This window comes from Bacillus sp. FSL K6-0073 (genome assembly GCF_038006085.1).
GTDB classification, from domain to species: domain Bacteria; phylum Bacillota; class Bacilli; order Bacillales; family Bacillaceae_G; genus Bacillus_A; species Bacillus_A cereus.
Genome location: NZ_JBBOUN010000001.1, coordinates 857,843 through 1,088,528, shown reverse-complemented (window position 1 = coordinate 1,088,528; position 230,686 = coordinate 857,843). Strand labels below are relative to the sequence as shown.

Sequence of the window (230,686 nt, the reverse complement as noted above, 5' to 3'; positions counted from 1 at the left end):
ATCCAGGTTCTTTTCCTGTACGCATCCACTTAAGAGAGTCTTCAATATCACTTATCATTCCATTTATAATTTTCTTATCTCTTTCATTTTCTTGGGCATTTGCTTTTTCTTTTGCAACTAATAATTGATTCAACGTCTCTTTGTATTGTTTGATTAAGTCTATCATGCAGTTTGTCCTCCTTAGAATAAAAAAAGGACGCTGATTAGTTATAAGAAATATTCTTTCTTACAGTTAATCAACGTCCTTGAATGTGGACTATTTTCTTTTTATTTTTAATACTTATTTCGGTATGTGAAATTATTTATTTTAATTCTCTCTTTTTCATTTGTATATGTAAGTTACCTGTAGTAACACTATATTTTTTTGCGATTTCAACATATGTTAGTCCTTGTTTACTAAGCGTTACTGCATTCTTACATATTCTATTCCATTCTTTAGTTGTTCTTGGCTTCTTCTGCTCAGTACCAATACGACCACCTAATAGAACCCCTAATTCATTAATTTTTATCCCCGCTTCACACTCTGTCCAACAATGCGCTACATCCCTACTATATCTATAAGTACACCCTACGCAGTGTTGCTCTTGTAAATCTAAAATTTGAATACGAGCTTCTTTTTTATTCATATTCCAGACCACTCCAACTTATCTACATGGTGCAGGTAATCCACTAACGCTCTATCTGTTGACTTTACTAGATAAGTTCTATTATCAAATACAGAGCGCGGAATTGATTTTCTCCCACCTAATTTTGCAGCATGAATATACTCTTTAATTACTTCAAAAGGAACTAAGAAAACCGAATGTTCTATACTAAATTCAATTAAGAAGAAACAAATTGCCCCTAGCTTTTCAGCCTGCTCTAAATATTCAATTTGATGTGATGATATATTCTTTAAAGCGAAACTTGTTTTATTAGTCGTCGCTTTTGCTTCAAACGCCAACATTCTGCCTTTATATATGCCATCATAATCAACTGTTGATTTCTTTTCAAAATAGCCTTCTTTAATTCTTCCGTCTTTAAATAGTTTTGTGACAACTACAGGTGTAGCACGTTTTGTAATTAATGCTATGTTCTTTCTTCTGTACATATCATTTGACCAATTGATTAAATTCTCAAACGCAGCCCCATGATCTCCACTGTATGCCATTTTCGTTAACCTCACTTCCATACAAAAGGATTATTTTGTTATAAAACTAATCCTTTAGTATACTTTCTACCTTATTCATAGTTGCCTGCATATCTTGATACGCGCCTAATATATCCCTAGTCTTATAGTTACGTTTGCCTAAATTTATGTGTATTTCCCATCTAATCACGCTAAATCTATCTTCACTTTTCCTTCGCTTCTCCAGTCGAATAACAGTACGCCTACGAACCATTTTCATTTTCATTCCTCCTCTGAATAAAATTCAATATTACGTCAATACTGTAGACAACCCATTAAGTTACTTTCTCCTTGTTCCCCCTTGGAGAACCGAGCAGTTAGCTTTTGCTAGCTGCTCTTTTAGTTCGTATCATCAATATAGAACTCGGCAATATGTTCAATTAAGTTAGCTAAAGTTTTAATTACTTCTTTCGGATTCTTCTTATCTTCAACTGCGTTTTCGACGTATGGCTTCAATTCTTCAAATAATTCATAATCCATCAGTTATCCATCCCTTTTTCTACAAAATGAAATTTTTATACTAATCTTCCTCAAGAACCGTAACAGTTAAGTAATTCCTAGCTCTCTTTCGCTTCGCTAACTTCCTCTGATAAGCTGGCGTTGTATAATAACGAATCGTTGTAGGAAGTACGCCCATATGTTGAGCGCATTCCTTTGCAGTTCCGATACATAGCAATGATTCACCTTTATAAACGACGTACTCCTTTAAGTTCATTTTTCATTCCTCTTTTCTACTAAAATGAAGTATTTATATAAAGTTTTCTCAACACCCACACACTGGAAGTACATTTCCTTTTATGGTAATGTACTGGTAATCCCATAAAGTTCTATCGTTCCATTAAAAGGACCCGCACCCCTAATTGGGTCCTTTTTAATGTTTTCTACTAAAATAGCGTTTTTGTTATAAACTCATCTTTTTCGTTGCCTTACATTGAATCTCTTATATATGGTAAAATATAGTAAGAATATATTTTAAGGAGGTTTTAATATGCCACACGAAGTTTGGTTTCCTATACTCCTAGCAATATTCGTCGTATTTTTCCTTGATAAAGAGGAGAAACACAAACAATAACTTCATTTGTTTGTTCCAGCTTAAATGTATGTACGCAATATTTAAGCTGGTATTTTTTCAAATAACGAATTTATTAAGAAATTTTTTCTAATTCACGTTCAGCAAACCATGTAGATGGATGTTCTACAATGCTGTATTGCACTGTCCATCCTAAGTTGCTCGCATACCACCAATAATCCACTGTAACCACTTCGCCAGTTTCTTTAATCCGAACTTTTTCTCCGTCCTCAAACAAATGCTTGCTCTCGATCATCCTTTTCATCTCCCGATCAAATAAAGATTTTGTTAAATACATAAAATTTTTTTCAACCTTCAACATACAGGATTTATGAATTAAATCTAGTAATATATAATTTATCTCCATGTAAAACTTTATCCTTAATTTTTTTAAAAGGCCTACCCTCACAATAGGCCTTTTAAAAGGGGGCTTGTCTTACAAAAATATCTTGTTTAGTTTTTTAATACGACTGGATTGTCATAACCATTGCCAATCACTTCAAACTCATTCTGATCTTCAACTAAATGCGGTAACAATAATCTAGAAAATTCTTCAGTCTTAATTGTTAAGATAGAAATTAACCAGCCAATAGTACCTTCAATTACTTCTGTACTTTCAATTTCTTTTTGACTACAATCCGTATAAATAACCCTTGTCCACCTTACAAAATCACCAAGATAAATATCATTTCCGTTCTTATCTATCAAACCTGTGCACTGTTTAGGTTCAGAACACATACTCCAGCAATCATTTTCGTTATCTAAAATCCATCAACCATCCTCTTCATCTCTTGATACACATTCACTATAAATCCACTTTTCTCCATCATGGGCCTTGAACTTAATTTCTTTCATTTCCATTCTCCTTTTCATCATAAAATTCGAATATTAAATTGAAATTCAAGTTTATTTAGTGCTATAATGCGAGAGATTAATATTCATATTTCTTCATCAATCTCATATATTTTTAGTAAGAGTTCGTTAATCACAGCCCCTTGGCGCGCACCGTTAGGGGCTGAACTCTTTCAAATAAGAATTTTGTTTAATTTTCTTCTTTAAATTCCTTAGTTAATTTAACCGTTCCAATATCCTCGTAAGGTTGTGCAATATATCCTTTATCATGTAGAGCTTTAACTACTTCTTACATATCTTGCCAAGCTGTTGTACCTTGTCCAAACTTAATAGTAATTGTATTCATTTTTCATTCCCCTTTTTTGAATAATCCTTTTTGTTATTACACATACTACACCTGAGTCGCTTTCTCCCTGGCTCCTCTCTTTCCAAATGGAAGGCGCTCCTCTGTGCAAGTGTGCGAGCATAGCAGGTAACTTAATTGGTTGCCTGCTATCTTTGTGTATAGGTTTAAAGGTCCTTTTACAAAATAACTATTTTGATCATATTCTTTTGGGACATACATATACTAAGGTATACGATATGCGAAAATATTCGCGTGGCCCTCTTGCAGGGCTCTTTTATTTTTATTTGGTACAAAATAACGCTTTTGTTTAGTTTCTTTCTCATCGTGGTGTATATACTAAAACAGCTTCAATTTTGCCTGGTGTGTACATCGTTTCATCACCACAGTAAGGACAATTGTTGTATCCTTCCGAATCCAACTCTTGCAAACTAATTTTTCCACATTCATCATCTATGCACTTCATTTCATATAAAAGCATTTCAGCCATTTCTCATTCCCCTTTTCGATTAATCTTTATAAGGTTGCCAATTCATACCGTCCAAATTAATAGTTTCTTTTCCATAAACTTTGCGCCCACGCCCTTGCTCAACTTTGGTTATTTCGTACCACTTGCCATTATCATCATCTTTCACAACACCTTTACTTGGCTTGTAAGAGAATGAAAACACCTTTTCTCCATCTACATAAAACGGGTACATTGTAATCCTCCTTTTCCGATTTAAATAACTTTTTTGTTTAAAACTATCCCCAGATTTTCCACCATTTCTTTTTAGGTTCTTCCTTCTGTTTCTTCTCTAAAGGAGAAATCTCGATTCCGCACTGTTTCATTTTCTTTCTCATACATTCATAGCAACAGAACCATTCGTCGCTCCACTCTTCTGATTTCGTATAACGTCTACCAGGTTCATATTCTTTCTTGCACCATTCACATCTATAGAAAGCTGTGTCCCAGTACATTGAATCCACTCATTTCTTAACAAAATTCAAATTTGATAACATTCCAGGACTCCCTCATTCCAGAAAGTCCTGGGAATATAATTTATTTAACTTGAATCATCGGATTAGCTTCTCCACTTACTTGTGGTAACTTACCATCCCATTTTTCAATTTTTTTAATTTCTACAATTTCTGGAGTTAAAGACTTCTTAATAATCTCATTCGCTTCAGCTTTCCCTCTTGCTTCCTCAATAGCTTTCTCTGCATTGATTGTAGCTTGCTTTTTCTCAATCTCAGCTTTCTCAAGGTTTTGCTGAGCGTCTACTACTCCTTGAATTGCTTTCGCTGTATTTGCATCTGGTTTAGGTGCTTCTAACGTAACGGAATCTACTAAAAATCCAATAGTGTCTACCATTTTTCTAAACTCTTTTTCTATCGCTCCATTAATTTCCCCTTGATGTTGGAAGACCTCAAGAACTGAATAGTTAGAGAAAACGTTTAATGTAGCTTTCTTAAGTCGAGTCTGTAACCAACCGTTCTCAATCACATCTGGAGCTTGTCCCTTGAACTTGTTATAAATCTTAGGAAGTTTCTCTGCATCATTCATGTAATCATAAGATAGACTCACTGTTAACGGCTTACCATCTTTGGTTTGTACGCTAAATTTATCCACTTTAACCGTTTCTGTTGAAATAGGATAAGCTGTTACACGTTTAAATGGCGAAACTAAGTGCCATCCTTGTCCTAAAGTCTCCTTTTCAATTCCTGTACTTCTGTTATAAACAACACCTGCATGTCCCTGATCAATCACCTTCACGCTCATTGCTGTTAAAATTCCACCTGTTAAAAGACTGAAACCTACTACTGCTGCACCTACGATTTTCTTTGTATTCATTTTATTTTTCCTCCTTGAACATGTTTTTAATTTTTAATACTACGTTTCCAATACACTCAAAAACTCCTAATTTACCTGCAACGACCCACGCCGCTGATATAAAAATCATTACTGCTATAAAACCAACAAATAGAGAATACATAGCGTTACTCCTTGTTTAATTAATATCCACTGACAAGACGATTAAAGTTTTCTTGATTTTTTTCTTTATAAACTCTCACAACGTCATCCCATGTAAAACCTGCAAATTCAATAATTTTGTAGAATAAATCCATCATCATTATTAAAGGTCTTTTCGCGCCAATAGAGTCCTTGTATTCGACTTTTCCAATAAGATGATTTACGTTCTTGTCCATATGGAAGAACGCTTTATTAAAACCGTTTATTTTAGTTTCTGTAATATAAATTGTTCGAAGCAGATTTTTGATTTTAAAGTCCATAGCAACCGACAACCAAAAGTGTAAAATATCAACCATTTCTTCTAAAAATGTATCTTTAGGTTGCTCAAATTTTGCGGACCACATTTTAAAAGAATTTGTTGCATTCCAGGCTTCATTCACTTCATTTTTTAGCGCGTAAACCTTGTTATACAGCATGTCATAGCGAGCATAATTTTCTTTATGCTTCGCTATGATATCCTTATCTAAAACCCTTTGCATTTGGAATAATTCCGTTAAATCTATAAATCGATTTTCCATGTAATTTCTCTCCTAGCCTTAAAATTTATCTATCTGAACGTTTTATTTTGTTAAACTTATCTACCAATCTAAAAGCGATCATAACTATCAATATACAGAATATTGAAACCACAAAACCCATGATTTAACCAGCCATATCTTCGGTAAAGAATAAAATCTCTAAATTTTCTATTGCAACCTCATATGTTTGATGTGAATTCATGATTTGTACAGTTGCTCTATCGTCTATTACGTGTAAAACGCGAGATGCATACACATCATCCGTTACAACATCACCAGAACGATACTCATTTGGCTTACGTCCCTTTTGAGCAAATACACGTCTTACACTTTCTTTGTTTATTTCTTCTACTGTTGCATATCTACATTTATCTGCATGGTTGTAGCCCCAATCACCATGTATCGCTCCTTCACATCCCCATGTTCCCCATAACTCTACTTTGTTGTTAAATGTATCTTTAATCACTCGTTTAACTTGTGTAATAACTTTATTATCCTTCAATTCGCATACAACCCATTGACCAGCAGTTACTTTCTTTTTATCAATTTGTAAATTCATTTCCTACCTCTCCTTTAGTTGAGTTCTTGAATTTCTTTCAATGATCTATTAGAAACTTCAATGTTACGAATCTTAAAATGATAATTCTTACGATATTTTTCACGGACTTTTAATGCAGCTTCTTCTTTTGTTTCAGCTTCACAAAATTCTAATTTGAATCCTGATTCCGTAACAATATCCACCATGTATGTATCTATTAATGGCTCATAAATAAAAGCATGGTCTATTGTGATTTGTTCAGTCATTTGACTCACCTTCTATCAGTGAGAGTGTAACTGTCATTTGATGCTCTAAAATACTCCCTATAACCGCATTCATCCATAGATGACTATCAATCTTTCCTTTTAAAAAAGTAATGAGTGTTAGTAGTTCTTGAGTCGAAAGAAAAATAAATTCCCCTAACTTCTCCTGGTTAAACTGACCGCCACGTTTTTCTATATTTAACGTAATGTTTTTTTCCTTTATTAATTTTTCAGCTGCAGCTAAATGAAAATGCCTTACTTTCTCACGGCCAAACCGAATTGTTAATTGTGTTAAAACATCTTTTAATACACGAAAATCTATTACTTTTACTTTTTGTTGCATACCACTATTACAGGCTTTACAAAGAACCTTTTCACTGCCTTCAATGTACATAGTGCTCACTTCCGATGGTTTTATCTCTTCACCGCAAATATCACACCATTCTCCTACATCACTAAAGATATCTACCATTTAAATCACTCCTATGATTTATAACGATTCAACACTTCTTTTAACTGTTTACGCTCTTCATCAGTAGATTGCGAGTGTTGTCTTTCTACTTCCATCTTGGTTGGCTCCGCATTTTCACGTAGCCAATCTGGAACAACTTCTGTTCTATTTGAACGATTTGGACTTAATCCATTAAATCGTTTGTTCTTGCTCATTTCGAAACGTCTATCTAATGCAGCAACATCATCTAATGTTTTTACTTTTTGTTTTTCCCAGCTTTTCAAAATTGCTTTAATATAATTCCACCTTGGCTTATTTTCATCGATAGCTTTGTTAGCAGCATGTTTAATTAATTCGCTACCAAACAAATCACAAAACTCTCCTAATTCCGTAATTGCAATTTCACTTAGTGGAATACCTTCACTTTTTAAAAAGTTATAACTGATCTTAAATTCTTCATCAACTAATACATGTGATTTTGATTCTTTATTATCATCATGATAATAATTAGTATTTTGTATATTAGTATTTAGTTTATTAGTACTTGGTATATTAGTATTTAGTAGTAGTGGATTTTCCACCGGAGGATTTCCCACCGGTGGGATTTCCACCGGTGGATTCTCCACTGGTGGAAAATCCGCCAGTGGCTCCTCTTGTGGAACTTCATGTATTACAGTTTCCCAACTAACAATTTTATTTTTATCATTCCTTATAGGAGCACGTTTCACATATCCATATTCTTTTAGTTCTTTCATACCGCTTTTCAAACTATCTATCCCATCTTTTGCGTGTGTAGCTAATTCTTCTCTATAAAACACCCAATCATCAGGAAGTGTGAGTATATAAGCTAAAATTCCTTTAGCTTTCCACGACAGCCTTTCATCCCTTAAACCGGTATTATTTATGACAGAATAATTTCTGTTTTTTTCTACTCTTATAATCCCCATAATACCTACCTCACAAATTCTTTAATCGGTGTTATAATTAACATGAAATATTTTTCTTAGAGGACCCGTTGCAGCGGGTTCTTTTTTATGAATTTCGTCGAATACTATCGACAACTTCTTTTCTTCCTCCCACTTCTTCCAAACGATCTGCTACTTCTAAAACTTGTTTTCTTTCTTTAGAAGAATCATTTTTTATTTTCTTGAAGTACATAGCTGATAACTCCTTTGATATTTCTAAATCTCTGCTATTTTGCTTTTGATATAAATCGTGAAGTTCAACATAAGCAATTTTGTCACCGTTTCTATTGGCTTGCTCCATTTGTTTATATAAAAGTTGTCGGTTCTGTATACATTCCTTACGCTCTTTTTCTAATTCTGATGCCATCATCAAATGTTCTGGAAGCACTCTGTTTTCGGTTCCCATTGTTTAAACGCTCACTTTCTAAACGATCACTTTCATTAAACTTTCGTTCAATGAAAGTACCGCCTTTATAAACTCCATACGCAAGTACCGCTATCCCTAATCCAAAGATACAGACATTCGTTGTACTTTCTACCGTTATAATGTCCATTAGGCTAAAATAAACACCTTTTTAGATTCCACTTCTTGTGATAATGCTTTATTTAGGTACTCTTTAATGTTATTCATTGCTTCTAATTTCCAAGCCCCACCGTCTGCTTCAAACAAACCACAACGAGCACCTTCACGCATTCTAAACACAAACTTACTTTCTGGTTGTTCTACTTCAACAAACGTTCGATATGGGCTTAATTGCACTGGATTAGGTACTTTCGCATTCCCTCTACTAGCAACGCCTGTTTTCACCGTTACAGCTTGTGATACACCGTCATCTCCAATTTCCTTTACATCTTCTTCTACAACGGTACCAACTACCTGTAAAACGATGTCGCGATGATTGTTTTGGACAAAACCTGATTGCAATGCAATATTAAATTCTTCTCTGTCATAAAAACTTCCAAAATTAAAACGTGGAATGGATGCTTGTGCTTCGATATAGGTACTTCTAGCCTTATCTCCATTAACCGCAGTAAAGCAACTTACCGTTGTTGGATTTACAATATGAATCATTACAGGTTCAGTTGTGTCAAATTCTGATTTCACATAACCTACTAAACCAGATAAACTACGGACTATAATCTCTGCTGGTGTTGGTTCTTGTACAAGATGTAATCGTTGTGTTGAATATGTCTGTTCACCGATTTTGTGTGTTTCGATTGTTCCAATCTCTAATACCTTTTCAATTGCTTCTCTTGTCATAGTCATTTTTTATTTCCCCTTTTTTTAATTAGATTTAGTTTTCAAATAATCGATTACTACTGTTTGCTTCTCAGCAGCTTGATTTTGTTCTTTCTCTTCTACTTCTTCTACAGGCTGTCCAACATCTGTTTTCACATCACCCTGTAGATCCATATAAAACTGTCCCTGGATCCCGGAAGCTAACTCTTGACCAACTAAATTTCCGTTTTGGTCCATATCTAATAAAATCTTAGACTCTACCGCTTCTGTTGGTGCTAGTTTCGAAGTTGCTTGAACCTGACAATTCCATACATCACGCTTTTTATCACCAGCAAACGAAAGTGTTAAAACAATTTTTCTTGCTTTTTTCGGATCAGTGTTTAAATCCGCCATATTTTCCATTACGCGCTCGAATTCTTGATGAAACCTTTCAGCAAGAGCTCCATCAGCAAACGTATTTAAATCAATCATGCCTTCCATATTAATTGCCTCCTACATTCTTTTAACAATCTAGATCGACATTACATTTTATAAATGCTATATCGTTATTTTTACTGTAAAATATACTTTTGAAGGGTGGTGATACATATGATAATCATAAATATGCTTGACGGTGAGAAAATTAAAATCCATGAAGATACTATCTTAGTTGGAATTAATAACTCATCGAAAACTGACAAACCTAGTGAAACACAGTTTTATCTTCAACAAGCCTACATAGGTAATAGGCAGGGCGATTTCGAAAAAGAAGGATCTGCATTAGAGACAGTAGATGAAAGATTAGGAATTGGTGGATTCCTACTTTCACATGATATGTTCGCAATCAGCGATAGTCTCGATGCTGATTTCTACTTCACATCCGCTGTTAAGTCAATTAGCATAGTCTAAAATTGTATTTGTGTGCTAGTTTACGAGCTAGCACACTATTTTCTTTTTCTAGCCTTTCCAATAATCCCGTACAATTTCACACAAACTCTTGATATAATTGCACTTCATCCTCTGGCACAAAAATAACTACCTGATAATCCTTTTCGTACTGATATTGAACTGCAGAATAAATATCTCTGAATTTATCGTTTGCTTCTGGAACTTGACCTGTTAAGGTTTTAAATCGAAAAACCTCAATCATCTTTTTCTCTTCCATTGTTTCTTCTCACCTAAACCTTTCTAAATCTCAACATCTACTTGTATTTCAATATTCATAGGGATTTCTTGCGTTACACGAATTGATTTTGGGCTTACACCTTTTTCAATCAACTTTTTAACTTCTTCTTTTGCAGCATCTTTTGAGTTAAATTCACTGATACCTGGAAAACCTGCGAAATTACTAGTAATCACTAAAATCTTTTGTTGCATGTTTGCTCCTCCTACTGAACTTCTGCCATATTTATTTGTGCATTTGTAGCTGTGATTTCTTCATCTAAGACGATTGGAATTGAATATTCTTCATTAATGATTTGAATTGCTCTATCTAAATGGTGACGTTTAATAGCTTTATAACTATTTACACCAAACTCTCTATGTAGTTGACTATAAATATCGCTATATAGTTTTTTTCTAAGGCTAACATCTTGATAAGCATTAGAATCTTTCCCACCTAGCAGAAGAACACCTAACTTCCTTACAGCTTTTGATACTTCATCACATTCAATAGCATATAAAGGCGCGTTTTCTCGTAAGTCCTTTACCTCAGACTTAATCTCCTGAATTTCCTGAGTATGTCCTTCTAAAGCTTGAAACGTTAACTTTAAAACACCCATTGGATCTGTAGGTATTTTTTGTTGATTTTGTATGTGTTGTTTCATTCGTTTGAACTCTTCAATAAACTTAATTTTCATTTGAACAGCTTCTTTTGTGTTGTAACTCATTGCAACCAACGTGAAAGCTTCTTCCGTCATATCAATTTTCGGATAATATCGACCTCTGCTCTCATAAGTTCGCTCCGAAAAATTGCTTAGCGAAAATTCATAACCCGCATATTCCATTTGTTTTCTAACGTCTCTTAAGACATCAGCGTGGTTTTTACGAAACACCTCAGCAATCATTAAACTATCTGTTACTACCTTTCCGTTAACTTCAAATACTAATCCAGTGTGTACTGGTGTTTCGTCCACTGCAGTTAATTGATCCATTTTTAATTCCTCCTAACTATAAACTTGAAATAACCTTAGTTTTATTCGTATTACGATGTACTAAATACAATTCATGATTTACTTTTTTAAAAATCAACCAATTATCGGGATTTAAATCGTATGATTTAATATGCATTTTTTCTTTTTTTGTTGGCTTTTTACCATTTTTCATTAATGTTAACCTCCTTATAATTCATCAAAATACTTATTAAGAAATTCTTTCATTTCCTTCGCTTTAAATAACCAACGATTATTTTTTTGTTTAGCAAAAATCTGTACTCTAGGATCACAAACGACATATTCCATTAACCAGTCATAACTTCTACTTGTTTCATATTGAAGTCTTTTCATATCCCACCAAGTGCCAATTCCCATATCAGCTAAACGTTCGTTAACTTGACGAGAAACTTCTTTTTGCAAATAGCTATCATCGATAATGACTTGCACTGTAGCTGTCATTATGAAGCCTCCTTAATATCTAATAGCTTTATTATTTTTTGTTTCACTTTCTTCCCTTTTCTCTTACCTAAAAGGATGTCAGATAGATAAGGACTTGAAATCCCTAGCATTTCCGCTAAATCTTTTTGTTTCATATCGTTAATAACAAGCCATGTTTTAACCTTTTTGTTAAACTTATCATCCATTCTTATACTCCTTTCTTATTTTTTAGCTAATTTTTTTAGCTTTTCATTGACATGTTCTATCCTAAAAGATAGAATTAAAACATAGCTAAACAAACCTACACTTAAAGCATTTAACGTTGGGGAACGTGGTATAACAGCTCTATTAAGTAGTGTTTTGGAAGCTAAATAAAATAGCTTATGAACACATATTACTATCCTAAAAGTTAGAAGTCAACACTTTTCTTACCTTCAGGATAGATATCGGTTTTAAGCTGAAACGGGTGAAGAATGAATGTCTATATTCCAAAGAGTTAAAGATCTTGCTACTGATTATGGGTTATCAATAGCCGAGCTGGAAAGAAAATTAAATTTCAGCCCAAATACACTATATAAATTAAAAACACAAAAACCGTCCATAGATAGGATAGAAGCTATAGCCAAATACTTTAATGTTTCGACTGACTACATTTTAGGTAGAACAGATAAAAAGTACTGGGAACTCACAGACAAAGATGAAAAGGATATTCAGAAAAAATTAGAAGAATTAATTGAAGACATGACTAAAGCCGACGCTCTCGCTTTCTCTAAAGACTCTGAACCAATGTCAGAGGAAACTAAGCAGTTATTAATTGTGTCATTAGAAAACTCTCTTAGATTAGGAAAACAAATGGCTAAAAAGAAATTTACACCTAAGAAATACAGAAACGAAGATTGATTGGAGTGGATCTAGTTGGTTTCAAAACAGCAAATCAATTTAAAAATAGACGAACTACTTAGACGATATAACACCAGAGATCCTTTCCTTATCGCTGAAGCAAAAGGTATAGTCGTTATCACAGAAGCCTTGGGGGATATTTACGGATACTACCACAAAGTATCTCGTATCCCTTTTATACATATTAACGAACGACTTTCATACCAAAACCAAGTCTTCACTTGTTTTCATGAATTGGGGCATGCTTTATTTCATCCAGATGAAAATACACCTAAATTATCCAAGGTGTCTCTTTGTTCTGAAATTCGTATAGAAGCTGAAGCAAACTATTTTGCAACGAGATTTCTTATCGATGGAAGTCATCATGATTACTACATACAAACAAAGCAAGAATTATTACAACATTATGGAATCCCTAAACAAATGGATAGATTTATTTAAAATCTATTATATATTTTTACACAAAAACAGAACAAACATTCTCATAACATATAGAATGGAGTGATTAAAGTGGCTAGTTTTAGAAAACGTAATGATAAATGGGAATATCGGATCAGGTATAAAGAAATGGGAAAATACAAAGAAACCTCCAAAGGTGGATTTAAAACAAAAAAAGAAGCTCAATTGGCTGCTGCTAAAATAGAAGAAAAATTAGTAAATGGGGGTAATATACAGGACAGTAACGTAACTTTTAATGAATATCTTTATGAATGGTTAAATGTCTTCAAAAAAGGAAATGTAGCTCCAAGAACTTACATGGTCTATGAAAAAAACATTAGGCTTCACATTTTACCTGTATTTGGAGAATTAAAGTTGAGAGATTTAACAAGAATCAAATATCAAAAATTTATAAACAGCCTATTAGAAAAGTACAGTAAAAAAACTGTAGAAACAATTAATGTCACAATGCACCATGCGTTAGATACAGCTGTTAACGAACTTGGGATTTTAGAAAAAAACCCAACTACAAAAATTAATTTAAGAACAACTCGTGTTTCCACAAAAAATGATGATATAAAATGCTACGATATAGATGAACTACATCAATTCTTAACTTACATTCTTAATGAGAAAGGAGGTTTTAAATACTATTCTTTATTCATGTTTCTATCTCGTACAGGTCTACGCATTGGTGAATGCTTAGCCCTTCAATGGGAAGATATTGATTTTGCAGAACAAAAATTATTCATCAACAAAACATTAATCACTACCAAAAGAAATGAAAAAATCTTATTCGGTCCACCTAAAAATAGAAGCAGTAAACGAACTATCTCTTTAGATTCTTCTACCATATCTCATTTAAGAAAAATGAAAATAGAGCAGAATAAAAACACTTTGAAGAATGGTAAATATTATAAAGAATATAATTTTGTATTTACACATGAAGATAATTCTTGTATGCTACACCCAGCAACCCTAAAGTTCTTACAGCAAGCTTGTAAGAAAGGAAATTTTAAATACATTACTTTACATGGATTTAGACATACACATGCTGTTCACTTATTACAAAGTGGGGCAAACCTTAAATATGTTTCAGAACGTTTAGGGCATTCCTCTATAGACATGACTGCAAATGTGTATCTTCACATAACAAAATCTATAGAGGAAACTGCCGTAAACCAATATGACGAGTTTTTAAAATCTCGTGGGCAAATTGTGGGCAAGTAACTTTATCAATACACTAAAGTCACTTGTCACGATAGGTTTCAAACTTAGGTTTATAGAACGAACGATTATCAAGTGCAAAGACACGCTCTGTGTATTCGCCTGGTTTTGTGCGTCCTAATGCACGATCCATCATGTTCATTTTTGCATCTAAGTTATCGATGTAGTGCAGAATTTCTGCTTCTTTTACTAATGGTGGTTTTGGGCTACCCCATTCTGCTTTTCCGTGGTGAGAAAGGACGATGTGTTGAAGAATTAATACTTCTTCTGCATCGATGTTCAGCTCATCTGCCGCTTTACCAATTTCGTTCACCATAATAGAAATATGGCCTAGTAAATTTCCTTCTAACGTATACGTTGTAGAAATTGGGCCAGATAATTCGATTACTTTACCAAGGTCATGTAAAATAACGCCTGCATATAGTAAGTCTTTATCTAAAGATGGGTATAGATTTGAAATAGCTTTCGCTAAATCAAGCATCGATACGACGTGATAAGCTAGTCCAGATACGAACTCGTGATGATTTTTCGTCGCTGCTGGATATTCTAAAAATTCGTTTTGATGCTTATTTAATAAATGTCTTGTTAGACGTTGAATGTTCGGATTTCTCATTTCGAATATGTATTGCGTAATTTTTTCAACCATATCTTCTTTTTTCACTGGTGCTTTTTCTACGAAATCCGAGATATCTGTTACTTCATTTTCATTCGCAACACGGATTTGTTTCACACGTAATTGAATACGTCCTTTGTAGTTTAAAATATCACCAGCTACTTTAACGATTGTTTCTGCTACATATTGTTTCTCAACTTCTGGCGATACGTCCCATAGCTTCGCTTCAATATCTCCACTTGGATCTTGTAAGATTACTGTTAAAAATGGTTTCCCATTGCTTGCGATACCTTTTGTCGCTGTTTTAATTAACAAGAAAACATCGACTTGTTCACCAACTTCATATTCTGCAATTTTCTTTTTCATTCGAATTCCTCCACCATATCAGTTACTTTTAGTATAGCATACTACAACTCATTTTCTTTACGCTTATGCGTTAATTTTATAATCTGTTTTTCTGTAAAATACGTTAATAAATGCGCATGACATGTAAAGAAGATAACTTGTCTATCTTTCGCAATTTCCTTTATTAGTTCAATCGTACGATTCGTCCTTACCGCATCAAAATGCACGAAGCTATCATCAATAATAAATGGATAATCATGCTCAAATGTTTTCGCTAATGCAAATCTCAGCGATAAATATAACTGCTCTGCTGTCGCTTGGCTTAGTTCATGACTGTAAAAACGCATACCGTCATTACGCTCAACGATGAACGGTTCTGCCTCTGACGGTGAAAAGATTTTACTATATCGTCCGCCTGTTAAATACACAAAGTACTCTTCTGATTTTTGTAAAATACGAGGAAGATGTACTTCATGATAATATTGCTTCGTTTTCGTTAATACTGTCTTTGCGGCCGCATAAGCAGCCCACTTCTTCACTTGTTCACGCACTTGCGCTTTTTTCATTTCCCATTCGTGCAGTAAATCACCGTACGTACTACCTTCTTCTAAATTCGCGATTTCCATACGATGTTTCGCAATACGCTCTGTCAGTTCTTTCTCTTTCATAAGACAATTTTGCGCAGCTGTCATTTCTTGCTTTAATTTTTCATCATAACCGTCAGCCTCATAATGTTCAGCTAATGATAAACTCGTTAAACGCTGTTCTAACAGATCAATTTGCGGTAATAAACGCCCGACTTGCTGCGCAGCATCTTCACGTTTTTCTGCCAGTTTACCTGCTTTTAAAAACATCTCTTCATCTGTAGAATGTGCGATATGCCATAAACTATCTCGTTCTACTAACAGTTGTTTTAATTGCTCTTGCATGAACTCATATTCTTCTTGCCATTCCACAAGCTTCTCTTTTAACTGCTTACAAGTTTGGCGCTTTTCTTTCTCATTTTGCATACGGATTTGCGCCTCGTGCAGCTTACTATACTCCGCACTACCAATAACAGTTTCTAGTTTATGTTCAAATTGCGAAATCATTTCATATAATGAAGATTTCCGCTCACTTTGTTTCTCTAACTCGCGATATAATTGCTGCATTTTTCCCATACGCTCAAACGCCGGCAATATGTGTGCATACGTATAAAATTCAGGGAACATATAGCGCACTTTATACACATCGACTTGTTCTCCCGCCTGGAACTTTTCTCTCTCCCATTCCTCATACGATGAAACGACTTTATCATACGCTCGTTCCAACTGCTGTAACTTATACGACTCGCGCTCAAATAACTTCCGAACCTCTTCATCTTTTTCTAACTGATAACGAACAGACATCGCTTCTTCACTTTGTCTCCCGCCAGCACTTTGCTGAAGTGTAAGGAACTCTTCTTGTAATCCACTTGATGGATCTTTATATAAAACAAGGGCGAGAACAATCCCTACAAAAACAATGACACTAATAAATAAGAGCGCTCGGTTATCTATAAATAAGCTTGTGAATAAAACAAGCGTGTTAATAAGAAGTAACAGAAGACAAACTCTTTGCCACTGCTTTTTCTTTTGCTTAGCTGCTCCTGCTTTTTCCTCATACTTACGCTTCATTCTCTCTGCGCCCATACCGATAAACGCCGCATCTTGGAATGATTTCTCTTTCTCAACTAACACATTTCTCTCTTCATCCACTAACATTTGTTTCTTAATCTGTCTTATATTTTCTTCTTGTTCTTCTAATTGCTCTTGCGCTACTTTAAAACGATCATCAAGCTGTGCTTTTTGCGTTTCTAATTCACGCGCCTTTTGCACTGTTTGCGTAATTAACTCTTTCGTTGCCAAACTCATATCAAACGACAGAACTGTTTCCTTTTCAAAAGTAGCACCAATTTGTTGTTCTAGTTCTGCGATTTCTTCTTTTATATTCGTAATACTTCCTGTCATATCACGCATTTCTTGGCGTGCATTTTCGTAAGACATATGCTGCATACGAAGTTCTTCTACATAACTTTCTTTTTGTAAAAAATCCTCATCTATTTGAATTGATTCTATTTCCGATTGCACATTCTCAATTTTTTTATAGAGCGAATCAACTTGTAATTGGAGCGGCTCCATCTTCGCTTTAATTGCTTCATAACGCGCCATTCCGTTTACAGGAAACTGCCCGCTCTCGTTCTCTAACACTTTCTCATGCGCACGTTTTTCAATAACGAGTGGCTCAAGCGCTGCTAATATTTCATAATCTTGCTTTCGTTTTTCTGCACTCTCTTTTTCCCCGCGAACAGAAGCAAGCTTCTCTTCACTTTCTTTTAACTGCTCCACTTGTTTTTCATACGTGCCGATTTTCCCTTGCCACTCTTTCATCTTCTCTTCAAGTTTCTTCATCTCTTGCAATGACACGTTAATTTCTGGTTTACGACCACTCGGCTTGAAGCGCTGGTCCATTTCTTTTTCTAGCTTTTTATCTAACTGCAATAGCGCATCACTTCCGACTGCACTTGCCGAAAATAAATAATTGCCAATATCCGCTTCGCCGAGCTGATGAATGTTTTGAAGGCCATGCATATCAAATGAAAAGACAGATTCAAATAAACTTTCATTCATCCCGCTTAATATATCGTTTAAAATTTCTTCTCCGCCCGTTTTCCCGTCTTCAAAATAAACGATCACCTCGCCAGCTGCCGTCTTTGGCAATCGCTCAATTTTCAAACGACCGTACTGCTCCGTTTGCACAATGATCGCACCGCCATATTTTCCGCCTTCTTTCGGCTCATAACGGCGCTGTCCTCTCGTCGGAAAACCGAATAAAATACTTTTCATAAATGAGCGAATTGTCGATTTCCCCGCTTCATTTTCACCGTATAACACTGTCAGCAAGGAAAGATCCATTTCCACATTTTCTAATTTTCCGTACCCATAAATATGGAGTTTTTCAATTCTCATTTTTTATCCCTCTCTTGCTGGAATAATTGTTCTAAAATAATATTTTCTGCTTCCTTCTGAATCTCTTTCTTCTCTTCTTCTGTAAAAGATTCAATACTATTACGCGCTACAGGAGATGTCCAAATAGTTCGCAATACTCCGTCCATATTAGTGAAAGCTTCTAACTCCTTTAGCACACTACCGACGAAATGATTTTCCGCTTTCAAACGTTCGATTTCCGCAAAAGAAACCGTCTCATTTTTCCACTTCATCGCATATACGAAGTCTTTTCGCTCTTCTCCAGATGCTAAAATGTGAAAAATCTCTTCCACACGCTTTTCGTCGCGCAAATAAGGGGAAAGTGGGCCTTGTCCTGTAAATACGACAGTTAATAACGTACCTTCCTCTTCTCTTCGGCATTCATTCATCGCAGTAGATATGCTTGTCATAAGTTCATCAACAGTTTCAAGTCCATCAATACAAACTTCGATTTCATCCCATACAACATCTGCCGTATGGAAAAATGAACACTGCGTTCCTTGTTTCGTAAGTTCAATAAGGTACGCACCCTTCTCGCCTGTTTCCTTACGATGACGACCTTGTATGTTCCCTGGATAAATAATGTATGGTTCTTCTGATAAAATTTCACGTTTATGTATATGGCCAAGAGCCCAATAATCAAACTGTTTTTCTTTCAACTCACGAATTTGAAACGGTGCATAGCGGTTATGCTCTGCATCTCCTTCCACACTTCCGTGAAGCATACCAATATGAAAAGTCGCATCACTCATTTTCGTATACTGCGCTGTCATATTATCCGTTACCGCTTGCTGCAAATAACTAAAACCATAAATAGAAGCTAATAGCTCACCATTTTTATAAAATGATTTCTCTTCTACATAAGGCTCAGTAAATACATGAACATTTTCCGGAAACTCAATTGCTGCCCAGCTTCCCCCTAAATGATCATGGTTACCGTGAATAATAAAAACAGGGATATTGTATTGCGAAAGTCTCTTCATTTGCTCACGCACAAACACTTGCGCCCTCAAACTTCTCGTCTCCGCATCATACAAATCCCCAGCTAGTAATACGAAATCAACGCGCTCTTGAATCGCTTTATCAACAATACGCTCAAATGATTCAAACGTACTTTGCTTCATTCTCTCCCAAACAGACTGCGCAACATTCATCTCCATCCCTTTAAACGGACTATCCAAATGCAAATCAGCCGCATGTATAAACTTTACTTGTTTCACAAATAACGATCCTTTCTATCTTTCAAAAGTTTCATTTTATCAAAATTAAAATCGCTGAAAACTAATAATTATCGAGAATAAAAATATTCTCGATGATTAAAGTTTCATTCTATTTTACCACGCAATGTCATATATTTCTTTGCATATTGTAGCATTTTATGCCAAAATAATTATAAGATTCTGATTTTAATTATTGGAGGGAATTTTCATGGGAGTATACGTTCTAACAGTCTTTGAAAAAGATGGTTCAAAAGCATTAGACGAATCATTCGAGGCGGCAACTGAAAAAGAAGCAAAAGCAAAAGGTGAATCTATTTTACAAGAAAAAGGATTGTATGAAAAAACACATCGCTGTACATCTACTGCAGGTAAGCTCGTTTTATTCCAGCGCTAAAAAAAGAAGCGTCATCCGCTTCTTTTTCACTCTACTATATCTTCGTCACACCACGTAAACACCACATCTAGAATGCGATTACCGATACGTACGCGTTTATTCCATTTACCTGTTTGGATCTGATGTTGCAATTCTGCTTTCATCTTTTCCGTCCAGTCGTGAATCGTTTCACTACCGTCGTACGGATATACGCCTGGAAACTCTTCCTGCAGTAGATGCAAGCTCTCTGCATCAAAATGAAAATGGAAGAAGTAGTTTGCTGTAAGCGATGGTTCTTGCAATTGTAAAAAATGATCATCAATTTGCTTTCTATTTCGATAGAAAGTAAAGATATTCACTTTACCGCTAGTAATTTGGTCAATTTGAATTTCGTGCTTCTCTATAATCACGTCTTGTCCACCTCGTTGTATACTATCTTTAGTATATATGTCTTTTGCAACAAAGTTAACCATTTTCGCGCGAAATTCATTTCCTTCATTATAATTCCTGTACCTCCATATGTAATCAGGATAAATAAAAACAAAGTTGAAGGGGAGCGATCACATGTATTTCGGAAGCAAAGGTTGGTATGTAAAAGAACTTAAAAAATTAGGTATCCGTACTTATGAAGGTAAAAAACTAGAATCTTATCGTACGCATGTGTTGTCTAGTTTACTTGAGAGAATGAAGAAGGCTTCGGCTTAATAGAATAGCAAGAAGTAAACCTGAATATTGGTAAATGATAAAAAACACCTCCTAAATTCGCATACTAAGTATGCAAATTAAATGGAGGTGTTTTTATTAGTTTCACTTTTTCAGGGGCTCTTCAGTTTTCATAAAATATTTTTTGTTTCCGCTGAAACGGATAAGTTTTAATCTCAGCTGTATCTAAATTTTCATGGAATAAATGAATAGCTATAATTTGTCTACAATCGTAGGTATGGTAATAATATGTTCCAGATTCCATACACATTGCACTCGTATAGATGGTATTATCTAATGTTCCGTCTTCTGTTATTACTGCCCCTTTAGGGACCTCACAATTTGATAAGATATGAAAAATAGCCGATATCCCCTCTTCTTCGTTCTCTATACCTTGAATGTTTTGTTTGCCATATGCTGCCCGCACAAATCTTGATGGCGGGGTAAAATCTCCAGGAAGTCCCATCGTTCCTGAACCTTGGCCAAAAGCACTTAATGGTACATCTCCCCACTCCGTTGGCGCAAATGGCTGCGATTTAAGTCCAATATATTGTCTTAAATTTTGTAAATGCCAATTAAACTCCGGACTATTAGTCATCACTCCTAATGGATTGTCATACATTTTTAGTCCATCAGTTGTCGGCTCAAGTACAATACAATCTCCCCATTTATCTGCTAAAATCCAATGTAGCGGTGGGGTAATTCCTAAAACTGGTAATGGTATATCTATAAGGGAAATGTTATCAACAGATTTTTTTAACTCTTCAACAGAATTAAATTGCGTGAGGCTCCAAGCCACAAAATCAAATGGCGCTAAATTCGTTTTATGGTTATCTATACTGTTACTATAAGTAGCGAATCCCGGGAAATAGAGAGTGGCACACGTCATACCAGCTTCATTTACTCCGTCCGCCATAATGACCCTTCCTTCATGATTAATTCCCATTCCGACAACAGCCTTTTTCGCTCGGATAGTTTCACCAGTTATATTGTTCCACTGATAACGCCGAGGAATGATTATTACTTCCTGATTCATATCTAATGTGAAATCCATTGTTCTCGCAAAAAGATGTTGGAAATTTTTAGTTTGTAACGTCAAACTAGTACACATGAAGAAATCCCCCCATTTTATAGTTATATACACATTTTATAAAATTCTGATAAATACGTAAATTAAAAAACCTATTTATCACTAACAAAGTAACCACCCAAACTAAAAATGCTATAATAAACCCAATCAAACTAAGGGGGCACATTTATCTTGCAAGGAAAACACATTCAATTTCACAAGTTCGGCAACCCAAAAGATGTACTACAAGTTGAATATAAAAATATAGAACCACTGAAAGATAATGAAGTTTTCGTCCGTATGCTAGTTAGACCGATTAATCCATCTGACTTAATTCCCATTACCGGAGCGTACGCACATAGAATTCCGTTACCTAACATACCTGGTTATGAAGGTGTTGGTATTGTAGAAGATGTTGGCGCGGGCGTTACGAGAGAGCTTATCGGTAAACGTGTTTTACCGTTACGCGGAGAAGGTACTTGGCAAGAATATGTGAAGACGCCAGCTGATTTTGTAGTTCCTATTCCTGATTCTATCGATAACTTTACAGCTGCACAAATGTATATTAATCCCCTTACGGCGTGGGTTACTTGTACAGAAACGTTAAACTTACAGAGTAATGACGTTTTATTAGTGAATGCTTGTGGGTCCGCTATTGGGCATCTATTTGCGCAGTTATCCCAAATTTTAAATTTCCGATTAATTGCCGTTACAAGAAATAATAAGCATACAGAAGAATTACTGCGCCTTGGTGCTGCATATGTAATTGATACTTCCACTGCCCCGCTTTATGAAACTGTTATGGAATTAACAAACGGGATTGGTGCGGATGCTGCGATTGATTCCATCGGAGGACCAGATGGAAATGAATTAGCTTTCTCCTTACGTCCAAACGGGCATTTTTTAACGATCGGTCTTCTATCAGGAATACAAGTGAACTGGGCCGAGATTGTCACGAAAGCAAAAGTACACGCAAACATATTTCATTTACGACATTGGAATAAAAATGTGTCAGCATATAAATGGCAGGAGACGTTTCGTCACTTAATTCGTCTAGTAGAAAATGAACAATTACGTTTTATGAAAGTCCATTCTACATATGACTTAGCGGATGTGAAAGCGGCAGTTGATGTTGTGCAGTCCGCTGAGAAAACGAAAGGGTAACTAACTGTTACGATTTATTTAACCAATTATAACGAAAGTTAATTAAATATATCAGTAAGCCCTGCTAGTCAAGTGATTGGCTAGTAGTGAGGGTTAACTGCGGGCAATCCCTAAAGCTGATTGAACTACAACGTGGCTAGAAATAGTGAGCGTGAATGTCGCGAAAGCAGAAAAAATCAATCAGATGGTGCAAGGTTAAATCCTAAACACTAGAACAATGGGTCTTCCGCCTCGAATCATCTAAGTCAAAAGTGATAAGATGAACGTTCAACGACTATCTCGTATAACTGACGAGAGTACATCACAAGCCTATGGTGGTGGAAAAATCCTCTATCTTTAATTAGATAAACATATAGTCTGCGCTCATGTGAAAACATGAGAAGTTCATAAGAGAACTGGCTAAGGAATTGCGCCCTTAGTTGAACGAGATACATTTAATTAAATCTATCAAACCTCATTGAATATATCGAACGTATGTGCTATGGTGGATTCAATGAGGTAAGAATAATAATGAAATTTTTACGAGTTAGTCAAGTATCAGAATTAACAGGTTTGCATCCGAGTAGTCTCAGGAGAATGCTGGTGGAACACGCTACGATTCAGAAGAACAAATCTTTCATTAAAGGAGTTACATTCTGATGATATTGGCGAAGAAAGTTAGACTGATTCCAACGCCTGAACAAGAAAAAGTGCTTAAAAAACATGCTGGTGCTGCAAGATTTGCTTATAACTATTGTAAAAGAATAAGTGATAGATATTATAAGCTATTTGGAAAATCTGTTTCACAGTTAGCTTTACAGAAACGATTTACAAAGATCAAGAAGCGAAAGAAATATGAGTGGTTAAAAGACATTAATGCACAAGTTCCTAAACAGGCTTCAAGAGATTTTGATGCGGCGAGAAAAAATTCGTTCAAAAAGTACAAAAATGGTTCTCACACTTCTTATAAATCCAAAAAAGATGTAATCCAAGGATTTTATGCTAATTATGAAAGACTGATTATAGGAAAGAAAGTAGTTCACATTCAGTCTATTGGAGAAGTGAAAACAAGCCAACAACTACCAAGAAATAAAAAACCATCCAATCCAAGAGTTACCTTTGATGGTCGTCACTGGTGGATTAGTGTAGGGTTCCAAGAAGACTTTGAATTACAAGAACTAACCAATGAGTCAATCGGTGTGGATGTTGGTTTAAAAGAGCTTTTTGTAGCTTCTAATGGTATGAAAGAACGAAATATAAACAAAGATGCCAAGGTTAAAAAACTTTTGAAAAGGAAAAAGTCAGCACAAAGAGATATGTCTAGAAGATTTAAAAAAGGTGTGAAAATTCAATCTGCTGGATATGAAAAAGCGAAAGCTGAGCACCTGCGGTTATCTAGGAAAATTATGAATATCCGAAATAACCATATCCATCAAGCAACAGCTAAATTGGTGAAAACCAAACCAATGAGGATTGTTGTGGAAGACTTATCTATCTCAAACCTGTTAAAAAACAAAAAACTATCGAAAGCATTTTCATTTCAAAAATTAAACTTCTTCTTTCAATGTTTATCATACAAGTGCGAGAAGTATGGCATTGCGTATGTAAAAGCTGATAAATGGTTCGCTTCAAGCAAGATTTGTTCATGTTGCGGCGTAAAATACGACCATTCAGTTCAACCAGAAGGACAGTGGAGTTTAAAAATACGTGAGTGGTGTTGTGTTTCATGTAATAGCCATCACGATAGGGATGTAAATGCTGCGATAAATTTATCAAAATGGGTAAAATAAATGCTTGATAATAGGAGGTAACGATACTGCCTCGTGTGGAGTGTTATACCCCTCGTCCCTTTGGGGCTGCGAGAACACTTTGAAGTACTAACTTGTGTAAATTTGATTGAATTGTATAGATTTAGTTAAGTTTATCGTATCGGAAAGTGTTTTTGACGAGTTATTAAATGCAAAAGAAGAAGTCTTTTGCATTTACCTTTTAAATAGACTAGATAGTACGTTTAGTAGTCTATAATTGTAAATTTTTGGTACAATTATATTGAAAGGTAAAAGGAGCTTCTAACATGTGGTTCATTTCGGCAATTTGGCCTATTATACTAGTCGGGGGAATTGTAGTATTTGTAATAAAAAGATTGGAACATAAATATAAGCACGGCAAATTAGGTAAGAAAAAATCAAAAAACACTCAAATTTTATTAGACAGTTTAATACCAATGGCAATGCTTTTAGGGTGTTTGATCGGTATTATTGTCGGCATATTTTCTCCTGATTCTTTACTACTTTCAATTAGTTTAGGATCCGGAATAGGCTATTTATTTGGTTTTTTCGCCTATGAAATTTATAGCAAGACAGGAAACAATTTTTCCTAATCCAAAAGGAATAAGCGGGACAGTACATAGTAATCATATAAAATATGTAACTGTCCTTTATTTTTGCATCAATGTTATCACCTTACCTTTCGCCTACTATACACCTCTTTTATTGATTTTTCTCTCCTTCCCTTTTTGCATATCCGCTTTTTTATTTTCATTGGATCTATATCCAAAGTAAAGTAGCGCACATGTAATAACAGAACCTACAATGTAGCCTAAAAAACATCCTAACCAAAACATAGTGTAACCGCCTCCATTCATAATAAATTTTATGTAATATAACTCTTTACATACTCCATCGTTTATTTTTATCAACTATACACTTTCTAAAATTATTCATACCACTAATTCTCTTCATATCTCAAATAGCAATTTTATTATTTGTCATAAAGTTAACACCTTCTTTAAATACAAAAAATTCCATTTCATCACTTTTTCTTAAGAAATAATATACTACATTTGAAATAAGCGAGCTAGTACATCGGCCCTTCTCTATTTTAACTTTAGTCATGAACAAAAGAAAAATAAAAACCCCCTCAAAGCATAAACTTCAAGGGGTGAGCCTGTTTTTTATTTACTTATATACGTACAGCTGTACCACTTACAGCAACCATTAACATTCCATCACGAACAACTTCGTAATCTACGTCAACACCAACGACAGCGTTCGCACCTTTTTGTTTTGCAAGTTCTTTCATTTCATCCATTGCGATATCACGTGCTTCTTTTAGTTTGCTTTCGTAAGAACCAGCACGACCACCGACAACATCACGAACAGAAGCGAATAAATCGCGGACAATATTTGCACCCATAATAGCTTCACCATTTACAATATCGATATACTCAATAATTTCTTTACCTTGAATTCCAGACGTTGTTGTTACAATCATGACTGACACTCTCCAAATAAGTTGTAGTTTGAATAAGCTTTCTTATGTCTTTATTATGACATGGAAAAAGTAACTAAACTATTGAATTACCTTACAGGAGTGTGACAATTTTGTAAGAATGAAACGGCTATTATTTAATAAAGCGCTTTTACGTTAGGATACATAAACGATTTTCTATTTTCTTTCCAATCCTTTTCCACTTCTTTAAAGGTTGGTCGCCCTAATTCTTCATTGTTTTCCTGTTTACTAAACCATTTCTTTACATACTTCTCTCCATTTTTATTTTGAACCGTACAAAAGAAACTATTACTACTATCCTTTAATATTTTTACAATCACGAAAAGACACCCCTTCTCTCTTAAACTTGATCTTTTACTATAAGCCCTTCCTCTCTTATAGTCATACGACTCCTCGGCCGCGCCAAAGTTGTAAGATCAAAAACGATATTCACTATGTTTAATATGTGACGTACATATTATTTAAAGAAATCAGAGTTATAAACATTATGCTTATCAAATATTTTATAGATTTCTAACTTATCATCTAATTTTGCATCTACTAAAATTAATATATTTCCATCGTAAATGTATTCTTCATACTTTTTAGCATGTTCTTCTGGAATTCCTAATCCGATAAATGCTCCTATTAAACTTCCAGCTCCTCCGCCAATACCGGCTCCCCCAATAGCTGCCGCGATAGGTCCCGCTGCTACAATTGGGCCCAGTCCAGATACGGCAAGTACACCAAGACCTGTTAATAAACCACCGAGTCCGCCTGCTACTCCTCCTGCTACAAGCCCTGTTGCTGAAAAGATATCTGCTTTATGTGCAGTTTCATTCTTAACTTTTTCACCGGATTTTTCTTCAAGGTGTTCAATTTCCTTTTGATCCTTTGCAATAGCTGAAATGTTATCTGCTGAGTATCCTTTTTCATTTAATTCATTAATAACGAGTGCCGCATCATCAATTGTTCTAAAGACACCTACTATTTTTCTATCTACATTCATAACTATTAACCTCCTAAAGTTTTATATAATGTATCTTTATTTTTCTTCATTTCTGTATACACTAATCTTCTTATTAACATAACCATTTACGAAAAAAGCGAATAGTAAAAGCACTACAAGTGAACTACTTAACAAGTAAATTAAATCAAATGTAATATCAATCATCATTTCATTCATGTATACCAGGCTCCTTTTTATTTAAAGTAAAAGTATATTTTGATAGACTAATCTACTAAACATAGACATCTTACAATTCATCTTCAGTTAATCTCTTTGTAGTATATGTATACCCTTCCTAACCTTTTCTAAACGTAAAAAACTATAATTATATTTTTTCTTATTTATATGTTTAACACTTTTTAAAATGGGTATGTTTATATTGTTATGCTTACTATATGGAAAGGAATATTACGATGAACGCCATTCACTCTACTACTATTTCTTATAATGAAACACCTACAATAACTCAGATTCATCATTTTTATGCTTTAATGACAACATTTCAAACGAATGTATTTATAAGTAAACACGGAACACTTACTTCTATTAAAAACTTAAGCACATTAGTATCCTTTTTCCTTACCGTAAAAAAGAGAGAGCTTGTATTATTTATCTTTGAAGGAATAGATGCAAAAAAAGCTTTAAGAACACTCTTTCCTTCTTAAAAGTTTTGTTATCCCCTATTCCCTCGATTGTTACTTTTCATATATAGTTTTATATTTCAAAATGATTTCCTCTATGAAAAACGAGCCCCCTAATACAATAGGGGGATTTCTAGTTTGGCCTTACGAAAACTGATATAATATATATTACGTTTTCATTCTTTACGATTGAAAACTTTTAATAATCTTGAAGGTAGGAATTTCTAATGAAATCGAAAGCAAAATTTAGTATTCGTTACAAAATTATGGCTGGTTATTTAGTTATCATTTTGTTCTTACTTATTTCTTTCATTATGTTAAACAATGGGATTTCCAGTTTACAAAAATCTCGTAATTTTATTATTGATCACGATTTTAAAGTTCTTAATTTAACGAATCAAGTGGAGAAAGATTTACTAACAATTGAAAATAAAGCGAAAGGATTTATCACTTCTAATGATACAAATTACGTTCAATCCCTTAACGCTGCGGAAAAGGATTACGAAAAACATTATCAAAATCTTTTAGCTCTATTAGAGGATAACCCTTCTCAGCAAGAAAAATTAAAACAGATTAATGAAAACATTAATAATTGGGTTAATAAAGAGATTCACCCATTCATTACGAATCACAATAGTAATAACGTACAAGCAATCGACACGACTCAAATTCAATCATTACAATCGCAACTAACTAACTTCCGTAGTGTAGAGGAGCAACTAACGAAAAAAAGAGCTGCACAATTAGATACTGAGAATAATAAATTAGAGATTTGGTTATACAGCTTATTGTTCTTACTTTCTTGTATTTCCATTATCATTTCACTCTATATTTCGAATTCCATTACAAAAACGATTAAAAATGTAATTCAAGTTATTAAATCCATTTCTTCTAAAGAAAAAATTACGGAAAGAATTCATGTGAACAGCCATGATGAAATAAAAGATTTGGCTCATACAACGAACCATTTACTAGACGAAATATCGAAAAGAGAGTGGTTGCAAACTGAGCTTGCAGAATTAATTTTAATGTATCAAGGTGTATCTTCTATTGAGATGTTAGGTAACAAAATTCTTAGTGGAATGATACAAAAAACGCAAACTTCTTGCGGTGCATTTTATGTACGTGAAGAAATTGAAGAAACTGTCTACTATGTGAAAAAAGCTTCTTTCGCCGGTCAAGGTCCTGATGTTGGAAAACAGTCCATTAAAATGGGTGAAGGCTTAATTGGGCAATGTGCTTTAGAAAAACAAAGCTTTATTCTTCGAGAAATACCAGAAGAATTTCGTTATGTTACTAGCGGATTATTAGAAATACGCCCTAAAAACCTACTAGTCATCCCTATCTTATTTGAAGATGAAGTGATCGCAGTGATGGAGTTAGTAAGTGTAACTGAGATTTCAGACTTACATCAAGAATTAATTCAACAAACCGTTGATAATCTAGGTTTAACAATCCATAGCATTATGGGACGTATGCGAATTCAAACCCTTTTACATGAATCACAAGCAATGACAGAAGAGCTGCAAGTTCAATCAGAAGAATTACAAACGCAAGCTGAAGAACTACAAATGCAAGCCGAAGAATTACGAACAACGAATGAACAACTAGAGTCTAGAACGGAAGAGGCGGAGCAAAAGACAGCTGACTTACAAATTACTAAATCAGAATTAGAAGAAAAAGCAAGTGAGTTATTACGTAGCTCAAAATACAAATCAGAATTTCTAGCAAATATGTCTCATGAATTACGCACACCGTTAAATAGTATTTTACTATTATCTGAAATGTTAAAAGAAAATCATGATAATCATTTATCCGACGATGAAATTGAATTAGCAACTGTCATTCATTCATCAGGAAAAGATTTACTTACTTTAATTAATGACATACTTGATTTATCGAAAGTAGAAGCTGGGAAACTAGATGTGATTTTCGAAGCAACGAATATAAGTGATATGGCAGCAAGTATGCATCAAAACTTCTTACATATCGCTGCACAAAAAAATGTCGAATTTACGATTAAAGACAGTGACACCATTCCGGATTTGTTTTATACAGATGCAAAACGGATTGAGCAAATTATTAAAAACTTATTATCCAATGCATTTAAATTCACCGAAAAAGGATCCGTTTCTTTACATTTCGATTCAATAGAAATAAGTAATTTGAGTCATGATATGCAGTCTATAAGTAATGATTGGATGAAAATTTCGGTAAAAGATACTGGTATTGGTATCTCTAAAGAACAGCATCAACTTATTTTCGAAGCCTTTCAACAGGCAGATGGTGCAACGATTCGAAAATATGGTGGTACAGGCTTAGGATTATCTATTTGTAAAGAGTTTGCTAGACTGTTAGGTGGTTGGATTACGTTAGAGAGTCATGTAGGAGAAGGCAGTACTTTCACTGTATATATTCCTAACCTTCCAAATGGATTAACTGATATACAAGTATCCAATTTAGAAGTTGCAGCAACGATAGAAGATGTTATTCCTGCTGAAGTTGTGGAGGAAACTATCGTTACTACCGAAACAAATAACGTCTTCCAAGAGAAAACTATTTTAATTGTCGATGATGATCACCGAAATATATTTGCATTACAAAATGCATTAAAAAAACAGCATGCCAACATTATTACTGCCCAAAACGGCATAGAGTGTTTAGACATACTAAAAAACAATACAAATATTGACCTTATTTTAATGGATATTATGATGCCGAATATGGACGGTTATGAAACGATGGAACATATCCGAATGAACTTAGGGTTAAGTGAAATACCTATTATCGCATTAACTGCGAAAGCAATGCCAAATGATAAAGAGAAATGTTTATCTGCTGGCGCTTCAGATTATATAAGTAAACCATTAAATTTACATCAACTCTATTCGGTAATGAGTGTATGGTTAATAAAATAAGTGAGGTTTAGTTGGAGTGGAAAATAAGTATTATAATTTTGATCCATCTGTAGATATGGATAAGCGCATGAACTTAGAAATTGAATTACTATTGGAAGCGGTATTTAAACTATCTGGCTTCGATTTTCGCCAATATGCTCGCACATCTATTTATAGAAGAATTTGTAATAGAATGCAGATCTCTAATATTCCAACCATTTCAAAGTTAATTGAAAAAGTAATTCATGAGGAAGGGTTTTTAGAACAGTTATTAAATGATTTCTCCATTAACGTAACTGAAATGTTTCGTAACCCTAATTTTTTTAAAGCGCTAAGAGAGCATGTCATTCCTGAATTAAAAAAGTATCCTGAAATTAGAATTTGGCACGCCGGATGCGCAACTGGTGAAGAAGTATTATCCATGTCCATCTTACTTCACGAAGAAGGATTAAGTGAAAAAGCTGTTATTTACGCAACAGATATGAATACAAATGTGTTAGAAAAAGCAAAACAAGGTATCCTTCCGTTAAATAAAATGCAAACTTATACGAAAAACTATTTACAAGCTGGCGGTACACAAGCATTTTCTAACTATTATTCAACAGATAATCGTTTTGCTTATTTTAATCCATCACTGTTACAAAACATTATTTTTGCACAGCATAATTTAGTAACTGATCAATCTTTTAACGAATTTCATATTATACTTTGCCGTAACGTTTTAATTTACTTTACGAGTAAACTTCAAAACCAAGTACAGCAACTATTTTATGAAAGTTTAGGTCACAACGGATTCCTATGTTTAGGAAATAAAGAAACTCTTCGTTTTTCCGATATAATGCCGCATTATATCCAATTTAATCCGAACGAACAAATCTATCAAAAAATACAATAAAAGCGTATGAAATCCTTATTTGGATTTCATACGCTTTTTATTTCGCATTCGTTTGTATCATAATGAGGCACATATCATCTGATTGTTCTTTCTTCTGTTCTTCCTTATAAAACCCTTCTATCTCTTCTTCTAAATCTCCCCATTTTCTTTCTGTAAAAGCACGTAATTTCTCTTCAGACTCAAATTCATCATTTGCAATCGCTTCAAGAACACCATCTGTAAACAATATGATTTGAGCGTTCTTCTCAAAAGGTATAACTGTCTTTTTAACTTTTATTTCATCAAAAAATCCTACCGCGCAACTCCCGCGATTCAGTTCAACCATATTTGTTTCATCAACTAAAACGTATCCAGCAGGATGTCCTGCATTTACATATTCAATTGTTCTCTTTTCTGTATCCACTACTAAGTATATCGTTGTAAAATAATATGGAATATTGTCATTCTCATTATGTAAAAGAGTCATATATTTATTTAAGTCTTTAATGACGAGTTCTGGATCGATTAAAGATTTAATCGTTTCACGTAATACAGACGAAATAAACATACAAACTAATGAAGCAGATATACCATGTCCCATCACGTCTAATAATATAATACCGTAGCGGTTTTCATCGATTTTATACCAATAATACATATCTCCAGCTAGTTTGAATGAAGGTAAATAGCTTGCTTCAATTTTTATATGATTTTCTCTTAATGGGCTACTTAATAAATTTCTTTGTACTTGCGTAGCTAAATCTAGTTCATTCCGAAGATTTTCTTCTTGTTCTTTATGCCAATTTAATTCCGATTTCAAGCGTAACGCTACACGCATACGTGCTAATAGTTCAACTTTATTTATAGGTTTCGTAATATAATCCATTGCCCCCATATCAAGAGCTTCGGCCAATTTATTGGCATCCTCTAAAGCTGTAACAAAAATAATAGGGATATCTTTAAACTTCTCCTCTTTTTGTAATCGCCTACAAACTTCAAGTCCATCAATTTCAGGCATCATAATATCTAATAGTATTAAATCAATTTCATTATGCCTGGAAGAATCTTTTCCAAAATGTATGTATTCGAAGAGCTCTTGTGCAGAATTGAGTGATACAAGATCATGATATCCGGCTTGTTTTAAAATCTTCTCAATTACAAATATGTTAACCGGATTATCATCAACAATTAAAATGGACACAAGTTATTTCCCCTTTTCTTATTTAAAATGTAAATCTATTATCATTTTCTATTTTTCTAGTATTACATAATCAGTTACAAAATGAAAATTTCTTACTCAAACATATTTATACAACAAAAGAACAAACCCCTAGAAATAGGAATTTGTTCTTTCACTCTATAAATTTCTACTTTTAATTTAACACCATTGCTTTATCATTTAAAAGACGATCTAATTCTTCCATATGATTAGTTTCATCTGCAATCATATCTTCTAGTTTTACAACTAACTCTGTCATATTTAATTTCGCTGCCTGTTCTTTTCTCATTTCATAACGCTTAATTGTTTCATATTCTGATTGTCTAGCGGATTCTAACATTTCTCGAACATCTTCTACTTGTTTCACTGGTAAAGGGATTGTAGTAGGTGTACCACCTAACGTCTTAATTTTCTCCGCTAAATATAGGGCATGTCCTTGTTCATCACTAATTTCAGATTCAAAGAAAGGTTTTAACACTTGTCTATATATACCAGAAACTGTAGCTGCATTATGGTTATACATAATAATTGCTGAGTATTCTCCTGCTAAATCTTCATTCAATCCTTCGATTAGTTCTTTCACATCGTGTGACATTTTTATATCTCCTCCTATACTTAATAACTACCCCTTTTCTCATGTTTTAAACATAGCTCTTTAAAATTTTTATGTATCTAAAAACGCTGCTTGCTTCAATTTACTTATCGCTTGTCTTTTAATACGAGAAACGTGCATTTGTGAAATACCTAACCGTTCCCCTGTATCTTTTTGATTTAAATTTTCTCCAAATATATAATGAATAACACTCTTTTCTGTCTCATTTAATACGTTAAAAATATCCTTTAAAACGAGACGCCTTTCTGTCTCTTCATATCCTTGCTCTACTTCACCTACAGATTCAATCCTCGCTACCGAACTGCCATCAGATGAATTTTCAACTACATCATCTAAGGAAGATACACGATAATTATTTTTCGCATCCATAATTTCTAGCACTTCCTCTTCAGATAGTCCTAAATGATCTGCAATCTCTATAATCTTCGGTGAACGCTGCAAACGATCTGTTAGCTCCTCTATCGCAAGTTTAATCTTCCCGCCTAAATCTTTAATTCGCCTTGGAACGTGAATACCCCAAGTTTTATCACGTAAATATTTCTTTATTTCGCCTACTATTGTAGGTATTGCAAACGGCTCAAAAGCATTCCCTATCGAATAATCATACCTTCTTATTGCACCTAAGAGCCCTAACATTCCTACTTGTATAATATCTTCATGCATCGGCCCACCTTTTGAATAGCGATATGCAATGGAGTATACAAGATTTTTATAGTGATTAACCAATCTTTCCTGTGCTTCATCACATTGGTTTTGTTGGAAGTCTGCAATTAGTTTAATAACGTCTTCTTTAGTAAGATTTGTAGGTTGAGATTGGATTTCCATCATTCTCCACCTGCTCTCTTTGTATATATTTTGTCATTAAAACTGTCATGCCCTCATCATGCATAATTTGTATATCATCCATTAACGTATTGATTAAATATAAACCTAAACCATTTTCTGGCAAATGTTCTACTGGTTTATTAATATCATACGGACCAACTTTACTTTTTAAACTATTAAAATCAAAGCTAACTCCATTATCCGCAGCCATAATTTCTAATCGATCTTCATATAAGCCAAAGACAATTGTAATTTCTCCAACGTCTTCTTTATATGCATGTTGTACAATGTTTGTACATGCTTCACTAATAGCAATTTTCATATCTTCTATATCGTCATAAGCAAAGCCCATTCGATTCGCAACACCAGCCATTGTTAAACGAATAATAGCCACATATTCTGCTTTTGCAGGAATTTTCATTTCTATCTTTTCAAATCTCTCCATCATCCCTAGTCACCTTCTTTCTACTTTTTCAAAATCGGAATTCAAATTTAATATTTCTGTTAGTCCTGTGATATCGAATAATCTTTTTAGTCTTTTAGATACACCAATAAACTCTAGCTTTCCATCATTTTTCTTAATTGCTTTTAATAGAGCTATAAACACGCCTAAACCTGTACTATCCATATACTCTACCTCAGTAAAATCTACTACAATATGAACCTCTTTTTCGCTTGCAATAGGCATAATCTTATTTTTCAAATCTGATGCCGTATATGCATCAATTTCACCATTAAGTTGTACTGTATAACCTACATCATTTTGCAAAATATTTATTGCCAAATTCATCATTTCCGCCCCCTTATCTCAAACTCTTACTATTTAATTACCCATAAAAATTAATTTTAAACATATTTTTTTATTTTCATTATAAATAAATTTTCTACACCTTTCTCGGCTTAACACTTAAATCGTACTAATAAATGTTTAAAACTTATAATTTTGTGTATGTATAATGTATAAACATTATTTTTAGGGGGATCTATCTATGGAAGAGCACAACTTTAAAAAGGGAGATTTTGTTCAATTTTCTTATCGACACGATCATGCTACAAAATTAGTTGGTTCCATTATTAACATACTAACAAATACAATTGTAGTTGATATAGGTAATAGCGAGGACTTATCTCATATAGAACCGAGGCAGGTCGTAAGGATAAATAATTGTGAAAAAGTAACGATGGTTTAATACATAATGAACACTCCCCCACTTAGCAAAGCTTGAAGTGGGGGTTTCTAACGTTTCGACCTAACGGACGATTAACGTCAGGGGAGTTAACACATTAGCGAGCTGTTTCACGCCTAACCCCTCTATCCCATTTGTCCATGCATTTGGGATTACTTTTCGTAAAATGTTAGCCGCAGCATTTACATCTGCATTAATTAAAGTTTTATTTGCTGAACGATATATGCCGCGCTTTATTCGTTTTCCTGAAAAAGTTGTATTTTGGTCATTTTCTCCATACGTTGGAATGAAGTCGTTATCCAGAAAACTTGCTTTCGATGTATATGATTCTTCAGTTACAACAACTTGAATGCCTACAGCATTTGCTTTGTATGTAATCATTTGAATCAGTAAACTATGTAGGATATGACAAAACGATTGGTTATTTCTTTTTCCCATATTCATTTTTTGTTTCCAGCTTTTGTTTTGACCAATAACGATTTTACAAACTTCTTCTTCTTGAGCTAGTTTTACAATACGGTGACTAACTTTATGGAAGACGTCTTTTATTTTCAAGTAACGTTTTTGATGAAGTTTTTCTATCCTTTTAGAAGTAAAAGGTCCTTCATTCGTTTGTTTTCCATTTCTAAGAATGCTTGTAAAATGACTCTTCATTTTATTGTAATATTGATTTATGCTTTTGATATGTTTGCCCTTAACAAGGACAGGTTTTATACCTGTGTTTGTTACGATGGTTGCAAGGTTACCAATACCTAAATCAATACTCATATAACGAGCATTCTCTTCAATCATTTGTTGTTCAGAAGGAACATCAATTACCAATTCCACTACATATTCATTGTATTTTGGAATCACACGAACTTGTTTCAGTTTACCTTCAGTGAAACCTAATTTCCCAATATTTAATTGCAATTTCGTCTTTGGAAACTTTAAAAATCTATCGTTTTTAATGATGCAATCTTGGTTTGTATACAGAATCTCTTTTTCAGAAGAACGAATATACTTTGGAATCCTAGGCATTCCAGCATATTTGTTTGGATTCTTTTTATAGTCTTTTAAACTAGCAAAAAAAGATTTCCAATTTTGGAACAAACCTTTCATGATTGACTGGCTACATTGCGTAGGCAAAGCTCGATAATCATTTTGAATCATAGCCTTAAATAGTGCATCTAGAAAGTTGTAATCTACATAAGGTTTTTCAAAATTAGGTTCTGAAAACAAATTACATGTAATCTCTTTCTGTTCTTCTTTAGGCTTTAATTTCTCTTTTTCCAATTTCTTCTGATAGGCAAGACGTTGTGTGTCATTCATCTTACCAATATTTTTATGAATATTATCCAGAACTTCTTTTTGCAAAGGCTGCAACTCTTTTTCTTGTGTTAATCCAGTGTACACCTGGCGTATATAAAAGTTTGTGGTGTTGTACATGTTCTTAGCGTTATGACAACATTCTTGAAAATAAGAATACATACGATGCCCTTTTTTAATCCAAATTTGAAGAGTTTTATAGTTTGACGGATTTTCCTTTGTCATTTTATTCACCTCCTTGTTAAGGATATTATAGCAAAAACAGAACGTATGTTTCTTTTATTTTCTTGAAAATAAAATATTTCTTTCGATTCACCTCACCACCTTCACTTACGTTTAGAAGTGGGAGTCCTCTCGAAAGGCATATGATAGAAAGTGTAATTTTAATAAGCGGGGGCCTTCATCCCCCGCTCATTTCTATGCAGATTACATAAAAAAACATCCAATTATTTTAATCGGATGCTTTTTTATGTATATTTATCAGTTCATTAACTTTATAGCTATATATAATAAACTTAAGATTACTATTTATTATCATACTTACGCTTTCCGCAGCATTCTAGAAACGAATGTAACGATTAAAATAAAGACGATTGCACCTAATAAAGCTGGAAGAATAAAGATGCCTCCCCATTCAGGACCCCAATGACCAAATAACGCACTACCTACCCAAGATCCGATTAATCCGGCAATCACGTTACCAACTATACCTAACGGAAAGTCTTTTCCTGTAATCATTCCAGCTAACGCACCAATAAGTCCACCTACAATACACGTAATAATAAGTCCCACAATTAAACCTCCTATATTCGTTTTATATTGGATTCATCAAGCTTTAGTATGTAACCAAAGCTTGATGAACATATATTATTCTTTATTATCCAATTCATCACTTATCTTTTGTTTCACTTTTCCGACTTTTTCTTTTATCGTTCCCTTCTTTTTTTCCCACTTCCCTTCATTTTTCAACTCTCTATCTTCTGTAACTTCACCAATTCCTTCTTTTACTTGTCCTTTTTTCTTTTCAACTTTACCTTTAACTTGTTCTTTTAGTCCGTTCTCACTCATATTTACAATCTCCTTTTCGTAATAGATTTATAGATTTACAGGATACAAATTTAAATAGAATACATGCATCTTCTTTCTTGTAACCATTCACCGACTCTTTCTAAATCCTTAACGAATAACAAGATTTTTCCTTCATCCAGCTTTTCTTCGTAGAAGTTCGCTTCTTCCTCATTAAGCCCTAACTCTTGCATCTTATTTCTTAACTGATCTCCCGTGTTTTGAAAGACGTTAATAATGCTTGTCCCAAGTCCCTCCTCTTTTATCCCAATTGTATTCACGTCTGCATTGTCTGCGATTCTATCTGTCCTCTCTTTCTCATGTGTTAATACGTAAATATCTTTTTGGTCTATCCCTTTCTTCACTAGATCATTCGCCGCATTCATGACCTCTTTCTCCGTAATAAATTCATATACAAAAGGTTTACTATACTTCGTTTCCATCTTTAACTTCCTCCTTTAAAATGAATTATTTATTATATTATATGTAGTACACCCATTTTCGAAATGTTAAACATAAAATATGAAAAAAGTTATGTGAATTTTGATTTTAATAGAGAATGAACATCATCATTTACCTCTTTAAAACATCTTCTCCTTACAATAACTACCTAAATTAACAGAAAATTGTTATAATTAAACTTGAGGAGGGATACTATGAAAAAAATCATATCTATATGCGCTCTAACCGCTTTATCTTTCACCTTAATAGGTTGTACAAGTACCTCGGCTACAGATAAAGCTTCACAAGTTAAGCAAGAACATACACAAAATACCTTTCAATTAAATTCCGCTAATATTACAGACATTGAAATACTGAAAACAACAAATCATACTACTTCCAAATCTCAAACAGACAACGAAAAAATGATACAACCTATCGTTTCAGCAGTCCAAAAAGGCACTCCTAAACAAATCACACTAGATCAAAAAAAGAGAGAATCTGCACATTCTACTATTACTGTTACATATAAAGATGACTCAAAAGAAGAATTTCTTGTGTGGGCTGATAATAAGGAGCAAATTACGATTGCTAAAGATGAGAAGAAAGATAAGGTAGAAGGTGTGATAGTGAATATTAAAGATGCTAAAATAATGAAGGATTTCTTTTAAAATTCTAGTTAACGTTAAAAAAAGTAGGATTACATCCTACTCTTTTTTTAATCATGCTCAATAAATAGACCTTTATAAAATCTATTTAAGGTCTAATTTTGCTAAATCATGTTGTAAAACATTGTTTCCTTCTTGTGGGTTAAATATGATTGCACTAAGACCAAAAACATTCGTAACAACATCTCTATCTTTCGGACGAATGATTCTTACTTCATAAGCAAAAAGTGCTGGAGGAAGAGCTGCTGAACGAAAAGTAACATATCGATTAGGTGGCAATGTTTGTGTTGAAGGGTCTATTAATGGTAACAATACCGGAGAACCTGATGACCAATCAAACATTTCAACTGTTACTCTACGAGTATCATCTGGATCAACATTCATAGCTTCAACAGTAAGAAATAACGTAGCGGAATGTCTACGTAATACACCCGTTGATAAAGTTTCATTGTGATGTTCAAAGCATTTTTTTGGAGGGTGACCACAGCCATAACTCATACCAATCCCCCCCCTTTCATTTATAATTAAGGACAAGTATTCCTTATAATATATAATGCTAGTATTCTTTTATTGAAAGGTATAAAAGCGGATTTCTATCTATATTTTTAGATATTTTATTTTTCATTTATTTGCTCTTAAAGAATAATATAGATTCTCCTATTTTGATTTTGCCTTTGAATTCCTTCTAAAAATAAATAAATCTATTTTAAAAAGGACCTGCTCCATTCATTCATAAAAGCATAAAGTAAATGGAATCCGTTAAAACACATGAGTGACCCCTTGGTTTTCCCCTCTTATTAAAAGGAGGAACTGTTATGGGCTTTGGTGGTAGTTGTGGCGGCTGTGGCTTCGCTGGAGGATTTGCTTTATTAGTTGTATTATTTATTTTATTAATCATCGTTGGAGCTGCTTGCTTCTGCTAAAAACTATCGAAAGGACACTCACGTGAGTGTCCTTTCTTCATGAAAAAAGCTCTACGCAATGTGCAGAGGTTCAAGTGTAACGAATACTTTAAAAATGTAGTATTACATTCCCCCCTCCAAAATGAACTTCGATGCTATAAATTTCGTTTAAGTGCAATCTTAATATTTTAGTTTAATAGCAATATGGTGAAACTTTATTCCAAACAATATTGCTATTGCACCAAAGTAAAACAAACTGGACAACCTAGATTTCAAAAGGAAGACACCTTAAAGGTTGTCTTTTCTTCATAAGTAAAAAAAGCCCGCCTATTTCCGTAGGCGGGCTTTATCTTTATTACACAATATGAAAGTATACTCTCTTTTTCTTTGAAATTTTATGTAATTATACATATTCATGAAAATAGAAGAAGTGAAATTGTACGTTTAGATACAGTTTGGCAACAAACTAACTGTTTTCTTGTGCATTAATAGACAACTACTGCAAGAGTTATAGTTTTTATGTTTTCTTGTGCATTAATAGACAACTACTGCAAGAGTTATAGTTTTTATGTTTTCATTTCCTTTTTGCATTTATCTTTTAATCAGACGAATGCTTTTTGTAGTACATAATAAAAAATATCCAGAAAAACTGTCACAAAATCTGTTTTTCTGGTTTCTCTATAATACAGGTATCAAATTGAAAGTGAGGTTTAAACAAACATGTTAACCATAGAAAATGAAGAAAGTCATACTTCTGATATAACCTTTGAAGATTTATTTAAGCAGTACTATGCTTACGCTGTGAAACAAATCATCTGGATTGTTAAAGATCAATCTATCGCTGAAGAGTTAGCACAAGAAGTATTTTTACAATTATATCGTAGTGATTGGAAAGGAATTGAAAACATACCTGGATGGTTGATTAAATCTTCTACTTATGTAGCCTATAACCATTTTCGATCTGAAAAAAGGCAGCAAGCGAAGATTGATAAAGAAATACAATACCATGAAGTACAAAATGTTTCATCATTAGACGATGATTGGATAAGAAAAGAAGAAATTACAAAGGTCCAAACGATACTAAATAAAATGAACGATCGAGAACGAACCCTTTTACTAATGAAATTCTCTGGTTTTCAATATAAAGAAATTGCAGAAATACTTCAAATTGAAATATCTTCTATTGGAACATTATTGGTCCGAGCCAAAATGAAATTTCGCAAGATTTATAAACAAATGGAGGAGGCATAACAAATGAAATGTTATGATATCGGATTTATTCAAACATATATTGATGGAGAACTTTCTCATGATATAAGAAAGGAATTTACAAAGCACCTAGATACATGTGAAGCATGCCAAGATTTATTAGTAGAAATCAATAGATTAAATCAATGGGAAAACGTAATGCTAGATGAAGAGTCTGCAAATTCACCACAAGAAATCAAAATTGATATAGAACAAGCATGGAAAACATTTGAAAGTCGTTCCAAGTCAGACAATGTTTCTAATATAAATTACAAAAAACAACAGAAGAAGGGACTCTTTACAAACATGAGTAAAAAATCAAAACGCTTCATTTATACAGCAGTAGCTGCAACAGCACTTTTCACAACAGCAATGATTCCACAAGTACAAGTGACGGCTACAAATGTTGCCTCATATTTTTCTGATGCAATTACAAATGATAAAGTTGTAAATGAAGGAATACAAGATGAAAATGGTGTCACACAAGATATGATGAAGAATGGTAAATATATTCCTATTGATGAAAAAATTACAGATCAAGGTATTACTGTGCACCTCAAAGAATTATATATATCAGATTTACGTATATCAGTTCATTATAGAATGGAAAAATCTGATGGAAGTTTAGTACCCTTTGAATTTGATACATCAGGATTAGAGCTCGAAAATGATGGTAAAATTAATGGGCAACAAGAGGAAAACCCTGAGATCAAAAATGAAGGAAGACTATCATTTATCGATGATTCAGATGATTATCTTCCTTTTGAACTTATGGCAGCAGGTAAAAAATTAAATGATATAGGTATTCGTGATAATGATAGACCCGAAGGTGTTTCTACATTTGTTATAGTTAATGAAGGAAGAGACGATTTTAAACAGCCCCTTACTTTAGATGTAAATATAACTAGAATTGGAAAAGTAGTTGGATCTTGGAAAGGTCAATTTCAAATTGATACTTCACATTTGAAAAATAATACGAATTAACATGAAAAAAAGAATAGAACAATATGTATCTAATTCTCAGTTTATATGTTTTCTTGTTTTCGTTACATTTATTTCTTATATAGTTTTTATTCTATCTTTTATTTATGATTTAAGTTTATAACCTTAAATCAATCATTTAAGACCATTACAAGAAAAAGATCTCTAAAAAAGTAGGGAAATAAATAGCCGATTTCTTAACATTTAAGGAATCGGTTATTTTGTATTTAAAATGCGTCTAGACGTACAATTTTCTTTTTTTGATATAGTGACCTCCAATACATCATTGTCCTTCTCTAATCTCATATCTATTTTAAGAAGAGTCATTTACAAATTCAAAAAAACCCTCAAAGCATCTACTTTAAGGGGATTTCTCCTATCATCTTCTCTCTTCATACAATCGATTTGCTTTATACGAGCAAACGAAAAACATACATGTCGCAACGGGGATAAATGTCAAAAAAAGTCCTCTCATTAATGCAAATGGCGTTTCAAATAAGAATGACCATAGAAATGATACACCTTGCTTATCCCATAATCCTGGCGTCAAGTATAGTTCTTTCGGATTTACAAAGGCTCCTAAATTCATTGTATTACTATACACAAATAAAAATAATATCGGCAAATAACAGATCGCTAATTCTAAAAATGTTTTAGATAGACGCTTATACTTCCCTGCTCGTGACATTGGATCTGAAAAAATGTCATCTTCACTTTCTTCATCTACCTTTTTAAAATATTGCGTACCTGACCACCGATTACCAGCTATATGCTCCCAGCCACTATCTTCAAATAATGTGCAGTAATTAATAAAATCACTTTTTCTACTAAATACTCTATGGTCTATTTTAATCGTCGCATCTTCCGGTTCTGTATATCTAAATGTATAACCAAATGTATTGCTTTCTAGTTGATAGCCTTTCCAAGCCATCTCCTCTAACCATTTTTCCTCTTTCTCAAAGTCTAAAAAGAATTTCAATCTCCACATCATCGTTTCCCCCTAACTATACGTGTAATAAACTTTTTGTAACCGCAATAATGTGCTGCATTCTCATAAAATCTAAATGCAATACTTCTTTCCCGCGTTCTGTAATGACATACACTTTTCTTCGTTTATCTTCACTTTTTACCGATTCTATTAACCCTTGTTTTAATAAATTTTCCACCGCACCATACAATGTACCCGCTGCGATTTTCACTTGATGATTACTCAGTTCCTCCACCTTTTGCATAATTAAATATCCATGAGCTGGCTCTAATAAAGCTAAAAGAACGTAATACGTTGTTTCCGTTAATGGTAAATTTTTATCTCTATTCATAAAGACCTCCAATGTAAAGATAACTATATAGCTAAACTATATAGTTAAACTGTATAGTTTGATTTTATACAGTTAGACTGTATATGTCAAATGTAGGAATAACTTTATAACCCAAAACAAAAACGCTACCTTTTTAAAAGATAGCGTTTTTGTTTTACCCTTGCTTATTCTTCGCCTTCATTTGCTCATCAAGAGAGTTTTTTTCAGTTTCTAACACACTCATATCACTTTTCAACTTTTGCGTTTTTGCAAAATGTTCATCTACTAATTTATTATATTCTTTCTCAGAGTACATTTTTTCACTAGTTGATGTCGTTTTCTCTTTCGTAACAACTACATTAATAATTACAAATAAAGCTATAATTCCTATTAACGCAGCGAAAATCTTCTTTTTATTCATGATTAATCCTCCAAAATGTAAAATTTCAAAAATTATCATAACAGACCAATTCCCTTTTACCTGTCATATTTTGTCGAATTAATACAATAAAAAAAGCATCTAAAACAGATGCTTTTTCTCATTCTTAATACGTAAACGTAATCGTCACTAAAGAATACCCTTCTTTCGCATTGTAAGGCTCCGCTTTATAAGAAACACGGTTGGACCCTTGCGGATAACCGATTTCTCCAATTGCCTTTTTCACATCTTGCAGTGCACCGTTCATTGATTGCTTATAAAGTACTTCTATCTTTTCTGGCTTTGCACTATAACGCTGCTGCATTTTATTTTTTAATTCAGTATAGTTATTTGCAATATATTCATTTCCTAGATAGTTTAACTTTGTATCTTTTAATATTTGCTGATATGCAGGCGTTTTCGTACTACCTGCCGCAATTTTGTTTGTCAGTGTACTATAATAATTTGTTGTAGCTTGCGGATAGTCTCCACGGTTCCACTCATGATTTCTTGCGATTTGTTCATCTGATAAATTGAAATACGAATACGTTACGCGGCCCTGCTCATCTGGAACCGGATCATCGAATGTTGTATCAAGGTGATACCATTTGTTTTCGATTTTCACTAAATTCCAAGCATGAGGTTGTCCGTCCCCAGTTCCTGTCACGAAATGATTTTCAATTCCTGCTTCTTTTAATAATTGATAAGTTAATAGTGCGTAACCTTGGCAAACCGCAGAACGATTTACAAGTGCTTCATATGCTGTATAAGCTTTATAAGACGTATCATAAGAAACATGCTTTACTACGTAATCATGAATCGCCTTCACTTTTTCGTGATCATCCATTCCAACTTGAGTGATAGAAGAAACGATTGCTTTCGCTTGTTTCATGACATATTCCGTCTGTTCTTTCGTTTCACGATATGTAATCTTAAGCGTAAACGTATAATTTCCAGGTGATCCAGAAAGCCCATATGAAACATTCGATCTATTATTATTTGTATACTCATTTTTACTTGCCACTTCTTTATATGCGTTAAAAAGTGTATTCATCACTTCGTTTGTATTATTATTTTTCGTTTTATATGGCAGTGTAATATTTGTCTCGTATGTATTAATACGCTTTTGTACTTCCTCTTTAAACGCTTTTAATAATGCCGCATCCCCTGTATCTTTCACATCAGCATTTTTATACTTCAAAGTTTTATATAAAAACTGCGCATACTGTTCACGTGTTACTGTGCCATACGGTTCAAAATTCCCGTTCCCTGTGCCATCTGCGATTCCATTTGACTGCACCGCACTAATTGCATTTTCTGCCCAAAATGGATTTGGAACATCCTTAAAGGTATGTTTTTGTTTTGCCGCAAGATGGAAAGCATTCGTAAGAATTTGTGCCATTTCCGCACGATTCACAGAAGCTTTCGGTCTAAATTGGCCATTTTCATCACCTTTAAAAACTCCTAAATTTGTTAAAGTTAATACCTCTTCTGGGAACATTGTAGAACTTTGATTAATATCACCGTAAGGATTTTTAAACGTAGATCCATCCTTTAATACGTAACGAGTTCCATCATTACTAAACGAACCGCCTTGTTTATTCGGTACTAACACTCGATAAATTAAAGCTGCAACTTGCTCCCTTGTCGCAACATCTCCAAAACCAAATATCCCATTTCCATAACCGGAAATAATATTCTTACTCGCTAAATCTTTAATCGCAGGATATGACCAATGTGATGTCGGCACATCAGAAAAAACACCCACTTCAGCAGCTTTTACATCGCTGCCATTTGTATATAACAACGCACCACCAATCAGTGATAATGATGTAATTGATTTTAATAGTTTTGTATACATAATGTCTTCTCCCAATACGCTCTCTATTTTTGTTGGTTTATGTCGAAAAATCTAAAAATATGACAAAATATATTATACAATTAAAAGTTTTTAAGGGATATATTAAATTTTAAAATATGCAAAAATTCATATTAATATATTTTTCCGTATTAATATTATGTTGTTTTTCTTTTGTATATATATAAGTAGTCAAACCAACACAAATAATAAAAAGACAGCTATCCGTAGATAACTGTCTTTTTATTGAATCCAATTTAATTATTTTGAAAATCTAGCATACCCCAAGAAATGCTTTTGAGTGTATGAACTATTTATCTTACTTTTAATTACACCTGTTGTTTCGTCAGCAGCATGAATATATTCACCATTTCCTAAATATATTCCTAAATGAGAAGGACCCGCTTTATATGTATTCTGTAAGAATACTAAATCTCCTGGTTGAGGATCACTTATTTTTGTAACCATTCCCCAATATCCAGCTACGCTTGTTCTTCCAATATTGTATCCATTATTTTTAAATACATAATAAATAAAACCGCTACAATCAAATGAATTAGGTCCACTATTTCCAAATACATATGGTTTTCCTAATTGTTTTAAAGCAAGGTCAACCACCCCAGAATTACCAGAATCTGTTTGGTTAAGATTAATCCACTTGTCGCCTTCCCATGTTTTAATCTTCAACCAGCCACTAGTTGTCCCATCTATTATTCTAAAATTCTGTGGACTATATAATGCTCCAGCGTTTGCTTTTGCTGAACTAAATGAAGGTTCATTATACGCATAGAATGATTTATTTATAAATCTTTCTTCTCCATCTAGATTCATCCATTTCTCGCCTTCCCATGTTTTAACCTTTAACCACCCACTAGTTGTCCCATCCACTACTCTAAAATTCTGTGGATTATATAATGCTCCAGCGTTTGCTTTTGCTGCATTAAATGAAGCTTCGTTATACGCATAGAATGATTTGTTTATGAATCTTTCTTCTCCATCTGGATTGATCCACTTATAACCTTCATAAGTACTTACTTTCATCCAGCCATTTTCTTTTCTTTCTACTACTCCCCAATTTTGTGGGTTAAATGGTGCTCCATAATTTGCTTTCTTTGCATTAAATGAAGGCTCATTATATGCATAAATCGTTTTGTTGACGGTAATTTGTTCAGCCGCAGGATTCATCCATTTTTCGCCTTCCCACGTCTTAAATTTAAGCCAACCATCTGTTGTTCCATCTACTATTCTAAATGTTTGTCGCCCGTACTTTGCTCCAGCATTCGCAACCTTTGATGAGAGAGAAGGTTCATCATATGCATAGAAATCTCCCATGACACGTTCTTCCCCATTTAAGTTAATCCAAACTGGACCTTCCCATGTTTCAATCTTCCACCAGCCATTATCTCTTTTTTCCACGACTCCTACATTTTGAGCGCCATACTCTGATCCGCCATTTGTTTTAGCTGAATTAAAAGATGGTTCCTTATACCCATAGAATGATTGATTCACATATTCTGAACTACTAGCAGCGTGAGTTACTATACTAAATGTAGAAATAGATAAAATGAGAATTAATAGCAATGATACGCCTTTTTTAAACATATAAATTTTTCACCTCTTCCTTTTTTTAACAGTATATTACCATAAGTACATTAACATAAATTTCTTTATTTATCTATAATTTACCATATTAATTGGTAAACAATTTAGATTATTATATTTCTTTTAAACCCTCTCTATTCAAGGCATAATTGGGTTCAATGTAATATGAAATACAAGATATGCAATATTGCATATCTTGTATTTTTTATATTAAATTATTAATCTATTCCTTTCTTATACATCAGTATCTAATTTTTGCTAGTTGCTCTTCTTTTTAAAATAACTATTTTGTTCACTTTTTTGATACATTTACGAAACATTTCTCTGTTATCTTCATTAAGTTCTTTTCTTTTTATAATGTCGTGCGAGATATACCAACATAGGAAGCCCTAGCCCCCTAATCCTAGGGCTTCTTTTTTAATAAGGATTTTATGCATTTTATTATTCCCACCAACTTTTAAATTTTATATTCAATATATAATTATATTTAGTTTAAAATATATCAATGAAACGTCACGTGTTTCAAATACAACATTTTTTGATGACCTTTAATACATAAAATGTTGTTATCAAGTCGGAGTAAAGCACCTTTGGGTGTCTTTTCTTTTGTACATTATATCCATTAGGGCTCATTTATTTTTTTACAAAACCCACCCTTTTGCTTCCAACGGCGACGAGGAGTGGTTTTTTTGTTATCTTTTTCTAAAATTTGTTTCCTAAAAACATACGCATAAACTTTACATACAATGTTTTTCACAAATACCTTTAGAAGTTCAAACAAAACTCCATTAGAGATAGTTTTATTAAATTTTTCACTACTAGCCGTAAAAATATCTTATAATCTCTATATAACAAATTAATGTATTAGGAGTAGATAAAATGCCAGTTACACTCGAACTTATTCTTTTCATTCTTATAGCAATTAGTGCTGTTGGCTATTTAATAAAAGAATTTCAAAAAACTAGGAAACGAACACTTGGAATTTCACTAGAATTTTTAGTTCTTTTCTGGTCAATATGGAGAATATCAACTCTCATAATCTAATTTATAAAACATGAATTCCTTCGAATGAAGTGAAACTCTAATCAGTGGGGGTTTTACGGGATAAATTTACCAGTATTTTTACCATAACATTCATGTTAAAATCCCTTGTGAGTACGACATAACTCGACCTTATGAAGCTCCGCAGCTTTTATCGCGGAGCTTTTTTTATTAAAATTAACGCTTTTGTTCACTTTTTTGATACATTTACGAAACATTCATATGTTACGTTATATAAGTCCTTTTTTAAATCTTATTCATTCTAGCAAAAAGTCCTAGTCCCCCTAGGGCTTTTTTGCATTCAAACAATGAGTTGTATTTTTTCTCAATAATCGAAACTACTTAACATAGTAAAATAATAATCGGACTGGCATTCAATACCATATTACAATGGATCAAATCGCAAAAAGGCACCTTAGGGTGTCTTTTTTATAGAGAATCAGTTTAAAAACTAAAAATAAAAGAACCTCAATAAATGAGGTTCAAAAAATCTACTATTTTAAATTACCTTCGTAAAAAGCAACTCCATTTTGAACATGTTTTAAATACCACGTAATCGTCCCGCCACAAACATTTTCATTAAAACTATTAGCATATACTCCATTTGAGTAATAAAGAGTTCTTTTGAATTTACCATTAGAATACTCATAAGGAATTGAGCATGTTGCTTGCTTCGGAGAGCTCACAGCTTTTTGTGTATCAGCTGAAGCTGCACCAATTCCTCCTGTTAATGCAATACCTGTTGCTAACGCTCCTACTACTAATTTCTTGAACATAATAAATCCCCCTTTAATAGTTTTTATAGATTACAACTTAAATGTATCACTTTTGTAATTTATGTAAATATCTTGAATATGTAGAAATATTTATTTAATTATTGGTAATATTGGGATTATATTTTATCAAATGGAAAATAGAGGAATTAGAAAAGCATGTGAAAATACAGATAGGTTTATATTAAATGAACGTGGTTCAAGTCGGCGAAAGACACCTTTTGGTGTCTTTTTTGTACATAAAAAATCTCACCATCTTATAGAAACGATAAGCCCTGTAAAACAATAATTGCAACTATATTAATTTTACATTACATTAAGGTTAGAGAATGTTCTTATTTTAATAAAGTGCTAAATAGTAGGTGGAAAAATGGAATTTAACGATTTGGGTATTACCATTAAAGAACTTAGAATCAAAAAAAATATATCACAATCCGAATTATGTCATGGAATATGTTCACAAAGTCAAATTAGCAAGATTGAAAAAGGTATGATTTATCCATCTAGTATATTGTTATATCAATTATCAGAAAGACTTGGTATTGATCCGAATAACATATTTGCACTAACTCAAAACAAAAGATTAAAATATGTAGAAAATGTAAAATACGTAATAAAAGATTGCTTAAAGCAAAAACAATATAAAGAACTTTATGAAATAGTAAAAAAAGAGAAAAACTTAAATAATTTTCAAACAAAAGACGAGAAACAATTTCTAATGTGGCATGAAGCAATTGCTGTATTTATGGTGGATAAATCAATAAAAACTGCTTTAGATTTTTTAAATCATGCATTAAAACTGACTTTAACTAATTCTGATTTTTTATCAGAAAGAGAAATAGATATTATGCAAACAATGGCTATATTTTATGCAGAAAATAAAGAATATGAAAAAAGTATTAATATATTCAAAAGATGTTTAACTAATTTTAATAAGTTAGATTTTCCTAGAGATAAAGAAATTAAATTAAAACTCATGTTAAATTTAGCAAAATGTTTCGACTTCACATATCAATATGAAGAGGCAATAAAGTACATTGATAAGGGTATCAAATTAGCAATTAATCTACATACTTTATACCTACTAGGTGAACTATTCTATTTAAAAGGTCAGTGTTTATTAAAAATGAAACAACATAATGTAGAAGATGTTATTTATAACTGGAAAAAAGCATTATTTATATTTGAACTAACAGAAAAAGAATATTATACAAAAATGCTACCAGATGAACTTATTGAAATACAAAATAAAAAACACTCATAATTTCGTAAAAACTACTTACAAAACCCACAGAAAAAGTCCCTACAGCTTTTAAACTTAGATCGATAATATTAAAATTAATTTAAGTGGGCGGAAGGCACCTTTTGGTGTCTTTTCTTTATTTTCACAAGGACCTGTTCAATTAATTTTTAAAAACATAATAGGGAATATTGTTTTATTTATCTCATTTTCATTCATGCTATATATAAAATTCGTTAATAAACCCACCTCAAATACTAGTTCCTTTTATAAGCCGTTTTTTTGATGTAGATGACATTATTCTCAATACAATAGAATGAATTATGGGAACATACTTAGCAATATATCAAAAAATAATATTAAGAAAACCCCTCCACCTTAAGGTAGAAGGGATCTTCTAATTTCTATTTCAAACTACCCAAAATTTCCGTAAAGGTACCCTAAGCGCACCTGCATCTGGATATCCTAAACTTCTTTCACCAACTACCGCTCCTCTGCCGAATGATCTTTCACCGATAGATTGTATGCCGTGAAGTGCTACTTGTAACATTTCAATTCAGATATACGACAGTAAAGAATACATCATCACAGTGTCAGCAAGCAAAAGTGTATTCTGCATTTCTGAAAACAGTAGATGGCAGATTGTGACCTACTGAATCTGCTAAGAAAGAATATACAAGAACATCCTTAACATCCTCTCTATTTCCACTAATGATGACATCAAGGAAATCTTCTACTTGAAATTCTGGAGTAAACAACACAATCTTAGTTGTTCTGTTTGGTTCTAAAGAAACAAAAGTACGAGAGATTTCAACTAATTCATTTTGAGTTGGGAAAAAGGTGTTTCGACTTCTCTTAACAGTTACCGTTACATTACTAGTATGGCAGCGTGAATCATTGTTTAACATAATGTTGAGAGCAGTTGGAATAATCCCATTTTCAGAAACTGGAACTCGAAACACTCCAGTAGATTTATGAGCCATATAATCAGATCCTTCCAAAATAAAATATATTTACAATATATTAAATGCAAAAAACGTTCATTTTGATATGGACAAATTATGTAATTAATATATTTATAATAACCCTTGGTATTACTAAGCCAATGTTTTAAAAGATTAACAAATAATTACCTCTGCAAATTTAGAAAATATCTACACTTTTTACAAACATTATTACAATTAGATAAACTAAAGCAATATCTCATTAACAAAGGGACTCCATAATTGGAGTCCCTTTGTTAATGGGATATTAAAAATGATCAGCATGTGAATATTGTATAATTTCTTCCTTTTTTAGAGCATGTTGTGTATCACCTGTATTGTTACTAAATAATAATACTATCACTAATCCTAACGTCGCTAATACAAGCTTCTTCATTATTTTAACGCCCCTTTGCTTAGTAGTTTTTGTTTCGCTTCGTAACATACATCGAAATAATCACTAACTTTTTCATGCTTATTCAATTTGCTGCGACAACATCATTTGATAAAAATCATTAAGTTGTTGCATAACTGCTTCATGCATTAAAATATTTGTGCTCATATCACTACGTCCTCCTCAACTACTTCCACCCCCCTAAATATTACCATTATTCTGTATATTATATAATAGTTCAACCTGCAATTGTAAATCGATAAAAAACAACGGAATATTCCGAATAAAGAGAAGGGATTGGCTAACAAATGGTTACTGTACAAAAAATAAAAAACTTGTGATATTGCTTTTATCATATTTGATCTTATATATGGTTCTGTTACAAAGTTTGCTAAGTTAATATAAACTCTAGAAAAAATGAATAAAGATCACCACAGCTGAGCTATCTTTAATCCGTATAATAATATAAACATTCTATTAATTCATATTATTAATAAAGAAATACTTAAATATTCCATTTTTTCTAAAAGTGTATTATACTGTAAATTGCTGAGGGACATATTTTAGTATTTTCTGGTAACTATTCAATTTGTTAGGTTGTTATTAGTATTACGGTAACGAAAACCTGATATTTCCCCTTGAAGATAAAGCATTAGCAGCAATTACATCGAGATATCATAATAATAATTATTTTCTTAACAATATCACGGAATTTTAATTCAGAAAATTCAAACCATTAAGCAATATAAAGTGCTAAATAAAATATTTAGACAATTGAAGTCCAACAACGATTAGAAGATATATATATTAGAAAAGGAATTTTGGGAAATCTTATCCTATATAACTAATACATATAGCGTTGTATCTTTAAATCAATAAATTTTTCGATAAGCTAGTTAATAGATTATTGAATTTAATCTTTTAATAGAGTTAAAAAAATCAACTTTACATTCTAATTTAGAAATTATTAGGTGGTGTCAGTAGTGTTTGAGTATCTTTTAGTTAAAGCTTTATTTACTATTTTCTTAATTAGCCTAATCGTGTTAATCAGTGTAATATGGACTAAAATAGAAAAAATTCTGGACGAGACTGTATTTAAAAACGTTTCTGAAAAATCCAGATATGTAGTAACTATGGTAATTGTTATGGTGGGAGAATTTGTTCTCATAGTCATTACTTCATTAAATTGGAGAGCTTCAATTATTGACACACTCTTTTTTGGTAGTATTATTTTGTTCTGCTGTATATGGCTAATACCTTATTTTGTTAATCAACAACAAAACGTCGCTAAAGTTATGGATAAGCATTTTAGTGGAGGGGTAGATTTAGGTGAAATTCAAGTTCATCGTGCGAAACTTTCTGCATTTAATTTAGGAAGTATTGTATTTTCTATAGTGGGAATTATTATACCTATTTGTTATTATTTTAAATACTTTTTATAACGGTTTATTGGTTCTGTTGGAAATTTTTTAAAGATATAGTAATAGGTGAGATTACAGATATTTATGTAGAAACAACTTAGATGTATAAGACAATCCATGTGAGCGAAAACAGTAAAATACCCTATAAGGTCTCTTTTACTTGTATTAATTAAAAAAATGGTACTAATTTCCAAAACTTCCACCAGGACTTCTTTTTAGCTGCCCTCCCACCACTATGAGAGGTAAGTGAAGGAAACCGATACAGCTTGTGCGTATGCAGTGCATTTTGGCCTGGGTCACAGTCTTTTAACGTGGTCGAACTACAGGGGGAGTAAGCATATTCCCGATGGATCCATTTCTATACTTCCATTATCTAGGGAAATCCCCCAGTATCCAAGACTAAATTTTACCCATACATCATTTTTTGATGTAGCTCTTGAAGATAAAAACTATTTAATTTTCAAGGAACAGTTATTAACTTAAAACTTATTATACGAGGAGGGTGTATCATGAAAAAAATATGCTTTGTATTAATTGTCGACGCTGGTATAAATTATGGTTCAATATTTTCTCTACCATTTTTAAGGAATCAGGATGATTTGAAGGAATATTTCTCTAAGTATTATGATGTTTCAATTAATTATATTAGGGATAAAAACTCAGTTGACTATTTGGTAGTTCCCAAACCGTGTCCAGCTTTTGATAATGAAAATAATCTTCCAATAATTGAAGTACCAGCAATCTTATTTATGGAAAAGAATTTTGAAAAAATAAAGACTTATATAGATAATTATTTTTCCAATAACTCATAAAGAAAATAAAAGTACAATAAAAAGAAGTCCGATAAAAAACGAGTGGTGTAGAATATTTCTATTAATCATTCGTTTTTTATTATATTTACATATATTTTTTAAAAGAGGATTATAGACGTTCTGAAAAAAATTAATTATAACAAGAACAGTGTTCGTGCTACTATCTACGGTTATTTTTTGTACTAAGTACCCCTTTAACTAACAAGACAACAAAAAATAATTAACATATTAAAGTGAATAATGTTACTATTTTTCAAACCTAATTTAGAAGACACCGGAATTCTTTCGGCTTCATATTCCTTCATCAGCTCAAAATCAGCCTGATTATTAACATCTAACTTTCGTAAATCGTACTTTTTGTCTATTTGACGTATCATATTTGAAACCTTCAGGCTGAAGCTACTTTCTTGCACCTTTCCAAAACCAAATTTAGGATAAAATTCTAACACCGTATCATTCGCGAATAAGTATATAAAATCATAATCCTTCTCGTATTTTTTAATGATATGATTCATTAATTTAGTCGCTAAACCTTGATGTCTATAATCCGGATGTGTCATCACTGTACCCAATTGAATTACTTTATATTCCTTACCGTTAGAGATTACATTCATTTTATTAATAGATGTATTTGCGATGACTTTATCTCCATCCACATAAGAATAGCAAATATAGTTATCATTCCAACAACCCCTGTCATACCATCCTTTAAAATCCAATTCAAATACATGTTTTGCAAGGTCATTAAAGCTTTCCTTATATTTTTCATTTTGCTTGTAGTCACTAATTAATTGATATTCATTCATGATAAATCCTCCATTTTTTATTATATTTTCCTAAAAAGAGTGTATATTTCTTACAACAATCTACTACTAAGTTTTCGTTAATCACCGCCTTATAATAGGTGTAACGGCATAGAAACATGCTTCCGGAATCAAAAAACGACAAAAAAGACCACAAGAAGAAACATCTTCTCATGGTCAAATTTCTGTCTATTATAAATACACCTATCTCGAAAGAATAGATATCGTGAAATAACATGAAATTTTTTGATAAGATATAATGTCTTCTAACCGCTACTAGTAAAAGGGTATAACAAATAAAATCAAGGAATTATCCTTAATTTGACCTTTTACAGTATAAAATTCGTTTGAATTTTAATTAGCGATTAATAAGCTTCATCATATACAATCAAAACCTCTTTTCAATATAATTTCTTACTAAGAATATCTCCTTTGAAAACCGTTGTAAATGAAGACATAACAAAAAACGAGATTTATGTCCTTCTGTATCACCAAAATCGGTCGTTTTTGGTGATACAAAAAGACACATACTATTATTCTCGAAAACTACAGAAAAATCCCTCCACCTTAAGGCAGAGGGACTTTCCAATTACTATTTCAAACTACCCGCAATCTCCGTAAAGATAACTCCAAGTGCATGTGCACCTGCATCTGGATATCCTAAGCTTCTTTCACCAACTGTACCAGCGCGGCCCATGCGAGCTACGATTTCTTTCGTATACTCTGCTCCTTTGACCGCTGCTTCTGCTCCTTTTTCGAAGGCAGTTTTCATGTCTTCCTCGTTTGAAGCGCTAGCTAACCAAGAGTCTACACATGGAGCAAGTGCGTCAACAAGTGTTTTGTCACCAACTACCGCTCCTCTACCAAATGATCTTTCACCGATAGATTGTATACCTTGGAGTGCTGCTTGCAACATTTCAGCGAATTCTTTTACTGTTAACTCGCGCTTCTCGCCTGCTGCTTTACTAGCTGCGCGGAATGCTCCGCCCCAAATTGGACCAGATGCGCCGCCGCAATGTTCCATAATAATCATGGAGCAACCGTCAAGGAATGATCCGATCGTTCTATTTTCTTGTTCTACAATAGAATGCCACTCACGTTTTAATTGCTTAAATCCTTTTGCTACACTCATTCCGAAGTCGCCGTCGCCAGCATGCGTATCTAGCTCACAGAACGGTACTTCATTTTTAATAATAATGTCGCTCATTTTATCAACGAGATACACCATGTTGTTTAATGTGATAACATTATCTTTTATAACAGCGTGCTCTTCTGCCGTTTCTAGTTCAAAAGAAACTTCCTTCTCTTCTGCCTCTTCCAGTACATTTACATACTCTACACTTTCAACTGGTCCATCTACTTTAAACGCTGGTGTATTACATTCTTTTGATAGTAATGTTTTTAGCTCTTCATCTAACTTCATTACCGTTAAAGACATACCAGCCATATCAATACTTGTCATATAGTTACCGACGAATACTCTATTAATTTTAATGTTTCTTGCAGCTAGTTCTCTCGTAACGGCGTTGTTAAATAAGTAAAGTTCTTGCAGTGGTGTTCCGCCAAAACCGTTAACTAGAAGTGCGATTTCCTCGCCATCTTTTACTCCTAAATCTTTTACAAGATCATTTGTCATACGGTTCGCTAGTTCATCTGCTGACAACATTTTTTCACGTTTAATTCCTGGCTCGCCATGAATACCTACGCCGTATTCCATTTCATCTTCCGCAAGTGTGAAAGTAGGTGATCCGCTCGCTGGAACTGTACAAGACGTTAACGCTAAACCAATTGTGCGCACGTTAGCAGCGGCTTTTTCCGCTACAGCTTTTACCGCTCCTAAATCCATACCTGCTTCCGCTGCTGCGCCGGCAATTTTATGAACTAAAATAACTCCTGCAACGCCGCGGCGTCCTACTGTATACAGACTATCTTCTACCGCAATATCATCGTCCACTTTTACGTAGTCGACTTCAATTCCATCTTCCGTCGCTAAATGCGCACCATTTTTGAAATTCATAATATCGCCGCTATAATTTTTAATAATTAATAACGTACCTTTTTTACTAGCTGTCTCTTTAATTGCTTGATATACCTGAATTTGTGAAGGTGACGCAAACACATCTCCGCACACCGCCGCATCTAACATTCCTTTTCCGACTAATCCTGCATGTGCCGGCTCATGGCCACTACCGCCGCCACTAATTAACGTTACTTTGTTTTCGTTCATTTCTTTCTTCTTAATAACTTTATATTTTTTCAAAAGTTCAAGCTCTGGGTGAGCCATAACCATTCCGTTACACATTTCCATTACTAATGTTTCTGGTTTGTTTATAATCTTTTTCATTGTGATTATCCCTCAATTCCTTTAATATATTGTGATATATTTGAAATCTTCTTCTTACTATCCATGTTAAAATGAAAGCGTTTTATAGTAAACGGACAAAATGGACAATCTGTCTAAAGACACCGCTCTCATTTATGGATAGGATTTTTATATTACTAACATTCTAGGGATGATTCAGATGACCTCTTCTATAATTTCTAAAAAGATAATCGCGAACTCATTGAAATATTTAATGGAAACAGAGTCGTTTCATAAAATATCAGTGAGCGATATTATGTTACACTGTCAAATGCGTAGGCAAACTTTTTATTATCATTTTAAAGATAAATTTGAACTATTAAGCTGGATTTATAGAGAAGAAACGAAGGAAAACATTATCGACTTTCTCGATTATGAAACATGGGAAAACATTTTCGATTTATTATTTGATTACTTTTATGAAAATCAAAAATTTTACCGAAATGCTTTTAAAGTCATTGAGCAAAACTCGTTTAATCACTATTTATTTGAGCATACGAAAAACTTATATATGAAGATTATTGATGAACTATCTGTAAGCTGTGGATTCAGCCTTTCTAATGAGACAAAAAATACGATCGCCTCCTTTTATAGTCACGGCTTCGTTGGAACAATAAAAGATTGGATTGAAAGCAAGTGCGAAGTAGATCCTTCCATTATGTCTTCTCTCATAAAAAATATGATAAACAATCAATTACTACTATTACTGGAGCAATCAGCAAAGTAATTAAAGGGTGGCAAAAGCAATGAAAAAGATTATGAATGATGTACAAAATATCGTTCAAGATATGCTGCATGGCTTTTATTTTGAACATAACGACAAAGTAAATTACGACGAAACAAATAACATCATTTATGTAAAAGATATCGAAAAACTAAAGCAAAACGTCGCGATTATAAGCGGCGGTGGTAGCGGACATGAACCCGCTGATATTGGCTATGTAGGAATAGGTATGCTTACAGCGGCAGTAAACGGCAGCATTTTCACTCCGCCTACAGTGGAACAAATTGTAGCGGCTACTCGCCTCATGCCAAAAGATAAAAGTATTTTATTCATCATTAAAAACTTTAAAGATGACGTTGAGAACTTTCTAGCGGCTGAGCAGATCGCTAAAGAAGAAGGAAGAAAAATTGACCACATCATCGTAAATGACGACGTTTCAATTGAAGATGATGCTTCTTTTAATAAAAGAAGACGCGGCGTCGCTGGTACTGTTTTCGTTCAAAAAATACTTGGTGCAGCCGCTCTTGAAGGCCATTCTCTAGAAGAACTAACAACACTTGGCCGTTCTATCACTGAAAACTTACACACATTAGGAGTTGCCCTTTCCCCTGCCAACGATCCAGTAAAAGGAAAAGCTTCATTCACATTAAATGACGATGAAGTGTTTTATGGCGTCGGCATCCATGGCGAAAAAGGTTACCGTAAAGAAGCACTATCCTCTTCTGAAATATTAGCGATCGAACTAATGAACAAACTAAAAAGCATTTATCGCTGGAGAAAAGAAGACAACTTCGCTATCCTCATTAATGGACTCGGCGCAACTCCATTAATGGAACAATACATTTTCGCAAACGACATTCGCCGTTTGTGTGAACTTGAAGGTTTACAAGTGACATTCGTAAAGGTTGGTACGCTGTTAACTTCTTTAGATATGAAGGGTGTTTCGCTTAGTTTGCTTAAGGTAGAGGATTTGGATTGGGTGAAGTGGTTGAAGGTGGATGTTAGAGTAGGTAATTGGTAAGTAAAAATTATGATGATAAAAGCCTTTAACTATAACAAGTTAAAGGCTTTTTACAAATTGAAATATCGCACGAGCGTTCAAAAGAAATTCGTAATCACCTCACTGAAGGATGACAGGTCTTCCAAATAAAGCTGGATAATAAATTAACATCGCCCCTACAAATGAACATACTAGACAAAAAACAGCCTCGTATTTTATGACTACAGAAGAGTTCGTATCAAGCTTTTTTCCCTCTCTTTTCAATATCATTTTAAATAAAGCTCTATATAATACATACCCAACAATCGCTCCGAGGGTATTCGTAAATAAATCATCAATATCCGTAATTCTATTATTTAATAATTGATTTAACTCAATTGCCAATGAAAAAAGGAATCCCGCGCATACGGTGTTTTTCATTTTTCTAAACTGCGGCCAAATAGTCGGTAATAAAAAGCCGAACGGCATAAACAGTACAATATTTAAAAGATACGTCGTACTACCTGCCGTATCAAATAGAGTCAAGTTGATTTGACTTACACGAATCCACGTTTCATATCTACTTATATCCCATACAGTCGCGATTTGCGTCACCTTATACACTAACGAAAGATAGAACAGAAAAATATATACCCATAGAAAATGCCGAATAGATATGTTTCTTTTCGCTTTAAAATAAAATCCAATTTGAAACAAAATACAAAAAATTATAGTGAAAAAATACGTATACAAATAACTAATCAAAACTCCTGTATGCATGTGGAATCCCCTAACTTTACATTTTCATCTATTATTTTAGAATATAGTTTAAGAACCAGTACTTTGTTCATATATTTAATCTTCTACTTTGTCTTCGAATATAGGGGATATACTAAAAATAAAAAATCCCCACTCCTTCATTTTCAGTCTCCTCCTTGATGTAACTTGTTTATAGGATAGGAAAAACTTTTAAAATAAAAAGTGGGGTAAACATAAAATTTTTCTTAAATTTTATGTTAGTTTTTATTATTACTCTTATTAGGAATCCGCTATTCGTTGTTAGGTAACGCCATGCTTACACCTATAAAAGTATTGAATTACTGAAGAATTCTGTCCTCAATATAACAGCAGATTCACATCAAAAATGTAAATCCTCATTTCCTTCGTATTTTCCTTTATTAAGTCTTTTTCTTATAAATAATTCTGCCACAATTAAATTAGGTACCCATGCTAACCAAGCAATAATAGCGTAACTAAGTTCAAACCGCTCTATTCCAAATAGAACTATAAACAAGGGTAGCCAAATTCTTAATGTAACTGCTCCAAAGGTTAAAGAATAATTTCTAATCATCCAGTTCCGATGCTCTTTAATTTTTTTATTCTTAACTCTATGTAACGCTTGATATGCTGATGTTAGCCAAAATACAGATAACAAACCAAAGCCTAGCTTCGCTACCAATCCTCCCGTAGCATAAAAGGATAGGTATAGTCCAGAAACGCCTCCTAATAATATACCAACCATGTAGATTCTCCCAACTATTCGATGACGGTTGATATTCCTCTCTCTAAATTTAGTGGATAATGTGAAAGGACCAATTACTAATGCTACTATACTAGTCGTAATATGTATAAATAACATACTATACCAGAAATCACTTAATTTAGATCCAAACATAAGCTTCGCTTTTACAAGCCCTGTTTGAAATCCATCCATAATAGAATATTGGACAACAATATAACCAGATACTAAAAGAGCAAAAAAAGTGAATACAAACCAAATTTTTCTGTTCAAATTTTACTGCCTCCCCATTACATTCACGAAAATTAGATTATATATTACTGTTCATTCTCGGGAAAAATAGAAAAGCCTTCTAGCGAAATGAAGTGACCTCCGAAAAAGGGACATTTAATAGATTAAGATTTCCAAAAATAATGAATATATATGTTATATTGTTAGACGTACTGAAAAAGCTAAACAGTACAGCAATGGGGATTTTTCTAATGGATATGTTACAACAAGTAATAGATAAATTTAAAATGAGTAAACTCTTAAGTATATCATTCTATACTTGAGAGTTTACTCATCTATCCCTTCTCATCCCTCATACTGTAATACCCCAAATTAATAATAATCAAGAAATACCCACCCATAATTCCAGCTGCAAATGTCCACATGAATTCATGATGTTCAATTTCATACATAATAATCGCGCCGAGTATTGCGGCTGCGAACCGATTTATCATTCCGAGCATCGGTGCTTTTTCTTTTTTTACAATGCTATCTCCGAACTTTTCAATACGCCTTCCTAAAATCCAGGCGCAGTACATACTCACCAAAAGGCCAATGCTTATCCCGACAAACTGGGCTCGAAAAGGTGTCACGAGCCATCCCAATAACATTACGCCTAGCAAACAATACATTTGTATGTTGAATGATCTTAATGCCATACGAATCATGTTATTCTCCTTTATCTTTCTCATTGTAATTCCGTATTATCAATCCAATCTTTCAGAATCCAAGCTTTCAGCTATATCTTTTTTAAAATGAGGAAATTTGATTTTGCTCACCATTAAATAAGCGAGTACGCTTGTACCAAATGCCACGGAAACTGGATTATTTAGGCGACATAAAATGAGGAGACACATCGCCGCGAATGGAATGGGCATTCCGATGAATGTTGGGAGTTTGCTTTGCTGTGTGTTAAATCTCGCAAGCCGAAGCATTCCGCAAATACTGTAAGCGAGCGCGCATATCATCCCGATAGACTGCAAATCTTTTAACGAAGCATTATATGCAAGAATAGATGGTGCCACACCAAAAGTAACTAAATCCGCAAATGAGTCCAGCTCTCCACCAATTTCTGAAACAGAATCAAGTTTCCGAGCAATCATGCCATCAAACAAATCAAGGACCATACCTGTAATAATGAACATAACTGCACCGTACATATCCTCAACGAAAACAGCATGAATAGCCAAAAGCCCACACACAAAATTTGCTATCGTAATCATATTTGGTATGTAACTCATCACATGCTTCCCCTCCTTTCTACTAATTGCTTCATCTAAGTTCTTACTCATTACAATCAAGATCCTTCTGCTTTTCTTCCAATATCACTTTATTTATTTTCGTTAACGTCTCTGTCATTTGCTCTAGGGCATTTATATCGATTTTAGAAAAGTATTTCTCAATTAATACATCATCTAACTCAGACAACCGCTCTATATACTTACTACCGTTTGGACCAAGTGTAAGAAAATACTCCCTTTTATTATTAGGGTTTACTTGTTTTGAAATCATCTGTTGCTTTTCCAATTTCGATAAAACTTGGCTCACCGCACTTTTCGTTATATTAAACGTATTCGCAATGTTATTTGCTGTCGTGTTTTCATTTAAATGAATATGAAATAACATGCTCTCTTGCTGCCCAGTAAGACCGAACTCATCCTTTAAATCTTGAAATAGTAAAATATAGAGTTCCGTATAGGCTCGATTCATTTCATTAATTACTTCTTTATACGTTCTAGTCATAGCATCCTCCATGCTTTTATTTCGTTTCGTTTAATAGTTAAGTTTACTTAACTTAACTATATTATACCGTTATGTTTGTGTAAAGGGAAATATAACTCTACACTCTACTCACAATGATACAAAAAAGACACTCTTCTAAAACAAGTTTAGTCGCTTCTGTCTCACTGCTTTCCTCATCCAAATACTCGGTAAGTCATTCTGAATAATCAAAAAGAAAATCAATAAAATTCCATATAGACCCATTACTGGTTAAAATGTTATAATGGAATTACCCTACATAGTTACTCATAGCCAGACTGAGGAACTAGCGTCTTATTAAGTAATGCGCATAACTAAAATAAAAAAGACACTTTACGGTGTCTTTTTTATTTATATTCCTAGGAATTATCTCTTTTATAAACAGACTCTATCAAACAGTAAAGGAGACTAACAGATGGAACATCCTGTTGCAAGAGAATTACGTTTTATACGGGTATGTCTTATCATTTTGATTATTATCATTGCATTCTGGGACCGGGAGAAAACTGTAGAAATTACTGATCACGGTAGCGATCCTATCTTAAACACCAGCAATATGACCCAAGTTGGTGAGAATACATTTGCATACAAAGGCGAATCTAATCAAATTAAAATATTTAAGTTTAATCCAGATACAAATGAAATATCACTTATTAAAGAGTTTCTTGCTGAGGAATATTACTCAGATACAGCTAGATAAAGTAATATTGACCACAAAAGTATAATGACCACAGCCTTTAGCCATAATTACGACTAAAGGCTTTTTGTATGTAAGTAAATGAAAAAAGGAGCTAATTTTATGGAACATAATAAAAATGGAATGCTTGCTTTAATTGTTTTATTTTTAGGATTAGTGTTTTTTGTTAGTGGAATGGTTTATCATTTATGGGGCTCATTTTAATTTCAACTTTTAGACAGATAAATAATTCGAATCAGAGAAATGTACAATACTTTCCCTTTTCTTTCCAAAAATAATATAATAAGATATAAAATGTAATACATATAAAGACAAATATATATAGCACTCATTAAAAGTGCTTCTATTTTGGAAGGAAGAAACGATGAACAAAAAGTTATTAGCATCATTATTATGTAGCACATTCTTGTTTGGAGTATCAGCTTGCAGTTCACATGATGCGCCTGCAAAAAATGAGCAGGCGACTTCCAAAAAAACAGAGAATGACAAACTTAGCAGCAAGGATTCGCAAAAAGAACTTCCTACCAATGTAGATTCCTCTGATGTATACATGTCAATGGGATCTGCCGAGTCATTAGATGTTCTAGGGACTGGAGAAGTTAAAGCACAAGGTGTCTTTAAAGTATTAGACATCGCAGTTTATAATCGTAAAGAAGAACCCATTACACTAGATATTAACAACTTTAAATTAATTGATGGATTTGGAAGAGAATATCACATTTCCAATGAATATCAATCCGTACTTAAAGCTGCAAATACCTCTACATTTAAATTTGGTATTGTTAACCCTGATGAACATTCGGACGGAAACATTGTATTCGATGTACCGAAAAACACGCGAGGATTAACTTTAAAATTTAATAATGATAAGTTAGATAAAGAGCTCCAATTAAAAGTGGAATTGGAATAGGCAAAATAAATACGTCTCCCTTAACATTCTCTACTAACATAAAAAAGTACAGTCTTTTCTACAGCAGACTGTACTTTTTTTATCATTTCATTTCACATAACATTCTCTAATTTTTTTGACTAGATGCTCTCCAATCACGAAAAGATGTTGGGCGTCCAGAAAAAGCTCTTTGCTTTGTAACAGATGGTTTTTCTTCAGGAGTCATTGTTTTTTCTTTAAGCGTCGCTGATTTTTCTTCAAGAATGGTCACAGCTGTTTGCATTTTCTCTAACTGTTCTTTCAACAATTGTTGTTCAATCTTTAAATCCGTAAGTAAACGTAAAATCATCTCAGAATTAGCCATAAGATCCTCCTTCCCCCAATACACAGAATAAAATACAATATGTAGAAGGCGGGATACCGGTGACAAAAATAAGGTCGTCAACTCTTTTTAACTTCCAAAGTCCTTTTATTTTTTTAAGGACCTGCTCCATTCATCCTTAAAAACATAAAGTAAATTAAATCCATTAATAAATGGTCTTTATGAAAGGAGGAGTTAATATGGGCTATGGCGGTAGTTGTGGTGGAGGCTGTGGTTTCGGCGGCGGATTTGCCTTACTTGTTGTGCTCTTCATCTTATTAATCATCGTTGGCGCTAGCTGTTGGGGCGGCGGATTCGGCTGCTAAGGAGAGGCACTCTTGAGAGTGTCTTTTTTTTAATATGTGGCTCGTATACATCTTGCTCAAAATTTCCGTTCTAGAAGTATTATAATATTAGCTTAACATGTCAGTTCCCCCTAATTAATAGGTGGTTCTAGCCTATAGAATTCTTTTAAATATAAAATGAAACTATATTTCTCAATGAATAAAACAATTTAACATGGTAAAATAATATTTGGACGGGAGTCCAATATATTATTAAAATTAAGATGGTTCAAGTCGAAGGAAGGCACCTTAGGGTGTCTTTTCTTTTTTATAAATAATGATAAATTAAAATTGTAAAGGATGCTTACTACTTACAAGGAACATTTTCTTCCATACAACTATTTATTTGAAACTAATTACTATTATAAATATAAAGAAGTTATGGATAAAGTAGTGAGGTAAATAAAACAAAATATAGATTTAATTCATGTTTCTCAACGAGGTACCACCAGCATTTTCAAAAAAATACGCTAAGCAAAAAAAATAATCAGCTGTCCATATGGACAGCTGATTTACATCATTACATTTCTATTATTTATCTTACCACTTGTACAGATACTGGTTTCCACCCCTGATTTTCTACCCAATCAATATTAACCTTATATTTTTTATTATTTTGCTTATCTCGTACATTACCGTAGGCTTTATTATTACCATTATTCCCAATAAAATCGAAAATCAATTGGCTCTCTGGAACATCAACAGCATAAGAAATTGCTTTTTTCATCTCACTCCAATCTACTGTTCCTTCTTTAAATTTCATTTCAGGTTTTGCTCCTTGCTCGGTACCAATTGGCTTCCAAGAAGGATTAGTTTGAGAACCCTTTTCTTGAGATGCCGTTTTTTCTTCCTCATTATTTTCAGTTCCGTTCGTTTTTACCGATTTTTCTGTTTTTGATTTCTCTTCTAGCTGTGCTGCCTCTTTATCTTCATTTTTCTTTTCTTCTATCTTTGCTGTTTCTTTATCTTCAGTTTTCTTCTCTTCTATCTTTGCTGTTTCTTTATCTTCAGTTTTCTTCTCTTCTATCTTTGCTGTTTCTTTATCTTCAGTTTTCTTCTCTTCTATCTTTGTTACTTTCTTTTCTTGAGCAATTGCTTTCGTTGATGTATTAGAAGGGGTAAACAATTGGTATGTCACTATACCAACTGTCACTAATACCAAAGTAAATGCAATATTAAAAATTGCCTTTTGACGACGATTCTGTTGTTTTTCTTGAAATCTGCTTACTTGTCCCATTCTTCAAACCTCCGTGTTTACTTTCTCCTCTACTCTTTATGTATTATCCCTAAAATTCTTAATATTTTTATTAAACAATAGAAATAAACTACACTTTCCATACAGGATTTCATATCATAATAAAATTTGTGTTTTTTCAAGTATCTGACATATGTTATTCAAAATAGTTTAATACATTAAAAATTGATAAGCTTCTGCACTTAAGAAACCTTCAATTTTATTCAAAGGTGATTCCAATTATGTCCATATTAGATCTCCTGTAGAAAGCTTTTTAACAATTAAACCTCTTCTTCCCTTATTTATAATTTTTAAATTAAATTTCCCTCTATAGTATAATAAAGATGTTTCGTTTTCTAATGGGGTATGTCGTAAAATCAAAAGGGATTTTATCTCTTTTACCTTCTTTTCAGAGTAAATTTCACCACTAGGAAATTCTATTATTCCTAATGTAATCTTTAATTCGCTCTCATCGAAAGGCCACTCCTTGTTAAGTTCCCTTATCTTTTGTATAAAGCTTCTTTTGGTTTGTCCTATATATAGCAATGTTACACTCTTAGCACATACTCTAGAGATTGCAAATATCCCCTTCTTAGAAGCTTCTTCCCTATTATAAAAATCATTTATACTATACATTCCATACCATTTAATATGTACTGTTTCTATGAATCTCACCTCATTTTTAGACAATATTATAATTTCTGAATGTTCAAATTATAATGGGCGCATAGTCCTGATTACTTGAATTATAAATTGTGCTTTTCAATAATACATTTTATTATTACTAATTTCAATAATACAAAAAAAAATACAATATTATAGTTTAATTACAAAACTTTATAAAAAAACAAAGTGATGTCGTACCAAATATTATATTTTTTCAATATCAGACTACCATGAACAAAAGTTAGAGAGTTATGGAATAAAATATAATTTGTATGTACATTTCTTTCAAAAGAAGTTTTGTAGTTTGCAACTGAATTAAAAAAACATAGATTTTTATGACTCTTTCGGAGATATACCAAAGTGGGATCTTTTATATGCACGTTACTATTACCGAACTAAATTTCGGTATTTTTTTGCAGCTCCTTGATTTTTCAACAAATACGTATAAAAAATCAATAGTAGGAAAATAAACTGCTGGCTAAAAGTTTACTTTCGATAAAATAAAAAAGAATCTGCAAATCTGCAGATTCTCCTGATAATGATTATATAAGTATAGTATCATCCATTTATTTGACTATTATTCGGAAAGTATAAAACTGTTCACTAGATAGCAGAGTATTTTTACATTTTAGGGGGGATTTTGTTGAATTAGCTTGATAGCGATTGGTGGTACCCCTTATAGGATAATAGAAGTTTGCATTTTCAATTTTTTCACACTCTATTAACAAGGCAGTTATAGCATCCTGGTTTAGCGTTAAGAATGTGAATATATTCTACTTCTTTATTATCAAAAATTTCATCTATATTTTCTCTTAAATTGACACCTTCTGTAACCCTTGCTTCTACAATCATTGAGTCAGCATTGTAGCCGCGTACAGATAGATACCTATGATGTAACATATGCGGAATTTCATTTACATCTAGCTTAGCAGTAGTTGCTCCCTTTCGTATAAATATAGGACCACTTGCTTTATAAGGCGAATTAACACTATGATATTGGTAATTCAGTAAAATTACCTCTTCTCCTACCTCTGCATCCTTCAAACTTATCCTGCAAGGATATCCAGGATTTTTATTTGCTATTATTTTGACTGCCCCGATACTTTTTAATACTTCTTCGTTCATTAGAAATAGGTTATTAAACTCCTTCTCTTGTAACGCAACGATTTGAAAGTTATTTCTCATATTCTATCCCTCCTTAATTAGTTGTTATAAAGCATTTCACTAATGATGCTACCACTAAAGTTCATAAAACTTGTTCAATAATCCTGCCCGTTTGTTGAGGATTGAATTAAAAAGCTTACAATTCTATAACAGAGAAAAAATGGCTTATTATTGTTCAATACAAAGTTGCTTACTTTTAATCAATCAGTAATGATTTATCAAAAAATACGATGAGTACAAAGCACTCTTGTTAATTCATGCTATCTTTTGTTAAAGAACGTGAATTCAGTCAAGTTCTTGGTTTACGGTATTTCCACTATGGAAAGCACGGAATTGACTCGGTGAAAATCCTGTATTTCTTTTAAATGCATTATAAAAGCTAGATACACTTTGATAGCCTGTTTGATAACCAATCTCTGTACTATTAAAGACCGTTGTCAAGAGAAGTTCCTTTGCTTTCTTAACTCTGATCCTTTCTAAATATATTCGAGGAGTATACCCTGTTCTTTCTTTGAAAATCCGATTTAAATGAAAACGACTAACTCCTACCCTTGATGCAATTTCATTTAAAGACATGTTTTGAACATAATTATTTTTTATCAATTGCATAGTATCTTCCAAAACGCATTCGAACGGGTCGTATATTTTTATATTTAGATCTGATCGGCATCTTTTGCATGGACGATAGCCTGCCCTTTGAGCTTCGTGCGCATTTGAAAAAAAGGATACATTTTCATAATTAGGAACCTTAGACTTGCAAGAAGGCCGGCAGAAAATTCCAGTTGTCTTGACTGCGTAAAAGAATATCCCGTCATACGCTGAATCACATGATACTGTTGCTTTCCACATGGTATCTCTGGAAAGGTTATTTTGATCCTTCATTAGAATTTAACCCTCCCTTGTAGGCGAAAATCTTATTACTCAAAATCATATAAATCGCATATATAGCCACGACAATTAACGGAACAAATATATACAATTGAAAAAATGGAATCACCAGCAAACATAAAATGAAAGAGATTAACGATGCCCACCATGCCCGTGTGTTCTTCCTAAATAATTTAACGCCTGCTGCCATTGAAAGAACATAAACTAGAATCCCAAGAGAAGTCGGTATAAACAAAATATCATCAAACGTTAGTGACAAAGCTTTTGTCACTAACACACCTGCTACCGAAAAACAGATAACAAACAATACCATCTGTCTTGGAATTTGAGTAGTTGCATGCAGCCTTGAGAAAAATTTTGGGAAAGCACCATCTCTGCTTAATGAATATCCTAATTGCGTTAGGCTGGCTACAAAAGCATTCGCTGTCCCTGTACAAATAATTAAAGCTAAAACGGCTGTAACGACTTTGGCACCTCCGCCTACTGTATCTCCCATTATAACACCAATAGGAGACAGGTTGCTTTCTTGACTGCCATACGTGGCCGTTCCAATAGTGACAAGGCTTAGCGCTAAAAATAATAATCCATTGACAACTGCACTAATAACTGCTCCTTTGACAATATCTTTTTCTGGCCTTTTAAAGTGCTCAGCCAGATTACAAATCGCCTCCCAACCGAAAAATGACCAAAAGATAACCGTTATAGCGTTCCCGACAGAAAACCATCCATTTGGAACAAAGGGAGTAAAATTTCCCCATTGTATTCTTGGAAACGCCACAAATACAGCTGACGCTAAAAGAATCAGTAATAAGGAACTTAAAATCAATGCAACTTTACCACTAACATTTACGCCGTAATAATTGGAAACACCTGCAATTACCAAAATAAAGACGGCAATTAAAATTGTTTCAAAATGCGAAAATCCAAATGCCTGACTGACGTAAAAAGCACCAGTTAAAGATACAATCGTTTGACCAACTGCTGCTGTTACAAAGTAAAACCACCCAACGATATTGCCAAGATGATATCCAAAAGAATTTCTAACAAAGGTTGCTGCTCCACCGGAATCAGGATATATCCGTGCCAAACTAGCAAAGGAATAAGCAAGCGGAAAACTAATTATAATAACGATAAACCAGGATACAATAGATGCAGGGCCCGCTATTGAGGCCGTTACCCCCGATAAAAAAAGGACACCTGATCCTAGAATAGCTGAAATATATAACGCAATTCCTTGAAATAATCCAATGGCTTTATTGTTCATGATCTCCCCCCTTTATAGAATTTAGTGTACTAGTAAAGGGGGGGGGAATTCTTCTTGTTTTTTGCGGTTTAATTCGTTTAATAAAACAATCAAAAGTATTTTTATTATATTTCTTCTTCAACAATCTGGCCCGATTGTTGAAGAAAGTAGCCTGTTCCAATAAAGAACTTTATTGTTCAGTAAACAACTTGTCATGAAACCATAAAACGAACCGAAATTTTTCTTATGAGTAGAAAATTCGGCTCGCTTTATGTTGGAATTTGCTTAGCGTATATTTTCGTTAAAATGTGGGCGGGATCCCATGCCCATCAACTTAAAATTTTAAGGTATCCCCAAAACGAAAAAATGAGCTTTTTTATTACAAATTAGCACAAAATCTTGTTCTGGGGGTAGTTGTATTTTCTTAGCTTGATAGCGATGTGGCGGTACCCCATCGCTATCAAGCTAAACTTCTGAAATATCCCCAAAACGAAAATTTCATCCTTTCATAGTTGTCCATAGGATCTTAGGGTGATTTTCATTTTTGAGAAGAATACATTTCTCAAATTGATGGCAATTATGGAGGGGTAAAAATAATGTTACGATGTTTATAAAATATATGCGAAGAAATATGTTAATAGATTTTTTAATAATATTCATATAAAATACTATTTTGACTTAGATTAAACTTTGTTTCAAACAAACATTAAAATTTATTTTAAAGAAAGGGAAATATGGTAGAAAATGAAAGCAAACATTAAAATTATTGAAAAGCTTAAAGAAGAATCTTGTACCTTCTACATTCACAAAGTAACATCTTTTATTCTAGATATGGTATCAACACTAGAGAATAGTTCTGATAACTATTTAATAGTTAATTCTACTCACAAAGGTGAACAAGAAAAAATCTCTTGCTCAACTGTTATTTATTTGGAATATCTTGAAAGGAAAATTTTTGTTTATACAAAAGAAAATATATTTGAGATAAAAAGTCCTTTATATAAATTACAATCTGAACTTCCATATAACTTCATTAGAATTTCAAAAACTATAATTATCAATATTCATTTTTTTAAAAAATTCTCCGCTAAAGCAAACGGAAATTTGGAAGCATTGCTTTCAAACAGAGAAAAAGTAATTGTGTCAAGAAAATATGTTTCTTCATTAAAAAAACAGCTAAAAAAACATTCCCAATAACCACTTATGTATTGATTTTTACCACTTATGTTTAAAAGTATTTCTTTATATCTCCTTTGATGTAAATATTAATAAAAACAAAGGAGGATATACAATGTATACTATGATTAAAGAAGTATTTATAAGAACTCCATTATGGGTATGGATATTATTATTCATTTTAATAAAAAGGGGTATTGCTATTTCTCAAGAAAGACCAATTAATTTATCTAAAATGTTCCTTGTTCCCATGATTTTTATGATATGGGGGTTAGATAAAATTATCACTAAATTTTCTTACTTAGGATATTGTTTGATAAGTTATACAATTTTCATTCTTCCAGGCATTTTGATTGGATATTTGTTATATGCAAAATATCAAATTTTTTTCAAGCAAGAGACGGTTACTTTCAGGAAGAAATGTTACCTTCCATTAATAATTATATTGATTAATTTCTTTGTAAAATATGTCTTAAATGTAACTTTAGGAATTTATTCATCATTTTATGATAATATTTCGTTTAATATAATTTATTCTGCCATAAGTGGACTATCTGTAGGGTTATTTTTTGGAGGAATATTCTACACATTTTATATACAATCAAAATTAAATAAACTTATCTTAAAATCATAAAAAAAGAAGGGAAAGACTTTATTGAAACTAAAAAATCGACTGTATACAGGTTTAGGAACTGGTTCATTTATATACATGATAGTTTTGCTATCAAGAAACAATAATATATCTATTACACAAGCTGAGATAATAAGTGTTCTTATAATCTCAGCTTGTGCAGGCATTTTTACATTCATTTTTGATATTGAAAGAATCAGCTATTTGTTCGCCTTGGTAATCCATTTTTTCATGATGATTATAGTTGTCTTTCTTATATCTACATATAACCATTGGATAGAAATATTCCCAACTGCTGATTTTCTTGAAAGTATAGTTTTGATATATGCACTTTCTTGGTTAATATCATTTTTAAATACAAAAAAAGATGCTAAAGAATTAAATATGTTACTAAAAAATAAGAATAACATTTAAAGTGTCCTTCTATACGAGGCTGCTGCATCGATATTAAATCAGCAAAAAAATCCCCCCGAAATTTAAAAATACGCTATTCTTTCTATAGAATCATAGGAAAGGATGGCGTTTTTGTATGTCTATTTCTGTATCTGATGAATTACAACTATTTGCTCAGGAGATTCAAAGATTTTTATCTCCAAATATCTTACTAGATTTTGCTAGAGATGTCGGTTTCGTACAACGGACCAGTAAATACCAAGCAAAAGATTTAGTCGCTTTATGCGTATGGATGAGCCAAAATGTCGCTACAACTTCTTTAACTCAGTTATCTAGCTGTTTAGAAGCATCAACAGAAGTACTCATCAGTCCCGAGGGACTGAATCAACGATTTAATAAAGCGGCCGTTCAACTTTTACAACATGTATTAGCTGAACTACTAAACCATAAATTAACCTCATCTATGCCACTTTCTTCTCCATATACTTCTGTTTTCAAGCGTATTCGTATTTTAGATTCAACTGCATTTCAACTCCCGGATGTATTTTCATCGGTTTATCCAGGTGCAGGAGGATGCAGCCATACAGCGGGAGTAAAGATTCAGCTTGAGTATGATTTATTAAGTGGAAAGTTCCTACATATTCATACAGGTCCCGGTAAACAGCATGATCGAACCTATGGTTCTCTGTGTGTTCCAACTGTGGAACCAAATGATTTATGTATCCGTGATTTAGGGTATTTTCATTTAAAAGATCTTCAACATATACAAGATAAAAAGGCTTACTATATCTCTCGTATTAAATCTAATACACGTATTTATCAAAAAAATTGCAAACCTGATTATTTTCAGGATGGAAGAATAAAGAAAGGTACAGAGTATATACAGCTAGATATGGAGGTATTAATGAGCTCTCTCCAACCAGGACAAACATATGAAATATCCGATGCCTATGTAGGTATGAACGATAAAGTACCAACCCGTGTAATCGTTCATCGACTTACAGATGAACAACAACAAAAACGATTACGTGATCAAGCTATACGAGAAAAAAAGAAAGGAATGAAGTATTCTCCTCGTAGCAAACGACTTAGTGGTATCAATGTATATATGACAAACGCCTCTACAAATATTGTCCCGATGGGACAAGTACATGATTGGTATTCTTTACGTTGGCAAATCGAGATTTTATTTAAAACATGGAAGTCATTCTTTCATATTCACCATTGTAAAAAGATAAAACGTGAAAGATTAGAATGCCATTTGTATGGGCAACTGATCGCCATTCTACTCTGTTCGTCTACTATGTTTCAAATGCGTCAATTACTTCTTATGAAAAAGAAACGAGAGCTGAGTGAATATAAGGCCATATATATGATCAAAGATTATTTTCTTCTTATTTATCAAGCCATACAAAAAGACACCCAAGAATTATCAAAGATTCTCATTCGCCTGTTCAACCTCCTACAGCAAAATGGGCGAAAATCTCATCGATACGAGAAAAAAACAGTCTTTGATATATTAGGTATCGTTTATAATTGTACTATGTCTGATAATCAAGCGGCTTAAATTCAAAAAAGGAAACCCTTTAGGGTTTATTTTGTATGCAAATCTTTAAAATTCCTACGCATAGCCTTCAGCAAAAAGAAACAGCCTCTACTATAATTGATGTTGTATGAGCTTAGCTTGATAGCAATGGGGTACCGCCACATCGCTATCAAGCTAAGCTTATACAAAGTCAATTTTAGGCGAGATTGTTCCTTTTTCTAAAGGGCAAGTGTAGGTGATTGAAAGATTTGCATACGAAATAAACCCTAACGGGTTTCACTTTTTTGAATTAAGCGGCTTGATTGTCCGACATAGTACAATTATAAACGACACCTAATATATCAAAAACTGTTTTCTTCTCATACCTATGGAATTTTCGCCCGTTTTGCTGTAGGAGATTGAACAGGCGAAGTAATACCTTTGATAGCTCTTGGGTGTTTTTTTGTATAGTTTGGAATAGAAGAAGGAAATAGTCTTTAATCATATATATGGCCTTATATTCACTCAGTTCTCGTTTCTTTTTCATAAGAAGTAATTGCCGCATTTGAAACATGGTAGAAGAACAAAGTAGAATGGCAATCAGTTGCCCATACAAATGGCATTCCAATCGTTCTCGTTTTATCTTTTTACAATGATGAATATGAAAGAATGATTTCCATGTTTTAAATAAAATCTCGATTTGCCAACGTAAAGAATACCAATCATGTACTTGTCCCATTGGGACAATATCTATAGGGGTATTTGTCATATATACATTGATACCGCTAAGTCGTTTACTACGAGCAGAATACTTCATTCCTTTCTTTTTTTCTCTTACCGTTTGATCGTGTAATCGTTTTTGTTGTTGTTCTTTTGTTAGTCGATGAACAATCACACGAGTTGGTACTTTATCAGTCATTCCTACATAAGCGTTGGATATTTCATATGTTTGTCCTGGCTGAAGAGAGTTCATTAAAACCTCCATATCTATTTGGATATACTCTGTACCCTTCTTAATTCTGCCATCTTGAAAATAATCAGGGTTTGGATTTTTTTGATAAATACGTGTATTCGATTTAATACGTGAGATATAATAGGCCTTTTTATCTTGTATATGTTGAAGATCTTTCAAATGAAAATAACCTAAATCTCGGATACATAAATCATTCGCTGTTACAGTTGGGGCACACAGGGAACCGTAGGTTCGATCATGTTGTTTACCTGGACCTGTATGAATATGAAGGAATTGTCCACTTAATAAATCATACTCAAGCTGTATCTTTACTCCCGCTGTATGGCTGCATCCTCCCGCACCAGGATAAACCGATGAAAATATATCCGGGAGTTGAAATGCAGTTGAATCTAAAATACGAATACGCTTGAAAACAGAAGTGTATGGAGAAGAAATCGGCATAGATGCGGCCAATTTTTTGCTTAGTAGTTCGGCTAGTAGGTGTTGTAAAAGTTGGACGGCCGCCTTATTAAACCGTTGATTCAGTCCCTCAGGACTGATGAGTACTTCTGTTGATGCTTCTAAACAGCTAGATAACTGAGTTAAAGAAGTCATAGCTACATTTTGGCTCACCCATACACATAAAGCTACTAAATCTTTTGCTTGGTACTTACTGGTTCGTTGTACAAAGCCAACATCTCTAGCAATATCTCGTAAGGCATTTGGAGATAGGGCACTTTGAATCTCTTGAGCAAATAGTTGTAATTCGTTAGACACAGAAACAGACATAAAAAACGCCATCCTTTCCTATGATTCTACAGAAAGAATAGCGTATTTTTTCATTTTAGGGGGCATTTCTTTTTATTAGCTTGATAGCGATGGGGTACCGCCACATCGCTATCAAGCTAAGCTTATACAAAGTCAATTTTAGGCGAGATTGTTCCTTTTTCTAAAGGGCAAGTGTAGGTGATTGAAAGATTTGCATACGAAATAAACCCTAACGGGTTTCACTTTTTTGAATTAAGCGGCTTGATTGTCCGACATAGTACAATTATAAACGACACCTAATATATCAAAAACTGTTTTCTTCTCATACCTATGGAATTTTCGCCCGTTTTGCTGTAGGAGATTGAACAGGCGAAGTAATACCTTTGATAGCTCTTGGGTGTTTTTTTGTATAGTTTGGAATAGAAGAAGGAAATAGTCTTTAATCATATATATGGCCTTATATTCACTCAGTTCTCGTTTCTTTTTCATAAGAAGTAATTGCCGCATTTGAAACATGGTAGAAGAACAAAGTAGAATGGCAATCAGTTGCCCATACAAATGGCATTCCAATCGTTCTCGTTTTATCTTTTTACAATGATGAATATGAAAGAATGATTTCCATGTTTTAAATAAAATCTCGATTTGCCAACGTAAAGAATACCAATCATGTACTTGTCCCATTGGGACAATATCTATAGGGGTATTTGTCATATATACATTGATACCGCTAAGTCGTTTACTACGAGCAGAATACTTCATTCCTTTCTTTTTTTCTCTTACCGTTTGATCGTGTAATCGTTTTTGTTGTTGTTCTTTTGTTAGTCGATGAACAATCACACGAGTTGGTACTTTATCAGTCATTCCTACATAAGCGTTGGATATTTCATATGTTTGTCCTGGCTGAAGAGAGTTCATTAAAACCTCCATATCTATTTGGATATACTCTGTACCCTTCTTAATTCTGCCATCTTGAAAATAATCAGGGTTTGGATTTTTTTGATAAATACGTGTATTCGATTTAATACGTGAGATATAATAGGCCTTTTTATCTTGTATATGTTGAAGATCTTTCAAATGAAAATAACCTAAATCTCGGATACATAAATCATTCGCTGTTACAGTTGGGGCACACAGGGAACCGTAGGTTCGATCATGTTGTTTACCTGGACCTGTATGAATATGAAGGAATTGTCCACTTAATAAATCATACTCAAGCTGTATCTTTACTCCCGCTGTATGGCTGCATCCTCCCGCACCAGGATAAACCGATGAAAATATATCCGGGAGTTGAAATGCAGTTGAATCTAAAATACGAATACGCTTGAAAACAGAAGTGTATGGAGAAGAAATCGGCATAGATGCGGCCAATTTTTTGCTTAGTAGTTCGGCTAGTAGGTGTTGTAAAAGTTGGACGGCCGCCTTATTAAACCGTTGATTCAGTCCCTCAGGACTGATGAGTACTTCTGTTGATGCTTCTAAACAGCTAGATAACTGAGTTAAAGAAGTCATAGCTACATTTTGGCTCACCCATACACATAAAGCTACTAAATCTTTTGCTTGGTACTTACTGGTTCGTTGTACAAAGCCAACATCTCTAGCAATATCTCGTAAGGCATTTGGAGATAGGGCACTTTGAATCTCTTGAGCAAATAGTTGTAATTCGTTAGACACAGAAACAGACATAAAAAACGCCATCCTTTCCTATGATTCTACAGAAAGAATAGCGTATTTTTTCATTTTAGGGGGCATTTCTTTTTATTAGCTTGATAGCGATGGGGTACCGCCACATCGCTATCAAGCTAAGCTTATACAAAGTCAATTTTAGGCGAGATTGTTCCTTTTTCTAAAGGGCAAGTGTAGGTGATTGAAAGATTTGCATACGAAATAAACCCTAACGGGTTTCACTTTTTTGAATTAAGCGGCTTGATTGTCCGACATAGTACAATTATAAACGACACCTAATATATCAAAAACTGTTTTCTTCTCATACCTATGGAATTTTCGCCCGTTTTGCTGTAGGAGATTGAACAGGCGAAGTAATACCTTTGATAGCTCTTGGGTGTTTTTTTGTATAGTTTGGAATAGAAGAAGGAAATAGTCTTTAATCATATATATGGCCTTATATTCACTCAGTTCTCGTTTCTTTTTCATAAGAAGTAATTGCCGCATTTGAAACATGGTAGAAGAACAAAGTAGAATGGCAATCAGTTGCCCATACAAATGGCATTCCAATCGTTCTCGTTTTATCTTTTTACAATGATGAATATGAAAGAATGATTTCCATGTTTTAAATAAAATCTCGATTTGCCAACGTAAAGAATACCAATCATGTACTTGTCCCATTGGGACAATATCTATAGGGGTATTTGTCATATATACATTGATACCGCTAAGTCGTTTACTACGAGCAGAATACTTCATTCCTTTCTTTTTTTCTCTTACCGTTTGATCGTGTAATCGTTTTTGTTGTTGTTCTTTTGTTAGTCGATGAACAATCACACGAGTTGGTACTTTATCAGTCATTCCTACATAAGCGTTGGATATTTCATATGTTTGTCCTGGCTGAAGAGAGTTCATTAAAACCTCCATATCTATTTGGATATACTCTGTACCCTTCTTAATTCTGCCATCTTGAAAATAATCAGGGTTTGGATTTTTTTGATAAATACGTGTATTCGATTTAATACGTGAGATATAATAGGCCTTTTTATCTTGTATATGTTGAAGATCTTTCAAATGAAAATAACCTAAATCTCGGATACATAAATCATTCGCTGTTACAGTTGGGGCACACAGGGAACCGTAGGTTCGATCATGTTGTTTACCTGGACCTGTATGAATATGAAGGAATTGTCCACTTAATAAATCATACTCAAGCTGTATCTTTACTCCCGCTGTATGGCTGCATCCTCCCGCACCAGGATAAACCGATGAAAATATATCCGGGAGTTGAAATGCAGTTGAATCTAAAATACGAATACGCTTGAAAACAGAAGTGTATGGAGAAGAAATCGGCATAGATGCGGCCAATTTTTTGCTTAGTAGTTCGGCTAGTAGGTGTTGTAAAAGTTGGACGGCCGCCTTATTAAACCGTTGATTCAGTCCCTCAGGACTGATGAGTACTTCTGTTGATGCTTCTAAACAGCTAGATAACTGAGTTAAAGAAGTCATAGCTACATTTTGGCTCACCCATACACATAAAGCTACTAAATCTTTTGCTTGGTACTTACTGGTTCGTTGTACAAAGCCAACATCTCTAGCAATATCTCGTAAGGCATTTGGAGATAGGGCACTTTGAATCTCTTGAGCAAATAGTTGTAATTCGTTAGACACAGAAACAGACATAAAAAACGCCATCCTTTCCTATGATTCTACAGAAAGAATAGCGTATTTTTTCATTTTAGGGGGCATTTCTTTTTATTAGCTTGATAGCGATGGGGTACCGCCACATCGCTATCAAGCTAAGCTTATACAAAGTCAATTTTAGGCGAGATTGTTCCTTTTTCTAAAGGGCAAGTGTAGGTGATTGAAAGATTTGCATACGAAATAAACCCTAACGGGTTTCACTTTTTTGAATTAAGCGGCTTGATTGTCCGACATAGTACAATTATAAACGACACCTAATATATCAAAAACTGTTTTCTTCTCATACCTATGGAATTTTCGCCCGTTTTGCTGTAGGAGATTGAACAGGCGAAGTAATACCTTTGATAGCTCTTGGGTGTTTTTTTGTATAGTTTGGAATAGAAGAAGGAAATAGTCTTTAATCATATATATGGCCTTATATTCACTCAGTTCTCGTTTCTTTTTCATAAGAAGTAATTGCCGCATTTGAAACATGGTAGAAGAACAAAGTAGAATGGCAATCAGTTGCCCATACAAATGGCATTCCAATCGTTCTCGTTTTATCTTTTTACAATGATGAATATGAAAGAATGATTTCCATGTTTTAAATAAAATCTCGATTTGCCAACGTAAAGAATACCAATCATGTACTTGTCCCATTGGGACAATATCTATAGGGGTATTTGTCATATATACATTGATACCGCTAAGTCGTTTACTACGAGCAGAATACTTCATTCCTTTCTTTTTTTCTCTTACCGTTTGATCGTGTAATCGTTTTTGTTGTTGTTCTTTTGTTAGTCGATGAACAATCACACGAGTTGGTACTTTATCAGTCATTCCTACATAAGCGTTGGATATTTCATATGTTTGTCCTGGCTGAAGAGAGTTCATTAAAACCTCCATATCTATTTGGATATACTCTGTACCCTTCTTAATTCTGCCATCTTGAAAATAATCAGGGTTTGGATTTTTTTGATAAATACGTGTATTCGATTTAATACGTGAGATATAATAGGCCTTTTTATCTTGTATATGTTGAAGATCTTTCAAATGAAAATAACCTAAATCTCGGATACATAAATCATTCGCTGTTACAGTTGGGGCACACAGGGAACCGTAGGTTCGATCATGTTGTTTACCTGGACCTGTATGAATATGAAGGAATTGTCCACTTAATAAATCATACTCAAGCTGTATCTTTACTCCCGCTGTATGGCTGCATCCTCCCGCACCAGGATAAACCGATGAAAATATATCCGGGAGTTGAAATGCAGTTGAATCTAAAATACGAATACGCTTGAAAACAGAAGTGTATGGAGAAGAAATCGGCATAGATGCGGCCAATTTTTTGCTTAGTAGTTCGGCTAGTAGGTGTTGTAAAAGTTGGACGGCCGCCTTATTAAACCGTTGATTCAGTCCCTCAGGACTGATGAGTACTTCTGTTGATGCTTCTAAACAGCTAGATAACTGAGTTAAAGAAGTCATAGCTACATTTTGGCTCACCCATACACATAAAGCTACTAAATCTTTTGCTTGGTACTTACTGGTTCGTTGTACAAAGCCAACATCTCTAGCAATATCTCGTAAGGCATTTGGAGATAGGGCACTTTGAATCTCTTGAGCAAATAGTTGTAATTCGTTAGACACAGAAACAGACATAAAAAACGCCATCCTTTCCTATGATTCTACAGAAAGAATAGCGTATTTTTTCATTTTAGGGGGCATTTCTTTTTATTAGCTTGATAGCGATGTGGCGGTACCCCTCAATGAACAAAAAAATTAACATAGTAAAATAGTATTCGGATGGGAGTCCAATATATTATTAAAATTAGATGGTTCAAGTCGAAGGAAGGCACTTTAGGGGGGCTTTTCTTTATTTTCAAAAGGACCTACTCCATTCATTCTTAAAAACATAAAGTAAAGTGAACCCGTTAAAATACATGAATGAACCTTAGTTTTAATCCCCTTACCTAAAGGAGGAACTATTATGGACTATGGTGGTAGTTGCGGAGAAGGCTGTGGTTTTGCTGGAGGATTTGCTTTGCTTGTTGTACTCTTTATACTATTAATCATTATCGGATGCAGTTGCTTCTGCTAAAAAACTATTAGAAAGGACACTCTTATATGGGTGTCTTTTCTTTATGAAAAATATCTAACTATCAACCTTTTCCTTATGACTTCTAACATCAACAAAGGGTGATACAAACTATTACATATGTTTGTACCACCCTTTATTGATGCGGTTAAACTTCACAAGTGTTGAAGTTTTAGACTTCTCCCTTAGTGTACCCATATTATTAGAACATCCTGTAATCTGTAGACAAAATGTAGCTAATAAAAACAATATTAATAATTTCTTCAATAAATCCTCCTACATGCATAAAACACCATATGTTACAAAACAAACATAGCATCAACTCTTTATAAAAACAATATAATCCTCGTTCCTTAAGCTATCTCTTAACATAAGAGTACCGCTACATATTTATCAAGCTAAGATTTTAAAATATCCTCTACTTAAGGAATTTGTAAGTATCAAGTAAGAAAAACGAGAGCTTTGCTTCGTATAATCAAAATATAAAGTGAAGGAAAAAAGATTATTTTTGGGATTAATATGCATGTAACAAGAGAAGAAATCTACATTTTTTTAGAATAATAATATTAGTATGTCCAAGTTTTTGAGATTACTTGCAAGTATTTTAAAGTTTTTGTACCAGAATTCTAATTACCATACTTGTTTTTTGCCATCACATATTGGAGGTTAAAACATGAATGCAAAAAAGAAAATACAAAGATCAGTACTTACCTTTATCCTACTCTTTTCTTTAGGCATTTCATCTTTCTCGCTTACAACAACTATTCACGCAGATACAAGCGAGGAACAATCTGCTGAAAAGAAACTAGTCTCTTTAACGGAGCGTACATCATTATTTTTTGAATATCTCCAGCAAGGTAAGTATGCAGAGGCAATACAGTTGACGTCTGCTGCTTTTCAATCCAAGTTTACAGCAACCACATTACAAAACTGGTGGACACAAAGTGGCTGGAGCGGGATAAAAAGTATGGGAACCCCCGTGATAAAAGAACGAAACTTGGTCCATCAGACGGTGGAAATTCCAGCAGATACCGAAGGAACTACCATACCGCTACTCCTTAAATTCACACCTGGCGGGAAAGTAGATGAAATTGGAGAAAGGCCACCCGAGGAATCTTATACTATCCCGCATCCTAGCTATGATCAACCTGACTCCTATCAAGAACGTGAAATCGTCATTGGAAATTCTACCTATCCGTTACCAGCGACATTAACAGTTCCGAAACATAAGCGTGGTGAAAAACTGCCCGTAGTTGTTCTTGTTCATGGTGCTGGCATCCATGATCGCGATAGCACATATATGGGAACAAAAATCTTACGAGACATTGCAGTGGGCCTTTCATCCAACGGAATTGCAGTGTTGCGCTATGAAAAACGCACCTTAGAACATGCATTAAAGATGAGTACAGAACCTGTTACGTTAGACCGTGATACTACAGATGATGCTATATTTGCAGCAAAATCAGCAGCGCAGCAGGAAGGCATTGATCCAAATAATATTTTCATTCTTGGACATAGCCTAGGAGCTGGCACAATGCCACGTATACTAAGCAAAGCACCTTCCACACTTGTCCGAGGAAGCATCTTACTCGCACCACCTGCACGCCCTTTGACTGACATTGCTATTGATCATTCTCAATACCTTGGGGCGTCAAAGGAAGAAATCGATGAACTAAAAAGGCAGGTCGCTTTTATTCAGGATCCTACTTTCAATCCTGACCATCCTCCAGCTGGCTACAATTTTGGGTCACCTCATTTTATGTATGATGTTTCTAGGTGGCGTCCAGTTGAAGAGGCAAAATCACGAAAAGAGCCTTTACTCATTCTGCAAGGAGCACGTGATTATCAAGTAACAGTAAAAGATGAATATACAAAATGGCAGAAAGGACTTTCAAACCGCGGGAATGTTCAGTTCAAAAAATATCCGAAATTGAATCATTTCTTCACGGAGGGTGACGGGGAATTAAGCCTCCCTAGTGAATATGAAATCCCTGCTAACGTTCCCGAATACGTCATCCAGGACATTATTACATGGGTTAACGAGACAAAAAAATAAGCAAACATCAAAAGCCTTCATGCAATCATTATTGCGTGAAGGCTTTTTGAAACTAGTGATTCAGAGATAGCTATTATTTTATATAATATTTGCCCCAAAACGAAAAATTAGAGTCTTTTATAGCAATGAAGTTCATTTTAAGAGCAACCTGTTCTGTGAGCTTAACGGTGATGGGCGGTACCCCTAGAATAAAGAAACAAGAGTAGTTAAAGAGACTACTCTTGTTTCTTTTCCTTCTCTTCTTTTTCAATTTCAGATACAGATTTTGCTGGTTTTTTAATCATTTTATCTAATTCCCCAGAACAACCAAACTTATCCTCAAATTTATCTGTAGTACTTATACTTGCATCAAACCATAATTCCTTATCATTATTTATATATCCTTCTACAGAAGGAACTCCCATTGGACTTACATCATTTTTTGTAAATGTAATAGATTTTACATCTTTAATATTATAGTGAATATATTTTTCTACTCGTTCTTTTTGTTCATTCCAAAACTTTTCTTCTTGTTCTTTTTTATTTAAGTATTCCATAGTAAAATATCCTCCTGCTATGAGTATCACAGCAGATATAACCAAAATCATTGCTTTCTTCATTGGAAATCTCCTTATAAAAAGCCTACCAATGTATTCTTCTTAAAATGGGATAGAGAAGACAAGAATAGTACAAAGACTACTCTTGTTTTTTTTCTTTCTCTTCTTTTTCGATTTCAGATACAGATTTTGCAGGTTTTTTTATCATTTCATCTAATTCTCCAGAACGCGTAAATTTATTTTCAAAGTTTTTAGTTGTACTTATACTAGCTATAAAATCTAATTCTTTATTATTGTTTATATAACCTTTTATATGAGGAACTCCCATTGGACTTATCTTATTTTCTGTAAATGTAATCGATTTTACATCTTTAATATTATAGTGAATATACTTTTCTACTCGTGCCTCTTGTACTTTCCAAAACTTTTCTTCTTGTTCTTTTTTATTTAAGTATTCCATAGTAAAATATCCTCCTGCTATGAGCACCACAGCAGATACAACCAAAATCATTACTTTCTTCATTGAAAATCTCCTTATAAAAAACTTACCAATGCATTCTTCTTAAAAATGGGATACAGAAAATAAGAGTAGTGCAAAGACTACTCTTGTTTCTTTTCCTTCTCTTCTTTTTCAATTTCAGATACTGATTTTTCAGGTTTTTTTACAAGTTCCCCTAATTTTCCAGAACGTGAAAGTTTATCTTCAAAATTCTTCGTAGTACTAATACTAGCTGAGAAATTCAATTCTTTATCATTATTTATATATCCATCCACAGAAGGAACTCCCATCGGATTTACTTCATGTTTTGTGAAGGTAATCGATTGCACATCTTTAATATTATAACGAATGTATTTCTCAATTCTTGTCTCTTGTTGTTTCCAAAACAGTCCCTCTTGTTCTTTTTTTTGTAAGTATTCCATTCCTAAATAACCTCCTGTTATAATGAAAATTATGGATATTATAATAATTATTGCTTTTTTCATTCCTATTCCCCTTATCATTAAATATATTTAAAATATACCACGAAGTGAGTTGAGGCAGATGAATGAATTGAAAAAGAATACCATTGCGACAGATGAAGATTATTTTGAGCTTTCAAGTATGGTTTATAAAAAAGATTATTTGGAAGAAGGGAAAGAGATAAAAGGAATTTACGGTAAATTATGGAAGGTAATAGACACCTTCGATGCAGATCACACAAAGGTGAAAAATGGATTACAAGCAATCGCTGTAGTACCCGCAGATAAGTATAAATCTGGTAAAAAACAGTATGACGATGTAATCATTGCATACCGCGGTACTGAATTTGGTAGATTCGATGGAGATAAAACCACAGATATAGTTCAAATTACACTTGGACAGAAAAAGAACCTTGGTGTAGCAGGTGAAAAGGTACCGACATCATTTGATAGTGCAGTAGAATTTGCAGAAAAAATTAAGAAAAAATATAACCCTACATCTATTCACACTACCGGACATAGTAAAGGTGCTGCAGAAGCCCAATATGTAGCAGCAGAAATGAATTGTTATGCAACAACATATGCTGCACCAAATATTTATAGATTACTAAGTGATAAAGCAAAAAACGAGTAGATGAAGGCGTAATGGAAAATAAAGTAGTAGATTATACTCATAGAAAAGATGCTGTAGGAAATTTCAATCAATTTGGAGCACCTATGATTGGTAAACAATTTACAACGAAAAGTAATGGAACAGATAGTATTCTCGCGGCTGTATTTATGGGACAACATCCAATGTCAACATTTCTAGAAATGTTCCACAATAATGGTAGTGTTCGACTAGAATTAGAACCAGATGATATCATTCGTCATGCAAAAGAGATACAAAAAATAAGCGATATATTATCTGATATTATTAGAAATATAGAAAGATTTCAACAACAAGAAGAGGAAGTTGCGAAATTAAAGAGTCAATTGAAGCATGAGACAGGACCTGGAGGAAAATATCATCTGTTAGAAGAACATGAAGTAGATGAAGCAATTAGAGAGGTTGCAAAAATATCCCAAAACGGAAAAGACTATTTTCATGATATACAACTAGCAGAAGAACTAATTCATCTTTTACGGAAAAAACAAAAAGAATTGATTCATTTTGGAGATGATATTGCTTATGCAGCTAATTCATTACGAGATAAAGATAATCAATTAGGAACAAATTTTGAAGGACTGGCGGCGAGATAATATGATGGATTTTATAGGGGAAATTCAAAAAATAGAGAAAGAAATAGAGAAAGCTACAGTTGGTGCAGTTGGAACTATTATAGATGAGTTGCAAGCTGTTAAAAAGCAATTAGAAAAAGAACTGCAACAATCACTTTTAAAAACTGATGTAGCATTCAAAACAAATAGCATAGTAGCAAGCCAAAAACATGCCATTCAAAAAAACAAAGAAGCATTTCATGATGTATGCAAAAGTTTATCTGAACAAGGAATTGAATTAAACAAAAGTTTTGAAAGCAAAACAGGTAGTGCAATAAAAGAAACATTACATAAACATCTCGATCAAATTCGAAATGAAATGATTTCTAAACAATATGATTTAATTAATAGTTGTGGAAAAAAATAAAAAATTTCTATTATTATTTTAATCTATATGTATTAGAAAAAGTCCCCTTATGTAGGACTTTTTCTAATACACGAATAGATGCTATATTATCAAGCATTGCTCCTGCTTCAATTCTATGTAGCTTTAATTCCCTAAAAGCAAAATATACAACAAGTTGAAGAGCCTCTGTTGTATAGCCCTTTGCATTATGCTCCTTATCTAAAGTAAATCCTGTATAACAGCTTTGGAGGTCTCCCCTAACAATTTGAGTTAATGAAATGTCTCCGATCAGTTTATCATTTTCTCTTAAAATGATTCCAAAAGGATTACTTGCCCTTCAGCTTTCTTTTTTCATACTTGTTCAAGACGTATTTTTTGATGTTATTTTGTATAAAAAACTTTTGCTATCAACCTGTTCGAAAAATTGATAAAGAATAAGAGATTGAAGGATGAAAACAGAAGACTACAAGGAAAACTGTATGAACAAATATAATGAAACAAGGCTCTTACTTTGTAGTGGTATCCACGAAGTAAAAGCCTTGTTTTTTCTACTCATTTTTTATATCAGTCTTGATTTTCCAATGGAAAGGCACAGAAAATCTACTACAGAAGTTGTGATACCTCTAGGATTAACAAATTCTTTAAATTTCTGTGTACTACGTACAAGCCCTCTACTTTTGGCATGTGCCTCTAATTCAGCTCGAACTTGTATTGTATCCGGAGCCATTCTTTCTAAAGCATGTTCAGAATATTTACGAACATTGATTTCAAGTTTTTAAAACTCATTTATTGTAACTGTAAAATGTGGCTTGAATTTTACTTCGATTTTTTTGTTTTCTACGCCACCTTGGACATATAATGAGTCATTACGGGTATAGATTCGTTTCGCCGAATGCATCTTCGTTTCAAAGATGCATTTATTTTTATAATACAAATTTAATTCAACAGTTTCCTCGTAATAACACATAATCATTACTAATTCAAAACCTAATTTATCTATTTTATTATACCTATATGCACCTGCACCTGGAATAAAATAATCTTCTGGTTCACTCTCGAATATTTCTAATAATTCATATTCATCATATTGTATATTCAATTTAACAACTCCTTACGTGAATGGGCTCAATCCACTTTATTTATAATATTCACGATTTATTAGGTACAACGGAAACAACATCGCCATTATCATTCAATACGACTCTAACATCTTTCCCATCGTATTGCCATAGACCAGGTTTATTTCCAGGTTTTTTAGTAGCATGCTTAATTGTTTCTTCTACTACACTTGGTGTTACACCACGTGGATCAACTTTTTTTAATTCCTCCATGTATTCTTTTGATCCGAATGTGTAACCATTCCTTTCAGCTCTTTCGCGTGCACGCTTTGTAAGTTCTGCTCGAACCTGAATTGTATCAGGTGCCATTCTTTCAAGCGCATGTTCAGTATACTTACGCCCATCAATGACGCCGCCACCTCTTGGCATACTCCATCCAATCTCTTCAGTTACCTTTGATACTTTCCCTAAATCCTTCGCTTTTTGCTCTAACTCTCCATATTTACCAAATACTCGACCTATAACTTTAGGAGTGCCACCTACAACTGTAGAAACAGTTCCCCATACATAATCATTCGGCTCATATTTTCTGTCTGTGAAAAATTCTCTTCCATTATAAATTTGTAAACCTTGTTTAATTTGTCCAACAACTGGAATAAAATCAAGCGCCATAGATCCTAATTCATTCGTTCGCTTTTGTTCTTCCAGATATTCTTTCATTTTTTCAGGTGGTACACCAAAATCCTTAAGACGGGTTGTTAAACCATCCATATTACCAACATTTTTAACAACATTAGACGTATCTATTTTGTAGCCTGAAATTTTATTAGCAGAATCCATCATATTATTAGCAGCATCTAATCCAGACATAATATCTGTATGTAGTGTTGGAAATGCTTGTTGAGCTTCTGCAACATGCGTTGAGACACTATTAATTAGTCCATCAGCCATTACTGCTTGTTTATGAAGTGATGCCCCAGCTTTTTGCACTGAATCTCCAAACTTATGGAAACTTTGATTTACTACGCGTAAATCACTGGCCATTTGTTTATATTCAGGTAGTCTATTTTTGAATCCTTCCTGCATGGCAGTAAGTTGCTGTCCATAGTCGCGAACACCGTCTGCAAATTTTTCTATTTCACCTTTTGGTAATGTGCCAACCCATTTTTCTGCTGGTTCGATAAACACCTTATTAATTGAGAGCGAGTAAGCTGTTGTCATGTCCATAAACATTATCATGGCATCTGTTCCTGCATCAGCAGTATCCACAAACCATTCCAACATTTGCTTTTTATAGGCTGTCATACTATTTTTATAATCCGTTAAACCATTCACATAGTTTTGAAGGTTAGCTTTATCCTGCTGTACCAAATATTTACCTTGTTGAATTTGTTGAATAATATTACCTGAATCCTGATTCGCTTTATCGATAACCATAATACTATCTTTTAGTAGCATTAATTTATGGATTTTCCCAAAATCCTGATTCATCATCTCTAAAGTTGCGATAGTAGAATTGTATTTTTCTCTTACAGCTGGATCAGCTTCTTTTTCATAAATTTTATCTACAGTGTTCTTCAATTCAGATTTTTTTAGTGTGGTTAGTAATTGAGAGACACTTTGTGCAAGTTCACTAGATTCAACTAAAGCCGCATCATCATTTTTAGTTTCTTTTGCTTTTTTATAGCGTTCTGAATATTTTTTTACTAACTCAGTACTCTTTTTTAAATCATCAATATCTTGACGAATTGTATCTATTTTATTAGATAGAGATTGATCAAACACGACTGCAAATAATTTTTGCACAACGTATGTTTGACCATTGTAGTTCACCTTAAACCATAGAGGACCGTCTTCCCCTACTACTTCAAGAATTTCATCCTTTCTAACTTTTATCGGGTCAAATCCCCTTACAACTGTTCTGGATTTGTAGATATTTTGGTCGAGGGATTGGATTGTTATCCACCCTTTTACCATTTTACCTGTTCTATCGAATTGGAACTGTTTTCCTTTGTAGATTACATCGCCTTTTTGAATCACACCGTTATCGTCTGCATAATACCAATGGGTAGTTTGAGAGAACCATCCTTTTTGTGCAGCTCCACTTACTGTATCAAAATAGTAGTCCTTTCCGTCTACGGTATTCCATCCTGAAGCTAGATTACCATTTTTATCGAAGAGATAGGTATCATCCCCTGAACGTAATAATCCAGTATGTTTCACGCCTGGTTTGTCATAATAGTATTTCTTTTCTCCATCTACAACCCAGCCAACCGATTCATTTTTTTTTATACCTGATGTTGCCATGATTGTTCTATATAAGAACACAGAAAATTGCTCTCTTGTGACAAGTCCATTTGGATTAAAATTGCCATCACCAGTACCATTTGTGATTTTATTTCCAGCTAATATTTTGACATATTCGTTAGCCCAATGACCTTTCATATCCGTAAAGTCAAAATTCCCTTGCGGTTTTAAATCGAATGTTCTGACAAGCACTGCAGCCATTTCAGCACGCGTCATATTATTTTTCGGATTGAATTGTTTCTCTACATTTACGCTAAATATGCCCCGTGCAGTAAGTGCTAAAATTTCCTTTTTAAAATTGCTGTCACCAATATCAACAAATGGATTATTTGTACTATCTTGCGGTTTTAAATATCGATACAAGAAAGCAGCAAGATGTTCGCGAATAATAGGATCCGTGGCACCGAAATACCCATTTCCGTATCCTGTTATAATCTTATTCTCAGCCATATACATCATTTCTTTATATGCCCAGTGGGTTTTAGGAACGTCAATGAATGATAATGAATTTCCTTGACTATTTTGTTCTGCATACGCTGTTCCTGCTGTACTGAATAATAAAATACATATCACAGAACTTAAAAATAATTTCTTAATTGTATTCATAATAGATCTCCTATTCAATTTTTAAAAATATAATTGCAAAATCAGCACTTATTTTATTCTTCATTTACGGCGTTTTATATAATTATCAAATTTCTATTCATACTAATATTTCGCATAAGGACAACCTAAGTCATTCTGTCTAAACAATAATTAGTTCATAAGATGTTTCATTTTTTAAATGTAGTAGCCCGTTTATGGAACCTTCTTAATAAACAGTAAAACCAAGTTTTTTAATTTGAAAATCCCTTAGTCTAAAATTCGCATTATGTTGACGAGATCCATAATAATACTAATCTCCTTTCTCTTTGACGCGGCCTATTTGATTTAAAACTTCGACTTCCTCTGTAAACATTGGTGCATAGGTAGAAAGTAATTAAAATAATGATAATATAAGTCCTATGGTTTTCTTCATACTCGCATCTCCTTATCAATTCGTAAAAAACTTTTTAATTATATATTAGGTTTAATTACTATTAAAATAAAAAAATATAAATATGCATAATTGCATATTTACCTTCTCAATAGAGTGTACTCTATTGAGAAGCTTACAAGTTATTGATTTTAAAGGATTTCGAGTTTCTCAAATACACTTATCAAAATCGAAGCGTGGTATTTAATTTCAGAGTGGCCCTTGAAACCCATAATCGTTTCCGTACCCCTATAATGCTATTCATTTTTTTATACATTCCTATCCTGGCGTGGGTTGCAGAGTTTCCGTTTTTCACTGAATTAGCCGAAAAACTGTATAAAATCCTGCATGCTCTTAGCGTGTTTTTTTCCAAAATGCTGGCCGTATCCCTCTTCAGGTGAAGCGCCTTAGATCATCTTTCCCTTATTTTCAAAAGGACCTGCTCAATTAATTCTTAAAAACATAAGGTAAAGTGAACCCATTAAAATCCATGGAATGAACCCTAGTTTTACCCTCTAATCTAAAGGAGGCACTATTGTTATGGGATATGGTGGTAGTTGCGGCGAAGGCTGCGGTTTCGCTGGAGGATTCGCTTTATTAGTTGTATTGTTTATTTTATTAATCATTATCGGATGCAGTTGTTTCTGCTAAAAACTATTGGAAAAGGCACCCTTATATGGGCGCCTTTTTGTATATTAAAAACCTCCCTATTTCCGTAGGCAGGCTAAATGTGATTTTGCACAATTGAGTTATAGCAAAATCATTTATATTGAAAGTAATGAAAATTAACTTAGTAATCCTAATACCTTAATAATCTCAATTGTTTTATTATCTTTTATTTTGAAATAAAGCCTTTTCCCTATACGTTCACTAATTACAATATTTCCAAAGGCTAATTTACGCAAATGTTGTACAATCAAATCCTCTGTAATTCTTGTTTGCTTACTTAAATCAGAAACTGACAACGATCCATATGTAATCAATTTACAAACAATTGATAAGCGAGTAGAATTCCCTAATAACCCTAAAACTTTTATACTTTCGGTATAGAAACTAAAATCCATATGAAAAGCATGTAACAGATTTTCCAACCTCCTAAAATAAGATGAATATCAACCAAAATATCTTAACATAAAAATAGTAAAAAACACCCTAAAATATACCAAATATTCATTAAGAAAAATGATACTTGAATGGGAGTCCAATACATATTATTAAAATTAATGTGTATTGGACTTTCCATCCTCAATGAATGGAAAGTAGAGATGCTTCAATTATGTACCGATCTGGAGCGTCTCCTATATAGTCAAAAGGATAACAAGTTGTTAATGTTAAAGTTGGCTCACTTTTTTCTACAATAACTGTTCGATCTTCTGAATCTGTTATCCAATGCTTGTTAATTTCATATGTATATGTTTTATTTTCATATTCCACGATAAGTTGGTCATTTTCCTTTAATTCACCAAGCTCGGTAAAAACAGTATCTCTATGTCCACTTAAAACTGTATGACCATTTCCAGATGGTGTAGTAGTTAAGTCACTAACAAACATACCTACACCCTTTTTTAGTACTTTATCATCAGCTCCCCAAAATATAGAGTATTTCTTTTGTATTTTAGGGATAATTAAATATGCTACTTTATCTCCTAACTGATGGTTTACCTTTGAAGCGGGAATTTGTACAGGTTCTTCAGGTTGTAATGAAGTGTCAATCTTTGTCTCTGTCTCTGTTTGATTGATGTTTTGCGTTTCATTTTCTTTAGAAGGTGTGGAGGTCTCATATTGTTTAGCCTCGTTAGTTGTTAACGACTCTGCTGATTGTCTAGCACTATACCATTCTAGAAAATAATAGGAAAAGATAGTAAGTCCAATAACAGTTAAACATAAGCCTATCCATTGTTTTTTATTCACTTTTATCACTCCATTTGAAAACGACAGGATTTCTCCTGCCGTTTTAAGGAACTATTTTATGCGTTTGTCTTTTTACGACGGAACATTAATACAGAACCAGCTAATGCTAATCCTAAGCTTGCTAACATCATTGTAACACCGTTTGATGCTGTATTAGGTAATTTTTCACCTTGTTTTTTCGTTTCTTTTTTCACAACTGTATTAGTATTTTTCTTTGTTTCTTTTGCAGTTGTTTGAGGCTTAGTTTGTTCTTGTTTATTATTTGTTGTTTGGTTATTTTGTTTTGAATTCTCTTGCTTAGTGTTTTCTTGTTTAACAGGTTCTTGTTTAGTGTTTTCCTGTTTAGTATTTTCTTGTTTAGGTTGTTCTTGAGGTTTAGTAGTTTCTTTATTTTCTGTTGTAGTATTTGTGCTCTTTGGATATTTATAATCTTCACATGGAATGCCGTCTTTATCATTATCTAAACGGTGTGGATCATTTCCAACACCATATCCATTTTGATCCCAGAATGCTTGAGCATCTTGTTGACTTTTAAAATGACCACAGTTTTTTGTATCATTAGGACTCTTAGCTGCAAATGCAGAAGAACTGTACCCCACTGTTAATAGTGTTACCGCTGTTGCTGAAGCTAATAATTTTTTCATAAATTTCTTTATCCCCCTAAATGGTATGTATTTACATTGAAATATTTTACATTTAAAAACCTGAAAATACAATAATAATTTGTAGATAAATGTAAGATTTCTAGATAATAATACCAAACTATTAATTCATATATTGTCATATTATGTCGAAAGAAAATAAAAAAAGAGCCAAAGCTCTCTTTAATAACTAATACTAACCATAGTCACTATTCTCACAGTAATATGAATTTGATTTATCACAACAAATATATGTTGTTTGTTGGATAAATAATGGCCTTGATGAGGCGTTAACTGAAGTGGCATTTAACATCCTCAAATAAGAAAGTCCTTGTATCTCCCTGGTGTTAATCTAATTGTTTGTGGAGTTGTGGATTTAAATGTTCTACTAGTCAATGTGACGAACGCAGCAAATACAAAGCTAAAGCTAAAACTAAAACGAATAAGAGTCTTAGTGTGGTTAGTTGTAAAATTTTCAAATAGAGTAATTGTAGAGTTAGGTGGAATTTCAAGACTTGTAAGGTTAGTTTCTGATCCGAAAATTGTACAGGTCTCTATAAAACTGTTGGTAGAGTTTGAAGAGTTACATGATTATCTTTATTGGAATCAAAATAAACTTACACATCCAAACTATTGATAATAGCTAATATTTGATGGTCTGTCCATTTGCCATTAATCCTTATATTTTCTTTCGCTATACCTTCTTTTTTAAACCCCACTTTTTCTAATACACGAATAGATGCTATATTATCAAGCATCGCTCCTGCTTCAATTCTATGTAGCTTTAATTCCCTAAAAGCAAAATCTACAGCAAGTTGAAGAGCCTCTGTTGTATAGCCCTTTGCATTATGCTCCTTATCTAAAGTGAATCCCGTATAACAGCTTTGGAGGTCTCCCCTAACAATTTGAGTTAATGAAATGTCTCCGATAAGCTTATCATTTTCTCTTAAAAAGATTCCAAAAGGGTATACTTGCCCTTCAGCTGTCTTTTTTAGAGCTTGTTCAAGACGTATTTTTTGATGTTCTTCTGTATAAAAAACTTCTGGGAGAAATGGACAAACTCGTTGAAAAAATTCGCGATTTCTAATATGTAAGTTAGCTAACTCGTTGGCATCAGCAGTTTTGTAAAGCCGAATATAAATGTGCTTCCCTACTAGTTTCATAACATCCCTCCAACATTTTTATATGTCTAATGAGGCAAAAGTATACCGTATACTTTATACAGTTGGCTATTGTCAGGAATCATTTTGCACGAAAGAAAAGACACTCTATATGAGTGTCTTTTCCAATAGTTTTTAGCAGAAGCAAGAAGCTCCAACGATGATTAATAAAATGAATAACACAACTAATAAAGCAAAGCCTCCAGAAAAGCCACAACCGCCACAACTACCACCGTAACCCATAATAGTTCCTCCTTTAGATAAGAGGGGAAAACTAAGGTTCACTCATGTATTTTAATGGATTCGTTTCATCTTATGTTTTTCCGTATTGATTGAGCAGGTCCTTTCGAAAACTATTCACATATTAACTATATTTTTAAAAATAAATAATTTAACTATATCAATAGATAGATAAATTAATATAATGTATTAACCCTAAAAGAAGGGAGGAATAGCCATGCAATTAGTTTGTTTTAAAATAGTAAGTGGTCAATATTTCTTATTTGTAGAAGGTATTCAAATTCCTGTACCAATTCCAGCAGTTGCTGCAGCTTTATTAATTGGTTTAGGAGTAATTCCACTTTGTTCTTAATGTAAAGAATTCGGACCATTCCTATCTTTCCATTGGAAAAGCCTCAAGTATATGAATACTTGAGGCTTTCTTTATATCAGAGAAAAAACACCTTACAGCGCTTGAAGATCTCCTGATTTAATTAATGCGGCCGTTACATCATCACCGAAAGTATTGAGACAGAATACTTGCTCGTCTACCTTATCCATCACTGTAACTTCACCTATCACGCCACCTTGAAGTTTAATAAAATAGTTATGTTCTTCTACAATTTTACTAAAATCTCTATTTGCCCATCTTTCAGTAATTGCTAATAGCTCTTCTTTGTTCTTGAAATTGTTTCCGTTTAGAATGTTTCTTACTTTCTCTGCATTCTTTTTGGACATAGGGGTTGCTCCCTTTCCTTCACACGCTTTTACTTTTTGATGAGTCATGCTATGCATAGCTGAAATAACTTCTTCTTCAGTAGAAGTTACTGTAATGTGAAGTTGTGCATTTGAACCTTTCACTTCTGCTTCATTCGATAGTATGTCTTCTTTATTAACCTCTGCAAAAACATGGTCCTCCCCCTTAAGCGGGACTTCAGCAAACTGTAATATTCCATAAGTCATACCAGTTGCAAGTACTACTCCCCCTATAATAGATGCTAGCCAATACTTTAACTTCTTATCCATCTTCATTTCCCCCGTCTTCGTTTACATATCTTAACTAAAGAATACCATATTTAATTCCTTTTTATTGAAGAGTCTCTAATTTCTACTATTTAAAAATATTCTCATCGTTTAATGTAATACGATATAATCATTTTATAATACAAAAAAAACCATATTCTCATTCCCTATTTTTTTGGAGGTGATTGTCTTGAATAAAAACATCAATCTACTTCTTCAAATAATAATTGGAATTATAATTATGATTGCACCTATTCTCATAACAGGATCTATATACGATGTCACTAAATCATTTGGTGAACTATTAGTGGCAGAACTTATTATAAGAACACTTTCTCTCATTATTGGACTTTTAGTTATTAGCACAGCTTTGCATCGTTATTCTCAATAATTATTCATGTTCAAAAAATACAAATATTTTACATACCAATTCTTATGTATTAAGACATCAAAAACAAGTATTACGAAAGAAATATAAAAAGACATCTTTACCTCTTAAAGATGTCTTTTTTATTTAAATCTTAATTCTCGTTCTGTAAAACCCTCGCTGCCTTTACTCCCTCTTTCTCTTCTTTTAAAAACAACGATACGATAAAAGCAACAATGATAAAGACTAACCCTAGTGCAAATGCACCTTGGAATCCAGACGTTAAACCATTTAACTTCTCTACTGGGTCCATTGGATTTGCGGAGCTTTCCATATAGCTAGCTGTTCCTGAAGACATTTTCGAAATAAAGATAGCCGTACCAATTGCGCCAGCTACTTGTTGCAGTGTGCTAAACAGTGCTGTTCCGTGCGGATATAAATCTGATGTTAATTGATTTAAACCGTATGTTTGTGCTGTCATAACAAACATGAGTCCAACCATTAATACGCTATGCATAACAATAATTTGTACCATTGATGTGTCAGGAGTAATACCTTTAAATAAGAACATTGCAATCCCCACTAACACAATGCCGGGAACGATAATAACTTTCGGGCTAAATTTATCAAATAGTTTACCTGCAATCGGCCCCATTATAGCGCTAATAACACTTCCCGGAAGCATGATGATTCCTGATTTAAAGGCTGTGACAAGTAAAACTGTTTGCAGGAACATCGGTAATAACGTCATCGTTGAAAATAACGACATCATCACAATGACAATTAATCCAACTGATAATGTAAACATCGGAACTTTAAATGCGCGTAATTCTAAAATTGGATTCTCAATTTTTAATTGTCGGACGACAAAAATACATAATGAGATAAGCCCAACAAGTAAAGTGCCATACACTTTTGCATCGGACCACCCTAAGTCACCTGATGCACTAAAGCTATACACAAGTCCGCCAAATCCTAATGTCGATAAAAGGATAGATGGATAATCTACTTTTGGCCTTGTTAACTCTGAAACATTTTGAATGTACTTCATTCCAATCATAATGGAAATAATCACTATAGGAATAACAATATAGAATAACCAGCGCCAATTTAATGAATCCACAATCACTCCAGATAATGTAGGCCCAATTGCTGGAGCTGCCATCATTACAAGTGCGATTAACCCCATTGTGGCACCACGTTTTTCAGGTGGACAAATGATTAAAATCGTATTCATTAATAACGGTGAAATTAACCCCGTCGCTACTGCTTGGACGATACGGCCAACTAATAAAACGGAAAATGTCGGTGCGAATCCTGCAATTAATGTACCGACTAAAAATGTTACCATAGCGATCAAAAACATTTGTCTCGTTGTGAGCCATTGCTGAAGTAACGCTGTAATCGGGACTAAAACACCAACTACTAACATGTAAGCTGTAGAAAGCCATTGAATCGTTGAAGCTGTTACATCGAATTCTTTCATTAATACTGTTAACGCATTACCAAGTAACGTTTCGTTTAATAACGCAACCATTGCCCCTAGAAGTAATGCAATTAAAATGGGGGTATGTTTCATATTAGAAGTATCAACTTTGCCACTTGCAGGGCTCTTAGTTGTCATATTCATTTGCAAATTCTCCTCCTGTTTCTTACTTAAAAAACTTTAAATATACCTAGACACATGTAATATAATATACATATGTAGATTAAAAAGGGAGAATCAATTTTCAGCCATTGTATATTTAATCTACAAAAAAGGAGAATTGTAGATGAATGATAATGAAAAACAACTTGATTTACGTATTAGACGTACACATAAATTACTATGGGATTCCTTATTTGAATTAATGACGCAATCAAAACAGAAATATAGTACGATCACGATTAACCAAATATGTGACCGCGCAATGGTACACCGAACGACCTTTTATAAACACTTTGAAGACAAAGATGCTTTATTAGCATTTGGATTTAAACGATACAGCAAGATGATTGCTGAAATACCGGTTTCAGATCGATTAAGTAAACCATTTCAAGTAATGGAACAATTTCTACATCATGAAGAAATCGGTAAAATATTAGAAACACAAATGTCTGATGAACAATTTATTAACCGGACACAGTATTTAAGTCACGAAACGAGAAAACAAGAAATAGAAGCGTTACATCAACTACGCAAAAATCATACGATGCCAAATGATCTAATCATTGAATTTTATTCAGGGGCAATCACCTCATTAAGCGCATGGTGGTTTAAAAATGAAAGGAAAGTTTCTGCGGCTGAAATGGATAAGTATCTCCACCAACTTATTAATCGGGATATTTTTCAGTTTGAAGAGGAATAAGACTACACCTTTTCAATCATGCAATAAAGTGAAACTTTAATCAGTAGGGGGTTTTGTTCATCCCCCACTGATTATTAGTTGAACCAATCGGACTTTTACGGACAGTTGATCCCCCACCTAACTTCTTTGCTTCCACTGAATTTTGAGGTGGGGGTCTTACTGCCCGTTAAAGCGGGATCAAATTGACCAAAAAATAGGAATATGATATATTTTCCGTAGAATACTATATAAGTATGACATCAAATAAAATGACATATAATAAAAGGAAGAGATGCGCTCACATCTCTTCCCTAACTGCTACCGCTTAGGGTGGTGGTTATTATAAGCTATTTCTTTTTGCGGAACCCACCCTTTTGCTTGTGACGGCGCGGAGTGGGTTTTTTGTTGTCCTTATCCAGAAGTTGCTTCCGCAAAAAATACGCTGAAACTTCGCGCACAGTCGCTTTCAGAAACTCTTTTACAAGATCAATCAAAAACTCCATATTATCACCTCCTCGTATGATTAAGTTAGGTTTTTTAGGGACGGGATGTACCTATAAACCCAAGAGTATCTATTTTTATGAGATACTTAAATTTGTAGATAGAGTGTTGCCGACCACCTCCTTGAATCTTTGTATTCGGTTGAAAGAATGGTACCTCTGTCTAATAAGTAGTTTACGAATGAGTTGGATGTTGATGACCATTGGTCATTCTTCGTATCTCTTACGAGGTAGTAGCGCTTATTAGTTCAGAGGAGGACAACACTATCTAACACTGATTAAAATAGGGGTGTAAGCTATGTTCTATTTAGGTATTGATATCGCTAAACATAAACATTATGCGTCCATTATCGATCAAACTGGAAAACCTATTACTAAGCCATTTCCCTTTCAGAATCACAAAGAAGGTGGACAAGCACTATTAAATTGGATGTACCGATACATTGAGTCTCCTACAGAAATAATGATTGGAATGGAGGCAACAGGACATTATTGGTTAGCCATTTATTCTTTTCTACTGGATCATGGCTTCTCAGTCGTTGTATTAAATCCAATTCAAACCAATGCCTGGCGAAAAGGAACAGAAATTAGAAAGCGGAAAACAGACGCCATTGATGCCACTATGATTGCCGATATCATTCGATTCGGCCGTTTTGTTGAAACTCCACTTGTGGACGAGAAAATGTTCGCTCTAAAACAAATGAGCCGCTTTCGTAATGCGCTTGTAAGTAATATGAGTGATTTAAAAAGAAAAGCTCTTGTCGTATTAGATCAGACTTTCCCAGAGTACCAAAGCATCTTTTCGGATGTTTTTGGTAAAACTTCTTCACAAATCTTACTTGAATATTCCTCTCCTAGTGACTATGAACAGATATCTATTGATGATTTAACACAAATAATTGAGCAAACCAGTCGTAACCGACTTGGGAAGAAAACAGCCAACAAACTAATGGAATTAGCCTCTAATTCGTTTGGTGTTACTTTCTGTAAAAACGCTTTTTCCTTTCAACTAAAAATGTTGATGGAGCAAATTCGTTTTATCGAAGATCAAATCAAAGAGTGTGAAGAAGAAATGTCACAACTTTTAATTGATTTAGATACTCCTATCATGACAATACCTGGCGTTGGACCGATTTTAGGTGCCACTATACTAAGTGAAATTGGGGATATACACCGCTTTGACAAACCATCTAAACTTGTCGCATACGCAGGCATCGATGCCTCTGTGTCCCAATCTGGGCAATTTGAATCCTCAGGTACGTCTATATCCAAACGTGGCTCTTCTCATTTGCGTAGAGCCTTATTCCAGGCGGCTATTACAGCTCATAAACATGACCCTGTATTAAAAGCCTTTTATGAAAAGAAACGAAAACAAGGAAAGCACTACTATGTTTGTATAGGAGCCGTAGCTAGAAAGCTGTGTTACATTATCTATGCCATTCTTAAAAGCAATAAACCTTATGAAATTCCACCACACACAACAGAAACATGAACTTCTCATTTTTTTGAAAATCCTTAGGTTTATTTGATACGCCCTTTTTTAGAGAAACACCCCCTATTTATATAAAAAATCCTCCTTGACTTCTCATAGTTGGTCTTTCCTTCCGAATAGAAAGAAGGGATAACCATCCACCCTCACAATATGCAGTTGCATATATTTTATCAAATGATTGTAAAGATATTATGTAAACAAAACAAATGAAATTTTACATAGAAAAAAAGCCCTTCTAAACCGGGCTTTTCTATCACCATTATTTAGCGATTTTCTTCAAATCTGAACTTTCTATAAGTGAAAGCATATCTACCCTTTATTAAGATGGACCATAACCAATAAGATGAGCAATTATAACTGCTAGTAAACCGATTGAGTATTCAATTAGAATTAAAGGAAGAATCCACCTTGCCCACCTTGTCCATGAAATTCCTGCAATTGCTAATCCAGCCATTAGCGTACCACCTGTTGGAAAAATAATATTTCCAATACCATCGGCGAATGAAAAGGATAATACAGCTGTTTGGCGTGTAATGTCCAATAAATCTGCAAGTGGCGCCATGATAGGCATTGTCAACATCGCATGGCCACTACCTGATGCTAAAATAAAATGAATCGCTACTTGGAAGTTGTACATTCCAACAACACTTAAAAAAGGAGACACATGTTTCATTTCTTCCGATACTTGATAAAGTAGTGGGTCTATAATATGCCCTTGATTCAATACAACTAAAATAGCGCGTGATACACCAATGATTAAAGCGCCACCGATTAAAGATGCCGATCCTTGTGTGAAAGATTCTACAGTATCATCAAGAGATATCTTGCCAAGAATTGCAATGATTATAGTTAAAATAATAAATAAGGCTGCAATTTCTTTTATATACCACTCGTACTTAATAACACCAAATACAAGAATAATATAATTGATTAAAAAGGCCGTTAATATCCATTTATGTCTTTTTGTTAACTCTACTTTTGCTGTTAGTAAGCTGTCTTGCTTCTTTGTATCGAATTTTCCGTAAATTCCGCTTGCAGGATCCCTCTTTACTTTCATAGCATGACGATAGACGAATGTAACCGCAATTACATATATGACTACGAATAAAATGAGGCGGAACCCCATCCCCGAATACATAGGAAGACCCGCTATCCCTTGTGCCAGCCCAACTGTAAACGGATTCATAATTGCCGTTGTAAATCCGACGGACGCTCCTACTAGTACCATCGCAGTCCCTGTTATCGTATCAAATCCAACCGCAAGAGCTAGCGGAATAAATAGAGGTACATACACTAAAGCTTCCTCAGCCATCCCCATTAATGACCCGCCAAGTGCAAAGAACAGCATGATAATAGGAATCATTAACTTTTCACGGTTAGCAAGTTTTTTTGCCATCGTTGAAACAAGAGCCTCAACTGTACCGGATGCCTTTAATACACCAAAAAAACCTCCGATAATAAGAATAAAAAAGATAATATTAGCAGCTTCTACCATCCCTGTAGGAATAGATTTTACCGTATCAAAAAATCCAAGTGGCGTTGATTCAATCCACTTAAATGAATTTGGATCTACTGTTGTATACCCATTTTTTTCAATCTGTTCATATTTTCCGGCCGGCAATATATGTGTAATCACAGCCGCAATAACTAACAAGACAAGTAACATTGCAAATACGTTTATTTTCCATTCTTTTCTTTCCTTTTTTCCTTCTGGCTCGAATGAAACTGCCTTCTCTGATACTTGACTCATATACCAATCCCCTTTGCAATAGAATGAAACTTTAATCATCGGGGGTTTTGTTCATCCCCCAATGATTATTACTTTTACAAGCAGCCGGCAGTCTGGTTTCCCCACTACCATGACGTACCAAGCTATCCATCAATTCTTTTATTTATAAAACGCTAGGATTTAACTACCTTTTTACTAATTTCATTTACAAATTGGTTAAATAAACGTTGCTGCAAGACATCCCTTTCCGACATCATTTCTGGATGCCATTGAACCGCTGCTACATAACGATGAGCCTTCGATTCAATAGCCTCTATTACACCATCAAAGGACCATGCGCTCGCCTCAAAATCTTTCCCTAATGTTTTCACTGCTTGATGGTGAAAAGAATTAACCATTAAAGATTTTTGGCCAATAGCCTCATAAATTTTTCCCTCTTCCAGAAGATCTACGGAATGAGAGCCTTGCCATTTACGGAACTGTTCTCGAACATGGAAATATTCTGGTCCCATCTCGTGCTCTAAGTCTTGATAAAGAGACCCACCAGCTGCAACATTTAACACCTGTAACCCTCGGCAAATTCCTAGAATAGGAATATCTTTTTCTAAAGCCTGCTTTGCCAGATTTAATTCAAAATTATCTCGTTCTTCCTCTACAGTACCTATATATGATTTTGGAGTATCACCGTAATAAATTGGATTGATGTCCGCGCCACCAGCCAATAACAATCCATCTAATTGATTAAGTGTGGACTCAATTTGATCCACTTCCTCAATTGGAAGTAGAACAACCGTTGCACCTGCTCGTTGAAGTGAACGGATGTAGTCGTAAGAAAAGATAGCCATATCCTGACCTGGTAGCCCTCGTAAGCCCTCCTTCCCTATTTCACTATGATCAATATAATACCCAGTAACACCAATTAGTGGTTTCATTTTCTCTCACCTCATAATTTAAATGGTTTCGTTGTCTTTCTCTGCTGAAATTGTATACTCTTAACCTCCCTTTTCTAACAAGTGGTAAAGAATTAAATATGTAAATTATGACTCTACTCATTTCATTATTTCTTTACACACCATTGATACAAGCAAATATCGTGCCAATATTGAAATTAAAGTGATTATTTACATATTTTTAAATATTTTGTCGTTTTATCGGTGTTTACTATGTTGAAATGTATTATAATTGGTTATTAATTGGTTACATAACAACCAATTAATAACCAACTTTAGACCAATTACATTCAACTAAAGAGGTGCTCTATGAACAAATTTGAAACCAACCACATTGTATTGATCACCGTTTTAAAAGAAACACGAAAAGCCCTATATCAACAACTAACGGAGATGATAGGTGACCTCATAGATATTGAAAGTTTTTCTGTAGAAGAAAATATTCCAAAAGTATTTCATTCTACATTAATTGTGCTACCTAATACATTTACGATAGAAACGGTGAAAGACTTTATTGGGGAAAACTGCGAAGTAATAATAGCAAAACGAACATTAAATTATGAAAACGTGGACCAGCTTTTATTTTTACCAGAAGGAACACAAGCTCTATATGTGAATGATAATCATGAAACAGTATACGAATCAATTGAAACGATGCGTCAATTGGGGCTAAACCACATTGAATATTTTCCATACTATCCTGGAAAAACGAATATACAAATGATCAAGCTCGCAATTACACCTGGCGAACTTGAAATTATTCCTGATTTTGTAGAAAAAGTAATTAATATTGGTCATAGATTAATAGATATTACTACAATCATGTCCATTCTAGATCGATTTCATTTAATGGAGGAATCAGGTAACCACGTTTCCGAAAGATACTATCGAAAAATAGTAGATTTAACAAAGAATTTAGCTAAAGCTCATCGACAACTTCATCAAGTTATTGATGGTGTTGGTGATGGCATACTAGCTATTGATTATGAAGGAAGAATTGTTGTCTTTAATGAATTCTTGGAAAGCATGTTGAAAATAAAAAGTAAAAACGCTATTGGTCATCCAATTGATGCCATTATTGATAATATTGATTTAGTAAACTTCATCCTTTCAAATAAGCAACAAGAAAGCGGAATATTTATTGTAAACGGCTTGGATGTAATAGTGGAACGTCTACATATAAATGATCAATCGATTATTGTTACTTTTAGAAATGCCCTTAAGACTATCGGGTTTGAACGTAAATTAAGAAAAGAATTTGTCAAAAAAGGTTATGTAGCAAAATACAACTTTCATAATATCGTTGGGATTAGCTCTACGATCCAAGACACGAAACAAATTGCCAAAAGGTTAGCTAAGACTGATTTAACTGTATTAATTGAGGGTGAAAGTGGGACTGGGAAAGAGTTGTTTGCAAGTGCTATTCATAATGCTTCCCAGCGAAATAGTGGCCCTTTTCTTGCTGTTAACTTCAGTGCTTTATCGGATGATTTAGTCGAGAGTGAATTATTTGGTTATGAAGACGGAGCGTTTACCGGAGCAAAAAAGGGCGGGAAAATGGGACTATTTGAACAAGCAAATGGTGGCACCATTTTTTTAGATGAGATTGGAGATATTAGCTTGAAACTTCAAGCACGACTCCTTCGAGTATTACAGGAAAAAGAGATCATGCGCGTTGGCGGAAGCCAAATTATCCCGATAGACGTCCGGATTATTGCAGCAACCAATAAAGATTTACTAAAAATGATTCAAGAAAATTTGTTTAGAGAGGACTTATACCATCGGCTTAAAGTACTCTTTATACACCTTCCCGAATTAAGGGCGCGCCGAAATGACATTGAATTATTGGCTAAACATTTTGTTGCGCTATCGGACCCTAAAGTCAAAATTGAACAAGAACTAATTGAAGAACTGCAAGGATATCCATGGTACGGAAATGTAAGAGAACTTAAAAATACGATAGATTATATGCTTGCTGTCCGTACCGGAAACCAAATAACAAAAAATGATTTACCTAATCAACATTATTTCCAAAAGCCTCCACATAAGAAAACAAATAGCGACCAAGCCGAGAGTATAACACCCTTTTCTTCAAGTTCAAACGCTCTTGATCAAGAATCACTTTTCATCCTTACCCTCATCATGAATTATGAAGAAAAAGGAAAAGCAATCGGAAGAAGAATTATTTCTGAAAAGAGCCAAGAAGTCGAAATAAACTTATCTGAAGCACAAGTGAGACACCGATTGAACTTCCTAAAAATGAAAGGGTATGTGGAAATAAAAAGAGGTAGAGCAGGGATTACTCTAACAAGAAAAGGTTTAGAAATACTACATAATCTTTAGTCAAGGTTAAGATTTTCAGATACATAGAGGCTGTTTTATAAACAGCCTCTTTCTTATGCAGTAAAACGTCGATAAATTTAAATTAAAAATATTCAGAATTAATATTAAAATGTAAAATGGGGATAGGGGTATGGGATTCTAAAATTTATACATAACGAGGGAATAGAAATGAAACTACAATTAAAAGCGGATTTAGGGCTACTACTAGTTACATTCTTTTGGGGTGCATCCATCTTACTTACGAAGGTTGGACTTGAAGGCATAGAAGAATACAACTTAATCGCATTACGATTTATTATTGCCTTTCTTTTATCAGGTTTAATATTTTACAAACATTTATTCAAAATCGATTTTAAAACTGTAAAATATGCATTTATACTCGCTTCTGTCTTATTTATCGTTTACATTTTCGCGACTTTCGGTACAAAGTACACGAGTGTTTCTAACGCTGGTTTCTTACTATGTCTCACAGTCATTTTCATTCCGATCTTATCAGCTATATTTTTAAAACACATTCCGGAAAAGAAAGTGATTGTAGGAATCTTTTTAACGATAATAGGAATCGGCTTATTAACATTAACGAGCGAATTCAAGATCGGTAATGGCGATATATTTTGCATACTGTCAGCCTTATTTTATGCGATTCACGTCATCATTACTGGCAGCGTAACGAAACATGTGAACTCCATTGCACTTGGAGTCATACAACTCGGCTTCGTCGGCCTATTTAGTCTTATTTTTTCATTCATTATCGAAACACCAAAACTGCCTAGCACAACCAACTCATGGCTCATCATCTTAGCCTTAAGCATATTTTGCACCGCAGTCGCATTCATCGTGCAAGTAATCGCCCAGCAATATACGACGCCTACACATACCGGGCTTATTTTTTCATTAGAACCTGTCTTTTCAGCTGGTTTTGCTTTCGTTTTTACAGGGGAAACACTTACCGGGAAAGGATACTTGGGTGCGACACTTATATTAGTGAGTGTGTTGATTGCGGAGGTGGATTTTAAGGGGTTGTTGAGGCTTAATTATAAGAAGAATATGGAATAGTTATTTTGCTAAAGTACATAAACATACCCCGAAAATATTCGTTTGTATTATTTTCACCCTCTTACCTTAATTGTTTTAGATGCTGCCTTCGAATAAGTTAGCATCTAAAACATGTTACAAGGAATTATTATATTTATGTAGCTTGCATGGTTAACCTTTTCTACATTACTTACTGCACATAGTCATACAGATTTTTCGCTAACAACAAACAAGTCACTGTAATGAAAAGGGCACGAACATACCCACTTCCTTTTTTTATAGCAAATTTGGAGCCAACGACTCCTCCAGCAATTTGAGCAATCCCCATTATGAAGCCATACACATAGTTTACTTGCCCTACATACATAAACATCAACAATGCACCAACATTACTTCCTAAATTAAGAAGCTTCGCATTACCTGCTGCTTTTAAAAAATCATACCCAATAAATAAAAGAGAAAACATTAAAAATGAACCTGTTCCAGGACCTAGAAATCCATCATAAAAACCAATAGCAAAAACAAAGAAAGTAAAAATAATGACGTGTCGACCAGACAATTTCTTATGAGTAGAAATACTACCCCAATCCTTTTTGAATATCGTATAAATAGCGACCGCACCAAGCATAATCAGCATCAACGGCTTCAGTACTTCTGGATTCATTAAATGAACGGTCCATGCCCCTATTATGGAACCTATGAAAGTGAGCGGAACTAATTTAAACGCCGATTTCAAATCAAGATTACCAGAACGATAAAACACAATATTACTAGTTGCACTCCCCATTGTTGATGCTAGCTTATTTGTGGCTACTGCACTTGCTGGATTCAATCCTGTAAATAATAAAGCTGGTAAGGCGATCAATCCACCACCACCTACAACTGAATCAATAAATGCAGCTAAAAATCCAAAAACAATCAAAATAATTAATACGGATGGGTCTAAATAAAAATCCATATTAGTAGCCTCCCCTTTAGTCACTATTGTAATAGTAACTATCAATTTGCTAAATGTAAAGAGTTATTGTAACGTTGAAATATAACAGCAAACATCGGAGGACGAAAAAGTGGACTACATAGTACAACAGCTTAAAAAAATTGGTTTTAATGAATATGAAGCTAAATCTTATGTATCTCTTGTGAAACAGGGGCCTGCTACAGCCTACCAAGTGAGTAAGGATTCAGGGGTCCCAAGAGCGCGAATTTATGAGATTTTAGGTAACCTTGTAGAAAAAGGAATTGTCATGAAGGAAGAAATAAATGACACCACTCGCTATTCACCTCTACCTGTTGAAATCTTTTTACAGAAAGCTCAATCAGAATGGCAGTCTACTTATGAAGGAATAAGTGATTCATTAAAAAAACTAGAAACTTCCGAGGAAAAAACGGATAATCGAGTAATTACTTTAAAAGACAATAAAACAATCATTAGCTATTGTCAGGCATTAATAAAAAAAGCAGAACGGCGTATTGTCATTTCAATGTGGAATGAGATGTATGAAGCGTTAAAAGAAGATCTATCTGAAGTAGCTGATAAAGTTACAATACAAGGTATTACCCTGCATGTTGAAAATCCCATTAAAAATCTAGAAGCCCACCGCATAACACCTTATACAGAGACCTTGTCTACAGAACATTGGTTTATTGTATCGATAGATTCTAAAGAGATGATTTATGGACCATCACTTGAAGAGCGTAATATTGCTTTTTATACAGATGACCCCGTTCATATATACTTACTTGAGGATTATGTATGGCATGACGTTTTAGTGAATCGACTTGTTCGACGTAGCCAAGATGACTTGGAGCAATGGATTACTGCAGAGAGAAAGTCTTTCTTTATGGGGAAATAAGAAGCATATTGAAAGAATCAAAAAATAAAGCATAAGTGACTGAAATAGAACACTTATGCTTTATTTTATTTGCAAAGTGATGCTCCAGCCTTTTCACTATTTCCCCTCCACAAACCGCCCAAACTCTTTCAAAAATCTCAGCTTAAAACTCCCCACAGGTCCATTCCGATGCTTTGCCACATGAATCTCCGTCATCTCTTTCTGCATCGTTTCCTTATCGTAATAATCCTCGCGATACATAAGCATAATCACATCCGCATCTTGCTCAATTTGTCCGGTCTCTCTTAAATCAGATAATAGCGGACGCTTATCTTGTCGTGACTCTACAGAACGAGATAACTGTGATAACGCTACTACACAAACATTTAACTCACGTGCTAATAACTTAAGCTTACGAGAAATCTCACTAATTTCTTGAAATCGATTGCCCTTATGCTTCGGATCGCCCGTAATAAGCTGCAAGTAATCTACAATAATTAAAATCTTTTTATCACCGTGCTTCCTCTTTAACTTACGAGTTTGCATCCAAATATCTTGCACTGTAACGCCTGCATTGTCGTAAATCTCAAATGGCAACTCACCAATCTCCGCAAACGCCTTACTTATCTTCTCCCAATCTTCCATCGCAAAACGATGCTTCGGATTTTTCAGCCTACCTCCTGACACTTCACCTATGCAAGAAGCCATCCTTTTTAACAATTGCTTACTACTCATCTCTAATGAAAACAATCCAACTGCCGCTCCAGACCTCGCCGCATGCAGTCCAACATTTAGCGCAAACGCAGTCTTCCCCATAGAAGGACGCGCACCAAGAACGACAAAATCACCTTCCTGCAATCCGCACGTCATTTTATTTAGCGATGTATAACCCGTCTCAATACCAGTAATCTCTTTCACATCTTGATGAAGCTCTTCATATAAATCAACTAATGCATCCTTCAAATCAAACTCACATACAGAATCTTTCTCCTCTAACTCACAAAGTGCCGTAATCGTCTCACCGATAATTTTTTCATTCTTCTCCGCAATAAGACGCTCTCCCATCTTGTGCCCGAGAACACCCGCCTGATACATTTTCCAGGCACCTCGAACAAGCCCCTCATAATAAGAGAAGTTGGCAGTTGTAGGCACACCATCCATTAACCCTATAAAATACTCCATTCCCCCGATCCCCTCTAAAAACCTCGGATCTACCCTAGAAATGAACGTCACAAGATCAATCGGTTGCCCCTCTTCTTCCATTTTTCGCATTAACTGAAATATAGACTTATGCACTGACAGAGAAAAATACTGCTCCGTCAAACGGCACTCCTTAATAAGCTCTCCATCAAGTAATAGAGAACCTAATACCGTCTTTTCCGCCTCCACATTTTGAATACTCATGGCCGCCACCCGCGCTCCGCTAAAAAGCGCTGCAACTCTTCCTCAGACGGCGCATTCTTCTCCCACTCCTCACACCTCGCCAAAAACTCCTCCGTCTCCCCCGTACTAACAGACGACTCCTTCTTCCGAAAGCTCGCCGTATCCGCCTCAACCTCAGAAACTTTCGTAAATCCTTTCCCGTGCCACCCTCTCAAAATTCCCTTCACATAAGCAACCGTCCGCTTATTATTCTCAAACGCAATTTGAAGAGCCTTCAGCACAAGCTCCTCTGACAAATCTTCCATCCACGCATTCAGTTCCTCCACAGTATGAGGAGACAAACTACCGAAATGCTGCTCATAAAAAGAAAACACGCGACTTCCCGTTTCTTCCTCTATAACCTCTTCTTCCTCTGTCTCCTCACAAACTGGCTCAACATCATCCACAGCCAAATCACTCGGCATACCGAAATGCGCTAAAAGCATCGGAACATTCAGCTCCTCCTCTACGCACCTCTGAAGAAACATATGTACAAACTCCTTATTCTTCACACCCTTCAGCTCACGAAGCACACACTTCTCCACATTCGTATTCGTCACAGGATTATAACGAAGCCAATTTAAAACGAATAACTCTCTCGTATCCGCATCATAAAGAATCTTCCCATAATCAATGAAGCGCTGCACAAGCTTATCAACAGTCTCCCGATTGTAACCCGTCTCCATCTCAGCTAACCGCTTCGGAAAAGGAAAAATCCCACACTGCGTCGTCTTCGAACAAGTCAACAAATAAACATAAAAATACCGCTCCTCCGGCGTCAAATCCAAAACAAAATCATCCTGCCAAAAATTCACCTGCACATTACGGTATACCGCCATCCTAATTCCTCCCGTCTCCGTTCAAAAGTAAAAGCCCCTTCATAATATATATGGGAGGATGGCCGGGTTTTTGGCGTGTTATTTTTAATTTTTTTTGACTACTACGGTGTTTGTTGGTGTTTTTGTTTTTGTTATGTTTTTTCTTAGTGATTTATTACTTGGTAGGGGCTTGTAAGGGACTTATAAGGGGCTAGTTATCGGTTACTTCGATTAGAAAGACTCGATCTGAGAAGCCACCTCGTTCTTCTGCTTTCTTTTTTCGGATTTTGTTGATTTCTTCTAGTGTTGTGCCTTCGTGTTCGGCTAGGGCGTTTATTAGTTCTAGTAGGTCGGATAGTTCTTCTAGTTTATGTTCTTTTGTGTCTGCTTCTAGGTATTCGGTTAGTTCTTCTTCTGTTTTCTTGCAGATTTCTTTTATGTATTCGTCTTGGGGTAGGATTATTGTTGTGGGTGTTTTTCCGTTAGCTTTTATTATTTGTGGAATTTTGTTTCGGATTAGTTTGTTGTAGGTTGGCATGTGGGTTTCCCTCCGTTTGATTTTTCTTCTATTATAATGGAAAAGCAGTTTAACTAGGTGTTAAACTGCTTTGTTGCTTCTTATTAATTAATATCAATTTTTTCTACTAACATTGCTGGAATACTAATTTCGCCACCCATAGTAGATTTATAAGTATATATACCTGCAGATTTCCCCTTAACAGTAACATTATCTTTTTCTAACACTCTTGAATTTAGAATGTCACTTTTATAAACAACGTATAATACTTTATCGTAATTTCCATTAACCGCTATTCTTAATTGAGTCTCACCTTGTCCTTCCATTACTTGAAGAACTTTTCCTGTAAATTTAGCTTTCTTTCCTTTAAAATCATCCGGTGTTCTAGCTAATTGATCATATGTAATTCCTGTTTCATATCCAATGCGCTCTTCTTCCTCTTTTGCTGCTTTCTCCGCTGCTGCTTTCTCTGCCGCCGCTTGTTCTGCTGCTGCCTTCTCTGCTGCTGCTTTCTCTGCTGCTGCTTTCTCTGCCGCTGCTTTCTCTGCCGCTGCTTGTTCTGCTGCTGCCTTTTCCTCAGCTGTTAACTCTTTCTTCTGCTCAGCTTTAGCTGGTTTAGCCACAGCTTTTGTCTCTTCTGCCTTTTTCGTATCATCAGCAGTTACACCAACTAAAACAAACATTGCTATTACACCTATTCCATAGAACTTTAACACACTTTTTCTATTTCGTTTTCCTTCTTCTCCCCATCTAACTACTAATTGAGGTTTAATAATCCCAATAATTAATGCTATTAAGCATACAACAAATAATAATGCAAATAAAGTATTCAAATCGCTTATCCCTCTCACTTTTTTATTTAATTACAATTAATTTCATTCAAACTATATATTCCCATGTTTTAATGTTTTTTTCAACACAAAATTATTTGATTGATTTGTCAGATAATAAAAATTAACACTTATCAAATAAACTACCTGTAAAAATACTTATAAAGGTAGTAAACGGAAGGATTTGTATTACAATGATGATCAATGAAAAAAGAATAAAGCATGATATCGAAAATAGTTTTTAGTCTTAATAAAACAGAAAGACAGATTCCCCATTTTATTACTAATAGGGAATCTGTTTACTTACAGGCTATATTTTATTGATTGCTTCTTTTATATACTGTTCTTCCTCACCCGTAAAAAGAGTGGGGAATTCGGCTAATGGGATTTTTGATTGTTTGATTATATCCTCTATATCACTTTGAGAGATATCAAGGTAGTTCGTTACCTCTTCGATTAAGTTACAAAATTCCTTCAAAGTAACTTGAACATCATGATGACTCGGATCCTTCTCTTCTACCTTATACTTTTTCAACTTCCCTATCACATCCATAAAACGTCGATCAAACTTATCTTTTAATTCCTTATTATTATAAAACGTTTGAACACTCTCCTTTGAAAAATGTTCCTCTAACCATTCTTTATTTTCTTTCTCCCATATAAAAGTTTGAAGAAAAGAAGAAAACAAAGCAACATCCACTCGTTCTTCCTTTTGAAACTTCTTCGTCATCTCATCCATATGCGAAAGTACCTTCGCAATTCTTTCTTGCTCCGCCAAAAGCATCTCTCTTTGAAAATTCATTTGTCTTAAAAATTCTTCAGTCTCAATATCACGCTGCAATATAATATTTTGAATTTCCCCAAGCGAAAAACCAAGATGCTTAAACGATTGAATTTGCTGCAGCACATACAAATCATCTTTCGTATATAACCGATGCCCGCCCTCAGTATAATCGCTCGGCTTTAATAAATTAATCTTGTCATAATAACGAAGCGTCCGCACCGTAACATCCCCAACACTTGCAAACTCACTAATCATCCACGCCATATCATCACCTACTCTACTAACTTCTCTCTCACATACTGAAGCATATGAGAAAAACTCATCTCATTCTGCCTACAATATTGAAACAAACCTACAACAAGCAATAAAAAAGGAATATTCCCTCTATAACGATTTTCATACTCGCTAATACCATCATAAAAATACTCATACTTTCTTTTTCGTAAAACGATATAAATCGCAATAAACAACACGGCAATCATAATAAAAATTCGCTTTCCCCTTACCTCCACTTCTTGTTTCATCACCTATTCTCCTTCCACTATATACTTATCTTCTTTAAATACAGGAATTCTAATGAAATAACGATATGGCTCGTCGCGTATTACTTTCCACGCAACAATGATCACTTGAACGACCTCAAAGGCAAACACAATCCAAAACAAAACATCACTAATACGCGAACTAATATTAAATAGAAGAAAGATTAACAAATGAAAGTTGAACGCCTTTCGGCAATGGTATTTGTACACCTCATTTTTACGTGCCAGCGTGATGTACATGAGTAGTGGTGAAAAAATCCCTATTGCAGCTGAAAATAATAGCATGATGATGGTGTTTCTTTTTTCTTTTGTGGTGGTTTTCATGAGTGGTTTGGCCCCCTTTTTGATTTGTCTTTTTTAGGTTAGGGGGTGACGTTGGGGGAGGTGCAAGGGGTATTCTATTAGTTAGAGTTAAAAATTAATCATTGCATAGAGTTCCTGGCTACTTTCCCATGCTCCATCTAATATATTAGTTATATCTTATCAATAGTGCTTCTCGAAAGTTCCCACTATAAATCCAAGTTAAATTAGATATACAATTCACCCACTCAAAAAACATTACATAATTATATATAAATAATATATAATTATGTAGGAAATTAAATATCTATAGGAGTGATTTTTATGAAACTTATAAGTTTTTCTGTAAAAAATTATAAAGTATTTCACGATATGTTTTCTGTTAATTTTAGAACCGATTCAATAGCTATTTTAACTGGGCGTAATAATACTGGAAAATCTACATTTTTAGAAGCTATTAACTGTTTCTTTATGAATGAGTCCAAACAAAAAACAATTCCTATAAATTGTTTTCACAATCAAAATGATAACATTGTGATGATTGCAACATTTGAAAGAGAAAAAGAAAATACTGAATCTGATATTACGACTAAACAAGTCGAAAATATAACTATAAAAAAAGAATATACACTTAATACTGCTCCAAAATATTTTATGGATGAAAAACCATTAACGAATAAATCTGAAATTGTTAACTGGATTCATTCAAATCCACCTTATTATATAACTCCATATATGACAATAGACGATATTAATAAACAAGTACAAACAATTTACCAGGCAGCAATGGAAAATGATTTATTGAAAATCTCCAAAGGTGAGCTTGATGATACAGCTGAACTTTCGAAACACTATAGAAATTTAATACAATCCTTACCTAGCTTCGTGAAAAAATTAAAAGAAGATACAGATGCATCACTTTCAATTATTAACGATAAAGCTAGTGCTAATTTAAAGAAACTATTTGCAAACCCGGATTTATCTATTGAAGTTGTTGGAGCAGAAGGTAATACATTTACTTATAAAGATATTTTAAAATACACTGATTCTAATGTTTTAATACACAATAAAAATCGCGCAATGTATTTACAAGATCAAGGAACCGGACTCCAGCGAATGAGTTTAATTTTCCTAATTCAAAATATGATTCAGGAAAATTTATTAGGAAACATAGATAATAAACTCTTACTTATTGATGAACCAGAGGCTTTTTTACATCCTGAGGCTATAAGAGGATTAAGCGATGCTTTATATAAAATCGGTGCAGAAATGCCACTAATTGTCTCAACACACTCTCCCATTTTAATAAATTTATCAGAAAAGCATACAAGTCTACAAATCTTTAGAATCCAATCAAATGAAGCAATAGAGCTCTATACATCAGATAAAGAAAAATTTGATGAGGACGATATAAAGAACATGAAGATTTTAAATTACGTTGACTCATTTGTAAACGAATTCTTCTTTGCAGACAACATAATTGTAGTTGAGGGTGATACAGAATATATTGCTTTAAAAACACTTATGAAAACACGAGAAGAATCCAACTACCATGTTATACGTGCTCGCGGAAAAGACACCATTGTAACCTTAATGAAAATCCTTAATCAATTCAAAAGTACTTATACCGTCATACACGATGTTGACAATGATAAAGACACCCTTACAAAATTAAAAACACAATTAACGAAATGTAAAAATATAACACATCAAAAAACCATATCTACGGAAGCAACACAAATTAAAATTATTGCATCCTTAGCAAATTTCGAAAAAGCTCTAGGAATGAACAATATTTCCAATAATAAAAAGACCAAGAATATTTTTACTATTATTACAGAAAACCTTCCTGAGCATGATCAAGCTAGAGAGCATCTACATAACCTATTTGACAATATAAATAACCATGAAATAGAACTAACTGGTAATTTCCGAATCATTGAATCTTCTAGTGATTATGAAGAATTTTTTAAAGAACAAATAAATTCCTTATCGGCTACTAACTAACTTTAACATTATCAACATGGGAATTAACTCATTTTTTTCACAGTAACTCTTAGATAACTTAAAGAGGAAGCTTAAACTTACTCTTTAAGTTATCTAAATTATAAATTCATATATCGGTTTACTAAAGTAACATTTTTAAAATTATTCTTTTCCCATTAACTTATTAAGATTTTCTCCATCCTCTGATTTCCACATTTTTGTCCCTGTTAACCTTGCTCCACCAATAACCCCTGCCGCTTCACTAGGTGTATCAAATAATTTATCTTGCACAAATTCATAATAAGTCTCTCGCTTCACAATAATTTCTTTTGCAATTAACTCATTCCTAGTTTCATGAAAAGCATCTGGCATACTCTTGTGAACATTTAGGGCCATCTGGGAACCTTTTTGAACTAGTATCTGATAGTTATCTCGTTTATCATTCTTTCCTTTACACAACCCACTGGCTTTAATACCCTTATATGTAAAATACAGTATAGTATCTAAAGGAATTTCTTTCTCAGGAATTTTCCGGTAACCAAATGGTGATTTGTTAGGGAATTCTTCCTCTATTTCTAACTCTTCTTCCTCTACATCCACCATTGAAACCTCATTATATTCCATAAATCCTTTTAAAACCCCCTCAAAATCCTCACCAAATAATTGACTAAATGTAAATTCAATTTCTTCTTTTTCGAGTTCATTTATATGGTTTATATATTTAAAAATATAATCCTCATTAGATGAATCTTCATGCTTATATATTTCATTCCACAAATAGAATAATACTTTTTCTACAAAACTTTGAGTATGTATTACTGTACTATTTCCAGATGGCATGATAAAACGATTCCCTAACTGTTTATCTTCACTTTCCGTAAGAGAATAAATTTTGGCATTTATCGTCCTTAGAAAGTCTTCCCACGAATAATATTCTTCCCTAATTTTAATATAAAACCTTGCTGCATCTTCATAATTAATTCCTTGATATCGCCAAGACCATCTTCTAATAAATGCAGAATCTATTGGAAATACAGATTGATCAGAGGTATTCATTGTAGCAAAGATATAAAAATTACTTGGGAACGCTAACTTTAAATGTTCCTCATCTTCCTCCAATAATAATTGTTCTTTTATGAACTCACTCATTTCTAAAGGAACATTAATACTATACTGTGATTCACCGGTCATTGAATTTCTATCTAATAACTGAAAAAAGTCACCAAAAATGGCACTACAATTCCCTCGGTTAACTTCATCAATTACTAAAATAACCGGATCATCCTGTATACATGCTTCTACATAGGAACGCAACAATATTCCAGGGATAAATTTATAATTCAATCGTTCTTCCTTATTTTCTAATCTTTCCATAATAGGTCGATAGGTTCCTACAAAATCGCTATAATCATACTCTGGATGAAATACAGTTCGGAATACATTATCTTCTGGTATACCAAATTGGTCCATTATTTGCTTAATAGTATATGACTTTCCGGTTCCTGGTGGTCCATAAAATATTATTTGATGTGATAGATTCGGTAACATAAAAAACACCTCTTATCTTTATTTGAAAACAATGGAATTTATTAAAATATTACTATTGGACTTAACACATTCTTTTACTAAATTTGAATCTTCCTTGTTTTTTTCTAACACTAAAACTGCCCTATCTTCTCCTATAAAAAACACTTTTCCCCAAAATATATAGTAATTACTCTTTATAAAATTTTTGAGGGTTTGTTCCTGCAATATAAACATGTCATACACATGATTATAATAATCAGCAATTCTTGTTCTTACTATTTTTCTAAACAATGATTGATATTGTTGTTTTATTTTTTGAGTTTTAATCGTATATGCTTTCATCAAAAATAACAGATTTATCTTAAAGTAAAAAATATGAAAAGTATCTCTATCAAAAAAAACATTTTCAAATTGTTTTGTTATTAATGGTTTGTTAAAAGGAACTATCGGTATTTCTGGAATTTTTTTATATTTTTCATAATTTATATCTCCAAATACAAAAAAATTAGGTATCGCATCATACCCCCTAGAAAAATCTTCACGCAGGAGAATATTATGTTTATCAAAATAACCGCGATTTTTTTCGAATTCCTGAATGATATTTCTTGAATACGTAAATTGTTTAAATATAGAGTTTGTATGTACAGTTTCCCCTTTATAATATTTCGAATCTCCAATAAAGAAAATATTATTTCCTGTCACAAAAGATTGCTCACTAAAAATATGGTCAATAATTTTTCCGTCTTTTTGTACTTTTAAAACTGCTAGATGCTCTTTATCTGATAAAATCTCATTGACCATATCTTCAAATAACAAATTAAAATTGAAAACTACCATATATTCAACACATTCTTTTTGGGCACTAATAGATTCATATTGATAATATGCATTTAACAACTTAACTAGCCGTTTCATATCATCCCTAATATAAAGACTCCGTATATTCTTTAAAATCTTTGGAATTTTCCTTTCAAATTTTATAAATTCTCTTAATGGCATAATTGGTAAGTGACTATCTAAAGATATATTTATATTATAAGTGCACTTTATCTTATTTAAGAGTGAATAAAATACCATTAAAACAATATCATTCTGGCTAAGTCTTGAATTCGAGTATTTGAAATGAAAATAATGTACATTTTCATCATACATAACTGGCATATTTTTTTTTATTGTTTTATTCCAATGAATTTTATTTGTTTTCTTTTTATCAATACCCTTCTCCTTAATATACAGATGTTGATTTTGTTTATGAAACTTGATTACAGAAAAGATTGTTTCGATCATGGACAATTTCCGATCTTCCATATTTGATAAAATAGATAACTCATGTGGATGCTCATTTTGATTTTCCCTTTGATATTTCATTAAAGTTTGAAAAAGAAGTATTGTAAAATCATGAACAAAGGCTATTTTTTCTTTATTCCCTTTTAGCACATTTCTATAGTCCTGTTGCGCAAACTTCTCTACATCTATATCATTAAACAATTTGCCATCTTTCTCAAATAATTTGGGTAAGACTATATAAATTTCTTGTGCACCATTTGTATAAAAACCTACACATTGCAGTACTGCATGATGCTCATCCACATCTTTTATAAATTTTGACTGAAACAATTCATACAATAATTCTTTCTCATACCTATACTGTTCAACAAATATTCTCAAACTTTACACCTCTATGTTCCACTCTTAGCATCCTCTATCGAGGTTAGCATAATTTTATTTTCCCTACTTAAATTTCAAATTCTCACTTTTGGTAATCTACTATAAAATTATTATTCATCTAAAACCTTTTAATGTAAATATCATTGTTAAAATTTAACTCAAAATACAAATAACCTTCTGTTTATCCGCTTTGTGCAGTTATTCTTTACAAAAAAAGTATAGTGAACTCATTCACTATACTCCTTCCTTCTTTTATTAAAATAAACTCAACTGCACAATACTATCCATCTTCTCTTCTTCTTTGTTAATCTCTAAAATCCTTTGACCCATTCGCTCCACCAAATCAACCACTAAAGCATTTCCCATACAAAAGTATCTGTTTCTTTGTGGCATTCCTGTATTCGTCCAGTCCATTGGGAAACCATTTAACAATTCACATTCAACTGGTGTTAAATATCTTAATCTTTTTGTATAAGGATCCTCAATGACATGTGAACTTCTATTACATGTTCCTTCACTTGTTAACATTGTACGTCCAGGCTTATCTAAATCATCAGGGAAAGCCATTCCTCCCTCAGAGTAGAAATATTTATGACCTGTCGCCTTTGACACTCTTTCTTCTTTTTTAGGACCTTTAAGATACTTAAGTTCCTCAAATTCCGTTCTGCCCTTTTTGTTAACCTTATCCATTTTTAAATAATACGATTCATCTGCAGGGCCAAATTTATCATATACCTTTTGAACAACTTCACGTAAAGTCTCTGGACTTTCAGTTACTGGAACTAATTCTTCCGTATATACTTGTCCATCCATCATTACGCCAGAATTATAGTATTCAGCTTTAAATGTATCAGAAACCTCAATAATATCGACTGGCAACTCAAATTGCCCTCTTTTTTTGTTTTCTTCAGGTGCTTCATGCACATTAAAAATTGGAGCGAAGAATCCATTTTCACACAATATCTCTAAAGGCTTCATTTTACTTTGAACAGATGTGAAATGAGATTCTTTTAAATACGCAAAAATAAATACTCTTCGTCTTCTTTGAGAATTTCCATAATCCGCAGCGTTAATAACTCTCCATTCCACTACATATCCTGCGTCTCTAAAGCTCGCCAGCATAATAGAAAAATCACGACCTCTTTGTTTTGCTGGTGATTTCAATAATCTATCTACATTCTCTAACAAAACAAATCTTGGCTTGCGAGAATTAACTATGTTCATTATCTCCCAAAAAAGAACACCTTTTTTTCCTTGTATTCCTTTTTCATTTGATAAAGTACGTGCTACAGAATAGTCCTGACAAGGGAATCCACCTACTAATAAATCATGCTCAGGTATTTCCGGCCAAGCTTCTGCTATATCTCTATTTACATGTATTCCTTTATTTTCAAAGCGAGTTGCATAACAATTAAATGCATGTTGTGCTTTAGTTGAGGGCTCCCACTGGTTTCCCCAAAGAACTTCAAAGTTTTCGTTTGCTTCTAGTCCTAATCTAAAACCTCCTACTCCCGCGAAAAGTTCTACTACTTTCACCATAAATACACGAACATCCTTTCGGTATTTTATTTATCTATGCTTCATTATAATAAAAAGTGAGGAAAAGATCAACTATAACATTTTAGGAATCATATTTTTTTACAGTTCCTTTTTTGACTTGTAACCGTTAAGAAAATAATTCGTTACTATATCAATAGTATAAACGAAACAAATCGCCTTGAATAGATCCAATATAACTGTTCTTTAATAGAACAAACTGACTTTTCCTTCTTATAAATTTTACTTGTATAAAATTGAAACAGCTTTTTATTATAGCATAGATTTAATATGTATTGTTTAAAATCATACAACGCAGCACTGGATACAGAAAGGAGTTTATTATGGACTATACTACAATAGAAGAACTAATGAAAAAAGCACATGAAGCTGAAGGAAAAACATTTGGTGAAATCGATACAACTGACCGACTTGCAAATGCGAAATCAAAAGGTGGACTAGGGCAAGTAATCGAGGAAAGCTTTTTTGGATATGAAGTCAATTCAAACGCAGAAGCTGACTTTCAACACCTTGGTGTTGAACTTAAAGTAACTGCATTTAAACAAAATAAAAACGGTTCACTATCTGCCAAAGAGCGGCTAGTCTTAAATATTATCAACTATATGGAAGAAGTTCATACACACTTTGAAACATCAAGCTTTTGGAAGAAAAACGAAAAACTACTATTAATGTTCTATGAATGGGTACCTGGTGTAGACCGTAAAGATTTTCACATTACAAAAAGCCTTTTATTCACCTATCCCGAAGCTGATTTAGAAATAATTAGACAAGACTGGGAAACCATCGTAAATAAAATTCGTGCCGGCAAAGCACATGAATTATCTGAAGGTGATACAAACTATTTAGGAGCTTGCACTAAGGGTTCCAATAAAAACTCACTTCGCTCACAACCGTATTCTGAAATTCCAGCAATGCAAAGAGCTTTTTCGTTAAAGCCTTCTTACATGACAGCACTAGTTCGCAGGTATCACCTAAACGAAGAACTAGTAAGTTTTACAACAACAAATGAACTAAAAGGAAAATCTTTAGAAGAAATCCTTTATTCAAAATTTGAAAATTACATAGGCTTAACTGATCAAGAAATCGCTCAAAAATTATCTATTGATTACAAACCTACAACCAAAAGCTTTGTTCCACTATTAGTAAGCTCTTTACTTGGTATCAAAGGAACTCGACTCGATAAAATTGAAGAATTTGCGAAAGCTAATATAGAATTTAAAACAGTTCGTTTAGAGCCTAACGGTAAACCCGAACAAAGCATGTCATTTGAAACAATCGATTTTCATCAATGGACAAACGAATCATGGGAAGAAAGCGAAATTAGAGAACGCTTCTATCAAACAAAGTTTTTATTCGTAATTTTTGAATTTAACCAAACAAAAAAAGAAAATCCAAATCGTAAACTCTACTTTAAAGGTATTAAACTTTGGAACATGCCTGCTCCTACAATAGAAAAAGAAATACGTGAACTATGGGAAGAAGTTAATAAAGTAATACATGAGGGTATTCAAATTGAATATAAAAAACGCGGTGACAAAGTCGTCGAAGCAAATAACCTACCAAAAATAAACTTCAACGGTGTCGCGCACATTAGACCAAAAGCCCGCAACGGTGCCGATAAAGTAGCTTTACCTGATGGTCAGCATATTACAAAGCAATGTTATTGGTTAAATAACTCTTATATCGCCCAAATCATTAACAAAACGAATAAATAATTATCTTTCTTATTAACAAAAATGGATTATATCTAGATAGTATATAAAAACTTACCTAGATATAATCCATTTAATATATATCGTTAAAATTAATACACGTTATATACAATATTTAACAATAATTCCACCTATGCGAAATCAGTTGTTTCTTCATTTTCACTTAAAATACTTCTGATAATCCTCTTCATTTTTAAATTCAATTGGCCCTACATCCATTCGGAATTTCCCGTTCTCATACAATAGTGGTGAAGCCTCTGAATGGTCTTTTGAGTAGCTTTCTACATGTGAAATTTTCATCTCATTTGAATTGGTAAAATCAATATGAGCAATACACACCCAATAAGCATGGTCATTTATTTCTAATAACGGTGCTGTTACAACGCTTCCCATATGATTATCGACAACAGCTTTAGCCCTCATAGAATAGAAACTACCTATTCCATTTCCGACAGCACTATACGCAGCAAATAAAACATATTTTAAAGCTTCTGGTCGGTAAATACGAATTGTTTCTTTTCCTGGCTCTTGCGAATCACCATCTAACACAATATACGGAGAGACTTTAGACGAACCTAGATTTTTATAATAAACCTTTCCTATTTCTCCATTAGTTGTTACGTAAAAACAGTATAAGTCTAAATCTTTATTTGTTTCCCATTCTAAAGTAGCCGTTACCATTTTAGATTTTTGTATATTTATAGATTGTTTTTTCTTCAATTCAACCTTCACTACATTAATAGTTTTTTGTACTGGAGGCGGAGTAGGAACTATTTTCTTCTCTACAGGGGGAGCAGTTTGTTTTTCATCATCTGCGATTTCTATCCCAAAATTTTTACACAATGCAGCTAACCCACCAAAATAGCCAGCTCCAATAGGATTGAACTTCCATCCTCCCCCATGTCGATACAGCTCTCCAACAATAATGGCACTTTCATCTGTAAATGGATGTGTGATAGGAAAATGAATAATTTCTAATCCTGATTGTGCGTTGCTTATTTTCAATTGAATATGTGTAACATCTCGTAGCGCCTGTTTCTTCTCTTCGGCATTATGAATTGTAATCGAAAATACAATCTTTTGTACGTCATCTTTTATATGAGTAAAATCTATTGAAAATCTTTGTTTACTTCCATTTGTGATATTTTGATCTAATTGAACAAATCGACAACTAGAATAAGGTTGTCCATAGAAAACGAAATCCTCTTCTTTAGTAATTTTCCCATTAAAACCTACTAAAAAAGCTGATGCATCTACATCCATATTTATCGGGGCATCCCAAGTTAAATCTACCAGTAATCCTTTCATCTCTGGATGATTCTTTGTGACGTCTATCTTTTGTCCCCTTACTAAAGTATGTATCATCATAATTCCCCCGTCCTACACCTTTAATGTTTTAACATTCAGTTCAATTATACTCCTCTTTAGATTTCCCTTTCTATCTTAAACTATAAAACCATGATAATTGATTATTATCATAAGAGGAAAAATCTATATAAAAACTTATTGAACTAAATACTCTCTATTTAAAATTCTAAATAAATATACTAAAAATGATATCAATATTTCATCAGTAGAGGTCCCTAAAATTACTTATCAACTTTAGCTCCACCAACCATCCCCCCATACCAACCACTACTCTCCTCCAAAAACCCCCTCATCTCCCCACTCCCCTTATAAAAACTCTCCCAACCCCGCTCCCTCAAAATCCCCTTCCAACTATCACTCTCCACCATCCTCTTAATCACACCATCCCAATAAGCAACCTCTTCCTCTGTCATATCTTTCGGTCCCATGATTCCTTTCCAGTGCTGGAAGATGACGTTGATTCCTTGTTCTTTCCATGTTGGGATTTCTGGTAGTCGGTCTAGACGTTTTGGTGCGGATACGGCTAGTATTTTTATTTTGCCGGCTTTGTATTGTTTTTCGGCTTCGGATAGGGTCATGGTTGCGGCGCCTATTTGTTTGTTCGTTAGGGCGTTTATGATTTTTTCTTTATTTTCGTAGACGAAGAATTGTAGTTCGGCTGGGTTTATGCCGAATGCTTTGCTTACTTGTACGAAGGATAGGTGATCGTCGTTTCCTAGGCCGGGGGCAACTCCGATTTTGAAGTTTTTCTTGTTTTGTTTTAGTTGTTTCATTAGTTCGTTTGCGTTTTCTATGTTTGAGTCTTTTGATACGACAACAACTTCCCAGTCCGATGCTAATGTTGCGAGCGGGGTGAAGTCTTTATATGTTAGTTTACTGTGGCCTAGTAGGTTGTTCGTTATGAGTAAGCTTGAGTTAATCGCCAGTACGTGACCACCTTTTTGTTTCGTATATTTCCATCCGACATCACCGCTGCCACCTACTTTGTTTGTGACAGTGATTGGTTTTGTGAAGATTTTTTCTTCTGTTAGTGTTTTTTGCATCGCCCGTGCTGTTAAGTCCCATCCAGCTCCTTGAACGTTCGGCGCAACGATTTCTACTTTGTCGATGTTCACTTTATTCATATGGGATTCTTCCGAGGAACAACCTGCTATTACTCCTGTCATGATCCATATACATAGTAATAATCGTTTTTTCATAGTCCTCTTCCTATTCGGTATTTTCGTTCTGGTCGTCCGATAATGCCGTATGTGTACTCTACTGTGCATTCGCCGGTCGCTACTAAGTATTCTAAATATCTTCTTGCGGTTGTTCTGGAGGCCCCCATTTGTTCGCCCATTTCTTCTATTGTAATGCCCTCTTCGAATCCTTTTATAATCCCTTTCACTTTTTGCAGTGTTAACGGATCTACACCTGTCGGTAAGTTTTTTATGTCTTGTGTTTGCGAAAGGCCAAAGAAGTTATCGATAAGTGCTTGATTCACTTCATTGTTACTATGTAATAATTGCTTCTTTCTTTTATAGTCTTCAATTGTGCGAACGAATTTTTCTAACGTGACCGGTTTTATAAGATAGTTGCTTACGCCGTTTCGAATTGCTTTTTCTAGCATATGGTTTTCATTTGCCGCAGTAACCATAATGACGTCAACGTTTGGAAAATCAGCATGGATTTGTGGTAATAAGTCGGTTCCAATTCCGTCTGGTAAATAATTATCTAATAGAAGTAAATCAATTTCTTCCCTTTGTAGTAATTCCATCGTTTCTTTCGCATTCAATGCTTTTCCAATCACTTTTACGTCCTTTATTTTTGATAAAAACTCTTCCTGAATTTGCGCGACGCGGAAATCATCTTCTGCAATTGCAACCTTCAACATATGCCCATCCCCCTGTTTGTCATGTACTTTCTTTCAATGTTTTCGGAAGGTAAATTGTAAAAATAGCTCCCCCATTTTTCTCGTTTTGAATTTCAATTGTTCCCTCTAGTACATCTACCATTTCTTTCATGTTTGCTAGTCCGTAACCACGATCATTTCCTTTCGTTGAAAACCCTTTTTGAAAAATGGTCGTAATTTTTTCTACCGGTATCCCTGCTCCACTATCTATCACTTCAAACACAATATCGTGCCCAATATCCGTAACGAAGAAGGAAACACTCCTTTCCTCTCGTTCACTCACCGCATCAAATGCATTATCGATTATGTTTCCAAGGATCGTAATAAGGTGCGAAACTTTTATATGGTCTGGTAACGGATGAAGTGCACTATCTCCTTCAATATGAAAATCGATTTTCTTCTCAGACGCTGTTCCGATTTTCCCTAATAAAATAGCTTGTACTTTCGCATCATGAATTTGATGGAATAAAATATGGTTTTGGCTTTGATGAATGTTAGATTCTTGCTGAATAAATTCAATCGCTTCCTTGTAATGTCCTAGCTGAAGTAATCCCGATAAGACGAACAGCTTATTTGTAAATTCATGTGTTTGAGCGCGTAAGTCCTCTGAATACTTTCTTACCTCAGATATTGTATTCACAAGGTTTTGCAGTTCTGTTTTATCTCTAAAACTACATACAACGCCTACCGTACTGTTATTTTCAAGTATCGGCGTCCTATTTAAAATAAACACTTTATCTTGAAACGCGATTTCTTGATCGTTTTCTAGCACTCTTTCCATATTAAATTCTGGTAAAACTTTTGAAATGTGTTGCTGCATATAATCACCATTTACATGAAGCATCTCTTCTGCCGACGTATTCATCATCGTAATAAAACCGTTTTGATCAATGGCGATGATTCCTTCTTTTATAGATAGTAATATCGCACTTCGTTCCCGGTATAACGCTGCAATTTCATTCGGCTCTAAACCGAGTGTATCTTTACGAATGCTACGCGCTAAAAGAATACCACCAACAATTCCAGCTAGTAATACAGCTAAGGAAAAGAGTATAATTTCTTTCGTTCTGCTCAGTATGTTAGATTCAATACCTTTTATTAAAAACTCTACTGTCACAACACCTACTACTTGATCGTAATCTCCGTTATGAACAATAATAGGTGCCTTCGCCATTAAAGCTGGACCACTTGTACCATTTCCTTCGAGTGTATAATAACCACCAAAAGTAAGTGCCTCATAGTTATACGGGTTGTTACTCTTTGTTCCAATCAACTCAGAATTAGAATGGGAATACATAACCCCATAGCGATCTTCCACAATTACATAATCCGCACCAGCTTGCTCGCGAACTTGTTCCGCAATGGATTGGATCGTACTTTTATGCTCATTATTTTGAAAAGCTTCTTTTATAGCTGGCATAAAAGAAAGAGATTTAGCTGTTTGCAGTGCTAACTGTTCCACTTGTCGCTTCGTATCAACGGACTGAATGTAAACAAATATTCCCGTTAATAGGAGAACGACAAATAAAATTAACGCAATAATTAAGCTTACTATTTTCGTTTGTAATGACACTTTGCGTGATTTCTTCATACTTCATATCCTTTGATAAAATATTCAAAACTATCAATCTCCTTTTTCTATTATTATGACAAAACGAATAATGAAGCAACTATTAAAACTCTCCATGTACATAAAGTACAAAAAGAATAAAATTGTCATAATATTGAGATTTCATTCTGTAGACAGTACAATCCAACTATATTGAACACGCTTTCATATATACCTTTTATTTCTAAGCAAGAGGAGGAATTAGTATGGCTCAAGCAAAATCTAATCGAGTCGCCGGCAATATCTTTAAAGGTTCTGTCGGTAATTTAATTGAATGGTATGACTGGTACGTTTACTCTGCTTTCGCTGTTTACTTTTCAGCAGAGTTCTTTCCTAAAGGCGATCCAACGAGTCAGTTACTAAACACAGCAGCTATTTTCGCAGTTGGATTTTTAATGCGCCCTATCGGAAGTTTATTAATGGGACGCTATGCGGATCGGCACGGACGCCGGGCAGCATTAACGCTTTCCATTACGGTTATGGCCGGTGGTTCCTTAATTATCGCCTGTACCCCTAGTTACGAAAGCATCGGGATTATGGCACCCATTATTTTAGTTCTTGCCCGTTTACTGCAAGGTTTATCACTTGGCGGAGAGTACGGAACTTCCGCAACATATTTATCTGAAATGGCTAGTAGTGGTCGCCGTGGCTTTTATTCAAGTTTCCAATATGTAACGCTCGTTGCCGGGCAAATGGTTGCGTTAGGCGTTCAAATTGTTCTTCAGCAATTGCTAAGCGAACCCGATATGAAAGCTTGGGGCTGGCGCATTCCGTTCATTATTGGAGCGATGGGCGCAGTAGCTGTATTATGGCTTCGCCGCACGATGGATGAATCGGAGCAGTTCGCAAACATAAAATCACAAAAACGCGAAAGCGCAGGAACCGTTCGCGCTCTTATGAAACACCCGAAAGCAGTATTAACAGTAGTCGGCCTAACATTAGGAGGCACTGTTGCATTTTATACGTACACAACATATTTACAAAAGTTCATGGTAAACACAGTCGGTCTTCCGAAAGAAGTTGTAAGCTGGATTAACTTTGCCGCACTACTTATTTTCGTCGTACTTCAACCAATTGCTGGGCTACTATCCGATAAAATTGGACGTCGCCCATTATTAATGGCATTCGGTATTCTTGGAACATTACTAACAGCACCGATCTTCTTCTTCATGGAAAAAACGACAGAACCAATCGTAGCATTTTTACTCATGATGGTCGGTCTCATTATCGTTACTGGTTACACTTCTATTAACGCAATTGTAAAAGCAGAACTCTTCCCAACTGAAATTCGCGCACTTGGCGTAGGTTTACCATATGCACTAACAGTTGCGATATTTGGCGGAACAGCTGAGTTCATCGCATTATGGCTAAAAAGTATCGGAATGGAATCACTATTCTACTTCTACGTAGCTGGATGTATCGCGATCAGCTTTATTACGTATTGGCGTATGGATGAGTCATCGAAGACTTCGCAGATTGAGGCAGAGCTTGGTGGTGGGGACAATTTAGTTAATAATAAATCTAGTTAAAATGATGTATTCTATAATCTTCGTTTATCTGAACTCGATTTACTTTATCTAAGAAGGCATAATTCATTAAGATATAATTTAAAAACCTCTACTTATATGTAGGGGTTTTTGTATGACGAAAAAACACGTATTATCGACAATTGCAAAAAGCCGGAGATTTTGCCAATGTAGAATCCATTGGTACTCACACCATGCGAAAAACCTTCGGCTATTGGTTCTATAAACAAATAAAAGATGTTGCTATGTTACAAGAAATTCTTAACCATAGCACACCACACATCCCCCTGAAACATATTGGAATTAATAAAGAAGAAAAAGATAATATTCTTGATACATTTCAAATTTAATTCACTTAAAATTACTATTTCAATCATCATAAAAAAGACCTTTTATTTTAAAATAAAAGGTCTTTTTTATAAACATATATGTATTAAGATTTATATTTTTTTACTGTACAAGGAATAGTTACAATGTACAAATCAATAGCATAGATTGTAACACAGATACCTTTACCTTCAGCTTCTAACTTTTTATCTAGTTGAGACAAATGCTCTGAAACTTTTCTTTTTCCCCATCTTCTAGGAAACCATTGAAAAACCTTAGGAACATTATATTTTTTATTATACCAAGTATTCAATCTCCAAAAAATGAAAAAAACCAAAACAATAATTATGATACGAAAAATATCAGAATATGAAATTCCTAAAATCATATTATATTTTCTCCATTTTCACTAAAACTCAGATAATTTACTTCTTAATTCTAATTCATCCTCTGTTTCGAAACCCTTAAATAATAAATGAATTATTTGATTATGATTAAAAAACACATTATATTCTTTTGATAAATTACCATGAGGATATGGACAAGAAACATAATCGCATAATTTATTATCAGCTTGTTGTTACTTTCTTCCATAAATCATAAGAGGTTGATTAATTTCTTCTATAAGAGCTACAGAACCAATTGGTAATAATTAGCCTCCAATTGGAAAATAAGAGACGAACAAAGATAATCTACTCAGCTCCCTTAAGGTTTTAATAGTTTAATATTTGATTTTCAAGTTTGCCTTCACAAATTCCTGTTAACACTGATAATAAGAAAAACAGGCCGTAAAACGGGCGATCAATTTGATCATATAGGTCATACGCTTCGCCAAGTGGAACATCCGAATCATGTGGTTGTTCCCCTGTAACAATTACTAACAGCGCGTAGAAAACATTTGGATAAATAAGAGGCAAATAAATGATTAAAAAGTTGTAACCCCTACTATAAGAAATACTATTATTACTAAAGGAAGAATGATAATCATAAAGGATATTATTATTGTTAATAATGCTTTCCATGCTGAAAATTGGTGTGCTTCTCCTAAACATTTTAAGGAAATAATGATTGTCCAAATTCCAATAACTATATCAATTATGGCAAAAATAAGAAACAAAATCGTTAAAGTTATGCTACTCTCCATTTTCGGTGTCTCACTCGTAAAGTTTTCTATCCCAAACAAGAAAAATGAAGGCACCCAAACTAATATAAGAGAATAAACGTAAGGGATATAAGAATAGGCAACTGCGTAACGTGTTTTTTCAAAGGTACCTTGTCCACCAAGTTTTTTTGCCACCCAATTAAATAACGCTGGTAGCAAAAAATAATAAATTAAGAAAGCAACGAAGGTACCGAATATAACCATTGAGATTATTGAAACTGGACTACTTATTGAATCCCCCATATTTTTAGAAGATGCTCGATCTAAAGTCTGTACGAATGAGCCTAGTAAAATGAGTAAAAACACATTCTTTGGTTTGGATATAAAAATTTCTTTCATTGTATCACGTGGTTTTGTCCAAATGGAGAACCAAGGATTAAGCGCACGTTTAAATTGATTTTCTGGAGTTTCCATATAAAAAACATTCCCCTTTCTTAAAACATATTAAATGTAAATCCCTAATTATCCCAATTATGTACATATAAATATTAAAGCATAAATAGTCGATTATTTAAATGTAAATAATCAATTATTTAATTTCATCTGAAACTTAGGGGGAGTGCTTCTTAGCAATTACCTCTATATTTTCTTACATTTTTAACTATGGGCTGATTAGTTACTTTCATTTTTGAGTACCTCACATTCTTTAATACACGGGATAAACAGCTATAATCTTATCATCAATAAGAACAAACCTAATTTCCATTCCTTCAGATGTTTTACCACAATATAATCTTCCACTTATACATCTTTTATTGCTATAAGCCTCGTAAATGGCTTCCATAAGAAGAATGCAATTATACACTTGAAATGCAACAAATCCTCTTTAAAAGCCTATACGTATTTTCCCTCCATCTTCTATATGCTTACGTAAATAATAATACTTATGCAGTTCTATAATCATATAAAACAAAGCAAACGAAAACACTGTGCATGCAGACATAAATACAATTGCCCCCATCTGTTGTGTTGCAATGCTAAGAATTATATTAGCAATTAACTGCCCCGATCCAGCTGCAATAGCTGCTACTTTTACACCACCAGTTCCTTTCGATGATTTTGATTTTTTTCTTGGTTCCTGAAGTTTTTCAATATGATTTTTATAAAAATGATACAAAGCGAAACTATACAAACCAAATGAAAGAATAAAATAGATGGGAGTTTGTAATTGTAACACTTCATAAGCATATTTTTGAGTTATAACTAATAATCCGACTGAACATATGGCGCCATATACTCCTCGAAATAGAGTGTATTGTAACTGTCGTTTCCGAGGATTGATAGCAATCCATATCGCCCACAAATTTAAAAAAACAACTGGAGGAGTTACTACATATACATAGAGTAATCGAAAAGGATTCGCAAAAGCAGGCAAAAGAACAAACACATCTGCCCCCAAAAGGACAAGACCAATTACGTGGACTCTTATTTCATTTACAGGATAAAGAGCCATATAATGTGCAAAAGCTTTCTTATTAAAATCTAGACTTTTTTTCATGTTAATTAAACCACCCCGCTACTGTTCCAATCAGTAAAAGTTTCATAACTATTCATTCTCTCCCCCTAAATTTATCCATAATATTATGAGCAACTATATTCCATAGTAAAGAAAGTACGGTAACAAAAAGTACAGCTAAAGAAAAATAAATCCTATCCTTCCATGTATCATGTACAATCATGCCTAGTATAATCATTATTAACGCACCAACACATATAACTATTTTTGAAAATTTTCGCATTCTATTATCTCGCTTCCTTCTCAAACTTAAATGAAACTCCTGCGGAATCTATAACCATACCCACCTATTACAATCTCACCTTTGGAACTTATATCATAATCACCTAATACAGGTATATAATTAGGTATCTTAATTTTAGTAATTTCCGCTTCATATGTTTGTAACACTATCAACGTTTCAAATGTCCTTTATACATTCCTTATTTAACCCCAAAACATTAAAATATGAATATTATAAAAATTAACTATCTACTTCCCATCAAAATTACGGTAATCCTATTAAGCCTGGGATTACTCCTTCTACCTTCGCCCATTCAAACGAGCACTCAACTAACATTTGATTCTTACACTTAATTCTTAATAAACCTTCTTCTATCGTATTTATTTCAAAATAATCAATTATATTTTCTGTCCCTAAACCTTTTATTGTTAAATTATGAATAGTAAAGAAAGATATCTCTACATAAATTACATCCCACTTATCCCATCTTTTTGGCTTGTTTTCAACATTTTCCTTTGTCATCAATTGAATAACTAAAGTAGGACCATCTCTTTTAAGACGCACATCTAATAACTCTGATTCTTCAAACTTTGGTATTTTCCCAAAAATACTAATTAACGCTTGTGGATTTAAAAATTTAAATTGATCAATCATTTTTATACTTCCTATTTTTTATTTCTCTTCTCAAAATAATAATGATCCTCCATACGATCTACCTGTCCTGTTCGTGTATTGTATTCAGGTCTTACATTATGATGCGGTGACTGATCTCCAATTCCACCTTCTCCAAACTTATGACCCTCTGAATGATCTTGAATTATAATTTTTTGACCTTTTACTTCATATGTAAATTCTCGAGTTATAATAGGCTGTTTATTATCATTTAATATCCTTTTACCATTACTATCTGTTAATGGTACCATTTTTTGACTAATCGGGTGTTGAAATCTAGGTATATTTAATTGTCTTTTAATTTCTTTTAAACTAGCTCCCCTAGATTCATGAGAATTTTCCCCCTCAATCTTCTTAACTTTGAGATAATATTAAAAAGACTTATGCGTAATTCACATAAGTCTTACTTTTGTTACTCATAATTAATTATTCGTCCTCGTCTTCAAACTCATATAAGCTATCAAGTAATTCTGCAAAAGATGAACAAACAGGATAGATGGATTCTTCCATTTCTTCTTCCTCATGGTCCCAAAATACGACTGTTGGTGACTGAGGATTATTTCGGTAATCAAAGCATAGAAGGTTACCAAACGGGCCTCTAGCAAAAGGATATACTTTATCTACCAATCTATCTTTTATACTATTATATGTTTGCAGCATAGAAATTTTTCTCTCAGAGTCTAAGGTTAAAAGGTTATTAAGTGAATCTTCATCCTGATTAGGAATATTGAATGTATCTGGAGTAGGATAGCCACCATCATATTTCTTTACACACTCAATAAAATCATTAGGAAATTTAATACCAAAGTACTCTTCTAATTGTTCAATTTGTTCATCTGTAACTTTTTTCTCACTTACATTAATCCATGTAATGTTGTTCATAATTATAAACCGCCCTATCTTTTCCTCAAATTTTATATCCACCTGTATGACCAGTATCGTGATGTATCTGATAATCTACAAGTTGTATTCGACCAGGTTCCTGATTATGAAAGATTTAAAATTAATTCTGCTAAACTATCACAGATTACTTCGAAGCTTCCGCTTTCATAAGCTTCTAATTTTACTTGTCCATTTTCATTATCTACAACTACCAAGAGACCATTGAATTCCATACCAATAGGAATATTATTCAGTTGATTATCATGTGCGCCTTGGTACCCTTGTAAAGATACATAAAAATCATGCAGTTCAATTCCTGGTATAACAGAATTTAATTCAAAATCATAACCTAAATAATTACCTCCTAAGTCTAAAAACCAATAAGAATTATAATATTCTTTAATTGAATTATATAATTGTATCCCCAAATCTTTTTCTATATTAGAAAAATCATGAATTATATTTTTTTCTAACGGTTTCCAGAATACGTATCCCTCTATATCTGGTTCTCCTTCATAGATAAAAGCCTCTGCTTCTTCTATCCATAAAGATTTTGGCAATGAATTATTACAATCTTGCCACTCTCTAATTATTTTATCAAAACAATTTTTCATTTCATTTTTCATTTTTTTATTTACCGCCTAATGTATGATGTTCAATAAATTTCTGAAGCATTTCTACATATCCTGCATCTTTTCCCCCATGCTCCAATCGATTTTTCTGCGTTATGAATCCCTCCAAAACCAGGATGTAGTGGCAGCGGAACACCAACAGCTTGACCACCACCAATATGGTGATGGACTAATTTAGTTCCACGTAATCCAGTAAAATCATATTGTAGAAATTCCCCTCTAAATCGTTAAGGATTTAGAGAGGAATTTCTTTATCACATAAGTAATATCATTTCTTATTAAATTTACTGTGTATCAGTTCAAAGAATTTATTTGTACCAAGTGAAATTGCGCCAATAATAAGAACACCAATAATAAAATAAATCTTTTTAAATAAGTTGTAAGGAGATAAAATAGCAACTACAAGAAGTATTATAATTGCAACGAATGTGACTAATTTCCCAACTTTAAATGCTTGCATATCAGCTTTCCTCCTTCTGGATAAAAACAGCCAATATAGTCATACATCACAGGTTCTTTAACCATAAGTTTTTGTTTCCTTCCATAAATCACAATACTTAAAATTCAATAAACCTCTTTAAAAGGTTTCATGTGTTCTACCCCCATCTTCTATATGCTTCCTTAAATAATAGTACCTATGGAGTTCCATAATGAAATGAAACAACATAAACGAAAGCATGGAGTATACACACATTAATACAATTGCTACCATCTTTTGCGTTGCAAAACCAAGACTGATATTAGCAATGAGTTGACCCAATCCTACAAAAGCCACTACTCCAAAACCAGAGTTTTTTTTCAATGTTTTTGATTTTTTGATTGATTCCTGAAGTTTTTTAATATGATTTTTATAATAATAATACAAAGCAAAAATATACAAACCAACCGAAAAAATAAAATAGATAGGAGTTTGTAATCCTAACATTCCATATGCAAACTTTTGGGTTATAACTAATAATCCTACTGAACATACGATGCCAAATACCCCACGAAATAGAGTGTATTGTAATTGCCGCTTCCTAGGATTTATAACAATCCATATTGCCCATACATTTAAAAAAGCAACTGGTGGAACTATTATGTACATATATATCGGTTGAACAGGATTTGCAAAAGCAGGTAAAAGCACAAATATATCTGCTATCCCAATCACAAGAGTAATTACAGTCGATCTTATACCACTTACAGCGTAAAGAGCCATATAATATTCAAAAGCTTTCTTATTAAAATCTATACTTTTTTTCATGTTAATTAAACCACCCCGCTACTGTTGACTAAGTTTTTTTCACACCCGTTTTCACCATATCTTTAATACTATCATCTTCACCATCATCATCTAAATCAACATCCCATTTCACACCTTCTGTGAAATATTATTCCCTTCTCGAAAAGAAGATCAACCCATTAATAAGATCTAGGCTTATCAAAAATTTCAAAAAGCCGGAGAGTTTTCTGGTATCGAATCTATTGGGACTCGCACCATGTGCAAAACCTTCGGCTATTGGTTCTATAAATAAACAAAAGATTTCGCTATATTGTAAGAAATACTCAATCATAGCACCTCATAAATTACACTAAAATATATTGGCATCAATAAGGAAGAAAAAGATAATATACTAGATAATTTGTATATCTAATCATATATGATCAACATAAAGAAAAATTTGATATACAATCAGATTTAAAAACATTACTTAATAATTCTTTGAATTAAATTGGAGCTGATTCTCTACTTAAAAAACATGACTACTATATATTTCACCAGAATACAGATTCAAAACTATTTAATTAAAGACTAAAAAAAGCTTCTATCTTTAGATGCTTTTTTCAATCCAAAAACTATTTTTCTTTTTTCCATGATATTCGAAATTCCCCACCATGTTCTTCCGTTTTAATTTTAACCTTATATGTATCATCCTTAGGCACTTTAATATTTTTTTCGCCTTCGCCACTATTAAACTCTAGTATTGTATTATCATTTGAATCCACAACATAAGCAATTATAGTTCCTTGTTTAGTTTTATCATCAAAAGAAAAAATCCAATTCTCACCTTTTTTAACTTTCCTATCTTGAGTTGCAGATCCAGTAAATTTTCTATAATCTCCAGAGATACTACCTGATACACTATCTGAAGAACCATGAACTTTACCACCAACAATAGTTCCCTCTCTTGTAAAACAACCACTAAGAATTACTAAACACAAAACAAATAAAATTGTATTTTTAAAAATCCCCACTATCATTACCCCTTCTATTCCCAATAAAATTTTCACCATTAAACTTATAAAAATAACTATAATAAAAAATTATATCCATTAAGATATATATGTTTTATTATAGTTATAAATTTCAAATTATTATTTCAAATCTTCACGCAACTTAATTTCATCCTCATTTATGTAACCAGTAAAAATAACTTCTGATATATATTCATGGTTAAAAAACATATTATATTCAGTTGAAACATTTCCAATAGGATAATAACAAGCCACATAATCCCAAGTTTCCTTAGTTTTTGAATCTTCCTGTTTTCTACCATATATCATCAAAGGTTGCTCCCATGTTTTAAATTTCACAACCGAACCTATTGGAAGTAGTTCTAACTCTAAATTTTGTACCATCTTAGTTTCCCCTTCTTAAAATAGCCTTTTTTATAAGGAAATAAGTGATAGAAAACAACAAACAAGTACCAATTGTACCAAAAACTGCAACCGAAATGTTACCTGCTAATGTTTCATTTGGATCCAATGCATTAGGTAAAATTGTACCAAAAATTGCAATACAAGCTAATATAATCATAAAATATTTAAATTGTTTCACTTTTTTATTCATGCTACTTATCTCCTTTATTCCTTAACATTAACTTCTAAACCAAATCCCCATAAACCTACATCAGGACCAAATGGTGCATGGAATTTGAATCCACTTTTTCCAGCTTCAAAAGATCCCCCGAGTGTTCCAAGCGATGCTGATCCCCCAGTTTGTAACTTTTTATCCATAAATGGAATAGGAATTTTTATAGCACTCTCATATTTTACTAGAGTAGCTTCAGCTCCTATCCCAAATCCTTTAATATTCTCTAGTTCTATTCCGGCCTGGGCTACTGTAAAACCAACCATTTGGTAATAGTTTCATTGATACTTTTGCCTTCTAAATATTAAATGAATTTTGCGAATTATAAATCCAATTCTTTTTCTTATTGTCTATACGTTTATAGATATACTCTACTGTAAAGTATGCAATAACATTGCAAATTAGCAGCAAACCTATAAGTAAAATTTTATCTTCTAACCGTATAGTAGAAGAAGCCCCAATTAACAACATAATACATACAGTAAAAGTCAGAATTCTATTTATTGTACGCATATCTTAATTACTCCAGTCTTATATTAATCCCGTTTTTTTGTAAATTTATCATAAAATTTCTCTTGCGCCCACCGTCCAAATTTTAAAAAACATATTAAACCTGCTCCCAAAAGAATGAGAACGATAGTTCCTAACAATTTTTCCCACCAATTGTTGGATGGAGTAATCATTAATCCTATAATAGATACAGATATTACGACATAAACTAAAATATATAATGGTTTATACGATGGAGTTTTCATATCATTTTTTCTCCTCAGGTTTTTCAAATTTAAAACTACTTCCCATAGTAAACCCCTCTAAAACAGGAACTGTTATACCAGTTTCTTTTCCAACACTACCTTTCAAACCTATTGCACCCAATCACAAGAGTAATTATAGTCGATCTTATATCATTTACAGCATAAAGAGCCATATAATATTCAAAAGCTTTTTTATTAAAATCTGTATTTTTTTTATGTTAATTAAACCACCCCGCTACTGTTGACCAAGTTTTTTTCATTTTCCCTTTAATACATAATGAGCAAAATATATATTGGTTGATTTTACCGAACGCATCATAAGATTTTATTGCGAATTTTCAAACTTCTAATCTTCTATTGAATATTAGCATATAATCAATTCTAATCATGAAACATTCTACCTTTTATAATGATTTTGGATAAGTTATAAATAGTCTCTACCTATTAATATTGTATAATTCAATAAATTTGTTAAGACTGTCTTCTAATCTCTTAATTGTGTTTGGATACTTTTTTGAATAACCCTCGCACATTTTTTTTAAATAATGATAAAGTGTTTGATAATTAATTATTACCTCATCACCACTGTATAATGCAAATTCTCCCCCTTCAAATGAATCTCCATTGGCAATATCATACTCATCCAAATCTCTTGGAAAAGTACATGCGCCATATTCCTCTCCAAATCCTACTCCTTCACAAACTGAATTGATTACCTTTAAAAATCTTTTATCATCTACCATATTAAACACTGCTTGTATAGGAAAATGGGTTAAATCTAGTAAATCCTCATCTTTTAATCTAAATTCTCTTTGCATACATATCTCTCCTCGTATATCTTTAATCTATTCTGGAAAAAAGAAGAGATTTCTCCACCTTTATGGTATCCTCTCCAAGTTATTTCTTTACCGTCAACACCTGTCCATTCTCTCGAAAGAACTCCATCACTGGTTTTTAATTTAGCGTCATTAGCTGCTTCAATTCCACGGTTAATAAATTCCTTATCACTTATAATTTTAGGATCATAAATGTTGTTTGTGAATACTTTATTTCCATACTCTCCTGTAGGGGTGCCATCCATATTTAACTTAGGCATATTGTATTCTACTGTTTTTACACCTAGAATTTTTGAAGGTGATTCACTGACTATTTTTAATATTGTTTTTAAAGAACTCTTCACTGTTGTGTGCTCCATCAATACCTCTCCTTCTTGGAACAGAGGGATCTATATTTTTAATATGATTTTCTAATTTAGGAGTCGCTTTAAACTTTCAAGTGATTTAATGGTGAATGTTTTTGATACTTTTTACCTATTATGGACATTAAAAAAGCTTATGCAGGTTATACATAAGCTTTTTTACTCATGATTAGATATTTTTCAAATGCTACACCTTAAAGCAAGTCTTAAAAAGGTTAAATATAATAGTCAGGATTTTCATCCATTTTAATTAAAAATTCTTCTAAAGAATCCGCTATTTTCTCATCTTCAGAGTAAGTAGGACATTGACCTAATTCATTTTCCTCTTTAAATTTAATTGTTAAAAAGTTAAGTTCTGTTACTTCAAAAAACACTAATGAATCATCATCTAGGTTTGGATTATATTCATAAATATCTTGCCTTAAACGGAAATCTGCAACTGAAATCGGGTCCATAAATCTGTTGAAAAACGTTCTTGTATCAGACTTAAAAAACCACAACCTATTTCTTGATAAAAGCGTTTCAGTTCTTTTGGAAGTTCCATTTGTAATAAGCTTTCTGCCTCATCTATCTCATCTTGATATATAGGATAGAAAATAGGTTTTTGTTTAGAACGGACACTTCTGTCTGCTACAACATATTCTTTTAAAAAATTAAACATAATTTTTAATACCCCCTATTAAAGAAGGGTTATTTTTAACGCTTCCTCAAGCATTGTATTAAAATCATTATATGTGTTCATTACCGTACCTGATGGTTTATCAAGTTCTAAATAAGTACCGTCTGATAAGCTCTTACAAAACCACGCAATATTTGAATCGCCAAAGAAAAGATACTCTTTTTGAAATTCATTTTCATACCAAATCTTATTCGTGTCTATAAAGCCGCAAATATGTTCATCTTTTTTTGTTTCTAGTAAAGAAGAATCAACTCCGTAAAGTACCAGTCCATCAAAGTCTAAACCATTTACAGTTTTAAGAAACTCTTCGTATTCCCTCGGTAAATCAACATTAAATTTCTCTTTTACATGTTCTCTTAATCTTTGAACTTCAGTATCCGTTGCGGGTGTATTCAGCTTATAATTAACACTTTTCAATATATCTCCAATTTCCAAAATCATATTTTTCCACATATAAATTTCACTATTGCTTCAGCTTGAATCAGTTCAAAAATTTCTTTTTCATTTCCCTCATAATTGTTTAACATTCTTAGAATTTTTAAATCCTTTACATCCATGTCACTAACTCCTATCAATTATTTTAGGACTTTCTTTTACATGTTTGCTTCTGAATCCCATACCTCGATAAATTCAAAACCTTTTAAATCACTTTCTAACACTGTATTTCTAAATTCATCTGATACAAAAACGGAAGGAATATGTAATATTTCATTTAAGTAAACTTTAAATATTGTTTGGTTCTTAACCATATTAGGTAAGAATGCGTATTTTTTGAAATCTATTACTAAGCCAGAACGTAGTTTCTTTAGTATAGCTTTCTCATAGTTAATAGCATCTAGTGCATTTAAAACGTTAATTATATAATACACTTCTCCCGTCACATCATGAATTAGGGGAAGAAATTCTACATTATCACCAAGTATAGACTCTAAAAATTTTTTAGCTTTCCCACTAACCATTGGCGTACCAACTTCTCCCCAAAAATGAGGCAAATCACTTTGATTTCCTTCTTCTACACATTTAATACGTATTTCTCCCCATGAATCAGATGCTTTTACTGCCGAGTCAATTTTCCCTTCAAAATACTTTTTAGAATCTTCTTCTAAGTTCAATAGTTGAAAGGATTCATAGTCATCAAATGAACTCTTTAATTCCCAAATTTTCATTTTTACTCTCCTTTGTTATTTTTCTATTATAAGATTACTCTTTCTTCGGTTTATTTAATTTTAATTCACCATTCAATAAACGTTCTCTTATATCATGTAAGGCGTCAACAGCATCTTCTTGAGTACCGCCCCGTTTCTTAACAAGACTTAATACTCTCTCTACTTCAAGTATATACTCTGAACTATGCTTTCCTATGTGTAAGACTTCAGTAGTCACGTATTTATTAACTTTATAAGGTAAAAATACTCCATTAGCCGCCGAATCATGGTCTATCCCAAATTCCTTTAATAATTTTTGTGCCTTTTCTGCCCTACTATCATTCCAAGGTGTTAGATGATGTGCTGCATTAGAATATGGGGGTGGTTCAATCCCTGCATCCTTAAGTTCTTCACGTAATATTTTAGATGCTGTATACGAATCAGGATACTCATTTTTCACTTCAACTCTATCAAGAACTTTATCCGCATAATCTTTTATTACTTCTTGTACACCTTTAACTCTACTTCTTCCACCAGTTTCAGAAAACATAAATGTATCACGGGCTTCTTGTAAAGCTTCAAATGTTTTTATCTGATTGCTACCAAAGCCACTAGTACCTGCGAATGCAAATCGTTCTTTCAATGGTAAATGATTCGAAACAGACGAAATACCTTCTGAGAATTTTGTTAGATTTGCAGTAGTTGCTACCTTCGATACTTTACTTAATCCTTTATCACCAATAAGTCCTAATCCAACTTGTGTTAAAGCATAACTTCCCCATTTAGCACGACTTTCAGCATCTCCATTTATTACATCATTAATAAATGAATCTGACAATACATTATACATCGTACTGAGGGTATCAATAGGGTGCAAAGCAGCGTTCCCCATGTTTTCCCACGTTTCCCAATCTCCTAAAGCTTTTATTCCGTCTATTGTATCGCTAACTGCTTGTCCCGTACCATCTACAATACCGTCCCAAATTTTTTCACCAGTAGATTTTTCAGGTAGCTTACCACACATTTCACCTTCTTCAATTGAATTGGCAGCTTGTCGTGCCCTCTCTTCTGTAATCGCTTGAATTGAAGTTGTCCATTCCATATTCAACCCTTGCGTACTAAATGTACCACTTGCAGGACTAAACCCTTTCCCACTTTGAACTTCTGCAAGACCTGCAGCAATACTAGCTGCTAATTGAAGGGCTGTACTATAATTATTACTAGAGGTCTGATTGAATTGATACAAATGATCCAGCTTTTCTTGCAGTTTTTTCCTCATCACAGTAAAAAGATTCGCCATAGCGTCCATACCTGGGATTGGCATAGCTTGACTGATGGCTTCCATACTTGCTTTCATTCGGTCAACTTCTCGAATTTGTTCTAATATTTCTTGTTCAATTACATCTGTGGAAGCGACTTGTGATTGAAATTGACTTGGAAAAGCATCGTTCTGGCGAATTAACTCTTCACACAGATAAATGATTCCTTGCGCTAAAGGACGAAAGGTTTGTACAAAAAATGATTTTGCACTGCTATAAGTTTGTCCTTGTAGAACAGTATCAATTGCAAAGGCATCAATTGACTGAATGACTTGTTCCATACCTTGAATAGTAGCGTTACATACAGCATTCATACTTTGAGTTTGGCCTTGTACTTCTCCTAAATACATATTTAAGCTCATGCATTGACCTCCCTCGCTAATTGTTGTTGTTGATAGGAAAGGTCGTTTTCTAAATCACTAAGGTTTCGTCTTTCTTTAAGCAACGTTTCTTTTTGGTTTTCCAATTCAAATGTGACTTTTCGTTCAATATGTTGTGCCTCTTGATATGTATTCATAAAAAACTGAGACATTTCTCTATCACCATGCCAAGTTCCTAAAATTCGATCAAACAAACGATGGTTTCGACCTCTCCATTCATAAAAATCTGCTTCCGCTTGCTCCTGAATGTGAATCGCGGATTGATTTCGGTCTTGTTCTTCAAATACACTTCTTAACTTTTGATTTACTTGATTGATTTGTTTTTCAATATCTTGACTCATTATATTCCTCCTACTATTTTACCTTTACGTAGGTTGTCACATTAGCGAAAAGTGTTGTGAAGTTCGTTATCCATTCTCTCAAACTCTTGGGCTACTGAATGAATATTATCGACCGCTTGTTGAAAGGCAGTGGAAAATTGTTTCGTAAAATCTAACATTTGTTGATTCGCTTCTTGTGCTTTGGAATTAACAGATAGTGTTGTACGCGTCGCCTTTGTTATAGAACGATTTGTTGCACTTTGGATTATATTCGAAGCTGTTCTCATCTGCGTAGCAATTTGTTGTGCCGTTTGAAAATTACTTTGAAATTGTCCCATCACTCAAATCCTTTCTCTAATTTTCAGAAGATGCCAAAGAAATCCCAATAAATATATGAAAATTCCCTATTAATATCACTCTTTTTAAACGTGTGTCCAGCTAAGTTGGGCACGCAATCAAATGAGCCATACACTATAAGCTGTATGGCTCATTTGAAATGCCTGTTATATAGAGTATGACAATTTTTATTTCAAACCGAAATTACGTGATAATTCTTCATCATGAGAAGCAACAGCTTCTGCAGTTTTATTAAGCTGCATATTAATTTCTTGTAATAGCTGTGCGAAGTTTTGTACTTTTGGCTTTAATTGATTGAACTGTTGATCAAAACCTTCGAAAGCACGACCTTCCCATTCTCCTCTTAATTCATTTTGTAAATTTTGTAGTTGACTTAAAATGTCCTCAATTTGATTTGCACCTTGTCCATATTGAGCTGCTTTCGATTTAAGCTCCTCTGGTGACATACGAATTTGTCCAGCCATTTTCATTTCCCCTTTAATACATAATGAGCAAAATATAAATTGGTTAATTTTACTAAATATATTATAATGTATTATTTTGAACTTTAAAACATTTTATCTTTCTATTGAATATTAGAATATTAATATTCAACTTTTTCTTACTTTACAAGATTTTATGCAAAAAAGACCACCAAAAGGCAGTCCCTCAAAACTCAATCCCGTCCCGCGCTCCACTACTTTCTCATACAAATAATTCGCAACGATAATATCTACTACAGCCAAACCAACTGATTTGAAAATAGTAATCTCTTCATCATTTTCGTGACCAGCTTTTCCCCCTTATAATTTAACCAATTTCGGCGTGGAGATTGCTAGTTTTATCAAAATTTGAAGATTACCTGTTTCTAGATCCTATTCAATTAAGCAATCCTACAAATGCCTCTTCTTCCTCATCTATAAAACCTACAAATATAATTCCTTCAATATCCTCATGATTAAATACAAATGTATAATCAGGATTCATGTATCCTTCTGGATAAAAACAGCCAATATAGTCATACATCACAAGTTCTTTAATCCCAAGTTTTTGTTTTCTTCCATAGTTATTTATGTGAATTCAGCTCGTTTTTTTGTTTTGGGTGAAAAAATTTTTAACTTGATAGCAATGTGGTGCTGCCCTATTAGGCAAATTCGACAAAGAAAAGACACCTAAAGGTGCCTTCCTCCCACTTGAACCATCTTAATTTTATTGTGTTGTTATTATATAAGAAAAGAAGACATCGCTTAAGATGTCTTCTTTTCTTGTACACTTGGTGTTAAGAAGGTATTTATTGCTTAAAAACCATAAAAAAATATAACAATCATCGAGTAAACCTATTATAGCATCAATAAATAGAGTTTTTATATGTATTTTTACATATATATAGATTTATTTATGTTTTATATATATAGTTAAATTGTCTGTTTCTTGTTTTAATTCGTTTGTTTATTTTGAGTGCTCCAGCAATGGAGCCTTTTTTTATGCAATAAAACATTTTCTTAGCATTACTTAGTTGATCTATATTAACTTTACCCCTTAAATTATATCTATATTTTACCAAATAATTATATAGATAACCAGTTTTTTCTAAAAATCTAGTGAATTGATAATTTTAATGTTAGTTGTTAATACTCATAGAAAAATTCATTATGCAATGAAAATTGAGAAATCAAGAATTATAAAAAACTTATAGTATCTTTTGTAAAAGCATATTTATAATTCGTATATTAATATGTTATAATTTAATTTCTAAAACTACCAAAAAAGGACTGCCAGTAATGGTGGTCTTTTTTATATTGGTGAGATTGTACTAGTATAATAAAATAGGATTAACTGTTTATTGTGAGTTTGATTGGTTATCCCTTCTTTCCATTTGGAAGGAAAGGGGTAATATACCTATGGAGTTTTTGTTTGAGCTTCTAAAAGAATTTGTGAAAGCCATTGTACGTGAAGTGTTTGCGTATGTTTTTAGGAAACAAATTTTAGAAAAAGATAACAAAAAACCCACCCTTTTGCTTCCTCGTCGCCGTCGGAAGCAAAAGGGTGGGTTTCGTAAAAAATAAATGATCACGTTATATCCCTAATTGATTGTAAATTGATTTGAATACGTGAATTCACCACGATATTTAATTGCAGCGACATAAGTACCGCTTGTATAGCTATCTGTGATAGGGGTTTGCCAAATTTCTGTTCCAGGAATAAATTCTGGTTCTATTGTTTGGAATCGTTCTAGGGTACCATTTGTGTGGATTTTAAAAATTTTCATTTGCGCACCAAAATGTTCTCTACCAAAGTGCTGTGTTAAGTAAAATGTATCACCAGTTATTAAATTCCCAATCTTCCAATCTGGTTGATATGTACTTTCCTCTGAATTTTGTAAATCCACAATGGTTTTAAATCCCCAATCATCATTAAGTGGATCTGAGTAAGCTGCAGTTGCTTGTGAGGTAGGTTTACTCATTTCTATTGCAGTAAAACCGCTAAAAGTTAATGCCCCAATTAATGCTAATTTTCCTAACTTCATTATTGTTTCCCCCCTATTAATTTTTGTAATTTTTAAAACCAGAAATCATACACACATAATAATATAATCTACTGTATTATATTTCAAATATTTTCTAATAAACTCCATAAATAAAAAGGCACCCCAAAGGTTCCTTCCTCCGATTTGAATCACTTTAATTCTAAGAATATGTATTGGACTCCCATTCAAGTATTATTTTTCCTAATGAACAATTGGAATATTTTAGGTTTTTCACTATTTTTATGTTAAGATATTTTGGTTGATATTCATCTTATTTTAGGAGGTTGGAAGATCTGTTACATGCTTTTCATATGGATTTTAGCTTCTATACAGAAAATATAAAAGTTTTAGGGTTATTAGGGAATTCTACTCGCTTATCAATTGTTTGTAAATTGATTACATATAGTGAACGTATAGGGAAAAGACTTCATTTTAAAATAAAAGATAATAAAACAATGAAGATTATTAGGGTTACAAAGTTAATTTTAATTACTTTCGATATAAATGCTTTTGCTATAACTTAATTGTGTAAAATCACAAGTAGTCCACCTACGGAAATAGGTGGGCTTGAAATTCATAAAAAAAGACACCTAAAGGTGCCTTCTGCCGACTTGAACTATCTTAATTTTAATAATATGTATTGGATTCTGTCCCAAATATTATTGTGCCATGTTAAGTTATTGTATTTTATTTTTGCACCAGAACTGTTTTCTTTTCATAGGGTAATTTGTCCAATTAAAAACTACTTCCACTACAAAGATCAACTCTTTAATAGAGTTGATCTTTTTTAATTTTGAATATTTTAATTTTTAATAACAATACAATCCTATATTATGTTAACATATAAGTATATCCCAATATTACCAATAATTATTAAATTTTCCACAGTAATATTTGTTACTAGAAACTTCTATTTCACTGCTTTTTTCGCTGTTGTTCTCTCATAAAATAATAATAAAACCTCTTAACTTATTTGAAAGGCGTTATTATTTCAACTAACATTTAAATCTTAAAATACCCTTTCTTGATCCCGCAAAAATAATAAAGATGAATATATGAACAATGAATTAAAAACAATTATTATAAACTGAAAATTTACTTTTTATTTACAAAAAAATGAGGATATGGTAAATTTAAATTGTAAGATTTTACATTAGTGTAAAATCTTAACAAAATATAAACTGATAGAAATGGGGAATTAGTATGAAAAAAGCTATTATCGGTGCAATTGCTGCAGGTGTTTTAGTAGTTCCAGCTTCAATGAATGTATTTGCCGCAGAAAAAACAGTTGGAAAGTCCGAAATTGTGACAGCGGATAGCACAATAACTGAAGGATTTGTAGCAGATGAAAACAATTCTGGCAATAAACCTCAGTTATACGCAGGTGTAACGTCTGGTAAAGCAGACGGTGGGTATTGGATTAGAGGAAAAAGAGATGGAAACGTCATTTCCGAATATAAACATTATACAAAACAAGGTAGAGCAACAGTTACAAATGGAAAAGGCGTCTACAATGATGGAAAATGGCAGAAGAAAGATGTATTTAGCAAAGCAAAAGCTACATGGACATCTAGTGGTACAAATAAAGCGAATTACGATAATAAATAATATTCAAAAACAAGAGAAGTTTAAAAACTTCTCTTGTTTTTGAATATAGATAATTAGTGATATTAGATTTTTCTAAGAGGTGTTTGCATGAAAAAAATCATTTTTATTTTAATGGCAGCAACGCTGGCATTAACTGCATTTTTATCTTTAAATATTTTTAAAGAATATAAAACACAACAGTTATTCTATAAAAATACAACTAGTATTACTTTAAATTTTGAAGAAGAGAAAAGTTACACTAAGAATTACATTGAATTTTTACAAATTTTAGCAAAGAAATATAATGTGAATATTTCAAAATACATATACCCGGGAGAAAATGATTTACATATTTTCACAACTGATACTGGTTTAAATAACCATATCAAGTTAAAATCAGGGAAGTTTCCAGAAGTAAATTCAAACAAATTTATAAGTACTTCTGAAATTGAGAGCACAGATCAAATTGGTATTATAAAAAGAATAGATTCGAAAACTAAAATAACTATCCAACCTTTAAGTGCAGATGAAAATTTTGATGGAAGTGGTATGTACTATATCTCGACTCAAGATAAAGAAAAAATAAATGCCATGTTAAAAGAACTAAATGAAAATGTAGCTAAAACAGAAATTTTTGGCGAAAATAAAGCCAATTTTATATATTTACTTGAGAGCAATGGGTTTCAAATATTTTGTATATTTTTGATTGTATTATGCATCTTTGTTGCGATTATTCACTATATCATTCGTAGATTGAAAGATATAGCTATCATGCAAACATTGGGCTATACAAGAAAAAAAATAGTTAGCTTCTTTATCTTTAATTTAGGGAAAATCATGATACTATCAAGTCTTATGATTTATGTATTATTTATTATGTATTGTATATTTACAGATAGTACAGATTTTTATTTTGAATTATCATGTATTTTTTGGATTATAGCAATTACATTGAGTTTTATTTTAATTATACCTATCACAATAATTACGATAGTAGCCTTTACTAGAAATATAAATGTTTCAAAAATAAAAGGTAACAAGCCATATATATTAGTTAGCACATTAAATTTCACTTTAAAATTTCTATTTATAGTCGTAATGTTATTGTCCACGTATCATTGGAAAATCCTATCGAATGAACTCAATCAAAAGATAGATAATTTATCTAATTGGTCAAAAACTAAACATATTTATAAAACTCAAGTTACTTTCGCTAAGGGCGACGATTTAGGTGCGGAAGAAAAAATTAGCAAAAAAATGAAAGACCTTTACTTGGATATGGAAAAACAACATGGTGGCTTTCTAATTAGTACGTCAAATTATGACAAAATAGATGGAAAGTATATCTATGATTTAAATAATGAAAATGGGGATCCGAAGTTAGAACCTTCTGGAAATAGTGTTACTATAAATTCAAACTATTTATCTTATAATCCTATTAAATCAGTTAAAAAAACAATCAAAGAGCAAATTATTCATGATTCGAATACTATGAATATATTAGTGCCTGAAAAATTAAAGGAATATGAGAAGGAAATATATAAGAATTATAGAAAACATTTTTATTTCCAAAAAGTTGAAGTTGATAACATTTATAATGAGGAACTAGGAAGAGAGAAAAATAATACTAAAGAACAAGAGTTAAATATAAATATTATATATGTAAAAAATAATCAAGATTATTTTACTTATGATTCAACTATAAAAGCGGAAGATAAAAATCTCATTAGAGATCCTATTGCAATTATTGATACAGGTATCTTCAATCAATCCTTTTATTTGTCATATGTTGCATCTGAATTTTATTTTAAAACTAATAGTGAGCAACCATACGATAGTATAAGGGCTACTATTACTAAAAATGAGGCTCAATCAACTATACAAAATATCACCTCAGTATATGATCGTTTAGCGTTTGAAATTCAAAACCTAAAAACAGAAAAAGAAAATTTATTGATCGCAATGATCATATTAATCGTCTCGAATTTTCTAATAACTTATAACACTATTTCTAGTTACTATGAAAAAAACAAGTTCAATTTGTATATTAAACAATTATTTGGATTTAGCGCTATAAAGCGCAATAAAATTATGATTACTTTATTGTTATTAGTAAATATTATACCTATTATATCTGTATCTATATATGTTATTGATACTTATGTGATTTCTATAGGTATTTTGATCCTAATCTTAGAAATTTTAATAAGCTATTTCTTTGATAAGAAATTAAGCAATCAAACATTCAATGCTATCATAAAAGGAGAACATTAGTAATGATTGAATTAGTGAATATAAATAAGAAATTTGGTAATAAAGTTGTATTAAAAGACTTCTCATTGAAGATTGAAGATACAGACTTCATCGCAATCGTTGGGGAAAGTGGAAAAGGAAAAACGACGTTATTAAATATTATTGGTTTATTAGAACAAAGCGACTCTGGAGATATAATTATAGAAGAACAAATGAATCCAAACAAAAAGCAAACCTTACTATTGCAACGTGAAAAATTAGCTTATCTATTTCAAAATTACGCTTTAATGGAAAACGAAACGGTAGAGAAAAATTTATTAATAGCCCTAGAATATCAAAAAAATATCGATAAAAGAAAAATAATAAAAGAAGCTTTACAAAAAGTGAATTTGCCTAATTATGAGAAGAAAAAAATTTTTGAGCTTAGTGGTGGAGAACAACAAAGAATCGCTTTAGCAAGAATACTTATTAAAAAATGCGACTACATTTTAGCTGATGAGCCAACTGGTAATTTAGATAACAATAATCGAGATTTAGTGTTTAATATATTAAAAGACCTTAATGAAGATGGAAAAACGATAATATTTGTTACACATGATATGGAATTGGCCTCTAGAGCAAAAAAAATTATAACAATTTAGCGTAGGTTAAAAAGAAACTATTTTTACCCCTACCATTAAAATAGTATGAGACTGATATTAATGCATCATTTGCAAAACGAAAGGACGATTTTTATGTATTTATAGAATCGTCTCTTCGTTACTATACGTATCCTTATTAAAGTCATTAAAATGGGGCCTGTTGCAAAAAATCGAGAAGCTGATATTGTTGTATGAAATATTGTATAAAAGAAGCTTATAACGATTTAATAGTGATGAATTATTAAATCAGTTGAAATCTGTTCGTAAAAAAGTAAGGTATGTAGAAAACAGCGCTAGTAATTGGGCTAGGATTAATCCCACTCTGTTCTTAATTTAAGGAATTCCAAAACGTTCTAACTTCAATGGAAGACCGCCTGCACCACAAGCTTAATTGTTCTGCAAAGAAAGTCATACTACTTGTATGGCTTTTTCTTTATTTTAGTTACTTAAGCCCTACATTTTTATCTGATTTGCTTCTGCTGGTGTAGAAGAGGGAAAAGATATAGAAACATAAAGTGAAACTTTAATCAGCCCTCACCAATTGGGCTTTTACGGGCAGCCCGCCCCCCCACCTAATTTCTTTGCTTCCGCTGAATTTTGAAATGGGGATCTTACCGCCCGTTAATGCGGGATAAAAGAAAACCGCCTGAAATGATATGTACTTGAATAGTAGTACATAAAAAAATACAAATAACAATAAATTAAATATCATTAAAACAAAAAGGAGATGTCCCAGGCATGGTACTAGGACATCTCCTTTACTTATCTAAATTTCTAAACTCTATACAGCACTATCATTTAAACAATTATTAAATATATCTTCTAACTAAAACATCGTATTATCATTAGCTGCTTCACTTGGAATCTCTTGAATTACATCCCAGTGTTCGACAATCTTTCCATCCTTGATACGAAATATATCCACTATAGCAACTCCCTTATCTTGAGAATTAGTACGAGAATGTACATGAAGAGCAACTGTATCCCCTTCAGCTACTACACGTTTAATCTCTGCAGAGGAATTAGGATTTTTAACAAAATCCTCCTTAAAGAAATCCATGAAGGCTTTTCGTCCATCAGCAACAAAAGGATTATGTTGCTTATAATCTTCACTAACATATTTAGGGATAGTATCGATATTATGTTTGTTAAAAACTTCATTATAGAAATCAACTACCATCTTTTTATTCTTTTCATTTTCTTTTACTTCTTTTGATACAGAAGCGACATTTTCGCTCTTTATTGAGTTCCCTTTGTTATTACCGGTGGAAGCTTGAAATATCAAAGTCGATACAATTCCTAAAATAAACACAGAAATAATTATTACTATTAAACTTTTCTCTAATTTCATATATACCTACCTCTTCTACTTAAATAAGTTTTCTTCTATAAAAAGCTTGAAGAAGGAGAAACCTTCCCCAAAATGTAATGTCAGGGGTAATGTTAGGAATTTCATTTATCCTAACCTCCCCCTATACAAGGCATATTAGAAACGATTAACTCTAACTTAATACCTCATTAACAGTTGCACTGTCCACAATTTGAATAAACTTCTTAACATTATCGTTCTCATCAAACTTATAAAGATGACAAAAATCTGCTACAAATGACTTCCCTGTAGCTTTATATGTTCCACTATATTTTCCATACACGATAACAGTATCGTTATTAAAAGTATAAATTTCATCTTTAGCACTATAGTCATCCCATTCCGTGCCAAGACGTTCATGTACGTTTTTCACTACTTCATCTGGACCTATATAAGTACCTGCATATGGAAACCCAGCAGCTTCTGTCCAAGATACATTTTCACTTAAATACGTTTTGAACGCATCCAATTTCCCTTCGCCAGTTAACACATACGTTTCATGTAATAGTTTTTGATATTTATTCATATCATTAACCCCAAGGCATTTCTTTTGTTACAACTTTTGCACTTAATTCTAATACACCTTTATTTGCATAGCCTGGATATGCTGCTTCAAGTTTTGCCACAAAATCTTTTGAAGTTCCACTTTCCTCAGAAGCTTGAACCGCCGTTCTTAGATAATCCATTGTCGCAGTAAGTGCTTGATTATTTAGGGATTTTTCGATTGATCCATGGCTAGGCACAATTATGTCAGCATGTAATGCTTGTAATACTTTCAAGTTCTCAATCCATGCCTCCATAGCCGCTTTTGAGTTAGTATCCGCTAAGAATACATGTATTTCGTTAAATACATCAATACCACCAATTAATACTTTTAGTTCTTTATTAAATAGGCTAGTTCTGTAATGATCTAAGCCTACTAGTTCAAATGTTAACCCCTGAAAATCAATCGCTTTTTCTTTAAATACTTGAGGTAATACCACGTTACTTGGTGCATTTTCTCCAAGGGCGTCTTTCCAAACTTTTAATTTCCCTAAGACAGAATGAACGATATGTTCAACAGTAGACTCCGTAGCATACGCTATAGCTTCTGGGTAAACGGCTTTAATGCTCTCTAATCCAAAGTAGTAGTCTGGATCCCCATGAATAATAAAGATTTTATCTAGAGATAAGTTGTTTTTTTTCAAATACTCTACAATTTCTTTCGAATCAAACTGCGTAAATTTTGAGTTTATTAAAAATGCATGTCCTGCTTTCTCAACTAATGTTGCTGTGACCATAAAGCTTTTTTCGTCCGAACTAAACACCGTTAATTTCACATCTTTTTGATTTGTATCGATTGTTTTAAACATAGTATGTTATTCTCCTTTTGTTAAAGTTATTAACTAATTATCATATTTTTATCATGTTCCGATAAAGTGAAACTTTAATCAGTGGGGGTTTTGTTCATCCCCCACTGATTATTAGTTGAACCAATCGGACTTTTACGGACAGTTGATCCCCCACCTAACTTCTTTGCTTCCACTGAATTTTGAGGTGGGGGTCTTACTGCCCGTTAAAGCGGGATAAAATCTCCCACTCCCATTTATCTCAAAGTGTAATAGTACTGGCGAATATTCCGGAGATGAATGTCAGGTGGCCTAAGATAACATGTTTGCTACCATATCCTAAATTTTCTTAATATAAATTTTTAAAACGCGCTTCAATTTTATCCGGCGTCATTACACCACCACCAATAGGAATAATTTGATTATCCTTTTGTAAAAGTAATGAAGGATAGCTATTAACACCAAGCTGTCGAACTTTATTGAAATCATTTTGGACATCTATTATTGTTTCTTGAGCGTTTAAACGTTCTAATACTTGTTCAGGGTCTAAACCATGCTCGATTGCAATCTTGCGATATGTTTCAGGATCACTCAGACTTTGGCCCTCATAATAAAACGCTTTTTGCATAGCCGAAGTGAATTCTAATAAACGGTCTGGCGCTAATGAGCGTAAAGCTGAAAAGCCAATTGCAGCATCTTTCGAATTCATTTTAAAAGTCCCTTCCTCCACTAATTTTTGATATGAAGGACCAAATTCAGCACCTGTAAGTTGATTAATTCTTTTATTTCCTTCTTCTATATATGAGAAGTTTTTCATTGGTAAATTATCTAAAAATAACCCTCCACATAAAACCGTTAATGGCACTTCAGTGTGGTTTTTGTAAAACCCTTTAATACTTTCTGAAAAACCATAGCACCATCCACAATATGCATCCCATACGTAAATAAGATTATCTTGTTTCGTCTCCATTTAAATCTCCTACCTTTTTTTTATTATCCAGCTCAACTAAATTTTTGGTTTATATAGGTACATCTTTTTATACCTTATTCTTTTTTAGATACCTTACTATATTTCCCCAAAACTAATATTTCCAAAGAAAGACCCACCAAGATTTTTAACAAAAGATAACATTGCACTTTATTGCCCCGTAACAGAAAATACTAAAGCTTGGAATATGCATTGATTTGAATGTGTTAGTAACTTTCTACACCGGGTGGCAACGTATGGACCACCATCCTTAATTAAATATATAAATCATATTTTTAGCAGATATTAGTTGTAACTAAATTAATTACATCATTATGTAACCATTTTAGTTACAACTAATATAGAAGTCAATTCTTTTTTTCGAAAACATTAAATTTCTACATTATAACGAAATTCTGTGTTAACTTGTAACAAAAAAAGAGGAGCCATCTCCTCTTAATAAATAAACACTATTTAATTTGTTCCTTGTACTCACGGTTAACAACTACATACCATTTTCCTGTATCAAATTTTTCTTTATTAATCACATAAACTTTACTTTCTCTCATTACCTCCCCTGGTTTTAATCCCTTAGTAATACTAGAGGTCTCGCCTTTTTCAACCGCATAACTACTAGCTGCCAACACATCACTTTGGTAAGCATTATCATTTTCATCTACTAAATCCACTGATGGTAAAACGGCTAATTTCATCGGTTCGTTTGTGATATTTTTCCCTTCTGCTTCTACAACAATAAAGACATGTCCATCTTCAGGTTTTTGGAATCCTATACTCTCTTTACCAACCTTATCTCTTTCTACAACTCTTTTTACAGTTACATCAAATTTAGGTGTATGAAAATCCTTGTTTACAGCATACTCTTTTTCTTTTATTTTTGATTTCTCTTTTGCTTGTTCTGTATTTTTCTGCTTTGTATTCTCTTTCGTTTTCGTCTCATCAGTCGTTTGCACTTTCTTTTCTTCTTGTTTAGAATTGGTTTCTTTAGATTCTGAAGAAGTTTTGTCGGATGTATTGCCGCAACCAGATAAATTGAATACTAAAGCGCCACCTAAAATACATGTAGTAAATTTTTTCAACATCTCTTTTTATCCCCCAATAACACGATATGTAAATTTCTTACTTATCATAGCAAAAAACACCACATTAAATTGTTGCATCTTGTCGAATGATTAAGAATAATCAAGTTACTCCACGTCCTCTTTTATTATAAAGGTAAATATAACGTCTATAAAACCTGCTATAATAGGTTTTTACACCGTTAGCATACAATTTTTTACTTTCGGTAATGTGCCCCCCATTTGAAGGATAATTGAAATATTAAGACCAACTGATAGAGGTGTTTGCGTGGAATTATTTGAGTATTATAAAAAAAAGGGGAAGTTGAAGTGTTTAATTGGAACTGGGCTTTTTCTTTATGGATTAAGTGGCATGTATAATACTTGGGGTAATATTAATTGGGGACCAATAATCTTAATTATTATAGCTTCTCTTGTATTTTTTAGTATTGGATTTTGGCAATTAAGAAAAGGAAATTTACTAGAAAAAAATATAATTAAAAATGATTTAACATTTTGGGATATTGATACTTATGTTTTGTTAGAATTACCCGGCAATAATAAACATTTAGGTTTATATACTCCTGATGGAAGATATGCAGCAGGAACAAAGATGATTTCTTCAACATTACCTATTTTAAAAAATAAAGAAGTTTTTGGATTGGAAGCAAGTGATGGAGAAATTCTTGCATATTTTCAAAGTGAAGTTGAAAATTATGATTGGGCTATTTATGATTCGAATTATAATTGTGTAGGTATGTTTAAAGAAAATATGATACAAGGATTTGGAATGGTACGTGGTTCTTTGATGAATGAAAAAGAGATAAAAATTTCTGAGATAGAAGTGGAATTTGATTTTTTCGAAACGTCTTTTCGTACAATGGATGATCGTATATTAATAAACTGCAAGAGGGGATATATGCCTTTAGAATGGAGTGAAAGATTTGGCTTAAATGTACCGATTATTAAATTAGGTAATAATATTTCTAATGCTGAAAAAATATTTGGTTTAGGTATTCTTCTTTATATTTTAGAAACAATTAAAGTAAGAAAAAGTAGGATTTTTAATGATTAGAATTAATTATTTATATTATGAAATTTATTGAATCTTTTATTAGAGATTACATCGCCGAAAGTGAAATATTGTATATTTTAGAATTACTTTACGTTTACTTTTTAAAATTGATGAGCATTTGTTATGCCAGAACCAACTGGAAATGGAAACGGCAAGCGAGTATACTCCGCTTGCCGTTTTTTCATAGCTTCGTATGTATTTGAATCCCTTTCGCTTTCTCTTCTTCACCCTTCACGCGTACAATTAAATCATATGACCCAGGTTTTGGCGCTTCAAAAGAAAGCAAACCTTCTTTTTGAGAAGTGACTTCTTCTTCATAAATGACCTTATCATCTTTTGTGACTTGCAATAAAATCGTACCTTCTTCAACTGCTGCCTCATAAGGAATTTCCACATTTCCTTTTTCAGCTTTAAGCGTTTGTAAATCGTAATACCCCTGCAAAGAAAAAAGCACCAGGTCCCCCCTAGTGCTCTCCCTCTAAAACAAATGACAAGCCACCTCATGCCCCTTCGCAATCTCCACCATCTTCGGTACTTCCTGCGCGCATTTTTCAGTGGCGAATTTGCAGCGCGTTCTGAATTTGCAGCCGGATGGTGAGTTTAGTGGGCTTGGCACTTCTCCCTCTAGGATGATCCGTTCTTTTCCTATGTTTGTTGGATCTGGTTCTGGCATAGATGAGAGTAGTGCTTGTGTGTATGGATGTGCCGGTTTTGTGTATAGGTCTTCGCTGTCGGCAATTTCTACTATGTTTCCTAGGTACATGACTCCGATTCGGTCTGATATGTGTCTTACCATGGATAGGTCATGCGCGATGAATAAATATGTGACGCCTGTTTCTTCTTGGATGTCTTGCAGCATGTTTACGACTTGTGCTTGGACGGAAACATCTAGTGCTGAGATTGGTTCGTCACATAGGATGAAATCTGGTTTTACAGATAGTGCGCGCGCAATGCTGATGCGCTGTCTTTGGCCTCCGCTAAATTCGTGCGGGTAGCGATATAAGTGTTCTTCTTTTAATCCTACCTTTTTCAGAAGGTCTAAAATGATTTCTTTTTGTTCTTCTTTTTCGTAAGAGCCGTGAATGTTCATTGGCTCGCTAATAATTTGGAATACGTTCATTGCCGGGTTTAATGATGCGTATGGATCTTGGAAAATGATTTGCATTCGTTTTCTATATTCTTTTAGTTCACTTTCCTTTAAACTTGCGATGTCTTTTCCGTCGAATAAAACGTTACCTGAAGTGACATCGTGTAAGCGAATGATACTTCTTCCTGTCGTTGATTTTCCGCATCCAGATTCTCCTACTAACCCGAATGTTTCACCCTTTTTAATAGTGAAGCTTAAATCATCGACTGCTTTTAATTGCTCTGTTTTTCTGCCGAATAGTCCTTTTTTAATAGGAAAATACTTTTTTAAGTTCCGAACTTCAATTAAGTTTTCTTCATGCATGAAAATCACCTACCGCCCTATCGTTTAGCCAGCACATGGAACGTCGTTCGTTTCCAATTTCAAAATATGGCGGACGTTCTTTTTCACAAATGTCCATCGCATGCGGGCAACGCTCTGCGAATGGGCAACCTTGTGGCGGGTTTAATAAGTTTGGCGTTACACCTTGAATGGGAGCAAGTCTTTCTTTTACGCCGTTTGCGATTTTTGGCAGAGAGTTTAATAACCCTTTCGTATATGGATGATTCGGCGATTGGAAAATATCAAGTACAGGTCCTTCTTCCATAATAAGTCCGCCATACATAACGATAACGCGTGTACAGTTTTGTGCGACTATTCCTAAGTCATGCGTAATAAGAAGTAACGCCATGTTCGTTTCGTTTTTTAAGTTTGTCATTAAATCTAGTATTTGTGCTTGTATCGTTACATCAAGTGCTGTCGTCGGTTCGTCCGCAATGAGAAGGTCAGGGTTACAAGACATCGCCATTGCGATCATAACTCGCTGCTTCATACCTCCGCTTAGTTCATGCGGATATTGTTTCACCCTTTCTTCTGGTGAAGAAAGACCGACTTGTTTTAACAAGTTGACCGCGATTTGCTCTGCTTCTTTCTTTTTCACTTTTTGATGACGTATAATTACTTCCATCATTTGTTTCCCAATTTTCACGACCGGATTTAGCGCTGACATTGGGTCTTGAGAGATAAGTGAAATTTGATTTCCTCTAATAGAACGCAATTCTTTTTCAGATTTAGAAAGTATGTTTTCATTATGAAAAAGGATTTCCCCTTCTTTCACTTTTCCTGGTGACGTAACGAGAGACATAACGGACTTCGCCATTACACTCTTTCCGCTTCCAGATTCCCCAACGATACCGACTACTTCTCCTTTATTTAAGCGAAATGTAACGCCGCGAACCGCTTCAACTTCGCCACTTTCTATGAAAAAAGAAGTCTTTAAATTTTTCACTTCTAGTAGTTTTTCAGACACGCTTCTCACTCCCTTCACTTAACACTTTAGTTTTCATGTCCGGCTCCTTTTGGTGCGAAAGCTTTCTTCAATGCTTCACCAATTACGTTAAAACTAAGTACCGTTAAAAGGATAAGGAATCCTGGGAAGAGTGTTAAATACCAAGCTTCACCAATATATCCTTGCGCATTGTTTAGCATGCTGCCCCAAGAAGAATCTGGTTCTCTAATACCTAAACCTAAAAAACTAAGTGATGATTCCATTAAAATCGATGTCGCAATTGTTAATGTCGCAGCGATAATAATGGTTGATAAAATGTTAGGAATGATATGTCTTACAATAATCATAAGTGATTTTTGTCCTGATACTTTTGCGTATAAAATGTACTCACGCTCTTTTACAGATAACGTTTCTGCCCTTACAATACGGGCGGTGTCCATCCATGTTAGTAATCCGATAATAAGAACTAACGTCGTAATTCCTGGTTTTAAATACGCATTTAATAGTAGCATTAAAAAGAATGATGGAATTGACATAAGTACTTCAACAACCCTCATTAAGAAGTTGTCTAACTTTCCGCCAAAATATCCGCTAATTGTTCCAACTGCGGTACCGATTGTAATAGAAACAACCATCGCAAGAAAACCGACCGCAAGTGAAACTCGTCCGCCATATAACGCTCTCGTTAAGTAATCTCTTCCGTAATCATCCGTTCCGAAAGGATGACTCATACTTGGTTCTTGTAAGCGATCTGGAATCGACATTTTGCTAGGATCGTACGGCGATACGAATGCGAAAATTGATGCGACCGTTAAAATCGCAAGTATAATAACTCCCATTGCAACAAACTTATTTTTCGTAAAGCTATGTTTTATCGTTTGAAATCTCCTATTATTCATTCCAAATCACCCCCTCATTCGAATGCGCGGATCTACTACGCCATATAAAATATCAGCAATTAAGTTACCGAGAATTAACATGAATGATGATAGTAATGTAATTGCCATGATAATCGGATAATCAAATCTAAAAATAGCATTTACCCCAAGTGAACCAAGACCCGGCCATGAAAATACTGTTTCCGTAATAAATGCTCCGCCTACTAAACTTGGAATCGATAATCCGAAAATTGTAATGATTGGTATTAATACATTTCGAAGTACGTGATTAAATAAAACCGTTTTCTTTGAAGCACCGTACGCATATTGAATTTGTACATATTCTTCTTCTAATTGCTGAATCGTACTTGAACGAATATATCTCATATAAACAGATACGTTTTGGAACGCTAGCACCATACAAGGTAAAATGCCGTGTTGCACAATATCCCAAACAGAATCTTTACCTACGGTGCGCATACCCATACTCGGAAGTAGGTTCAATTTTAAAGAGAATAAGTAGACTAATAGTAGTGCAAACCAGAAAACCGGCATAGAAATACCAACGTATGAAATAAAGTTTACAATGCGGTCAAAGAATGAATTCTTTTTCACACCTGTAAATAGTCCAAGTGGTATTGCGATTACGAATGAGACGAGTAAAGATGATCCCATTAACCCAATTGTTGCGGGTAATCTTTCTGCGATAAGATCTAAAACAGGACGATGATTTTGAAGTGAGTAACCAAAGTTCCCTGTTAAAATGTTTTTTAACCATAAAAAATACTGCACGTAAATTGGTTGATCTAGTCCTAAACTTTTGCGAATACGCTCCACATCAATTGGACTCATATTTGGCGTTACAAAGTTTCGAACAGGATCCCCCGGCGCTAGCTTTATTAATAGAAAAGAAATAATAGAAATAACAAATAAAAGCGGAATTGCATTTAAAAGCCTCTTCGCAATTACTTTATACACAAACTTCCCCCCTCAAGCTAAAGAAGCTGATTTCCACCAGCTTCTTTATTGTTTCTTATTTCACTTCATAAATCTTAGATAGATCTTCAAACATTGTGACAGGAATTGCTTTTGCTTCTTTTAATCCATCAAACTTTTTATCTACTGCAATAACTGCTTTCGGATATGCGATTGGTAGATAAGGTACATCTTCTCTAGCTGTTTCTTGAATTTTATGGTATAGCTCTGCACGTTTTGTTTTATCTGTTTCAACTGCAGCTTCTTCCCATAACTTATCGAAATCAGCGTTTTTATAACGTGCATAGTTGTATTCAGCATTGCTTAAGAATAAGCTCTTATATGAATCTGGCTCAGGTCCCATTATGTAACCACCAAATGTAATGTCATATTCTTTATTCTCTTTATCTAAGCCTTTTTCACTTGCCGCACTAGCATCTAATGCATTTAGTTCAACTTCTAAGCCAACTTCTTTTAATTTTTGTTGTGTATAAAGCGCTAAGCTTTCCATGATTTTATTATTCGTTACATACATCACACGTACTTTTTCTTTATCTTTCACGCCAGCTTTTGCTAATAAATCTTTCGCTTCTTTTTTATCATACTTATAGTCTTTAATATCTTTCGCATAATACATAGCGTCTGGCGTTAAGATTGAATTTGCTGGTTCTGCAAATTCACCTGAAACGAATGCTGAGTTAATCATTTCTTTTTTATCTAACGCATGCGCAATTGCTTGACGCACTTCTTTTTTCTTCATAAGATCAGTATTCATGTTATAAGATAAGTAGAATAATCTACCTTCAGGGAATGTCACCATTGAGAAGTTCCCAGTGCTTTCTAATTTCTTAAAGTCTTGCGGCTCAATCATCTTCATGTTGATTTGACCATTTTGCAGTGAAACACTTGCTGTATTACGGTCTTTTACAACTCGGTATACGATAGAGTCTAATTTAGCTTTCCCACCTACATAACCATCGAATCGATCTAATGCAACGTACTCATCTGATTTATATTCTTTAAACTTAAACGGACCTGACCCTACAGGTTGTAAGTTTTTCTTACTCTTCGCTAAATCTGCTTCCCCTTCAAATACATGTTTCGGAATCGGGAAGAAATCATTCATCACACCTTCGAAAGATGCGCTTACTTGTGGTAAAACGAATTGAGTTGTTAACTCATCTACCTTTTTCACCTCAAGCGGCTTTCCTTTAAAAATAAAGTTTTCACGACTTGAGCTATTTTGCTTCTCATCTAAAATAGATTGGAATGTAAATGCTATATCGTCTGATGTAATTTTCTTACCATCATGCCATTTCAAATTATCTTTTAACTTCAGTGTCCACGTTAATTGATCTTCTGAAGGCGTAAAGCTCTCAGCAAGAACAAACTTTTTCTTACCGTCTTCCATATGATATAGCGGCGCATATAAAGCCTGCTGCACAGTTAATGACACACGATCATTCGCATAAAGCGGATTCATCGTATCTGGATTATCGCTAACACCAATCGTTAACGCCCCTCCGTCTTTCGGAGTCCCTGATTTACTAGTGCTCGCTTGCTTCGAATCTTTTTCCCCTGAACAAGCAGCTAATGCAATAAATAATAGTAGGACAAATGGTAATACAAACAACTTCTTCTTCATATTTCGACCCCTCTCGACTATTTACACCTATAAGAAAACTTGGAATTAATACCGAGTTTTCTTATAGGTTTTAAATTACCACTACCCGTATGTATTGTCAAACTTTTTCCCAAAGATAGAAAGTTTTTAATCTATTCATGCATTCTTGCGATAAAGTGAAACTTTAATCAGTGGAGGGTTTGTCCATCCCCCACTGATTATTAGTTGAACCAATCGGGCTTTTACGGGCAGCCCGACTCCCACCTAACTCCTCCGCATTCGCCGAGTTTTGAGGTGGGAGTCTTACTGCCCGTTAATGCGGGATAAACTATATTTATGCGGAGGAGAAAATAAAAAGACCACGAATAAGTAGCCTCATAAAATGAGTTAAAAAACTATCAACTTACAGAAAATCCCTCTAAAATGATTGTTTTATATGATCGAAAATGTAGAATGGGATTAAAGACAAAAAACACATTTAGGAGGTTATCATGACATTTGATGAATTGAAAAAAAATAAACCAACAACCTCATGGGTTGAGTATGATGAAGATGGGGAATTTTTTACTGAAGAAAATATAAGTGCAACAAATACAGTTCTTGACACTTACATTAACAACTTACAGCGATTAGGAGAGAATCCAACCGAAGTCGAAGTAATGCAAGTTGTTAAAGAGGTAGTTATTAAATTAAATGAATTAAATATCGAACATGACCATTTTATCGAAACAATGGAAAGAGAAGATCTCTATGAATTTATCGATACAGCAGCACGAATAGCTGGTCTAGAATCTGAAGAAGATATAACAGAAGAATGGCGTGAATGGTAAAAAGCTGTACCTCTAATTATTAGAGGTACAGCTTTTTTCATACACCAATTGAATGAATGATGTGATGTCCGCGCAGAATTCATATATTTAAACATAATATTAAAAGTATTTAATTATAAATACTAGCACACCCATCCTGACAAAAAAGACCACCAAAAGGCAGTCCCTCAAAACTCAATCTTATTCCCTACTCCTTGCTCCACCGCTCTCTCATACAAATACTTCGCAACGATAATATCTACTACCGCCAAACCAACTGATTTGAAAATAGTAATCTCTTCATCATTTTCGCGTCCAGCTTTTTCTTTGCTTATAATTTGACCAAGTTCAGCGTGAATGGCGTTTGCTTTGAATAGCCCTTCTTTTATTGGAACTTGAAGGTCTCCTGTTTCGTCTAGTGCTGCTTCTTTTGATTCGACTACTACTTTGTTTGCTTTAGCTATGGCATGTGAGGGTAGTTCTTGCATGCTCGGTTTGAATGAGCCGACGGCGTTTACGTGGACGCCTTTTTGTAGTTTTTCTGAGAAGACTGGTGTGGATGCGTTCGTAGTTGTGACGATGATGTCTGCTTCGCTTATTGCTTCATTTGCATTTGTGTGAACATATGCAGGTTTGTTGAATCTCTCTTGTATATACTCCGCAAATACATACGCCTTTTCTTCTGTTCGATTGTATAAAATGACTTTTTCGATAGCTCTTACCGCAAATACAGCTTCAGCAATTCCCTTCGCCTGTTCACCCGTCCCGATGATACATAAAGTTTTTGCGTTATGACGAGCTAAATATTTTGTCGCTACTCCTGATAAGGCGCCTGTTCGAATCATCGTTAAGTACGATCCTTCTAAAAGTGCGAGCGGTTCTCCCGTTTGAAAGTCTGATAGCATCACAATCCCGTTGATCGTTTTCTTTCCTACCTTTTTGTTCTCGGGGACTACTGTTACTACTTTTAAGCCAAGTGCCTCAAGCCCTTCCGCTACTGAAGGCATAATTAATGCCGTATTTTTCTCGTTCGCAAATGGTAATGAACCTCGAATTGGCGTGATTGTTCTTTCTGCGGAAAATTCTTTTAAAGCAAGCGCCGCGTATTCAATAACTTCATTCATATTTACTAAGTTTCTTTGTTCGTTCGCACTTATGACTAGCATATCTTTCCACCCCCTCCTTCTATCCTAACAAAAATCCACGGTTCAAATCATCTCTCGGGTCTACAACGAACTGATGAAATCCTGTAATAAAGGCATGCCCCGTTACTTTTGGAACGACAGCTTCATATGTATCTACTGCGGTTACCGACAATACTTCCCCCTCGAATTTCCCGTCAGTAATGCATTCATGGACGAAAATTTCTCCCTTTTGTAAAGCATCTTTTTCAAAAAGAGTTGCGATTCTCGCAGAAGTTCCTGTACCGCAAGGAGAACGGTCTACTTGCCCATCAGCAAAGATTGTTACATTTCGTAAAGTTGCGTCTTCCCCTTTCGGTTCATCTGAAAAAATAACGCCGTATATCCCTTTTAATCCTTCTTCAAGTGGATGCTTCACTTCCATTTTGCTCTCGATGTAGTGCTTAATTTTACCGCCCCACGCTTGAATAGCAGATAAGTCTTTGAAATCGACTTTCAAGCCAAATTCTTTACAGTCTACTACCGCATAAAAAGCTCCGCCAAACGCGATATCTACTTGAAATTCATAGTTATCTATTTTAATAGGAACGTCTTTTTTGTATACAAATGAAGGAACATTTTCAAATGATACGGACTCTACTTCGCTCCCGTTATATTTTGCATACGCAATGACTTCCCCAGCCGGGCTATCAATAATAAACTTTTGTTTTTCCCCCTTTACTTCAAACATACCCGTTTCAATTCCAACTGTAATAACAGCGATAATACCGTGCCCACACATCGTACTCCAGCCTTCATTGTGCATAAATAATACGCCAAAATCAGCGTGAGCACTTGCAGGCGGGGTAATAATACAACCATACATCCCGTGATGCCCCCTCGGTTCATACATAAGAACCTCACGAAGGTGGTCCAAATGTTCCATGCAGTAGACGCGTCTTTCCAGCTGCGTTTCTCCTTTTATTTCTGGCACTCCGCCCATAATAATTCGAAGCGGTTCCCCAGCTACGTGAGCATCAATTGTCGTGTACACTTTACTAACCTTCATTTCTATCTCTCCCCTATACGTTGATACTATTTCCAACGCAAGTATCATGCCAAATCGTATAGCATTACTTTTTTCAAATCCCCTCAGTAATGTGTATTCTTTTTTCAACAAATTCATATACAACTGTCTACTTTTTTATACACGGCTTGGATGTTACGTTATAAAACACCTCGATAACTTTGCAATTCCTCTCGTACACACATGTAGGATTCCTTTTACCATTATTATTTTCAATGTAAAGTTACTTCGCCCCCCAACATATACTGTTCAAAAGCAAAAAGGAAGTGATCCCATGTATTACGGAACAAAGGGCTGGTACGTAGCTGAACTAAAAAAATTAGGCGTACGCTATCATGAAGGACGAAAACTAGAAAGTTACCGCGGACACATCTTGCGCAATTTACTACTTGCACAACAAGAGAAATTAAAAGAACAGTAACATTCTAATGTAACGATATCGGCGATTCTCGGAATATATCAGCGATTTTTTAAATTTATCAGCGATTTTTTAAATTTATCGGCGATTCGACATGCAATATCGACTTACCGACAAATTTCGCTAATTCATCTACCTAAACCACCAACCAATTACACATCAATACAAACAAAAAAGGTCACCCAAACGGGTGACCTTTCTTTCTTATTCACAAACAAGAATCTGTCTAGTAAATGACCCTTTTCTTGTAATACAGCGATCTGTAATTTCAAATCCTGCTTCATGGATCATGTCGTCCATTGTTTCCATCGTGACAACGACTACTTTTTTCGCGATGCGGCGTGCACTTGAGAGAATTGATAGTTGATCTTCTGGTGTGGCGTGCGTAAATAGGTCGTACGGCATATCGATAATGGCAACGTCGTAGTTCTCAGTAATTTCCTCGATTGGACCTTTTGTTACTGTTCCTTCAAATCCGAAATGCGCGATATTTTTTCTCGTTCCAAGAACTACAAGTGGATTTATATCTCTACCAACGATGTTAATCCCCATAGAAAGTGCTTCTACTACTACTGTTCCAATACCGCAGCACGGGTCAATTGCTCGTACTCCCTCTGGATTTGGTACAGCGATATTTGCAACTGATCTCGCAACACGTGTGCTAAGAGATGTCGAATAACTATGCGGTTTTTTTATGTGATGATACCAAACGGGTTCGCTTTCTACATAGTGCCCGAAGTACCAGCGTCCTCCAAGAGGAACAATCCCGAATACACGCTCTGGATTACGAACATCCGCTTCTCCTTCAATATGCATGCCGAGGTCTCGTTCAATAAGACGTCTTTCTCCATATTCAATTTTATTCTCTCCAACGAGGTCATTGATTTTAACGAAGATAACTTTAAATGTCGCTCCCGCCAAATCAATTTGTTCCACTTGTTTTAAGATACTTTCTAAGTCGTCCCCTTCATACATAACCTCAACGCGCTCTTTTATAAACGCACTTCTACTCGGGTCAATTTTGACATCACTTTTTAAAATATTAACGTGGGACTCCATTCCAAAGAACGAGCGCATTTCCAAGTAACATAAAGCACGCTCCTCCTCACGAAATGCATACGTATATATACAGGCAGGTGTTTTACTATGATTATTCAATCTATTATCATCCTCTATCGTTTAAAATTGTTCTGATTACAATTACTCAAATACTTTTCTTTTGTATATAAAATTAAATGATATCATATGCCGGAAATAAAGAGAAACGTTAATAAATAAAAGAGACTGCCAATGGCAATCTCTTATTATTTATTAACGGAAAGAAGACACGTTGTTACCCATTTCTTCATAGTAATCTAAAATACCTTGATAAATTGCTTCCGCTGCACTTTGTCTCTGCGCTGGTGTAGCTATTTTATCTGCATCACTTTTATTATCTACAAATGCTAATTCTGCTAATACAGCTGGCATTGTATTTTCTCTAATTACGTATAAATCGCCTTTTTTCACACCACGATCTTTTGTTCCCAGTGCATCTACAAGACGCTCTTGAATTTTTTCTGCTAGTAAACGACTTTCTGATACGTTAGGATTTGTTCCTCTTGCTGTCGCTGATTCATAGTAAAACGTTTCTGTACCTTGCCCATTTTTACTTTCCGTACCATTACCATGGATACTTACAAAAATATCCCCATTATTTTTTTGAGCAAATTCTACACGTTTCTTTAAAGAATCAGAAGCACTTGTTCCTGGACGTGTATCATCTGTACGAGTGAATAACACAGTAAATGGTGTCTTTTTCTCAAATATCTTCTGTAATCGCAATGATACATCTAATACAGTTTCACTTTCTTTCTCATAATAACCTGGATTACCTGAATCAACTCCACCATGACCTGGATCAATGATAATCGCTTTGCCCTCTAAGAAGTTACCTTGCTTCACTGGATTTAATTGATTTTTATTAACCCATTGGAAACCAGCGCCCATGCGGATACGAATCCAGCTGCCGTTCTCTTCAATAACAGTTACTTGCTGTGCGTTATGTGTTCCCATTACTTTTGAAGAAGAAGAAGCTTCTGCATAAGTAGTAAATCCTTCATTAATAACTTCTGTTTTCTCTACTAAAGGTGTCCATTTATCACCTTTACTTGTTGCAATTTTGATCCATCCATCTCGCTCTTCTTTAATTTCAACCATTTGTGGATTATGCTGATTTGCACTAATCCCAGAACTTAATGATGGTGCGTGATATGTAATGAATTTTCTATCTATGTACATTTTCTTTGTTTCTACTGGACGATCACTATTCTTGCTAAATTTATCTGTTTGCGCAGTAAGTTGAGCTGCTTGTTCACGCGTAATAGAATCATTCGGTTTCCAGCCATCCTCTGTACCTAAAGAAAGTTTTAATTCTACTAAAATATTAACTTCTTCTTTACCCCAATGATTCTCTAAATCAGCAAATTTTGTAGGAACTGGTCCTGTTACTTTGCTTTTCAGATTATATGCTCTTACAAGCATAGCTGCCATTTCAGCACGAGTTACTTTTCCTTCAGGATCAAATACTCCTGGTTCTCGCCCTTTAATAATATTCTCTTTTTCCATGGCTGCAATAAATGAAGCTGCCCAACTATTTTTTGCATCATTATAAGACGGCTTTGCATTTGGATCTATTTTAGCACCAATTGCTGTTGCGATAATCTTTGCTGCCTGAGCGCGTGTTAAATTTCCGTATGGCATAAAGTTACCATCTGGCATACCGTTAATTACATTTCTCTCTACTAAATAATAAATTGCGTCTTTTGACCACGCACTATCTGAAACATCAGGAAATTTCTTCGTTTCTGCTAAACTACTAATTGGATGTGCTAGTAAATTTGCTGCTAATAAACCTGCGGCTATTGCTTTGTACTTCATGAAAAATAAATCTCCTCTCAAAACTCCATATTCATTCATTTTTTTAATCAAGCTAACTAAAAAATATTAACTATTAATTAATTCCTTTCATAGTGTATAACATTATATATCTATAGTAAATACGTTTCCGGCCGTATAACAAAAATCGCATATATATAACTTATAATGAATGTATATAAAAAACTTTAATCAGCCCTCACCAATCGGGCTTTTACGGGCAGCCCGCCCCCATCTAACTTTTTTGCTTTCGCTGAATTTTGAGGTAGGAGTCTTACTGCCCGGCAAATAGCGGGATAAAAAAGCGATTAGGACATGTCTCCTAATCGCTTTGCCAAATAAAAAGCTGATTAAAAATAATATCTTTAATCAGCTCTCTATTATCTATGAAATTATTCTTCAATTAAATTAGACATTACATATGCATACACTAATGCTTCTGTATGTGCAATAGAACTTTCATGCGTACGTTCAAATGCGTGGGAAGAATCAATACCCGCTCCAATTAACGCATGTTTCACATCAAATCCCGCGCGAATCGCAGCTGATGCATCAGATCCGTAGTACGGATAAATATCTACTTTATATTCAATATGATTCGTTTTCGCAAGCTCTACTAAATGTTTGCGCAGTGCATAATGATACGGGCCGCTAGAGTCTTTTGCACAAATAGATACTGTATATTCATCAGATGCTTGTCCATCACCTAACGCTCCCATATCAACTGCTAAGTATTCAACAGTTTCTTCTGGAATGTTAGAGTTACCACCGTATCCAATCTCTTCATTATTAGAAATTAAGAAATGCGTCGTATATGGTAATATTACGTTTTCATCTTGTAATCTTTTAATTAATTTTAATAAAATTGCAACACTTACTTTGTCATCTAAATGACGTGATTTTATGTATCCACTCTCTGTAATTTGAACGCGCGGATCAAATGAAACGAAGTCTCCTACTTCAATTCCTAATTCGCGTACTTCATCAGCTGAAAATACGCGCTCATCAATACGAACTTCAATATTTTTCTCATCGCGTTTTGCTTCACCTGCATCTTTATATACATGTACAGATGTTTGATGCATTAAAATCGTTCCTGTATATGTCTTGCCACTTGATGTTTCAATTTCGCAATATTCCCCTTCTACAGAGTTCCAGCGAAATCCACCAATCATAGAAAGACTCAGGCGACCATCAGGCTTAATTTCTTTCACCATCGCACCTAACGTATCAACGTGTGCCGTTAATAAGCGGTGCTGTGCATCATTTTTCCCTTTTACCGTTAAAATAAGAGCTCCCTTATTATTACGTTTCGTTTCTACGTTCCACTCACTGACATAGTTTTCAATGAAATTAATAATTTTTGCTGTATTTCCAGATGGACTTGGAATAGAGACAAGCTCCTTAATCAGTTCCATCGTTTCTTTCGTATGGTGTGCCATTGTCGTTTCCTCCTCATTTTCTCTACTATTCAGTATACAAAATTCGCCAGAAAACCTCTACTTATATGGCCTAATTTTCTAAATTGTAGTAAAATTCTTTTTAGTATACAAAAGGAGCCTTGAAATATGAATATATCAAAAAAATATATACACATTGCACTCATTTGGTTTTTAGCATCATTATTTTGTTTACAAATCTCTTATGCCGTTCATACTACTACTTCTATTACAATCGGCTGGATATTAACAGCTATCTTCTTCATTATTAGCTTCATTGCAACAAGAAAGCATAGCGTTACTCAGTAACGCTATGCTTTTCCTATAAAACTATTCTTCTGAAACGTCTAATAAATAAATCCCTCTTTCAAATCCACCGCGCTCTATCTCTTTTTGCTTACGAAGGCGTTCTACATCTTCAATCGATGCACCTTCTGCACGTGCTAATGAGATGATAACTTCTAGCGCATCCGCAAGAGAATCTAGCGCATGTTCTCGTTCTTTCATAGAAGCAAATTCACGAATTTCTTCCGTTCCAATTTTCGCTAAAGCTTGTATGTATGCTTGACCTGTTAATTTTTGTGCTGTATATGTTTTTCCAGACATTAAAATCTTCTCTGGAACACGATCTCTTACTAACTTGTTATATGCTGACATCATTCATCCTCCTATATTTAATAACATCCGAGCTCTGCTTTATAGAAAAACCATTTTTTCTTCACGCACGCACTTAACATATCAATTCCTGATCCATGTGCTCTTACATGCGGAAAGAAATAGTGCTCTAAGTTTTCTTCCTTACCATATAGAGTTTGGTACTCATCTGGAATCGCTTCTTTTTTCACATCTTTTTCTTTCGTCACCCCGTCAGAAAATGCAACACTTGGATGTCCCTCAAAAAATAACGCAGTCCGAACTGCCAAAGATGGTGTACTATGTAAAGCAGAATATGTAAGCAGAATAATAGTGATAACACCAATTATTTTCTTCATGTATTACTCCTAAAAAAAAGTGCTAACACAATTATACTAAAATGTGTTAGCACTTTCTCCCCTTTATCCCGAATTAACGAGCTAATAATTAGTGAGGAATGGACAAACTTTATTCCCCTTTAAATGCTGGTAAACGTTTCTCTAAAAACGCAGCAATTCCTTCTTTATGATCCGCTGTTTGTCTCATTGCATATTGACCACGCTTTTCTAATTGCAATGTTTGCTCTAAATTAGAGCGATTTACTTCACATAAAATTTGCTTCGTTTGAATCATTGCTTTAATCGGTTTTTGTGACCATTCATTAATTTTTTGTTTCACAGCCGTTTGGAAATCTTCGCCGATTACTTCATCAATTAAGCCGATATCAAGCGCTTCTGTCGCTGATAACTTCTTACCTTCCCAAATAATTTGCTTCGTCATATTTTCACCGACACGCTTTTGAAGGAAGAAATGACCGCCTCCATCTGGAATTAAAGCGATTCCAATAAAGTTCATTGCAATAACAGATGATATATCCGCCATTACATAATCAGCTGTTAACGCAATACTTAACCCAAGACCTGCAGTCGGTCCATGAATTGCACTAATAACAAGCTTTGGCATCGTATATAATGTCACGACAACTTCAGAAATGGTATTCATAATGCCATCAAACTTACTTTCATCATTACTTGAAAGCATCGATTTAATATCCCCACCCGCAGAAAAACCACGGCCGTTCCCGCATAACACAACGATATGCGCAGAACTTTCCGCTACTTCTTTCAACTTTTGTAATAACTCTTTTAAGGTCGGCTCATCCAACGCATTTAACACCTCTGGGCGATTGACCATAACCGTTGCAACGTGGCCTTCATATTTCACAACGACAGATTCTGTTTTACTTGTTATTTCCATTATATATACCCCTCTTTTCTCCATAAAGATTATACTTATATAATTATAGAAAACCACTGAAAAATCCTTCTTTTTTCTCAATTTTCTGTCTAATAATCTCGCAATTTGTACATTTACCGTATAAAACATACAATTCCGTTGAAAAATATAGAAATTAAAGTCGGTTTATCCATGCTTTTCATCTATTTACCATTACAATGAAATGGTGTATTCTTAAGTTTGATAAAAAACAAATATTGAAATTCATTCGCCTTACTATGTAAAAAAGGCTTTATACCCATCTTTTGGGTGTTGTAATAAAGGAATGAAGAACTGGAGGAACATATGGTTAATAAGTTGAAACAAACGGATAACTACTTCCCACATTTCCTATTGCTATTCATTGTGTTTCAACCAATTTTAGATTTATTAACATCTTTTTCAATCTATATACTACACATGAGCGCAACAGTTGGAGTTGTAGTCCGTTTCGCCTTTATGCTTCTTGCATTAGGGTACCTACTTCTTCATCACAAACAACAAGATGCGAAAAAGTACATCCTCTATTTATGCTTACTCGGAATCGCACTCGCAATTGGTCTTGTAAATAATATGATGGTTAAATCTCCAGTTTCATTTGGAGAAGAAGTTAAATTCATCTTAAAGAGCGTATATCCAATTGTGCTACTGTTTGGATATATTATCGCCTTTAAAGAGCTAAAAAATAAAGAGTATGTATTTCATAAAATCATTACATATTTCTTATATGCAACTTTAATTTTAAGCATTACAATGATTGTCGCAATGCAAACTGGAACGGATTTCCCAAGCTATCCTCACTCAAAAATCGGTTCAAGAGGTTGGTTCTTCGCTGGAAATGATTTAAGTTCTCTTTTCGCCATTATGTTCCCAATCATTGTCTTATATTCGATTCATAAAACAACTTCTTTCTCGAAAATATATTACTGGATTCCAACAATACTTGCGATGTATGCAAGTATTATGGTCGGAACGAAAGTCGGATATGGCGCAATTGTTATTACATTAGGCGTAGCACTTTTCTTCTCATTCATTGAATATATGATAAATCGTAAAAAAGAAGGAAAAGGATTCACACATATTGTAAATACCGTTGTTGTCGCAGTTATACTAGGAGGTTTAATCGCTCTTACACCGCATACTCCTATCGCAAAAAATATGGGCATTCACATGCAAATATACGAATACAAAAAATCAGTGCAAGAAGAGAAAGATCGAAAAGAAGGAAAAGTAATTAAAGCAGATCCAGAAGATGCAAAAAAACATGCAAAAGGTGAACTTACAGATTCTGAAGTAAAAAGTTTAATTTACAGTGATCGCGACAAATTCTTAAAAACATACAAACAATACTATAAAGACGCACCGCTTTCACAAAAACTATTCGGAATGGGTTACGCTGGTAACTACACAGATAAAATTAAATTAATTGAAATGGACTTCCATGACCTATTTTTCGCCTTTGGAATTGTCGGTTTCCTTATTTACTTAATACCTCTTCTATACTTTGGTATTAAATTATTTATCCGCATGATCACAAACTTTAAGAAAATCATGAGCGTAAAGTATATGCTATTAGCGAGCACACTCGTTCTATCACTTGGCATTGGCTTTATGTCTGGCCACGTATTAACAGCGCCAGCCGTTAGTATTTTCTTCGTTGTTATACTCGCTTATATCATTGTTGATTTTGAAATTGAATAAAGTGAAACTTTAATCAGTGGGGGGGTTGTTCATCCCCCACTGATTATTAGTTGAACCAATCGGGCTTTTACGGGCAGTTCATCCCCCACCTAACTTCCTTGCTTCCACTGAATTTTGAGGTGGGGGATTACTGCCCGTTAATGCGGGATCAAAAGAAGGTGCTACGAAATATTAGTAGCACCTTCTTTTTTATTTAATTAATGTTTTACGTATTCTAAACTTTCTTTTGCAATATACGCTTCTGTTACAGTAGGATTATCTGAAATAACTTTAACCCACGCTTTTCCATTTATTATCTCTTCACCAGTAACTGTGACAACTACATTTGTATTTAAACGATACAGTCGCTCATTTGATATACTAGGATTCTTTTTCACTTCCACGTTATTCATCACACGTGCAAGTTTGTACTTGTTGTATTCTTTTTTACCTAAATAAGAATCAAAACGGTTCATATGCCCCGCTACTTTTTTACCCCAGTTCGCATCAGATGCATATTTCGCATTTAAACCAGCAGCTTTATCACCTGTATATGTTGCTGTATAACGCCAATGTCCTGGATTTAAATATCCTTCATTCATGTATAATTTTGCTGCATGTTCAATACAATCTTCTTTTGAATTGAATGCTTCTCCGTTACCATACGGACTATCGTCTGTTGCTTTTAAACCAAATAAATTATTTTTGTCTTTTGCAAGAGCGCTTGTTCCATAATAACTTTCATGAATTGCTAATGAATATAAGAATAGTGCATTTACATTATACTTGCTTTCTACTTCTTTAAATTTCTTTCCTAAACCAATTAATGGAGAGTCTGGCTTAATCGATTTCACATAACTATCTAGTTGTTCAGCTGTATAATCTGTTTTCGAACGTAATGATAAATAATTGAAATATTGATAGAAAGTTTCGTCTCCAAATGTCTTTCCATCTACACTATACATTTGCTGTCCTTGCTTCATGAAAGAAGGTGCCACACCATATCTAAATTCTGTATATCCAGGTGAACTTGTATTATATGTATAATATTTATGGTATAAATATCCATCTGATTTCACATAATAAGACGACTGTTTCATTTCATTTGTAGGAATTAAAGTGATTTCATTCTTCTTCACATAACCTGTTAAACCAGAAAGTTGAACTTTCACACGATCTTCGCCAACTTCTAACACTTTCAATTCTGTTCCATACTGAATATACGTATATACTGTTGACAAATTCTCATCATAAATATTAATGATGTTTTGCCCAGTTATTCTTTTCGCACTTGCAAAACCATCTTTAATCCATAAAAATTCGTTCTCGTATTTTACCGCATTCATACCTTTATTTTGAGCAGCCGTAACCGCTTCTTTATACGTATTATAGCGCTCTACTTCTTGCTCTGTTCCGTTTTCTCTTACATTTGTCACAACATATTTCTTAGTTTCTACAGGATTGCTATTTCCGTTTTTTTCAATCGTCTGAAGCATACGATCCAACATAGCTGAAGCCATCCCTCTTGTAGCTGATAAATGTGGTCTAAATGTATTATCTTCTGGATACCCTTTAATAATTTGAGTGGCCACCATAACTTGTACATGCTCTTTATAGTTAATACTATCTTTATCAGTAAAGGTAAGCGGACTTACAGCTACTTTAATATTTTTATAGTCTAACGCTCGCTTTACCATTATCGACATTTCTTCACGTGTAATCACATCATTTGGTGAGAATGTCTCGTTCGTACGACCATTAATAATTTTCGCTCCATATGCTCTACTTACACCATCATATAAACCGTAAGTCTTCGGCACATCCTCGAAATTCGAATCAGCTTTCGGTAAATTTAAAGCCCTTGCTATGAATGTAGCAAACTCTGCTCTTGTTACTAATTTATCAGGCGCATATACATTGTCTCCATACCCCATTAAAACTCCTTTAGTAATAAGTGAGCGCATATTCGTCTCAAACATATGTCCTGTAATATCATCATTTGCCGCATAACTTGAAATAGGAGTTAAAAGTAATGATCCCGTTAATGCCACTGCTGTTATACCTTTTGAAAAAGTCTTCAAGTTTACCCTCCTCGTAATCTACGAATTTATTATCACAAATTTGATTATATAATAATCGCAATCATTTTAGCATAATAAATAGGAATTAAAATAAAACGTTTTTGTAATTAGAATTTTCATTAAATTCAAAACAAAAATAAAAGACACTTTACTTTTTTAATAAAGTGCCTTTTTCCATATGATCAATGAGTTTCTTTGTTGCCTGTTTGCCTTGCAACCGAAGCTCATCTATTGTCAATTGTAACTCTTGCTGCACAGTTCCTTGTTGCATTAATTGCTTTTTCGCAATTTCATATAAATACTCAGCACTCCATTCGCCATCCACACTCCCTATAACTGGCTGATTCACTTGACTTAAAAACGAATCAATTTTCGGATCGTATGAAATCCCGACCATTGGAGTTTTGGCTACGGCAGAAAAAACAAGTGCATGAAGACGCATACCAATTAGTAATGAACATTGTGATAAAATGAATATTTTCTCGTCGATATCCATTTTATACGGAAGCATATACGTCTCTTCTCCCATTAAGTCTACTACTTCACGCGAAGCTTTTTGATCAAATGGCTCATGCATTGGAACAAATAGAATTTGGTATCCTTCTTGCTTTAATTTTTTTAGTGCCGCAGCTAATTTTTTTATATAATCTTCTTTTGCATTCCAATAACGCACACTAACCGCAATTACTTTTCCATGTATCGAATGCTTTTGCAACCAATCCGATTGTTTTGTCCGTTTCCATGTTAAAACAGGGTCTGGAACAATTTCAATATCGTTTTTTATGCCAAGTTCTTTTAAATATAAAAACGAATCCTCATCTCGAACTGATACATAGGAAGCTTTTGACAAGTTCCATTTTACTAATAGACGATTATATCCTTTTGTAATTGGACCTATTCCTTGTGAATAAATATAATACGGCTTTTTTAATAATCGAGCGAGTCCCATAATACCCGTATAATATAGAATACTCTTCGTACTTGTCTGATCTTGAAGAAGGCTCCCGCCACCGCTAATAACTCCATCACTGTTTTTTATCGCATGATAAACAGCTTTTATATCCCAGCGATCTACCGATTCTACACCATACATTTCCTTTGTATATTTAGAATCATTTGATAGTACTACTAGTTCTATATCCGGGTTCTCTTTACTTAACGATTCAATAATTGATTGTAGAATCGCCTCGTCTCCAACATTATAAAAACCATAATATCCTGATAAGACTAAACGCACCCTAAATCTCCTCCAAAACTAGGTAACCGTTTATTTCATCTAACATAAACTAGTACCCATTCCTTACCTAAACACTTGATACCCTACATAGTTTCCTCTTTATCAGTTCATATGAATTATAATAAAAAATTAAATTTCTATATTTATCTTTTCAAAAATGGTATTTTGTTTATTGATATCCATTTTAATTTCAAAGCACATACACCATACAAAATGGTTGTAATACTTAATGCTATACCACTGAATAATAACGTCATAATTCTTGAAGTTGTAACATCTATCACATTACATAATTCATACAATCCTAGTCCCAAAATACATGCTATTGCTAGCACACCGAAAAAGCTTTTTAAATGAATAGAATAGGCAATATAGCTTCGAATATACAAATGATTTACAATACAAATCAATACGTAAGTAATTAGTGTACTATACGCCGCTCCATCTATGCCAAACTTCTGCACGAACATAATGTTTAACATGACTTTCACACAACTCGCACCAATAACAATCCATGCAGCTTGTGCAGAACGGTTAATGCCCTGTAAAACACCTATTGATAATACCATAACCGCAGTAAAATACGAACTGCCAATCATAACGGTTAACATACTACTGCCTTTTACATCTGTGAACAATCCGACATTTAACGGTACTGTTAATGCCATCAACCATATTGTTAACGGTGCTGTCAAAACATGCGCTAGTCGATTTGTATTTTGAATTGTTATTTTCGCCAAATTTATATCTCTTTTGGCCAATGCGGAAGTTAAGAGTGGTATTAACGGAAATACAATTGCACTTGCAAAAATAACAATTATTTGCGTGAATGCAAAACCGCGACTGTATATTCCAAATTGTTCTTGAATTTCTGTTGATGATCCTTGTAATACATGCGGTATTGTAAGCGAGTCTACTAAATTTAAAAGTGGCATTGATAAAGCTCCGATAGCGATTGGGATCGATACCCGCAATATCTTTTTGCCGTTTTCTCTTAAATCTCGGAGCGAATAGGAATTGCTTTTATTGTAGTACGGACTTCTATTATATTTTATACGCAAATATATAAGCGAACTAATGACTCCAAGAAAAGAGCCAACCATCGCACCACTAGTAATAACAGTATTACTCTTATCCCATGATACTAGTATGTAAGCAATTATTAACATAAAAAACACACGTACAAATTGCTCAATGACCTGTGATACCCCTGTTGGTTTCATATCACCGAAACCTTGAAAATACCCTCTATACACCGCCATGTATGGCGCAATGAGTAATGCTAATGAAGTAATAAGCAACGGCATTCTAGTTTCTTGTCCACCGAGCATATTCGCAATTTCAATAGAAAATAATACAATGACTAAACAGCCGAAAACGCCAAATGCTATCCCAATAATTGACGCTGATTTAAATAATTTCGCAATTTCCTTTTGCTTATTTTTTTCGTTCAACTCTGCAATTAGTTTCGAAATTGCAAGTGGAACTCCGGCTACCGATAATGTAAGAGCAATCATATATACAGGAAAAACAAGGCGAAAAATACCGAGCACTTCATCTCCTGCAATATTTTGTAATGGAATTTGAAAAAAACTACCAAGCAATTTTGACAAAAAAGTTGTAATGGTTAAAATTGCTGCTCCTTTTACAAATGTTTTATTCATATTTTTTCTCTTTTCTTTTATACATATACTCTCAAACATATTGTTTTAAGCGATAGGGATTCATTTTATCCCATTGGTTATCATAACAAATTTATTATAGGTTGAATACTTGGTTTTTTTTTCAAAATAGAAAAGCGAACCCATTTAAGCCTGTCTCTTCACAATATTTTTCTAATTCCTTCCATTATATATGTACACACTATAAGCGTTTCTGTTACGCCAAAAGAGCCCTTCCTCTCTGTCACTGCGATACATATTACTAAAAACATTATAAAAACATCCCACAACTCTACATTATAATTTATGTAAAATTGTGAGATATTCTAATTACTATCTAAACACTTAAGATTTTCAATTGCTCTTTCTGTTCATCGCTTGCCATTACTGCGATTGTTTTTTCAATACTCGGATGTACTTGCTCAAGCTTTACACTTGCTCCTACTTTATTTGATTGCTCAACAAAATTTAATAATGCCATAGCTCCTGATACATCCATATAACGCACATCTTTCATACGTAAAACAACCGGTGACTTCACATCTTGTAAAGTAGAGAAAATACGATCTACTGATAGGAAAGAGAGCGGCCCTTGAATTGTGTACGTTTCTTCTTTTTCTTTTACGATAGAAGTTTTACGTTCTTTACATTTCACCATATATATGATGAACGAAAGAATAATACCAAAGGCAACAGCAATCATTAAATCGAACTTCACCGTTACAATCATCGTTACGAGCATAACAACGACATCACCTTTAGGAGCGACATGCATCTTTTTCATGCTTCCCCAATCGAACATTCCAATACCAGTTAAAATTAAAATACCTGATAATACAGCAAGTGGAATATATTGTACGACCGAACCAAGACCCATAATAAAAATAAATAAGATAACACTATGCATACATGCCGAAAGTGCCGTTTTACCGCCACTTCTTATATTCACGATAGACCTTACAGTCGCACCTGCACCTGCTAATCCGCCAAACAATCCGCTCATCATATTACCGATACCTTGTCCAACGAGCTCTTTATTACTTTTATGACGTGTACCTGTCACATTATCCATTACGACCGATGTTAACAACGAGTCAATCGACCCTAACAAAGCAATACTAAGCGCTGGTAAAATAAGTGCTGCTATTCCTGTTCCACTTAAAGATGGAATATGAAGCGTAGGTATCGCTTCTGGAATAGTTCCAATCTTTTCAATTACTTTATTTAGTGAAAGATTTCCGATAATCGGTAACTTTACTGTAAGTCCTTCGAGTAGAGAAGAAAATAAAGGAAGCAAAGCTGTCACACCGACTAGTGCTACTAAACTAGACGGAATCGCCTTAATCCATTTACCAGAAACAATCATTACAATAATCGTTAACACAACAAGTAGAAAACTATTTTGTACGTGTTTTATTTCGCCTAAAATAATGATTAATGCAATACCATTCATAAATCCTGAAACGACAGGATACGGAATATATCGAACGTAAGAACCGAGCTTACATACACCGAATAAAATTTGAAATAATCCTGCCATCATAAAGGCAATAAAACTTGCCTCTAACCCGTGCGTCGCAATAACTCCTGTTGCAATAACGGTAATCGGTCCAGTTGGCCCTGTTACTTGCCCAGGTGTCCCGCCAAATAACGCTGCGAATAAACCTGCAAAAATTGCACCATACAATCCAACAAGCGCTCCCTCAGACGTTCCTGTCGCAGCAATACCAAACGCAATCGCAAGTGGTAACGCAACAATCGCAACAGTAAATCCTGCTAAACATTCCTTTGCTATTTTTTGAAACATAAAAAAACCACCTTTGTATAAAGTCCATGTTCCATTGTACACCTAAAAAGATACATTCGTTAGCTCACTTTTTACATTCTCGTGACGTAAACGTATTCAACGAAAAGTTTTCCCCTTATCTTTGGAAACAATTGCAACTATGCTATAATGAACAAATTAAATCTTTTACTATATACTTGGAGGCACTATGCTAACTTTTGAAGAAAAATTATCGATTATTGAATCTTTCCCAGAACTAGAAAGAAAGAACGTATCATTAAAACGTGTAAACTTCCACTTTGAAGAAAGTCGTTTAGATAAAAAGAACGTTGTATTTCATTTACACCCAAATGGAAATGGATTTGTATATGCAAGCGGTATTAAAGGTTATAAAACAGATGATAAAGGTATGGTTAACATCCGTGAGTTTTCAGCAGAGGAGTTACGTTCAGTAATTGAGAAATCAATTGACCTTCTATCACAAGAAGAGGTAGTAGCACCTGTAGAACCTGCGAAAGAAGAAGAATGGCAGAACGAAGATGGTCATATTCTTACTCTTATTTCAGAGGATGACATGTGGAACGTGTACGCTGGTGTAAACTTAGACGGTACATTCAACTCTTATCCAGAAGCTGCGGAATACCTTGATGAAGAAGGCTTTTCACGCAAATAAAAATAGAAACCTATTTCATTCAACGACTTTTATAGTAATCAAAGAAGACACTTAAGGTGTCTTTTTTTGTTATATAAACTCCTTTCTCACACTATCTCTACTAATTTTCATAAAATGATTCAGAGGAGGTTTATATGAATACAACTGCTAAATTAATAAATTGGAAAGAACATGGCGATATGATTATTCTAGAATGTGAATTAAATGGAAAACGCTTCGAGATATCAACATATAAACAAAGAATATATAATGCACACCTTTTATCAGATGACGTTTATATTCGTTTAGACTCATCTGATAATATAATTGGAATAAATATTTATAAAAAGTAAGAAAAGCCCCCTATTCCGTAGGCGGGCTTTATCTTTATCACACAATATCAGAGTATACTCTCTTTTTTTCATACAGTTTATGTAATTATACATATTCATCAAAAATACACTAAATGAATATTACATGTAGTAAAATATAACTTGTGGGCACGTTCTATAAAGCAGATTCTTTTAAAAGGCGTAACATATCAATTATTATAGGGGATGTGGCGTCACTTCAATATTGATCTCAAATCTCTTGTCTTTTGTGAACTAACAATCTAGTGTATATAGACGATTCTGCTTTATAGTATGTGTTTACACTCATAACAAAGGGGTAATGGTAATACGGATAGATTCGTATGAAATGAAATGGTTCAAGTCGAAGAGAGGCACCTTAGGGTGCCTTTTCTTTTTGTATTACATCCACTTTGTTTTTCCACCTTATTTCAAATGCGCTAATTAACCTTCACCAAGAAGAAATGAGAATTAACAAAGATATTGTTTCTTCTGTTTAATATAGAAAAATGAAGGATACCCCATAGATATGGGGCATCCTTCATTTTCTATTTTTTCGCACCTTTCAACGACTCCCTCAGTACAAACTTCTGCAACTTCCCGCTCGCATTACGAGGGAGTTCATCTACAAATAAATAATGACGCGGACGTTTATAATCTGCTAGTTCATCACTTTCTTTGCAATACGTTTCTAAATCAGCTTCTGTTATTGTTTCATCTTTCTTCACAATAACTGCCACAACACGCTCTCCCCATAATTCGTCTGGCTCACCAAGTACCGCCACATCTAATATACCAGGATGACTATGAAGGAAATCTTCAATTTCACGAGGATAAATATTTACGCCACCGCTAATTACCATATCATCAACGCGATCAGCAACGAATAAATAACCGTCTTTATCAAAATAGCCTAGATCACCAGAATGATACCATCCTTTATACATCGATTTTTTATTCGCTTCTTCACGATTATGATAGCCAGCCATCATAGTTGGGCCGCGCAAAATAATTTCTCCCACTTCATAAGGAGGTAATACATCCTCTGGTTCTGCCGGTGCATCCTCGTTCGGTTTCACAATACGAACTTCATGGCTAAAGCATGGCGTGCCTGCTGAACCAGCTTTCGTAATTTGATCCTCCTCTACGAGAAACGCAACAACTGGCCCCATTTCTGTCATTCCGTATATTTGAACAAGATCAATATAAAGACGTTCTTTACATTCCTTCACTAACGCCGGTGCCATTGCTGCTCCGCCGTATATACCAATCTTCATCGAAGTTAAATCATACTGAGCTAAATCTTTTTGCAACAACATATTCCACATCGTCGGCGCTGCAAAGAACGTCGTAATCTTTTCTTCTTGAATCGTATGTAATACTGTTTCTGTATCAAAATGATGCAAAATAACATTCTTTCCACCAACTTGAATGCGTGGTATGATTCCGGCATTTAATTCACCACAGTGATATAAAGGCGCCACAACAAGCCCTACACTATCTCTATTATATTTAAGGAAATACGTACAAATCATACTATGCTCAGTCATTTCACGATGACGATGTAATACGCCTTTCGGATGACCTGTCGTACCGCTCGTATAAAGCATTGAACAATAATCCATTTCATCAATTTCGATATTTACTTTCTCAGAAGATGCTTCATTCACTTTTTCATGGTAGGAACTTGCATAGGAAGGTTTATCGTTTTCTATAGACCAAAAAGATGTATTTGGAAAATCTCTTTCAATTATAGCAACAGTTGACTCAACTGCTTTTTCAAAGACAACGACTTTCGAGGATGCGTCCTGAAGAATATAAGATACTTCTTTTGCTTTTAAGCGGAAATTAATCGGGTTAAAGATCGCTCCAATTTTCGCACAGGCTAAGTAAACGTTTACAAATTCACGGCAATTATATAAGTAAACAGATACAGTATCTCCCTTTCTTACCCCTTCTTCTAATAGAGCGTGCGCCGTTTTATTTATTTGTTCATCCCACTGTTTATACGTCCAGCGAATATTCTTTTCAGGTTCCACTAACGCCTCTTTATTCGGATACTTACCAACTGATAAATCAAAAATTCTCCCTATCGTCATGTACATGCCAACAATTTCCCCCTTTTCTCTTTCATAAATCTATCATTTCGTCCATAAGTAGACATTGTCCTTTAATGATTTGACTAATTTTTCTGATTATTATCGACATAGTTTTACATACGGTGCCGCTAAACGGTAAATGAAATTATATCAGCGATTTTCCAGATATATCGACCGTAACTTGAAATATATCAGCGATTTTCAAAATATATCAGCGCAACTCGAATTATATCAGCGATTTTTCAAATATATCGACTTACCGACAAAAACTGACAAGATATAATCGGACCGCCCGTTACTGCAGGATAAAAAGAGGTTGTTCCAACTCGGAACAACCTCTTTCTTCTTATGCAAATAGCTCTTCTAAAATTTTCAGTTTATCTTCTGTATATTTTACGAAGCCATCGTTATATGATTTTGGATCTTTCGGATTTGCGAAGTGCGTAATTGCTCCTGTCTTCGGATGAACAAATTTACTTGATGCACCACAACCAAGTCCGATAATTGATTGTACTTCTTCCATAATGACAATGTTGTAAATACTTTCTTGCGTCGGCATTGCATAACCAACATTCTCTAAGTTACCTAAAATATTCTTTTGACGATATAGGTAATATGGTACGTAATTATGCTTTTGCGTCCACTCTTCTGCTTCGTGCATCATCGCTGTAATTTCTTCGCGACCTGCTACTTTATATTTACGTTTGTTTTGCGTCATTTCAGAAGCACGTTTAAATGATAACGTATGAACTGTTAATGATTCTGGCATTAACTTTTCTGTTTCATCTAACGTATGTTTGAAGATATCTAACCCTTCACCAGGAAGACCAATAATTAAGTCCATATTAATATTGTTCATTCCCATTTCACGAGCTAAATGGTATTTCTCAATTGTTTCTTCTACAGTATGATGACGTCCAATTGCTTTTAGTGTCTCTTGATGGTATGACTGCGGATTAATACTAATACGGTCAATATTCCATTTATTTAACACTTCTAGCTTTGCTGGCGTGATCGTATCTGGGCGACCTGCCTCAACTGTTACTTCACGCACATTTTTCACATCTGGGAATGCTTCATACATTTCTTCATACAGCATATCCATCTCTTCTGCTGTAATACTTGTAGGTGTACCGCCGCCGTAATAAATCGTCGTAACTTTTACACCTTTTTCTTTTAAAAACTTACCAATTTCACGAACTTCATAATGTAAACCACCCAAGAACGAATCAACAGAGCCTTGGCGTCCATTAATCGCATAAGCCGGGAATGTACAATATGCACATTTCGTTGGGCAGAACGGAATACCGATATAAATACTTACTTCTTCTTTCAAACGGTATAAATCCGGAACAACTGCTAATTGGCAATCAACAATGCGCTGAAGAAGTTCAATTTTCTCTTCATGAATTAAATAACTTTCACGAAGCTCTTGATGCGCTTCTTCTTTTGACATACCATTTTGAAGCATTTTATGAAGAAGTTTCGTCGGACGTACTCCCGTTAAAATACCCCAGCTTTGTTCAATACCAGTTAACTGCTGAAGAACAGAAAGATATACATAAGAAACAACGTGCTTCACTTGCTTCATACGCTCTTTTTCATCTGTGAAAGCAGATAAATCTTTCGAGAATGTTTCTTCATACACATTTCCTGTGCTAACATCCGTTAATCGAGCGGATGCTTTCACATTATCCTCAATGTGTATATCAACGATAAGATTCGCTTCCTCTTGTTCAAATCCAATCGTACTATCTTCAAAAAATAAGCCGCCAATATTTTGTAGCGGACGTAAAAAACGATCATCTTGTAACGTTTTAATTGAAATTAACAACATTATCACCTTTTCATTTGCAAACTCTCTTTAGTTTACTTGAAGGGCGTTTACAGGTCAATACAGAAGGTTTTACCTGTTTCTCTTACATTTTTTCAAATAATTCTTTTTATGAATATCGCTCATGTATATAGACATCATCATTTTCTCTTGTTAAAATTTATTAGTACTAAAATCGATACATAGTGAAAATACAATATAAAAAGGAGGAATGTTAACACTAGATTCCATAATCTAATGTGTTAAAAAAAATATGAAAAAGAAATTTTATAGTGTTTTAACTCTCTCTCTTGCATTACAAACTGTTCTTGCACCTACTTATTCATTTGCAGAGAGTGCTGAAAAATCCGCTGAAGTATATACGGAAGATCAAGTTTTTAAAAGTATTAAAGAGCATGTTAATGAGCATAGTACTCATGAAGAAGATATCGAGGTTACTGGCCAGTTCCTACTATACACTTCAAAAAAACATTCATTATATACCGCGAATGATTTAAAAAACAAATCGAATATCGAGATTACAGAACAAGTCGTAACGGCGACAAAGAAAAAAGGAAATGCTTATTACATAACGACGCCAACTGGCGCTGGATGGATAGATAACAATGATAATAGCTTAGAAGTTCAAGAGATTCATAAACTATCTAATCAAAAATTAATCGTAAAAGAAGAAGCTTCCATACATGCCCTTCCGTTCCAATCATTTAAAGAAGAAGGGAAACTACAGCCACAAGTCATAACTCCTACTGAACAAGCTGGAAATTGGTTTAAAGTCCAAATAAATGAAACAACAAAATGGATTTATGCACCTTCTGCTACATTTGAAGGTACAAAAGCTTCATTATTAAAAAACAGTCGTACTGCTAAAAATAGTTTATTGAGATCGCCAGAAGCTCTACAAACAAACAATATTTATGGCGTTACATTTAAAGAAATGATTGTCCCAAAAGGAAATGACGATATTTGCCCTGGCTACCCGATGGTGCCTAAATATATTACGATTCACGAAACGGCTAATACAGCGAAGGGTGCTAATGCTCTAAATCATGCAAAATTCTTAGATAATCAAGCACGCGGAACAGCTGATCGCGCCGCATCTTGGCATTTCACAGTAGATGATAAAGAAATTTATCAACATCTTCCAGTAAATGAAGTTGGATGGCATGCTGGAAATAAAACTGGAAACTATGAATCTATCGGAATTGAAATTGCCGTTAATCAAGATGGAAACTATGAAAAAGCGGTAGAAAATGCCCGTAAATTGGCAGCTTATTTAATGAACGACTTAAATATTTCTCTAGATAAGGTCCAAAAACACCAATTTTGGTCAGGAAAAAACTGCCCTGCGTTTATGATTCAACGCGGACAATGGGATGCTTTCTTAAAAGGAACTGAAACATACTATAAGGAAAATCAAAAAAATCCCGTAACTGATGACATTACAGGTGGATGGTATGAACAAGACATTCGTCAATTAGCAGCTAGAGGCATTATGCAAGGAGAAGGGAACGGCAAGTACTTCCCAGAACGTCTTGTAACGCGTGCTGAATTTGCTACGTTAATTACTCGTGCTTTACAATTGCCAAGTGGAAATGCTAATTTCACAGACTTAGAACAAGTACACCCATCGTTAAGAGACGGTATTAATCGTGCAGCAAGCGCAGGCATAATCCGCGGACGTGGTGATAATACATTTGATCCAAATACTACAATTACACGCGAAGAAGCTGTTATTATGATCGATCGTTCTCTAAAACACGCTGGTATTTTTGCAAAACAAGTTGAACTACCATTCGTAGACCAAAACTTAATTTACGCTAAAGAAGAAGTACAAAGAGTGTATGGATATGGAATTGTAAAAGGTAATGAATTTAATCAATTCGTACCAAAAGGACCATCACAACGTGCACACGCAGCTGCATTTATAAACAGAATGCTTAGCGTAATTGAAGCTTAACATATTTATCATTCCATATAGATATTTTCATTTTATCTGTATTCACTTAAAAGGCATCAGAGATTGTATAATCTCTGATGCCTTTTATACATCTTTTAACTATTTTTAGCCATGAATCTTAAACGTATTCCTAGTAACAGAAGCATAAAACCGATGAATGGAACGTAATTCGTATTGTGTCCTGTAGCTGGAAGTTGTTGATTATTAGAAGAACCTTGTCCTTTTTCTGGTAAATTAGGTTTTTCTACTCCCTCACCCGGCTTTTCTGTTCCTTCACCTGGCTTCTCTGTTCCTTCACCTGGCTTTTCTGTTCCTTCACCTGGCTTTTCTGTTCCTTCACCTGGCTTCTCTGTTCCTTCACCTGGCTTCTCTGTTCCTTCACCCGGCTTTTCTGTTCCTTCACCCGGCTTTTCTGTTCCTTCACCTGGTTTTTCTGTTCCTTCACCTGGTTTTTCTGTTCCTTTACCTGGTTTTTCCGGACCTTTTTCTGTATCTTTTTTATTTGTAATTTGAAGCTTTACAACTTCAATTTTTTCATTAGAAATCGTAAATTTTATTTCCTTATCGGATAAAGTATATCCTTCTGGCGCTTGGATTTCTTTTAAAGTGTAATCTCCTGGTTCTAACTTCTTAGAAGTCGCTTTACCGCTCTTGTTTGTTGTTAATGTGTCGATTTTTGTTCCGTCTTTCCAAATTTCAAACACTGCGCCTGCTAATATTTTATTTGTATTATTAGCGTCTACCTTTGTAATTTCTAATTGACCTGTAATTTCTTCTTTCACTTTTTCATTCATAACTTCTTGTTTTACTACTTCATTTGCTACAACATTTACTTCTACTGTTACTTCTAACGCTTTATAACCTTCCGGCGCTTTCGTTTCCTCTAACGTGTACTTTCCTGGCACTAAGTTTTCGAATTTCACAACACCGTCTTTATTCGTTGTTTTCGCTTCTCCAACTACTTGACCAGCTTCGTTCTTTAATTTAAATTCTGCACCTGCTAGAACTTTTCCACTCTCCGAATCCTTTTTGATTACTTGTAAGCTTCCTAGTTCTTTTGCGTTTTCTACTTGTACTTCTACTACTTTGTTTGCTTCCACAACGACTTCAGTTTCTTCTTTTAACAACTTATATCCTTGTGGTGCTTTCGTTTCTTTTAATGTGTACTTTCCTGGCTCTAATTTCTGTGAAACTACTTTACCAGTTTTATCTGTTCGTAACGTATCTACTTTTTTACCATCTTTATACACTTCGAATTCTGCATCTGATAATACTTTCGTTTTATCTTCCGCATCTACTTTTACAATTTCGAATTGACCAAGGCTCTTACTGTTCGTTACTTTTACATCAACAACTTTTTCACCGTCAACTGTTACATGAATTATTTGTTTTGTTAACTCATAACCTTCTGGTGCTTTTGTTTCTTCTAACGTATATTCACCTGGCACAAGTCCGTCTACTTTAACCGTTCCAGACTTATCTGTTGTAATTCCTTCTTTTACAACATTTCCTTTCGCATCTTTCAATGTAAATTGTGCGCCTGCTAAGCGTTTCGTTTGATCTTTATCATCCATTTTAATAATTTGTAGAGAACCTAAGATTTTTTCGTTTTCTGCCTCTACTTTTACTACTTCTTTCTCGTTTTGAATTGTTACTTTCCATTCTTTATTTGAAAGCTTGTAGCCCGCTGGTGCTTTCGTTTCTTTCACTGTGTATTCACCTAGCGGTAATTTCGGTGACATCACTTTTCCACTCTCATCTGTTTTTAGTTCTGCTACCTTTTTACCATCTTTATACACTTCGAATTCTGCACCTGATAACAATTTCATTTTATCATTCGCATCTACTTTCACGATTTCGAATTGACCCATTACTTTTTCATTCATGACTTCTTGTTTTACTACTTCGTTCGCTACAACGTTCACTTCTACTGTCACTTCTAGCGCTTTATAACCTTCCGGCGCTTTCGTTTCCTCTAACGTGTACTTTCCTGGCACTAAGTTTTCGAATTTCACAACACCGTCTTTATTCGTTGTTTTCGCTTCTCCAACTACTTGACCAGCTTCGTTCTTTAATTTAAATTCTGCACCTGCTAGAACTTTTCCACTCTCTGCATCCTTTTTGATTACTTGTAAGCTTCCTAGTTCTTTCGCATTTTCTACTTGTACTTCTACTACTTTGTCTGCTTCCACAACGACTTCAATTTCTTCTTTTAACAATTTATATCCTTGTGGTGCTTTCGTTTCTTTTAATGTGTATGTTCCTGGTTCTAATTTCTGAGAAACTACTTTACCAGTTTTATCTGTTCGTAACGTATCTACTTTTTTACCATCTTTATACACTTCGAATTCTGCATCTGATAATACTTTCGTTTTATCTTCCGCATCTACTTTCACGATTTCAAATTGACCCGTTACTTTTTCGGAGATCTTTTTATTCACCACATCTACAGTCACTATTTTATTAGCCTCTACATCAACAGAAACTGAACTAGATGATAATTCATATCCTTTCGGTGCTTCTACTTCTTTTAATATATAGCTTCCAACTGGAAGTTGTTTCGATAAGGCTTCACCTTTATCATCTGTAACAATCGTTTCCACAACTTTCCCATCTTTATCGATAACATCAAATTTTGCACCTGGTAGAAGTTGACCAGATTCACTATCTTTTTTCAATAATTTAAATTGGCCATTCTCTACTTTTTTCGTATTCTTCATAACAAGTTCAATTACGTTTGTATTATCAATTGTTACTTTGACTGGTGTATCAACTTTTATATATCCTTCTGGTGCATTTATTTCTTTTACAAAATAGTCACCAAGTGGTAAATCTTTAACTTCCGCAATACCCTTTTCGTTTGTTGTAACAGTAGCCACAACGTTATTATCTTTGTCTATAACATCAAATTTTGCGTCTTTTAAACAATATTTTCATCTTTTTCATCAACTTTTTTAATTTGTAAATGTCCTTTTTCAACTGCTGGTTTATTCCACTTTGGCCAGTTAAATTTAAAGTTATGAACCTCAAAACCATCTCTTTGGTGTAATCCTCCAACATAGGCTTGTCCATTAATAGAACCACCTTTTGTTTCTACAACTGCATTAGGTGCAAACACACTACCTACTACACCATAACCTTTAGTTGTTATCTTTGTAGCATTAGGAAATACCCAAATTACCTTACTAGCTAACTCAGTAAAAGATGAATTAGGATCGTATGCTTGAGATGTATTAATTAAATCCGTCGCCATCCCAGTATTTCTTGTATCATACAAAATTGCACCGCCACCAAAACTCACTTCTTCTGCATCTGAATAAATAACAATAAAGTCTTTATTCTCTACATTCGGAAGAAAAACGTCTTTTACATCAAATGTTTTCTTTCCAGTTTGGCCTGAAGAGACATAAATATTAGGGTTATTTAAATCTTCACCGATGCCAAAGCTCATATTAGGTTTTGGCTTATCAGTCTGTAGTTTACTTGCATCCCCGATTACACCATCAACGTCTTTTCTAAATTCTTTAAACTTAGCATCAATCTCCGCTTGCTCTTTATAAGAGATACGGTCATATGATGTTTTCATTGCGCCATCTGGGTCACCGTCTTTTGTCATCGCCACTGTTCCATCTTGAATAATTACTTGTCCTGCTCCCGCTTTCGTAAATTGACCGCCTAGTAATAATGATGGATATCCTTCATCTACCCAAGTTGCTCCAGCTAAGTTATTTGCTCCAGTTGCAGCCGCTACGACTGTATAACTTGATGCGTTCATATTTTTCTGAACAGCCATCGCACCTTCAATATCCGCACTCGTTGCACTATGATCTCCAAAAATGATGGCGTTGTAATAAGATACATCACCTAAACCTTTTAATTCTGTTGTAGCTGCCTCTGCTTTAAATGGTAAGTGGATTAAAAAATTCATACATATTAGTAATACAACTATTAAACTACTACTTAACTTTTTAATTTTTTGATTAAATGATTTCCTCAAGAAATTCATTCCCCCTTTTAAACTTCCTAAAACCCAAAAAACAAGTACATATCATATGTACCAAACCTTACTCACATTAACTTAAAATAATCCATTTAAATAAAACAAAAAAATACTACAACTACTTAATAAGATTGCTACAATTCATTTTTGAAATAATACGTGAACTAAACTGTCATGCGGAAATACTTTTACGTATGGGAGCCCAATAAAATTAATCTGAAGAATATTTCATGTGGTGTAACTATTTTGGCAACATCATTCACTTTACATTAGTTTTCTAAAGGATTCAAGTGAATTGTATAGATTTCATACACAATTCATATTTTAAAACGTTTCCATTCCTTTTAATAAGCTCAACAAAAAAACGTAGCCAAAAAGCTACGTTTTTCTTTCATCGTTTCGGTGTATTTTTATGATTCTTCAAAAACGGAAGCGGGAATTGCTTACGGAAATGCTCTTTAATCATATACTCTACACCGTTTTCGCTATTTGAACGTGTAATCCAATCTGCTGCTTGCTTTAATTCTACAGGCGAGTTCCCCATCGCTACCCCAAGTCCCACGTTTTCAATAACCTCTAAATCTTCCATACTATCTCCAATCGCAACCATTTCATTTAGCGAAATATTTAAATGCTCTCCAAGCAATTGTAATCCACGTAACTTTGATACATTTTGCGGCAAAATTTCTATTCGTTTTGAATCACATTCAACATACTCTACATCTTGGAATGCTTTTCTTAATGTGTTCAGTCCTCTTTCTTTTTCACCTTTACTTTGGAAAAGAACATCAATTTTTGGCGCCGCTACGGGATGGTCCCGAAGCGCATCACCTAACGAATCTACAAATTGAACTGGATAAAATAACGGATCTGCGCTTGATAATACAGTGCGCGCAATTAAGTTTGGTGTATTTCTCTCACGATTTCCTATCGAAAACCGTTCATGAGAAATACGTACGTTACAATCAAAGTGCTCTAACACTTGCACAATGTTAAAAGTCTTCTCTTCAGACAATCTTCTTTGAACGTACGGCTTATCTAACGTTGCTGAAACGAAAGCACCACCATGTGTCACTAATATAGAATCTAATTTTAACGCCTTTGCTACTTTATGAGCGGATTGAAAATTACGACTCGTAAATAACGTAACGTATACATCTTTTCTTTTCACAAATTCAATTGTTTCTCTTAATCCTTTTGCAATTTTTCCATTGTTGTATAGTAGTGTCCCATCTATATTAAGAGCTAGTAAGCGATAAATCATGTCGCACTCCCCCTCTTCGCTGTTGTACTCTATCCATAATTTATGAAATAAACCCGATAAATAGAACGAGTTAGAATTACTACTGAAAATTTGGTTTACTATATACATATACACTTAGTAAAGGAGATAGTACAATGCAGGCACCTCCTTCCTTTTATGAAGGCGATACGTTAGAAGTCGCAAAAAAATTACTCGGGCAAAAACTTGTTCATATTGTAGACGGAATAAAGCGAAGCGGAATCATTGTAGAAGTAGAAGCATATAAAGGCCCAGATGATAAGGCCGCACATAGTTACGGAGGCAGACGGACAGATCGCACAGAAGTTATGTTTGGTGCACCAGGGCATGCTTACGTATATTTAATTTACGGTATGTATCATTGCTTTAACGTTATTACAGCGCCAGTGGGCACCCCGCAAGGTGTTCTCATTCGAGCTCTTGAGCCGGTAGATGGAATAGAAGAAATAAAACTAGCGCGCTACAATAAGACAGAAATTACAAAAGCGCAGTACAAAAATTTAACGAACGGTCCTGGCAAACTATGCCGTGCACTTGGCATCACTTTAAAAGAACGCGGTGTATCGTTACAAAGTGATACGTTACATATTGAATTAGTTCCAAAAGAAGAACACATATCATCACAATATAAAATAACAGCAGGACCTCGTATTAATATCGACTATGCAGAAGAAGCTGTACATTATCCGTGGCGTTTTTATTATGAGGGGCATCCGTTTGTTTCAAAGAAATAAACGATATCGACTTACCGACAAATAAAAGAAGACTGTTCCAAAATGGAACAGTCTTCTCCTTTTACTCCGCACCTTCCGCAGTTGCAATATTATCCTCTAAATTTTCTCTTGATAATTCAGCCGCCATAAAATCTGCTGTTTCTGGAAGTGCTAAATGCATATGAGCTTTTTGACAAATTTGGATCGTGCAGTTTTCTACAACATAGTCGAAAACATGTCCGCCTCCGCTTCTTTCATCATCAATGTAATGTAAGTGGAATCCAGCTACTCCAATACCTTGTGCGTAATCTGGTGTCCAAAATCCAGCAAGCGTACCTTCTGTATTCTCAAACGAAAAGATTGGTTGCGATTTCGTCACTTCAACGAGTGGTGTATACGGTTTTTCTTGTCTTGGAACAGTTCTCGTTCTTACTTCACGGAACGTACCGTCCATTCGAATAGCGTAAAATAAGTTTTTACTTGGCATTAATTCATGTAATAACGCTTCAACTTCTTCACGATTCATCGGACGCTCTACCGTATAACTCATTTCTTTTTCAAAAAACGTTACAGTTGCAAATGGCGTTGTTTCTTCTGGCTCTACTTTTTCCGCTGAACCGTCTGAACGTAAATGATAAAATCCATTATCAAATGCAATCATTTCACCGTCTAATTGATCAAATGTGCCGATGCCGAAATCACCATGTTTTTTCAAATCTTCAAAGCTAATCACACCATCATATATACCATCTAATAGCGCAAGCATTGTAGATGTTTGATATACTTCATTACTCATTTTCGTTTTTTTTGCATCAATATCAATTAATTCCGCAACAGTCATCTCAAATCTGCCTCCATTAGTTTAATTGGTTTGGTAATAATTTTTCGCTTAATTTAATGTTGTCACGATAGTCAATTGGAATATCAATAATGACAGGACCATCTGCTGCTAATGCTTCTTTTAATACCCCTTCTAATTCATCAGGCGTGTTAACACGAAGACCTAACGCTCCGAAACTTTCCGCATATTTCACAAGATCAACATCACCAAACTCTGTAGCTGATGTTCTACCGTATTTCATCATTTGTTGGAATGCAACCATATCATATGTGCCGTCTCTCCAAACAAGATGGACGATTGGAGAATTTAAACGTACCGCCGTTTCTAACTCCATCGCTGAGAATAAGAAACCACCGTCACCTGATACGGAAACTACTTTTTTACCTGGTTCTACTAAAGTAGCTGCGATTGCCCAAGGAAGTGCAACACCTAACGTTTGCATACCGTTACTAAATAATAATCTACGTGGTTCATAAGAACGGAAACATCTCGCCATCCAAATAGAATGGGAACCGATGTCACATGTAACAGTTGTATCGTCACTAATTAAAGAACGAAGTGTACGAATCACTTGAAGTGGATGCGTAACACCTTCTGCAGGACGATTTGGAACTTCTGCTTGTTCTGATAATTTCGCACGTAATCGTTCTAATACCGCTTCTGATTTCGTACTTAATACTAGTTTCGGTAATTTCTCCGCGATGCTATTTACCGTTAAGGCAATATCACCAATTAATTCACGCTCTGGTTGGTAATCATGGTCGATATCTGCTTGATGGTCGTCAAGATGAATAATCGTTCTGTCGCCAAGTTTATTCCAGAACTTTGGATCATACTCGATTGGATCATAACCGATAGAAATAACAAGGTCTGCTTCTTCTAGTAAAATATCACCTGGTTGGTTACGGAATAATCCAACGCGGCCGAAGAAATGATCTTCTAACTCACGTGAAATGGCACCAGCCGCTTGATATGTTTCAACGACAGGAAGTTCTGTATCCGCGATTAATTCACGAACGGCTTTCGTCACTTCATTTGTGCTCGCTCTCATACCGAGTAAAATAACTGGTAATTTCGCTGATTTTATTTTTTCTACTACATATGTAATATCATTTGTGGGAGCGATTCCAAGCTGTGGCTTAGAAAGCGCACCGATAGACTCTACAGTCGTTTCCGCAGTCATAACGTCTTGCGGAAGACTTACTAAAGTAGCTCCCGGATTTGTGGAAGTCGCACTTCGAAATGCATTACTAAGTGCTTCTGGCACATTATCAGGATGCTCTACTTCTACGCTATATTTTGTGATTGGTTCGAATAGTGCAGCATTATCCATAGATTGATGCGTGCGTTTTAATCGATCCGTACGCGGTACTGCACCAGCTAAAGCAACAACGGGATCACTCTCCGCATTCGCAGTAACAAGACCTGTCGCTAAATTTGATGTCCCTGGTCCTGAAGTTACAAGACATACGCCCGGTTTCCCTGTTAATCTACCAATAGCAGCTGCCATAAATGCTGCATTTTGTTCATGACGACAAACAATTAACTCTGGTCCTCTTTCTTGCAATACATCAAATACAGAGTCAATCTTTGCTCCTGGAATACCGAAAACATGTGTAACACCTTGTTTAATTAAACAATCAACAACAAGATCTGCTCCTTTTGTTTTTGTCTTCACGTCGTTTGCTTTTACACCTGTACTCAAACTAATCATTCCTTTGTTTCATAATTTGTGTAATAAAGATTTTAATTTCACCTAGTTAATTAATGTGGTGAAGTATCATTTATCATTATATTACAAATGCATTATTTTTCCAACAATATGAATTCGACATTATTTTGACAAAATTCAAAGAATACGCTTACAACCTTTTGTTTATCTTAAAATAACATTTTTATATCTCTTCTAAAAATGCGCAAAAATATTTCCATCCGTTTACATTATTAAAAATTTTATAGTACCTTGCAAAGAATAATAGCAAATGATATATTTGTAAATAATGGAATAACCATTATTTGGAATCCTTTTTATAATTTATATATACCCTTCAAAAGGTAGATATAGATTGTGCTGTTTAGAAAGAAGATAAGATTCTCAACTGTAATTCATCATTCTATAAAGGAAAGTGATTGTTATGAACAAAAATGAATTTTTGGAACAACTTAGTTCCTCTCTGCAGAATATGCCTAATTTAGAAAAGGAGGATATTATCTCGGAGTACGAAACTCATTTTATTAGTGGTAAACAAGATGGAATATCTGAAGAGGAAATTTCTAAAAAACTAGGAAACCCTAAAACTATCGCTAAAGAACTTAACGTTTCATATGCAATAAGCAACGCTGACAATAGGCGCAGCCTAAAAAATATTATGACAGCACTGTTTTCTGTTATGAGCTTAAGTCTTTTAAACTTTATATTTATCATTATCGCCTTTTTCGTATTACTCTTTCTATTACCGCTTCTTCTAGCACTTATAATTGCTACACCGTTATTAATTATTTCACCTATATTATTAATAGGGTTAGGATTCTTTAAAGGGTTTCACCAAATCAGTTATTCCGATGTTTACAATGTATTCATAGCTTTTTGCATCGGCTTACTAATATCAGTCATATGTTATCAAATAATAAAACATCTATACGTAGCTTTAGTTAAGTATTTGAAATGGAATGTAGCTATTTTGCAACGACACTAATGCAAAAGGAGATTAAGATGAAAAATTATATTTTATACCCATTCATGTTACTTACAATGTTATTTCTATCAGCTTGTTCAAACAGTGTACAGCCTAAGGAAAAAAATGATGTACAATCTATCAAAGATGTTGCTATTAAAGTTCCAGAAAATATATTTAGTTCCTCAAAGAAAAATGAAACTATTAGTGAAGACGAAATGAAACAAAATATAAAAAATTATTTAAATTATAGCGGAGAGTTAGACGAAAATATCGTGGCATTCTCATCAGCCATGTCTGATGAGAATGCCACGAAATCTGACCAAGAGAAATTAAAACAACTAGTAGATTTAGCACAACAAAACGACGCGAACTTCCATAATTTTATTAGCAACAATACGATCCCCGATGATTACAAAAAGCCTTCAAAAGAAATATATGAATTTATTTCATCATCTACAGCACTTTCAGTAGAACTAGAGCAAGAGTTAGACAAACTCTCTCAAGATGGTAACTTATTCAAAACTGATTTCTCTTTTACAAAGCGCTTTGAGAAAGTTAATGGTAGGAAGCAAAAAGAAATTGAAGAGTTTTTGAAGGAAAAAAACATTAAAACTGAGTATTTCAGTAAGTGATAATACATTCCTCTTTAAAACATTCACCAACATATGGAAATTTTAAAGAGACTTTATTATGTGTAAGGATGCACTTCATCCGTTTCCCATAAAAAAAGGCCTCCTTAAAGGAGGCCCAAGCAAAAACAACAAACGCAAAATAACAACAAATAATGGACGATAAAATCACTATATTGACAAAGTATAGGATTTTTATCAATTGGAGTAACTCAACCCTAAATTACTCTTTTAACAATGCAATACTAATAACTTATTACAGCAATTTTTTACCGTGTCTTAAAATAATTGACTGTCTTTCAAATAATTCTATTTATATTGATTGTTATTAATTAGTATATACTTGAATACGACTATACACCCTAATAAAAGGCAATATATTAAGCTGTTAGTCCTCGCGAGTTTATTTTGCCTTTAATGTAACTATACTATATTCTTCCATTTATATCACCGAACATTCCTCTCGTATTCACGCATTTTTCTTGCGTGAATACCGCATTACATCGGCGTATCCGCTAACACCCACTCTAACTTTCCTTTATATTCTAGTCCGACTTTAATAAGCGGACTAGGCTCAACAAATAATCGGATACCATTCGATTCATCATTCCAAAATACTTCAGTCGGTTCGTTATTCGTTGAAATAGACGTAGCTACTTCTACAGCTGTTTCACCTAACATATATTGTTGACTGCCCTTTACATACCCTTCTCTTTCACACCCGTATATGATACACGCTTTCTAAAATCATGTAATATTTATAAAATATAGATTTGCATATATATTTCTTAAGGCACTTCATTTATGAAACGTACTTTTCGCACCCGTCAATTCACGACCTTGTGAATCTGTAAATTTGCCATTCTGACTAATATTCTCTTTCTTTCAAATACTTTATAAAAAAATACAAAACACTATTTCTTAACAGTGTTTTGTATCATGCTATCATCTTCTTAATAGTACTTAATCAACATATGTCGTTTACTATTCTTGTTCGTCACCTTTTTTCTTAGAGCGTCTTCCTATTAAGAATACTAAAACTAGTAATGTTACAAGTAATAAAATTCCACCTATAATATAGTACAGAGTATAATCCTTTTTGGCCTCTACAGCTGTATCATTTAACTTCTGTGCTTCTTTTCCTTCAATCGTAAATTTCTTGGTCCACTCCCATTTCTGATCACCATCCGTTGCCTTCATTTCTAGACGGTATGTTCCTGGCTCTAAAGCTTTATTGTCCCAACTAATTGCATAATCAAAGTTAGAATTTGGTGCCATTCTTAAATTTTCTTTTTTCGTTTCATGTAGTATATCTTTACCTTTTTCAGTGTACACCTTTGCATCTACGCTTAAATTCTTTAACATTGCTGGTTTTATATTTTGTAAATTTGCTGTCACTACATTACGTGCATTCACTTGTCCTGGCTTTACTTCATTTAATTTCATATCTGGTTTTACTTGGGCGTCCGTTTCTCTTAAGACAACACCAATTGCGTATGCATATTTGTTTTCAATCTGTACATTATCAGATGTTCCTTTTTCTTTTTCATCTTCTTTTTCTTTAAAATACAATCCACCTAAAATAACACCATCAAATGATTCAGCTGGCATTTCAATACTCACATCTAATGTAACTTTACCTTTCGCTGGAATTTTTGTTTCTTTTTGTACTTTAGCAATTTTAGAAAATGGGGTTTTAAGTGTAGAGTCTAATTGAGGATCAATCATGCTATAGTCAGTAATACCATTGCTATTTGTAATAGCTGTATTCGCATGAGTTTCTACTATAACCTCTTTATCCGTATCATTTTTCATTTGCACTTGAATTGTTTGCTTTTTACCTGGTTCCATCTTTAAATCGAAATATGTTTGATTCTTGTCAACTTGGTTTTCTGGAATTACTGCTGTTACCGCAAATTTCATTTCTGCTGCGTGCATTGTAACACTAGCAATATTTAAAATAAATACAATGGCTAATAAACTACTCAATATTTTTTTAATAGATTTCATACTATATTCCTCTCATATTCAATAATTTGATATACAAACGAAAGAGATAAAGATATTAAATCTATCCTTATCTCTTTCTATGCCCTATATGATTAATCTTTACAAAGTTATATTACATAGGTGCGTCTTTTAATTCCCAAGTTAGAGAAGTTGTGTACTCAGCTTGTTCTTTCTTTGTTTTACCTGGAACACTTAGCTCCACACTCTTCTCCGCATCTTCTACTGATTTACCAAATGTGTTTACCCATGTTCCCATACCTTGCTCTTCTTGCGCAGTTACAACATCAGATGCTTGACCTGGAGTTAACGTAATATCTTGTGCAGCTTTTGGTGCCTCACTTCCAGATGCTGAATGTAACGTTCCATTTTTCAACGTTAAAGCTGCTCCTGTTAAATCCCTGCCTTCTGCAGTTTTAAATTGGTCGTTTTGTGTTACTGATAACTTCCATCCTGCGTTTGTACCACGGTTATCCGTTACTTGTACGTAGTTTTGTACTTTCATTGTCTCAGTTGTATCTTTTTTTGTTACTGAATCTAAACTAGCGTGGTAAATTTCGTTGTTACCAGAAGCTTTATGTTTTTCAAATTGGAAGTTTGATACATAATCAATACTTAATGGACCTTGTGTTCCTGGCTCATGTGGGTCTTTTGGATCGTTTGGATCTTTTGTTTCTACTTCAACATTTGGATCTAGTGGACTAACTGGATTTACAATTTCAGTATTTTTCTCAAATTTGATAAATGCTTTTGAGTTTAGTGTTCCACCATCTTCAGCTGCAAACGTTGGTGCTCCTGCTGCTAATACTGTTGAAAATGATACCGCTCCTGCTAATGCTAATTTCGTTAATTTCATATAATTTATCCCCTTTTATCTCGTTTTTCGTTTCATGATTATTTGCGATGAATTATTGTGGTGTATCTTCTAAAGTCCAAGTTAATGATGTTTGGTATTTCGCATCTTTTATTTTTGCAGTTGAACCTGGTACAGATAATGTAACACTTTCTATTCCTTTTTTAGCATCTTCACCATACATAGTTACCCATGTTCCCATACCTTTTTCAGCTGCAGCAATTGCTACTTCTTGTGTATCTCCGTTTGGATTTAATGTTACTTCTTTTACTTCTGGAGCATATTTCTGATTTGTTGCAGACTTTGCAACTGGATTGCTTAACTTCAGTTCAGCACCATCTAATACTGCTTTATCTTTATCATCGGCTATAAACTGACCATTTTGTTTTACTGTCAATTTCCATCCTTTGTTTGTTCCACGGTTATCTGTTACTTGTACGTAGTTTGGTACTTCTGTTGATTCTGTTGCACCTTTTACTTTCAATGTATCAAGTTTTGCGTTATATACTTGATCATTACCTGACATAACTTGCTTGCCAAAATGGAAATTTGATACATAATCAATACTTAATGGACCTTGTGTTCCTGGCTCGTGTGGATCCTCTTTATCATTAGGATCTTTCGATTCTACTGTTTCATCTGGATTAAGTGGGTTAACTGGGTTCGTAATTTCTTCACTTTCTGTAAATGAAACATCTGTAACTGATTTCATTGTTGCAGCTTCTTCTGCAAATGCTGGTGCTCCTGCTGCTAATACCGTTGAAAATGATACTGCTCCTGCTAATGCTAATTTCGTTAATTTCATAATTGGCCTCCATTTATATAGTTCTATTTATTTAAATAAAAACTTGCGTTTCTATTTTTCCTATTTTTACTTCTGGCTAGTGTTAGTAACATAACAAAAGCCGCTATAATACTACTTAAACCTAAATATTGAAACAGATAAAAAGATTGTCCACCTGTTTTCGGTAGCTCCTTCTTATTTATCTGGTCATCAGATGTATCGATTACTAAATTAGATCCATCCGGTATCAATGAATCGATAATTGTAGTGGGAACGTAACTATTTGAAAAAGTAATTCCTGCTTTTGAATTCACCTTGTCTGCTAATATCTTTTCATGAAATGAGAATATTGGTATTAAAGCAAGCATAAACAACATCAAGAATAAACATTTTTTTAGCATTACATTCTCTCCTTTCTAAAATTTATATCTATATTTCTCTTAGATATATCATCTTAATTAGGAGCATCCGTTAGTGTCCATGTTAATTCACCTTGATATTTTGTATTCATTTTCACATTCGGCCCTGGTACTACTTGAAGTCTAATTCCCTCATTTTGTTCCCAGTTCACTTCAATACTCTTATCATCTGTCGGTGTATGTGAAATTACTTCTACGCCCTCTTTACTTAACGTAAGATCAGTTCCATCCTTTGTTGTATAGATCATCGCACCTTCTAATTTATCGTTAGTACGAGACGTAAGTGGTTTTGTTTCCTTTACATCCACACGCCATTTCTGTCTCTTCATCCTTTCATCTGCTACCGTCAATTTCCCATTCATAGAAGTAGGATTATATATCGTTGGTTTGGATGGAATAAGCAAATTTTCAAAAGAGATCGTTTGTGGAACATTCACTAATTTCAACGTTCCCACCACTACTTTTATAGGTACTTGTATTCTTTCCTCTACTCCTTGTGCAGTGCGAATTACAACTGTAACAGAATACTCTCCTATAACATTTGTTTTTTGAATGTTCTCCAAACGAACTACAGATATTGGTTTATCAATATTATCATCCGTATCTACAGATAATCCTGTTACAAAGTTCGAAATATCCATCTTTGATAAATCTGTGTTAATCCTTACAGTTTGTGGAACCGCTTTTCCTGTAGGGGTACCTTTGTACTGTATTTTCGCAATACCTTGATTACCTTCTTGTCCCTTTTTATCTCCATCAATATAGTTTTTGGCAGAAACAGGGACCTCTAGATAGCCCTTTTTATAATACTTCTTAAAGTCAGCCTCTTCTTTCAAGGAGCCTCGAATTTGCATATCATAAAATTTACCACCGAACTCTGACTTATTTACAATATTAGCTTTGGCAGTAGCTGTAACCTTATTATTTTCACGTGTAATATCAAAATAACTACTTATATCCTTTTCATCTTCATCTAAAATCTTTACATTTTTTACATTGAAATCTGGATTTACTTTACTCTCAAGTACAAATGAAGTTGGATTAGAAGATGCAATGGCTTGCGGAGGCATATCTTGATATACATGATAATATAGTTCTCTATCAGCTCCCTCCGTCACTTCACCTATTACTTCAGGATGCGGTATACCAATCTTGGACATAGCTTCATATTCATACCTTACCCGTGATGTTGAGTCTCCTAATCGATGGATACGCATTGGTAATTCTGTTATCCCCGTATAAGTGAATGTCATATTTGTATCTTTTCCAGCTGCACCACCAGCAGTTCCCACAAAATTAGCAGTGCCATCACCATTATCTTTATATGTTATTGTCGTATTGTCATACGTGTATAAAGAATTGAAATGCTTTTTATCTACATTTAAGTCTATAGCCTTATGACTATTCAATTTATTAATGTTCCACATACCAGATACAGGCACTAACTCTCCCGTTTCATGGTCATAAAATTCATAAGAAATATCAGCCGAAGATCCAACTCGCCCCCAATACCTCATTTGCAAGAAATCCTTTTTACCACTTACTTTACGCGGAGTGGCTACATTAACTTTGGTGACTCCATCGAACTTTATAATATTGACACGTATATCTAGCCATCTGCCCATATAAATTCCAGCTTTCTCTATATGAACATACGATTCCTTATCGGGATTTACGTTTGTAAAGTCATAAGACTGGTATGTTGAGTTAGTATCTGTTGTACTCCCAACAATTTTATACTTTACTTGTGTACTCCATCTCCATTGAAGGGCATATTCTCCTGGAATCATAGATCCCGTACCATCCTTTGAACTAATTACATTAACATTTGGATACTGAATTATACTCTGATGAGTTTCATCTGCATGTTCTACCAAGGCAGTAGCAGTCTGATTTTCTTCCTCTACCTTTACTATTTCTGTGTTCGTATCTTTGGCAGCATTTAGTTCTTCTCCATTACTAGTTACGTTATTACCTTCTTTAGATCTCCCATTTGATGTAGCCTCTGATTTTTCTTCCTCTTGGGCATTTTCATCTATCTGACCAGACATTCCCTCAGTTGGCTGAACATCTACTTTTCCATCACTAGTAGTCTTTTCAACTACTCTCGTCTCTTCATTCAATTCCTCTGTTTTCTCTATCAAAAGATTATCTGGTTCCTGAATAGCTTCCTGAACATTTTCTGAAACATTCAGATTAACTGCTTTCGTTTTTACCTCAGTGTCCCCATATTGAACCTTTGCCACAAATGCAAAGTCCCCTGGCTTATTTCCCTTAATTGATAAAAACACCTTACCTAAACCACTACTTTGCGATTTTCTTTGGATTTGAATTGTTGAATGCTCTACCACATGGATTGTTTCAATTGCTTCATTAGTTTCATTCAGCTTTTTTGTAGCTTCTTCATTGAAATTTACGCCTTCAGGTAATTGCAACTCAACCTTATCATCTTGATTTCCTGAGTTTTCGATTTCTAAAACGATGTCCTCATCTACCTTTACCTTACTTTTATTTGCTTGCATAATAAAAGTTGATATCTCATCACCTGTAACAGCATAAGTGGTGGTCGAAAAAACACCCAAAGTACTAACCTGAGTAAATAGAATTCCACTAGCTAAACATATTTCCCCAAATTTCTTTGTTCTTCCTCTCAATTTACTCCCCCTTTCTTTCTTATTAAAAGATACCTAAATTTTATGGGATTATTGTTGTACAATTCCCTAACTTGATTATCTTTCTCTCCGTGTCACTTCATTATCGCTTCTGTTATCTACACTAATATTAAAGGACACCCAATCCCATTCTTATATTAACTATTTTTTCCAAATCCCGAAACGAAAAAACAAAGTAATGCCACGCAAAAACACTTGCGCTTACAACGCAAGTAAATCTCCTTGCTAACAAAAAAAGGTTCCTTCCCAAACGAAATTGGAAAAGAACCTCTTATCAAATATTTTATTTCCGAGCTTATGTCACTAAGTACCATTTAAGGTTATAAATCAAGAGAAGGAATAAGCCACAGCTCCTTCGCTTTCTGAACAGCTTCCATCCGAGAAGAAACTTTTAATTTATGAAATATATCTGTCAATTTATACTCAATAGAACGCTGACTTAAATTCAAAATTCCAGCAAGCTCTTTATTTGTTTTCCCTTTACTCACTTCTATTAGAATTTGTTTTTCATCTTCATTTAATGAAACTCTATTCGAAACCTCTCCATGTTCGGTAGCTATATTCGAAATCGCTTCTTTTATTCTTAACTGCTTAACAAATTGCTGGGATAGAACTACTTCTTTTTTTACTGCATGACGAATCGAAGTAATTACTTGCTCCTCTGACGATGTTTTACTTAAAACCCCTAAAACTCCACTCTCTATAAGTAGGTTATAGTGCGAAAGCACATCAAAACCTGTAAAAATAAGGATTGATGCCTCTGAATGTATCCTTAATATTTTTTTAGATAACTCTAAACCGTTTATATTTGGCATTTGTAGATCAATTAAGTAAACATCATATTTTTGACCCTTAATTATTTTTTCTACTTCCATACTATCATGTACTACATCTACATTCATATCATCGTATTTTTCAATTAACGCCTTCGTCCCTAATCCTACTGCAACATGATCATCTACTACAAGTACTGAAATCATCTTCTCACCCCTTCAATATCATTATACACAACATCATCCCATCATCTGATGACTCGCTGGAAATTAATTATCTTTAAATTTAATAATTATTTGCAAACCGAGATTAGGTTTTGATTCAACAGACATCTCTCCATTCAGGCTTTGTATCCTAGTGACAATCCCAGACAAGCCTAACGTGTTGTAAGAACGGTTTACTTCATCTAACTTAACGCCTACCCCATTATCTACATAAGTTAAATACAGGTGATCGTTTTTGTGAAATAATCTTATCGTTACATTTGTCGCTTTTGAATGTTTCATTGCGTTGTTTAATAGTTCTTGTATAATTCGATAAATCGCTTGTTCATGTTCAATACTAGGAACAACAATTCTTTCAGGAATATCATAGTAGAAGAAAAAGGTCGCTTTTAAATTAATTTGCTTAAATAAATTCAGTAGTGCTTGTTTTAAACCTAACTCATATAAGAATGGTGGCCTCAAATTATTACAAGTTTCACGAATTGTATAAATATGATCTAATAGTTCTTCATATATTTCATTAAGTATATCTTTCATTTCCTCATCTTTAACACGTTCATTATAACTTTCAAATTTTCTAGTTAAACGTATTTGATCTTGCAAAACTCCATCATGTATATCACTTGCAAGATTTGTTCGTTCTTTTTCTGATAGTTTGAACATAAGTCTCGCCAACCATATCGGTGGTTGCTCTAAATTTTTTATCTCTTGTAATTGATTTAATAAGTCTTCAATTTGATTAGAACACTCTAATAATAAATCTGCATAATTACATAATGTTTCAATCCAAACTACTTCATCTACACTTAAAATTTCTTTCCCATTAGAATTACACAATAAAATAAGCATTTTTTCTGCTGAAGCAGATAAAACAAATCCAAAGTGTTTTTCTAACTGTATGTTTGAACCAACCTTGTAGGTATCCAGTTGATGATTAAATAACGTTTCTATCGTCCGGTGCGGAACATATTCACTATCCAAAACACGGACAGACTTCTCAATTTTATTTATTTCTACACAGCATGTCTCTTCGAGTTTTAAAATATCCGCTATCTCTCTTCGCATACTATAAATTAAATTTGATAGTTTATATTCATTTTTCGCTTGGTGTAAAAATCGATGCAAGCTGAATTGATAATTTTTTTGATGATGGTATAAACTTTTTCTCAGCTTAAAATCTATATAATCCTTAATATATAAAAAACAAATACAAATAATAATAGCAATAATTCTAAATTTTATCCAATCTAATAAACTTTCCTCACTATCTTCAAAAACTACCATAGTTAATACTGCCAAAAATATGTTAATCCCTACAGATAAAATAATATAATGTGGTAATCGCTGAACGATAAACCTAAAATTAAACAACTTCCCTGCAATTACTAAATAAAACAAGCACACTGGGATAAATAAAAAGAAAATCCCCGTCGTTTCACTACTTATAAATTCTTCCCCATAATATAAATTTGGAATTAAATATAAACAAACAAATGGGGTTGCTGACACAAAAAAACTAATAATAATAATCTTTAAATATTTAATGTAACTACTATTTTTACTTTTAAAATAAAATCTTACTAATAGGTATACTGTACAACAAAATAATATCAAACTTAAAATGATTGTAAACAAATTAGCCCATTCATTATGTTTTATATACACAAAAATACTCACTATAATAAGGAATACAGATATTGCATCTAAAACTTTTGATTGCTTTGGTATTAAAAATTTTATTTGATTATTCAAGAAATACAACATCATGAATCGAATAAAGAAAGTAAATGAACATACTAATGAAATTGAGGCCACAATAAAAGATAATATATCCTCTCTTTCAACAGCCATAATACTAATAAAATTCACTCCAAGAGAAATTAAAAAATATACTAGATTAGTGGTACTACGATTCATTTCAGGAACAAAAATTAAAAGATATAATGCCATCAAGGAGCATACTATATAAAATCCAACTGGAATGAGCAAATGATAAAATAATTGCTTGCTATAAGGTGTATATTTTATCTCATACTCTTTTATTTCCCCGTTCCTATTTAAAGTAATTTTTTTAGCTTGTTCAATTGAATGATACGGTTCAACTGTAAAATGTTTAGATGGTGAATCGTCATCAATTTTCACAATAATATCTCCTATTTGGAAATCTCTTTTTCCCGCCCAACTATATTTTGATAATTCATATATAACATATTGATTAGATTCATATTTTACAGATATACCTATCTCAGGATATTCTTTTATTAAATAAGAGAAATAACCACTAACTATAAGTGAAAATAACAGAATCAACAACTGCCACTTAGATTTCCACATTCTTGCTATCATTGCATAAATCCTTTTGCAAACGCAACCATATACATTGCCCCCCCTAGGTATTCTTAAGAGAAATTTTTTTATCTTCATTCCTAAATAAAGATAGAATTATTTACCTTATATTTTTAACATTAAAAATAAATCCGCATTTTTTAAAAGGTAAATTAAATATATTGCTCTACCTAGGTATTCTTAGAATAATTTTTCGATTTTCATTCCTCAATAAAGATAAAATTATTCACCTTATATTTTTAACATTAAAAATAAATCCGCATTTTTTAAAGGTAAATTAAATATGTATTACCCTCCCTAGATATTCTTGAAAGGAAAGCTTTTTGATTTTCATTCCTCAATAAAGATAGGATTATTTATCTTACACTTAAAACATTAAAAATAGCTCTATATTTTTCAAAAGTAAATTAAGCATACTTCTAAAAAATTAGAACCCCCATAAAAATATATACTCACCATCATGAGATTAGGAAAAAATTATAACACAAAGTTAAATAAATTATAAGCTACTTTCTTGTTCTGTTCATTATATTAATATAATATAACTTTAGTACTATCTGGGTGACGTGTTAAATAAAATTCATTATTCTTTTTATAAATCTCAATACCTTTTGTAAGTATCTTTACATTATTTATAAAAATAGTTGAATCATTTACCCAAATATTTTCAACCAATTGCGATCCTTGATAAAAAAAGTCATTTTCTATCATCATATGAAGTACATGTTTCGCTAATATTTCCGTTTTAAAACTATTTAAATCTATAAGGGTCTCCATCTATACTAACCTCTTCCATTTCTCTCTATTAATTAGCTCATTATTAAATACATTATATGTAAAAATTACATCCTTTTCACCGAAATACTAATGCGCTATCCCGAAATAGATAAGCGATTGCCGAAAGAGAATTCCCTTAATATACTTCTTATGCATATAACTCCCCGACTAATTTATTCTTTTATTAATCACGGAATACAGTTCACGACAATATAAATGCGTGCAAACGAAAAATTAATATCCCACCTGTTATATATAGAGTATTTTACATGTATAAAGTTACATTCAGAGTTCCCTAAAGTGAAACTTTAATCAGTAGGGGTCTTACTGCCCAGCAAATAGCGGGATAAAAACAACAAAAGACGCTCCCCTAGGAGCGTCTTCCACTATTACGCTTGTTGTTGCGCGCTATATAATTCTTCAAGTGGCTTCATGATAATTTTGTTAACGTCACCGATTACAACGTTTAGGCGTTGCTCAGTTTCCATTAATTTTGTAATTTTAGCATCTTGTTGAATGCGAGCTACAACTTCTTGTGCTTGTTGGTTGTCTTCTTCAGTGATTTCTTGGCCTTGCATCATTTTTTGTTGTAGGCTAAGTTGCATTGTACGGAACTCATCGAATAAATTCTTTGAAGCTGTGTCAGCTTGAACTGCTGCGTAGCTCTCTTTTAAAGTTTTGAAGTCATCGTTTTCAGCGATTGCTTTTTGTAATTCATATGCAACATCATGAATGTTCTTTGTCATTTTATTTTTCCTCCTTTAGAAGGCTAGCGCTTTTCATACGCACTGCCTTTTCAGTGCATTTACACGCACCTCTTCTTACCATATCAAACTATGCAAGAGATGTGAAGAAATTTCACTTTTATTTCTATGTACTCACCTTATTATCTAAGAAACAATAGTAACAATCCTTGTACGAGCCCGATCATTCCGCCTAATAACGCTCCTAAATACGTAATCATTTTTAATTCGTTTTTCGTAATAGACAGAACTAAGTCTTCTAATCTTTCTGTTGAGAATGTAGACACTTCTTGCTGGACAATTTCCGCAAGGTGTAGATTGTTTAGTATACTCTCTACGTTTTCTGTTCCCCACTTTAAGCCTTTCGTTACTGCACATGGAACCACTTTTTCAATAATTGTTTCTCGAACTGGTTCACATACTTGCTGAACCGATTGATTTAAAAACTTACTCACTGTTTCCTCTACTTTAACTGCTGACAGCACGGAGCTTACAATCATTTCTTTCTCTACAAATGCTTCTAATTCTTTTACATCTCTTCCTTTTAACTTTTCCCACTCTTTTTGCAGTACGTCAGTTAAAAGCTGCTTTGTAGCATCTTGCCCTAAAAACTTAATAACTTCTGGCTGCACACGATCCACAACACTTACATTTCCTAAAAACATCCCAACTAAGTTAAGTAGCGTTCCACGAGAAGCAAAGAAATCATCAATCATTTTTGAAAGACGCGCTTTCCCTTCTTCACTTTCAAAAAAGCTAATTCCTCGCTCTAAAATAAACGCCGAGGCATTCGGAATCGCATTCTCTATCTTTTCATGTACAGAATGAGGTAAAGCCTGTTCCCATGTATATGTATAATACTCTGCTAAAAATGCATGAATTTTTTCTGTAATCACATGTTCGATTTTTCGAGTCGCTTCTTCTTCTACATGTGCTATATTCCATTTTTCTAACATATATCGCAGTGATTGTTCATTCGTAATTACTTTATCCGCTTCCACTTGCGCCCAGTGAATTAAACCTTTTTGAAACTCTTCATTTGTTAGCTTTTTTTCGATTCCTTCTGGTGTTAACAAATGTTCTACAACCATTTTTCCTAATTGAACAGCAAGTTCATCACGCCGCTTCGGAATTAACCCTGGTGTAAATGGAACTTGAAACTTTCCGATATAAATAGGACGATGAGGACGAAATAACATTTTTATCGCTAAATGATTCGTATATCCTCCAATAATTGCTCCGAGTCCTGTCGTCGTTAACATATTTAACCATATATTCATTACAATCAACCTTTCACTTCTCCAAAACTATAGCATATCATCATACGGACAAAAGTATAATGGTATAAAAACGTATTTGCAATATATAGCTTCGCCTATTATGCAAATAGTAGTAAAGGAGTGATTTCGTTGGTTCTCGGCCTTTTAACTTCTAAACTTCATTATGAGCAAACGTATTACACCGAAATCGCTAAACGCGCTCGGCTTTATCATAATGTCGTTGCCCAGTTTACGCCATTTTGTATTGATCCTAAAACAGACCTTGTTTCTGGTCTTATTTACGATACAGATACAGGAAAATGGAAAAAGCAAACATTCCCTATTCCTTCTTATATATATGATCGTTATTCTTTTCAAGAGGAAACAGACTTTGAAAAAGTAAAATCAATTATTCACTCTTTGCACAATCGTCCTTCCACTACCTTTTTAAATAACACACTTATTAATTCAAGTGAACTACATGATTTATTTCTCACTAATAAAAAACTGTCTCCTTATATACCAAAATTTGAAATTGCGACGATACAAAACATTTTCAAACTGTTGTTAAAAACTAAAGATATTATTATACGCCCCACTAATATACATTCTAAAGATAACTTATATCGAGTCGCTTACAAAAATAAAACGTTTCAGATCGATACAGTAAATGAAAAATACCATACTTCTATTCCAATCAAACGCACAGACGAATTTATATCTTGGTGTAAATCTAACATACGTTCATCACGTTACATAGCGCACACTATGCTACAACCACCAAATCAATTAACATATCCACTGCACATTCGAACCATTTTGCAAAAAAACAAAGAACAAACTTGGAATGTTATCGGTCAATTTATACAAAAAAGCTCATTTCCTAATCAGCTTTTACCCTCAACAACGGACGATGATTCATTACATTCATTTTCAAAAATTAAATACGTACTATCTAGTACAGGTGTGCAACTATTGCACGACGCTTTACACGACATTATAAATGAAGTATTCCAAACACTAGATCAGTCTTATTCTTCGTTATTTGAACTAGAACTTTCCACAATTATGGATCAAAAAGGTGCAATCTGGCTTATGTATGTCAACACGATCCCTCCTTACGAACAATACATTCGTCATAGTGATTCATTAGCTGAAAAGATATTTCATGGACCACTTAAATTCAGTCGTTTTACACCATAATGAAAGGAGGTAAACCTATTTTGAAAGAACATATATATACATTAAATATTTCAGATGAACATCCAAATAGCATTACTTTACCTTACGTTTTTTCTATTACACCACCTATTACATCCCTCTCCTTCGGCATACGTCATATAGCAAGTGAAGAAGTAAAAATTCATTATTCCTTTACTCGCGAAATTATTATTGGAAAACATATTGCCGAAAAACTTTTACTGCCTCAATCAACTACTATTCATGCATTCACACAAAACCAAACAATTATTTTCGGACCATTGATCGGCATTTTCACAACTGGCTTTAACGATGATTCTTCTAATCCTTTAGGAAATCGTTCAATCGCTCTCAGTGAGTTGTTAACACCACCATTCTCATTACGACCGTTCGTATTCGTCTTTGGCGTTCAACATATAAACTGGGAAGAAGAAACAATTGAAGGATATTTCTTTCGAGAGAAACAATGGATAAAGAAAAAGGTTCCTTTACCAAACGTCATTTACGATCGACTACCGAATCGACAAGCGGAAAATTACAAACCAATTGTCAGAGCAAAAAGAAAGTTAGAACAAGACTACTCCATTCCATGGTTTAACCCAGGGTTTTTCAATAAATGGGAAGTTCATCAACTTCTTATGAAAGACGAATCAATTAAACCCTTATTACCAAATACAGAAGCATTTCAGCATTTTGAACAAGTAGAACGGTTTCTTGGCACATATAAATCAGTGTACATGAAACCAATACACGGGAGCTTCGGTAGAAATATTCATCAAATATTTTATTCTCAAACAGAAAATTGCTACTACTGTCGTTATCGCGAAAATGAAGAAAACAAACTGAGAAAGTATCAATCATTAGAAACTCTTCTAAACCATGTACTAAAAGGGCATGATTTAAAAAAGTTTATCGTACAGCAAGGTATTTCGTTACTTCGCTTCGATGGGCAACCTGTTGATTTCCGCATTCATACAAATAAAAATCATTTCGGTAATTGGATAGTTAGTGCAATCGTCGCCAAAATCGCCGGCAAAGGCAGTTTAACAACGCACGTAAATAGTGGCGGTAATACAAAATTGCTACAAGAGCTTTTTCCAGATTCAACGAAACAAGTTCAAATTGAAAATAAATTAAAACATACTGCCTTACAAATAAGTTACGCGCTCGATGAACAAGTAACCGGAAATATTGGAGAAATCGGTTTTGATATCGGTTTAGACACAAAGGAAAATCCGTGGTTATTTGAAGCCAACTCTAAACCTGGGCGAACTGTATTCCAAGATGCCAAATTAAAAGAACAAAGTGAACTGACACGCCAATTATTTTACGAATATGCCGTCTACTTAACTGAACATTCTCTACGTGATACAAAGGAAAAAATGTCTCAAATAAAATCAGGGGCTTCATCAAACACCGAACATATCCCTTCTCCTATGATTCACTCACAAATACAAAAACAAAAACTTCCACCTAGATAATAAGGTGGAAGTTTTCTATTTACACAAGTTTTACTACAACCTCAGTTTCCACATTACATACTCCGCAATAAAAAATATGATTGCAATATTCATTTGAATTATTATGCGTTAAACCATCTACTGCACTTAATAATTCTTGATCCATATAGGCACTATAATCGTCTATATAATCTACAGACTTCCCATAATCTTGGAGTATACTTTGGCAATTTTGACAAGAATATGTTTGTGATTCTAATGCGTTGCAAAGCGGGCAAATCCCCATCATGATTCCTCCATACGTTATCGTTTAAAGCCTCTCTTTTTTAGAGTGAAGAGAGCAACCTATCCAGACATAGGAGTGCCCACTCCATCCCTACTTAAAATAGAACTATAAAGTTGCTACCGATTTCATTTTTATTTCAATAAATCCTATATAAGAAGCTAATAATTAGCCTACAAGTAGCAGGCTACAATGAGAAAATTATATTTAATATCCTCCTTAGTTTGGCCTGTTTTCTTAAAAATACAACGATTACTCTTATTTCATAATTTACGAAATCAATAAGTTTTTTTGACAAAATTTACAAATTATTATTTTGTATATCTTTCTAGGTAACATCCATACTATGAGTACAAACTTAATTACCGATGGATTAGCGCCAATCGGGGCGATAATCTGGTTCAACTCCAGCTAGTCCAACCAAAAAAACTTTTATAACTCTAAGGAGGATATATTCCTATGGCAAACCAAAATTCTTCAAATCAATTAGTAGTACCAGGTGCAACAGCTGCAATCGATCAAATGAAGTACGAAATCGCTCAAGAATTTGGTGTACAATTAGGAGCAGATTCTACGGCTCGCGCTAACGGTTCAGTTGGTGGAGAAATCACAAAACGTCTAGTTGCAATGGCTGAGCAAAGCCTTGGCGGATTCCACAAATAAATATATATGGCAAAAAGGTCTCAAGGCATATGCCTTGAGACCTTCCTTAATTTATTGCAACATTTGTAAAAACTTCTTCGTACGTTCTTCTTTTGGATTTGTAAATACTTCTTCTGGTGTACCTTGTTCGACAACGACACCACCATCCATGAAAATAACACGGTTCGCAATTTGATGTGCAAAACGCATTTCGTGCGTTACAATAACCATCGTCATGCCTTCTTTAGCAAGTTCTTTCATTACTTTCAGAACTTCTTGAACGAGTTCAGGATCAAGCGCTGACGTCGGCTCATCAAATAGTAACACTTCCGGCTCCATCGCAAGCGCACGCGCAATTCCAACGCGCTGTTGTTGTCCGCCTGATAATTGGAACGGATATAAATCCACTTTATCTGCTAAACCAACTTTTTCAAGGAAATAGTTTGCTTTTTTCTTTGCTTCTTCTTTCCCCATCTTTTTCACTGTAACGAGCCCTTCCATTACATTTTGAAGTGCTGTTAAATGCGGGAATAAATTATGGTGCTGGAATACCATACCTGTTTGCGTACGAAGATTAACAATATCTTTCTTCGTTACTTTTTGAGAGAAGTTAAGCTCTTTATTACCGATACGAATATTACCAGCGTTTGGTGTTTCTAATACATTGAGACAACGTAAGAATGTCGTTTTACCAGATCCAGACGGCCCAATAATAACAACAACCTCGCCCTTCTCAACTGTTAAATCTATATGCTTTAGTACGGTATTATCTCCGAAACTTTTTTGTAAGTGCTGAATTGAAATCATAAAAACAAAAACTCCTTTTGTAAAAGGATTATTTTAATGTGTAGCGTTCTGAACGCTTTTCTAACATCTGTTGTACGATTGATAATAAGAAACAAATAACCCAATAAATAAGACCTGCTTCAAAATAAACAATTAAAAACTCGTAGTTCATCGCCGCAATTTCCTGCGCTTTTCGGAACATTTCTGTTACTAAAATTAACGATGCTAACGAAGTATCTTTCACTAAGCTAATAAATGTATTCGAAAGCGGTGGGATTGATACGCGCGTTGCTTGTGGTAAAATAACACGTTTTAATGCTTGTGGATATGTCATCCCAATTGTATAAGCTGCTTCCCACTGCCCTTTCGGAATGGAAAGGATAGAAGCACGAATAATTTCAGATGCATATGCACCGACATTTAATGAAAATCCAACAACTGCTGCTGTATATGGCTCAACTTCAATATTAAGAGTTGGAAGACCATAGAAAATAATAAATAACTGTACAAGAAGTGGCGTTCCGCGAATGATAGATACATAGATACGAGCAATCCATTGTAAAATACGACTACCAGAAATACGTGCAAGCGCTGTTAACGTTGCCAGTATAATCCCGATAATAAATGTAATAAGCGTTAATGGAATTGTTGTAAAAACAGCTTCCTTCAGCATAGGCATGAAGGAAGTCTGCATAATATCTATCCAAGTAGACAATCGATCTGAAACCAATGCACTACTTAGATACATTTTCACCGAACCATTTTTTCGTTATTTTGTCATACGTACCGTCTTTTTTCATATCTTCTAACGCTTTATCTACTTCTTGTACAAGCTTATCGCTACCTTTACGGAATAAGAATCCACTTTCTGAAGCTTCTTTTTCAGTATCTACAATTTTAATTTTCGCATCTTTTTTCGTTTCTAAATAATTTAATACTGATAACTTATCATTAATTGTAAAATCAACGCGTCCTGAAGCTAATAATTCTGCCGCTTGGCTAAATCCTTCTACACCAATAATTTCCGCACCATTTTTCTTAGCGATATCTGCATAGTTACTCGTTAAAGATTGTGCTCCTTTTAATCCTTTTACATCAGCAAATGTAGCAGGCTTATCTTTATCTTTTGCAATAACTAATGCCGCTGAAGATGAAACGTATGGCTTAGAGAAATCGTATTTCTTTTGACGATCTTCACGAATACCAACTTCGTTTGCAACCATATCGAAACGTTTTGCATCAAGGCCAGCAAGTAAGCTATCCCATTGTGTTTCTTTAAATACAGGTTTTACACCTAAACGTTTTGCAACTTCTTCTGCTAATTCAACGTCAAATCCAGTTAATTTATTGCTTGAATCGTGGAACGTAAATGGTGGATATGTACCTTCTGTACCAATTACAAGTTCACCGCTTTGTTTAATCTTTTGTAACGCGTCTTGACTAGCTGTATCTTTTTTCTCTTCTTTACCGCAGCCGGCTACAATCCCAATCGCTAATGTAGTTACTGCAAGCACTGAAAATAATTTCTTCATGATAATAATCCTCCAAGTATTCTGATAGGAATTTAAAAACTATATTGATTGTATGCAATCTTGAACAATTTTTCAATGAAAATGTTCTTATTTAGTTTATCCTTTTTCTTCATAATCAAACAAAAGGGAAAAATAATGCTACATACAAAAAATAAGTAACATTTTTTAATATAGCATTTATGGAGAAAAAGGTAAAACAATACTTCTTATTTAACTGTCGTAATTCGCTAAAGAGTCGACATGTTCATCAATAAAAAAGAACTTGTGAAAATCACAAGTTCTCCTCCATGCATATTAAGCACTCTGATTGCCTTCCATTTGCGTTTTATACATATCGTAATAACGCCCGCGCTTTTTCATGAGTTCATCATGAGAGCCTTTTTCTAAAATGGTTCCTCTATCGAGCACAATAATTTGATCTGCGCTTTTAATCGTTGAAAGGCGGTGAGCGATAATAAATGTCGTTCTTCCTTTTTTTACAACTTCTAGTGCTTGTTGAATCATCGCCTCTGTTTCTGTATCAATACTAGACGTTGCTTCATCTAAAATTAAAATAGCCGGATCAAAAGCGAGCGCCCTAGCAAACGAAATAAGCTGACGTTCTCCAGTGGAAAGCGTACTTCCCTTTTCTGTAATTTCTTCATTTATATTGTTCGCAAATCTTTCAGCACCAACATCACGTAACGCCTTTACAATGCGCTCTTTTGAAATTTTTTCATTTTCTAAGCTTACATTGGAAGCGACTGTCCCGCTAAAAAGAAACGGGTCTTGCAGTACGATTCCCATATGTTCACGGGTTGCTTGTTTCGGCATCTCTTTTACATCGTGACCATCAATCGTAAGCTTTCCTTTTTCAAACTCATAAAATTGAAAGAGTACATTCATGATAGAACTTTTTCCTGATCCAGTATGACCGACAAGTGCCACTGTCTCGCCTTGTTTCGCTTCAAAAGAAATATTTTTTAACACTTCATCTTTTCCATTATAAGAAAATGATACATTATCAAATTTTACATTTCCTTTTAAACGAGGCATACGTTCTTCTTCTACCGCTTCCCCTTTTTCCTCTAACAATTCAAAGACACGTTCTGATGCAACGCGCGCTTGCTCTAAGTTTGCAAGCTGGTTCACCATATTCGTAATTGGCGAGAATAATCGTGTTAAATAATCGACGAATGCATACAGTACCCCAAGTGAAATAATACCTGTAGCACTTAATGACGCACCGCCGAAATACCAAATTACTCCTGTGAAAGCGATATTTCTTAATACGGCTACTAAGTTATGCGAAGTTGCTGCATTTAAATTTAAAATTTTATTTTGATACTTAAAATAATCGCCATTTAATTCTTCAAATTCTTTTTTCGTTTCACGCTCTTGACGGAACGCTTGAATAATTGGCATCCCTTGAATGGATTCATTCACTGTTCCGTTAATATCAGATAAACGAGAGCGCATTTTATGATTGTATACAGACGCGTATTTTCTATAAAGAATCGCCCAAACAATTAAAATTGGGATAATTAATAAACATAATGAAGCGAGCTTCACATCTAATAAAAATAACGCAGCGAATATCCCAATAATATAGATGATACTAGAAACGAATGTTGCCAGCACCGTTACATATAAATCACGAATGGCCTCTGTATCATTCGTCACACGCGAAACAATTTTCCCCGCCGGTAAATGATCAAAGTAACGAATTGGCAACGTTTGAATATGAGAAAAAACATCTTCCCTCATAATTTGAATAATTTTGTTCGCTGCCTTTTGCAAGAAGAACTGCTTTCCGTATGCAAATAATGATACGACTACTAATAAAGCGAAATAGCCACCACCAAGTAATAATAGACGGTTTATTTCTGGCTTATAAAATGCAAATACTTCTTCCTTTGTTAATGCTTTCGCTTTATAAACTTGCACCGCCTTACCATTTTGAACGGTAATCATATCCCCTTTTACAGTACGTGATCCTTCTACATTTACTTTATTCGGTACAAAATAATATTGAAAACCGACTTGCATCACGCGTACTTCTTTTCCTTTTTTCTCACCTTCCTGGAAGCGATCACTTCGCTTATAAAAGGTGCCATTATACGAAACAGCATCTTCACTCTGTTCTGTTTCATACCAAGGTTTCTCTATCCCGACGATATGATCGTCAATCATCGTTTTCGCGACGAAAGGACCAGCAAGCTCTGCGATGACGAAAATAAATAACATTAACATCGCAGCAAAAATCGTCCCTTTCACTTTCATCGCGTATTGAAACAATCGTTTTGAAACGCTCATATTTTCACCCCACTATCCGCACTTTCACTTTCACCTTGTTGTCTTTCAAACTGTTCAGCATACCAGCCTCCCTTTTGGATAAGCTGAGCATGCGTACCTTCTTCTATAACTGCGCCTTCATCCATAACGAGAATCCAATCCGCATGTTGCACTGCTGATAAACGATGCGTCGTAATAATCGTCGTCTTTCCGCTTCTTTCCGTTCTTATATTTTCAATGATCGCTGCTTCCGTACGAGCATCTACAGCTGATAAAGAATCATCCAAAATTAAAATTTCTGGATTTTGAATAACAGCTCGTGCAATCGAGATCCTTTGTTTTTGCCCTCCTGATAAAGAAACACCTTTCTCTCCAACGAGCGTTTCTAACCCTTCTGGCAAAAACTCTAAATCCTTTTTAAACGCAGCAATTTCAATTGCTTTCTCTAGTTCTTCTTCAGTCGCTTCCCTATTTCCGAATAAAATATTTTCTCGCGCTGTTTTTGAGAATAAAATATGCTCCTGCGGTACATAACCAATCCAGCCGAGTACATTTTCATTCGTCATTTTATCTAATGTCACATCAGAAACTGCAATATCTCCATCTCCAAGTGGATATTGACGAAGAAGCTGACGTACAAGCGTCGTTTTCCCGCTTCCTGTTTTTCCGACAACCCCAAGCGTCTCCCCTTGTTTTAAGGTAAACGAAACCTTTTTTAAATTTGTTTCAGTTGATGAAGGATATGAAAAGGTAACGTCATCAAACTGAATATAATCCGGCTCTTGCACAAGCTTTGGATGTTTCGGATCCTTTACATCTGGTTCATACGCTAACGTTTCATTCACACGGTCAAGCGAAGCATTTCCTCTTTGCATAACATTAATTAATTCACCAATTGCAAACATCGGCCAAATCATCATCCCTAAATACACGTTAAATGAAACGAGTTCACCAAGTGTCACCTTTGATTGAAATACAAGATATGCACCGTACACTAAACCAATTAAATAACTAAGACCGACAAGCATTTTCACAGTTGGCTGGAATAGTGCATCAATTCTAGCTACTTTCATATTCTTTTCGTAGACGTCATCTCCTAATTGATGAAATCTTTCCTGATCTGCATTCTCTTGTACATACGCACGAATAACACGCACGCCAGCAATCGATTCTAATACTTTATCGTTCATATCACCGAACGCATCTTGCGCAACTGTAAATCTTTCATGCAATTTCTTTCCATATATATTCATCGCATACGCCATAATTGGAAGCGGTATAAGTGCCGCAAATGTAAGCTCCCAACTAATTGTAAATCCCATCATAAAGACAATCGTAAGCATATATAAACTCGAATCAACGAGCGTTAATATACCGAAACCAGCTGTCATAGCGATTGCTTTTAAGTCATTTGTCGCTCTCGCCATTAAATCACCAGTACGATTTTTTTGATAAAAAGTCGGCGTCATCTTAAGTAAATGGCCCATAAATTTAGAGCGCATCGTCTTCTCCAGTACGAATGCACCACCAAACAATTGATGTTGCCATACGAAAGTGAGACCATATCCAACTATGGTAACCCCAATTAAAATAAGAATAGACTGTATAATAGCTTCGTTTGATAACGTTCCTGTTTTTATATTATCAATCGTAACCCCTAACACTTTCGGGGGAATAACTTCAACTATATTCACAATTAAAAGAGCTCCAATGGCGATACTATATCTCTTCCAATGCTCTTTAAAAAACCATTTTAACTTTAGTAATACTGATAACAATGTAACCTCTCCCTTCTCGTTCTCGTTTACCTCTCATTTCTTTATCCACTATCCAGACCCATCACATTTACATTTCGTAACCCATACAATCTCATCACATTTTTCCACCTTCCAAAGTTTTATATAGTAGCATGGAAAATAAACAAAAAAAAGCATACCGCCGCTTGACGATATGCACAAAAATGCATAAAAAGCGTACGTTACGATATACGCAACGTACGCTTTTTATAAGACAAAGATGCCCTATATATCCGCACGGGTTGCGTAATGATATGAATGTTTTCTGCCATTTAACAGAGCTAAGCCCATTACATTTACGATTACAATCATTACGCACACCCCCTTCATTTATTTTCCATTTATAATCTTACAACTTTATTGAGTATTCTGTCAATTGTTTTTTTACACATGGAATAAAAATATATGATGCATCATTTTGAAATAAGAGAATGTTCTGCAAGAAAGGGCATACAAAATAAAAAAGGAATAAGAAATCGTTTTCACAAACATTTCATTTGAAAAATGTTATCAAACCCCCTACAATCACCTTATACTCACTCTTACAAGTTGCTATTTTAGGAGGACTAATCATGACAACTAGCAATACGTACAAATTTTATTTAAACGGAGAATGGAGAGAAAGCTCTTCAGGAGAAACAATCGAAATTCCATCTCCATACTTACACGAAGTAATTGGACAAGTACAAGCAATTACTCGCGGAGAAGTAGATGAAGCAATTGCATCTGCAAAAGAAGCTCAAAAATCATGGGCTGAAGCTTCCCTACAAGATCGCGCAAAATACTTATATAAATGGGCTGATGAGCTCGTAAATATGCAGGATGAAATTGCCGATATCATTATGAAAGAAGTCGGTAAAGGATATAAAGATGCGAAGAAAGAAGTTGTTCGTACAGCTGACTTCATTCGTTACACGATCGAAGAAGCTTTACATATGCACGGAGAAAGCATGATGGGCGATAGCTTCCCGGGCGGTACAAAATCGAAACTTGCGATTATCCAACGCGCACCACTTGGTGTTGTATTAGCAATCGCACCATTTAACTACCCAGTAAACTTATCTGCTGCAAAACTTGCACCAGCATTAATTATGGGTAACGCTGTTATTTTCAAACCAGCAACTCAAGGTGCAATTAGTGGTATTAAAATGGTTGAAGCACTTCATAAAGCTGGCCTTCCAAAAGGACTTGTAAACGTAGCGACAGGACGCGGTTCTGTAATTGGTGACTACTTAGTAGAACACGAAGGCATCAATATGGTATCGTTCACAGGTGGTACAAACACAGGTAAACATTTAGCGAAAAAAGCTTCAATGATTCCACTTGTATTAGAACTTGGTGGTAAAGACCCTGGTATCGTTCGTGAAGATGCTGATTTACAAGATGCTGCAAACCATATCGTAAGCGGTGCATTCTCTTACTCTGGTCAACGTTGTACAGCTATTAAACGTGTACTTGTACACGAAAACGTAGCGGACGAGCTTGTTAGCTTATTAAAAGCGCAAGTAGCTGAACTATCAGTTGGATCTCCAGAACAAGATAGCACAATCGTTCCATTAATTGACGACAAGTCTGCTGACTTCGTTCAAGGTTTAGTTGACGACGCTGTAGAAAAAGGTGCTACAATCGTTATCGGTAACAAACGTGAGCGTAACTTAATTTACCCAACATTAATCGATCACGTAACAGAAGAGATGAAAGTTGCTTGGGAAGAGCCATTCGGCCCAATCCTTCCAATCATTCGTGTTTCTTCAGATGAACAAGCAATTGAAATTGCTAACAAATCAGAGTTCGGTCTGCAAGCAAGTGTCTTCACTAAAGACATTAACAAAGCATTTGCAATTGCTAACAAAATCGAAACTGGTTCTGTACAAATTAACGGACGCACAGAGCGCGGCCCTGATCACTTCCCATTCATCGGTGTAAAAGGTTCAGGTATGGGCGCACAAGGTATTCGTAAGAGCCTTGAGTCTATGACACGTGAAAAAGTAACTGTATTAAACTTAGTTTAATCTTATAAAAAGAAGGTGATCTATTTATAGATCACCTTCTTTTCTATATAAATACTTCCAAAAAACGGAGTATTTCGTTCTACTTCCGATTTGGTTTTCCAAATCGAACTAAAACATGCCATAATAATTTTAATTCCTGAAGCACTTCTTCATAAGTTCCACGATCACTCCAAGATAATGGATTGCGTTTCAAATCTACTACAGCAGAGCCAATTATATTTGCATCGATACAATGATTCCGTGCAATGCGTCTTGCTAAAGATGGCATTTTTGAACCTCTAAAATCCATCGGAACTTCGTCTACCATAAGTACAAAACCGATGTGCCAATACAAATCAATCGCATACTTCAGGCAAATTTCTTCTAAAACTTTCCCTACATCCGTACCCTTAAATGAAGGATCTGCAACAAGCGCCTCCACGTCTTCTTTAAGAGAAATCTCTCCATGAATCTGCGCTTCAATATAATGATTAAGATTACGGGCTGGCTCTTTGCTTACTAAATCTATAAACGGCCTTTTCAGGTTAGCTAGTAAATGATTAATTAATATTGTTGGCGTCAAATTCCCTTCACCAATTGCAAAATCTCTTACGAATGTCTCTTCCAAAAGAGCAGCTAAAATCATATCAAACTCCTCATAAGTCCCCTTTTCTTTCGGATCTTGATGCGAATCTAAATATGTATATGTAGAGCGCGAAGAAACTTTTGGAGATAAGAGAAAATAACATGAACCAAAACGCGGAGCCGGCCCATCTGGATGTAACATTAAATTTAGCGCTCCGTATTTTGGCCGTTGATCATTCGTTACGCCTTCTAATTGATATGCCCCTCCAAATATTCTCTTTTCCCAAAGGTCACGTTCACCACCAGGATAAGCAGATACGCTTCCATTAGATAGCAATGTTTCAAACTGACTTTTATATACTCCTTGCTCAAACAGTGCTTCAGCAACACTTTTCATATTCGAATCTAGTCTGTCTGGATGAAAGTGTAAAGCAATCCTTGCATGAGATTTTAAATTAGCGACAGCTTCTTCAAATATTTCATCTGTAATATTAGACATTTTAAGTATATGATTAATCGTTGCTTTAGCCCCACGTTTTTCGTTCTCTGCATATTTTGAAATATACTCTAAAGCAAATAATTGAGATCTTAATAATTCCATAATCCAATCTCCCCTTTAATTGAACTGCCCTTAAACACTTCAATTAAAAGCTTATTCTTTCCTTCTTATGAAACGAACCTCATTTATTAAAAAAAGTAATTTACTAAATCTTAATTATGTATACACGCATTTTTCATAGGCAAATGTACACATTCTACAGAAATTTGATACCCTAGCCATCGCTCAGCGATATGTTCAAATGATAAAACAGATCCCGTTGTAAAAAAGCGATGCTTCGGATTCAGATTGTCAGACAAAATTCCTTTGTGCTGTAAAATGGTACTTAACTCTATCGCTGTTTCTTCTGCAGAACTAATAATCGTTACATCTTCTCCTAACTCACTTTTAATCACAAACTCTTCTCTATAATCTGATTATTACTATATCCATTGACGTATAAAAATTCATTTGTTACTCTTAAAGACGTTAATTTAATATTTAAATCCTCATTCGTATCTCGGTGAGGTAGAGGTTGCAATCATTAAGAGTATCATTTCAGGAGATGTAGTGGCATTGATGAAGGAATGAGAAAGGAATGTTTGCCGAAGTAAGTCGTGTCCACCATGCACGCTTGCTGGGTCTGCATTTAATAAGTGCAGAACTGTCACAAACGTTTCGTTTGTGGAGAGCTATCGAGAGGTATGTCGTGGGTTTCTTATAAGATAGAAAGCATGTAGCGGCAAATTACGTGCTTTTTTTGTTTTGTTTGGGACTTCTCTTCCTGACTTAGGAAGACATACATATCTCCTCGCTTGACTTGGTTATACTAACTTTGGAGGTATTTTCTATGCAACAAAAAAAATGGGGCTTTTGGGTACTAACAGCTTTCGTTGTCGGTAACATGGTTGGCGCTGGTATTTTCATGGTGCCAAGTACGTTGGCACAAACAGCAAGCCCACTCGGTGTCACTTTAGCTTGGTTAACTACAGGGTTTGGTGTTTTAATGCTAGCTCTTGTTTTCGGTAATTTAGCAATTCGTCGTCCTGATTTAACGACAGGACCACAAAGTCATGCATATGCTTTATTCTCAACACCAAAAAAGAAAAAAATGGCTGGATTCAGTATGGTATGGGGATATTGGGTTGCAAACTGGGCAAGTAACGTTGCCATCATTACATCATTTGCGGGATATTTATCACTCTTCTTCCCAATTATGAAAGATACGCGACTACTATTTTCAATCGGCTCGTTTAACGTAGAAGTCGGAAAACTAATTACATTTACGATTTGTTCCATCTTACTTTGGGGAACTCATATTATATTAACGAACGGTGTAAGCGGAGCTGGAAAACTAAACTTCTTAGCAACAACAACGAAAGTAACTGGATTCCTTTTATTCATCGTCGTTACGTTATTTGCATTCGAAGCTTCTAAGTTTGGACAATGGTACACACCGATGATTGATAAATCAGGTGCATCACACGGTCTTCTTTCACAAGTAAATTTAGCTGCTCTTACAACGCTTTGGGCGTTTATCGGAATTGAGTCAGCCGTTCTTTTATCAAACCGTGCTGTTTCTCCAAAAACGGTAAAACGTGCAACAGTTGCGGGATTACTTATTACAGTTGCAATTTACTTAGGAATCACAATTTTAACAATGGGTGTACTTCACGTTGATAAATTACAAGCTTCTGAACGTCCATTAGCAGATGCACTAAATGCTGCAATGGGTCATGGCGGCGGGAAACTGATGGCATTACTTGCTCTTACTTCCCTGTTCGGTTCTATCTTAGGCTGGATTTTATTAAGCTCAGAAGTACCTTATCAAGCAGCAAAAGAAGGTTTCTTCCCTTCCTTCTTCACGAAAACAAATAAAAAAGGAAGTCCAATTTACTCATTACGATTAACAAACATTATGTCTCAAGTGTTCCTATTCTCAACATTATCAGGAACCATTGCGGAAGCTTATACATTCGTTATTACCGTATCGACACTGGCCTACCTCATTCCATATCTCGTTTCACCAATCTTCCAGTTAAAACTAGTCGCAACTGGTGAAACATATAAAAATGAAATGCGGGCAAGAATTACAGATGGCATAGTCGCAGTTATCGCACTTTGCTACGCACTATGGGTTATTAAAACCGGCGCATCCGATATAAAAACGTTCCTTCTCGGAATTGGTTTATTTGTAATTGGATTTGCTTTCTATCCATTAATGAATCGTGATCAGAAAAAAAATAACGAAAAGAAAAACGGGCAAGTTGCATAACGCAATTTGCTCGTTTTTTCTTTTGCAAAACATATATAATAGAACAAAGAGGTGAAAAACATGTCAATCGAATCGCTATGGAGCAGTCGCTTCCAACAACATATTCAAAATATCATTACATACTTTGCACGTATGATTAACGGTTTACTATATAGCTTTATCTTTATTTCATGCGTTGGTGCATATTATTATGCTCAGTTTCTAAAAGCATCTCCTTCTAAAGGAATATCTTTAATAATTATAACGATTGTACTTACGTTCATTATAACGAGATGCCCTATCCGTACATTTATTCAGAAACCTGACGCTGTCTATTTACTAGCACTAGAAGAGAAATTAACTTCTTATTTCAAAAAATCTCTTCTATATAATTACATCATTCAGCTTTTCCCATTATTATTTACGTTCCTTATTCTCGTACCACTTGCTATGCAATCATTACAATTAACGGTTCCTTTCTTATGTACAATCTTTATCGTTTTAATGGTTACGAAAGCTTGGAACATGTACATACATTGGATGTGGCGCGATAGTCATGAAAAAAATATATGGCTGATCATCCGTATTACTTGTAACGCCCTAATCATTTACATGCTGTTTTATTCCGCAAATGTTCTCATATTGGGCGGACTACTCTTACTACTTGCTTTCCTACTTCTATACACGAAAAAACAGCCTACAAAACGAATACCGTGGGATTACATAATCGAGCAAGAAGAAAAAATGAACGTTCGTTTTTATCAATTTGCTAGCATTTTTACCGATGTTCCGCAACTGAATAAACAAGTAAATAAAAGAAAATGGCTTACAAATTGGATTGAACCTTTATTACATAAAAAACAAGCAACTTTCTTCTATTTACATACACTCGCATTTTTACGTGGAAATGATTATTTCGGTATATATATTCGCTTAGGATTGATCGGTACTTTCGCCTTATATTTCATACCAAATATATACGTAAAAGGCGCTATCGCTTACATCATTCTATATATGATTTCTATGCAGCTCCGTTCACTGTGGAAATATTTTTCGGGAAATATTATTGCAACATTATATCCGATTGGTACTACAGAAAGAATGAAGCAATTTCTTAGCTTAATCTTTATATTGCTAAGTATTCAACTCATTGTATTTTCGAGTGTTATACTCATTGCTACAGGTCAATTTTTACATAGCCTTATCATTATGATTGTCGGGTTACTCTGGATCAAATTTATTATTGTACCAAAAACGAAGCAACGCGTTTCTTCGTTTTAACGAAAAGAAATATCTTAAACGCCAAGGAGAAAATAAATTATCCTTGGCGTTTTTATTTTGCTTCCTCAAACAAGAATCACTGAAACAACCGATATTTTATGATTTTTACATACAAAAACGATAATACATGTTTACGACCTAATAAAAAGGGTATCTATTAATTAACAGAGTAAAGGAGGGGCCTATATTGTGAATAAAAAAACGGAACAATTGAAGCATCACGTTACTGACAATCAATGCAAACATGCTTTAACAACAAATCAAGGGGTAAAAATAGCTGAAGATGAATTTTCTTTAAAGATGGGCTTAAGAGGCCCAACCTTAATGGAGGATTTCCACTTTCGCGAGAAAATGACCCATTTTGATCACGAACGAATTCCCGAAAGGATTGTTCATGCACGCGGGGTTGGCGCTCATGGTTATTTTCATCTTTATGAATCGTTAGAAGCATATACGAAAGCAGATTTTCTTACTAATCCTTCAAAGAAAACACCTGTATTTGTACGGTTCTCAACCGTTCAAGGTTCTAAAGGATCCAACGACACAGTAAGAGATGTACGCGGATTCGCCACAAAATTTTATACAGATGAAGGAAACTATGATTTAGTGGGTAATAATATGCCAGTATTCTTTATCCAAGATGCTATTAAATTTCCTGATTTTGTCCATGCAGTTAAACCAGAACCACATAATGATATTCCTCAAGGAGCTAGCGCTCATGATACCTTTTGGGACTTTGTTACGCATAATCCTGAGTCCACTCATATGGTCATGTGGCAAATGAGCGACCGAGCTATTCCGCGTAGTTTACGAATGATGGAAGGTTTTGGAGTTCACACATTTCGACTCATTAACGCAGAAGGAAAAGCCCATTTCGTAAAGTTTCACTGGAAACCTACCCTCGGAGTTCATTCATTAGTATGGGATGAAGCTCAAAAGATTGCTGGGAAAAATCCTGATTTTCATCGTCAAGATTTATACGAAGCAATTGAAAAAGGGGATTATCCTGAATGGGAGCTTGGATTACAGTTAATTCCAGAAGAAGATGAACATAAATTTGATTTTGATATTTTAGATCCAACGAAATTATGGCCAGAAGAAGAAGTTCCCGTAAAATTAGTTGGTAAAATGACACTGAACAAAAATGTTGATAACTTCTTTGCTGAAACAGAGCAGGTAGCTTTTCACCCTGGTCATGTCGTACCAGGTATTGATTTTTCAAATGACCCTCTTCTGCAAGGAAGATTATTCTCCTATACAGATACACAATTATCTCGTTTAGGGGGCCCTAATTTCCATCAAATCCCTATTAATCAGCCCGTATGTCCTTTTCATAATAATCAACGTGATGGTATGCATCAAATGCAGATTCATCGCGGTCAAACAAGCTATCATCCTAATGGATTAAATAACAATCAACCTGCAACCGTCCAAGCCGAACAAGGAGGATATGAACATTATCAAGAAAAGATTGATGGGCATAAAATTAGAGGTCACAGTAAAAGCTTTCTTAACTTCTATTCTCAGGCTAAACTTTTCTACAATAGTATGAGCCCTATTGAAAAGCAGCACATAAAAGAAGCTTTTTGCTTTGAAGTTGGGAAGTGTAAATCAGACATGGTGAAGGCAAATGTAATTGCTCTTCTAAACCACGTCGATCGTCAATTAGCACAAGAAGTCGCTAACATTATTGGAGCTCCTTTACCTAAGGAAAATCACGAAGTAAATTCAGATGCAAAATCACCTGCACTAAGTATGTCCAATACTATTTTTAAATCTGATTCCAAAAATGTTGCAATTCTATTAAATGGTGACCCAAGCGTCTCACTTCTGTCCGAATGGATTCAAGCTTTTGTACAACACCGAATTAACTATAGCATCATAGATAATAAAATTTATCAGTTCAATGATTCCATTAAAGTAACTGATACTTATACAACAACAGACTCCTCCCTTTTTGATGCAGTATTAGTGTTTAGTAGTGAGTCTGTCATTCAACCCCCTGTTTTAGAATTTGCAGAAACTACTTTTAAACATTTTAAACCGATAGCTCATGTCCTTAGTAATCCTCATGCTTTGGACCATAGTAAGATTAAACTGGATGGAGCAGGAGTTTACAACTTAACAAATACTTCAATTGAATCATTTATAGAAGGCATTGCCCAAGGAAGATTCTGGAGCCGATAATATAATATAATATAATATAAGGAGCGGATTAGAATGAGTAAAAAAATTGCTATTTTAATAACGGATTATTTCGAGGATACAGAATACACAGAGCCAGTAGAAGCTTTTAAACAAAAGGGATATGAATTCACAACTATTGAAATGGTAAAAGGGAAAACGGTACACGGTAAGCAAGGAAAAAGTGAAGTCGTGATTGATAAAAGTATTGATGATGTTTCTCCAGAGAACTTTGATGCCCTCTTCATACCGGGTGGATTTTCTCCAGATATACTTCGTGCCGATGAACGTTTTGTTCGCTTTAGTAAAGCATTTATGGATGCGGAAAAACCTGTTTTCGCTATTTGTCACGGACCTCAGCTACTCATCACTGCACAAACACTTGAAGGACGCGATGTAACTGGATATAAATCTATTGAAGTCGATTTAAAAAATGCCGGCGGGAACTTTCATGACAAAGAGGTTGTCGTATGTCAAAATCAGCTAGTAACAAGTAGACAGCCAGAGGACATCCCAGCGTTTATTGAAGAATCGTTGCGTATATTGGGATAGTTATTATAGGTTAGCCAAAATAGCTGTTTAGCTACTTTGGTTAACCTTTTGATTTGTATAAAAAACAAAAAGAATCTCATTTTCAATAATCTTTTGAGACCCCCTCTTTTCTTGCCCCCAAATTTCTAATCACTTTTCATAGGCATTTCTCATATAGTGAAAATGACTATACGATTCCTATCCATAAGTTAAATAATGATTTTACACATATATAAATAAAAAAAGATGGGAGCCTTATTTATGAATAACAATCCACCTTCAACGCCCCCAAATCCAACGGAAACGAATAATAATGAAGTGAGCTTACAAACGTTACGCATCATTGGGCTTATTGTACTGATTAGTGGCTACATATTAGTAGCGCTTTCTGAAGTAGGCACATTAAAAAATCTTTTACTACAGCCTAGTACTACTCCAAATTTAGCTGAAGTTGATCCGTTCTAAAAATTATATAAAAAGCGAGTCCCAGTATAACTGGTTCGCTTTTATATAGTTTCATCCAATTTGAGAAACATTTCTCTCATCCTCATACTGCTCTTTCCCTATCGCCTTCATAAATAATAAAATACTGCTCATACCAACGATAAAGTACAGAGCACTCATACCCCAAGATGCAATAAATGAACCTAGCATAACACCTAATGCCCCGTTCATTTTTGCCACTTGAAAGACCATTCCGTTAATCGCCATATAAGAACCTCTTGCCTCATTTGGCACCATATCTGCCATAATAGATTGACGCACTGGCACATACATCATCTCGCCTACTGTTTGGAAAAGCCCTGCAATTAATAAAATCCATAAGCTATTGCTCGTTCCGAGTATTGTAAATCCAATCGTGTAAATAAATAAGCCTACATATAAGATTTTCAAATCGTTGAAGCTTTTCAGCATTTTAATAAGAAGTGCTGAACATAACACAACTAAAATTGTATTCTCTGCAGAAATCCAGCTCAGCATGCGAATACCTGTTAAATCAAACGTAAAACCATTCCCGAATAAAAAGTGCACCATTTCAAATTCCTTCTGCAAACGTACCCCTAAATAATTATTAATTTGAAACTCTAACGATAATGTACATATACTCGCTGCACAAAAAATTAAAAATGCTTTATCTTTCATCACGACTTTATAACTATCTGCCATATCTTTTAATACATTTTTCTTCTCCATCGTTTTTCGTGCTACATACACTTCTTCCATATACACAGCCATCACATATAAAGTCATAATGGCAACAAGCGTTAATACGATAAACAATTGTAGTCTATAGTTTTCAAATAGTAATCCTCCAAATATCGCTCCAATCGCAATCGATAAATTAATAGCCCAGTAATTAATGCTGTACATCACTTTTCGATTTTCAGGTGTACTCACATCAATTAACATCGCTTCTGTCGCAGGATTCATAAGTCCCGATCCTAAACTATTCACTAACATAAACACAAATGTTAACCACGGTGAGTCAACGTAATCCGAATTCGCAACTCCCATACAAGCAATGGAAATGACTTGTATACTTTGACCGATAATCATAACCTTTTTACGCCCAAGCCGGTCTCCAACATATCCACCGTATAAACCAATTACTAATGAAGCTATGACATTAATAAGTAGTAATGCACCAGCAATCGCACTACCTAACTTTATGGAAAAATAAATCGCCATAAATGGAAAAATCATCGTAGACACAGTACGTGTTAAAAACGATGTTATAATTCTAATTTTTATATTTCGATGCATACTCCAAAATCCCATTGTTTCCCCTCCTTATGCTTACTTATTTTACTTTGAAAAAAAGGAAGAAAAAGGTTAGAATATTCTAAAGAATTTCCCCTTTTATGATAGAAGGAAGTGTATATATGAAAATTATGGACTATTACATTAGACTAAGACTACATGCACAAGATCAACAACATATGCGAAATAGCTTACAAGAATTAGCGGATGTTTTATATTGCAGTACGAAAAACGTAAAGATTTTATTAAAGAAAATGAGCGAGGAGCAATTAATTAGCTGGACTCCAGGGCGAGGCCGCGGAAATAAAACGGAAATTCTATTTATACATAATTTCGTAGAAGCGATTGAGTCCTATACAGATGAACTGTTAGCACAAGAAAAATTAAAAGATATCTTTCTTCTTTTAAAAGAACCCCTACCCCTTGCACTTCAAAAAAAGATAGAAAATAAACTACATCATCATTTTGGATACGAACCTTCAAATGATATGTACGACGTATTAAAGAT

Annotated in this window: 245 protein-coding genes, 16 pseudogenes and 1 riboswitch (2 of these 262 cut by a window edge); of the genes and pseudogenes, 75 read left to right on the top strand and 186 right to left on the bottom strand. The window is 34.0% G+C overall.

Annotation, left to right across the window (positions count from 1 at the left end):
* The 22 genes from MHB52_RS05750 to MHB52_RS05645 all read right to left on the bottom strand — a co-directional run.
* Positions 1–166: the start of a sigma-70 family RNA polymerase sigma factor gene (locus tag MHB52_RS05750; protein ID WP_061663621.1), read on the bottom strand. Its footprint begins 344 nt before the window's first position; 166 of the gene's 510 nt are visible here — the first part of the coding sequence; it begins with the start codon at positions 164–166; the stop codon falls past the left edge of the window.
* A 136-nt stretch (positions 167–302) separates the two neighbouring features.
* Positions 303–626 (bottom strand): zinc-finger domain-containing protein, encoded by a 324-nt coding sequence (locus tag MHB52_RS05745; RefSeq protein ID WP_042597321.1) that lies wholly within the window; start codon positions 624–626, stop codon positions 303–305.
* Positions 623–1,150 carry a Holliday junction resolvase RecU gene (locus tag MHB52_RS05740; protein WP_061663622.1) on the bottom strand — a complete coding sequence of 176 codons (528 nt, stop codon included), beginning with the start codon at positions 1,148–1,150 and terminating at the stop codon, positions 623–625. Before MHB52_RS05740 ends, MHB52_RS05745 begins: the two co-directional genes overlap by 4 nt.
* Before the next feature lie 46 nt (positions 1,151–1,196).
* Positions 1,197–1,388: a hypothetical protein gene (locus MHB52_RS05735; protein ID WP_253703416.1), complete on the bottom strand. Its 192-nt coding sequence runs from the start codon at positions 1,386–1,388 to the stop codon at positions 1,197–1,199.
* A 119-nt stretch (positions 1,389–1,507) separates the two neighbouring features.
* Positions 1,508–1,648 carry a hypothetical protein gene (locus MHB52_RS05730; RefSeq protein ID WP_172797012.1) on the bottom strand — a complete coding sequence of 47 codons (141 nt, stop codon included), beginning with the start codon at positions 1,646–1,648 and terminating at the stop codon, positions 1,508–1,510.
* 40 nt (positions 1,649–1,688) lie between these two features.
* Entirely contained in the window at positions 1,689–1,883 is a 195-nt protein-coding gene (locus MHB52_RS05725; RefSeq protein ID WP_061663623.1) for a hypothetical protein, read from the bottom strand.
* Between the two features lie 430 nt (positions 1,884–2,313).
* Positions 2,314–2,493, bottom strand: coding sequence for a hypothetical protein (locus tag MHB52_RS05720; protein WP_061663624.1), 180 nt, complete (start codon positions 2,491–2,493; stop codon positions 2,314–2,316).
* A gap of 197 nt (positions 2,494–2,690) precedes the next feature.
* Positions 2,691–2,975, bottom strand: a complete 285-nt coding sequence (locus tag MHB52_RS05715) for a YopX family protein (protein WP_253703419.1) — start codon at positions 2,973–2,975, stop codon at positions 2,691–2,693.
* A 779-nt stretch (positions 2,976–3,754) separates the two neighbouring features.
* The gene (locus MHB52_RS05710) at positions 3,755–3,922 is read right to left on the bottom strand and encodes a hypothetical protein (protein ID WP_172797013.1); all 168 of its coding nucleotides are present in this window, start codon (positions 3,920–3,922) and stop codon (positions 3,755–3,757) included.
* Between the two features lie 19 nt (positions 3,923–3,941).
* Positions 3,942–4,133: a hypothetical protein gene (locus MHB52_RS05705; protein ID WP_061663625.1), complete on the bottom strand. Its 192-nt coding sequence runs from the start codon at positions 4,131–4,133 to the stop codon at positions 3,942–3,944.
* 43 nt (positions 4,134–4,176) lie between these two features.
* Positions 4,177–4,392, bottom strand: coding sequence for a hypothetical protein (locus MHB52_RS05700; RefSeq protein WP_061663626.1), 216 nt, complete (start codon positions 4,390–4,392; stop codon positions 4,177–4,179).
* Positions 4,393–4,474: 82 nt separating this feature from the next.
* Positions 4,475–5,266 carry a prohibitin family protein gene (locus tag MHB52_RS05695; RefSeq protein WP_061663627.1) on the bottom strand — a complete coding sequence of 264 codons (792 nt, stop codon included), beginning with the start codon at positions 5,264–5,266 and terminating at the stop codon, positions 4,475–4,477.
* A 1-nt stretch (position 5,267) separates the two neighbouring features.
* Positions 5,268–5,408, bottom strand: coding sequence for a hypothetical protein (locus MHB52_RS05690; protein WP_172797014.1), 141 nt, complete (start codon positions 5,406–5,408; stop codon positions 5,268–5,270).
* Positions 5,409–5,427: 19 nt separating this feature from the next.
* Positions 5,428–5,964, bottom strand: coding sequence for a dUTP diphosphatase (locus MHB52_RS05685; protein ID WP_061663628.1), 537 nt, complete (start codon positions 5,962–5,964; stop codon positions 5,428–5,430).
* 124 nt (positions 5,965–6,088) lie between these two features.
* Positions 6,089–6,523, bottom strand: a complete 435-nt coding sequence (locus tag MHB52_RS05680; RefSeq protein ID WP_061663629.1) for a hypothetical protein — start codon at positions 6,521–6,523, stop codon at positions 6,089–6,091.
* A 14-nt stretch (positions 6,524–6,537) separates the two neighbouring features.
* Positions 6,538–6,768: a hypothetical protein gene (locus tag MHB52_RS05675; protein ID WP_061663630.1), complete on the bottom strand. Its 231-nt coding sequence runs from the start codon at positions 6,766–6,768 to the stop codon at positions 6,538–6,540.
* Positions 6,761–7,237 (bottom strand): hypothetical protein, encoded by a 477-nt coding sequence (locus MHB52_RS05670; RefSeq protein ID WP_061663631.1) that lies wholly within the window; start codon positions 7,235–7,237, stop codon positions 6,761–6,763. The genes MHB52_RS05675 and MHB52_RS05670 overlap by 8 nt, the downstream gene beginning before the upstream one ends.
* Positions 7,238–7,248: 11 nt before the next feature.
* On the bottom strand, positions 7,249–8,163 hold the full coding sequence (locus MHB52_RS05665; RefSeq protein ID WP_061663632.1) for a DnaD domain protein: 915 nt from the start codon (positions 8,161–8,163) through the stop codon (positions 7,249–7,251).
* Positions 8,164–8,248: 85 nt separating this feature from the next.
* A complete protein-coding gene (locus MHB52_RS05660; protein WP_042597302.1) occupies positions 8,249–8,587 on the bottom strand; it encodes a hypothetical protein in 339 nt (112 codons plus the stop codon).
* The gene (locus tag MHB52_RS05655; protein WP_061663633.1) at positions 8,520–8,735 is read right to left on the bottom strand and encodes a hypothetical protein; all 216 of its coding nucleotides are present in this window, start codon (positions 8,733–8,735) and stop codon (positions 8,520–8,522) included. Before MHB52_RS05655 ends, MHB52_RS05660 begins: the two co-directional genes overlap by 68 nt.
* Positions 8,735–9,448 (bottom strand): hypothetical protein, encoded by a 714-nt coding sequence (locus MHB52_RS05650; RefSeq protein ID WP_061663634.1) that lies wholly within the window; start codon positions 9,446–9,448, stop codon positions 8,735–8,737. Before MHB52_RS05650 ends, MHB52_RS05655 begins: the two co-directional genes overlap by 1 nt.
* Before the next feature lie 18 nt (positions 9,449–9,466).
* On the bottom strand, positions 9,467–9,901 hold the full coding sequence (locus tag MHB52_RS05645; protein WP_061663635.1) for a hypothetical protein: 435 nt from the start codon (positions 9,899–9,901) through the stop codon (positions 9,467–9,469).
* Between the two features lie 108 nt (positions 9,902–10,009).
* Here MHB52_RS05645 and MHB52_RS05640 point away from each other — a divergent pair, with 108 nt between their 5' ends.
* Positions 10,010–10,309, top strand: a complete 300-nt coding sequence (locus tag MHB52_RS05640) for a hypothetical protein (protein WP_061663636.1) — start codon at positions 10,010–10,012, stop codon at positions 10,307–10,309.
* 76 nt (positions 10,310–10,385) lie between these two features.
* On the opposite strand, the gene MHB52_RS05635 is transcribed toward MHB52_RS05640, so the two are convergent.
* From MHB52_RS05635 to MHB52_RS05610, 6 genes are read right to left on the bottom strand one after another with little or no spacing between them, the layout of a single operon-like run.
* A complete protein-coding gene (locus tag MHB52_RS05635) occupies positions 10,386–10,565 on the bottom strand; it encodes a hypothetical protein (RefSeq protein WP_253703422.1) in 180 nt (59 codons plus the stop codon).
* A gap of 23 nt (positions 10,566–10,588) precedes the next feature.
* On the bottom strand, positions 10,589–10,777 hold the full coding sequence (locus MHB52_RS05630) for a hypothetical protein (RefSeq protein ID WP_061663637.1): 189 nt from the start codon (positions 10,775–10,777) through the stop codon (positions 10,589–10,591).
* A gap of 11 nt (positions 10,778–10,788) precedes the next feature.
* Positions 10,789–11,553, bottom strand: coding sequence for an ORF6C domain-containing protein (locus MHB52_RS05625; protein ID WP_061663638.1), 765 nt, complete (start codon positions 11,551–11,553; stop codon positions 10,789–10,791).
* Between the two features lie 16 nt (positions 11,554–11,569).
* Positions 11,570–11,725 carry a DUF6906 family protein gene (locus MHB52_RS05620; RefSeq protein ID WP_172797015.1) on the bottom strand — a complete coding sequence of 52 codons (156 nt, stop codon included), beginning with the start codon at positions 11,723–11,725 and terminating at the stop codon, positions 11,570–11,572.
* 14 nt (positions 11,726–11,739) lie between these two features.
* Positions 11,740–12,012 (bottom strand): DUF771 domain-containing protein, encoded by a 273-nt coding sequence (locus MHB52_RS05615; RefSeq protein WP_061663639.1) that lies wholly within the window; start codon positions 12,010–12,012, stop codon positions 11,740–11,742.
* Entirely contained in the window at positions 12,012–12,197 is a 186-nt protein-coding gene (locus tag MHB52_RS05610) for a helix-turn-helix domain-containing protein (RefSeq protein WP_061663640.1), read from the bottom strand. Before MHB52_RS05610 ends, MHB52_RS05615 begins: the two co-directional genes overlap by 1 nt.
* 271 nt (positions 12,198–12,468) lie before the next feature.
* Between MHB52_RS05610 and MHB52_RS05605 the strand changes: the two genes are divergently transcribed.
* The 3 genes from MHB52_RS05605 to MHB52_RS05595 all read left to right on the top strand — a co-directional run bounded on the left by MHB52_RS05605 (position 12,469) and on the right by MHB52_RS05595 (position 14,559).
* The gene (locus MHB52_RS05605) at positions 12,469–12,891 is read left to right on the top strand and encodes a helix-turn-helix domain-containing protein (RefSeq protein WP_061663641.1); all 423 of its coding nucleotides are present in this window, start codon (positions 12,469–12,471) and stop codon (positions 12,889–12,891) included.
* A gap of 15 nt (positions 12,892–12,906) precedes the next feature.
* Positions 12,907–13,332, top strand: coding sequence for an ImmA/IrrE family metallo-endopeptidase (locus MHB52_RS05600; RefSeq protein WP_061663642.1), 426 nt, complete (start codon positions 12,907–12,909; stop codon positions 13,330–13,332).
* Between the two features lie 69 nt (positions 13,333–13,401).
* Positions 13,402–14,559, top strand: a complete 1,158-nt coding sequence (locus MHB52_RS05595) for a site-specific integrase (protein WP_061663643.1) — start codon at positions 13,402–13,404, stop codon at positions 14,557–14,559.
* Between the two features lie 19 nt (positions 14,560–14,578).
* On the opposite strand, the gene yhaM is transcribed toward MHB52_RS05595, so the two are convergent.
* Genes yhaM through MHB52_RS05580 form a run of 3 tightly spaced genes read right to left on the bottom strand, consistent with a single transcriptional unit; the run spans position 14,579 to position 19,739 of the window.
* A complete protein-coding gene (gene yhaM, locus MHB52_RS05590; protein WP_061663644.1) occupies positions 14,579–15,535 on the bottom strand; it encodes a 3'-5' exoribonuclease YhaM in 957 nt (318 codons plus the stop codon).
* Between the two features lie 41 nt (positions 15,536–15,576).
* Positions 15,577–18,501 (bottom strand): ATP-binding protein, encoded by a 2,925-nt coding sequence (locus MHB52_RS05585; protein ID WP_061663645.1) that lies wholly within the window; start codon positions 18,499–18,501, stop codon positions 15,577–15,579.
* The gene (locus tag MHB52_RS05580) at positions 18,498–19,739 is read right to left on the bottom strand and encodes a metallophosphoesterase family protein (protein WP_000815710.1); all 1,242 of its coding nucleotides are present in this window, start codon (positions 19,737–19,739) and stop codon (positions 18,498–18,500) included. Before MHB52_RS05580 ends, MHB52_RS05585 begins: the two co-directional genes overlap by 4 nt.
* A gap of 208 nt (positions 19,740–19,947) precedes the next feature.
* Between MHB52_RS05580 and MHB52_RS05575 the strand changes: the two genes are divergently transcribed.
* Positions 19,948–20,133, top strand: a complete 186-nt coding sequence (locus MHB52_RS05575) for a YhzD family protein (RefSeq protein ID WP_000539552.1) — start codon at positions 19,948–19,950, stop codon at positions 20,131–20,133.
* A gap of 26 nt (positions 20,134–20,159) precedes the next feature.
* Here the strand turns inward: MHB52_RS05575 and MHB52_RS05570 are convergent, their stop codons facing one another.
* Positions 20,160–20,522 carry a hypothetical protein gene (locus MHB52_RS05570; RefSeq protein ID WP_000582773.1) on the bottom strand — a complete coding sequence of 121 codons (363 nt, stop codon included), beginning with the start codon at positions 20,520–20,522 and terminating at the stop codon, positions 20,160–20,162.
* A gap of 154 nt (positions 20,523–20,676) precedes the next feature.
* Here MHB52_RS05570 and MHB52_RS05565 point away from each other — a divergent pair, with 154 nt between their 5' ends.
* Positions 20,677–20,817, top strand: coding sequence for a YflJ family protein (locus tag MHB52_RS05565; protein ID WP_000273536.1), 141 nt, complete (start codon positions 20,677–20,679; stop codon positions 20,815–20,817).
* 121 nt (positions 20,818–20,938) lie between these two features.
* On the opposite strand, the gene MHB52_RS05560 is transcribed toward MHB52_RS05565, so the two are convergent.
* A complete protein-coding gene (locus tag MHB52_RS05560; RefSeq protein WP_000337592.1) occupies positions 20,939–21,925 on the bottom strand; it encodes a choloylglycine hydrolase family protein in 987 nt (328 codons plus the stop codon).
* 150 nt (positions 21,926–22,075) lie between these two features.
* On the opposite strand from MHB52_RS05560, the gene MHB52_RS05555 reads away from it, so the two are divergent.
* The 3 genes from MHB52_RS05555 (at position 22,076) to MHB52_RS05545 (ending at position 25,406) form a co-directional block, all read left to right on the top strand.
* Positions 22,076–23,047 (top strand): zinc-dependent alcohol dehydrogenase family protein, encoded by a 972-nt coding sequence (locus MHB52_RS05555; RefSeq protein ID WP_061663646.1) that lies wholly within the window; start codon positions 22,076–22,078, stop codon positions 23,045–23,047.
* Between the two features lie 638 nt (positions 23,048–23,685).
* Positions 23,686–24,816, top strand: coding sequence for an RNA-guided endonuclease InsQ/TnpB family protein (locus tag MHB52_RS05550; RefSeq protein ID WP_061663647.1), 1,131 nt, complete (start codon positions 23,686–23,688; stop codon positions 24,814–24,816).
* Positions 24,817–25,100: 284 nt separating this feature from the next.
* Entirely contained in the window at positions 25,101–25,406 is a 306-nt protein-coding gene (locus MHB52_RS05545) for a hypothetical protein (RefSeq protein WP_016117357.1), read from the top strand.
* A gap of 96 nt (positions 25,407–25,502) precedes the next feature.
* On the opposite strand, the gene MHB52_RS05540 is transcribed toward MHB52_RS05545, so the two are convergent.
* The 5 genes from MHB52_RS05540 to MHB52_RS05520 form a co-directional block, all read right to left on the bottom strand.
* Positions 25,503–25,649 (bottom strand): hypothetical protein, encoded by a 147-nt coding sequence (locus tag MHB52_RS05540; RefSeq protein ID WP_000498633.1) that lies wholly within the window; start codon positions 25,647–25,649, stop codon positions 25,503–25,505.
* 338 nt (positions 25,650–25,987) lie between these two features.
* On the bottom strand, positions 25,988–26,299 hold the full coding sequence (locus tag MHB52_RS05535) for a YbjQ family protein (protein WP_000637512.1): 312 nt from the start codon (positions 26,297–26,299) through the stop codon (positions 25,988–25,990).
* A gap of 134 nt (positions 26,300–26,433) precedes the next feature.
* Positions 26,434–26,637 carry a DUF4028 family protein gene (locus tag MHB52_RS05530; protein ID WP_061663648.1) on the bottom strand — a complete coding sequence of 68 codons (204 nt, stop codon included), beginning with the start codon at positions 26,635–26,637 and terminating at the stop codon, positions 26,434–26,436.
* 137 nt (positions 26,638–26,774) lie between these two features.
* Positions 26,775–27,305 (bottom strand): general stress protein, encoded by a 531-nt coding sequence (locus tag MHB52_RS05525; protein ID WP_061663649.1) that lies wholly within the window; start codon positions 27,303–27,305, stop codon positions 26,775–26,777.
* A gap of 36 nt (positions 27,306–27,341) precedes the next feature.
* The gene (locus tag MHB52_RS05520; protein ID WP_001004567.1) at positions 27,342–27,482 is read right to left on the bottom strand and encodes a hypothetical protein; all 141 of its coding nucleotides are present in this window, start codon (positions 27,480–27,482) and stop codon (positions 27,342–27,344) included.
* Positions 27,483–27,718: 236 nt separating this feature from the next.
* On the opposite strand from MHB52_RS05520, the gene MHB52_RS05515 reads away from it, so the two are divergent.
* From MHB52_RS05515 to MHB52_RS05505, 3 genes are all read left to right on the top strand, one after another.
* The gene (locus MHB52_RS05515) at positions 27,719–27,970 is read left to right on the top strand and encodes a hypothetical protein (protein ID WP_000991358.1); all 252 of its coding nucleotides are present in this window, start codon (positions 27,719–27,721) and stop codon (positions 27,968–27,970) included.
* A gap of 203 nt (positions 27,971–28,173) precedes the next feature.
* The gene (locus MHB52_RS05510; protein ID WP_061663650.1) at positions 28,174–30,864 is read left to right on the top strand and encodes an ATP-binding protein; all 2,691 of its coding nucleotides are present in this window, start codon (positions 28,174–28,176) and stop codon (positions 30,862–30,864) included.
* Between the two features lie 16 nt (positions 30,865–30,880).
* Complete coding sequence (locus MHB52_RS05505; protein ID WP_000429024.1) at positions 30,881–31,738, top strand: CheR family methyltransferase; 858 nt, start codon at positions 30,881–30,883, stop codon at positions 31,736–31,738.
* Positions 31,739–31,775: 37 nt separating this feature from the next.
* Here MHB52_RS05505 and MHB52_RS05500 read toward each other — a convergent pair whose 3' ends face one another.
* The 5 genes from MHB52_RS05500 to rsbV all read right to left on the bottom strand — a co-directional run bounded on the left by MHB52_RS05500 (position 31,776) and on the right by rsbV (position 35,167).
* Complete coding sequence (locus MHB52_RS05500) at positions 31,776–32,918, bottom strand: fused response regulator/phosphatase (protein WP_061663651.1); 1,143 nt, start codon at positions 32,916–32,918, stop codon at positions 31,776–31,778.
* A gap of 172 nt (positions 32,919–33,090) precedes the next feature.
* A complete protein-coding gene (locus MHB52_RS05495; protein ID WP_000017753.1) occupies positions 33,091–33,531 on the bottom strand; it encodes a ferritin-like domain-containing protein in 441 nt (146 codons plus the stop codon).
* A 69-nt stretch (positions 33,532–33,600) separates the two neighbouring features.
* Positions 33,601–34,377, bottom strand: a complete 777-nt coding sequence (sigB, locus tag MHB52_RS05490) for an RNA polymerase sigma factor SigB (RefSeq protein ID WP_016117354.1) — start codon at positions 34,375–34,377, stop codon at positions 33,601–33,603.
* Complete coding sequence (gene rsbW, locus MHB52_RS05485) at positions 34,340–34,822, bottom strand: anti-sigma B factor RsbW (protein ID WP_000970580.1); 483 nt, start codon at positions 34,820–34,822, stop codon at positions 34,340–34,342. The genes sigB and rsbW overlap by 38 nt, the downstream gene beginning before the upstream one ends.
* A gap of 6 nt (positions 34,823–34,828) precedes the next feature.
* Complete coding sequence (gene rsbV, locus MHB52_RS05480; RefSeq protein ID WP_001999229.1) at positions 34,829–35,167, bottom strand: anti sigma b factor antagonist RsbV; 339 nt, start codon at positions 35,165–35,167, stop codon at positions 34,829–34,831.
* Between the two features lie 196 nt (positions 35,168–35,363).
* Between rsbV and MHB52_RS05475 the strand changes: the two genes are divergently transcribed.
* Positions 35,364–35,564, top strand: a complete 201-nt coding sequence (locus MHB52_RS05475) for a hypothetical protein (protein ID WP_000391008.1) — start codon at positions 35,364–35,366, stop codon at positions 35,562–35,564.
* 60 nt (positions 35,565–35,624) lie between these two features.
* Here the strand turns inward: MHB52_RS05475 and MHB52_RS05470 are convergent, their stop codons facing one another.
* The 4 genes from MHB52_RS05470 to MHB52_RS05455 form a co-directional block, all read right to left on the bottom strand.
* Positions 35,625–37,094 carry an RNA-guided endonuclease InsQ/TnpB family protein gene (locus MHB52_RS05470; RefSeq protein ID WP_061663652.1) on the bottom strand — a complete coding sequence of 490 codons (1,470 nt, stop codon included), beginning with the start codon at positions 37,092–37,094 and terminating at the stop codon, positions 35,625–35,627.
* Between the two features lie 315 nt (positions 37,095–37,409).
* Entirely contained in the window at positions 37,410–37,661 is a 252-nt protein-coding gene (locus tag MHB52_RS05465) for a GlsB/YeaQ/YmgE family stress response membrane protein (protein WP_016117352.1), read from the bottom strand.
* 75 nt (positions 37,662–37,736) lie between these two features.
* On the bottom strand, positions 37,737–37,937 hold the full coding sequence (locus MHB52_RS05460) for a CsbD family protein (RefSeq protein WP_061663653.1): 201 nt from the start codon (positions 37,935–37,937) through the stop codon (positions 37,737–37,739).
* Positions 37,938–37,987: 50 nt separating this feature from the next.
* Positions 37,988–38,377: a general stress protein gene (locus MHB52_RS05455; RefSeq protein WP_000448812.1), complete on the bottom strand. Its 390-nt coding sequence runs from the start codon at positions 38,375–38,377 to the stop codon at positions 37,988–37,990.
* 213 nt (positions 38,378–38,590) lie between these two features.
* Here MHB52_RS05455 and MHB52_RS05450 point away from each other — a divergent pair, with 213 nt between their 5' ends.
* Complete coding sequence (locus MHB52_RS05450; RefSeq protein ID WP_061663654.1) at positions 38,591–39,046, top strand: hypothetical protein; 456 nt, start codon at positions 38,591–38,593, stop codon at positions 39,044–39,046.
* A gap of 81 nt (positions 39,047–39,127) precedes the next feature.
* Here MHB52_RS05450 and MHB52_RS05445 read toward each other — a convergent pair whose 3' ends face one another.
* Positions 39,128–39,541 carry a hypothetical protein gene (locus MHB52_RS05445; protein WP_061663655.1) on the bottom strand — a complete coding sequence of 138 codons (414 nt, stop codon included), beginning with the start codon at positions 39,539–39,541 and terminating at the stop codon, positions 39,128–39,130.
* A 317-nt stretch (positions 39,542–39,858) separates the two neighbouring features.
* Here MHB52_RS05445 and MHB52_RS05440 point away from each other — a divergent pair, with 317 nt between their 5' ends.
* From MHB52_RS05440 to MHB52_RS05430, 3 genes are all read left to right on the top strand, one after another.
* Positions 39,859–39,966 (top strand): YjcZ family sporulation protein, encoded by a 108-nt coding sequence (locus MHB52_RS05440; RefSeq protein WP_000505670.1) that lies wholly within the window; start codon positions 39,859–39,861, stop codon positions 39,964–39,966.
* A 699-nt stretch (positions 39,967–40,665) separates the two neighbouring features.
* Positions 40,666–41,196 carry an RNA polymerase sigma factor SigX gene (locus tag MHB52_RS05435; protein ID WP_061663656.1) on the top strand — a complete coding sequence of 177 codons (531 nt, stop codon included), beginning with the start codon at positions 40,666–40,668 and terminating at the stop codon, positions 41,194–41,196.
* Positions 41,197–41,199: 3 nt separating this feature from the next.
* Positions 41,200–42,177, top strand: a complete 978-nt coding sequence (locus MHB52_RS05430) for a DUF4179 domain-containing protein (RefSeq protein WP_061663657.1) — start codon at positions 41,200–41,202, stop codon at positions 42,175–42,177.
* Positions 42,178–42,553: 376 nt separating this feature from the next.
* On the opposite strand, the gene MHB52_RS05425 is transcribed toward MHB52_RS05430, so the two are convergent.
* The 6 genes and pseudogenes from MHB52_RS05425 to MHB52_RS05400 all read right to left on the bottom strand — a co-directional run bounded on the left by MHB52_RS05425 (position 42,554) and on the right by MHB52_RS05400 (position 49,167).
* Complete coding sequence (locus MHB52_RS05425; protein WP_001999228.1) at positions 42,554–43,165, bottom strand: DUF2812 domain-containing protein; 612 nt, start codon at positions 43,163–43,165, stop codon at positions 42,554–42,556.
* A gap of 13 nt (positions 43,166–43,178) precedes the next feature.
* A complete protein-coding gene (locus MHB52_RS05420) occupies positions 43,179–43,493 on the bottom strand; it encodes a PadR family transcriptional regulator (protein WP_001078063.1) in 315 nt (104 codons plus the stop codon).
* Between the two features lie 175 nt (positions 43,494–43,668).
* A pseudogene (locus tag MHB52_RS05415) lies at positions 43,669–43,893 on the bottom strand (hypothetical protein); the annotation flags it as partial.
* A gap of 124 nt (positions 43,894–44,017) precedes the next feature.
* Positions 44,018–45,751 carry an S-layer homology domain-containing protein gene (locus MHB52_RS05410; RefSeq protein ID WP_061663658.1) on the bottom strand — a complete coding sequence of 578 codons (1,734 nt, stop codon included), beginning with the start codon at positions 45,749–45,751 and terminating at the stop codon, positions 44,018–44,020.
* Between the two features lie 258 nt (positions 45,752–46,009).
* Positions 46,010–47,350, bottom strand: a complete 1,341-nt coding sequence (locus MHB52_RS05405) for a C40 family peptidase (RefSeq protein WP_063263978.1) — start codon at positions 47,348–47,350, stop codon at positions 46,010–46,012.
* Between the two features lie 1,535 nt (positions 47,351–48,885).
* Positions 48,886–49,167: an LCI fold-containing protein gene (locus MHB52_RS05400; RefSeq protein ID WP_000473814.1), complete on the bottom strand. Its 282-nt coding sequence runs from the start codon at positions 49,165–49,167 to the stop codon at positions 48,886–48,888.
* A gap of 367 nt (positions 49,168–49,534) precedes the next feature.
* Between MHB52_RS05400 and MHB52_RS05395 the strand changes: the two genes are divergently transcribed.
* Positions 49,535–50,428, top strand: a complete 894-nt coding sequence (locus MHB52_RS05395; protein ID WP_061664674.1) for a helix-turn-helix domain-containing protein — start codon at positions 49,535–49,537, stop codon at positions 50,426–50,428.
* 442 nt (positions 50,429–50,870) lie between these two features.
* Here the strand turns inward: MHB52_RS05395 and MHB52_RS36760 are convergent.
* From MHB52_RS36760 to MHB52_RS05380, 3 genes and pseudogenes are all read right to left on the bottom strand, one after another.
* Positions 50,871–50,957 (bottom strand): annotated as a pseudogene (locus MHB52_RS36760) (dihydroxyacetone kinase, ATP-dependent); the annotation flags it as partial.
* A gap of 40 nt (positions 50,958–50,997) precedes the next feature.
* Entirely contained in the window at positions 50,998–51,387 is a 390-nt protein-coding gene (locus MHB52_RS05385; RefSeq protein WP_000940664.1) for a hypothetical protein, read from the bottom strand.
* Between the two features lie 268 nt (positions 51,388–51,655).
* On the bottom strand, positions 51,656–51,784 hold the full coding sequence (locus MHB52_RS05380) for a hypothetical protein (protein ID WP_016117345.1): 129 nt from the start codon (positions 51,782–51,784) through the stop codon (positions 51,656–51,658).
* 770 nt (positions 51,785–52,554) lie between these two features.
* On the opposite strand from MHB52_RS05380, the pseudogene MHB52_RS36755 reads away from it, so the two are divergent.
* The 3 genes and pseudogenes from MHB52_RS36755 to MHB52_RS05370 all read left to right on the top strand — a co-directional run.
* Positions 52,555–52,660: pseudogene (locus MHB52_RS36755) on the top strand (BtrH N-terminal domain-containing protein); the annotation flags it as partial.
* Positions 52,661–52,764: 104 nt separating this feature from the next.
* A complete protein-coding gene (locus MHB52_RS05375; protein WP_000464473.1) occupies positions 52,765–53,223 on the top strand; it encodes a hypothetical protein in 459 nt (152 codons plus the stop codon).
* 488 nt (positions 53,224–53,711) lie between these two features.
* Positions 53,712–54,014, top strand: a complete 303-nt coding sequence (locus MHB52_RS05370) for a hypothetical protein (RefSeq protein ID WP_000717611.1) — start codon at positions 53,712–53,714, stop codon at positions 54,012–54,014.
* A 194-nt stretch (positions 54,015–54,208) separates the two neighbouring features.
* On the opposite strand, the gene MHB52_RS05365 is transcribed toward MHB52_RS05370, so the two are convergent.
* Together MHB52_RS05365 and dhaK are read right to left on the bottom strand one after the other, a co-directional pair.
* A complete protein-coding gene (locus MHB52_RS05365; RefSeq protein ID WP_016117343.1) occupies positions 54,209–54,820 on the bottom strand; it encodes a GNAT family N-acetyltransferase in 612 nt (203 codons plus the stop codon).
* Between the two features lie 589 nt (positions 54,821–55,409).
* Positions 55,410–57,161, bottom strand: a complete 1,752-nt coding sequence (gene dhaK, locus MHB52_RS05360; RefSeq protein ID WP_064774914.1) for a dihydroxyacetone kinase subunit DhaK — start codon at positions 57,159–57,161, stop codon at positions 55,410–55,412.
* Positions 57,162–57,339: 178 nt separating this feature from the next.
* On the opposite strand from dhaK, the gene dhaS reads away from it, so the two are divergent.
* Positions 57,340–57,906, top strand: a complete 567-nt coding sequence (gene dhaS, locus MHB52_RS05355; protein WP_000204225.1) for a dihydroxyacetone kinase transcriptional activator DhaS — start codon at positions 57,340–57,342, stop codon at positions 57,904–57,906.
* Positions 57,907–57,925: 19 nt separating this feature from the next.
* Positions 57,926–58,924 carry a DhaKLM operon coactivator DhaQ gene (gene dhaQ, locus MHB52_RS05350; RefSeq protein ID WP_061664678.1) on the top strand — a complete coding sequence of 333 codons (999 nt, stop codon included), beginning with the start codon at positions 57,926–57,928 and terminating at the stop codon, positions 58,922–58,924.
* Between the two features lie 99 nt (positions 58,925–59,023).
* Here the strand turns inward: dhaQ and MHB52_RS05345 are convergent, their stop codons facing one another.
* From MHB52_RS05345 to MHB52_RS05325, 5 genes are all read right to left on the bottom strand, one after another.
* Positions 59,024–59,662 carry a VanZ family protein gene (locus MHB52_RS05345; protein WP_000556843.1) on the bottom strand — a complete coding sequence of 213 codons (639 nt, stop codon included), beginning with the start codon at positions 59,660–59,662 and terminating at the stop codon, positions 59,024–59,026.
* Between the two features lie 358 nt (positions 59,663–60,020).
* Positions 60,021–60,674, bottom strand: a complete 654-nt coding sequence (locus MHB52_RS05340) for a DUF2306 domain-containing protein (RefSeq protein ID WP_001080296.1) — start codon at positions 60,672–60,674, stop codon at positions 60,021–60,023.
* A gap of 293 nt (positions 60,675–60,967) precedes the next feature.
* Complete coding sequence (locus MHB52_RS05335; protein ID WP_000620602.1) at positions 60,968–61,339, bottom strand: ATP synthase subunit I; 372 nt, start codon at positions 61,337–61,339, stop codon at positions 60,968–60,970.
* 39 nt (positions 61,340–61,378) lie between these two features.
* A complete protein-coding gene (gene pssA, locus MHB52_RS05330; protein ID WP_000042028.1) occupies positions 61,379–61,963 on the bottom strand; it encodes a CDP-diacylglycerol--serine O-phosphatidyltransferase in 585 nt (194 codons plus the stop codon).
* Positions 61,956–62,414: a MarR family winged helix-turn-helix transcriptional regulator gene (locus MHB52_RS05325; RefSeq protein WP_000198946.1), complete on the bottom strand. Its 459-nt coding sequence runs from the start codon at positions 62,412–62,414 to the stop codon at positions 61,956–61,958. The genes pssA and MHB52_RS05325 overlap by 8 nt, the downstream gene beginning before the upstream one ends.
* 433 nt (positions 62,415–62,847) lie before the next feature.
* Here MHB52_RS05325 and MHB52_RS05320 point away from each other — a divergent pair, with 433 nt between their 5' ends.
* Both MHB52_RS05320 and MHB52_RS05315 read left to right on the top strand, forming a co-directional pair.
* Positions 62,848–63,132 (top strand): YmzC family protein, encoded by a 285-nt coding sequence (locus MHB52_RS05320; protein WP_000400961.1) that lies wholly within the window; start codon positions 62,848–62,850, stop codon positions 63,130–63,132.
* A gap of 361 nt (positions 63,133–63,493) precedes the next feature.
* The gene (locus MHB52_RS05315; RefSeq protein ID WP_016117338.1) at positions 63,494–64,039 is read left to right on the top strand and encodes a DUF4352 domain-containing protein; all 546 of its coding nucleotides are present in this window, start codon (positions 63,494–63,496) and stop codon (positions 64,037–64,039) included.
* Between the two features lie 106 nt (positions 64,040–64,145).
* On the opposite strand, the gene MHB52_RS05310 is transcribed toward MHB52_RS05315, so the two are convergent.
* Positions 64,146–64,382, bottom strand: coding sequence for a hypothetical protein (locus MHB52_RS05310; RefSeq protein ID WP_061664680.1), 237 nt, complete (start codon positions 64,380–64,382; stop codon positions 64,146–64,148).
* 197 nt (positions 64,383–64,579) lie between these two features.
* On the opposite strand from MHB52_RS05310, the gene MHB52_RS05305 reads away from it, so the two are divergent.
* A complete protein-coding gene (locus tag MHB52_RS05305) occupies positions 64,580–64,705 on the top strand; it encodes a YjcZ family sporulation protein (RefSeq protein ID WP_000540377.1) in 126 nt (41 codons plus the stop codon).
* A gap of 553 nt (positions 64,706–65,258) precedes the next feature.
* Here MHB52_RS05305 and MHB52_RS05300 read toward each other — a convergent pair.
* The 5 genes from MHB52_RS05300 to MHB52_RS05280 all read right to left on the bottom strand — a co-directional run bounded on the left by MHB52_RS05300 (position 65,259) and on the right by MHB52_RS05280 (position 69,939).
* Positions 65,259–65,960: a YrrS family protein gene (locus tag MHB52_RS05300; RefSeq protein ID WP_063263979.1), complete on the bottom strand. Its 702-nt coding sequence runs from the start codon at positions 65,958–65,960 to the stop codon at positions 65,259–65,261.
* Positions 65,961–66,197: 237 nt separating this feature from the next.
* Complete coding sequence (locus MHB52_RS05295) at positions 66,198–66,632, bottom strand: hypothetical protein (RefSeq protein WP_002100802.1); 435 nt, start codon at positions 66,630–66,632, stop codon at positions 66,198–66,200.
* Positions 66,633–67,334: 702 nt separating this feature from the next.
* Positions 67,335–67,808: a DUF1203 domain-containing protein gene (locus MHB52_RS05290; protein ID WP_001245414.1), complete on the bottom strand. Its 474-nt coding sequence runs from the start codon at positions 67,806–67,808 to the stop codon at positions 67,335–67,337.
* Between the two features lie 264 nt (positions 67,809–68,072).
* Positions 68,073–68,669 carry a bifunctional transcriptional activator/DNA repair enzyme AdaA gene (locus MHB52_RS05285; RefSeq protein WP_016117335.1) on the bottom strand — a complete coding sequence of 199 codons (597 nt, stop codon included), beginning with the start codon at positions 68,667–68,669 and terminating at the stop codon, positions 68,073–68,075.
* Positions 68,653–69,939, bottom strand: a complete 1,287-nt coding sequence (locus MHB52_RS05280) for an APC family permease (protein WP_061664683.1) — start codon at positions 69,937–69,939, stop codon at positions 68,653–68,655. The genes MHB52_RS05285 and MHB52_RS05280 overlap by 17 nt, the downstream gene beginning before the upstream one ends.
* A gap of 723 nt (positions 69,940–70,662) precedes the next feature.
* Between MHB52_RS05280 and MHB52_RS05275 the strand changes: the two genes are divergently transcribed.
* From MHB52_RS05275 to MHB52_RS05260, 4 genes are all read left to right on the top strand, one after another.
* Positions 70,663–71,115 carry a LytTR family DNA-binding domain-containing protein gene (locus MHB52_RS05275; RefSeq protein WP_061663531.1) on the top strand — a complete coding sequence of 151 codons (453 nt, stop codon included), beginning with the start codon at positions 70,663–70,665 and terminating at the stop codon, positions 71,113–71,115.
* Between the two features lie 94 nt (positions 71,116–71,209).
* Entirely contained in the window at positions 71,210–71,728 is a 519-nt protein-coding gene (locus MHB52_RS05270; RefSeq protein ID WP_061663530.1) for a hypothetical protein, read from the top strand.
* 21 nt (positions 71,729–71,749) lie between these two features.
* Complete coding sequence (locus MHB52_RS05265; protein WP_061663529.1) at positions 71,750–72,139, top strand: DUF3021 domain-containing protein; 390 nt, start codon at positions 71,750–71,752, stop codon at positions 72,137–72,139.
* Between the two features lie 115 nt (positions 72,140–72,254).
* Positions 72,255–73,685, top strand: a complete 1,431-nt coding sequence (locus tag MHB52_RS05260; RefSeq protein WP_061663528.1) for an IS4 family transposase — start codon at positions 72,255–72,257, stop codon at positions 73,683–73,685.
* Between the two features lie 268 nt (positions 73,686–73,953).
* On the opposite strand, the gene MHB52_RS05255 is transcribed toward MHB52_RS05260, so the two are convergent.
* The 4 genes from MHB52_RS05255 to MHB52_RS05240 all read right to left on the bottom strand — a co-directional run bounded on the left by MHB52_RS05255 (position 73,954) and on the right by MHB52_RS05240 (position 80,370).
* Positions 73,954–75,384, bottom strand: a complete 1,431-nt coding sequence (locus MHB52_RS05255) for an IS4 family transposase (RefSeq protein WP_061663672.1) — start codon at positions 75,382–75,384, stop codon at positions 73,954–73,956.
* Positions 75,385–75,615: 231 nt separating this feature from the next.
* Complete coding sequence (locus MHB52_RS05250) at positions 75,616–77,046, bottom strand: IS4 family transposase (protein WP_061663672.1); 1,431 nt, start codon at positions 77,044–77,046, stop codon at positions 75,616–75,618.
* A 231-nt stretch (positions 77,047–77,277) separates the two neighbouring features.
* Positions 77,278–78,708 (bottom strand): IS4 family transposase, encoded by a 1,431-nt coding sequence (locus tag MHB52_RS05245; protein WP_061663672.1) that lies wholly within the window; start codon positions 78,706–78,708, stop codon positions 77,278–77,280.
* A 231-nt stretch (positions 78,709–78,939) separates the two neighbouring features.
* A complete protein-coding gene (locus MHB52_RS05240; protein ID WP_061663672.1) occupies positions 78,940–80,370 on the bottom strand; it encodes an IS4 family transposase in 1,431 nt (476 codons plus the stop codon).
* 328 nt (positions 80,371–80,698) lie between these two features.
* Here MHB52_RS05240 and MHB52_RS05235 point away from each other — a divergent pair, with 328 nt between their 5' ends.
* On the top strand, positions 80,699–80,809 hold the full coding sequence (locus tag MHB52_RS05235; RefSeq protein WP_000384438.1) for a YjcZ family sporulation protein: 111 nt from the start codon (positions 80,699–80,701) through the stop codon (positions 80,807–80,809).
* Positions 80,810–80,920: 111 nt separating this feature from the next.
* On the opposite strand, the gene MHB52_RS05230 is transcribed toward MHB52_RS05235, so the two are convergent.
* Positions 80,921–81,073 (bottom strand): hypothetical protein, encoded by a 153-nt coding sequence (locus MHB52_RS05230; RefSeq protein ID WP_000734751.1) that lies wholly within the window; start codon positions 81,071–81,073, stop codon positions 80,921–80,923.
* Between the two features lie 406 nt (positions 81,074–81,479).
* Here MHB52_RS05230 and MHB52_RS05225 point away from each other — a divergent pair, with 406 nt between their 5' ends.
* Complete coding sequence (locus MHB52_RS05225; protein ID WP_016117334.1) at positions 81,480–82,862, top strand: alpha/beta hydrolase; 1,383 nt, start codon at positions 81,480–81,482, stop codon at positions 82,860–82,862.
* 215 nt (positions 82,863–83,077) lie between these two features.
* On the opposite strand, the gene MHB52_RS05220 is transcribed toward MHB52_RS05225, so the two are convergent.
* From MHB52_RS05220 to MHB52_RS05210, 3 genes are all read right to left on the bottom strand, one after another.
* A complete protein-coding gene (locus MHB52_RS05220; RefSeq protein WP_016117333.1) occupies positions 83,078–83,461 on the bottom strand; it encodes a DUF1433 domain-containing protein in 384 nt (127 codons plus the stop codon).
* 76 nt (positions 83,462–83,537) lie between these two features.
* The gene (locus MHB52_RS05215) at positions 83,538–83,921 is read right to left on the bottom strand and encodes a DUF1433 domain-containing protein (protein ID WP_000757433.1); all 384 of its coding nucleotides are present in this window, start codon (positions 83,919–83,921) and stop codon (positions 83,538–83,540) included.
* A 77-nt stretch (positions 83,922–83,998) separates the two neighbouring features.
* Complete coding sequence (locus MHB52_RS05210; RefSeq protein ID WP_000709122.1) at positions 83,999–84,382, bottom strand: DUF1433 domain-containing protein; 384 nt, start codon at positions 84,380–84,382, stop codon at positions 83,999–84,001.
* A gap of 58 nt (positions 84,383–84,440) precedes the next feature.
* Between MHB52_RS05210 and MHB52_RS05205 the strand changes: the two are divergent.
* Both MHB52_RS05205 and MHB52_RS05200 read left to right on the top strand, forming a co-directional pair.
* A pseudogene (locus tag MHB52_RS05205) lies at positions 84,441–85,600 on the top strand (hypothetical protein).
* 1 nt (position 85,601) lies between these two features.
* The gene (locus MHB52_RS05200; RefSeq protein ID WP_000968627.1) at positions 85,602–85,985 is read left to right on the top strand and encodes a hypothetical protein; all 384 of its coding nucleotides are present in this window, start codon (positions 85,602–85,604) and stop codon (positions 85,983–85,985) included.
* Between the two features lie 13 nt (positions 85,986–85,998).
* Here the strand turns inward: MHB52_RS05200 and MHB52_RS05195 are convergent.
* A pseudogene (locus MHB52_RS05195) lies at positions 85,999–86,375 on the bottom strand (GNAT family N-acetyltransferase); the annotation flags it as partial.
* A gap of 38 nt (positions 86,376–86,413) precedes the next feature.
* On the opposite strand from MHB52_RS05195, the gene MHB52_RS05190 reads away from it, so the two are divergent.
* On the top strand, positions 86,414–86,743 hold the full coding sequence (locus MHB52_RS05190; protein ID WP_000845490.1) for a hypothetical protein: 330 nt from the start codon (positions 86,414–86,416) through the stop codon (positions 86,741–86,743).
* Here the strand turns inward: MHB52_RS05190 and MHB52_RS05185 are convergent.
* Both MHB52_RS05185 and MHB52_RS05180 read right to left on the bottom strand, forming a co-directional pair.
* On the bottom strand, positions 86,740–87,063 hold the full coding sequence (locus tag MHB52_RS05185) for a hypothetical protein (protein WP_016117328.1): 324 nt from the start codon (positions 87,061–87,063) through the stop codon (positions 86,740–86,742). The two genes, MHB52_RS05190 and MHB52_RS05185, sit on opposite strands and share 4 nt — an antisense overlap.
* Positions 87,064–87,112: 49 nt before the next feature.
* Positions 87,113–89,935: an S-layer homology domain-containing protein gene (locus MHB52_RS05180; RefSeq protein ID WP_080451561.1), complete on the bottom strand. Its 2,823-nt coding sequence runs from the start codon at positions 89,933–89,935 to the stop codon at positions 87,113–87,115.
* Between the two features lie 949 nt (positions 89,936–90,884).
* Here MHB52_RS05180 and MHB52_RS05175 point away from each other — a divergent pair.
* Positions 90,885–90,995, top strand: a complete 111-nt coding sequence (locus MHB52_RS05175; RefSeq protein WP_000540371.1) for a YjcZ family sporulation protein — start codon at positions 90,885–90,887, stop codon at positions 90,993–90,995.
* Positions 90,996–91,129: 134 nt separating this feature from the next.
* Here MHB52_RS05175 and MHB52_RS05170 read toward each other — a convergent pair whose 3' ends face one another.
* The 3 genes from MHB52_RS05170 to MHB52_RS05160 all read right to left on the bottom strand — a co-directional run bounded on the left by MHB52_RS05170 (position 91,130) and on the right by MHB52_RS05160 (position 92,899).
* Positions 91,130–91,408: an ArsR/SmtB family transcription factor gene (locus tag MHB52_RS05170; RefSeq protein WP_000347623.1), complete on the bottom strand. Its 279-nt coding sequence runs from the start codon at positions 91,406–91,408 to the stop codon at positions 91,130–91,132.
* A gap of 181 nt (positions 91,409–91,589) precedes the next feature.
* Positions 91,590–92,255, bottom strand: coding sequence for a class D sortase (locus MHB52_RS05165; protein WP_044796086.1), 666 nt, complete (start codon positions 92,253–92,255; stop codon positions 91,590–91,592).
* A 56-nt stretch (positions 92,256–92,311) separates the two neighbouring features.
* Positions 92,312–92,899 (bottom strand): excalibur calcium-binding domain-containing protein, encoded by a 588-nt coding sequence (locus MHB52_RS05160; protein WP_000734536.1) that lies wholly within the window; start codon positions 92,897–92,899, stop codon positions 92,312–92,314.
* A gap of 367 nt (positions 92,900–93,266) precedes the next feature.
* On the opposite strand from MHB52_RS05160, the gene MHB52_RS05155 reads away from it, so the two are divergent.
* On the top strand, positions 93,267–93,533 hold the full coding sequence (locus MHB52_RS05155) for a hypothetical protein (RefSeq protein WP_172796992.1): 267 nt from the start codon (positions 93,267–93,269) through the stop codon (positions 93,531–93,533).
* Here MHB52_RS05155 and MHB52_RS05150 read toward each other — a convergent pair.
* Entirely contained in the window at positions 93,514–94,059 is a 546-nt protein-coding gene (locus MHB52_RS05150; RefSeq protein ID WP_061663053.1) for a GNAT family N-acetyltransferase, read from the bottom strand. The two genes, MHB52_RS05155 and MHB52_RS05150, sit on opposite strands and share 20 nt — an antisense overlap.
* A 132-nt stretch (positions 94,060–94,191) precedes the next feature.
* Entirely contained in the window at positions 94,192–94,299 is a 108-nt protein-coding gene (locus tag MHB52_RS05145; protein WP_000540375.1) for a YjcZ family sporulation protein, read from the bottom strand.
* 214 nt (positions 94,300–94,513) lie between these two features.
* On the opposite strand from MHB52_RS05145, the gene MHB52_RS05140 reads away from it, so the two are divergent.
* Positions 94,514–94,648, top strand: a complete 135-nt coding sequence (locus tag MHB52_RS05140) for a hypothetical protein (RefSeq protein WP_001177693.1) — start codon at positions 94,514–94,516, stop codon at positions 94,646–94,648.
* A gap of 92 nt (positions 94,649–94,740) precedes the next feature.
* Here MHB52_RS05140 and MHB52_RS05135 read toward each other — a convergent pair whose 3' ends face one another.
* Positions 94,741–95,301: a PRK06770 family protein gene (locus MHB52_RS05135; RefSeq protein WP_061663052.1), complete on the bottom strand. Its 561-nt coding sequence runs from the start codon at positions 95,299–95,301 to the stop codon at positions 94,741–94,743.
* A 187-nt stretch (positions 95,302–95,488) separates the two neighbouring features.
* Between MHB52_RS05135 and MHB52_RS05130 the strand changes: the two genes are divergently transcribed.
* A complete protein-coding gene (locus MHB52_RS05130) occupies positions 95,489–95,689 on the top strand; it encodes a hypothetical protein (protein ID WP_001038824.1) in 201 nt (66 codons plus the stop codon).
* Between the two features lie 130 nt (positions 95,690–95,819).
* Here MHB52_RS05130 and MHB52_RS05125 read toward each other — a convergent pair whose 3' ends face one another.
* Entirely contained in the window at positions 95,820–97,295 is a 1,476-nt protein-coding gene (locus tag MHB52_RS05125; RefSeq protein WP_061663051.1) for an MDR family MFS transporter, read from the bottom strand.
* 142 nt (positions 97,296–97,437) lie between these two features.
* Between MHB52_RS05125 and MHB52_RS05120 the strand changes: the two genes are divergently transcribed.
* A complete protein-coding gene (locus MHB52_RS05120) occupies positions 97,438–98,013 on the top strand; it encodes a TetR/AcrR family transcriptional regulator (RefSeq protein WP_001970441.1) in 576 nt (191 codons plus the stop codon).
* A gap of 326 nt (positions 98,014–98,339) precedes the next feature.
* Here MHB52_RS05120 and MHB52_RS05115 read toward each other — a convergent pair whose 3' ends face one another.
* Positions 98,340–98,495 carry a hypothetical protein gene (locus tag MHB52_RS05115; protein WP_002169017.1) on the bottom strand — a complete coding sequence of 52 codons (156 nt, stop codon included), beginning with the start codon at positions 98,493–98,495 and terminating at the stop codon, positions 98,340–98,342.
* A gap of 295 nt (positions 98,496–98,790) precedes the next feature.
* On the opposite strand from MHB52_RS05115, the gene MHB52_RS05110 reads away from it, so the two are divergent.
* On the top strand, positions 98,791–99,984 hold the full coding sequence (locus MHB52_RS05110) for an IS110-like element ISBth13 family transposase (RefSeq protein ID WP_061663050.1): 1,194 nt from the start codon (positions 98,791–98,793) through the stop codon (positions 99,982–99,984).
* Between the two features lie 319 nt (positions 99,985–100,303).
* Here the strand turns inward: MHB52_RS05110 and MHB52_RS05105 are convergent, their stop codons facing one another.
* Both MHB52_RS05105 and MHB52_RS05100 read right to left on the bottom strand, forming a co-directional pair.
* Positions 100,304–101,734 carry a YfcC family protein gene (locus tag MHB52_RS05105; RefSeq protein WP_016117322.1) on the bottom strand — a complete coding sequence of 477 codons (1,431 nt, stop codon included), beginning with the start codon at positions 101,732–101,734 and terminating at the stop codon, positions 100,304–100,306.
* Between the two features lie 152 nt (positions 101,735–101,886).
* A complete protein-coding gene (locus MHB52_RS05100; protein WP_000803237.1) occupies positions 101,887–102,645 on the bottom strand; it encodes a gamma-glutamyl-gamma-aminobutyrate hydrolase family protein in 759 nt (252 codons plus the stop codon).
* A 327-nt stretch (positions 102,646–102,972) separates the two neighbouring features.
* On the opposite strand from MHB52_RS05100, the gene MHB52_RS05095 reads away from it, so the two are divergent.
* Complete coding sequence (locus tag MHB52_RS05095; RefSeq protein ID WP_061664119.1) at positions 102,973–105,006, top strand: sigma 54-interacting transcriptional regulator; 2,034 nt, start codon at positions 102,973–102,975, stop codon at positions 105,004–105,006.
* Between the two features lie 168 nt (positions 105,007–105,174).
* Positions 105,175–106,062 carry a DMT family transporter gene (locus MHB52_RS05090; RefSeq protein WP_000776040.1) on the top strand — a complete coding sequence of 296 codons (888 nt, stop codon included), beginning with the start codon at positions 105,175–105,177 and terminating at the stop codon, positions 106,060–106,062.
* A 169-nt stretch (positions 106,063–106,231) separates the two neighbouring features.
* Here MHB52_RS05090 and MHB52_RS05085 read toward each other — a convergent pair whose 3' ends face one another.
* Entirely contained in the window at positions 106,232–106,999 is a 768-nt protein-coding gene (locus tag MHB52_RS05085; protein ID WP_061664120.1) for a TSUP family transporter, read from the bottom strand.
* Between the two features lie 109 nt (positions 107,000–107,108).
* On the opposite strand from MHB52_RS05085, the gene MHB52_RS05080 reads away from it, so the two are divergent.
* Positions 107,109–107,894 (top strand): TrmB family transcriptional regulator, encoded by a 786-nt coding sequence (locus MHB52_RS05080; RefSeq protein WP_061664121.1) that lies wholly within the window; start codon positions 107,109–107,111, stop codon positions 107,892–107,894.
* Between the two features lie 96 nt (positions 107,895–107,990).
* Here MHB52_RS05080 and dnaB read toward each other — a convergent pair whose 3' ends face one another.
* From dnaB to MHB52_RS05045, 7 genes are all read right to left on the bottom strand, one after another.
* Positions 107,991–109,277: a replicative DNA helicase gene (gene dnaB / locus MHB52_RS05075; RefSeq protein WP_061664122.1), complete on the bottom strand. Its 1,287-nt coding sequence runs from the start codon at positions 109,275–109,277 to the stop codon at positions 107,991–107,993.
* On the bottom strand, positions 109,274–110,134 hold the full coding sequence (locus MHB52_RS05070) for a DnaD domain-containing protein (RefSeq protein WP_061664123.1): 861 nt from the start codon (positions 110,132–110,134) through the stop codon (positions 109,274–109,276). Before MHB52_RS05070 ends, dnaB begins: the two co-directional genes overlap by 4 nt.
* 190 nt (positions 110,135–110,324) lie before the next feature.
* The gene (locus tag MHB52_RS05065; protein ID WP_048656431.1) at positions 110,325–110,651 is read right to left on the bottom strand and encodes a nucleoside triphosphate pyrophosphohydrolase; all 327 of its coding nucleotides are present in this window, start codon (positions 110,649–110,651) and stop codon (positions 110,325–110,327) included.
* Positions 110,652–110,734: 83 nt separating this feature from the next.
* Positions 110,735–111,463 carry a hypothetical protein gene (locus tag MHB52_RS05060; RefSeq protein WP_016122017.1) on the bottom strand — a complete coding sequence of 243 codons (729 nt, stop codon included), beginning with the start codon at positions 111,461–111,463 and terminating at the stop codon, positions 110,735–110,737.
* 307 nt (positions 111,464–111,770) lie between these two features.
* Positions 111,771–112,508 (bottom strand): MerR family transcriptional regulator, encoded by a 738-nt coding sequence (locus MHB52_RS05055; protein ID WP_061664124.1) that lies wholly within the window; start codon positions 112,506–112,508, stop codon positions 111,771–111,773.
* A gap of 8 nt (positions 112,509–112,516) precedes the next feature.
* On the bottom strand, positions 112,517–112,768 hold the full coding sequence (locus MHB52_RS05050) for a hypothetical protein (protein ID WP_061664125.1): 252 nt from the start codon (positions 112,766–112,768) through the stop codon (positions 112,517–112,519).
* A 3-nt stretch (positions 112,769–112,771) separates the two neighbouring features.
* The gene (locus MHB52_RS05045) at positions 112,772–113,110 is read right to left on the bottom strand and encodes a DUF4870 domain-containing protein (protein WP_061664126.1); all 339 of its coding nucleotides are present in this window, start codon (positions 113,108–113,110) and stop codon (positions 112,772–112,774) included.
* A gap of 300 nt (positions 113,111–113,410) precedes the next feature.
* Between MHB52_RS05045 and MHB52_RS05040 the strand changes: the two genes are divergently transcribed.
* A complete protein-coding gene (locus MHB52_RS05040) occupies positions 113,411–115,093 on the top strand; it encodes an ATP-dependent nuclease (RefSeq protein ID WP_061664127.1) in 1,683 nt (560 codons plus the stop codon).
* Positions 115,094–115,234: 141 nt separating this feature from the next.
* On the opposite strand, the gene MHB52_RS05035 is transcribed toward MHB52_RS05040, so the two are convergent.
* The 3 genes from MHB52_RS05035 to dcm form a co-directional block, all read right to left on the bottom strand.
* Positions 115,235–116,620 carry a DUF4357 domain-containing protein gene (locus MHB52_RS05035; RefSeq protein WP_061664128.1) on the bottom strand — a complete coding sequence of 462 codons (1,386 nt, stop codon included), beginning with the start codon at positions 116,618–116,620 and terminating at the stop codon, positions 115,235–115,237.
* Between the two features lie 18 nt (positions 116,621–116,638).
* Positions 116,639–118,267, bottom strand: coding sequence for an LlaJI family restriction endonuclease (locus tag MHB52_RS05030; RefSeq protein ID WP_061664129.1), 1,629 nt, complete (start codon positions 118,265–118,267; stop codon positions 116,639–116,641).
* 255 nt (positions 118,268–118,522) lie between these two features.
* Entirely contained in the window at positions 118,523–119,806 is a 1,284-nt protein-coding gene (dcm, locus tag MHB52_RS05025; RefSeq protein ID WP_061664130.1) for a DNA (cytosine-5-)-methyltransferase, read from the bottom strand.
* 341 nt (positions 119,807–120,147) lie between these two features.
* Between dcm and MHB52_RS05020 the strand changes: the two genes are divergently transcribed.
* A complete protein-coding gene (locus tag MHB52_RS05020; protein WP_000386746.1) occupies positions 120,148–121,539 on the top strand; it encodes a Sau3AI family type II restriction endonuclease in 1,392 nt (463 codons plus the stop codon).
* A 156-nt stretch (positions 121,540–121,695) separates the two neighbouring features.
* Here MHB52_RS05020 and MHB52_RS05015 read toward each other — a convergent pair whose 3' ends face one another.
* From MHB52_RS05015 to MHB52_RS05000, 4 genes are all read right to left on the bottom strand, one after another.
* Entirely contained in the window at positions 121,696–122,901 is a 1,206-nt protein-coding gene (locus MHB52_RS05015; RefSeq protein ID WP_061664131.1) for a TerD family protein, read from the bottom strand.
* 224 nt (positions 122,902–123,125) lie between these two features.
* Positions 123,126–124,103, bottom strand: coding sequence for a tripartite tricarboxylate transporter substrate binding protein (locus MHB52_RS05010; protein WP_061664132.1), 978 nt, complete (start codon positions 124,101–124,103; stop codon positions 123,126–123,128).
* Positions 124,100–124,777, bottom strand: coding sequence for a response regulator (locus tag MHB52_RS05005; RefSeq protein ID WP_061664133.1), 678 nt, complete (start codon positions 124,775–124,777; stop codon positions 124,100–124,102). Before MHB52_RS05005 ends, MHB52_RS05010 begins: the two co-directional genes overlap by 4 nt.
* 19 nt (positions 124,778–124,796) lie before the next feature.
* Positions 124,797–126,386: an ATP-binding protein gene (locus MHB52_RS05000; RefSeq protein WP_061664134.1), complete on the bottom strand. Its 1,590-nt coding sequence runs from the start codon at positions 126,384–126,386 to the stop codon at positions 124,797–124,799.
* Positions 126,387–126,610: 224 nt separating this feature from the next.
* On the opposite strand from MHB52_RS05000, the gene MHB52_RS04995 reads away from it, so the two are divergent.
* Positions 126,611–127,933, top strand: coding sequence for an MFS transporter (locus MHB52_RS04995; RefSeq protein WP_061664135.1), 1,323 nt, complete (start codon positions 126,611–126,613; stop codon positions 127,931–127,933).
* 131 nt (positions 127,934–128,064) lie between these two features.
* Positions 128,065–128,280, top strand: a pseudogene (locus tag MHB52_RS04990) (tyrosine-type recombinase/integrase); the annotation flags it as partial.
* An 83-nt stretch (positions 128,281–128,363) separates the two neighbouring features.
* On the opposite strand, the gene MHB52_RS04985 reads toward MHB52_RS04990, so the two are convergent.
* The 13 genes and pseudogenes from MHB52_RS04985 to MHB52_RS04925 form a co-directional block, all read right to left on the bottom strand.
* Entirely contained in the window at positions 128,364–128,645 is a 282-nt protein-coding gene (locus tag MHB52_RS04985) for a hypothetical protein (RefSeq protein ID WP_061664136.1), read from the bottom strand.
* A 21-nt stretch (positions 128,646–128,666) separates the two neighbouring features.
* Positions 128,667–128,858: pseudogene (locus MHB52_RS04980) on the bottom strand (DUF4176 domain-containing protein).
* Between the two features lie 324 nt (positions 128,859–129,182).
* Positions 129,183–129,833, bottom strand: a complete 651-nt coding sequence (locus tag MHB52_RS04975) for a Yip1 family protein (RefSeq protein WP_000449724.1) — start codon at positions 129,831–129,833, stop codon at positions 129,183–129,185.
* 412 nt (positions 129,834–130,245) lie between these two features.
* Positions 130,246–130,917, bottom strand: coding sequence for a hypothetical protein (locus MHB52_RS04970; RefSeq protein WP_061664138.1), 672 nt, complete (start codon positions 130,915–130,917; stop codon positions 130,246–130,248).
* Positions 130,918–131,422: 505 nt separating this feature from the next.
* Positions 131,423–131,812, bottom strand: a complete 390-nt coding sequence (locus MHB52_RS04965; protein ID WP_016078029.1) for an immunity 50 family protein — start codon at positions 131,810–131,812, stop codon at positions 131,423–131,425.
* A gap of 11 nt (positions 131,813–131,823) precedes the next feature.
* Positions 131,824–132,081: an HNH/endonuclease VII fold putative polymorphic toxin gene (locus tag MHB52_RS04960; protein ID WP_061664139.1), complete on the bottom strand. Its 258-nt coding sequence runs from the start codon at positions 132,079–132,081 to the stop codon at positions 131,824–131,826.
* A 175-nt stretch (positions 132,082–132,256) separates the two neighbouring features.
* A complete protein-coding gene (locus MHB52_RS04955) occupies positions 132,257–132,712 on the bottom strand; it encodes an SMI1/KNR4 family protein (RefSeq protein WP_061664140.1) in 456 nt (151 codons plus the stop codon).
* Between the two features lie 25 nt (positions 132,713–132,737).
* Positions 132,738–132,821, bottom strand: a pseudogene (locus tag MHB52_RS04950) (HNH endonuclease); the annotation flags it as partial.
* A complete protein-coding gene (locus MHB52_RS04945; RefSeq protein ID WP_000787238.1) occupies positions 132,817–133,338 on the bottom strand; it encodes a SecY-interacting protein Syd in 522 nt (173 codons plus the stop codon). The pseudogene MHB52_RS04950 and the gene MHB52_RS04945, both read right to left, overlap by 5 nt.
* Positions 133,339–133,367: 29 nt before the next feature.
* Positions 133,368–133,508: pseudogene (locus MHB52_RS04940) on the bottom strand (hypothetical protein); the annotation flags it as partial.
* Positions 133,509–133,612: 104 nt separating this feature from the next.
* On the bottom strand, positions 133,613–133,804 hold the full coding sequence (locus MHB52_RS04935; protein ID WP_001147554.1) for a hypothetical protein: 192 nt from the start codon (positions 133,802–133,804) through the stop codon (positions 133,613–133,615).
* Between the two features lie 11 nt (positions 133,805–133,815).
* Positions 133,816–133,908, bottom strand: a pseudogene (locus tag MHB52_RS04930) (DUF4176 domain-containing protein); the annotation flags it as partial.
* Between the two features lie 13 nt (positions 133,909–133,921).
* On the bottom strand, positions 133,922–134,590 hold the full coding sequence (locus MHB52_RS04925; RefSeq protein ID WP_061664141.1) for a hypothetical protein: 669 nt from the start codon (positions 134,588–134,590) through the stop codon (positions 133,922–133,924).
* 127 nt (positions 134,591–134,717) lie between these two features.
* Here MHB52_RS04925 and MHB52_RS04920 point away from each other — a divergent pair.
* Positions 134,718–134,981 (top strand): annotated as a pseudogene (locus MHB52_RS04920) (tyrosine-type recombinase/integrase); the annotation flags it as partial.
* A 202-nt stretch (positions 134,982–135,183) separates the two neighbouring features.
* On the opposite strand, the gene MHB52_RS04915 reads toward MHB52_RS04920, so the two are convergent.
* The 16 genes and pseudogenes from MHB52_RS04915 to MHB52_RS04840 form a co-directional block, all read right to left on the bottom strand.
* Positions 135,184–135,621: a hypothetical protein gene (locus MHB52_RS04915; protein ID WP_001999201.1), complete on the bottom strand. Its 438-nt coding sequence runs from the start codon at positions 135,619–135,621 to the stop codon at positions 135,184–135,186.
* Between the two features lie 81 nt (positions 135,622–135,702).
* Positions 135,703–135,966, bottom strand: a complete 264-nt coding sequence (locus tag MHB52_RS04910) for a DUF4176 domain-containing protein (RefSeq protein ID WP_000250495.1) — start codon at positions 135,964–135,966, stop codon at positions 135,703–135,705.
* 1 nt (position 135,967) lies between these two features.
* Positions 135,968–136,177, bottom strand: coding sequence for a hypothetical protein (locus MHB52_RS04905; RefSeq protein ID WP_001036924.1), 210 nt, complete (start codon positions 136,175–136,177; stop codon positions 135,968–135,970).
* 14 nt (positions 136,178–136,191) lie between these two features.
* Positions 136,192–136,464, bottom strand: a complete 273-nt coding sequence (locus tag MHB52_RS04900) for a hypothetical protein (protein ID WP_016117288.1) — start codon at positions 136,462–136,464, stop codon at positions 136,192–136,194.
* Positions 136,465–136,734: 270 nt separating this feature from the next.
* On the bottom strand, positions 136,735–136,953 hold the full coding sequence (locus MHB52_RS04895) for a hypothetical protein (RefSeq protein WP_000856866.1): 219 nt from the start codon (positions 136,951–136,953) through the stop codon (positions 136,735–136,737).
* Between the two features lie 437 nt (positions 136,954–137,390).
* The gene (gene cdiI, locus MHB52_RS04890; RefSeq protein WP_061664142.1) at positions 137,391–137,771 is read right to left on the bottom strand and encodes a ribonuclease toxin immunity protein CdiI; all 381 of its coding nucleotides are present in this window, start codon (positions 137,769–137,771) and stop codon (positions 137,391–137,393) included.
* Positions 137,750–138,148: a CdiA family toxin C-terminal domain-containing protein gene (locus MHB52_RS04885; protein ID WP_061664143.1), complete on the bottom strand. Its 399-nt coding sequence runs from the start codon at positions 138,146–138,148 to the stop codon at positions 137,750–137,752. Before MHB52_RS04885 ends, cdiI begins: the two co-directional genes overlap by 22 nt.
* Positions 138,149–138,366: 218 nt before the next feature.
* A pseudogene (locus MHB52_RS04880) lies at positions 138,367–138,812 on the bottom strand (SMI1/KNR4 family protein).
* Between the two features lie 18 nt (positions 138,813–138,830).
* Positions 138,831–139,283: a YrhA family protein gene (locus MHB52_RS04875; RefSeq protein ID WP_000265803.1), complete on the bottom strand. Its 453-nt coding sequence runs from the start codon at positions 139,281–139,283 to the stop codon at positions 138,831–138,833.
* Positions 139,284–139,423: 140 nt separating this feature from the next.
* The gene (locus MHB52_RS04870) at positions 139,424–139,996 is read right to left on the bottom strand and encodes an imm11 family protein (RefSeq protein ID WP_000707085.1); all 573 of its coding nucleotides are present in this window, start codon (positions 139,994–139,996) and stop codon (positions 139,424–139,426) included.
* Between the two features lie 34 nt (positions 139,997–140,030).
* Complete coding sequence (locus tag MHB52_RS04865; RefSeq protein ID WP_061664144.1) at positions 140,031–141,656, bottom strand: AHH domain-containing protein; 1,626 nt, start codon at positions 141,654–141,656, stop codon at positions 140,031–140,033.
* Positions 141,653–142,015 carry a DUF3958 family protein gene (locus MHB52_RS04860; RefSeq protein WP_000076120.1) on the bottom strand — a complete coding sequence of 121 codons (363 nt, stop codon included), beginning with the start codon at positions 142,013–142,015 and terminating at the stop codon, positions 141,653–141,655. The genes MHB52_RS04865 and MHB52_RS04860 overlap by 4 nt, the downstream gene beginning before the upstream one ends.
* 41 nt (positions 142,016–142,056) lie before the next feature.
* The gene (locus MHB52_RS04855; protein ID WP_000529655.1) at positions 142,057–142,332 is read right to left on the bottom strand and encodes a TIGR04197 family type VII secretion effector; all 276 of its coding nucleotides are present in this window, start codon (positions 142,330–142,332) and stop codon (positions 142,057–142,059) included.
* A 186-nt stretch (positions 142,333–142,518) separates the two neighbouring features.
* Positions 142,519–142,815 (bottom strand): WXG100 family type VII secretion target, encoded by a 297-nt coding sequence (locus tag MHB52_RS04850; RefSeq protein WP_000918587.1) that lies wholly within the window; start codon positions 142,813–142,815, stop codon positions 142,519–142,521.
* A 126-nt stretch (positions 142,816–142,941) separates the two neighbouring features.
* Positions 142,942–143,133: pseudogene (locus tag MHB52_RS04845) on the bottom strand (hypothetical protein); the annotation flags it as partial.
* A 76-nt stretch (positions 143,134–143,209) separates the two neighbouring features.
* A pseudogene (locus tag MHB52_RS04840) lies at positions 143,210–143,395 on the bottom strand (DUF4176 domain-containing protein); the annotation flags it as partial.
* A gap of 836 nt (positions 143,396–144,231) precedes the next feature.
* Here MHB52_RS04840 and MHB52_RS04835 point away from each other — a divergent pair.
* Complete coding sequence (locus MHB52_RS04835; RefSeq protein ID WP_172796997.1) at positions 144,232–144,396, top strand: hypothetical protein; 165 nt, start codon at positions 144,232–144,234, stop codon at positions 144,394–144,396.
* A 17-nt stretch (positions 144,397–144,413) separates the two neighbouring features.
* Here MHB52_RS04835 and MHB52_RS04830 read toward each other — a convergent pair whose 3' ends face one another.
* Positions 144,414–144,857, bottom strand: coding sequence for a DUF5065 family protein (locus MHB52_RS04830; RefSeq protein ID WP_061663209.1), 444 nt, complete (start codon positions 144,855–144,857; stop codon positions 144,414–144,416).
* Between the two features lie 311 nt (positions 144,858–145,168).
* Here MHB52_RS04830 and MHB52_RS04825 point away from each other — a divergent pair, with 311 nt between their 5' ends.
* The 4 genes from MHB52_RS04825 (at position 145,169) to MHB52_RS04810 (ending at position 149,338) form a co-directional block, all read left to right on the top strand.
* A complete protein-coding gene (locus MHB52_RS04825; protein ID WP_061663210.1) occupies positions 145,169–145,381 on the top strand; it encodes a hypothetical protein in 213 nt (70 codons plus the stop codon).
* 679 nt (positions 145,382–146,060) lie between these two features.
* Positions 146,061–146,465: a lactococcin 972 family bacteriocin gene (locus tag MHB52_RS04820; RefSeq protein WP_000709112.1), complete on the top strand. Its 405-nt coding sequence runs from the start codon at positions 146,061–146,063 to the stop codon at positions 146,463–146,465.
* Positions 146,466–146,552: 87 nt separating this feature from the next.
* A complete protein-coding gene (locus tag MHB52_RS04815; RefSeq protein ID WP_016117281.1) occupies positions 146,553–148,718 on the top strand; it encodes a DUF1430 domain-containing protein in 2,166 nt (721 codons plus the stop codon).
* Positions 148,719–148,720: 2 nt separating this feature from the next.
* On the top strand, positions 148,721–149,338 hold the full coding sequence (locus MHB52_RS04810; protein ID WP_000571715.1) for a putative bacteriocin export ABC transporter: 618 nt from the start codon (positions 148,721–148,723) through the stop codon (positions 149,336–149,338).
* An 826-nt stretch (positions 149,339–150,164) separates the two neighbouring features.
* Here MHB52_RS04810 and MHB52_RS04805 read toward each other — a convergent pair.
* From MHB52_RS04805 to MHB52_RS04785, 5 genes are all read right to left on the bottom strand, one after another.
* On the bottom strand, positions 150,165–150,689 hold the full coding sequence (locus tag MHB52_RS04805) for a nuclear transport factor 2 family protein (RefSeq protein ID WP_000764220.1): 525 nt from the start codon (positions 150,687–150,689) through the stop codon (positions 150,165–150,167).
* A gap of 151 nt (positions 150,690–150,840) precedes the next feature.
* Complete coding sequence (locus MHB52_RS04800; RefSeq protein ID WP_001046365.1) at positions 150,841–151,233, bottom strand: nuclear transport factor 2 family protein; 393 nt, start codon at positions 151,231–151,233, stop codon at positions 150,841–150,843.
* A gap of 4 nt (positions 151,234–151,237) precedes the next feature.
* Positions 151,238–152,059, bottom strand: a complete 822-nt coding sequence (locus MHB52_RS04795) for a hypothetical protein (RefSeq protein WP_000477257.1) — start codon at positions 152,057–152,059, stop codon at positions 151,238–151,240.
* A 325-nt stretch (positions 152,060–152,384) separates the two neighbouring features.
* The gene (locus tag MHB52_RS04790; RefSeq protein ID WP_000448622.1) at positions 152,385–153,005 is read right to left on the bottom strand and encodes a DsbA family protein; all 621 of its coding nucleotides are present in this window, start codon (positions 153,003–153,005) and stop codon (positions 152,385–152,387) included.
* A gap of 467 nt (positions 153,006–153,472) precedes the next feature.
* Positions 153,473–154,102, bottom strand: coding sequence for a hypothetical protein (locus MHB52_RS04785; RefSeq protein WP_016117280.1), 630 nt, complete (start codon positions 154,100–154,102; stop codon positions 153,473–153,475).
* 265 nt (positions 154,103–154,367) lie between these two features.
* On the opposite strand from MHB52_RS04785, the gene MHB52_RS04780 reads away from it, so the two are divergent.
* On the top strand, positions 154,368–155,153 hold the full coding sequence (locus tag MHB52_RS04780) for a hypothetical protein (protein WP_061664301.1): 786 nt from the start codon (positions 154,368–154,370) through the stop codon (positions 155,151–155,153).
* Between the two features lie 181 nt (positions 155,154–155,334).
* On the opposite strand, the pseudogene MHB52_RS04775 reads toward MHB52_RS04780, so the two are convergent.
* From MHB52_RS04775 to MHB52_RS04750, 6 genes and pseudogenes are all read right to left on the bottom strand, one after another.
* Positions 155,335–155,610, bottom strand: a pseudogene (locus MHB52_RS04775) (BA_1872 family lipoprotein); the annotation flags it as partial.
* Between the two features lie 21 nt (positions 155,611–155,631).
* A complete protein-coding gene (locus tag MHB52_RS04770) occupies positions 155,632–156,603 on the bottom strand; it encodes an ABC transporter ATP-binding protein (protein WP_000544129.1) in 972 nt (323 codons plus the stop codon).
* Complete coding sequence (locus MHB52_RS04765) at positions 156,596–157,588, bottom strand: ABC transporter ATP-binding protein (protein ID WP_061664300.1); 993 nt, start codon at positions 157,586–157,588, stop codon at positions 156,596–156,598. Before MHB52_RS04765 ends, MHB52_RS04770 begins: the two co-directional genes overlap by 8 nt.
* 26 nt (positions 157,589–157,614) lie before the next feature.
* Positions 157,615–158,466 carry an ABC transporter permease gene (locus MHB52_RS04760; RefSeq protein WP_061664299.1) on the bottom strand — a complete coding sequence of 284 codons (852 nt, stop codon included), beginning with the start codon at positions 158,464–158,466 and terminating at the stop codon, positions 157,615–157,617.
* A gap of 6 nt (positions 158,467–158,472) precedes the next feature.
* The gene (locus MHB52_RS04755; protein ID WP_000278771.1) at positions 158,473–159,423 is read right to left on the bottom strand and encodes an ABC transporter permease; all 951 of its coding nucleotides are present in this window, start codon (positions 159,421–159,423) and stop codon (positions 158,473–158,475) included.
* 55 nt (positions 159,424–159,478) lie between these two features.
* On the bottom strand, positions 159,479–161,065 hold the full coding sequence (locus tag MHB52_RS04750; RefSeq protein WP_061664298.1) for an ABC transporter substrate-binding protein: 1,587 nt from the start codon (positions 161,063–161,065) through the stop codon (positions 159,479–159,481).
* Between the two features lie 470 nt (positions 161,066–161,535).
* Here MHB52_RS04750 and MHB52_RS04745 point away from each other — a divergent pair, with 470 nt between their 5' ends.
* Complete coding sequence (locus MHB52_RS04745) at positions 161,536–161,874, top strand: hypothetical protein (RefSeq protein ID WP_000141782.1); 339 nt, start codon at positions 161,536–161,538, stop codon at positions 161,872–161,874.
* Between the two features lie 167 nt (positions 161,875–162,041).
* Here MHB52_RS04745 and MHB52_RS04740 read toward each other — a convergent pair whose 3' ends face one another.
* Positions 162,042–163,019 (bottom strand): ornithine cyclodeaminase family protein, encoded by a 978-nt coding sequence (locus MHB52_RS04740; RefSeq protein WP_061664297.1) that lies wholly within the window; start codon positions 163,017–163,019, stop codon positions 162,042–162,044.
* Positions 163,020–163,038: 19 nt separating this feature from the next.
* Positions 163,039–164,043 (bottom strand): proline racemase family protein, encoded by a 1,005-nt coding sequence (locus tag MHB52_RS04735; protein WP_061664296.1) that lies wholly within the window; start codon positions 164,041–164,043, stop codon positions 163,039–163,041.
* Positions 164,044–164,251: 208 nt separating this feature from the next.
* On the opposite strand from MHB52_RS04735, the gene MHB52_RS04730 reads away from it, so the two are divergent.
* The gene (locus tag MHB52_RS04730) at positions 164,252–164,482 is read left to right on the top strand and encodes a YflJ family protein (RefSeq protein WP_137026075.1); all 231 of its coding nucleotides are present in this window, start codon (positions 164,252–164,254) and stop codon (positions 164,480–164,482) included.
* A gap of 201 nt (positions 164,483–164,683) precedes the next feature.
* Here MHB52_RS04730 and MHB52_RS04725 read toward each other — a convergent pair whose 3' ends face one another.
* The 3 genes from MHB52_RS04725 to MHB52_RS04715 all read right to left on the bottom strand — a co-directional run bounded on the left by MHB52_RS04725 (position 164,684) and on the right by MHB52_RS04715 (position 168,837).
* Complete coding sequence (locus tag MHB52_RS04725; RefSeq protein ID WP_001059316.1) at positions 164,684–165,637, bottom strand: TRM11 family SAM-dependent methyltransferase; 954 nt, start codon at positions 165,635–165,637, stop codon at positions 164,684–164,686.
* Positions 165,638–165,790: 153 nt separating this feature from the next.
* Positions 165,791–167,398, bottom strand: a complete 1,608-nt coding sequence (locus MHB52_RS04720; protein ID WP_000875324.1) for an N-acetylmuramoyl-L-alanine amidase — start codon at positions 167,396–167,398, stop codon at positions 165,791–165,793.
* A gap of 389 nt (positions 167,399–167,787) precedes the next feature.
* Positions 167,788–168,837 (bottom strand): M42 family metallopeptidase, encoded by a 1,050-nt coding sequence (locus tag MHB52_RS04715; protein WP_016117274.1) that lies wholly within the window; start codon positions 168,835–168,837, stop codon positions 167,788–167,790.
* A 126-nt stretch (positions 168,838–168,963) separates the two neighbouring features.
* Here MHB52_RS04715 and MHB52_RS04710 point away from each other — a divergent pair, with 126 nt between their 5' ends.
* Positions 168,964–169,143 (top strand): hypothetical protein, encoded by a 180-nt coding sequence (locus MHB52_RS04710; protein WP_016117273.1) that lies wholly within the window; start codon positions 168,964–168,966, stop codon positions 169,141–169,143.
* 21 nt (positions 169,144–169,164) lie between these two features.
* Here the strand turns inward: MHB52_RS04710 and MHB52_RS04705 are convergent, their stop codons facing one another.
* The 3 genes from MHB52_RS04705 to MHB52_RS04695 form a co-directional block, all read right to left on the bottom strand.
* Positions 169,165–169,491: a nucleoside triphosphate pyrophosphohydrolase gene (locus MHB52_RS04705; RefSeq protein ID WP_001277350.1), complete on the bottom strand. Its 327-nt coding sequence runs from the start codon at positions 169,489–169,491 to the stop codon at positions 169,165–169,167.
* A gap of 17 nt (positions 169,492–169,508) precedes the next feature.
* On the bottom strand, positions 169,509–169,826 hold the full coding sequence (locus MHB52_RS04700; protein WP_016117272.1) for a hypothetical protein: 318 nt from the start codon (positions 169,824–169,826) through the stop codon (positions 169,509–169,511).
* A gap of 109 nt (positions 169,827–169,935) precedes the next feature.
* Entirely contained in the window at positions 169,936–170,748 is an 813-nt protein-coding gene (locus MHB52_RS04695; RefSeq protein ID WP_001999174.1) for an enoyl-CoA hydratase, read from the bottom strand.
* A gap of 300 nt (positions 170,749–171,048) precedes the next feature.
* On the opposite strand from MHB52_RS04695, the gene MHB52_RS04690 reads away from it, so the two are divergent.
* Positions 171,049–172,443, top strand: coding sequence for an O-antigen ligase family protein (locus MHB52_RS04690; protein WP_016117271.1), 1,395 nt, complete (start codon positions 171,049–171,051; stop codon positions 172,441–172,443).
* 197 nt (positions 172,444–172,640) lie between these two features.
* Here the strand turns inward: MHB52_RS04690 and MHB52_RS04685 are convergent, their stop codons facing one another.
* The 4 genes from MHB52_RS04685 to MHB52_RS04670 all read right to left on the bottom strand — a co-directional run bounded on the left by MHB52_RS04685 (position 172,641) and on the right by MHB52_RS04670 (position 179,208).
* The gene (locus MHB52_RS04685; protein WP_000847506.1) at positions 172,641–174,503 is read right to left on the bottom strand and encodes an S-layer homology domain-containing protein; all 1,863 of its coding nucleotides are present in this window, start codon (positions 174,501–174,503) and stop codon (positions 172,641–172,643) included.
* A 148-nt stretch (positions 174,504–174,651) separates the two neighbouring features.
* Positions 174,652–175,740, bottom strand: a complete 1,089-nt coding sequence (csaB, locus tag MHB52_RS04680; protein WP_001241591.1) for a polysaccharide pyruvyl transferase CsaB — start codon at positions 175,738–175,740, stop codon at positions 174,652–174,654.
* Between the two features lie 143 nt (positions 175,741–175,883).
* Positions 175,884–177,404, bottom strand: coding sequence for a putative polysaccharide biosynthesis protein (locus MHB52_RS04675; RefSeq protein WP_016117270.1), 1,521 nt, complete (start codon positions 177,402–177,404; stop codon positions 175,884–175,886).
* Between the two features lie 334 nt (positions 177,405–177,738).
* Positions 177,739–179,208 (bottom strand): SulP family inorganic anion transporter, encoded by a 1,470-nt coding sequence (locus MHB52_RS04670; RefSeq protein WP_000486650.1) that lies wholly within the window; start codon positions 179,206–179,208, stop codon positions 177,739–177,741.
* Positions 179,209–179,395: 187 nt separating this feature from the next.
* On the opposite strand from MHB52_RS04670, the gene MHB52_RS04665 reads away from it, so the two are divergent.
* The gene (locus tag MHB52_RS04665; protein WP_000954998.1) at positions 179,396–179,860 is read left to right on the top strand and encodes a hypothetical protein; all 465 of its coding nucleotides are present in this window, start codon (positions 179,396–179,398) and stop codon (positions 179,858–179,860) included.
* Between the two features lie 134 nt (positions 179,861–179,994).
* Positions 179,995–180,192, top strand: coding sequence for a hypothetical protein (locus MHB52_RS04660; RefSeq protein ID WP_001098260.1), 198 nt, complete (start codon positions 179,995–179,997; stop codon positions 180,190–180,192).
* Positions 180,193–180,737: 545 nt separating this feature from the next.
* Here the strand turns inward: MHB52_RS04660 and MHB52_RS04655 are convergent.
* Together MHB52_RS04655 and MHB52_RS04650 are read right to left on the bottom strand one after the other, a co-directional pair.
* Positions 180,738–182,294, bottom strand: coding sequence for a fatty acid--CoA ligase (locus MHB52_RS04655; protein ID WP_061664295.1), 1,557 nt, complete (start codon positions 182,292–182,294; stop codon positions 180,738–180,740).
* Between the two features lie 340 nt (positions 182,295–182,634).
* A complete protein-coding gene (locus tag MHB52_RS04650; RefSeq protein ID WP_001999181.1) occupies positions 182,635–184,125 on the bottom strand; it encodes a coproporphyrinogen III oxidase in 1,491 nt (496 codons plus the stop codon).
* A 250-nt stretch (positions 184,126–184,375) separates the two neighbouring features.
* Here MHB52_RS04650 and MHB52_RS04645 point away from each other — a divergent pair, with 250 nt between their 5' ends.
* Complete coding sequence (locus MHB52_RS04645; protein WP_061664294.1) at positions 184,376–186,079, top strand: S-layer homology domain-containing protein; 1,704 nt, start codon at positions 184,376–184,378, stop codon at positions 186,077–186,079.
* Between the two features lie 95 nt (positions 186,080–186,174).
* Here the strand turns inward: MHB52_RS04645 and MHB52_RS04640 are convergent, their stop codons facing one another.
* From MHB52_RS04640 to MHB52_RS04635, 3 genes are all read right to left on the bottom strand, one after another.
* On the bottom strand, positions 186,175–188,958 hold the full coding sequence (locus MHB52_RS04640; protein ID WP_445661877.1) for a SpaA isopeptide-forming pilin-related protein: 2,784 nt from the start codon (positions 188,956–188,958) through the stop codon (positions 186,175–186,177).
* A gap of 41 nt (positions 188,959–188,999) precedes the next feature.
* Positions 189,000–190,076, bottom strand: coding sequence for a collagen-binding domain-containing protein (locus MHB52_RS36750; protein WP_431519950.1), 1,077 nt, complete (start codon positions 190,074–190,076; stop codon positions 189,000–189,002).
* Positions 190,077–190,470: 394 nt separating this feature from the next.
* On the bottom strand, positions 190,471–191,343 hold the full coding sequence (locus MHB52_RS04635; RefSeq protein ID WP_000640420.1) for a Cof-type HAD-IIB family hydrolase: 873 nt from the start codon (positions 191,341–191,343) through the stop codon (positions 190,471–190,473).
* 134 nt (positions 191,344–191,477) lie between these two features.
* Here MHB52_RS04635 and MHB52_RS04630 point away from each other — a divergent pair, with 134 nt between their 5' ends.
* A complete protein-coding gene (locus MHB52_RS04630; RefSeq protein ID WP_001148797.1) occupies positions 191,478–192,095 on the top strand; it encodes a DNA-3-methyladenine glycosylase in 618 nt (205 codons plus the stop codon).
* 61 nt (positions 192,096–192,156) lie between these two features.
* On the opposite strand, the gene alsD is transcribed toward MHB52_RS04630, so the two are convergent.
* Positions 192,157–192,915 carry an alpha-acetolactate decarboxylase gene (gene alsD / locus MHB52_RS04625; protein ID WP_061664763.1) on the bottom strand — a complete coding sequence of 253 codons (759 nt, stop codon included), beginning with the start codon at positions 192,913–192,915 and terminating at the stop codon, positions 192,157–192,159.
* 16 nt (positions 192,916–192,931) lie between these two features.
* Positions 192,932–194,620: an acetolactate synthase AlsS gene (gene alsS, locus MHB52_RS04620; RefSeq protein WP_000103530.1), complete on the bottom strand. Its 1,689-nt coding sequence runs from the start codon at positions 194,618–194,620 to the stop codon at positions 192,932–192,934.
* A gap of 430 nt (positions 194,621–195,050) precedes the next feature.
* Here alsS and MHB52_RS04615 point away from each other — a divergent pair, with 430 nt between their 5' ends.
* Entirely contained in the window at positions 195,051–195,611 is a 561-nt protein-coding gene (locus MHB52_RS04615) for an HAAS signaling domain-containing protein (protein ID WP_016117262.1), read from the top strand.
* Between the two features lie 17 nt (positions 195,612–195,628).
* Complete coding sequence (locus MHB52_RS04610; RefSeq protein WP_016117261.1) at positions 195,629–196,225, top strand: NDxxF motif lipoprotein; 597 nt, start codon at positions 195,629–195,631, stop codon at positions 196,223–196,225.
* A gap of 495 nt (positions 196,226–196,720) precedes the next feature.
* On the opposite strand, the gene MHB52_RS04605 is transcribed toward MHB52_RS04610, so the two are convergent.
* The 11 genes from MHB52_RS04605 to MHB52_RS04555 all read right to left on the bottom strand — a co-directional run bounded on the left by MHB52_RS04605 (position 196,721) and on the right by MHB52_RS04555 (position 209,101).
* A complete protein-coding gene (locus MHB52_RS04605) occupies positions 196,721–196,903 on the bottom strand; it encodes a hypothetical protein (protein ID WP_061664765.1) in 183 nt (60 codons plus the stop codon).
* 303 nt (positions 196,904–197,206) lie between these two features.
* Positions 197,207–198,232, bottom strand: a complete 1,026-nt coding sequence (locus tag MHB52_RS04600; RefSeq protein WP_061664767.1) for a DUF916 and DUF3324 domain-containing protein — start codon at positions 198,230–198,232, stop codon at positions 197,207–197,209.
* A gap of 112 nt (positions 198,233–198,344) precedes the next feature.
* Positions 198,345–199,085: a WxL domain-containing protein gene (locus MHB52_RS04595; protein ID WP_016117258.1), complete on the bottom strand. Its 741-nt coding sequence runs from the start codon at positions 199,083–199,085 to the stop codon at positions 198,345–198,347.
* A gap of 52 nt (positions 199,086–199,137) precedes the next feature.
* Positions 199,138–199,887: a WxL domain-containing protein gene (locus MHB52_RS04590; RefSeq protein ID WP_016117257.1), complete on the bottom strand. Its 750-nt coding sequence runs from the start codon at positions 199,885–199,887 to the stop codon at positions 199,138–199,140.
* 23 nt (positions 199,888–199,910) lie between these two features.
* On the bottom strand, positions 199,911–200,267 hold the full coding sequence (locus MHB52_RS04585) for an LPXTG cell wall anchor domain-containing protein (RefSeq protein WP_016117256.1): 357 nt from the start codon (positions 200,265–200,267) through the stop codon (positions 199,911–199,913).
* 53 nt (positions 200,268–200,320) lie between these two features.
* Complete coding sequence (locus MHB52_RS04580; RefSeq protein WP_061664769.1) at positions 200,321–202,939, bottom strand: WxL domain-containing protein; 2,619 nt, start codon at positions 202,937–202,939, stop codon at positions 200,321–200,323.
* Positions 202,940–203,277: 338 nt separating this feature from the next.
* Positions 203,278–203,937, bottom strand: coding sequence for a response regulator transcription factor (locus MHB52_RS04575; RefSeq protein WP_016117254.1), 660 nt, complete (start codon positions 203,935–203,937; stop codon positions 203,278–203,280).
* 63 nt (positions 203,938–204,000) lie between these two features.
* Positions 204,001–206,301 carry an ATP-binding protein gene (locus tag MHB52_RS04570; RefSeq protein WP_061664771.1) on the bottom strand — a complete coding sequence of 767 codons (2,301 nt, stop codon included), beginning with the start codon at positions 206,299–206,301 and terminating at the stop codon, positions 204,001–204,003.
* A gap of 531 nt (positions 206,302–206,832) precedes the next feature.
* Positions 206,833–207,078 carry a hypothetical protein gene (locus MHB52_RS04565; RefSeq protein ID WP_061664773.1) on the bottom strand — a complete coding sequence of 82 codons (246 nt, stop codon included), beginning with the start codon at positions 207,076–207,078 and terminating at the stop codon, positions 206,833–206,835.
* A 389-nt stretch (positions 207,079–207,467) separates the two neighbouring features.
* The gene (locus MHB52_RS04560; protein ID WP_000164610.1) at positions 207,468–207,824 is read right to left on the bottom strand and encodes a YlbF/YmcA family competence regulator; all 357 of its coding nucleotides are present in this window, start codon (positions 207,822–207,824) and stop codon (positions 207,468–207,470) included.
* A gap of 140 nt (positions 207,825–207,964) precedes the next feature.
* Positions 207,965–209,101, bottom strand: a complete 1,137-nt coding sequence (locus MHB52_RS04555; protein ID WP_061664832.1) for a DUF445 domain-containing protein — start codon at positions 209,099–209,101, stop codon at positions 207,965–207,967.
* A 129-nt stretch (positions 209,102–209,230) separates the two neighbouring features.
* Between MHB52_RS04555 and MHB52_RS04550 the strand changes: the two genes are divergently transcribed.
* Both MHB52_RS04550 and MHB52_RS04545 read left to right on the top strand, forming a co-directional pair.
* Entirely contained in the window at positions 209,231–210,283 is a 1,053-nt protein-coding gene (locus MHB52_RS04550; protein WP_000242813.1) for a YheC/YheD family endospore coat-associated protein, read from the top strand.
* A gap of 20 nt (positions 210,284–210,303) precedes the next feature.
* Positions 210,304–211,761 carry a YheC/YheD family endospore coat-associated protein gene (locus tag MHB52_RS04545; protein WP_044796360.1) on the top strand — a complete coding sequence of 486 codons (1,458 nt, stop codon included), beginning with the start codon at positions 210,304–210,306 and terminating at the stop codon, positions 211,759–211,761.
* A gap of 19 nt (positions 211,762–211,780) precedes the next feature.
* Here MHB52_RS04545 and MHB52_RS04540 read toward each other — a convergent pair whose 3' ends face one another.
* Positions 211,781–212,026 (bottom strand): hypothetical protein, encoded by a 246-nt coding sequence (locus tag MHB52_RS04540; RefSeq protein WP_000510474.1) that lies wholly within the window; start codon positions 212,024–212,026, stop codon positions 211,781–211,783.
* 456 nt (positions 212,027–212,482) lie between these two features.
* On the opposite strand from MHB52_RS04540, the gene sasP reads away from it, so the two are divergent.
* Positions 212,483–212,686, top strand: a complete 204-nt coding sequence (gene sasP / locus MHB52_RS04535) for a small acid-soluble spore protein, SasP family (protein ID WP_000013338.1) — start codon at positions 212,483–212,485, stop codon at positions 212,684–212,686.
* A gap of 51 nt (positions 212,687–212,737) precedes the next feature.
* On the opposite strand, the gene MHB52_RS04530 is transcribed toward sasP, so the two are convergent.
* From MHB52_RS04530 to MHB52_RS04510, 5 genes are all read right to left on the bottom strand, one after another.
* On the bottom strand, positions 212,738–213,472 hold the full coding sequence (locus tag MHB52_RS04530; protein WP_000623610.1) for an amino acid ABC transporter ATP-binding protein: 735 nt from the start codon (positions 213,470–213,472) through the stop codon (positions 212,738–212,740).
* Between the two features lie 28 nt (positions 213,473–213,500).
* The gene (locus tag MHB52_RS04525; protein ID WP_000281499.1) at positions 213,501–214,199 is read right to left on the bottom strand and encodes an amino acid ABC transporter permease; all 699 of its coding nucleotides are present in this window, start codon (positions 214,197–214,199) and stop codon (positions 213,501–213,503) included.
* Entirely contained in the window at positions 214,186–214,983 is a 798-nt protein-coding gene (locus MHB52_RS04520; RefSeq protein WP_000732843.1) for an amino acid ABC transporter substrate-binding protein, read from the bottom strand. Before MHB52_RS04520 ends, MHB52_RS04525 begins: the two co-directional genes overlap by 14 nt.
* Before the next feature lie 294 nt (positions 214,984–215,277).
* A complete protein-coding gene (locus MHB52_RS04515; RefSeq protein ID WP_061664774.1) occupies positions 215,278–217,278 on the bottom strand; it encodes an ABC transporter ATP-binding protein in 2,001 nt (666 codons plus the stop codon).
* The gene (locus tag MHB52_RS04510; protein ID WP_061664775.1) at positions 217,275–219,035 is read right to left on the bottom strand and encodes an ABC transporter ATP-binding protein; all 1,761 of its coding nucleotides are present in this window, start codon (positions 219,033–219,035) and stop codon (positions 217,275–217,277) included. The genes MHB52_RS04515 and MHB52_RS04510 overlap by 4 nt, the downstream gene beginning before the upstream one ends.
* Before the next feature lie 590 nt (positions 219,036–219,625).
* Between MHB52_RS04510 and gapN the strand changes: the two genes are divergently transcribed.
* Positions 219,626–221,065 (top strand): NADP-dependent glyceraldehyde-3-phosphate dehydrogenase, encoded by a 1,440-nt coding sequence (gene gapN, locus MHB52_RS04505; protein WP_000213634.1) that lies wholly within the window; start codon positions 219,626–219,628, stop codon positions 221,063–221,065.
* Between the two features lie 79 nt (positions 221,066–221,144).
* Here gapN and MHB52_RS04500 read toward each other — a convergent pair whose 3' ends face one another.
* On the bottom strand, positions 221,145–222,230 hold the full coding sequence (locus MHB52_RS04500) for a DUF3626 domain-containing protein (RefSeq protein WP_016117244.1): 1,086 nt from the start codon (positions 222,228–222,230) through the stop codon (positions 221,145–221,147).
* A gap of 110 nt (positions 222,231–222,340) precedes the next feature.
* A pseudogene (locus tag MHB52_RS04495) lies at positions 222,341–222,589 on the bottom strand (glutamate racemase); the annotation flags it as partial.
* A 99-nt stretch (positions 222,590–222,688) separates the two neighbouring features.
* Positions 222,689–222,870: riboswitch (Lysine riboswitch) on the top strand.
* Between the two features lie 147 nt (positions 222,871–223,017).
* Here MHB52_RS04495 and MHB52_RS04490 point away from each other — a divergent pair.
* The 5 genes from MHB52_RS04490 to MHB52_RS04470 all read left to right on the top strand — a co-directional run bounded on the left by MHB52_RS04490 (position 223,018) and on the right by MHB52_RS04470 (position 228,882).
* Complete coding sequence (locus MHB52_RS04490) at positions 223,018–224,442, top strand: amino acid permease (RefSeq protein WP_001186301.1); 1,425 nt, start codon at positions 223,018–223,020, stop codon at positions 224,440–224,442.
* Between the two features lie 60 nt (positions 224,443–224,502).
* Complete coding sequence (locus tag MHB52_RS04485) at positions 224,503–225,702, top strand: ABC transporter permease (RefSeq protein ID WP_061664776.1); 1,200 nt, start codon at positions 224,503–224,505, stop codon at positions 225,700–225,702.
* 189 nt (positions 225,703–225,891) lie between these two features.
* Complete coding sequence (locus MHB52_RS04480) at positions 225,892–227,889, top strand: catalase (protein ID WP_061664777.1); 1,998 nt, start codon at positions 225,892–225,894, stop codon at positions 227,887–227,889.
* Positions 227,890–227,922: 33 nt separating this feature from the next.
* Entirely contained in the window at positions 227,923–228,438 is a 516-nt protein-coding gene (locus tag MHB52_RS04475; RefSeq protein ID WP_061664778.1) for a type 1 glutamine amidotransferase domain-containing protein, read from the top strand.
* 240 nt (positions 228,439–228,678) lie between these two features.
* Complete coding sequence (locus tag MHB52_RS04470; protein ID WP_001063862.1) at positions 228,679–228,882, top strand: hypothetical protein; 204 nt, start codon at positions 228,679–228,681, stop codon at positions 228,880–228,882.
* Between the two features lie 51 nt (positions 228,883–228,933).
* Here MHB52_RS04470 and MHB52_RS04465 read toward each other — a convergent pair whose 3' ends face one another.
* On the bottom strand, positions 228,934–230,196 hold the full coding sequence (locus MHB52_RS04465) for an MDR family MFS transporter (RefSeq protein WP_061664779.1): 1,263 nt from the start codon (positions 230,194–230,196) through the stop codon (positions 228,934–228,936).
* Positions 230,197–230,279: 83 nt separating this feature from the next.
* On the opposite strand from MHB52_RS04465, the gene MHB52_RS04460 reads away from it, so the two are divergent.
* Positions 230,280–230,686 carry the start of an SgrR family transcriptional regulator gene (locus tag MHB52_RS04460; RefSeq protein ID WP_000569523.1) on the top strand. The gene runs 1,354 nt beyond the window's last position, so the window shows 407 of its 1,761 coding nt (coding positions 1–407); it begins with the start codon at positions 230,280–230,282; the stop codon falls past the right edge of the window.

Coding starts and splice junctions, on each gene's coding strand:
- MHB52_RS05145 (WP_000540375.1), bottom strand. CDS start 94,299: ATGGGTTACGGTGGTAGTTGTGGCGGTTGTGGCTTTTCTGGAGGCTTT.
- MHB52_RS04595 (WP_016117258.1), bottom strand. CDS start 199,085: ATGAAATTAACGAAATTAGCATTAGCAGGAGCGGTATCATTTTCAACA.
- MHB52_RS05430 (WP_061663657.1), top strand. CDS start 41,200: ATGAAATGTTATGATATCGGATTTATTCAAACATATATTGATGGAGAA.
- MHB52_RS05180 (WP_080451561.1), bottom strand. CDS start 89,935: ATGAATACAATTAAGAAATTATTTTTAAGTTCTGTGATATGTATTTTA.
- sigB (WP_016117354.1), bottom strand. CDS start 34,377: ATGATGGAAATCCAATCTCAACCTACAAATCTTACTAAAGAAGACGTT.
- MHB52_RS05630 (WP_061663637.1), bottom strand. CDS start 10,777: ATGCAACAAAAGATTTTAGTGATTACTAGTAATTTCGCAGGTTTTCCA.
- MHB52_RS05690 (WP_172797014.1), bottom strand. CDS start 5,408: ATGTATTCTCTATTTGTTGGTTTTATAGCAGTAATGATTTTTATATCA.
- MHB52_RS04610 (WP_016117261.1), top strand. CDS start 195,629: ATGAAAAATTATATTTTATACCCATTCATGTTACTTACAATGTTATTT.
- MHB52_RS05695 (WP_061663627.1), bottom strand. CDS start 5,266: ATGAATACAAAGAAAATCGTAGGTGCAGCAGTAGTAGGTTTCAGTCTT.
- MHB52_RS05720 (WP_061663624.1), bottom strand. CDS start 2,493: ATGATCGAGAGCAAGCATTTGTTTGAGGACGGAGAAAAAGTTCGGATT.
- MHB52_RS04970 (WP_061664138.1), bottom strand. CDS start 130,917: ATGAAAAAAAGTCTAGATTTTAATAAGAAAGCTTTTGCACATTATATG.
- MHB52_RS05725 (WP_061663623.1), bottom strand. CDS start 1,883: ATGAACTTAAAGGAGTACGTCGTTTATAAAGGTGAATCATTGCTATGT.
- MHB52_RS05110 (WP_061663050.1), top strand. CDS start 98,791: ATGTTCTATTTAGGTATTGATATCGCTAAACATAAACATTATGCGTCC.
- MHB52_RS05550 (WP_061663647.1), top strand. CDS start 23,686: ATGATATTGGCGAAGAAAGTTAGACTGATTCCAACGCCTGAACAAGAA.
- MHB52_RS04855 (WP_000529655.1), bottom strand. CDS start 142,332: ATGGGACAATTTCAAAGTAATTTTCAAACGGCACAACAAATTGCTACG.
- MHB52_RS05120 (WP_001970441.1), top strand. CDS start 97,438: ATGAATGATAATGAAAAACAACTTGATTTACGTATTAGACGTACACAT.
- rsbW (WP_000970580.1), bottom strand. CDS start 34,822: ATGATGGAGAGATTTGAAAAGATAGAAATGAAAATTCCTGCAAAAGCA.
- MHB52_RS04665 (WP_000954998.1), top strand. CDS start 179,396: ATGCTAACTTTTGAAGAAAAATTATCGATTATTGAATCTTTCCCAGAA.
- yhaM (WP_061663644.1), bottom strand. CDS start 15,535: ATGAAAAAGAAAATTGCAGAATATGAAGTTGGTGAACAAGTCGATGTT.
- MHB52_RS05305 (WP_000540377.1), top strand. CDS start 64,580: ATGGGCTATGGCGGTAGTTGTGGTGGAGGCTGTGGTTTCGGCGGCGGA.
- MHB52_RS05005 (WP_061664133.1), bottom strand. CDS start 124,777: ATGTTGAAGGTTGCAATTGCAGAAGATGATTTCCGCGTCGCGCAAATT.
- MHB52_RS04895 (WP_000856866.1), bottom strand. CDS start 136,953: ATGAAAACTCCATCGTATAAACCATTATATATTTTAGTTTATGTCGTA.
- MHB52_RS04490 (WP_001186301.1), top strand. CDS start 223,018: ATGCAACAAAAAAAATGGGGCTTTTGGGTACTAACAGCTTTCGTTGTC.
- MHB52_RS05680 (WP_061663629.1), bottom strand. CDS start 6,523: ATGAATTTACAAATTGATAAAAAGAAAGTAACTGCTGGTCAATGGGTT.
- MHB52_RS04555 (WP_061664832.1), bottom strand. CDS start 209,101: ATGAATATATGGTTAAATATGTTAACGACGACAGGACTCGGAGCAATT.
- MHB52_RS04585 (WP_016117256.1), bottom strand. CDS start 200,267: ATGCTAAAAAAATGTTTATTCTTGATGTTGTTTATGCTTGCTTTAATA.
- MHB52_RS05335 (WP_000620602.1), bottom strand. CDS start 61,339: ATGATTCGTATGGCATTAAGATCATTCAACATACAAATGTATTGTTTG.
- MHB52_RS04530 (WP_000623610.1), bottom strand. CDS start 213,472: ATGATTTCAATTCAGCACTTACAAAAAAGTTTCGGAGATAATACCGTA.
- MHB52_RS04515 (WP_061664774.1), bottom strand. CDS start 217,278: ATGAGCGTTTCAAAACGATTGTTTCAATACGCGATGAAAGTGAAAGGG.
- MHB52_RS05260 (WP_061663528.1), top strand. CDS start 72,255: ATGTCTATTTCTGTATCTGATGAATTACAACTATTTGCTCAGGAGATT.
- MHB52_RS04885 (WP_061664143.1), bottom strand. CDS start 138,148: ATGGAGCACACAACAGTGAAGAGTTCTTTAAAAACAATATTAAAAATA.
- MHB52_RS05325 (WP_000198946.1), bottom strand. CDS start 62,414: ATGACTAGAACGTATAAAGAAGTAATTAATGAAATGAATCGAGCCTAT.
- MHB52_RS04660 (WP_001098260.1), top strand. CDS start 179,995: ATGAATACAACTGCTAAATTAATAAATTGGAAAGAACATGGCGATATG.
- MHB52_RS05320 (WP_000400961.1), top strand. CDS start 62,848: ATGGAACATCCTGTTGCAAGAGAATTACGTTTTATACGGGTATGTCTT.
- dhaS (WP_000204225.1), top strand. CDS start 57,340: ATGACCTCTTCTATAATTTCTAAAAAGATAATCGCGAACTCATTGAAA.
- MHB52_RS04745 (WP_000141782.1), top strand. CDS start 161,536: ATGACATTTGATGAATTGAAAAAAAATAAACCAACAACCTCATGGGTT.
- MHB52_RS04910 (WP_000250495.1), bottom strand. CDS start 135,966: ATGGTACAAAATTTAGAGTTAGAACTACTTCCAATAGGTTCGGTTGTG.
- MHB52_RS04825 (WP_061663210.1), top strand. CDS start 145,169: ATGGATTTTAGCTTCTATACAGAAAATATAAAAGTTTTAGGGTTATTA.
- MHB52_RS05685 (WP_061663628.1), bottom strand. CDS start 5,964: ATGGAAAATCGATTTATAGATTTAACGGAATTATTCCAAATGCAAAGG.
- MHB52_RS05095 (WP_061664119.1), top strand. CDS start 102,973: ATGAACAAATTTGAAACCAACCACATTGTATTGATCACCGTTTTAAAA.
- MHB52_RS04570 (WP_061664771.1), bottom strand. CDS start 206,301: ATGATAGCAAGAATGTGGAAATCTAAGTGGCAGTTGTTGATTCTGTTA.
- MHB52_RS04835 (WP_172796997.1), top strand. CDS start 144,232: ATGGAGTTTTTGTTTGAGCTTCTAAAAGAATTTGTGAAAGCCATTGTA.
- MHB52_RS04590 (WP_016117257.1), bottom strand. CDS start 199,887: ATGAAATTAACGAAATTAGCATTAGCAGGAGCAGTATCATTTTCAACG.
- MHB52_RS05275 (WP_061663531.1), top strand. CDS start 70,663: ATGAAAGCAAACATTAAAATTATTGAAAAGCTTAAAGAAGAATCTTGT.
- MHB52_RS04575 (WP_016117254.1), bottom strand. CDS start 203,937: ATGATTTCAGTACTTGTAGTAGATGATCATGTTGCAGTAGGATTAGGG.
- MHB52_RS05635 (WP_253703422.1), bottom strand. CDS start 10,565: ATGGAAGAGAAAAAGATGATTGAGGTTTTTCGATTTAAAACCTTAACA.
- MHB52_RS04865 (WP_061664144.1), bottom strand. CDS start 141,656: ATGAGCTTAAATATGTATTTAGGAGAAGTACAAGGCCAAACTCAAAGT.
- MHB52_RS05410 (WP_061663658.1), bottom strand. CDS start 45,751: ATGTATACAAAACTATTAAAATCAATTACATCATTATCACTGATTGGT.
- MHB52_RS04995 (WP_061664135.1), top strand. CDS start 126,611: ATGGCTCAAGCAAAATCTAATCGAGTCGCCGGCAATATCTTTAAAGGT.
- MHB52_RS05640 (WP_061663636.1), top strand. CDS start 10,010: ATGATAATCATAAATATGCTTGACGGTGAGAAAATTAAAATCCATGAA.
- MHB52_RS05020 (WP_000386746.1), top strand. CDS start 120,148: ATGGACTATACTACAATAGAAGAACTAATGAAAAAAGCACATGAAGCT.
- MHB52_RS04795 (WP_000477257.1), bottom strand. CDS start 152,059: ATGTTTAAAACAATCGATACAAATCAAAAAGATGTGAAATTAACGGTG.
- MHB52_RS05000 (WP_061664134.1), bottom strand. CDS start 126,386: ATGAAGAAATCACGCAAAGTGTCATTACAAACGAAAATAGTAAGCTTA.
- MHB52_RS04670 (WP_000486650.1), bottom strand. CDS start 179,208: ATGTTTCAAAAAATAGCAAAGGAATGTTTAGCAGGATTTACTGTTGCG.
- MHB52_RS04905 (WP_001036924.1), bottom strand. CDS start 136,177: ATGAATAAAAAAGTGAAACAATTTAAATATTTTATGATTATATTAGCT.
- MHB52_RS05125 (WP_061663051.1), bottom strand. CDS start 97,295: ATGAATATGACAACTAAGAGCCCTGCAAGTGGCAAAGTTGATACTTCT.
- MHB52_RS05540 (WP_000498633.1), bottom strand. CDS start 25,649: ATGTTTTGGTTAGGATGTTTTTTAGGCTACATTGTAGGTTCTGTTATT.
- dhaQ (WP_061664678.1), top strand. CDS start 57,926: ATGAAAAAGATTATGAATGATGTACAAAATATCGTTCAAGATATGCTG.
- MHB52_RS05575 (WP_000539552.1), top strand. CDS start 19,948: ATGGGAGTATACGTTCTAACAGTCTTTGAAAAAGATGGTTCAAAAGCA.
- MHB52_RS05310 (WP_061664680.1), bottom strand. CDS start 64,382: ATGGCTAATTCTGAGATGATTTTACGTTTACTTACGGATTTAAAGATT.
- MHB52_RS04770 (WP_000544129.1), bottom strand. CDS start 156,603: ATGCATGAAGAAAACTTAATTGAAGTTCGGAACTTAAAAAAGTATTTT.
- MHB52_RS04655 (WP_061664295.1), bottom strand. CDS start 182,294: ATGTACATGACGATAGGGAGAATTTTTGATTTATCAGTTGGTAAGTAT.
- MHB52_RS05655 (WP_061663633.1), bottom strand. CDS start 8,735: ATGGACATTATAACGGTAGAAAGTACAACGAATGTCTGTATCTTTGGA.
- MHB52_RS04690 (WP_016117271.1), top strand. CDS start 171,049: ATGGTTAATAAGTTGAAACAAACGGATAACTACTTCCCACATTTCCTA.
- MHB52_RS05735 (WP_253703416.1), bottom strand. CDS start 1,388: ATGAAAATGGTTCGTAGGCGTACTGTTATTCGACTGGAGAAGCGAAGG.
- MHB52_RS05140 (WP_001177693.1), top strand. CDS start 94,514: ATGCAATTAGTTTGTTTTAAAATAGTAAGTGGTCAATATTTCTTATTT.
- MHB52_RS05650 (WP_061663634.1), bottom strand. CDS start 9,448: ATGACTATGACAAGAGAAGCAATTGAAAAGGTATTAGAGATTGGAACA.
- MHB52_RS05135 (WP_061663052.1), bottom strand. CDS start 95,301: ATGGATAAGAAGTTAAAGTATTGGCTAGCATCTATTATAGGGGGAGTA.
- MHB52_RS04485 (WP_061664776.1), top strand. CDS start 224,503: ATGTCAATCGAATCGCTATGGAGCAGTCGCTTCCAACAACATATTCAA.
- MHB52_RS04675 (WP_016117270.1), bottom strand. CDS start 177,404: ATGAATAAAACATTTGTAAAAGGAGCAGCAATTTTAACCATTACAACT.
- MHB52_RS04740 (WP_061664297.1), bottom strand. CDS start 163,019: ATGCTAGTCATAAGTGCGAACGAACAAAGAAACTTAGTAAATATGAAT.
- MHB52_RS05400 (WP_000473814.1), bottom strand. CDS start 49,167: ATGTTCAAGAAATTAGTAGTAGGAGCGTTAGCAACAGGTATTGCATTA.
- MHB52_RS05585 (WP_061663645.1), bottom strand. CDS start 18,501: ATGAGAATTGAAAAACTCCATATTTATGGGTACGGAAAATTAGAAAAT.
- MHB52_RS04815 (WP_016117281.1), top strand. CDS start 146,553: ATGAAAAAAATCATTTTTATTTTAATGGCAGCAACGCTGGCATTAACT.
- MHB52_RS05475 (WP_000391008.1), top strand. CDS start 35,364: ATGGAAGAGCACAACTTTAAAAAGGGAGATTTTGTTCAATTTTCTTAT.
- MHB52_RS04720 (WP_000875324.1), bottom strand. CDS start 167,398: ATGAAGTACAAAGCAATAGCCGCAGGTTTATTAGCAGCAAATTTACTA.
- MHB52_RS05365 (WP_016117343.1), bottom strand. CDS start 54,820: ATGAATGAATATCAATTAATTAGTGACTACAAGCAAAATGAAAAATAT.
- dcm (WP_061664130.1), bottom strand. CDS start 119,806: ATGGTGAAAGTAGTAGAACTTTTCGCGGGAGTAGGAGGTTTTAGATTA.
- MHB52_RS05280 (WP_061664683.1), bottom strand. CDS start 69,939: ATGAACAATAAAGCCATTGGATTATTTCAAGGAATTGCGTTATATATT.
- MHB52_RS05300 (WP_063263979.1), bottom strand. CDS start 65,960: ATGGGACAAGTAAGCAGATTTCAAGAAAAACAACAGAATCGTCGTCAA.
- MHB52_RS04805 (WP_000764220.1), bottom strand. CDS start 150,689: ATGAAATTAGAGAAAAGTTTAATAGTAATAATTATTTCTGTGTTTATT.
- MHB52_RS04915 (WP_001999201.1), bottom strand. CDS start 135,621: ATGGTGAAAATTTTATTGGGAATAGAAGGGGTAATGATAGTGGGGATT.
- MHB52_RS05610 (WP_061663640.1), bottom strand. CDS start 12,197: ATGGATGATAAGTTTAACAAAAAGGTTAAAACATGGCTTGTTATTAAC.
- MHB52_RS05045 (WP_061664126.1), bottom strand. CDS start 113,110: ATGAAAACCACCACAAAAGAAAAAAGAAACACCATCATCATGCTATTA.
- MHB52_RS05670 (WP_061663631.1), bottom strand. CDS start 7,237: ATGGTAGATATCTTTAGTGATGTAGGAGAATGGTGTGATATTTGCGGT.
- MHB52_RS05495 (WP_000017753.1), bottom strand. CDS start 33,531: ATGTCACACGATGTGAAAGAACTAATCGAAGGATTGAATGAAGATTTA.
- MHB52_RS05150 (WP_061663053.1), bottom strand. CDS start 94,059: ATGAAACTAGTAGGGAAGCACATTTATATTCGGCTTTACAAAACTGCT.
- MHB52_RS05370 (WP_000717611.1), top strand. CDS start 53,712: ATGAAAAAAATATGCTTTGTATTAATTGTCGACGCTGGTATAAATTAT.
- MHB52_RS05740 (WP_061663622.1), bottom strand. CDS start 1,150: ATGGCATACAGTGGAGATCATGGGGCTGCGTTTGAGAATTTAATCAAT.
- MHB52_RS05015 (WP_061664131.1), bottom strand. CDS start 122,901: ATGATACATACTTTAGTAAGGGGACAAAAGATAGACGTCACAAAGAAT.
- MHB52_RS04615 (WP_016117262.1), top strand. CDS start 195,051: ATGAACAAAAATGAATTTTTGGAACAACTTAGTTCCTCTCTGCAGAAT.
- MHB52_RS05700 (WP_061663626.1), bottom strand. CDS start 4,392: ATGTACTGGGACACAGCTTTCTATAGATGTGAATGGTGCAAGAAAGAA.
- MHB52_RS04715 (WP_016117274.1), bottom strand. CDS start 168,837: ATGGCACACCATACGAAAGAAACGATGGAACTGATTAAGGAGCTTGTC.
- MHB52_RS05010 (WP_061664132.1), bottom strand. CDS start 124,103: ATGAAAAAACGATTATTACTATGTATATGGATCATGACAGGAGTAATA.
- MHB52_RS04650 (WP_001999181.1), bottom strand. CDS start 184,125: ATGTTGTTAATTTCAATTAAAACGTTACAAGATGATCGTTTTTTACGT.
- MHB52_RS05210 (WP_000709122.1), bottom strand. CDS start 84,382: ATGAAAAAAGCAATAATTATTATAATATCCATAATTTTCATTATAACA.
- MHB52_RS04760 (WP_061664299.1), bottom strand. CDS start 158,466: ATGAATAATAGGAGATTTCAAACGATAAAACATAGCTTTACGAAAAAT.
- MHB52_RS04935 (WP_001147554.1), bottom strand. CDS start 133,804: ATGCAAGCATTTAAAGTTGGGAAATTAGTCACATTCGTTGCAATTATA.
- MHB52_RS05290 (WP_001245414.1), bottom strand. CDS start 67,808: ATGAGAAATAACTTTCAAATCGTTGCGTTACAAGAGAAGGAGTTTAAT.
- MHB52_RS04525 (WP_000281499.1), bottom strand. CDS start 214,199: ATGTATCTAAGTAGTGCATTGGTTTCAGATCGATTGTCTACTTGGATA.
- dhaK (WP_064774914.1), bottom strand. CDS start 57,161: ATGAAAAAGATTATAAACAAACCAGAAACATTAGTAATGGAAATGTGT.
- MHB52_RS05620 (WP_172797015.1), bottom strand. CDS start 11,725: ATGAAAAATGGTAAAAAGCCAACAAAAAAAGAAAAAATGCATATTAAA.
- MHB52_RS05660 (WP_042597302.1), bottom strand. CDS start 8,587: ATGGGAACCGAAAACAGAGTGCTTCCAGAACATTTGATGATGGCATCA.
- sasP (WP_000013338.1), top strand. CDS start 212,483: ATGGCAAACCAAAATTCTTCAAATCAATTAGTAGTACCAGGTGCAACA.
- MHB52_RS05035 (WP_061664128.1), bottom strand. CDS start 116,620: ATGTTACCGAATCTATCACATCAAATAATATTTTATGGACCACCAGGA.
- MHB52_RS04705 (WP_001277350.1), bottom strand. CDS start 169,491: ATGTCAGCATATAACAAGTTAGTAAGAGATCGTGTTCCAGAGAAGATT.
- MHB52_RS05515 (WP_000991358.1), top strand. CDS start 27,719: ATGAACGCCATTCACTCTACTACTATTTCTTATAATGAAACACCTACA.
- MHB52_RS05460 (WP_061663653.1), bottom strand. CDS start 37,937: ATGAGTGAGAACGGACTAAAAGAACAAGTTAAAGGTAAAGTTGAAAAG.
- MHB52_RS04735 (WP_061664296.1), bottom strand. CDS start 164,043: ATGAAGGTTAGTAAAGTGTACACGACAATTGATGCTCACGTAGCTGGG.
- MHB52_RS05175 (WP_000540371.1), top strand. CDS start 90,885: ATGGGATATGGTGGTAGTTGCGGCGAAGGCTGCGGTTTCGCTGGAGGA.
- MHB52_RS05455 (WP_000448812.1), bottom strand. CDS start 38,377: ATGGAAACGAAGTATAGTAAACCTTTTGTATATGAATTTATTACGGAG.
- MHB52_RS05115 (WP_002169017.1), bottom strand. CDS start 98,495: ATGGAGTTTTTGATTGATCTTGTAAAAGAGTTTCTGAAAGCGACTGTG.
- MHB52_RS04465 (WP_061664779.1), bottom strand. CDS start 230,196: ATGGGATTTTGGAGTATGCATCGAAATATAAAAATTAGAATTATAACA.
- MHB52_RS04810 (WP_000571715.1), top strand. CDS start 148,721: ATGATTGAATTAGTGAATATAAATAAGAAATTTGGTAATAAAGTTGTA.
- MHB52_RS04960 (WP_061664139.1), bottom strand. CDS start 132,081: ATGGTACCATTAACAGATAGTAATGGTAAAAGGATATTAAATGATAAT.
- MHB52_RS04475 (WP_061664778.1), top strand. CDS start 227,923: ATGAGTAAAAAAATTGCTATTTTAATAACGGATTATTTCGAGGATACA.
- MHB52_RS04945 (WP_000787238.1), bottom strand. CDS start 133,338: ATGAAAAATGAAATGAAAAATTGTTTTGATAAAATAATTAGAGAGTGG.
- MHB52_RS05050 (WP_061664125.1), bottom strand. CDS start 112,768: ATGAAACAAGAAGTGGAGGTAAGGGGAAAGCGAATTTTTATTATGATT.
- MHB52_RS05160 (WP_000734536.1), bottom strand. CDS start 92,899: ATGAAAAAATTATTAGCTTCAGCAACAGCGGTAACACTATTAACAGTG.
- MHB52_RS04925 (WP_061664141.1), bottom strand. CDS start 134,590: ATGAAAAAAAGTATAGATTTTAATAAGAAAGCTTTTGAATATTATATG.
- MHB52_RS05560 (WP_000337592.1), bottom strand. CDS start 21,925: ATGTGTACTAGTTTGACGTTACAAACTAAAAATTTCCAACATCTTTTT.
- MHB52_RS05470 (WP_061663652.1), bottom strand. CDS start 37,094: ATGACAAAGGAAAATCCGTCAAACTATAAAACTCTTCAAATTTGGATT.
- MHB52_RS04900 (WP_016117288.1), bottom strand. CDS start 136,464: ATGGTTGGTTTTACAGTAGCCCAGGCCGGAATAGAACTAGAGAATATT.
- MHB52_RS05510 (WP_061663650.1), top strand. CDS start 28,174: ATGAAATCGAAAGCAAAATTTAGTATTCGTTACAAAATTATGGCTGGT.
- MHB52_RS05565 (WP_000273536.1), top strand. CDS start 20,677: ATGTATTTCGGAAGCAAAGGTTGGTATGTAAAAGAACTTAAAAAATTA.
- MHB52_RS04850 (WP_000918587.1), bottom strand. CDS start 142,815: ATGGCTGGACAAATTCGTATGTCACCAGAGGAGCTTAAATCGAAAGCA.
- MHB52_RS04790 (WP_000448622.1), bottom strand. CDS start 153,005: ATGGAGACGAAACAAGATAATCTTATTTACGTATGGGATGCATATTGT.
- MHB52_RS05200 (WP_000968627.1), top strand. CDS start 85,602: ATGATGGATTTTATAGGGGAAATTCAAAAAATAGAGAAAGAAATAGAG.
- MHB52_RS04470 (WP_001063862.1), top strand. CDS start 228,679: ATGAATAACAATCCACCTTCAACGCCCCCAAATCCAACGGAAACGAAT.
- MHB52_RS05070 (WP_061664123.1), bottom strand. CDS start 110,134: ATGGCGGTATACCGTAATGTGCAGGTGAATTTTTGGCAGGATGATTTT.
- MHB52_RS04750 (WP_061664298.1), bottom strand. CDS start 161,065: ATGAAGAAGAAGTTGTTTGTATTACCATTTGTCCTACTATTATTTATT.
- MHB52_RS04820 (WP_000709112.1), top strand. CDS start 146,061: ATGAAAAAAGCTATTATCGGTGCAATTGCTGCAGGTGTTTTAGTAGTT.
- alsD (WP_061664763.1), bottom strand. CDS start 192,915: ATGACTGTTGCGGAATTAATTGATATTGATGCAAAAAAAACGAAAATG.
- MHB52_RS04870 (WP_000707085.1), bottom strand. CDS start 139,996: ATGAAAATTTGGGAATTAAAGAGTTCATTTGATGACTATGAATCCTTT.
- MHB52_RS05190 (WP_000845490.1), top strand. CDS start 86,414: ATGAAAACAGAAGACTACAAGGAAAACTGTATGAACAAATATAATGAA.
- MHB52_RS05100 (WP_000803237.1), bottom strand. CDS start 102,645: ATGAAACCACTAATTGGTGTTACTGGGTATTATATTGATCATAGTGAA.
- MHB52_RS05235 (WP_000384438.1), top strand. CDS start 80,699: ATGGACTATGGTGGTAGTTGCGGAGAAGGCTGTGGTTTTGCTGGAGGA.
- MHB52_RS04560 (WP_000164610.1), bottom strand. CDS start 207,824: ATGACAAAGAACATTCATGATGTTGCATATGAATTACAAAAAGCAATC.
- MHB52_RS04500 (WP_016117244.1), bottom strand. CDS start 222,230: ATGGAATTATTAAGATCTCAATTATTTGCTTTAGAGTATATTTCAAAA.
- MHB52_RS05085 (WP_061664120.1), bottom strand. CDS start 106,999: ATGGATTTTTATTTAGACCCATCCGTATTAATTATTTTGATTGTTTTT.
- MHB52_RS05605 (WP_061663641.1), top strand. CDS start 12,469: ATGTCTATATTCCAAAGAGTTAAAGATCTTGCTACTGATTATGGGTTA.
- MHB52_RS04965 (WP_016078029.1), bottom strand. CDS start 131,812: ATGATTGATCAATTTAAATTTTTAAATCCACAAGCGTTAATTAGTATT.
- MHB52_RS05535 (WP_000637512.1), bottom strand. CDS start 26,299: ATGATTGTAACAACAACGTCTGGAATTCAAGGTAAAGAAATTATTGAG.
- MHB52_RS05090 (WP_000776040.1), top strand. CDS start 105,175: ATGAAACTACAATTAAAAGCGGATTTAGGGCTACTACTAGTTACATTC.
- MHB52_RS04710 (WP_016117273.1), top strand. CDS start 168,964: ATGAATATATCAAAAAAATATATACACATTGCACTCATTTGGTTTTTA.
- MHB52_RS04635 (WP_000640420.1), bottom strand. CDS start 191,343: ATGATTTATCGCTTACTAGCTCTTAATATAGATGGGACACTACTATAC.
- MHB52_RS05520 (WP_001004567.1), bottom strand. CDS start 27,482: ATGAATGAAATGATGATTGATATTACATTTGATTTAATTTACTTGTTA.
- dnaB (WP_061664122.1), bottom strand. CDS start 109,277: ATGAGTATTCAAAATGTGGAGGCGGAAAAGACGGTATTAGGTTCTCTA.
- MHB52_RS05545 (WP_016117357.1), top strand. CDS start 25,101: ATGTGGTTCATTTCGGCAATTTGGCCTATTATACTAGTCGGGGGAATT.
- MHB52_RS05625 (WP_061663638.1), bottom strand. CDS start 11,553: ATGGATCAATTAACTGCAGTGGACGAAACACCAGTACACACTGGATTA.
- MHB52_RS04955 (WP_061664140.1), bottom strand. CDS start 132,712: ATGAACAACATTACATGGATTAATGTAAGTGAGAAAAAAGTTACAGAT.
- MHB52_RS04540 (WP_000510474.1), bottom strand. CDS start 212,026: ATGGGGATTTGCCCGCTTTGCAACGCATTAGAATCACAAACATATTCT.
- MHB52_RS05065 (WP_048656431.1), bottom strand. CDS start 110,651: ATGCCAACCTACAACAAACTAATCCGAAACAAAATTCCACAAATAATA.
- MHB52_RS05615 (WP_061663639.1), bottom strand. CDS start 12,012: ATGACAGCTACAGTGCAAGTCATTATCGATGATAGCTATTTGCAAAAA.
- MHB52_RS05285 (WP_016117335.1), bottom strand. CDS start 68,669: ATGAAGGATCAAAATAACCTTTCCAGAGATACCATGTGGAAAGCAACA.
- MHB52_RS04600 (WP_061664767.1), bottom strand. CDS start 198,232: ATGAAATCTATTAAAAAAATATTGAGTAGTTTATTAGCCATTGTATTT.
- MHB52_RS04985 (WP_061664136.1), bottom strand. CDS start 128,645: ATGATTTTAGGAATTTCATATTCTGATATTTTTCGTATCATAATTATT.
- MHB52_RS05245 (WP_061663672.1), bottom strand. CDS start 78,708: ATGTCTGTTTCTGTGTCTAACGAATTACAACTATTTGCTCAAGAGATT.
- MHB52_RS05250 (WP_061663672.1), bottom strand. CDS start 77,046: ATGTCTGTTTCTGTGTCTAACGAATTACAACTATTTGCTCAAGAGATT.
- MHB52_RS05705 (WP_061663625.1), bottom strand. CDS start 4,133: ATGTACCCGTTTTATGTAGATGGAGAAAAGGTGTTTTCATTCTCTTAC.
- MHB52_RS05270 (WP_061663530.1), top strand. CDS start 71,210: ATGTATACTATGATTAAAGAAGTATTTATAAGAACTCCATTATGGGTA.
- MHB52_RS05215 (WP_000757433.1), bottom strand. CDS start 83,921: ATGAAGAAAGTAATGATTTTGGTTGTATCTGCTGTGGTGCTCATAGCA.
- MHB52_RS04695 (WP_001999174.1), bottom strand. CDS start 170,748: ATGGAGAAAAGAGGGGTATATATAATGGAAATAACAAGTAAAACAGAA.
- MHB52_RS05055 (WP_061664124.1), bottom strand. CDS start 112,508: ATGGCGTGGATGATTAGTGAGTTTGCAAGTGTTGGGGATGTTACGGTG.
- MHB52_RS04975 (WP_000449724.1), bottom strand. CDS start 129,833: ATGGAAACTCCAGAAAATCAATTTAAACGTGCGCTTAATCCTTGGTTC.
- MHB52_RS05525 (WP_061663649.1), bottom strand. CDS start 27,305: ATGAATGTAGATAGAAAAATAGTAGGTGTCTTTAGAACAATTGATGAT.
- MHB52_RS05255 (WP_061663672.1), bottom strand. CDS start 75,384: ATGTCTGTTTCTGTGTCTAACGAATTACAACTATTTGCTCAAGAGATT.
- MHB52_RS04605 (WP_061664765.1), bottom strand. CDS start 196,903: ATGTTAGGTGAAACAGCTGTAGAAGTAGCTACGTCTATTTCAACGAAT.
- MHB52_RS04860 (WP_000076120.1), bottom strand. CDS start 142,015: ATGAGTCAAGATATTGAAAAACAAATCAATCAAGTAAATCAAAAGTTA.
- MHB52_RS05345 (WP_000556843.1), bottom strand. CDS start 59,662: ATGCATACAGGAGTTTTGATTAGTTATTTGTATACGTATTTTTTCACT.
- MHB52_RS04785 (WP_016117280.1), bottom strand. CDS start 154,102: ATGTTGAAAAAATTTACTACATGTATTTTAGGTGGCGCTTTAGTATTC.
- MHB52_RS05710 (WP_172797013.1), bottom strand. CDS start 3,922: ATGGCTGAAATGCTTTTATATGAAATGAAGTGCATAGATGATGAATGT.
- MHB52_RS05435 (WP_061663656.1), top strand. CDS start 40,666: ATGTTAACCATAGAAAATGAAGAAAGTCATACTTCTGATATAACCTTT.
- pssA (WP_000042028.1), bottom strand. CDS start 61,963: ATGAGTAAGAACTTAGATGAAGCAATTAGTAGAAAGGAGGGGAAGCAT.
- MHB52_RS05405 (WP_063263978.1), bottom strand. CDS start 47,350: ATGTTTAAAAAAGGCGTATCATTGCTATTAATTCTCATTTTATCTATT.
- MHB52_RS05715 (WP_253703419.1), bottom strand. CDS start 2,975: ATGTGTTCTGAACCTAAACAGTGCACAGGTTTGATAGATAAGAACGGA.
- MHB52_RS05395 (WP_061664674.1), top strand. CDS start 49,535: ATGGAATTTAACGATTTGGGTATTACCATTAAAGAACTTAGAATCAAA.
- MHB52_RS05240 (WP_061663672.1), bottom strand. CDS start 80,370: ATGTCTGTTTCTGTGTCTAACGAATTACAACTATTTGCTCAAGAGATT.
- gapN (WP_000213634.1), top strand. CDS start 219,626: ATGACAACTAGCAATACGTACAAATTTTATTTAAACGGAGAATGGAGA.
- MHB52_RS05665 (WP_061663632.1), bottom strand. CDS start 8,163: ATGGGGATTATAAGAGTAGAAAAAAACAGAAATTATTCTGTCATAAAT.
- MHB52_RS04520 (WP_000732843.1), bottom strand. CDS start 214,983: ATGAAGAAATTATTTTCAGTGCTTGCAGTAACTACATTAGCGATTGGG.
- MHB52_RS05220 (WP_016117333.1), bottom strand. CDS start 83,461: ATGAAGAAAGCAATGATTTTGGTTATATCTGCTGTGATACTCATAGCA.
- MHB52_RS05040 (WP_061664127.1), top strand. CDS start 113,411: ATGAAACTTATAAGTTTTTCTGTAAAAAATTATAAAGTATTTCACGAT.
- MHB52_RS05745 (WP_042597321.1), bottom strand. CDS start 626: ATGAATAAAAAAGAAGCTCGTATTCAAATTTTAGATTTACAAGAGCAA.
- MHB52_RS05645 (WP_061663635.1), bottom strand. CDS start 9,901: ATGGAAGGCATGATTGATTTAAATACGTTTGCTGATGGAGCTCTTGCT.
- MHB52_RS05380 (WP_016117345.1), bottom strand. CDS start 51,784: ATGAAGAAGCTTGTATTAGCGACGTTAGGATTAGTGATAGTATTATTA.
- MHB52_RS05675 (WP_061663630.1), bottom strand. CDS start 6,768: ATGACTGAACAAATCACAATAGACCATGCTTTTATTTATGAGCCATTA.
- MHB52_RS05730 (WP_172797012.1), bottom strand. CDS start 1,648: ATGGATTATGAATTATTTGAAGAATTGAAGCCATACGTCGAAAACGCA.
- cdiI (WP_061664142.1), bottom strand. CDS start 137,771: ATGCAAAGAGAATTTAGATTAAAAGATGAGGATTTACTAGATTTAACC.
- MHB52_RS05445 (WP_061663655.1), bottom strand. CDS start 39,541: ATGAGTTATGGCTGTGGTCACCCTCCAAAAAAATGCTTTGAACATCAC.
- MHB52_RS05440 (WP_000505670.1), top strand. CDS start 39,859: ATGGGCTTTGGTGGTAGTTGTGGCGGCTGTGGCTTCGCTGGAGGATTT.
- MHB52_RS04645 (WP_061664294.1), top strand. CDS start 184,376: ATGAAAAAGAAATTTTATAGTGTTTTAACTCTCTCTCTTGCATTACAA.
- MHB52_RS04830 (WP_061663209.1), bottom strand. CDS start 144,857: ATGAAGTTAGGAAAATTAGCATTAATTGGGGCATTAACTTTTAGCGGT.
- MHB52_RS05315 (WP_016117338.1), top strand. CDS start 63,494: ATGAACAAAAAGTTATTAGCATCATTATTATGTAGCACATTCTTGTTT.
- MHB52_RS05420 (WP_001078063.1), bottom strand. CDS start 43,493: ATGAATAGAGATAAAAATTTACCATTAACGGAAACAACGTATTACGTT.
- MHB52_RS05170 (WP_000347623.1), bottom strand. CDS start 91,408: ATGGATTTTAGTTTCTATACCGAAAGTATAAAAGTTTTAGGGTTATTA.
- MHB52_RS05385 (WP_000940664.1), bottom strand. CDS start 51,387: ATGGCTCATAAATCTACTGGAGTGTTTCGAGTTCCAGTTTCTGAAAAT.
- MHB52_RS05450 (WP_061663654.1), top strand. CDS start 38,591: ATGAAAAAAATCATATCTATATGCGCTCTAACCGCTTTATCTTTCACC.
- MHB52_RS05425 (WP_001999228.1), bottom strand. CDS start 43,165: ATGATGTGGAGATTGAAATTCTTTTTAGACTTTGAGAAAGAGGAAAAA.
- MHB52_RS05225 (WP_016117334.1), top strand. CDS start 81,480: ATGAATGCAAAAAAGAAAATACAAAGATCAGTACTTACCTTTATCCTA.
- rsbV (WP_001999229.1), bottom strand. CDS start 35,167: ATGATGAATTTGGCAATAAATATTTTGCAAAATGATGTAGGTTATACA.
- MHB52_RS04700 (WP_016117272.1), bottom strand. CDS start 169,826: ATGAAGAAAATAATTGGTGTTATCACTATTATTCTGCTTACATATTCT.
- MHB52_RS04565 (WP_061664773.1), bottom strand. CDS start 207,078: ATGGAGACCCTTATAGATTTAAATAGTTTTAAAACGGAAATATTAGCG.
- MHB52_RS04875 (WP_000265803.1), bottom strand. CDS start 139,283: ATGTGGAAAAATATGATTTTGGAAATTGGAGATATATTGAAAAGTGTT.
- MHB52_RS04800 (WP_001046365.1), bottom strand. CDS start 151,233: ATGAATAAATATCAAAAACTATTACATGAAACGTATGTGTTAACTGGC.
- MHB52_RS05105 (WP_016117322.1), bottom strand. CDS start 101,734: ATGAGTCAAGTATCAGAGAAGGCAGTTTCATTCGAGCCAGAAGGAAAA.
- MHB52_RS04630 (WP_001148797.1), top strand. CDS start 191,478: ATGCAGGCACCTCCTTCCTTTTATGAAGGCGATACGTTAGAAGTCGCA.